This is a genomic window from Shinella sp. 20P9.1.1, assembly GCF_057798995.1.
In genome coordinates this window covers 113,452-336,957 of sequence record NZ_JBYOLC010000003.1, presented here as the reverse complement: position 1 = coordinate 336,957, position 223,506 = coordinate 113,452, and the positions used below count along the sequence as shown (strand labels likewise).

At 62.9% G+C, this 223,506-nt stretch carries 215 protein-coding genes, 1 tRNA gene, 1 other RNA gene and 1 pseudogene (2 of these 218 cut by a window edge); 125 read left to right on the top strand and 93 right to left on the bottom strand.

From position 1 onward, the window contains the following. Window positions 1-600, top strand: the 3' portion of a protein-coding gene (locus AC27VQ_RS07590) for an LLM class flavin-dependent oxidoreductase (protein WP_488715799.1). 402 nt of this gene lie to the left of the window's left edge; only the last 600 of its 1,002 coding nucleotides appear in the window; its start codon lies off the left edge, out of view; it ends in the stop codon at window positions 598-600. Between the two features lie 60 nt (window positions 601-660). Here the strand turns inward: AC27VQ_RS07590 and AC27VQ_RS07585 are convergent, their stop codons facing one another. Both AC27VQ_RS07585 and AC27VQ_RS07580 read right to left on the bottom strand, forming a co-directional pair. Beyond that, on the bottom strand, window positions 661-1,407 hold the full coding sequence (locus AC27VQ_RS07585) for a YebC/PmpR family DNA-binding transcriptional regulator (protein ID WP_313522028.1): 747 nt from the start codon (window positions 1,405-1,407) through the stop codon (window positions 661-663). 144 nt (window positions 1,408-1,551) lie between these two features. After that, on the bottom strand, window positions 1,552-2,046 hold the full coding sequence (locus tag AC27VQ_RS07580) for a hypothetical protein (RefSeq protein WP_488715798.1): 495 nt from the start codon (window positions 2,044-2,046) through the stop codon (window positions 1,552-1,554). A gap of 167 nt (window positions 2,047-2,213) precedes the next feature. Here AC27VQ_RS07580 and AC27VQ_RS07575 point away from each other — a divergent pair, with 167 nt between their 5' ends. After that, entirely contained in the window at window positions 2,214-2,750 is a 537-nt protein-coding gene (locus tag AC27VQ_RS07575) for a pyridoxamine 5'-phosphate oxidase family protein (protein WP_488715797.1), read from the top strand. A 9-nt stretch (window positions 2,751-2,759) separates the two neighbouring features. Here the strand turns inward: AC27VQ_RS07575 and AC27VQ_RS07570 are convergent, their stop codons facing one another. Both AC27VQ_RS07570 and AC27VQ_RS07565 read right to left on the bottom strand, forming a co-directional pair. Beyond that, window positions 2,760-3,584, bottom strand: coding sequence for a TIGR00282 family metallophosphoesterase (locus AC27VQ_RS07570; protein ID WP_421589870.1), 825 nt, complete (start codon window positions 3,582-3,584; stop codon window positions 2,760-2,762). A 9-nt stretch (window positions 3,585-3,593) separates the two neighbouring features. Beyond that, the gene (locus AC27VQ_RS07565; RefSeq protein WP_488715796.1) at window positions 3,594-4,178 is read right to left on the bottom strand and encodes a 5-formyltetrahydrofolate cyclo-ligase; all 585 of its coding nucleotides are present in this window, start codon (window positions 4,176-4,178) and stop codon (window positions 3,594-3,596) included. 182 nt (window positions 4,179-4,360) lie between these two features. On the opposite strand from AC27VQ_RS07565, the gene AC27VQ_RS07560 reads away from it, so the two are divergent. Continuing rightward, window positions 4,361-4,582 carry a helix-turn-helix domain-containing protein gene (locus AC27VQ_RS07560; protein ID WP_313522018.1) on the top strand — a complete coding sequence of 74 codons (222 nt, stop codon included), beginning with the start codon at window positions 4,361-4,363 and terminating at the stop codon, window positions 4,580-4,582. Window positions 4,583-4,588: 6 nt separating this feature from the next. Here AC27VQ_RS07560 and AC27VQ_RS07555 read toward each other — a convergent pair whose 3' ends face one another. Continuing rightward, window positions 4,589-5,575, bottom strand: a complete 987-nt coding sequence (locus tag AC27VQ_RS07555; protein ID WP_313522016.1) for a sugar-binding transcriptional regulator — start codon at window positions 5,573-5,575, stop codon at window positions 4,589-4,591. A 289-nt stretch (window positions 5,576-5,864) separates the two neighbouring features. On the opposite strand from AC27VQ_RS07555, the gene tal reads away from it, so the two are divergent. Together tal and AC27VQ_RS07545 are read left to right on the top strand one after the other, a co-directional pair. Continuing rightward, window positions 5,865-6,827: a transaldolase gene (gene tal, locus AC27VQ_RS07550; RefSeq protein ID WP_488715795.1), complete on the top strand. Its 963-nt coding sequence runs from the start codon at window positions 5,865-5,867 to the stop codon at window positions 6,825-6,827. A 155-nt stretch (window positions 6,828-6,982) separates the two neighbouring features. Further along, entirely contained in the window at window positions 6,983-7,384 is a 402-nt protein-coding gene (locus AC27VQ_RS07545) for a DUF2147 domain-containing protein (RefSeq protein ID WP_488715794.1), read from the top strand. A gap of 176 nt (window positions 7,385-7,560) precedes the next feature. Here the strand turns inward: AC27VQ_RS07545 and AC27VQ_RS07540 are convergent, their stop codons facing one another. The 4 genes from AC27VQ_RS07540 to AC27VQ_RS07525 form a co-directional block, all read right to left on the bottom strand. Then, window positions 7,561-7,776: a hypothetical protein gene (locus tag AC27VQ_RS07540; protein WP_313522010.1), complete on the bottom strand. Its 216-nt coding sequence runs from the start codon at window positions 7,774-7,776 to the stop codon at window positions 7,561-7,563. A 322-nt stretch (window positions 7,777-8,098) separates the two neighbouring features. Continuing rightward, window positions 8,099-8,257, bottom strand: a non-coding RNA gene (ssrS, locus tag AC27VQ_RS07535) — 6S RNA. A 50-nt stretch (window positions 8,258-8,307) separates the two neighbouring features. Next, window positions 8,308-8,679 carry a cell division protein ZapA gene (locus tag AC27VQ_RS07530; RefSeq protein ID WP_117370517.1) on the bottom strand — a complete coding sequence of 124 codons (372 nt, stop codon included), beginning with the start codon at window positions 8,677-8,679 and terminating at the stop codon, window positions 8,308-8,310. 18 nt (window positions 8,680-8,697) lie between these two features. After that, the gene (locus AC27VQ_RS07525) at window positions 8,698-8,970 is read right to left on the bottom strand and encodes a DUF4164 domain-containing protein (RefSeq protein WP_313522006.1); all 273 of its coding nucleotides are present in this window, start codon (window positions 8,968-8,970) and stop codon (window positions 8,698-8,700) included. A gap of 329 nt (window positions 8,971-9,299) precedes the next feature. Between AC27VQ_RS07525 and tkt the strand changes: the two genes are divergently transcribed. The 3 genes from tkt (at window position 9,300) to AC27VQ_RS07510 (ending at window position 13,631) form a co-directional block, all read left to right on the top strand. Then, window positions 9,300-11,282 carry a transketolase gene (gene tkt, locus AC27VQ_RS07520; protein WP_488715793.1) on the top strand — a complete coding sequence of 661 codons (1,983 nt, stop codon included), beginning with the start codon at window positions 9,300-9,302 and terminating at the stop codon, window positions 11,280-11,282. Between the two features lie 71 nt (window positions 11,283-11,353). After that, window positions 11,354-12,355: a type I glyceraldehyde-3-phosphate dehydrogenase gene (gene gap / locus AC27VQ_RS07515; RefSeq protein WP_244762401.1), complete on the top strand. Its 1,002-nt coding sequence runs from the start codon at window positions 11,354-11,356 to the stop codon at window positions 12,353-12,355. A gap of 76 nt (window positions 12,356-12,431) precedes the next feature. Beyond that, complete coding sequence (locus AC27VQ_RS07510) at window positions 12,432-13,631, top strand: phosphoglycerate kinase (protein ID WP_488715792.1); 1,200 nt, start codon at window positions 12,432-12,434, stop codon at window positions 13,629-13,631. Between the two features lie 252 nt (window positions 13,632-13,883). Here the strand turns inward: AC27VQ_RS07510 and AC27VQ_RS07505 are convergent, their stop codons facing one another. Then, window positions 13,884-14,039, bottom strand: coding sequence for a hypothetical protein (locus tag AC27VQ_RS07505; protein WP_313521998.1), 156 nt, complete (start codon window positions 14,037-14,039; stop codon window positions 13,884-13,886). Window positions 14,040-14,191: 152 nt separating this feature from the next. On the opposite strand from AC27VQ_RS07505, the gene AC27VQ_RS07500 reads away from it, so the two are divergent. The 3 genes from AC27VQ_RS07500 to rcdA all read left to right on the top strand — a co-directional run bounded on the left by AC27VQ_RS07500 (window position 14,192) and on the right by rcdA (window position 16,556). Then, window positions 14,192-15,472 carry an MFS transporter gene (locus tag AC27VQ_RS07500; protein WP_313521996.1) on the top strand — a complete coding sequence of 427 codons (1,281 nt, stop codon included), beginning with the start codon at window positions 14,192-14,194 and terminating at the stop codon, window positions 15,470-15,472. Continuing rightward, a complete protein-coding gene (locus tag AC27VQ_RS07495) occupies window positions 15,469-15,657 on the top strand; it encodes a DUF1192 domain-containing protein (RefSeq protein WP_313521994.1) in 189 nt (62 codons plus the stop codon). Before AC27VQ_RS07500 ends, AC27VQ_RS07495 begins: the two co-directional genes overlap by 4 nt. A 380-nt stretch (window positions 15,658-16,037) precedes the next feature. After that, a complete protein-coding gene (rcdA, locus tag AC27VQ_RS07490; protein ID WP_313521992.1) occupies window positions 16,038-16,556 on the top strand; it encodes a protease adaptor protein RcdA in 519 nt (172 codons plus the stop codon). A 131-nt stretch (window positions 16,557-16,687) separates the two neighbouring features. Here rcdA and rpmE read toward each other — a convergent pair whose 3' ends face one another. Then, a complete protein-coding gene (gene rpmE, locus AC27VQ_RS07485; protein WP_117370525.1) occupies window positions 16,688-16,909 on the bottom strand; it encodes a 50S ribosomal protein L31 in 222 nt (73 codons plus the stop codon). A 190-nt stretch (window positions 16,910-17,099) separates the two neighbouring features. Here rpmE and AC27VQ_RS07480 point away from each other — a divergent pair, with 190 nt between their 5' ends. Together AC27VQ_RS07480 and AC27VQ_RS07475 are read left to right on the top strand one after the other, a co-directional pair. Continuing rightward, a complete protein-coding gene (locus tag AC27VQ_RS07480; protein ID WP_488715791.1) occupies window positions 17,100-18,923 on the top strand; it encodes an ABC transporter transmembrane domain-containing protein in 1,824 nt (607 codons plus the stop codon). Between the two features lie 112 nt (window positions 18,924-19,035). Further along, window positions 19,036-19,995, top strand: a complete 960-nt coding sequence (locus tag AC27VQ_RS07475) for a Bug family tripartite tricarboxylate transporter substrate binding protein (RefSeq protein ID WP_488715874.1) — start codon at window positions 19,036-19,038, stop codon at window positions 19,993-19,995. Window positions 19,996-20,093: 98 nt separating this feature from the next. Here the strand turns inward: AC27VQ_RS07475 and AC27VQ_RS07470 are convergent, their stop codons facing one another. The 5 genes from AC27VQ_RS07470 to AC27VQ_RS07450 form a co-directional block, all read right to left on the bottom strand. Continuing rightward, entirely contained in the window at window positions 20,094-21,125 is a 1,032-nt protein-coding gene (locus AC27VQ_RS07470) for a peptidoglycan -binding protein (protein WP_488715790.1), read from the bottom strand. A gap of 2 nt (window positions 21,126-21,127) precedes the next feature. After that, complete coding sequence (locus AC27VQ_RS07465) at window positions 21,128-22,210, bottom strand: flagellar motor protein MotA (protein WP_488715789.1); 1,083 nt, start codon at window positions 22,208-22,210, stop codon at window positions 21,128-21,130. 112 nt (window positions 22,211-22,322) lie between these two features. Further along, window positions 22,323-23,123 (bottom strand): inositol monophosphatase family protein, encoded by an 801-nt coding sequence (locus AC27VQ_RS07460; protein ID WP_488715788.1) that lies wholly within the window; start codon window positions 23,121-23,123, stop codon window positions 22,323-22,325. A gap of 183 nt (window positions 23,124-23,306) precedes the next feature. Then, the gene (locus AC27VQ_RS07455; protein WP_488715787.1) at window positions 23,307-24,446 is read right to left on the bottom strand and encodes a tetratricopeptide repeat protein; all 1,140 of its coding nucleotides are present in this window, start codon (window positions 24,444-24,446) and stop codon (window positions 23,307-23,309) included. 9 nt (window positions 24,447-24,455) lie between these two features. Continuing rightward, complete coding sequence (locus tag AC27VQ_RS07450) at window positions 24,456-25,109, bottom strand: thiamine phosphate synthase (RefSeq protein WP_488715786.1); 654 nt, start codon at window positions 25,107-25,109, stop codon at window positions 24,456-24,458. Window positions 25,110-25,202: 93 nt separating this feature from the next. Here AC27VQ_RS07450 and AC27VQ_RS07445 point away from each other — a divergent pair, with 93 nt between their 5' ends. Together AC27VQ_RS07445 and AC27VQ_RS07440 are read left to right on the top strand one after the other, a co-directional pair. Then, a complete protein-coding gene (locus AC27VQ_RS07445; RefSeq protein ID WP_488715785.1) occupies window positions 25,203-25,973 on the top strand; it encodes a sulfite exporter TauE/SafE family protein in 771 nt (256 codons plus the stop codon). A gap of 62 nt (window positions 25,974-26,035) precedes the next feature. Next, window positions 26,036-26,296, top strand: coding sequence for an ArsR/SmtB family transcription factor (locus AC27VQ_RS07440; RefSeq protein WP_117370534.1), 261 nt, complete (start codon window positions 26,036-26,038; stop codon window positions 26,294-26,296). A 186-nt stretch (window positions 26,297-26,482) separates the two neighbouring features. On the opposite strand, the gene AC27VQ_RS07435 is transcribed toward AC27VQ_RS07440, so the two are convergent. Then, window positions 26,483-26,656, bottom strand: coding sequence for a YdcH family protein (locus tag AC27VQ_RS07435; protein ID WP_313521975.1), 174 nt, complete (start codon window positions 26,654-26,656; stop codon window positions 26,483-26,485). A gap of 216 nt (window positions 26,657-26,872) precedes the next feature. On the opposite strand from AC27VQ_RS07435, the gene AC27VQ_RS07430 reads away from it, so the two are divergent. From AC27VQ_RS07430 to AC27VQ_RS07405, 6 genes are all read left to right on the top strand, one after another. Next, window positions 26,873-27,076 carry a YdcH family protein gene (locus tag AC27VQ_RS07430; RefSeq protein WP_257950056.1) on the top strand — a complete coding sequence of 68 codons (204 nt, stop codon included), beginning with the start codon at window positions 26,873-26,875 and terminating at the stop codon, window positions 27,074-27,076. Window positions 27,077-27,127: 51 nt separating this feature from the next. After that, window positions 27,128-27,595, top strand: a complete 468-nt coding sequence (gene purE / locus AC27VQ_RS07425) for a 5-(carboxyamino)imidazole ribonucleotide mutase (protein WP_313522087.1) — start codon at window positions 27,128-27,130, stop codon at window positions 27,593-27,595. Next, a complete protein-coding gene (locus AC27VQ_RS07420; protein ID WP_488715784.1) occupies window positions 27,592-28,674 on the top strand; it encodes a 5-(carboxyamino)imidazole ribonucleotide synthase in 1,083 nt (360 codons plus the stop codon). Before purE ends, AC27VQ_RS07420 begins: the two co-directional genes overlap by 4 nt. A 146-nt stretch (window positions 28,675-28,820) precedes the next feature. Further along, a complete protein-coding gene (ykgO, locus tag AC27VQ_RS07415) occupies window positions 28,821-28,946 on the top strand; it encodes a type B 50S ribosomal protein L36 (RefSeq protein WP_024271182.1) in 126 nt (41 codons plus the stop codon). Window positions 28,947-29,030: 84 nt separating this feature from the next. Further along, window positions 29,031-29,648 (top strand): hypothetical protein, encoded by a 618-nt coding sequence (locus tag AC27VQ_RS07410; RefSeq protein WP_488715873.1) that lies wholly within the window; start codon window positions 29,031-29,033, stop codon window positions 29,646-29,648. Window positions 29,649-29,741: 93 nt separating this feature from the next. Then, entirely contained in the window at window positions 29,742-30,749 is a 1,008-nt protein-coding gene (locus AC27VQ_RS07405) for an alpha/beta fold hydrolase (RefSeq protein ID WP_488715872.1), read from the top strand. Window positions 30,750-30,756: 7 nt separating this feature from the next. Here the strand turns inward: AC27VQ_RS07405 and pyk are convergent, their stop codons facing one another. Beyond that, complete coding sequence (gene pyk / locus AC27VQ_RS07400; protein WP_421593818.1) at window positions 30,757-32,196, bottom strand: pyruvate kinase; 1,440 nt, start codon at window positions 32,194-32,196, stop codon at window positions 30,757-30,759. Beyond that, a complete protein-coding gene (locus tag AC27VQ_RS07395) occupies window positions 32,196-32,672 on the bottom strand; it encodes a DUF1036 domain-containing protein (RefSeq protein WP_409530311.1) in 477 nt (158 codons plus the stop codon). The genes pyk and AC27VQ_RS07395 overlap by 1 nt, the downstream gene beginning before the upstream one ends. A 169-nt stretch (window positions 32,673-32,841) precedes the next feature. Between AC27VQ_RS07395 and AC27VQ_RS07390 the strand changes: the two genes are divergently transcribed. From AC27VQ_RS07390 to AC27VQ_RS07375, 4 genes are all read left to right on the top strand, one after another. Beyond that, complete coding sequence (locus AC27VQ_RS07390) at window positions 32,842-33,657, top strand: N-formylglutamate amidohydrolase (protein ID WP_488715783.1); 816 nt, start codon at window positions 32,842-32,844, stop codon at window positions 33,655-33,657. A 1-nt stretch (window position 33,658) separates the two neighbouring features. Continuing rightward, window positions 33,659-33,964 (top strand): DUF1244 domain-containing protein, encoded by a 306-nt coding sequence (locus tag AC27VQ_RS07385; RefSeq protein ID WP_488715782.1) that lies wholly within the window; start codon window positions 33,659-33,661, stop codon window positions 33,962-33,964. Window positions 33,965-34,084: 120 nt separating this feature from the next. Then, window positions 34,085-34,351, top strand: coding sequence for a DUF2312 domain-containing protein (locus tag AC27VQ_RS07380; RefSeq protein ID WP_117370542.1), 267 nt, complete (start codon window positions 34,085-34,087; stop codon window positions 34,349-34,351). 182 nt (window positions 34,352-34,533) lie between these two features. Then, complete coding sequence (locus AC27VQ_RS07375; protein WP_488715781.1) at window positions 34,534-35,163, top strand: histidine phosphatase family protein; 630 nt, start codon at window positions 34,534-34,536, stop codon at window positions 35,161-35,163. Window positions 35,164-35,188: 25 nt separating this feature from the next. Here the strand turns inward: AC27VQ_RS07375 and AC27VQ_RS07370 are convergent, their stop codons facing one another. Then, window positions 35,189-36,028 carry an Ivy family c-type lysozyme inhibitor gene (locus tag AC27VQ_RS07370; protein WP_488715780.1) on the bottom strand — a complete coding sequence of 280 codons (840 nt, stop codon included), beginning with the start codon at window positions 36,026-36,028 and terminating at the stop codon, window positions 35,189-35,191. A 177-nt stretch (window positions 36,029-36,205) separates the two neighbouring features. On the opposite strand from AC27VQ_RS07370, the gene AC27VQ_RS07365 reads away from it, so the two are divergent. Then, window positions 36,206-37,303 carry a hypothetical protein gene (locus AC27VQ_RS07365; protein WP_488715779.1) on the top strand — a complete coding sequence of 366 codons (1,098 nt, stop codon included), beginning with the start codon at window positions 36,206-36,208 and terminating at the stop codon, window positions 37,301-37,303. A 230-nt stretch (window positions 37,304-37,533) separates the two neighbouring features. Here the strand turns inward: AC27VQ_RS07365 and AC27VQ_RS07360 are convergent, their stop codons facing one another. Both AC27VQ_RS07360 and AC27VQ_RS07355 read right to left on the bottom strand, forming a co-directional pair. Then, a complete protein-coding gene (locus AC27VQ_RS07360) occupies window positions 37,534-39,327 on the bottom strand; it encodes a peptidoglycan L,D-endopeptidase MepK (protein WP_488715871.1) in 1,794 nt (597 codons plus the stop codon). A gap of 196 nt (window positions 39,328-39,523) precedes the next feature. Continuing rightward, the gene (locus tag AC27VQ_RS07355) at window positions 39,524-41,062 is read right to left on the bottom strand and encodes a sigma-54-dependent transcriptional regulator (protein WP_421593827.1); all 1,539 of its coding nucleotides are present in this window, start codon (window positions 41,060-41,062) and stop codon (window positions 39,524-39,526) included. A 163-nt stretch (window positions 41,063-41,225) separates the two neighbouring features. Here AC27VQ_RS07355 and AC27VQ_RS07350 point away from each other — a divergent pair, with 163 nt between their 5' ends. The 9 genes from AC27VQ_RS07350 (at window position 41,226) to AC27VQ_RS07310 (ending at window position 51,971) form a co-directional block, all read left to right on the top strand. After that, on the top strand, window positions 41,226-43,079 hold the full coding sequence (locus tag AC27VQ_RS07350) for a M3 family oligoendopeptidase (RefSeq protein WP_488715778.1): 1,854 nt from the start codon (window positions 41,226-41,228) through the stop codon (window positions 43,077-43,079). A gap of 18 nt (window positions 43,080-43,097) precedes the next feature. Continuing rightward, window positions 43,098-44,255 carry an aminodeoxychorismate synthase component I gene (locus AC27VQ_RS07345; protein WP_488715777.1) on the top strand — a complete coding sequence of 386 codons (1,158 nt, stop codon included), beginning with the start codon at window positions 43,098-43,100 and terminating at the stop codon, window positions 44,253-44,255. Further along, window positions 44,240-44,860 (top strand): aminotransferase class IV family protein, encoded by a 621-nt coding sequence (locus AC27VQ_RS07340; protein WP_488715776.1) that lies wholly within the window; start codon window positions 44,240-44,242, stop codon window positions 44,858-44,860. Before AC27VQ_RS07345 ends, AC27VQ_RS07340 begins: the two co-directional genes overlap by 16 nt. A 148-nt stretch (window positions 44,861-45,008) precedes the next feature. Further along, window positions 45,009-46,460 carry a homospermidine synthase gene (locus tag AC27VQ_RS07335; RefSeq protein ID WP_488715775.1) on the top strand — a complete coding sequence of 484 codons (1,452 nt, stop codon included), beginning with the start codon at window positions 45,009-45,011 and terminating at the stop codon, window positions 46,458-46,460. 170 nt (window positions 46,461-46,630) lie between these two features. Further along, window positions 46,631-47,002 (top strand): outer membrane lipoprotein Omp10, encoded by a 372-nt coding sequence (gene omp10 / locus AC27VQ_RS07330; protein WP_488715774.1) that lies wholly within the window; start codon window positions 46,631-46,633, stop codon window positions 47,000-47,002. 210 nt (window positions 47,003-47,212) lie between these two features. Beyond that, entirely contained in the window at window positions 47,213-49,189 is a 1,977-nt protein-coding gene (locus tag AC27VQ_RS07325; RefSeq protein ID WP_488715773.1) for a 5'-nucleotidase C-terminal domain-containing protein, read from the top strand. Between the two features lie 151 nt (window positions 49,190-49,340). Then, complete coding sequence (gene hemH / locus AC27VQ_RS07320; RefSeq protein ID WP_488715772.1) at window positions 49,341-50,372, top strand: ferrochelatase; 1,032 nt, start codon at window positions 49,341-49,343, stop codon at window positions 50,370-50,372. A gap of 106 nt (window positions 50,373-50,478) precedes the next feature. After that, the gene (locus AC27VQ_RS07315; protein WP_488715870.1) at window positions 50,479-51,510 is read left to right on the top strand and encodes an SPFH domain-containing protein; all 1,032 of its coding nucleotides are present in this window, start codon (window positions 50,479-50,481) and stop codon (window positions 51,508-51,510) included. A 2-nt stretch (window positions 51,511-51,512) separates the two neighbouring features. After that, window positions 51,513-51,971: an NfeD family protein gene (locus tag AC27VQ_RS07310; protein WP_488715771.1), complete on the top strand. Its 459-nt coding sequence runs from the start codon at window positions 51,513-51,515 to the stop codon at window positions 51,969-51,971. A 6-nt stretch (window positions 51,972-51,977) separates the two neighbouring features. Here AC27VQ_RS07310 and AC27VQ_RS07305 read toward each other — a convergent pair whose 3' ends face one another. Further along, window positions 51,978-52,973 (bottom strand): KpsF/GutQ family sugar-phosphate isomerase, encoded by a 996-nt coding sequence (locus AC27VQ_RS07305; RefSeq protein WP_313521932.1) that lies wholly within the window; start codon window positions 52,971-52,973, stop codon window positions 51,978-51,980. A gap of 166 nt (window positions 52,974-53,139) precedes the next feature. Here AC27VQ_RS07305 and AC27VQ_RS07300 point away from each other — a divergent pair, with 166 nt between their 5' ends. Continuing rightward, window positions 53,140-54,612: an outer membrane beta-barrel protein gene (locus AC27VQ_RS07300; RefSeq protein WP_488715770.1), complete on the top strand. Its 1,473-nt coding sequence runs from the start codon at window positions 53,140-53,142 to the stop codon at window positions 54,610-54,612. On the opposite strand, the gene galU is transcribed toward AC27VQ_RS07300, so the two are convergent. After that, entirely contained in the window at window positions 54,613-55,500 is an 888-nt protein-coding gene (gene galU / locus AC27VQ_RS07295; RefSeq protein ID WP_313521928.1) for a UTP--glucose-1-phosphate uridylyltransferase GalU, read from the bottom strand. It abuts the gene before it with no gap. 201 nt (window positions 55,501-55,701) lie between these two features. Between galU and AC27VQ_RS07290 the strand changes: the two genes are divergently transcribed. Then, the gene (locus tag AC27VQ_RS07290) at window positions 55,702-56,922 is read left to right on the top strand and encodes a lytic murein transglycosylase (protein ID WP_313521926.1); all 1,221 of its coding nucleotides are present in this window, start codon (window positions 55,702-55,704) and stop codon (window positions 56,920-56,922) included. A 139-nt stretch (window positions 56,923-57,061) separates the two neighbouring features. Continuing rightward, a complete protein-coding gene (locus AC27VQ_RS07285; RefSeq protein ID WP_488715869.1) occupies window positions 57,062-58,201 on the top strand; it encodes an SGNH/GDSL hydrolase family protein in 1,140 nt (379 codons plus the stop codon). Window positions 58,202-58,203: 2 nt separating this feature from the next. Here the strand turns inward: AC27VQ_RS07285 and AC27VQ_RS07280 are convergent, their stop codons facing one another. Genes AC27VQ_RS07280 through AC27VQ_RS07270 form a run of 3 tightly spaced genes read right to left on the bottom strand, consistent with a single transcriptional unit; the run spans window position 58,204 to window position 60,553 of the window. Beyond that, on the bottom strand, window positions 58,204-59,547 hold the full coding sequence (locus AC27VQ_RS07280) for a sensor histidine kinase (RefSeq protein WP_488715769.1): 1,344 nt from the start codon (window positions 59,545-59,547) through the stop codon (window positions 58,204-58,206). Continuing rightward, window positions 59,544-60,209: a response regulator transcription factor gene (locus tag AC27VQ_RS07275; RefSeq protein ID WP_313521920.1), complete on the bottom strand. Its 666-nt coding sequence runs from the start codon at window positions 60,207-60,209 to the stop codon at window positions 59,544-59,546. Before AC27VQ_RS07275 ends, AC27VQ_RS07280 begins: the two co-directional genes overlap by 4 nt. Further along, on the bottom strand, window positions 60,209-60,553 hold the full coding sequence (locus tag AC27VQ_RS07270; protein ID WP_313521918.1) for a PepSY domain-containing protein: 345 nt from the start codon (window positions 60,551-60,553) through the stop codon (window positions 60,209-60,211). The genes AC27VQ_RS07275 and AC27VQ_RS07270 overlap by 1 nt, the downstream gene beginning before the upstream one ends. A gap of 111 nt (window positions 60,554-60,664) precedes the next feature. Here AC27VQ_RS07270 and AC27VQ_RS07265 point away from each other — a divergent pair, with 111 nt between their 5' ends. Both AC27VQ_RS07265 and AC27VQ_RS07260 read left to right on the top strand, forming a co-directional pair. Next, on the top strand, window positions 60,665-60,928 hold the full coding sequence (locus AC27VQ_RS07265; RefSeq protein ID WP_488715768.1) for a PepSY domain-containing protein: 264 nt from the start codon (window positions 60,665-60,667) through the stop codon (window positions 60,926-60,928). Between the two features lie 45 nt (window positions 60,929-60,973). Continuing rightward, window positions 60,974-61,939, top strand: coding sequence for a calcium-binding protein (locus AC27VQ_RS07260; RefSeq protein WP_488715767.1), 966 nt, complete (start codon window positions 60,974-60,976; stop codon window positions 61,937-61,939). A gap of 66 nt (window positions 61,940-62,005) precedes the next feature. Here AC27VQ_RS07260 and AC27VQ_RS07255 read toward each other — a convergent pair whose 3' ends face one another. Further along, complete coding sequence (locus AC27VQ_RS07255; protein WP_488715766.1) at window positions 62,006-63,463, bottom strand: glutamate synthase subunit beta; 1,458 nt, start codon at window positions 63,461-63,463, stop codon at window positions 62,006-62,008. A 136-nt stretch (window positions 63,464-63,599) separates the two neighbouring features. Continuing rightward, window positions 63,600-68,324: a glutamate synthase large subunit gene (gene gltB / locus AC27VQ_RS07250; protein ID WP_488715765.1), complete on the bottom strand. Its 4,725-nt coding sequence runs from the start codon at window positions 68,322-68,324 to the stop codon at window positions 63,600-63,602. 515 nt (window positions 68,325-68,839) lie between these two features. Here gltB and AC27VQ_RS07245 point away from each other — a divergent pair. Beyond that, window positions 68,840-69,886, top strand: a complete 1,047-nt coding sequence (locus tag AC27VQ_RS07245) for a threonine aldolase family protein (RefSeq protein ID WP_488715764.1) — start codon at window positions 68,840-68,842, stop codon at window positions 69,884-69,886. A gap of 60 nt (window positions 69,887-69,946) precedes the next feature. Here the strand turns inward: AC27VQ_RS07245 and AC27VQ_RS07240 are convergent, their stop codons facing one another. Further along, window positions 69,947-70,408: an Hsp20 family protein gene (locus tag AC27VQ_RS07240; protein WP_488715763.1), complete on the bottom strand. Its 462-nt coding sequence runs from the start codon at window positions 70,406-70,408 to the stop codon at window positions 69,947-69,949. A 252-nt stretch (window positions 70,409-70,660) separates the two neighbouring features. On the opposite strand from AC27VQ_RS07240, the gene AC27VQ_RS07235 reads away from it, so the two are divergent. Together AC27VQ_RS07235 and AC27VQ_RS07230 are read left to right on the top strand one after the other, a co-directional pair. Next, a complete protein-coding gene (locus tag AC27VQ_RS07235) occupies window positions 70,661-71,194 on the top strand; it encodes a GNAT family N-acetyltransferase (protein ID WP_488715762.1) in 534 nt (177 codons plus the stop codon). 286 nt (window positions 71,195-71,480) lie between these two features. Next, window positions 71,481-72,443, top strand: a complete 963-nt coding sequence (locus AC27VQ_RS07230; protein WP_488715761.1) for an alpha/beta fold hydrolase — start codon at window positions 71,481-71,483, stop codon at window positions 72,441-72,443. Between the two features lie 4 nt (window positions 72,444-72,447). On the opposite strand, the gene hisN is transcribed toward AC27VQ_RS07230, so the two are convergent. Further along, entirely contained in the window at window positions 72,448-73,221 is a 774-nt protein-coding gene (hisN, locus tag AC27VQ_RS07225) for a histidinol-phosphatase (RefSeq protein WP_488715760.1), read from the bottom strand. A 270-nt stretch (window positions 73,222-73,491) separates the two neighbouring features. After that, window positions 73,492-74,376 carry an N-formylglutamate amidohydrolase gene (locus AC27VQ_RS07220; protein WP_488715759.1) on the bottom strand — a complete coding sequence of 295 codons (885 nt, stop codon included), beginning with the start codon at window positions 74,374-74,376 and terminating at the stop codon, window positions 73,492-73,494. 191 nt (window positions 74,377-74,567) lie between these two features. On the opposite strand from AC27VQ_RS07220, the gene cpdR1 reads away from it, so the two are divergent. The 5 genes from cpdR1 to AC27VQ_RS07195 all read left to right on the top strand — a co-directional run bounded on the left by cpdR1 (window position 74,568) and on the right by AC27VQ_RS07195 (window position 77,420). After that, window positions 74,568-74,930 carry a response regulator CpdR1 gene (cpdR1, locus tag AC27VQ_RS07215; protein WP_069061148.1) on the top strand — a complete coding sequence of 121 codons (363 nt, stop codon included), beginning with the start codon at window positions 74,568-74,570 and terminating at the stop codon, window positions 74,928-74,930. A gap of 94 nt (window positions 74,931-75,024) precedes the next feature. Further along, window positions 75,025-75,099 (top strand) — tRNA-Val (locus AC27VQ_RS07210). Between the two features lie 1,329 nt (window positions 75,100-76,428). Then, the gene (locus tag AC27VQ_RS07205; RefSeq protein WP_313521898.1) at window positions 76,429-76,674 is read left to right on the top strand and encodes a hypothetical protein; all 246 of its coding nucleotides are present in this window, start codon (window positions 76,429-76,431) and stop codon (window positions 76,672-76,674) included. A gap of 318 nt (window positions 76,675-76,992) precedes the next feature. Further along, window positions 76,993-77,238 (top strand): hypothetical protein, encoded by a 246-nt coding sequence (locus AC27VQ_RS07200; RefSeq protein ID WP_421593862.1) that lies wholly within the window; start codon window positions 76,993-76,995, stop codon window positions 77,236-77,238. An 11-nt stretch (window positions 77,239-77,249) separates the two neighbouring features. Beyond that, entirely contained in the window at window positions 77,250-77,420 is a 171-nt protein-coding gene (locus AC27VQ_RS07195; protein WP_488715758.1) for a hypothetical protein, read from the top strand. 235 nt (window positions 77,421-77,655) lie between these two features. Here AC27VQ_RS07195 and AC27VQ_RS07190 read toward each other — a convergent pair whose 3' ends face one another. Continuing rightward, the gene (locus tag AC27VQ_RS07190; protein WP_488715757.1) at window positions 77,656-77,892 is read right to left on the bottom strand and encodes a hypothetical protein; all 237 of its coding nucleotides are present in this window, start codon (window positions 77,890-77,892) and stop codon (window positions 77,656-77,658) included. Further along, complete coding sequence (locus AC27VQ_RS07185; protein ID WP_488715756.1) at window positions 77,879-78,463, bottom strand: Panacea domain-containing protein; 585 nt, start codon at window positions 78,461-78,463, stop codon at window positions 77,879-77,881. The genes AC27VQ_RS07190 and AC27VQ_RS07185 overlap by 14 nt, the downstream gene beginning before the upstream one ends. 313 nt (window positions 78,464-78,776) lie before the next feature. Between AC27VQ_RS07185 and AC27VQ_RS07180 the strand changes: the two genes are divergently transcribed. The 3 genes from AC27VQ_RS07180 (at window position 78,777) to AC27VQ_RS07170 (ending at window position 79,784) form a co-directional block, all read left to right on the top strand. Continuing rightward, window positions 78,777-79,064: a hypothetical protein gene (locus tag AC27VQ_RS07180; protein WP_313521890.1), complete on the top strand. Its 288-nt coding sequence runs from the start codon at window positions 78,777-78,779 to the stop codon at window positions 79,062-79,064. A 70-nt stretch (window positions 79,065-79,134) separates the two neighbouring features. Then, complete coding sequence (locus AC27VQ_RS07175) at window positions 79,135-79,416, top strand: acyl carrier protein (protein ID WP_488715755.1); 282 nt, start codon at window positions 79,135-79,137, stop codon at window positions 79,414-79,416. A 206-nt stretch (window positions 79,417-79,622) separates the two neighbouring features. Next, window positions 79,623-79,784 (top strand): hypothetical protein, encoded by a 162-nt coding sequence (locus tag AC27VQ_RS07170; protein ID WP_313521886.1) that lies wholly within the window; start codon window positions 79,623-79,625, stop codon window positions 79,782-79,784. Between the two features lie 577 nt (window positions 79,785-80,361). Here AC27VQ_RS07170 and AC27VQ_RS07165 read toward each other — a convergent pair. After that, on the bottom strand, window positions 80,362-80,781 hold the full coding sequence (locus AC27VQ_RS07165) for a hypothetical protein (RefSeq protein WP_488715868.1): 420 nt from the start codon (window positions 80,779-80,781) through the stop codon (window positions 80,362-80,364). Between the two features lie 113 nt (window positions 80,782-80,894). Between AC27VQ_RS07165 and AC27VQ_RS07160 the strand changes: the two genes are divergently transcribed. Both AC27VQ_RS07160 and AC27VQ_RS07155 read left to right on the top strand, forming a co-directional pair. Then, complete coding sequence (locus AC27VQ_RS07160) at window positions 80,895-81,197, top strand: DUF982 domain-containing protein (RefSeq protein ID WP_488715754.1); 303 nt, start codon at window positions 80,895-80,897, stop codon at window positions 81,195-81,197. Between the two features lie 122 nt (window positions 81,198-81,319). Further along, complete coding sequence (locus tag AC27VQ_RS07155; RefSeq protein ID WP_488715753.1) at window positions 81,320-81,520, top strand: hypothetical protein; 201 nt, start codon at window positions 81,320-81,322, stop codon at window positions 81,518-81,520. Between the two features lie 231 nt (window positions 81,521-81,751). On the opposite strand, the gene AC27VQ_RS07150 is transcribed toward AC27VQ_RS07155, so the two are convergent. Next, window positions 81,752-82,237: a ribonuclease H family protein gene (locus AC27VQ_RS07150; RefSeq protein ID WP_488715867.1), complete on the bottom strand. Its 486-nt coding sequence runs from the start codon at window positions 82,235-82,237 to the stop codon at window positions 81,752-81,754. Between the two features lie 54 nt (window positions 82,238-82,291). Further along, window positions 82,292-83,365: a hypothetical protein gene (locus AC27VQ_RS07145; RefSeq protein WP_488715752.1), complete on the bottom strand. Its 1,074-nt coding sequence runs from the start codon at window positions 83,363-83,365 to the stop codon at window positions 82,292-82,294. Window positions 83,366-83,491: 126 nt separating this feature from the next. Between AC27VQ_RS07145 and AC27VQ_RS07140 the strand changes: the two genes are divergently transcribed. From AC27VQ_RS07140 to AC27VQ_RS07120, 5 genes are all read left to right on the top strand, one after another. Next, window positions 83,492-84,502: an OmpA family protein gene (locus AC27VQ_RS07140; RefSeq protein WP_488715751.1), complete on the top strand. Its 1,011-nt coding sequence runs from the start codon at window positions 83,492-83,494 to the stop codon at window positions 84,500-84,502. Window positions 84,503-84,514: 12 nt separating this feature from the next. Then, window positions 84,515-84,964: a hypothetical protein gene (locus AC27VQ_RS07135; protein ID WP_488715750.1), complete on the top strand. Its 450-nt coding sequence runs from the start codon at window positions 84,515-84,517 to the stop codon at window positions 84,962-84,964. A gap of 122 nt (window positions 84,965-85,086) precedes the next feature. After that, window positions 85,087-86,310: a calcium-binding protein gene (locus AC27VQ_RS07130; RefSeq protein ID WP_488715749.1), complete on the top strand. Its 1,224-nt coding sequence runs from the start codon at window positions 85,087-85,089 to the stop codon at window positions 86,308-86,310. A 90-nt stretch (window positions 86,311-86,400) separates the two neighbouring features. Then, complete coding sequence (locus AC27VQ_RS07125) at window positions 86,401-86,691, top strand: ribbon-helix-helix domain-containing protein (RefSeq protein WP_313521873.1); 291 nt, start codon at window positions 86,401-86,403, stop codon at window positions 86,689-86,691. Continuing rightward, entirely contained in the window at window positions 86,688-86,999 is a 312-nt protein-coding gene (locus AC27VQ_RS07120) for a type II toxin-antitoxin system RelE/ParE family toxin (protein WP_488715748.1), read from the top strand. Before AC27VQ_RS07125 ends, AC27VQ_RS07120 begins: the two co-directional genes overlap by 4 nt. A 47-nt stretch (window positions 87,000-87,046) precedes the next feature. Here the strand turns inward: AC27VQ_RS07120 and AC27VQ_RS07115 are convergent, their stop codons facing one another. Then, window positions 87,047-87,145: a helix-turn-helix domain-containing protein gene (locus tag AC27VQ_RS07115; RefSeq protein WP_488715866.1), complete on the bottom strand. Its 99-nt coding sequence runs from the start codon at window positions 87,143-87,145 to the stop codon at window positions 87,047-87,049. Between the two features lie 638 nt (window positions 87,146-87,783). Here AC27VQ_RS07115 and AC27VQ_RS07110 point away from each other — a divergent pair. The 4 genes from AC27VQ_RS07110 to AC27VQ_RS07095 all read left to right on the top strand — a co-directional run bounded on the left by AC27VQ_RS07110 (window position 87,784) and on the right by AC27VQ_RS07095 (window position 90,733). Beyond that, window positions 87,784-88,577, top strand: a protein-coding gene (locus AC27VQ_RS07110) for an IS5 family transposase (protein ID WP_488715747.1) whose coding sequence is annotated in 2 segments (ribosomal slippage) — window positions 87,784-88,114 and window positions 88,114-88,577 — 795 coding nt in all. Because the reading frame shifts where the segments join, the coding sequence is not laid out codon by codon here. Between the two features lie 37 nt (window positions 88,578-88,614). Continuing rightward, window positions 88,615-88,911 (top strand): hypothetical protein, encoded by a 297-nt coding sequence (locus tag AC27VQ_RS07105; protein WP_313521869.1) that lies wholly within the window; start codon window positions 88,615-88,617, stop codon window positions 88,909-88,911. 1,184 nt (window positions 88,912-90,095) lie between these two features. After that, a complete protein-coding gene (locus AC27VQ_RS07100; RefSeq protein ID WP_421593878.1) occupies window positions 90,096-90,344 on the top strand; it encodes a DUF982 domain-containing protein in 249 nt (82 codons plus the stop codon). Window positions 90,345-90,475: 131 nt separating this feature from the next. Then, on the top strand, window positions 90,476-90,733 hold the full coding sequence (locus tag AC27VQ_RS07095; RefSeq protein WP_313521868.1) for a hypothetical protein: 258 nt from the start codon (window positions 90,476-90,478) through the stop codon (window positions 90,731-90,733). 30 nt (window positions 90,734-90,763) lie between these two features. Here the strand turns inward: AC27VQ_RS07095 and AC27VQ_RS07090 are convergent, their stop codons facing one another. Beyond that, the gene (locus AC27VQ_RS07090) at window positions 90,764-90,943 is read right to left on the bottom strand and encodes a hypothetical protein (protein WP_313521866.1); all 180 of its coding nucleotides are present in this window, start codon (window positions 90,941-90,943) and stop codon (window positions 90,764-90,766) included. A 366-nt stretch (window positions 90,944-91,309) separates the two neighbouring features. Here AC27VQ_RS07090 and AC27VQ_RS07085 point away from each other — a divergent pair, with 366 nt between their 5' ends. Together AC27VQ_RS07085 and AC27VQ_RS07080 are read left to right on the top strand one after the other, a co-directional pair. Next, on the top strand, window positions 91,310-92,794 hold the full coding sequence (locus AC27VQ_RS07085) for a nucleobase:cation symporter-2 family protein (RefSeq protein WP_313521864.1): 1,485 nt from the start codon (window positions 91,310-91,312) through the stop codon (window positions 92,792-92,794). 54 nt (window positions 92,795-92,848) lie between these two features. Further along, complete coding sequence (locus AC27VQ_RS07080; RefSeq protein WP_488715746.1) at window positions 92,849-93,976, top strand: sensor histidine kinase; 1,128 nt, start codon at window positions 92,849-92,851, stop codon at window positions 93,974-93,976. A 29-nt stretch (window positions 93,977-94,005) separates the two neighbouring features. On the opposite strand, the gene AC27VQ_RS07075 is transcribed toward AC27VQ_RS07080, so the two are convergent. After that, a complete protein-coding gene (locus tag AC27VQ_RS07075) occupies window positions 94,006-94,143 on the bottom strand; it encodes a lipoprotein (protein ID WP_313521860.1) in 138 nt (45 codons plus the stop codon). 254 nt (window positions 94,144-94,397) lie between these two features. On the opposite strand from AC27VQ_RS07075, the gene AC27VQ_RS07070 reads away from it, so the two are divergent. Further along, window positions 94,398-94,802, top strand: coding sequence for a GFA family protein (locus AC27VQ_RS07070; protein ID WP_488715745.1), 405 nt, complete (start codon window positions 94,398-94,400; stop codon window positions 94,800-94,802). 56 nt (window positions 94,803-94,858) lie between these two features. Here AC27VQ_RS07070 and AC27VQ_RS07065 read toward each other — a convergent pair. Together AC27VQ_RS07065 and AC27VQ_RS07060 are read right to left on the bottom strand one after the other, a co-directional pair. Further along, a pseudogene (locus tag AC27VQ_RS07065) lies at window positions 94,859-95,008 on the bottom strand (galactonate dehydratase); the annotation flags it as partial. A gap of 100 nt (window positions 95,009-95,108) precedes the next feature. Beyond that, entirely contained in the window at window positions 95,109-95,855 is a 747-nt protein-coding gene (locus tag AC27VQ_RS07060; RefSeq protein ID WP_488715744.1) for a FadR/GntR family transcriptional regulator, read from the bottom strand. Between the two features lie 164 nt (window positions 95,856-96,019). Here AC27VQ_RS07060 and AC27VQ_RS07055 point away from each other — a divergent pair, with 164 nt between their 5' ends. Next, window positions 96,020-97,549, top strand: coding sequence for a UxaA family hydrolase (locus AC27VQ_RS07055; protein WP_488715743.1), 1,530 nt, complete (start codon window positions 96,020-96,022; stop codon window positions 97,547-97,549). On the opposite strand, the gene AC27VQ_RS07050 is transcribed toward AC27VQ_RS07055, so the two are convergent. Beyond that, window positions 97,550-97,903, bottom strand: a complete 354-nt coding sequence (locus AC27VQ_RS07050; RefSeq protein ID WP_488715742.1) for a VOC family protein — start codon at window positions 97,901-97,903, stop codon at window positions 97,550-97,552. 11 nt (window positions 97,904-97,914) lie between these two features. Beyond that, window positions 97,915-98,964: a GntR family transcriptional regulator gene (locus AC27VQ_RS07045; protein ID WP_488715741.1), complete on the bottom strand. Its 1,050-nt coding sequence runs from the start codon at window positions 98,962-98,964 to the stop codon at window positions 97,915-97,917. A 193-nt stretch (window positions 98,965-99,157) separates the two neighbouring features. Here AC27VQ_RS07045 and ilvD point away from each other — a divergent pair, with 193 nt between their 5' ends. Next, window positions 99,158-100,993 carry a dihydroxy-acid dehydratase gene (gene ilvD, locus AC27VQ_RS07040; RefSeq protein ID WP_488715740.1) on the top strand — a complete coding sequence of 612 codons (1,836 nt, stop codon included), beginning with the start codon at window positions 99,158-99,160 and terminating at the stop codon, window positions 100,991-100,993. A 44-nt stretch (window positions 100,994-101,037) separates the two neighbouring features. Here the strand turns inward: ilvD and AC27VQ_RS07035 are convergent, their stop codons facing one another. Next, the gene (locus AC27VQ_RS07035) at window positions 101,038-101,442 is read right to left on the bottom strand and encodes a GFA family protein (RefSeq protein WP_313521848.1); all 405 of its coding nucleotides are present in this window, start codon (window positions 101,440-101,442) and stop codon (window positions 101,038-101,040) included. Between the two features lie 85 nt (window positions 101,443-101,527). Between AC27VQ_RS07035 and AC27VQ_RS07030 the strand changes: the two genes are divergently transcribed. From AC27VQ_RS07030 to AC27VQ_RS06960, 15 genes are all read left to right on the top strand, one after another. Then, on the top strand, window positions 101,528-101,989 hold the full coding sequence (locus AC27VQ_RS07030) for a MarR family winged helix-turn-helix transcriptional regulator (RefSeq protein WP_488715739.1): 462 nt from the start codon (window positions 101,528-101,530) through the stop codon (window positions 101,987-101,989). 81 nt (window positions 101,990-102,070) lie between these two features. Further along, entirely contained in the window at window positions 102,071-102,805 is a 735-nt protein-coding gene (locus AC27VQ_RS07025) for a DUF899 domain-containing protein (RefSeq protein WP_488715738.1), read from the top strand. Window positions 102,806-102,831: 26 nt separating this feature from the next. Continuing rightward, window positions 102,832-103,608: a VOC family protein gene (locus tag AC27VQ_RS07020; protein WP_488715737.1), complete on the top strand. Its 777-nt coding sequence runs from the start codon at window positions 102,832-102,834 to the stop codon at window positions 103,606-103,608. A gap of 137 nt (window positions 103,609-103,745) precedes the next feature. Next, window positions 103,746-107,078: a transglutaminase family protein gene (locus AC27VQ_RS07015; protein ID WP_488715736.1), complete on the top strand. Its 3,333-nt coding sequence runs from the start codon at window positions 103,746-103,748 to the stop codon at window positions 107,076-107,078. An 18-nt stretch (window positions 107,079-107,096) separates the two neighbouring features. After that, window positions 107,097-109,505, top strand: a complete 2,409-nt coding sequence (locus AC27VQ_RS07010) for a circularly permuted type 2 ATP-grasp protein (RefSeq protein ID WP_488715735.1) — start codon at window positions 107,097-107,099, stop codon at window positions 109,503-109,505. Between the two features lie 23 nt (window positions 109,506-109,528). Continuing rightward, a complete protein-coding gene (locus AC27VQ_RS07005; protein WP_488715734.1) occupies window positions 109,529-110,416 on the top strand; it encodes a transglutaminase family protein in 888 nt (295 codons plus the stop codon). 139 nt (window positions 110,417-110,555) lie between these two features. Beyond that, window positions 110,556-111,767 carry a pilus assembly protein TadG-related protein gene (locus AC27VQ_RS07000; protein WP_488715733.1) on the top strand — a complete coding sequence of 404 codons (1,212 nt, stop codon included), beginning with the start codon at window positions 110,556-110,558 and terminating at the stop codon, window positions 111,765-111,767. 206 nt (window positions 111,768-111,973) lie between these two features. Continuing rightward, window positions 111,974-114,433 (top strand): glycogen/starch/alpha-glucan phosphorylase, encoded by a 2,460-nt coding sequence (locus tag AC27VQ_RS06995; protein WP_409530303.1) that lies wholly within the window; start codon window positions 111,974-111,976, stop codon window positions 114,431-114,433. Continuing rightward, the gene (gene glgB / locus AC27VQ_RS06990; protein WP_488715732.1) at window positions 114,433-116,664 is read left to right on the top strand and encodes a 1,4-alpha-glucan branching protein GlgB; all 2,232 of its coding nucleotides are present in this window, start codon (window positions 114,433-114,435) and stop codon (window positions 116,662-116,664) included. The genes AC27VQ_RS06995 and glgB overlap by 1 nt, the downstream gene beginning before the upstream one ends. Before the next feature lie 20 nt (window positions 116,665-116,684). After that, window positions 116,685-117,947, top strand: a complete 1,263-nt coding sequence (glgC, locus tag AC27VQ_RS06985) for a glucose-1-phosphate adenylyltransferase (protein WP_313521832.1) — start codon at window positions 116,685-116,687, stop codon at window positions 117,945-117,947. Between the two features lie 7 nt (window positions 117,948-117,954). Beyond that, complete coding sequence (glgA, locus tag AC27VQ_RS06980; RefSeq protein WP_313521830.1) at window positions 117,955-119,394, top strand: glycogen synthase GlgA; 1,440 nt, start codon at window positions 117,955-117,957, stop codon at window positions 119,392-119,394. A gap of 3 nt (window positions 119,395-119,397) precedes the next feature. Further along, complete coding sequence (locus tag AC27VQ_RS06975) at window positions 119,398-121,029, top strand: alpha-D-glucose phosphate-specific phosphoglucomutase (RefSeq protein ID WP_488715731.1); 1,632 nt, start codon at window positions 119,398-119,400, stop codon at window positions 121,027-121,029. A 1-nt stretch (window position 121,030) separates the two neighbouring features. After that, entirely contained in the window at window positions 121,031-123,001 is a 1,971-nt protein-coding gene (glgX, locus tag AC27VQ_RS06970; protein WP_488715730.1) for a glycogen debranching protein GlgX, read from the top strand. A 63-nt stretch (window positions 123,002-123,064) separates the two neighbouring features. Beyond that, on the top strand, window positions 123,065-123,553 hold the full coding sequence (locus AC27VQ_RS06965) for a MaoC family dehydratase (RefSeq protein WP_488715729.1): 489 nt from the start codon (window positions 123,065-123,067) through the stop codon (window positions 123,551-123,553). Next, a complete protein-coding gene (locus AC27VQ_RS06960) occupies window positions 123,502-124,074 on the top strand; it encodes a GNAT family N-acetyltransferase (protein ID WP_488715865.1) in 573 nt (190 codons plus the stop codon). Before AC27VQ_RS06965 ends, AC27VQ_RS06960 begins: the two co-directional genes overlap by 52 nt. A gap of 2 nt (window positions 124,075-124,076) precedes the next feature. On the opposite strand, the gene AC27VQ_RS06955 is transcribed toward AC27VQ_RS06960, so the two are convergent. From AC27VQ_RS06955 to AC27VQ_RS06940, 4 genes are all read right to left on the bottom strand, one after another. Further along, a complete protein-coding gene (locus AC27VQ_RS06955) occupies window positions 124,077-124,625 on the bottom strand; it encodes a sarcosine oxidase subunit gamma (protein ID WP_488715728.1) in 549 nt (182 codons plus the stop codon). After that, a complete protein-coding gene (locus tag AC27VQ_RS06950; protein ID WP_488715727.1) occupies window positions 124,618-127,611 on the bottom strand; it encodes a sarcosine oxidase subunit alpha in 2,994 nt (997 codons plus the stop codon). Before AC27VQ_RS06950 ends, AC27VQ_RS06955 begins: the two co-directional genes overlap by 8 nt. Next, complete coding sequence (locus AC27VQ_RS06945) at window positions 127,608-127,952, bottom strand: sarcosine oxidase subunit delta (protein ID WP_488715726.1); 345 nt, start codon at window positions 127,950-127,952, stop codon at window positions 127,608-127,610. Before AC27VQ_RS06945 ends, AC27VQ_RS06950 begins: the two co-directional genes overlap by 4 nt. 64 nt (window positions 127,953-128,016) lie before the next feature. Further along, window positions 128,017-129,270 (bottom strand): sarcosine oxidase subunit beta family protein, encoded by a 1,254-nt coding sequence (locus AC27VQ_RS06940; RefSeq protein ID WP_244762481.1) that lies wholly within the window; start codon window positions 129,268-129,270, stop codon window positions 128,017-128,019. A gap of 439 nt (window positions 129,271-129,709) precedes the next feature. Here AC27VQ_RS06940 and rpsU point away from each other — a divergent pair, with 439 nt between their 5' ends. Beyond that, window positions 129,710-129,940: a 30S ribosomal protein S21 gene (gene rpsU / locus AC27VQ_RS06935; protein ID WP_313525744.1), complete on the top strand. Its 231-nt coding sequence runs from the start codon at window positions 129,710-129,712 to the stop codon at window positions 129,938-129,940. A gap of 317 nt (window positions 129,941-130,257) precedes the next feature. Continuing rightward, window positions 130,258-131,142, top strand: a complete 885-nt coding sequence (locus tag AC27VQ_RS06930) for a tetratricopeptide repeat protein (protein ID WP_488715725.1) — start codon at window positions 130,258-130,260, stop codon at window positions 131,140-131,142. Between the two features lie 121 nt (window positions 131,143-131,263). Here the strand turns inward: AC27VQ_RS06930 and AC27VQ_RS06925 are convergent, their stop codons facing one another. From AC27VQ_RS06925 to AC27VQ_RS06900, 6 genes are all read right to left on the bottom strand, one after another. After that, window positions 131,264-132,664 (bottom strand): NAD(P)(+) transhydrogenase (Re/Si-specific) subunit beta, encoded by a 1,401-nt coding sequence (locus AC27VQ_RS06925; protein ID WP_421593924.1) that lies wholly within the window; start codon window positions 132,662-132,664, stop codon window positions 131,264-131,266. A 10-nt stretch (window positions 132,665-132,674) separates the two neighbouring features. Then, window positions 132,675-133,085: an NAD(P) transhydrogenase subunit alpha part 2 gene (locus AC27VQ_RS06920; RefSeq protein ID WP_488715724.1), complete on the bottom strand. Its 411-nt coding sequence runs from the start codon at window positions 133,083-133,085 to the stop codon at window positions 132,675-132,677. Continuing rightward, window positions 133,085-134,239, bottom strand: a complete 1,155-nt coding sequence (locus tag AC27VQ_RS06915) for a Re/Si-specific NAD(P)(+) transhydrogenase subunit alpha (RefSeq protein WP_488715723.1) — start codon at window positions 134,237-134,239, stop codon at window positions 133,085-133,087. The genes AC27VQ_RS06920 and AC27VQ_RS06915 overlap by 1 nt, the downstream gene beginning before the upstream one ends. 89 nt (window positions 134,240-134,328) lie before the next feature. Next, the gene (locus AC27VQ_RS06910; protein WP_117370600.1) at window positions 134,329-134,553 is read right to left on the bottom strand and encodes an aa3-type cytochrome c oxidase subunit IV; all 225 of its coding nucleotides are present in this window, start codon (window positions 134,551-134,553) and stop codon (window positions 134,329-134,331) included. A gap of 251 nt (window positions 134,554-134,804) precedes the next feature. Beyond that, window positions 134,805-135,575, bottom strand: a complete 771-nt coding sequence (locus tag AC27VQ_RS06905; protein ID WP_313525730.1) for an N-acyl amino acid synthase FeeM domain-containing protein — start codon at window positions 135,573-135,575, stop codon at window positions 134,805-134,807. A 179-nt stretch (window positions 135,576-135,754) separates the two neighbouring features. Then, window positions 135,755-138,064 (bottom strand): putative bifunctional diguanylate cyclase/phosphodiesterase, encoded by a 2,310-nt coding sequence (locus AC27VQ_RS06900; RefSeq protein WP_488715722.1) that lies wholly within the window; start codon window positions 138,062-138,064, stop codon window positions 135,755-135,757. A gap of 454 nt (window positions 138,065-138,518) precedes the next feature. On the opposite strand from AC27VQ_RS06900, the gene AC27VQ_RS06895 reads away from it, so the two are divergent. Beyond that, on the top strand, window positions 138,519-139,298 hold the full coding sequence (locus tag AC27VQ_RS06895) for a gamma-glutamyl-gamma-aminobutyrate hydrolase family protein (RefSeq protein WP_488715721.1): 780 nt from the start codon (window positions 138,519-138,521) through the stop codon (window positions 139,296-139,298). 4 nt (window positions 139,299-139,302) lie between these two features. On the opposite strand, the gene AC27VQ_RS06890 is transcribed toward AC27VQ_RS06895, so the two are convergent. From AC27VQ_RS06890 to AC27VQ_RS06875, 4 genes are read right to left on the bottom strand one after another with little or no spacing between them, the layout of a single operon-like run. Then, window positions 139,303-139,707, bottom strand: coding sequence for a hypothetical protein (locus tag AC27VQ_RS06890; protein WP_488715720.1), 405 nt, complete (start codon window positions 139,705-139,707; stop codon window positions 139,303-139,305). Between the two features lie 60 nt (window positions 139,708-139,767). After that, the gene (locus AC27VQ_RS06885; protein WP_488715719.1) at window positions 139,768-140,757 is read right to left on the bottom strand and encodes a 2-hydroxyacid dehydrogenase; all 990 of its coding nucleotides are present in this window, start codon (window positions 140,755-140,757) and stop codon (window positions 139,768-139,770) included. 26 nt (window positions 140,758-140,783) lie between these two features. Beyond that, window positions 140,784-141,812, bottom strand: coding sequence for a LacI family DNA-binding transcriptional regulator (locus AC27VQ_RS06880; protein WP_298102861.1), 1,029 nt, complete (start codon window positions 141,810-141,812; stop codon window positions 140,784-140,786). Window positions 141,813-141,860: 48 nt separating this feature from the next. Then, entirely contained in the window at window positions 141,861-142,406 is a 546-nt protein-coding gene (locus AC27VQ_RS06875) for a MarR family winged helix-turn-helix transcriptional regulator (RefSeq protein WP_313525712.1), read from the bottom strand. 92 nt (window positions 142,407-142,498) lie between these two features. Between AC27VQ_RS06875 and AC27VQ_RS06870 the strand changes: the two genes are divergently transcribed. The 4 genes from AC27VQ_RS06870 (at window position 142,499) to AC27VQ_RS06855 (ending at window position 145,924) form a co-directional block, all read left to right on the top strand. Continuing rightward, window positions 142,499-143,302, top strand: a complete 804-nt coding sequence (locus AC27VQ_RS06870; RefSeq protein ID WP_488715718.1) for a creatininase family protein — start codon at window positions 142,499-142,501, stop codon at window positions 143,300-143,302. Window positions 143,303-143,393: 91 nt separating this feature from the next. Next, entirely contained in the window at window positions 143,394-144,515 is a 1,122-nt protein-coding gene (locus AC27VQ_RS06865) for a CobW family GTP-binding protein (protein WP_488715717.1), read from the top strand. Further along, the gene (locus tag AC27VQ_RS06860; protein WP_488715716.1) at window positions 144,515-145,504 is read left to right on the top strand and encodes a WD40 repeat domain-containing protein; all 990 of its coding nucleotides are present in this window, start codon (window positions 144,515-144,517) and stop codon (window positions 145,502-145,504) included. The genes AC27VQ_RS06865 and AC27VQ_RS06860 overlap by 1 nt, the downstream gene beginning before the upstream one ends. Window positions 145,505-145,528: 24 nt before the next feature. Beyond that, a complete protein-coding gene (locus AC27VQ_RS06855) occupies window positions 145,529-145,924 on the top strand; it encodes a VOC family protein (protein ID WP_488715715.1) in 396 nt (131 codons plus the stop codon). A 62-nt stretch (window positions 145,925-145,986) separates the two neighbouring features. Here the strand turns inward: AC27VQ_RS06855 and AC27VQ_RS06850 are convergent, their stop codons facing one another. Then, a complete protein-coding gene (locus AC27VQ_RS06850; RefSeq protein ID WP_488715714.1) occupies window positions 145,987-146,289 on the bottom strand; it encodes a hypothetical protein in 303 nt (100 codons plus the stop codon). Between the two features lie 249 nt (window positions 146,290-146,538). Here AC27VQ_RS06850 and AC27VQ_RS06845 point away from each other — a divergent pair, with 249 nt between their 5' ends. Next, window positions 146,539-147,702: a hypothetical protein gene (locus tag AC27VQ_RS06845; protein WP_488715713.1), complete on the top strand. Its 1,164-nt coding sequence runs from the start codon at window positions 146,539-146,541 to the stop codon at window positions 147,700-147,702. Window positions 147,703-147,706: 4 nt separating this feature from the next. Here AC27VQ_RS06845 and AC27VQ_RS06840 read toward each other — a convergent pair whose 3' ends face one another. The 3 genes from AC27VQ_RS06840 to odc2 form a co-directional block, all read right to left on the bottom strand. Beyond that, entirely contained in the window at window positions 147,707-148,153 is a 447-nt protein-coding gene (locus tag AC27VQ_RS06840) for a glyoxalase superfamily protein (RefSeq protein ID WP_488715864.1), read from the bottom strand. A gap of 190 nt (window positions 148,154-148,343) precedes the next feature. Further along, a complete protein-coding gene (locus AC27VQ_RS06835) occupies window positions 148,344-148,931 on the bottom strand; it encodes a GNAT family N-acetyltransferase (RefSeq protein WP_488715712.1) in 588 nt (195 codons plus the stop codon). 93 nt (window positions 148,932-149,024) lie between these two features. Continuing rightward, window positions 149,025-150,158 carry an ornithine/lysine decarboxylase gene (gene odc2 / locus AC27VQ_RS06830; protein ID WP_421593948.1) on the bottom strand — a complete coding sequence of 378 codons (1,134 nt, stop codon included), beginning with the start codon at window positions 150,156-150,158 and terminating at the stop codon, window positions 149,025-149,027. Window positions 150,159-150,758: 600 nt separating this feature from the next. On the opposite strand from odc2, the gene AC27VQ_RS06825 reads away from it, so the two are divergent. The 3 genes from AC27VQ_RS06825 (at window position 150,759) to AC27VQ_RS06815 (ending at window position 153,462) form a co-directional block, all read left to right on the top strand. Further along, window positions 150,759-151,664, top strand: a complete 906-nt coding sequence (locus AC27VQ_RS06825) for a LysR family transcriptional regulator (protein ID WP_421593949.1) — start codon at window positions 150,759-150,761, stop codon at window positions 151,662-151,664. Between the two features lie 137 nt (window positions 151,665-151,801). Beyond that, a complete protein-coding gene (locus tag AC27VQ_RS06820) occupies window positions 151,802-152,443 on the top strand; it encodes a DUF1007 family protein (protein ID WP_488715711.1) in 642 nt (213 codons plus the stop codon). Then, the gene (locus tag AC27VQ_RS06815) at window positions 152,437-153,462 is read left to right on the top strand and encodes a nickel/cobalt transporter (protein WP_488715710.1); all 1,026 of its coding nucleotides are present in this window, start codon (window positions 152,437-152,439) and stop codon (window positions 153,460-153,462) included. The genes AC27VQ_RS06820 and AC27VQ_RS06815 overlap by 7 nt, the downstream gene beginning before the upstream one ends. On the opposite strand, the gene AC27VQ_RS06810 is transcribed toward AC27VQ_RS06815, so the two are convergent. The 4 genes from AC27VQ_RS06810 to AC27VQ_RS06795 all read right to left on the bottom strand — a co-directional run bounded on the left by AC27VQ_RS06810 (window position 153,459) and on the right by AC27VQ_RS06795 (window position 155,922). Continuing rightward, on the bottom strand, window positions 153,459-153,671 hold the full coding sequence (locus AC27VQ_RS06810) for a hypothetical protein (protein WP_421593953.1): 213 nt from the start codon (window positions 153,669-153,671) through the stop codon (window positions 153,459-153,461). The genes AC27VQ_RS06815 and AC27VQ_RS06810 overlap by 4 nt on opposite strands. Then, entirely contained in the window at window positions 153,668-154,360 is a 693-nt protein-coding gene (locus AC27VQ_RS06805; protein WP_488715709.1) for a GNAT family N-acetyltransferase, read from the bottom strand. The genes AC27VQ_RS06810 and AC27VQ_RS06805 overlap by 4 nt, the downstream gene beginning before the upstream one ends. A gap of 98 nt (window positions 154,361-154,458) precedes the next feature. Then, window positions 154,459-155,151, bottom strand: coding sequence for a tellurite resistance TerB family protein (locus AC27VQ_RS06800; protein ID WP_298100312.1), 693 nt, complete (start codon window positions 155,149-155,151; stop codon window positions 154,459-154,461). A gap of 132 nt (window positions 155,152-155,283) precedes the next feature. Continuing rightward, window positions 155,284-155,922 (bottom strand): 2-dehydro-3-deoxy-phosphogluconate aldolase, encoded by a 639-nt coding sequence (locus AC27VQ_RS06795; protein WP_488715708.1) that lies wholly within the window; start codon window positions 155,920-155,922, stop codon window positions 155,284-155,286. Between the two features lie 154 nt (window positions 155,923-156,076). Here AC27VQ_RS06795 and AC27VQ_RS06790 point away from each other — a divergent pair, with 154 nt between their 5' ends. Continuing rightward, the gene (locus AC27VQ_RS06790) at window positions 156,077-156,562 is read left to right on the top strand and encodes a CYTH domain-containing protein (RefSeq protein WP_488715707.1); all 486 of its coding nucleotides are present in this window, start codon (window positions 156,077-156,079) and stop codon (window positions 156,560-156,562) included. A 60-nt stretch (window positions 156,563-156,622) separates the two neighbouring features. Then, complete coding sequence (trhO, locus tag AC27VQ_RS06785; RefSeq protein WP_488715706.1) at window positions 156,623-157,570, top strand: oxygen-dependent tRNA uridine(34) hydroxylase TrhO; 948 nt, start codon at window positions 156,623-156,625, stop codon at window positions 157,568-157,570. Here trhO and AC27VQ_RS06780 read toward each other — a convergent pair whose 3' ends face one another. Then, window positions 157,571-159,766, bottom strand: coding sequence for a putative bifunctional diguanylate cyclase/phosphodiesterase (locus AC27VQ_RS06780; protein ID WP_488715705.1), 2,196 nt, complete (start codon window positions 159,764-159,766; stop codon window positions 157,571-157,573). 92 nt (window positions 159,767-159,858) lie between these two features. After that, a complete protein-coding gene (locus AC27VQ_RS06775) occupies window positions 159,859-161,235 on the bottom strand; it encodes a GH1 family beta-glucosidase (protein WP_488715704.1) in 1,377 nt (458 codons plus the stop codon). 203 nt (window positions 161,236-161,438) lie between these two features. Here AC27VQ_RS06775 and AC27VQ_RS06770 point away from each other — a divergent pair, with 203 nt between their 5' ends. Beyond that, the gene (locus AC27VQ_RS06770; protein WP_421593961.1) at window positions 161,439-162,329 is read left to right on the top strand and encodes an HD-GYP domain-containing protein; all 891 of its coding nucleotides are present in this window, start codon (window positions 161,439-161,441) and stop codon (window positions 162,327-162,329) included. A gap of 45 nt (window positions 162,330-162,374) precedes the next feature. Here AC27VQ_RS06770 and AC27VQ_RS06765 read toward each other — a convergent pair whose 3' ends face one another. The 5 genes from AC27VQ_RS06765 to AC27VQ_RS06745 form a co-directional block, all read right to left on the bottom strand. Beyond that, on the bottom strand, window positions 162,375-163,559 hold the full coding sequence (locus AC27VQ_RS06765; RefSeq protein WP_488715703.1) for a Gfo/Idh/MocA family protein: 1,185 nt from the start codon (window positions 163,557-163,559) through the stop codon (window positions 162,375-162,377). Between the two features lie 13 nt (window positions 163,560-163,572). Further along, window positions 163,573-164,625 carry a sugar phosphate isomerase/epimerase family protein gene (locus AC27VQ_RS06760; RefSeq protein WP_488715702.1) on the bottom strand — a complete coding sequence of 351 codons (1,053 nt, stop codon included), beginning with the start codon at window positions 164,623-164,625 and terminating at the stop codon, window positions 163,573-163,575. Window positions 164,626-164,819: 194 nt separating this feature from the next. Then, entirely contained in the window at window positions 164,820-165,770 is a 951-nt protein-coding gene (locus AC27VQ_RS06755) for a substrate-binding domain-containing protein (protein ID WP_313525643.1), read from the bottom strand. 104 nt (window positions 165,771-165,874) lie between these two features. After that, complete coding sequence (locus tag AC27VQ_RS06750) at window positions 165,875-166,885, bottom strand: ABC transporter permease (RefSeq protein WP_421593964.1); 1,011 nt, start codon at window positions 166,883-166,885, stop codon at window positions 165,875-165,877. Between the two features lie 141 nt (window positions 166,886-167,026). Beyond that, on the bottom strand, window positions 167,027-168,553 hold the full coding sequence (locus tag AC27VQ_RS06745; RefSeq protein WP_488715701.1) for a sugar ABC transporter ATP-binding protein: 1,527 nt from the start codon (window positions 168,551-168,553) through the stop codon (window positions 167,027-167,029). 207 nt (window positions 168,554-168,760) lie between these two features. On the opposite strand from AC27VQ_RS06745, the gene AC27VQ_RS06740 reads away from it, so the two are divergent. Further along, entirely contained in the window at window positions 168,761-169,792 is a 1,032-nt protein-coding gene (locus AC27VQ_RS06740; protein WP_313525634.1) for a LacI family DNA-binding transcriptional regulator, read from the top strand. A gap of 9 nt (window positions 169,793-169,801) precedes the next feature. Here the strand turns inward: AC27VQ_RS06740 and AC27VQ_RS06735 are convergent, their stop codons facing one another. The 5 genes from AC27VQ_RS06735 to AC27VQ_RS06715 all read right to left on the bottom strand — a co-directional run bounded on the left by AC27VQ_RS06735 (window position 169,802) and on the right by AC27VQ_RS06715 (window position 176,698). Then, on the bottom strand, window positions 169,802-171,310 hold the full coding sequence (locus AC27VQ_RS06735; protein ID WP_488715700.1) for a methyl-accepting chemotaxis protein: 1,509 nt from the start codon (window positions 171,308-171,310) through the stop codon (window positions 169,802-169,804). Between the two features lie 341 nt (window positions 171,311-171,651). Beyond that, complete coding sequence (gene xylA / locus AC27VQ_RS06730) at window positions 171,652-172,962, bottom strand: xylose isomerase (RefSeq protein ID WP_488715699.1); 1,311 nt, start codon at window positions 172,960-172,962, stop codon at window positions 171,652-171,654. Window positions 172,963-172,989: 27 nt separating this feature from the next. After that, window positions 172,990-174,444 carry a xylulokinase gene (gene xylB, locus AC27VQ_RS06725; RefSeq protein WP_488715698.1) on the bottom strand — a complete coding sequence of 485 codons (1,455 nt, stop codon included), beginning with the start codon at window positions 174,442-174,444 and terminating at the stop codon, window positions 172,990-172,992. Between the two features lie 9 nt (window positions 174,445-174,453). Continuing rightward, window positions 174,454-175,494, bottom strand: coding sequence for a LacI family DNA-binding transcriptional regulator (locus tag AC27VQ_RS06720; protein ID WP_488715697.1), 1,041 nt, complete (start codon window positions 175,492-175,494; stop codon window positions 174,454-174,456). An 85-nt stretch (window positions 175,495-175,579) separates the two neighbouring features. Then, complete coding sequence (locus tag AC27VQ_RS06715) at window positions 175,580-176,698, bottom strand: metallophosphoesterase (protein WP_488715696.1); 1,119 nt, start codon at window positions 176,696-176,698, stop codon at window positions 175,580-175,582. A 119-nt stretch (window positions 176,699-176,817) separates the two neighbouring features. Here AC27VQ_RS06715 and AC27VQ_RS06710 point away from each other — a divergent pair, with 119 nt between their 5' ends. Further along, the gene (locus AC27VQ_RS06710; RefSeq protein WP_488715695.1) at window positions 176,818-177,696 is read left to right on the top strand and encodes a PhzF family phenazine biosynthesis protein; all 879 of its coding nucleotides are present in this window, start codon (window positions 176,818-176,820) and stop codon (window positions 177,694-177,696) included. Here AC27VQ_RS06710 and AC27VQ_RS06705 read toward each other — a convergent pair whose 3' ends face one another. Together AC27VQ_RS06705 and AC27VQ_RS06700 are read right to left on the bottom strand one after the other, a co-directional pair. Beyond that, window positions 177,697-179,289 carry a DHA2 family efflux MFS transporter permease subunit gene (locus AC27VQ_RS06705; protein WP_488715694.1) on the bottom strand — a complete coding sequence of 531 codons (1,593 nt, stop codon included), beginning with the start codon at window positions 179,287-179,289 and terminating at the stop codon, window positions 177,697-177,699. Between the two features lie 80 nt (window positions 179,290-179,369). Next, the gene (locus AC27VQ_RS06700; RefSeq protein ID WP_488715863.1) at window positions 179,370-180,560 is read right to left on the bottom strand and encodes an HlyD family secretion protein; all 1,191 of its coding nucleotides are present in this window, start codon (window positions 180,558-180,560) and stop codon (window positions 179,370-179,372) included. 145 nt (window positions 180,561-180,705) lie between these two features. Between AC27VQ_RS06700 and AC27VQ_RS06695 the strand changes: the two genes are divergently transcribed. The 3 genes from AC27VQ_RS06695 (at window position 180,706) to AC27VQ_RS06685 (ending at window position 183,163) form a co-directional block, all read left to right on the top strand. Continuing rightward, on the top strand, window positions 180,706-181,365 hold the full coding sequence (locus AC27VQ_RS06695; RefSeq protein WP_313525612.1) for a TetR/AcrR family transcriptional regulator: 660 nt from the start codon (window positions 180,706-180,708) through the stop codon (window positions 181,363-181,365). 98 nt (window positions 181,366-181,463) lie between these two features. Next, window positions 181,464-182,315, top strand: coding sequence for an AraC family transcriptional regulator (locus AC27VQ_RS06690; RefSeq protein WP_488715693.1), 852 nt, complete (start codon window positions 181,464-181,466; stop codon window positions 182,313-182,315). A gap of 98 nt (window positions 182,316-182,413) precedes the next feature. Further along, window positions 182,414-183,163 carry a TerC family protein gene (locus AC27VQ_RS06685; RefSeq protein WP_313525606.1) on the top strand — a complete coding sequence of 250 codons (750 nt, stop codon included), beginning with the start codon at window positions 182,414-182,416 and terminating at the stop codon, window positions 183,161-183,163. A 48-nt stretch (window positions 183,164-183,211) separates the two neighbouring features. Here AC27VQ_RS06685 and AC27VQ_RS06680 read toward each other — a convergent pair whose 3' ends face one another. After that, the gene (locus AC27VQ_RS06680; RefSeq protein WP_488715692.1) at window positions 183,212-184,336 is read right to left on the bottom strand and encodes a porin; all 1,125 of its coding nucleotides are present in this window, start codon (window positions 184,334-184,336) and stop codon (window positions 183,212-183,214) included. Window positions 184,337-184,757: 421 nt separating this feature from the next. Here AC27VQ_RS06680 and AC27VQ_RS06675 point away from each other — a divergent pair, with 421 nt between their 5' ends. From AC27VQ_RS06675 to lysS, 3 genes are all read left to right on the top strand, one after another. Beyond that, the gene (locus AC27VQ_RS06675) at window positions 184,758-186,530 is read left to right on the top strand and encodes an SLC13 family permease (RefSeq protein ID WP_488715691.1); all 1,773 of its coding nucleotides are present in this window, start codon (window positions 184,758-184,760) and stop codon (window positions 186,528-186,530) included. A 129-nt stretch (window positions 186,531-186,659) separates the two neighbouring features. Beyond that, window positions 186,660-188,129, top strand: a complete 1,470-nt coding sequence (gltX, locus tag AC27VQ_RS06670) for a glutamate--tRNA ligase (protein WP_488715690.1) — start codon at window positions 186,660-186,662, stop codon at window positions 188,127-188,129. A gap of 12 nt (window positions 188,130-188,141) precedes the next feature. Then, a complete protein-coding gene (gene lysS, locus AC27VQ_RS06665) occupies window positions 188,142-189,635 on the top strand; it encodes a lysine--tRNA ligase (RefSeq protein ID WP_488715689.1) in 1,494 nt (497 codons plus the stop codon). A 127-nt stretch (window positions 189,636-189,762) separates the two neighbouring features. On the opposite strand, the gene AC27VQ_RS06660 is transcribed toward lysS, so the two are convergent. Next, a complete protein-coding gene (locus AC27VQ_RS06660) occupies window positions 189,763-190,521 on the bottom strand; it encodes a hypothetical protein (protein WP_488715688.1) in 759 nt (252 codons plus the stop codon). Between the two features lie 258 nt (window positions 190,522-190,779). Between AC27VQ_RS06660 and AC27VQ_RS06655 the strand changes: the two genes are divergently transcribed. The 4 genes from AC27VQ_RS06655 to AC27VQ_RS06640 are packed head-to-tail and all read left to right on the top strand — an operon-like array spanning window position 190,780 to window position 194,226. Continuing rightward, on the top strand, window positions 190,780-191,622 hold the full coding sequence (locus AC27VQ_RS06655) for a metal ABC transporter substrate-binding protein (protein WP_488715862.1): 843 nt from the start codon (window positions 190,780-190,782) through the stop codon (window positions 191,620-191,622). Further along, entirely contained in the window at window positions 191,619-192,479 is an 861-nt protein-coding gene (locus AC27VQ_RS06650) for a manganese/iron ABC transporter ATP-binding protein (RefSeq protein WP_421593986.1), read from the top strand. Before AC27VQ_RS06655 ends, AC27VQ_RS06650 begins: the two co-directional genes overlap by 4 nt. Next, entirely contained in the window at window positions 192,476-193,348 is an 873-nt protein-coding gene (locus AC27VQ_RS06645; protein ID WP_488715687.1) for a metal ABC transporter permease, read from the top strand. The genes AC27VQ_RS06650 and AC27VQ_RS06645 overlap by 4 nt, the downstream gene beginning before the upstream one ends. Further along, window positions 193,345-194,226, top strand: coding sequence for a metal ABC transporter permease (locus tag AC27VQ_RS06640; RefSeq protein ID WP_488715686.1), 882 nt, complete (start codon window positions 193,345-193,347; stop codon window positions 194,224-194,226). Before AC27VQ_RS06645 ends, AC27VQ_RS06640 begins: the two co-directional genes overlap by 4 nt. Here the strand turns inward: AC27VQ_RS06640 and AC27VQ_RS06635 are convergent. Next, window positions 194,220-194,519: a hypothetical protein gene (locus tag AC27VQ_RS06635; protein WP_313525581.1), complete on the bottom strand. Its 300-nt coding sequence runs from the start codon at window positions 194,517-194,519 to the stop codon at window positions 194,220-194,222. The genes AC27VQ_RS06640 and AC27VQ_RS06635 overlap by 7 nt on opposite strands. A 224-nt stretch (window positions 194,520-194,743) precedes the next feature. Here AC27VQ_RS06635 and AC27VQ_RS06630 point away from each other — a divergent pair, with 224 nt between their 5' ends. Both AC27VQ_RS06630 and AC27VQ_RS06625 read left to right on the top strand, forming a co-directional pair. Beyond that, window positions 194,744-195,979 (top strand): NAD(P)/FAD-dependent oxidoreductase, encoded by a 1,236-nt coding sequence (locus AC27VQ_RS06630; RefSeq protein WP_488715685.1) that lies wholly within the window; start codon window positions 194,744-194,746, stop codon window positions 195,977-195,979. Window positions 195,980-196,020: 41 nt separating this feature from the next. After that, window positions 196,021-196,971 (top strand): nucleoside hydrolase, encoded by a 951-nt coding sequence (locus AC27VQ_RS06625; protein WP_488715684.1) that lies wholly within the window; start codon window positions 196,021-196,023, stop codon window positions 196,969-196,971. 45 nt (window positions 196,972-197,016) lie between these two features. On the opposite strand, the gene ung is transcribed toward AC27VQ_RS06625, so the two are convergent. Continuing rightward, window positions 197,017-197,712 carry a uracil-DNA glycosylase gene (gene ung / locus AC27VQ_RS06620; protein WP_488715683.1) on the bottom strand — a complete coding sequence of 232 codons (696 nt, stop codon included), beginning with the start codon at window positions 197,710-197,712 and terminating at the stop codon, window positions 197,017-197,019. Window positions 197,713-197,798: 86 nt separating this feature from the next. After that, the gene (locus AC27VQ_RS06615) at window positions 197,799-198,965 is read right to left on the bottom strand and encodes a dihydrodipicolinate synthase family protein (protein ID WP_488715682.1); all 1,167 of its coding nucleotides are present in this window, start codon (window positions 198,963-198,965) and stop codon (window positions 197,799-197,801) included. A 350-nt stretch (window positions 198,966-199,315) separates the two neighbouring features. On the opposite strand from AC27VQ_RS06615, the gene AC27VQ_RS06610 reads away from it, so the two are divergent. Genes AC27VQ_RS06610 through AC27VQ_RS06590 form a run of 5 tightly spaced genes read left to right on the top strand, consistent with a single transcriptional unit; the run spans window position 199,316 to window position 205,258 of the window. Next, window positions 199,316-200,356 carry a LacI family DNA-binding transcriptional regulator gene (locus AC27VQ_RS06610; protein WP_488715681.1) on the top strand — a complete coding sequence of 347 codons (1,041 nt, stop codon included), beginning with the start codon at window positions 199,316-199,318 and terminating at the stop codon, window positions 200,354-200,356. Then, window positions 200,353-201,354 (top strand): Gfo/Idh/MocA family protein, encoded by a 1,002-nt coding sequence (locus AC27VQ_RS06605; protein WP_488715680.1) that lies wholly within the window; start codon window positions 200,353-200,355, stop codon window positions 201,352-201,354. The genes AC27VQ_RS06610 and AC27VQ_RS06605 overlap by 4 nt, the downstream gene beginning before the upstream one ends. A gap of 19 nt (window positions 201,355-201,373) precedes the next feature. After that, window positions 201,374-202,984 carry an acyl CoA:acetate/3-ketoacid CoA transferase gene (locus tag AC27VQ_RS06600; RefSeq protein ID WP_488715679.1) on the top strand — a complete coding sequence of 537 codons (1,611 nt, stop codon included), beginning with the start codon at window positions 201,374-201,376 and terminating at the stop codon, window positions 202,982-202,984. Further along, on the top strand, window positions 202,977-203,759 hold the full coding sequence (locus tag AC27VQ_RS06595; protein WP_488715678.1) for an enoyl-CoA hydratase/isomerase family protein: 783 nt from the start codon (window positions 202,977-202,979) through the stop codon (window positions 203,757-203,759). Before AC27VQ_RS06600 ends, AC27VQ_RS06595 begins: the two co-directional genes overlap by 8 nt. Beyond that, a complete protein-coding gene (locus tag AC27VQ_RS06590) occupies window positions 203,756-205,258 on the top strand; it encodes an aldehyde dehydrogenase family protein (RefSeq protein ID WP_488715677.1) in 1,503 nt (500 codons plus the stop codon). The genes AC27VQ_RS06595 and AC27VQ_RS06590 overlap by 4 nt, the downstream gene beginning before the upstream one ends. A gap of 47 nt (window positions 205,259-205,305) precedes the next feature. Here AC27VQ_RS06590 and AC27VQ_RS06585 read toward each other — a convergent pair whose 3' ends face one another. Next, window positions 205,306-206,349, bottom strand: a complete 1,044-nt coding sequence (locus AC27VQ_RS06585) for a LacI family transcriptional regulator (protein ID WP_488715861.1) — start codon at window positions 206,347-206,349, stop codon at window positions 205,306-205,308. A gap of 341 nt (window positions 206,350-206,690) precedes the next feature. Between AC27VQ_RS06585 and AC27VQ_RS06580 the strand changes: the two genes are divergently transcribed. The 8 genes from AC27VQ_RS06580 (at window position 206,691) to AC27VQ_RS06545 (ending at window position 215,244) form a co-directional block, all read left to right on the top strand. Then, window positions 206,691-207,941 carry an ABC transporter substrate-binding protein gene (locus tag AC27VQ_RS06580; protein WP_313531627.1) on the top strand — a complete coding sequence of 417 codons (1,251 nt, stop codon included), beginning with the start codon at window positions 206,691-206,693 and terminating at the stop codon, window positions 207,939-207,941. 147 nt (window positions 207,942-208,088) lie between these two features. Then, entirely contained in the window at window positions 208,089-208,970 is an 882-nt protein-coding gene (locus AC27VQ_RS06575; protein WP_313531626.1) for a carbohydrate ABC transporter permease, read from the top strand. Continuing rightward, the gene (locus AC27VQ_RS06570; RefSeq protein WP_313531625.1) at window positions 208,967-209,848 is read left to right on the top strand and encodes a carbohydrate ABC transporter permease; all 882 of its coding nucleotides are present in this window, start codon (window positions 208,967-208,969) and stop codon (window positions 209,846-209,848) included. The genes AC27VQ_RS06575 and AC27VQ_RS06570 overlap by 4 nt, the downstream gene beginning before the upstream one ends. 5 nt (window positions 209,849-209,853) lie before the next feature. Next, window positions 209,854-210,969: an ABC transporter ATP-binding protein gene (locus AC27VQ_RS06565; protein WP_488715676.1), complete on the top strand. Its 1,116-nt coding sequence runs from the start codon at window positions 209,854-209,856 to the stop codon at window positions 210,967-210,969. Window positions 210,970-210,976: 7 nt separating this feature from the next. Beyond that, entirely contained in the window at window positions 210,977-212,476 is a 1,500-nt protein-coding gene (locus AC27VQ_RS06560; protein WP_488715675.1) for an FAD-dependent oxidoreductase, read from the top strand. Continuing rightward, on the top strand, window positions 212,473-213,243 hold the full coding sequence (locus tag AC27VQ_RS06555; RefSeq protein WP_488715674.1) for a 3-ketoacyl-ACP reductase: 771 nt from the start codon (window positions 212,473-212,475) through the stop codon (window positions 213,241-213,243). Before AC27VQ_RS06560 ends, AC27VQ_RS06555 begins: the two co-directional genes overlap by 4 nt. Before the next feature lie 20 nt (window positions 213,244-213,263). Next, entirely contained in the window at window positions 213,264-214,919 is a 1,656-nt protein-coding gene (locus AC27VQ_RS06550; protein WP_488715673.1) for a GMC family oxidoreductase, read from the top strand. A gap of 7 nt (window positions 214,920-214,926) precedes the next feature. Further along, the gene (locus AC27VQ_RS06545; protein WP_313531621.1) at window positions 214,927-215,244 is read left to right on the top strand and encodes a Dabb family protein; all 318 of its coding nucleotides are present in this window, start codon (window positions 214,927-214,929) and stop codon (window positions 215,242-215,244) included. Here AC27VQ_RS06545 and AC27VQ_RS06540 read toward each other — a convergent pair. From AC27VQ_RS06540 to osmF, 4 genes are read right to left on the bottom strand one after another with little or no spacing between them, the layout of a single operon-like run. Then, window positions 215,241-215,984, bottom strand: coding sequence for an ABC transporter permease (locus tag AC27VQ_RS06540; protein ID WP_488715672.1), 744 nt, complete (start codon window positions 215,982-215,984; stop codon window positions 215,241-215,243). The two genes, AC27VQ_RS06545 and AC27VQ_RS06540, sit on opposite strands and share 4 nt — an antisense overlap. Beyond that, window positions 215,981-216,919 (bottom strand): ABC transporter ATP-binding protein, encoded by a 939-nt coding sequence (locus AC27VQ_RS06535; RefSeq protein ID WP_421594006.1) that lies wholly within the window; start codon window positions 216,917-216,919, stop codon window positions 215,981-215,983. Before AC27VQ_RS06535 ends, AC27VQ_RS06540 begins: the two co-directional genes overlap by 4 nt. Then, entirely contained in the window at window positions 216,916-218,076 is a 1,161-nt protein-coding gene (locus AC27VQ_RS06530; RefSeq protein ID WP_488715671.1) for an ABC transporter permease, read from the bottom strand. The genes AC27VQ_RS06535 and AC27VQ_RS06530 overlap by 4 nt, the downstream gene beginning before the upstream one ends. A gap of 55 nt (window positions 218,077-218,131) precedes the next feature. Then, window positions 218,132-219,043, bottom strand: a complete 912-nt coding sequence (gene osmF, locus AC27VQ_RS06525; protein ID WP_298101683.1) for a glycine betaine ABC transporter substrate-binding protein OsmF — start codon at window positions 219,041-219,043, stop codon at window positions 218,132-218,134. A 324-nt stretch (window positions 219,044-219,367) separates the two neighbouring features. Between osmF and AC27VQ_RS06520 the strand changes: the two genes are divergently transcribed. Then, the gene (locus tag AC27VQ_RS06520; protein ID WP_488715670.1) at window positions 219,368-219,835 is read left to right on the top strand and encodes a DUF4126 domain-containing protein; all 468 of its coding nucleotides are present in this window, start codon (window positions 219,368-219,370) and stop codon (window positions 219,833-219,835) included. Continuing rightward, window positions 219,832-221,208 (top strand): FAD-containing oxidoreductase, encoded by a 1,377-nt coding sequence (locus tag AC27VQ_RS06515; RefSeq protein ID WP_488715860.1) that lies wholly within the window; start codon window positions 219,832-219,834, stop codon window positions 221,206-221,208. Before AC27VQ_RS06520 ends, AC27VQ_RS06515 begins: the two co-directional genes overlap by 4 nt. Before the next feature lie 196 nt (window positions 221,209-221,404). On the opposite strand, the gene AC27VQ_RS06510 is transcribed toward AC27VQ_RS06515, so the two are convergent. Continuing rightward, window positions 221,405-223,384 (bottom strand): copper amine oxidase, encoded by a 1,980-nt coding sequence (locus AC27VQ_RS06510; protein ID WP_488715669.1) that lies wholly within the window; start codon window positions 223,382-223,384, stop codon window positions 221,405-221,407. Window positions 223,385-223,409: 25 nt separating this feature from the next. Beyond that, window positions 223,410-223,506: the end of an aldehyde dehydrogenase family protein gene (locus AC27VQ_RS06505; RefSeq protein WP_488715668.1), read on the bottom strand. 1,310 nt of this gene lie beyond the right edge of the window; only the last 97 of its 1,407 coding nucleotides appear in the window; the start codon falls outside the window, past its right edge; its stop codon occupies window positions 223,410-223,412.

Below are 223,506 nucleotides of genomic sequence, written 5' to 3'. Positions count from 1 at the left end.
GTCATCGAGCTGATGCAGCTGATGGGGCCGCCGAGCCCGCAGCAGAAGGTGCTCGCCGTTCCCGGTGCCAATAGCAATGTGCCGGTCTGGCTGCTCGGCTCGAGCCATTATTCGGCACATCTGGCCGGCATGCTCGGCCTGCCCTTTGCCTTCGCTTCGCATTTCGCGCCCGACATGCTGCTCTCGGCGCTGGAAATCTACCGCGAGCGCTTCACGCCCTCGCACTATCTCGACAGGCCGCATGCCATGGTCGGCGTGATGGGGGCGGCCGCCGATACGGATGCGGAGGCGAACCACATCTTCACCTCCATGCAGCAATCCTTCGTGCGCCTGCGCCGCGGCACGCCGGATGCCTTCCCGCCGCCGGTCGATGACATGAGTGCCTTCTGGAACGAGCAGGAGCGCATCATGGTCGAGCACACGCTGCAATATGCCGTGGTCGGCGGGCCGCAGACGATCCAGGCCCGCATCGCCGATTTCCTCGACCTCACCAAGGCCGACGAACTGATCGTCTCCATGCCGATCTACGACATGGAGGCCCGGTTGAAATCCGTGCGGCTCTTTGCCGAAGCGCAGCAGAGCCTCTCGCTCGCCGCATGAACGAAAAAGGCCGGGCGCCCATGGGACGCCCGGCCTTTTCAAATCAGGTGATCCGATCGATCAGGCCGAAAGCTTGGCCATCACTTCGTCGGAAACTTCGAAGTTCGCATAGACGTTCTGCACGTCGTCGTCGTCCTCAAGTGTGTCGATGAGCTTCATCAGCGATTGGGCCTTTTCCTCATCGACCGGCACAGTGTTCTGTGCCTTCCAGATCGCCTTGACGGTCTCGGCTTCACCGAGCTTGTCTTCCAGCGCCTTGGAGACCTCGCCGATATCCTCGAAGCCGCAGATGATCGTGTGGCCGTCCTCATCCGTCGTCACGTCTTCGGCGCCGGCATCGATGGCGGCTTCCATGACGGCATCGGCGGAGCCAACCGAAAGCTTGTAGGTGATCTCGCCGACGCGGTCGAAGGAGAAGGACACCGAACCGGTTTCACCGAGCGCACCGCCAGCCTTGGAGAAGGTCGAGCGGACGGAGGACGCGGTGCGGTTGCGGTTGTCGGTCAGCGCCTCGACGATGACGGCGACGCCGCCCGGGCCGTAGCCCTCATAGCGGATTTCTTCGTAGTTCTCGCCATCGACGCCCGAGGCCTTCTTGACGGCACGCTCGATATTGTCCTTCGGCATGGACTGCGCCTTGGCGTTCTGGATCGCCAGACGCAGGCGGGCATTCATGGCCGGGTCGGGCAGACCGGTCTTGGCCGCAACCGTGATTTCACGGGCGAGCTTGGAGAACATTTTCGACCGCACGGAATCCTGTTTTCCCTTGCGGTGCATGATATTCTTGAACTGTGAATGGCCAGCCATGGCACCCCTGTCTCGTTTTTGGCGCTCCGCGTCGGGTCGCCGTTCAGTTCATGGGACATGCCGAGCGCGGGAACGCGCCAGCTTGCTGCCCCGATTTTTGGAATGCCGCCTTATAATTTCATTGTCGCGCGGCGTCCAGCGGCTTCAATCGGCGCGAATGCGGGCACGGCTGAGCAGGAAGGAATGGCCGTCGTCGCGCTCGCAGGTCAGCCCCGTCCGTTCCGAACGGCAAGTGAAGGGCCCCGCCGACCAGGTCTCGCCATAATCGACGGTCCGGTCACCGCCGCAGCAGCCCTGATCGCCGATATCGGACAGGATCACCGCCTTGCCGCTGCGTCCGAGCGTCGCGCGGACATATTTCGGCTCCATGCGGTCACACGAAAGCTCCGGCCCGCCATCAGCGGGCTCATACACATCGGTCCCGCCTTCCGGGATGTAGATGCAGGCAATGTTGCCCGAGGGCATGACAAAGGTTTGTGCGACGCCAAGTGAGCGGACAGGTGCCTTTTCGACGGGCTGCGTTTCCTTCTGGCTCGGCTTTCCCTTATCGGCTCCGGGACCGCTGGGCGTCGGCGCGCTTGCCGCAAAGGCGGCGGTGGATGAAAGCAGGACGGCGCAGGCGGCAATGGAAAAACGCATCGAGGACTCCGGATCAGGCACTCAGGACAATAGAAACCAGCAACCACTTCGGCAAGAGAGGCGGCCTGCCGCGCCAGCGATCATGATCGGTTGAGCGCTTTCGCTGGAACCTTGTTTGCGCCCTCACGTTCCCCGTCCATCAACTCCAACGCTTGAGAGGAATAGCCATGTCCAATCTCACCCTTGCCCGTGAAAATCCCAAGGAACAGCTTTTCGACGAGATCGACCGCATTCATGCCGGCATGCTCGGCGTCGAGGGCAGCCATATGCATATGCAGCCGATGGCGCCGCAACTCGACCGGCAGACCGCGACCATCTGGTTCTTCACCAAGACGGATGCCGATATCGTCGATGCCTGCGTGCCGGGCGCCCGCGCGCATTTCTGCGTCGTCGGCAAGGACCACGATTACCATGCCTGCATCGCCGGCCGGATCATGGTGCGCAAGGATCCCGCAAAGGTCGATGAATACTGGAGCTCGGTCGTCGAGGCCTGGTTCGACCACGGTAAGGACGATCCGCGGCTGACCATGCTGGCGCTGGAGATCGAGGACGTCGAAATCTGGGCCTCGACCGGCAGCAAGCTGAAATTCGGCTGGGAGATCGCCAAGGCGAACTTCAACCCCGAGGAGGAGCCGGATGTCGGGGTTAAGACGCATCTCAACCTGAGCGGCGGCTCCGCCGATCACCTGCGCCACATGGTCTGAGCAGAAAAGCTAGCGCCAGAACTCCGGCAGGGCCTCCGCAAGGCGCGGGCCGAGCCGGAGCGGCGCGACCTTCTCGGCAAGTCCCGTGCGGTCGGAAATCTCGACCGCCAGGCCGCAGATCGTCGCCGGACCTGAGGCCGCCTCGAAGCGGCTTTTCGGCATTTTCGAGATGAAACGGTTGAGCGGCTCTTCCTTGTCCATGCCGAGCGAGGAGTCGTAGTCGCCGCACATGCCGGCATCCGACATATAGGCGGTGCCGCCGTTCAGGATCTGGCAATCGGCCGTCGGCACATGGGTGTGCGTGCCGACGACGACGCTGGCGCGGCCATCGACGAAATGGCCGAAACATTGCTTTTCGCTCGTCGCTTCCGCATGGAAATCGAAGATCACGGCATCGGCCTGCTCGCCGAGCGGGCAGGAGGCGAGGATCGCCTCGCCCGCGTTAAAGGGATCGTCCAGCTCCGGGTGCATGAAGACGCGGCCCATGATGTTGGCGACGAGCACGCGCGCGCCGTTGCGGGCGATGAAGAGATTGGCGCCGCGGCCGGGCGTGCCGGCGGGGTAATTGGCTGGGCGCAGGAACTGGTCGTGCCGGCCGGCGAAGCCGACGGCTTCCTTCTGGTCCCAGACATGGTTGCCCGTCGTCACGACATCCGCGCCGGCATTGATCGTCTGGAGAAAGATATCCTCGGTAATGCCAAAACCGCCGGCTGCGTTCTCCCCGTTGACGACGACGAAATCCAGCTTGAAATCGCCGATCAGCCCCGGCAGGCGCTCCCAGACGGCGGTCCGTCCGGTCTTGCCCACCATGTCGCCGAGAAAAAGAAACCGCATCTGACTGCCTTACAAAACCGGTTGGAACAAACGGAAACCGCTCTCGGTGAGGATCGCGTCCAGCGCGACGTCATGCGGTTCCGCGGGTACTGATGCCACTTCCTGGCAGTCGAAGGCAATGCCGATGAGTTTCGGCGTGTGGCCTTTCGCCTTCAGGCGGTCGATGGCGCGATCGTAGTGCCCGGCGCCATAACCGATGCGATGCCCCGCCCGATCGAAGGCCGAAAGCGGTACGAGCAGGATATCCGGTTCGAGCACGGCGGCCTCGTCCCCCGGTCCCGTCGTGCCGAACCCCGTCTTGACGACCGGCGCCCCGACGACGAGTTCGCGGAAGATGATGGTCTCGCGATCAAGCACCACCGGCAGGCAGAGCAGTGCACCGCGCGTGCGCAAATGCGCCATCAGCGGACGGATGTCGGCCTCCGAGCGGATCGGCCAGAAGCCCGAGATGACCGTGCCGGGATCGAATTCCAGCCGGTCACCGGCATGCTCCACCATGGCAAGACTGCCCTCGATGCGCGCCTGCGGCGTCATCGCATCGCGCAGCGCCAGCCGCTCGTTGCGAATCGCCGCCTTCTCTACCCTCGATGTCACTGTCGTCTCCGGCCTGTTTTGCGTGCCTTACCAGCTAGCAGGGACCGAAGGCAAATTCCCTCTTTTGCGACACCGCGGACCTGCCCCACAATGGCACAAAGAGGCGAAAAACCGCCCGCTCCCATTAAGCATTGAAACAGCTTGCGCTTTGCTAGGGCGAACCGAGCCCCTAAGCGGGGCGCATGCCTTCGGATAATGATCTTTCCCACCTGCCGGAACTAACCGAAATCGAAAGACGGTGCCTTTGCCTTGCCGCCCACGGCAGGACGCCGGCCGAGATCGTGCTCGAAACCGACCTGACGATGCCGCGCGTGGCGCAAGCCATGCGTAGCGCCATCGACAAGCTGGACGCCCGCAACGTTACGGGCGCCATCACCCGCGCCATCCGTCTCGATCTGCTTTGAAAAACATCAAGCAGCGGCGGAAGCCTCCGCCAGTCGCAGCATGGCAAGAGCCGCGCCCTCATCGGTGATCAGCGTGTTGCAGCCGATGCGCCGGATGGTGGCGCGAATGGCGGGAGCACGATGCGCGCCGCCCGAGACGAGCACGATATGGCGCGCCTTCTTCACCGTATCGAGATCGATCGACATCACGCGATGGCGGATCGGGTGGTCGATCGTGTGTCCCTCCGCATCGAGGAAATTGCACATCGTATCGCAGACGCAGCCCGCCGCGATCAGCTCCTCCAGCTCGTGCCGGGCGATGAAATCACGCGACAGGGAGCTGGCGCGCGGGCCGATATCGCCGCAGCTCACCACGGCGATGTCCATGTTCTCTGCCAGGTCGAACAGGGTCCTGAGGCCGCATTTTTCGATGAGGCTGCGCTTGGTCTCGCGGGAATCGACGAGCAGCGGCGCGAGAAAGAGATAACATTCCGCCCCGAGCTGGCTCGCCAGCCGCCAGGTGTATTCGATCGGGTTGATATGATGCGCCTCGACCACGCCGCCGAGCAGCGAGACGACCTTAACCCGTTCGCGTCGCGCCGGGCGGAAACTGGCAAGCGAGGCCGTGAGCGTACGCCCCCAGCCGACGCCGACGGTGCAATCGTCCGGAATGGCTTCCGTCAGGAACTGGCCGAGCGCCAGGCCGACGCCCTTGGCCGTCGCCTCCGCGCTCTCGGCCGCCGGCACCACCACGGCCTCGTCCAGCCCGTAGGCCTTTTCCAGCCGCACGGCGAGCTCGACGCAATCGCCGACGCCCTCGTTGATCCAGATCTGCACCTCGGAGCGCTTCAGCGCCTCATCGAGCATGCGGATGACTGTGGTGCGGCTGACGCCGATCTTCTCCGCCACATCCTTCTGGGTAAGGCCCTGATTGTAATAGAGCCACGCGGCGCGAAGCCGCAAAGCCGCCGATTCCGAATAGGCCGTATGGGTGTCACGCCGGAGTCTGGCCACGTCGCCTCCATCTGTCTGCAATCGTTCTGGCGCGCAGCTTAGCACAGCAAACGAAGAATGCGACATATGTTCACGAGATTACGCAAAAGTGCTTGACTTTTACCCCTGGAAGCGATGATAGTCCGCCTCAGATCCGCTGGCGGAATTCCGCCGGAAGATTGGGTGTGCCAGCCCATACGGCGATTGAAACAGGAAGCACGGTCGCCGGGTGGGCTTTCACAGGGAACATGGAGGAGGGCCTGGCGTTTCCAACGGAAAGCGGCCCGCAACAACCATTCGGGATTTCGATATGACGTCCAAGCTTGAACAACTTCGCGCGATGACAACAGTCGTGGCTGACACCGGCGATATCGAAGCCGTGCGCCGCCTGAAGCCGGTCGATTGCACCACCAACCCTACGATCGTGCTCAAGGCACTCGGCACGCCGATGTTTGCCGACACGGTGGCGGAAGCCGTCCGCTGGGGCCAGTCGCAGGGCGGCAACCGCGAGGGCGTCGTCTCGGCCGTCGCCGACCGCCTCGCCATCTCCGTCGGTGCAGCGCTCTCCGAACTCGTGCCCGGCCGCGTCTCGACGGAAGTCGATGCGGACCTGTCCTTCGACACCGAAGCCTCCATCGCCAAGGGTCGCGAGATCATCAAGGCCTATGAAGCTCGCGGCATCAGCCGTGACCGCATCCTCATAAAGCTCGCCTCGACCTGGGAAGGCATCCGCGCCGCGGAAGTCCTCCAGAAGGACGGCATCGACTGCAACCTGACGCTGCTCTTCAACAAGGCCCAGGCGATTGCCTGCGCCGATGCCGGCGCCTTCCTCATCTCGCCCTTCGTCGGCCGCATCCTCGACTGGCACGTCAAGGCATCGGGCAAGACCTTCACGGCGGAAGAGGATCCGGGCGTGCTGTCGGTCCGCGCGATCTACGATTATTACAAGTCCAACGGCATCAACACGATCGTCATGGGCGCCTCCTTCCGCAACACCGGCGAAATCGAAGCGCTGGCCGGCTGCGACCGCCTGACGATCAGCCCCGCTTTGCTGGAAGAGCTCGACGCCGCCACCGGCACGCTGGAGCGCAAGCTCTCGCCGGAAAAAGCCGCCAAGGTCTCACCGATCAAGATCGACGAAAAGACCTTCCGCTGGATGCTCAACGAAGACGCCATGGCCACCGAAAAGCTTTCCGAAGGCATCCGCGCCTTCGCCAAGGACCTCGGAAGCCTGCGCGCCATGATCGACAAGGAACTGAAGGCCGCCGCCTGAGGTTTGCCGACAGTCCTGGAAATACGAAGGCCGCCCTCGAGGCGGCCTTTCTTTTTGCCCGCTTAACCATGCAAGGCCAAACCCTGCGGAGGGTCTCGCGAAGCGAGACTTGCACGCCTAGATTACACCGCAACGAAGTGGTGAAGGATTCCGGCATGCGGCATTTTCTGGCAGCAATGATTTTGTTTTGTACGGCAAGCCTCGCAACGCCAGCCGCCGCCGAAGACACATTCCATGGCGAATGGCAGCAGATCGCCTCGAATGCCGGAGAATGCCCAAGCTGCCGCATTACTATCCGCCAGACCGGCGCATCCCTGCAGATCATCGCGAATAACGACTGGACCGCCATCGCCGAAACCGGAGGAGAAAAAACTGCCGGTGGTGCGGGCTTCTGGAAGCGGGGAACGCGAAAGACCTATTCCGGCAAGAGCTTCGACATCAAGCTTCGCCGCAATGATGCGGACGAACTGATCATGCTGATGCGCATCGAACCGATCCGCGGCGAGAGCCGCACCATCAAGGGCGTGTTCCAGCGCATCGAACAACTCAAAATTTGAGAAGAAGGGTTCGATCCCTGGAAACCAATGCACGCTCTTTCTGCTAAGAACTCTTGGATATCGCGCGGGGAGTAGCATGCGGTGCCGCAATGCCCGGAAATCGAGATGCCCGGGAGCTTCAAAAAAGGACCCGGCTCCTTGCGAAACCGAGTCCCTTTGCTTCCGCCCCCGGATGGCTACCTTCTGCGGCTATAGTGTGCTCGCGCAGAGCACTCCACGATCTTGCGGAACCGCTCGGATGTGATCGCGCTAATTGAATATGTGTCGATCAGATAGCGCGCGAATGACGACCGCGCTTCCTCGGTCTGGTCGAACCAGTCTTGCGCGACGATGTTGTCGTATACGGCTTTGACAGCTGTCAGTTCTTCAGGCTGAAAGGAATTGGAGTGCATGAAAGCCTCCTTCACCACCGGCAAAACACAGCGCTATTTGTGGATTTGATGGAGCGCATAGAATGCTGCCGATCCCTGTATAATAGGCTTGGATGGAGCCGGCGCTATTAACTAAGACGTATGGTGGCGCCAATACGCGTTGACGCGCACTTGCCCGCGTATTCATCGCCCACCTGATAGCCGCACGGCATCGTCTAAACGAAGATCCGAAAAGAGCCGGTCAACTTCAACAACAATCGCGGGAGGGCGGCGACTGGGTCAATTTTTACACCGGTGCCAACGGCCACCATTCAGTCGAAATCATTGAAATAGCAGAGGAAAAGTGCGATCCACGGCGACCGATGGAGATTTACGATCCTGGGTGCCTACAAACGTAGGTGGGCGCCATATGTCCAAGCCCACGGGCCTGGCCAGGGACAGCTCCCTTTGGATCGAGTATGGCCCCAGGGATTGTGGTTCCTGTCGGGAAGCGCAGACCGCAACTTACATATAGGATGAAAGCAGGTCTTTCGCCAGTGGCAATCGTCAGCTTCAGTTGGCGGGTGGCTTGCCGTTGAGTTTCGCGGCCATGCCCTGGATCTGGCTGGTCAGCTCGCCGAGCGCCTGGGCGATCGCCTCCTCGCTGCGCGAAACCTCGCCCATCACGCCTTCGCGGCCCTTGCGCAGGTCTTCGGCTTCCTTTTCGAGCTTGCCGAGCCGACGCTTCACGTCGTTCAGTTCGTCCATGACCATGATGCCGGCCATGACGGTCAGGCGCAGGTCGCCGATCTCGCCGAACTGGCTTTTCAGGTGCCCGACATATTGATCGAAGCCGGCGGCAAGCTCTTCAAGATGCGCCTCCTGGCCTTCCTCGCACGCCATGCGATAGGCCTTGCCGTCGATCTGTACCGTTACCTGTGCCATGCGGATTCTTTCTGATGATTAGCGGTCGAGCACGGCCCGGATCGTTTCCATGGCCGTGACGAGACGGCGGGAGACCTCGCGGTTGACCTCCTCCAGCCTGTTGGCGCGGAATTCGGATTGGTCGAGCTCCTGGGCGAGCCGCGAGCGGTCGGTGTTGATACGCCGCACTTCGCCCTCCACGTCGCCGCGATCACGCTCGCGCTCGAAGCGCATGTCGAGCGCATTGTCCAGACTGCTGAGCGCCTTGCGAAGCTCCTCGATTGCCGTCCGAACTGTTTCCCCGTTGGTCATAAAGCCTTCACCGGCACTCTCAAAAAACGCGAATCGCCGCCGCCAGCGCCGGTTCTCTCGCTTTGACAGTATTCAACTGCGGGCATAAGCGTCAACAGCACGACCGGCAACGCTCGAAACCCGCTGTGGATCAGCCGTTCGGCGGGTTGCAAAGAATGGCTGCGACAGCTTTTTGCAAAGGCCGAAAAAGGTGGCGGAAACGGCCCTCAAATGCCGGAAAAACCGCCGAATTCGTTGACTCCGACGGTGCACCTGCTATGTGTCACCCGCTTCCTAACCGATGCTCAGAAAGGTGTCGGGCCCAACACTCCGAAGAAGACGGAACAGTCATGATCTCTCGCGAAAAACACGACCGGATGGCGAACGCAATTCGCTTCCTTTCCATGGATGCCGTGGAAAAGGCGAACTCGGGTCACCCCGGCCTGCCCATGGGCGCAGCAGATATCGCAACGGTTCTTTTCACCCGCTTCCTGTCCTTCGATCCGAAGACCCCGTCCTGGCCGAACCGTGACCGGTTCGTGCTGTCGGCCGGTCACGGCTCGATGCTGCTCTACTCGCTGCTCTATCTGACGGGCTACGAGGACATCACGATCGACGAGATCAAGAATTTCCGCCAGCTTGGCGCTAGGACGGCCGGCCACCCGGAATACGGCCACGCCGCCGGCATCGAGACGACCACCGGTCCGCTCGGCCAGGGCATTGCCAATGCCGTCGGCATGGCGCTTGCCGAGCGCAAGCTGCGCGACGAGTTCGGTTCCGACCTCATGGAGCATTACACCTACGCGCTTGTCGGTGACGGCTGCCTCATGGAAGGCATCAGCCAGGAAGCCATCTCGCTTGCCGGCCACCTGAAGCTCAACAAGCTGATCGTCTTCTGGGACGACAACAACATCTCGATCGACGGCCCGATCTCGATTGCCGACTCGACCGACCAGCATGCCCGCTTCCGCGCCAGCCAGTGGCACACGATCGCCATCGACGGCCATGATCCGGACGCGATCGCCGCTGCCATCGAGGAAGCCCAGAAGTCCGACAAGCCGACCATGATCGCCTGCAAAACGACGATCGGTTTCGGCGCCCCGAACAAGGCCGGCACGCACAAGGTGCATGGTTCGCCGCTCGGCGCGGAAGAAATCGCCGCCACCCGCAAGGCGCTGAACTGGGAATCGGAAGCCTTCGTCGTGCCCTCCGACGTGCTCGACGCCTGGCGCCTGGCCGGCCTTCGCTCCGCCAAGGCTCACAAGGAATGGGACGCCCGCCTTGAGAAGACGGATGCCGAGAAGAAGGCTCAGTTCGTCCGCCGCTTTGCCGGCGATCTCGAAAGCAGCCTCGACTCGGCCATCTCGGCCTACAAGAAGAAGCTCGCCGAAACCAAGCCGAACCCGGCCACCCGCAAGGCCTCGGAAGATGCCCTTGAGGTCATCAACGGCGTTCTCCTGGAAACGCTCGGCGGCTCGGCCGACTTGACCGGCTCGAACAACACCAAGACGAGCCAGACCAAGTCGATCACCCCGACCGACTTCTCCGGCCGCTACGTCCACTACGGCGTGCGCGAGCACGGCATGGCAGCCGCCATGAACGGCATCGCACTGCATGGCGGCCTGATCCCCTATTCCGGTGGCTTCCTGATCTTCTCGGACTATTGCCGTCCGTCGATCCGCCTTGCCGCGCTGATGGGCATCCGCGTCATCCACGTCCTGACGCACGATTCCATCGGTCTCGGCGAAGACGGCCCGACGCACCAGCCCGTCGAGCACATGGCAGCACTCCGCGCCATTCCGAACCTGCTTGTCTTCCGCCCGGCCGACGCCACGGAAACGGCAGAAGTCTGGCAGCTGGCGCTCGAAAGCCACAACCGCCCGTCCGCCATCGCGCTGACCCGCCAGAACCTAATGCCGGTTCGCCTGGAATATGAGGAAGAGAACCTTTGCGCCCGCGGTGCTTATGACCTCGTATCGGCCAGCGATGCGCAAGTGACGATCTTCGCTTCCGGCTCGGAAATCGAAATTGCCGTGAAGGCCCAGCAGGCCCTGTCGGCCAAGGGCATCTCGACCCGCGTCGTCTCCGTGCCCTGCGTCGAGCTCTTCGCCGAGCAACCGGAAGCCTACCAGAAGGCGGTCATCGGCAATTCGCCGGTCAAGATCGCCGTCGAAGCCGGCATCCGCCAGGGCTGGGATCACTTCATCGGCTCGGACGGCATCTTCATCGGCATGTCCTCCTTCGGCGCCTCGGGTCCCTACAAGGAACTCTACAAGCACTTCGGCATCACGCCGGAAGCTGTCGTCGCCGCGGCGGAAGCCAAGCTCGCCTGATTGCCTGTCGGGCGCGGCCTCCCGCCGCGCCCTGACGTCGCCAAGAGATTATCCATAGGGAGAGACCCCACATGACTGTGAAAGTTGCCATCAACGGTTTTGGCCGCATCGGCCGTAACGTGCTCCGCGCCATCGTCGAATCCGGCCGCACCGACATCGAAGTCGTCGCCGTCAACGACCTCGGCCCGGTCGAGACCAACGCGCACCTCGTTCGCTACGATTCCGTCCACGGCAAATTCCCGGGCACCGTCACCGTTTCCGGCGACACCATCGACGTCGGCCGCGGCCCGATCCGCGTCACTGCGATCCGCGACCCGAAGGAACTGCCCTGGGGCGACGTCGACATCGCGCTGGAATGCACCGGCCTGTTCACGACGAAGGAAAAGGCCGGCGCGCATCTCGCCAACGGCTCCAAGCGCGTCATCGTCTCCGCACCGTGCGACAATGCCGACAAGACGATCGTCTACGGCGTCAACCACAACACGCTGACCAAGGACGACCGAGTCATCTCGAACGCATCCTGCACGACGAACTGCCTGGCACCCGTTGCCTACATTCTCGACAAGGCCTTCGGCATCGAGAAGGGCTACATGACGACGATCCACTCCTACACGGGTGATCAGCCGACCCTCGACACGATGCACAAGGACCTCTACCGCGCCCGCGCGGCAGCGCTCTCCATGATCCCGACCTCGACGGGTGCTGCCAAGGCCGTCGGCCTCGTGCTGCCGCAGCTCAAGGGCAAGCTCGACGGTTCGGCCATCCGCGTGCCGACCCCGAACGTCTCGGTCGTCGACCTGAAGTTCGTACCGTCGCGCAACGTCACGGCTGAAGAAGTCAACGCTGCCATCAAGGAAGCCGCCGAAGGCGAACTGAAGGGCATCCTCGACTACGTCACCGGCCCGCTGGTTTCGATCGACTTCAACCACGACAGCAACTCGTCGAACTTCGCTGCCGACCAGACCAAGGTTCTCGACGGCAACCTCGTTCGCATCCTGTCCTGGTACGACAACGAATGGGGCTTCTCGAACCGCATGTCCGACACGGCCGTTGCCTTCGGCAAGCTGATCTAAGCAGAAACACGAAACACCCGGACAGCGATGTCCGGGTGTTTTTTCTTGACCAGACGACACTTTCAGGAGCCGTGCCATGACCTTCAAGACCCTCGACAATCTCACCGACATCGCCGGCAAGCGCGTGCTCGTCCGCGTCGATCTCAACGTGCCCGTCAAGGACGGCAAGGTCACCGATGCGACCCGCATCGAGCGCGTCGCCCCGACCATTCAGGAACTGTCGAAGAAGGGCGCCAAGGTTATCCTGCTCGCCCATTTCGGCCGCCCGAAGGGTGAAGTCGTCGCCGACATGTCGCTGGAGCAGATTCTGCCGACGGTCAACGACGTGCTCGGCACCACCGTAAACTTCGCCTCCGACTGCATCGGCGAGACGGCAGCCTCCGCTATCGCAGCCCTCGACAATGGCGGTATCCTGCTTCTCGAAAACACCCGCTTCCACAAAGGCGAAGAGAAGAACAACCCTGATTTCACCGCAGCGCTTGCCGCCAATGGCGACATCTATGTCAACGACGCCTTCTCGGCCGCGCACCGCGCGCATGCCTCGACCGAGGGCCTTGCCCATCTCCTGCCTGCCTATGCCGGCCGCACCATGCAGGCGGAACTCGAAGCGCTTGAAAAAGGCCTCGGCAATCCGAACCGCCCGGTCGTCGCCATCGTCGGCGGAGCCAAGGTCTCCACCAAGATCGACCTCCTCATGAACCTCGTGAAGAAGGTCGACGCGCTTGTCATCGGCGGCGGCATGGCAAACACCTTCCTCGCCGCCCGCGGCACCAACGTCCGCAAGTCGCTTTGCGAGCATGATCTCGCCGAAACCGCCAAGCAGATCATGATCGAGGCCGCCACCGCGACCTGCGCCATCGTTCTGCCGGAAGACGGCGTCGTCGCCCGCGAGTTCAAGGCCAATGCCGAAAACGAAGTGGTCGATGTCAACGCCATTCCGGCCGACGCCATGATGCTCGACGTCGGCCCGAAGACCATCGAGGCGGTCAATACCTGGATTTCGCGTGCTTCGACGCTCGTCTGGAACGGCCCGCTCGGCGCCTTCGAAATCGCCCCCTTCGACACCGCGACGGTCGCGGCCGCCAAGCATGCAGCCTCGCAGACCAAGGCCGGCAAGCTCGTCTCCGTCGCCGGTGGCGGCGATACGGTCGCCGCCCTCAACCATGCCGGCGTCGCCGAGGATTTCACCTATGTCTCGACCGCCGGCGGCGCATTCCTGGAATGGATGGAAGGCAAGCCGCTGCCGGGCGTCGATATCCTGCACCAGCAGAAATAACGACGGGGTCTTGCGCTTGGCGTGGGATCGCCTACATTCTGTGTAACGTCAACGAACAGAAAGGAAGGTGATCCAATGTCTAATGAGATTTCGGTCTTGGCTTCGGGCATGGGAATTGTGGTGAACGAAACGAGGCAGCCCTCGTTCTGATCCCGCCTTCCTTCGGGTCCTAAGACCCGGGTCCGCACCGGACCAAACCTCATGGGGGCCACCTTCGGGTGGCCCTTTTGCGTTTCTGGACATGTCCGGCGTCTACGGCCGGATGAGCACCGTCAGCATCATCAGCACAATCGCGCCGACCGCGATCTTCCAGAAATCCGCACGCCGCCGCAGCCCCGGCAGACCGATGGGGCGGATGATATGCAGCAGCATGGCGGCAAGCAGCAAAGCGGGGAGGATTTTCGACATGACGGCCTTTCCTGGCCCTTCCTGTCACACCCGGGACATTTTTCCAAGCGATCAGCGCAGGGGTTGAAAATCCTGCACCATGTCGCCTTTGCATCTGGCAATCGGCGCGCGGCGCGTTATTCCTATTGCATCGGCGAACCTGCGGAAATCACATGCGCAATAACCTCATATCCGTCTTCGCGCTGCTCATGGGCACGCTGTTCCTGTTCCTCGGGAATGGCCTGCATGGCCTGCTGCTTCCCATGCGCGGCGCCTTCGAAGGCTATGAGACGACGATGCTCGGCCTGCTCGGCACCTCCTGGGCTTCCGGCTTCGTGCTCGGCTGCCTCCTGGCGCCCACCATCGTCAAGCGCATCGGCCATGTGCGCGCCTTCTCGGGCTTCGCCTCGCTCATCGCCATCATCGCGCTTCTGACCGGCATCCTCGTCGATCCGTTCTGGTGGATCGCATTGCGCGCCATTACGGGCTTCTCGATCGCCGGCACCTCGATGATCATCGAAAGCTGGCTGAACGAGCGCGCCACCAACGAGAGCCGCGGCCTGATCTTCTCGCTCTACATCGCCATCACGCTGATCGGCACGGTCGGCGGCCAGATGACGGTGGCGCTCGGCGACGTGACGACGCCAATCCTCTTCATGTTCGCCGGCATCCTCTATTGCTTCGCCATGCTGCCGACGACACTCTCCACCGCCGCCTCGCCGCAGCCGCTGAAGCAGGTGCGGCTCGATATCCCCGCCCTCTTCCGCACCTCGCCGATTGCCTGCGTCGGCATCGTACTGATCGGCCTTGCCAACGGCGCCTTCGGCACGCTCGGCGCCGTCTTTGGCGCCCAGGTCGGGCTTCCCTCCGGCATGATCGCCACCATGATGAGCGTGGCGATCTTCGCCGGCGCCGTCATGCAGCTACCGGCCGGCCGCATGTCCGACCGTATCGACCGGCGCATCGTGCTGGCCACGCTTTCGGCCATCGCCGCCGCCGCCGGTCTTGCCCTCTTCGTCTTCCAGCCGGCCAATGTCACCGTGCTGCTCGTGCTGACCGCCCTTTACGGTGCCATGGCGAACGCGCTCTATCCCATCGCCGTTTCCCACGCCAACGACTTCGCCAGCCCCGAGGACTTCGTCAAGGTTTCCGGCGGCCTGCTGCTGCTGTACGGCATCGGCACGATCATCGGCCCGACGGTCGGCGGCCCGGTCATGTCGGCGATCGGTCCCTATGCGCTGTTCTTCGTCACCTGCTGCGCGCATATCCTGATCACCGCCTACGCCATCTTCCGCAGTCAGCGCCGCAAGGCAAAGCCCGCCGAGATGCGTGACGCCTATACGACCATCAACCCCGGCACGCTGACGACGCCGGAAAGCCTTCAGCTTTCGCCGCGCGCCCTGCCCCAGACCCAGGCAGCCGCCGACGAGCAACAAGAGGGTGAGACCGCATGAGCCTCTTCGACGACGACCGCCCGGTGAAGAAGACCGCGCATGAGATCGGCAGCGATCTCTCGCTCTTGTCCGTCGACGAGCTTTCCGCGCGAATCGACCTTCTGAAAGAAGAAATCGCCCGTCTCGAATCAGAGAAGGCGAAAAAGGGCGCCAGCCGCTCGGCGGCCGAAAGCCTGTTCCGCTAGACACGAGCCTTGCCGCAGCCATGCCGAAAAAGCACAGGAAGCGGCAAAACAACAATAGAGTTAACCGGCCATTAAGCCTTACACGTTATTACTAGCACATCCGGTTCTTCCGGGTTCAGACATTTTCTCCCTTCGGGGTATCGGTCTGATTTTTCTCCCTGTTTTACCTTGAGAGCCGCTTTCCGCGGCTCTTTTTTTATTTGCGCGACCACGCGCCTGTGCACTGTCCCGAAAGAATTGTGGAGATTAACCCTTTCTTAAGAATGCCCTTGCGCGAATTAGGTTATGGGATCATCCTCAAGACATCAAAAAGGCGGCTCGGAACCGAATGAGCCAACCTTCCGTTACCTGCAAGTCGTGCGTTCAACAGGGATGAAACCATGTCCGAAAGAGGATTGAATACCGTCAGCTTTGCTGGCCACGTTGCGTCGTCGGCGCAATTCAAGTCCCTGTACGCGGAGGGCATGGGTCTCGTCGAGGAAACCGCAAGCTATCTCGACGGCGTCGGCCGCCAGGCCTCCAAGGTCCTGCCGCGCATGGCCTCGGTGCTTTATGCAGCAGAATCGATGCGCCTCACCACCCGCCTGATGCAGATGGCGTCATGGTTGCTGCTCCAGCGCGCTGTCAACAATGGCGAGATGAACCGCGACCAGGTGCTGTCGGAAAAGAACAAGGTCCGCCTCGATAGCTTCAACGTCGACAAGACCGCGCCGGGCTGGAACGATCTGCCGGAAGCCTTCCGCGACCTCATCGAGCGCTCGCTGCGCCTGCAGAACCGCATCGCCCTGCTCGACCGCGAAATCTACCGCCCGCAGGACGCCCAGACCTTCGCGCCGGACAATCAGAACAGCGTGCAGGCCCAGATCAACCTGTTGCAGACCGCTTTCGGCAACAACTGAGCGGCGCGCACGATACGACGACATCAACCCGGCCCCGGCCGGGTTTTTTTGTTATCTGCACCCAAGGGAAATCCGGGCAACAAAAAACCCGGCCGAAGCCGGGTTTTTCAAAACGCTCTGCGAAAGGCAGATTAGAGGCCGAGGCCTTCGAAGCGCTTCTTAAACTTGGAAACGCGGCCGCCACGGTCCAGCATCTGCTGGTTGCCGCCGGTCCAGGCCGGATGAGACTTGGGGTCGATTTCGAGGTTCATCGTTGCGCCTTCCGAACCCCAGGTCGAGCGGGTTTCGTACTCGGTGCCGTCGGTCATGACGACCTTGATGACGTGGTAGTCGGGATGGATATCAGCCTTCATGACACTCTTCCTGCTTGTTCCGGGGGCCATTTGTCGCAACGCATTGCGGCAGCGGGGCCAAAGACGTAAATGAAGCCGCGGCCGGTCGGACCTGCGGCTTCCCAATTCGATGGCGAGCCTATACATGAAGGCCGTCTGGATAACAAGAGCCGAAAGACAATTCGTGCCGCAAGGCGCTGGAAACGGGGGTATGGTGTCCACAGAGACAGAGCACGCTGCGCAGGAAAAGCCCGCACGCAGGAACATTCGTCCACTCGGAAGGCTCACTCCCTATATCGTCCGCTATCGAGGCCTCGTCTGCGGCGCGCTTGTGGCACTCGTCATGGCCGCCGTAACGACACTGGTCCTGCCGGTCGCCGTGCGCCGTATGATCGATCACGGTTTTTCGGGTGCGGATGCCGGCTTCATCAACACCTATTTCACGATGCTCTTCGTACTGGCAGGCCTGCTCGCGCTGGCAAGCGCCATGCGCTACTATTTCGTCATCACGCTCGGCGAGCGCATCGTCGCGGATCTCCGGCGCGAGGTCTTCGCCCATGTAACGCGGCTGTCGCCCGCTTTCTTCGACGTCAACCAATCCGGCGAGATCGTCTCGCGACTGACGGCCGATACGACGCAGATCAAGTCCGCCGTCGGCGCAACCGCCTCCGTCGCCCTGCGCAATCTCATCCTGTGTCTCGGCGCCATCGCCATGATGGTCTATACCAGCCCCAAGCTGTCCAGCCTCGTCATCGGCGCCATCCCGATCATCGTCTTCCCGCTCGTCGCCTTCGGCCGCTCCGTGCGCCGCCGCTCGCGCGAAGCACAGGATACACTCGCAGCCGCCTCCGCCTATGCCGGCGAAGCGATCGGCGCGACGCGCACACTTCAGGCCTTCAATGCGGAAGAGGCCGCACGCGCCCGTTTCTTCGGCGCCGTCGAAAGCGCCTATGAGGCCGCCCGCTCCGCTATCCGCGCCCGCTCGCTGCTGACGGGCTTTGCCATCGCGATGATCTTCGGCTCGGTCGTCGCCGTGCTCTGGTTCGGCGCACAGGACGTGCTGTCGGGCACGATCTCGGCCGGCACGCTCGGCCAGTTCCTGCTCTACGCCGTCTTCGCCGCCGGCAGCCTGGGCGCACTCTCCGAAGTCTGGGGCGAACTTTCGCAGGCCGCCGGTGCCGCCGAGCGCCTCACCGAGCTGCTCGCCGAAAAGCCCGGCATCGCAGCCCCTGCCAATCCGGTCGCGTTGCCCGCACCGTCGCGCGGCGAACTCGCCTTCGAGGATGTGCATTTCTCCTATCCCGCCCGCCCCGGCTATCGCAGCATCAACGGCCTGTCCTTTGCCGTGAAGCAGGGCGAGACCGTCGCCGTCGTCGGCCCGTCGGGTGCCGGCAAGAGCACGATCCTGTCGCTGGTGGAGCGGTTCTACGATCCCGATTCCGGCACCGTGCTTCTCGACGGCGTGGACCTGCGCACCACGGATCCGGAAGAACTGCGACGCCGTATCGCGCTGGTGCCGCAGGATGTGACCATCTTCGCCGCGACGATCCGCGACAACATCGCCTTCGGCATGGAAAACGTGAGTGATGAGGCGATCCGCGCCGCCGCCCGCGCCGCACAGGCCGAAGAATTCATCACCCGCCTCGACAAGGGTTACGACACCATGGTCGGCGAGCGCGGCGTGACGCTGTCGGGCGGCCAGCGCCAGCGTATCGCCATTGCCCGTGCCATCCTCAAGGATGCGCCGCTGCTGCTGCTCGACGAAGCGACCTCCGCGCTTGATGCCGAAAGCGAGACGCTGGTACAGAAGGCGCTCGACAGTCAGATGGGCAAGCGCACGACGATCGTCATCGCCCACCGCCTCGCGACCGTGCTGAAGGCCGACCGCATCCTCGTCATGGAGGCGGGCCGGATCGTCGAAGAGGGTACGCACCAGTCGCTGATCCGGGAGGGCGGCCTCTATGCCCGCCTCGCCCGGTTGCAGTTCGATCATGGCGGCCAGGCTTTCCTCGGCGAAGATCGCGCGGCAGGCTGATCCGGCCTTCCCTTGTCACGGAGATCAAGCGCCCTATCCTGAAAGGTCGGACACAACGTCACCCTGGGAGGAGACCGCCGTGGCATTTTCGACGATCACCCGCCGGACCCTGATGGCGCTCGGCGCCACCGCACTCGCAGCGCTGACGCTGGGCACACCCGCCGCCGCCCAGCAGTTTCCGGACCGCACCATCACGCTCGTCGTGCCCTTCGCGGCCGGCGGCTCGACGGATGTGGTAGCCCGCATCATCGCGCAGAAGATGTCGGAGAATATCGGCCAGCAGATCATCGTCGAGAATGTCGGCGGCGCCGGCGGCAGCCTGGGCGCGGATCGCGTGGCGCGGGCGGAGCCGGACGGCTACACGATACTGATGGCGACCGTCGCCACCCACGCGCTGAACCCGCTGATCCTGAAGACCAAGCCCTATGACGCGGAAAAGGATTTCGCGCCCGTTTCGTTGCTCGTCATCGTGCCGAACGTGCTGGTGGTCAATCCCGAGCTGCCGGCCAAGACTGTCGAGGAACTGCTCGCTTTGCTGAAGGCCGATCCGGAGGGCTACAGCTATGCCTCCTCCGGCAATGGCACGCCGCTGCATCTCTCCGGCGAACTCTTCAAGTCGATGGCCGGCGTCGAGATGCAGCATGTGCCCTACAAGGGCTCCGGCCCGGCGCTGAACGACGTGATCGGCAACCAGATCCCCATCATGTTCGACAACCTGCCCTCCTCCTCCGGCCATATCAAGGCCGGCACGCTGCGCGCGCTCGCCGTCACCACGAAGGAACGCGCCGCCTCCTTCCCGGATGTTCCGACCATCGCCGAATCCGGCATTCCCGGCTACGAGACCTATACGTGGAATGCGCTCTTCGCGCCGGCCGGCACACCGAAGGAGGTCGTCGCCAAGCTCAACGAAGCCGCCAACACCGCCCTGAAAGACCCTGCCGTCATCGAGCGCATGAAGGAGTTCAGCGCCACCATCGTCGGCTCCACGCCGGAAGAACTCGGCAAACACGTGACGGCCGAACTCGCCAAATGGAAACCCGTCGTCGAAGGCGCGAAGATCCAGATGGACTGATGAGCGTCAGGCCGGGGCCTCAGGCGCCGGCCGCCCTGCCAGCGATGCGCCCGGAAAACAGGCAGTCGCCGAGGAACGTGCCCTCGAGCGCACGAAGACTATCTCTCGGTGAGCTTCAACTCGATTCGACGGTTGGTCGCCTTTGCCGCATCATCATTGCCCTCGGCAATCGGCTGGAATTCGCCGAAGCCTGCCGCGACGAGGCGGTTCGCCGGTACACCATTCGCGATAAGGAACTTGACGACCGACGTCGCGCGGGCGGAAGAAAGCTCCCAGTTGTCGCGGTAGCGGCCGGTGCCGGACAGCGGCACGTTGTCGGTATGGCCGTCGACGCGCAGCACCCAGTTGATCTCGGCGGGGATTTCCTTGGCGAGATCGAGCAGGGCTGTGGCGAGCTTCTTCATCTCCGCCTGCCCCGCCTCGTTCAGCTCATTGCCGCCGGAGGGGAACAGCACTTCCGACTGGAAGACGAAGCGGTCGCCGACGATGCGGATGTTTTCACGGTCAGAGAGAATTTCACGCAGCCGGCCGAAGAAGTCGGAACGGTAGCGGTTCAGCTCCTGCACGCGCTGCGCCAGCGCGACATTGAGGCGGCGGCCGAGATCGGCGATCTTCGTCTGCGAGGACTTGTCCTTGGCTTCGGAAGCCTGGAGCGCTTCCTCCACGGCAGCGATCTGGCTGCGCAGCGCGGCGATCTGCTGGTTGAGCAGCTCGATCTGGCTTGCGGCCCGTGCACTCACCTGCTTTTCCGAGTCCAGCTCGCCTTCCAGCGTCGTCACGCGGGCATTGGCCGCGTCTGAAGCGCCAGAACCGCTGTCCAGCAATTGCTGAAGGCGCGTGCGGTCGCTTTCGGACTGGGCGAGCGAGGCCTGGAGGTTGGCGAGCGCGTCTTCCAGATCCTGCTTGCCGCTCTTTTCGAGCGCCAGAAGCTGCGTCAGCTCGTTGATCTGGCTGGTCAAACGGTTCAGCACGTCGTCCTTGCCGGAGATTTCGCGGCTCAGGAAGAACTGCGCCAGCACGAAGACCGTGAGCAGGAACATGATGGCAAGCAGCAGCGTCGAGAGCGCATCGACGAAGCCCGGCCAGTAATCGACCGTGCGCTGGCTGCGCCGGTTGCGGGCGAGCGCCATCTCTATTCGCCCCCGGCCTTGTGGGCCTTCTCGGTCGTGCGTTCCGGCAGCTTTTCGACGGAGCGTTCATCGGACCGCGCGGCAAGCCGGTCGAGCGTGCGGCGCAACGCCTTCGCCTCCTCCTGCTGCGCTTCGATCCAGTCGCGCAGCATCTGCTGCTCGCTGCGCATGTTCTTCACGAGGCCCTGAATACCCTCGGCAAGGCTCGCCATGGCTGCCGTCGAGCGATGGCCACCGCCGCCCTCCTGCTGCGCGAGCTTCAGGATCTGCTCGGCGAGCGCCTGCACGTCCGAGGACGACGTCGCAAGTTCGGCAGATGGTTGAACCTCGGACCCGACATCGGTGACGGAGGAGAGCCAGTTTTCAAGCTCCGTGTAGAAGCGGTTCTGCGCGCGTCCGGCCTGCAGGTCGAGGAAGCCGAGAATGAGCGAAGAGGAAAGACCGAAAAGCGAGGTCGAGAAGGCGGTGCCCATGCCTTCCAGCGGGGCGGAAAGGCCTTGCTTCAGTGCCGTCAGAATGTCGTTCGCCGTCCCGCCGCCGGCATCCAGCGACTGGATGACCGCGCTGATCGAGCCGATCGTGCCGAGCAGGCCCCAGAAGGTGCCTAGCAGGCCGAGGAAGACGAGCAGGCCGATCAGGTAGCGGGACGTATCGCGCGATTCGTCGAGGCGCGTGGCGATGGAATCGAGGATCGAGCGCAGCGTGGCGGTCGACAGCGCCAGCGAATGGCGCCGGCCGATCAAGGCGCGCATCGGCGCCAGCAGCACGGGATCGCGCCCGACCTTTTCCGCGCTGCCGGCCGCGCGGAACGAATTGAACCAGCGCACTTCCGGCCGGATCGACAGCACATGGTTGAAGACCAGCAGGATGCCGATCAGGAGCACGCCGAGGATCAGGCCGTTGAGGCCGGGATTGGAGAGAAACGCCGTCTGTGCCTGGCGAAAGAGGATGGCGGCCACGAAGCCGACGATGATGAGGAAGATCACCATCGTCCAGAAGAACGTCATGGGGCTCGAGAGTTTGTGCGGGTAGTCGTCCCCGGTCTCGGACGACCCTCCCCAGCCCGATAGCGCCAGCTTAGCCATGTAGTCGCATCTCCGCTTTCTCGTCGGGGCGGAGACTAGAGGAAGATTGTGTGGAATTGAAGGGCTTAGCGGCAACAGCGGCGCTTTGATACGCCGCCGTCCTCAGCCCGCCTCAGCGTGTCGGCACCGGACGGTGCAGCACGTCGCGCAGCGCCTTGTGGATATATTCGTTGCCGGCAACCACCTCACCGGCATTGAACATGTCGTTGCCGCCATCGAAGTCGGTCGCATAGCCGCCCGCTTCGCGAATCAGGAGCATGCCGGCTGCCATGTCCCATTCCGCCAGGTCGCGCTCCCAGAAGCCGTCGAAACGGCCGGCGGCGACATAGGCGAGATCGAGCGCGGTGGAGCCGAGACGGCGCATGCCGGCGACTTCGCCCATCACATGGCGCAGCTCGACAAGGAACTTGCCGTGGTTGCCGTTGCCAAGATGCGGCACGCTGCAACCGATGACACAATCCGGCAGGGCCTTGCGGGCCGCCACGCGCAGGCGACGATCGTTGAGGAAGGCGCCACCGCCGCGCTCGGCGGTGAAGAGCTCGTCCGTCGCCGCATTGAGGACGACGGCGGCCACGATCTCGCCATTGCGCTCCAGCGCGATCGTGCTCGCAAAGGCCGGGATGCCGTGCAGGAAATTGGTCGTGCCGTCGAGCGCGTTGACGATCCAGCGATGCGCACCGTCGGTGCCGATGACCTCTTCGGCTTCGTCGCTGAGGAAGCCATAGGTCGGGCGAGCCTTCATCAGCTCTTCGCGGACGATCTTCTCGGCCTTGCGGTGAGCCTGCGCGACATATTCGGCCGGGCCCTTGAGCGAAACCTGGAGGTTCTGCACTTCGCCGAAATCACGCGAGAGCGACTTGCCGGCCTTGAAGGCGGCCTGAACCATAACGTTGAGAAGAGCTGAACGAGCCATGAAATGAATGTCCTTCGGGAATGTCCGGCGCATCGGGACGGCGAAAGCCGCGGCGCGCAAATGCACGGGGACCGGATGTGCGGGCTTCAAGACCACAAATCCCGCGAAGTTTCAAGCCTTCAGCCCCTGCATGGGCTGCAATGCAGGGTGTACGATCGTGCAACAGGGTAAATACGGGACGCGTTACGAGCCCGAGCGGTACTTGTTGGCCGCCGTGATCGCCGCCTTTTGCTGCTGATCCGTCAGGCCGAGATAGAAATCCTCGAGCGAGGGATCGTTCAGCCCGGCGCGCCGCGCCAGCACGAACCACTTGCCCGCCTCGACCGGATCGGGCCGCGTGCCGATGGCGTGGATATAGAGCTGCGCAAGCTTGCTCTGGGCAACGACATTGCCGCCATCGGCGGCGCGCTTCAGCCATTTGAAGCCGGTATCGTAGTCGCGGTCGCCCGCCGTGCCGTTCACCAGCCACATGCCGAGATCGAGCTGGGCCGTGTCGAAACCGGCGCGGGCAGCCCGCACGAGCCATTCACGGGCGCGTTTGGTCTTTTCTTCCGGCAGGTCCTTCAGGTTCACGTAGATCTGCGCCACGGCATATTGCGCATCCGCGATGCCCTGCTCGGCTGATTTTTCGTAATAGGGCAATGCGTCATGCAGCCCCTTGTCGCCGGGGCTGTCGGCCACCAGCACCTGCGCGTAGTTGAACTGCGCGGAAGCATTGCCGAGATCGGCCGATTTCTTCATCAGCTCGTCGGCCTTCTTGCGATCTTCCGGCGAGGCCGAGCGTTCCATCAGAAGGATCGCATATTTGAACATGCCGGTCGGGTCACCGCCATTGGCCGCCTGCTCATACCAGAATAGCGCCTGCTTGCGATCGCGCTTCACGCCGAGGCCGCGGTCTAGAATTTCGGCGACCAGGGTCTGCGCGGCGGGATCACCGAGCTGGGCGCGCGGCAGGGCAAGCTCCATCGCCGTCAGATAGCGGCCGCGCTGGAAGGCGCCATAGGCATCGTCCACCTTGCCGGCAAACGGCTTTTCGGCCGGCAGCGCCGGCAGGTCGGCGCCCATGCGATCGAGCACTGAGAGGCCGGTGGACGGGCCGTCAATTGGCTTCTTCTCTTCTTTCTTCACCTCGGGCTGCTCGTCGAGGGCGGCCGGCTTCACCTCTTCAGCGGGCTCCTTTTCGTCCGTCTTGGCATCACCGGCGGTGACGGAGGGCCCCTTCTTGGCCGTCTCGGCAAGGGACGGCGCGGCAACGAGAACGCCCGTGGCAAAAAATGCCACCGGCGCGATACGGCAAGCTTGTGAAAGAAGGGCCCTGATCATGAGCGCCTACTATTGCTCAAACCGTGGCGCTTTTTCGTCAAGAAGAGCGTTGACCGCAGCAATCACATGCGGCGCCTGCGCGGGATCGGCAAAGACCGCCTTGTCGAGCGCCACGAACTCCGCCCCGGTCTCGGCAACGGCAAGGGCGGAGTCCGGATCTGAGCCGCCGAGCACGATGCAGGGAATCTCCACCATCGACGCCCACCATTCGGCAAGCGCCAAGTTCTTCGGATGCGCCTCCGGCTTGATGTCCCCGCCGATCTTGCCGAAGAAGATATAGTCCGGCTGGATGTCGCCGATCTCCAGCGCCTTGTGACGATCCGTGGCGTTACCGCCGCCGACGATGAGCTTCGGCGTGAATTTTTCGACAGCCTCGCTGAACTCCTCAAGCCCGCCGGTGACATGGATGCCGTCGGCCTTCGCCCGGCCGGCCACGCGCGTGTCGCCGGCGATGAGCGCGGCGGCACCGGCGTCCTGGACGATCTCGACCAGCGCTTCCGCATGTTTCTGGAACACGCCGTCATCGAGCCCGTATTGCGGGATGATCACCGAAGCGACATCGCCGCCTTTCAGCGCGCTTTCCAGCATAGCGGCACGCGCGGAAAGGTCCTCGCCTTCGGGAAGGATCAGGACGAGACGGCAGCGTTTATCGGCTTTGGACATGGATGGGCACTTTCCTTGAATTGCGGCACTCTGGTCTCGTCATAACAGATCAAAGCGGATAGACGGAAGGACGAACAGGATCAATCGTCTTCCATGTCCATCGACCCCTCGATTTATTACGCCGCCATCCCCGCCGTGCTGCTGGTCGGCCTGACGAAGGGCGGCATGGGCGAGGCCCTGGCCCTGATGGGCGTACCCTTGCTGGCGATGGCCGTGCCGCCGGTGCAGGCCGCCGCCATCCTCCTGCCGATCCTCGTGGTGATGGACTGCGTGTCGCTCTGGATCTGGCGCGAACACAACAATCGCATGCTCCTGAAGATGCTGCTGCCCGGCGCACTCATCGGCATCGCCATCGGCTGGGCGACCTCGGCCTATGTGCCGCGCGATGCACTGCGCCTCATCATCGGCCTCATCACTGTGCTCTTCGTGCTGCGCTACTTCTACAACACTTGGCGTGTCCGGCATGGTTACGTCATCGAGCCGAAACCGCACCGCCTCATCCCCGCGGCCTTTTTCGGCACGCTCTCCGGCTATGGCAGCTTCGTGGCGCATGCCGGCGGCGCGCCGTTCCAGGTCTACGGCCTGCCGCTGAAGCTGCCGCCGCGCGACTACACCGGGGCGGCCGTCCGCTTCTTCGCCATTCTCAATTTCATCAAGCTCGGCCCCTATTTCGCGCTCGGGCAGCTCGATACGACGAACCTCACCATCTCGGCGACGCTCGTGCCGCTCGCCATCGTCGCCACCGCTTTCGGCGGTTTCATGGTCAAGCGCATGAAGCCGGATGTCTTCTATCCCTTCATGTATTCCATGGCGCTGATCGCCGGCCTGAAGCTCGTCTATGACGGCCTGCTGGCCTTTCTCTGACGTTTTACTTCGCACCGCACAAAATACTTGCCGCACATGCTGCTTTGCCATAGCGTTCGACCATGGCGCACCCGGACCCCTTTGCTGCGATTGCCGACCCCAACCGCAGGTTCCTGCTGGAGGAGTTGCGCCGCGCCCCGCGCACGGTCAACGAACTCTCCGAGGGACTGCCGATCAGCCGCCCGGCGGTCTCCCAGCATCTGAAGGCGCTGCTCGATTCCAACCTGGTCAGCGTGAAGGCCGAGGGCACGAAGCGCATCTACGCCATCAACGCCAAGGGCTTCGACCGGCTCAATCTCTGGCTCGACCAGTTCTGGTCGTAAGCCCTGCTGTCCCATTTCGAAATAGAACGCCCCGGCAGATCCTCCGATCTGCCGGGGCGTCACGACATCTATCATTTCGTTTTCGGAAGCGGTTTCGCGAAATGGGCTCCTACCCGGTCCTCCCATACGGACCATCTGTTCCGCGACGTGCCTCCCTATAATTCCTTTGGAAAAATCCCTGTCGTTTCAGTGAGCTGTGGAGCGAATGCGCTCGATCTCATCCTTGATGCGCAGCTTGCGACGCTTGATGTCTGCAATCGTCTCATCGCCCGAGGAGGGCTGCTTGATCGCAGCATGCAGCTCTTCTTCAAGAGCAAAATGCTTCTTTTCGAGCGTAGCCAGATGGGCCTCAATCGTCATGTGACAGTTCCTTCCTTTTGCTTGCACCCGGCCACTTGCGTGCCGGATGATCCAGGTTGCAACAAAGTCAGTGTGCCATGTCATTTTTCATTTGTCGAAGGCGAAAACGTGGCAAGGGATAACTTCCCGTTACCGGGGCTTTCGTGATAGGAGCAGGCTTATACAGACTGGGACAGGCGGGCGAACCGCTGTTTCCGACGACGGGGAATAGAGAGCATGGCAGACCAGGAACAGGCTGAAATGCGGCTTGCCGCCGCACGGCTTCGCCAGGAGCACGAAGACTACGATGCCGCGATCAACGCCATGATCCAGGTCGGCTGCGAAGCGCTCAAAATCCAGCGCATGAAGAAGAAGAAGCTGATCTTGAAAGACAAGCTTTCCAAGCTGGAAGACCAGATCATCCCCGATATCATCGCCTGAACCGGACGAGACGCCTTGGACACCACAGAAACGCCCCCCGTCGCCATCATCATGGGAAGCCAGTCCGACTGGGAGACGATGAAGAATGCCGCCGATACGCTCGATGCGCTCGGCGTCGATTACGAGGCCCGCATCATTTCGGCCCACCGCACGCCCGACAGGCTCTACAGCTTCGCCCGGGGCGCCAAGGCGGAAGGCTTCAAGATCATCATCGCCGGTGCGGGCGGTGCGGCCCACCTGCCGGGCATGGCTGCGGCCATGACGCCGCTGCCGGTTTTCGGCGTGCCGGTCCAGTCGAAGGCACTCTCTGGTCAGGATAGCCTGCTCTCCATCGTGCAGATGCCGGCCGGCATTCCCGTCGGCACGCTCGCCATCGGCCGGGCCGGCGCGGTCAATGCGGCGCTGCTGGCGGTCGCCGTGCTCGCGCTCAACGATCCCGAACTTGCCCATCGCCTCGATGAGTGGCGCGAGAACCAGTCCAGCGCCATTGCCGAATATCCCGTGGACGGCCCGCTATGAGCGCCCGCACCATCGGCATCATCGGCGGCGGCCAGCTCGGCCGCATGCTGGCCATGGCGGCCGCGCGCCTCAACCTGCGCACCGTCATCCTCGAGCCGCAGGCCGATTGTCCGGCAGCCCAGGTCGCCAACGCGCAAATCGTTGCCGCCTATGACGACGCCGGAGCGCTCGCCGAGCTTGCCCGCATCTGCGATGTCGTGACCTACGAATTCGAGAACGTGCCCGTCGCGGCCGCCGCAGCACTGGCCAAAGCCGTCCCGGTCTTTCCGCCGCCGCGCGCGCTGGAGGTCTCGCAGGACCGCCTCGTCGAAAAGAGCTTCATTCGCGACTGCGGCATCCTCACCGCCGATTTCGCCGCCGTCGACAGTCAGGCCGACCTCGAGGCGGCGCTCGACCGCTTCGGCGGCGTCGGCGTGCTGAAGACCCGCCGTCTCGGTTATGACGGCAAGGGTCAGCGGCTCTTCCGCTCGCCGGCCGAAAGCCGCGAAGGCGCCTTCGAGGCGCTGGGCGGCGTGCCGCTCATCCTCGAAAGCCTCGTGCCCTTCGAGCGCGAGGTCTCGATCATCGCCGCGCGTGACCGCGACGGCACGATCGCCTGCTACGACCCGGCTGAGAACGTCCATCTGAACGGCATCCTGCACACCTCGACGCTGCCGGCTAACATCGGCGAGACGACGGCGGACCAGGCCCGCAAGGCGGCGCGCGCCATTCTCGACAGCCTCGGCTATGTCGGCGTCATCGGCGTGGAATTCTTCGTGCTGGCGGATGGCGGCCTCGTCGCCAACGAGATTGCGCCGCGCGTGCACAATTCCGGCCACTGGACGGAGGCGGCCTGCGTCGTCTCGCAATTCGAGCAGCATATCCGCGCCGTCGCCGGCCACACGCTCGGCGATCCGCGCCGCCATTCGGACTGCGTGATGCAGAATCTGATCGGCGACGACATCGACGACGTGCCGGCCTGGCTTGCCAAGCCCGGCGTGCTTGTTCATCTCTACGGCAAGACGGAAGCGCGCCCGGGCCGCAAGATGGGGCATATTACCCAGCTTTTCGACCGAGACGGGCTGGAAAACCGGCCTTGAGGGCGGAAAACCCATCGCCCGTGGTTGACAGCGCAAATGTCACGGGTTACATGCCTGCCCAACGTGAAAGCGCGCCCGAAACGGCGCGTTTTTGATTGAAGAAATCCGGCGAACTCGTGTCGCCCTGCAATACGCGGATCGAAAACATGAAGATCAAGAATTCGCTCAAGTCGCTCAAGGCTCGCCACCGCGAAAACCGCCTTGTTCGCCGCAAGGGCCGCATCTACATCATCAACAAGCAGAACCCGCGCTTCAAGGCTCGTCAGGGCTGATACGGCGTCGCGGTTGCCTGTCCTGACAGAAGGACAGAGTTGATCGAGAAATACAAATTGAAGTTGGGCGCATGGCGGTTTACCATAACCGTCATGCGCTTTTTCATGATTTCCGCACTCTGCCTTCCCCTTGCTCTCGCCATGGCCGCGCCATCCGTTGCCACCGCGCAATCGGCGGACAAGGCTTCGCTCGACACGTCCTCCAGCGCCTTCACCACGCAGGCTGAGCGGCTGAACAAGCTGTTCGGCGAATTGAAGCGCGAGGCCGATCCGGATGCGGCCACCGGCATTGCCAACCAGATTCGCCGCGAATGGCAGGATTCCGGCAGCGCCAGCATCAATCTGCTGATTCAATGGGCCGACAAGGCCATGACCGAGGACAAGAATGCCGCGGCGCTCGATTTCCTCGACGAGGCTATCCGCCTGCGGCCTGACTATGTCGAGGGCTGGAACCGCCGCGCGACGCTGCATTTTAAGATGGGCAACTATCGTAAGTCGATGTCCGACATCAACCAGGTGTTGAAGATCGAGCCCCGCCACTTCGGCGCGCTCGCCGGCATGGCCGCGATTCTCTCGCAGAGCGGGCGTGACGAGCTTGCCATGAAGGCGTGGGAACGCTTCCTCGATATCTACCCGACCGAACGGCAGGCACAGAAGGAAATGGGCGACCTTGCGGAAAAGCTGACCGGCCAGCGCACCTGATCGTCGCCGGAGTGAACCGGCCGCGCGCAGCCCGCGTAGAGTAGTCATCTCCATCGTCGACCGGACCCTTCCTTGCCCTCCCCGCTCCGCCTCATGCTGACAACCCTTCTCGCCGCCCCCTTCGCCATCGCGCTCGCTGGCTACGCCTTCACGGCGTGGAAGGCGCGCGCCATCGAGCAGCAGTTTCCCAATGTCGGCGAGCTGATCGACGTCGGCGGTTTCAGCCTGAACAGCGTGCTGGTCCCGGCAGGCGACAAGGCCGACCTGCCGCCGCTCGTCTTCATCCACGGCGCGAGCGGCAACCTGCGCGACCAGATGCACGCCTTCCGCGCCAGGCTCGAAGGCCGCGCGACCATGCTCTTTATCGACCGGCCAGGCCACGGCTACTCAGAACGTGGCGGGCCGGAAAATGCCTTGCCGGACGGCCAGGCGAACGCCATTGCCCGCCTGATGGAAAAGCGCGGCATCGACAAGGCGATCATCATCGCCCATTCCTTCGGCGGTGCGATTGCAGCAAGCTTTGCGCTGGAGCACCCGGATAAGACCGCCGGCCTGTTGTTCCTCGCCCCCGCCACCCATCCCTGGCCGGGTGGCGTCGATTGGTACTACGACCTTGCAAGGGCACCCGTCATCGGCTGGCTGTTCAGCCGCATCGTCGCGCTGCCGGTCGGCCTGTCGCGCATCGATAGCGGCACGCGTTTCGTCTTTGCCCCGAACCGGCGGCCGGACGATTACATCGAGGCGACCGCCCCCGCACTGGTGCTGCGCCCCGCCGCCTTCCGCAACAATGCCACCGACGTTGCCAATCTCCTCGACTACGTGAAGCGCATACAGCCGCGCTACCACGAGATCCGCACGCCGACGGTGATCGTCACCGGCGACACGGATGGCGTCGTCTATGAGGAAATCCATTCGCGCGGGCTGGCGCGTGACATTGCGGGATCGGAACTCGTCTGGATTCGCAATCTCGGCCACAAGCCGGATTACGTGGTGACGGACCTTGCCGTCGAGGCGATCGAGAAGATCGCAGGCAGCGATCGCGACCTCCAGGAATCAGCAAGGCGGGCCGAGGCCCGCCTTGCGAAAGATCACGAAAAGTAGCGCGGCCTCAGACGCCGCTGACGCCGTCGGCGCCGATATAGGCGATGCGCAGCATGTTCGTACCGCCGGGCGTGCGCAACGGCACGCCAGCCGAGATGATGATGCGGTCGCCCGGCTTGCCGAACTCTTCCGACACGACGATGCGGCAGGCGCGGTTCACCATGTCGTCGAGATCCTCGGCATCGCCGGTGACGACGCAGTGCAGGCCCCAGACGACCGAGAGGCGGCGCGCCGTCTCGATGACCGGCGAGAGCGCGAGGATCGGCACCTCCGGCCGCTCGCGCGCAGCACGCAGGCCCGTCGTGCCCGACGAGGTGTAACAGACGATGGCTGCGAGCTTCAGCGTCTCCGCGATCTGGTGGGCGGCAAGCGAGATGGCGTCGGCGCCGGTCGCTTCCGGCGGCGTGCGCTGGGCGTAGATGATACCCGGATAATGCGGGTCGCGCTCGACCTTGCTGGCGATGGACGCCATGGTCGAGACGGCTTCGACCGGATAATCGCCAGACGCGGATTCGGCCGACAGCATGACGGCATCGGCGCCTTCGAAGACGGCGGTCGCGACGTCGGACACTTCGGCGCGCGTCGGCACCGGAGCGGAAATCATCGATTCCAGCATCTGGGTCGCGACGACGACCGGCTTGCCGGCGCGGCGGCAGGCGCGGATGAGCTGTTTCTGCAGGCCCGGAACGGCTTCCAGCGGCATTTCCACGCCAAGGTCGCCACGGGCGACCATCAGGGCATCCGAGAGGTCGATGATCTCGTCGATACGCTCGATGGCCTGCGGCTTTTCGATCTTCGACATCAGGCCGACGCGGCCGCGCGAAATCTTGCGCACTTCCGCCAGGTCTTCCGGACGCTGGATGAAGGAGAGTGCCACCCAGTCAACGCTGCCGGTCGCCAGAACCGCATCGAGGTCGACGCGGTCCTTTTCGGTCAGCGCGCCGACGCCGAGCAGCGTGTCGGGCAGGCTCACACCCTTGCGATCGGATATCTTGGTGCCGGAAACGACCGTGCAGACGATCGACTTGCCGTCGGATTTTTCGGCACGCAGATGCAGCTTGCCGTCGTCGATCAGCAGGCGATGGCCGGGCTTCACGGCTTCGAGAATTTCCGGATGGGGCAGGAAGACGCGGCTGTTGTCGCCGGGCACGTCCTTGTTGTCGAGCGTGAAGGTCTGGCCGGGCTTCAGCTCTTCCGAACCGTTGGCGAACTTGCCGACGCGCAGCTTCGGCCCCTGAAGGTCGGCGAGGATGCCGATGGGACGGCCACAGCGGGCCTCGACGGCGCGGATGCGGCTGATCAGCGTGCGCATCACGTCGTGGCTGGCATGGCTCATATTGATGCGGAACAGGTCTGCGCCCGCCTCATGCAGCTTCTGGATCATCTGCTCGTCGGAGGATGCGGGTCCGAGCGTGGCGAGGATTTTGACTTTTCTGTTCCGTCTCATCAGTTCTGGCTTTCCTGGGTCCCTGGCGTATCGGAAAGCTGCACCATCCAGCTTCCCTGTCGGCCCGTGTCATATTCCTTGAAGCCCATGCGCTGGAAACCGCGGGCAAAGCAGTCCTGCACGCCGGTGATCTTGAACTCGTTCTCGGCGACGCACATGTTGACGTCACCGGTCCAGCGACCGCCGCGGGCGGCATCTTCGGCATAGAGATAGTAGTAGCGCGATTGCAGCTCGCCCTCGATCAGCGTGGCGCAGGTCGTGGCCGGCACCTGCCACCAGCCCTCAGTCATCCAGCCTTCCTTGGCGCGATAGCCGATGGCGACGCCGACGAGGTTCTGCGTGCCGTTGCAGACACGGAACTCGGCTTTCGCCTCATTGGGCACGGAAAGGGCGAGGAAGCCCGCAAAAGTGAAAAGGCCCGCCTGGAGAAGGCGCGTGGCTTTCGGGACGAAGGGGCTATAGCTCTTGGCTCGCACGGTTTCCAATGGAACTCCGTTGATTTGAATATGCGCTTTCTTGCGACGACGGGGCATGAATGTCAACGCAACACTAATCGATTACAATTTCACAAAAGAAGAAGGAATCTTTCCCGCAACCGCAAGCCCCGTGGCTTGCGGGCCGGATCGGCCCATGCGATCAGTCGGCATGAGCGGTACAATTTCGGCCAAGGGCATGCAGGACCATCCTTCCTTCGAGATCATTGACGGCGACCTCGGCCTGGGGCTCGTCATCCTGGCGGACCATGCCACCAATCTCCTGCCCGAACGCTACGGCCACCTCGGCCTGCCGGACAGCGCCTTCGAGCGCCATATCGCCTACGATATCGGCGTCGAGGGCGTGGTGCGCGGCCTCAACGCCCGGCTGAACGCGCCGGTCGTGATGAGCCGCTTCTCCCGCCTGCTGATCGACCCCAACCGCGGCGAGGACGACCCGACGCTCGTCATGCGCATTTCCGACGGCGCGATCATTCCAGGCAACCATCCGATCACGCCGGAAGAATGGCAATATCGGCTCGAAACCTATCACCGTCCCTATCACGATGCCGTGTCGCGCACGATCGATGCGGTGGCCAGGCACACGGGCAAACCACCGCTCGTCATGTCCATGCATTCCTTCACGCCGGCCTGGAAGGGCACGCCCCGCCCGTGGCAGGTGACGGTGCTCTGGGACAGCGACCACCGCGCCGTCGGCCCGCTGCTCTCGGAACTGGAAAACCTAGGCAATGTCGTGGTAGGCGACAACGAGCCCTATGACGGGGCGCTGCGCGGCGATACGATGTTCCGCCATTGCATGAAGCCGGGCATCGCGCATGCCCTCATCGAAATCCGCCAGGACGAGATCGGCGACGATGCCGGGATCGCCCGCTGGGTCGATCGCCTCGCACCGATCTTTTCGCGGTTGAATGCCGATCCCGCCCTGCACACATACGAGATACACCCCTCCCGCACCGGACCCTATTGAGATGACCGAACTCAGCAAAGAGCAGAAGACCGAATTCGAGGCCGCCGCCTTCCGGCGTCTCATCAGGCACCTGCGCGAGCGCACGGACGTGCAGAACATCGACATGATGAATCTGGCCGGCTTCTGCCGCAACTGCCTGTCGAACTGGTATCGCGATGCGGCCAATGAAGCGGGCGTTGCCCTCGACAAGGAGGCCTCCCGCGAGATCGTGTACGGCATGCCCTACGAGGAATGGCGTGAACGGTACCAGCGCGAAGCGAGCGGCGCCCAGAAGGCGGCCTTCGAGGTCAACCGCCCGAAGGAATGACGCCACGGCGGCATGAAAAACCCCAAGGAGCGTGCGATAGGCCTTGATCTTGCCGGAAGTTCGCGGCAAGTCACGGCCTTCGAATTTTAGACCATCCCCAGTCCACCCAAGGAGAAGACCATGTCGGATGCCCACGGCGTCGCACGCGACCAGCTTCGCGCATTCATCGAGCGCATCGAGCGTCTCGAGGAAGAAAAGAAAACCATCGCGGACGATATCAAGGACGTCTACGGCGAAGCCAAGGGCACCGGCTTCGACACGAAGATCCTGCGCAAGGTCATCCAGATCCGCAAGCAGGACAAGGACGAGCGCATGGAACAGGAAGCCATCCTCGACACCTACCTGCAGGCCCTCGGCATGATCGATCTGCCGCCGGATGCCGAGTAAGACGGGACGATCGTCCGACGTGAGATGAAGGGGCGCAACGCGCCCCTTTTCTTTGACCGCGCCTGAACCTTGTAGCGACCCGCAGCGGCTTCAGAGTTTCGCTGGCCTGCCGACATGATATGACTGCTGTCGGGCGCGCAGCGAATATCCTGCCCGTTTAAGGCATGGAGCATGGACAGACCTTGAGCAGCGAAGCCGAAGCCCCGAAACCGATGGCCAATCGCGCCACCCGCCTGACGATTTTGTGCCGTGGGGCCACCCAAGCCAACCAGCAATCCCGGTTTACCTCTGCCGATGCCCTGCTGCCCAAAGAGCAGACGCGGTTGAAGGTGCTTGCCAGCGACCTGCGCCCTTTCGATACGGTCCTACATGCGCCCGAACGCCCTGCCTCCGAAACGGCCGCTGCATTCTCTGTCAAAACGAGCCTTTGCCCGCCCCTCAGGGATATCGCCTATGGCGCATGGGACAACCGGACGGTCGCGGAGGTCGCGCAACATTGGCCTGAAGACCTGGAGCGATGGTCGGCGGATCCTGCATCGGCCCCGCATGGCGGTGAATCCTTCGCGGCGGCGCAGGTCCGGGCAGTGGACTGGCTGGAAGCCTATCGCGCGGCCGGCGGAAACACGCTGGCTGTGACCCATGCGACCATCGTCAAGCTGCTGTTTCTTCATGTGGTTGGCGCGCCGCTGACGTCGATCCGGCGCATCGATGTTGCGCCCCTCGGTATGCTGTCTCTGAGCAGCGACGGCAGTCGCTGGGCGCTTCGCGGGTTCGGCACCGCCGGACGCACCGGTCTGTCAGCGGGCGACTAGCCGACTGGGGTGCAGGCGCGCGACATCAAGGCCATTGCTTCGCCCATTCCCGAAGCTCGACCTTGGCCTTTTCCGGCCAGTCCTTCATGGGCGAGGGAAAGACCGCAATTTTCCCGTCGACCGGCTTCCAGGCCGCATAGACGAGGCGGTCGCTCGAGGACAGGAAAATCAGCCCGGCCTCATCGAGGCAGGCATGTGGCCGGCACGCCGTGCCGACAAAATCATCCCCTTTGAACTGGCCGCTTCCGACGCCGGTCATCAACTCCTGAAACTGCTGAAAATCCGAGCCGAGCACCATCTTGAAGCTGGCAGCAATCTCGCCGTTGGCGAAGGCGTCGGATGGATGCGTGAAGGTGCGCTCGCGCAGATTGCCCCAGCCACTCGCCGCATCCGGCTGGAAGGCGACGGAAGCAAGTGGCGCTATGCCCCGCTCGGCGGTCCACTGCCAGCGCTCCGTTTCCCGGCCGGGAATATTTCCCGTTGAAAAGACGATGTTCGCGCCGTCAACGTGCCAGGATACGGACGCGCAATTGTCGATAGGCCCATCTATTCTGGGTGCACCACTGCGGGGAAAGGACAGCACAAAAGGCGAGCCGTCGCAGGCATTGCCGCCGCCGGAGCTCGTACCGACAAGCACGGTGGTGTCGCCGAACGCATAGACATCATCCAGGAAAACGATCTGGTTCTTGTGCAGCTCCCGCCCATCAACAATGAGGGCTTTCTCGAAATCCTTTTCCTGGATTGCGACCGTATGGCCCGCAACCTTTTCCAGCTCCAAGGCACCGGCAAACGGCGCCGCGCCGGCGAGAAAGCCGATTGTGGAAAGTGTAAGAACCAAATATCTGCTCATGAAAATCTCCTGCATTTTGCCCTAAGCTAGCCTTCCGTGGCCAACAATCGCAACGGCAGGATGGGTTTTTCAGAGATATGAGCGACCGCTCGATCCACTGCCGCAATGCAAAATTTCTTTGCGAATGAATGGCCGGCCTGCACCGTCCCTCCTCTATCGGCCCCATTAAGCGAAATCACTTTCAGGCAGAAAATGACCTTTCCCACGATCAAGCTTCCCGCCCGCCCCCTCGCCATCAAAAGCGGGGTCATCTCCATCCCCTTCGCCTACTACTTCTCCATACCCATCCTGCTGGCCATTGCCGTCTTCATGGCGATGACGGAAGGGCCGGGCATTCTGCGCGACTACACGATCAACCAGAATCCGCTCGTCATCGACGGCACTATCGGCGGCAAGTGCACGACGCGCAAAGCCGTCTTCACGACCTGCGAAGTGGATCTTTCCTACCAGCACGACGGCCAGCGCTATGAGAAGGAGGTCGAGGTCATGTTCGTCGACTTCCACACCGGCGACTACGAGACGGGCCTTGTCGTTTCGGCCGATCATCCGGATCTCGCCACGATCAGCCTCGGGCTGGATATGCTGTGGAACCGGATCATCACGCTGGCTGCCTTCACGCTTCTGCTCGGCGGCGGCGGCCTCGCGATGATCTTCCTTGCGGTGCGCATCCTGCGCGTTCGCGGTCAGCTGCGCCATCCCGCGCCGCTGACCGTCATCCCGGTCGAAATCACCGGGATCGACAAGAAGCGCGGCCGCCTCGCGGTCACCTATGCCGACCGTCTGAGCGAGCGGAAGACCAAGCGCGTCGCCTTCACCCGCTTCGAGAACGGGGAAGAACCGATCATCGTTGGCGATGCCGGCAGCAATGCGGTCGCCCTTGCCGTCTGGCACGGCAAGACCGCGCTTCCCGTGCTGCTCGACGACCGGCTGGAGCGGATCGACCTGACCGCGCAGGAGCGTGCGGATGCGCTCGCCCCGCTTCATGCTGCCGCAGCATCAGCCGACCACCAGACCGCCGCCGCCCTTGCTCCGGTCAAGAAGGGTATGTCGCTAGCGCGCCGGCTCGGCCTGTTCCTGCTTCTCATTCTCCTCATCGTCGGCGGCATTTTCGGCTATTGGCTGTGGTACGTGACGAGCGCGCCCTCGCAATACAATTCACCGGGAATGGACATCAACAACATGATGCCCGAAGCGCTCAACCGCTGGGGCTGCAGCCAGCTGCAAAGCCGTTTCGGCGACGGCCCCGCCCCCTTCGGCTGCACGGCCGCGGACTATCAGAGCTGGAAATGACCGTTAGCCCGCTTTAGCGGCGGTGCTCACGCAGATCTTCCCAATACAGACGATACGTTGACGGGCTGGAGCAAAAACTCCAGCCCGCTTCCGTTTCAGGGCATCTCTCATTTCCGCCCATCTGTCATCATCAGCCCAGATGGATGAGCTGTTGCAGACACTTCAAAAACTCAAACAAAAAAAGCCCGCTGGATCGCTCCAGCGGGCTCTTTGATCTCTGTCCTCAGGGTTCATTCGAACTTGCGGACTTCCATGAAGTTCACCGCATTGCCACTGAAGCGGGCGCTGTCGATCGACTTTCCCTCCGGCTGGAAGCCGGCCATGTAGACGGTGGTCGGCGCGGCGCGCAGCGTGCGGCTCACGAAGCGCGGGGCTTTGACCGGCTTGGAAAGCGTCGCCATATCGCCCTGCTCCAGCGCCCACTGCGAGATGATCTTCTGCGTCAGCTTCGGCTCGGTGCGGATCGCGCCGCGGCTTGCGGCATCGGCGTCCTTCTTCTTCGGACGGCCACCCTTGGAGGGCGTTTCCTCGACAGCCTTGCCATCGAAGGCATCAACGCCCGCCAGCGACCGCGTGGCGCCGGCATTGTCGGAAACAAGCGCGGCCATCTCGACCGGATTGCCCTGATCGTCACCCGCCGTCGGATCGGCAAGGGCAGCAAGTCCGGAACGGTCCGCGGTGGACGGAAGCGCGACCTTGGCCTCGGCCGCCGCCATCAGCGCGGTCTGCGACTGGTCATCAAGCTCGACCTGCGGACGAAGGCCCGGCACCGGCACCATGGCCAGTTCCTCGCCGTCTTCCGCCGCAGCGGCCGCGACAGCCGCCGTCATGGCCTCACCGGACTGGGCTTCACCGGGCTGCGCATCGCCGGCCTGGGTGCGGGCACCCAGCATGACGGGCAGCGGCACCTTGTAGGCCGACAGGTCTTCGAATTCAGGCTTCTGCTCTTCGGTCGTCGTCGCCGCTTCGAGGGCCGCGACCGCACCGCTCGTCGTCGGCGCGACAAGGGCGAGCTCGCTGGTCGTCTCGGCCGCCTTGAAGGCGGGGCGGCTGCCCGGAACCGGCGCGTTGAACGCAAGTTCGGTTTCGGCTTCGGTCGCAACCGGTTTTTCTTCGGCAACGGCCTTCGCGGGCTTGCCACCGGATTCGCTGCCTTCATCGAAGGAATCGGCGATCGTGACATTGCTGCTCGCGATCATTTCGGGTTCTTCATCTTCATCGCCACCGCCGCCGAAGAGGGCCGCGAGGAAGCCACCCTTGCGCTTGGAGGCCGTCGGCGTGGAACCGCCGCCGGCAACCTGGATGGCGTCAGAACCGACGCGACGCTTGTAATCGGCAACGGCCTGCTGGTAGCCCGGCAGCGGCTTGCCGTCGGTCGGCACATGCATGGTCTTACCGTCGGGGAAGAGGCGGACGAGCTCCTGGCGGCTCATCCGCGGCCAGGCGCGCACGCTGCCGACGTCGAGATGCACGAAGGGCGAACCGGACGTCGGGTAGAAACCAACGCCGCCGACCTGGAATTTCATGGCGGTGGCACGTAGCGTCGCGAGCTTCACGCCCGGAATATAGAAGTCCATCGCCTTGCCGAGCATGTGCTGGCTCTTCTTGGCGACGCCCTTGGAGCGCGAGCGCAGCATGCCGTTGGTGGCCGGCGAGCGATAGGCGGAGACGACGTTGATGTAACCGGTGCCGCCGACCTTCTGGTAGACTTCCCAGACAAGATCGAAGAGGCGCGGATCCATGCGCGTCGGCTCGTTGCGGCGCCAGTCGCGCAGGAACGTATTGAGCTGCTTCAGGCCGCGCTGGTCATACCGACCGTTGCGCTTGAAAGTGATCTCGGCCTTTTCCTTGGTGTGGATGAAGAAGAGCTTGAGCGTGCGGTTGCCGCTCTCGGCCTGAACCGTCGCGGGAATGGCCGTCGGCAGAATGAGGGCAGCAGAGAGCACAGCCGTGGACAAAGCCTTGGGCAGCTTTTGCAACACTGTTTTGCAGAGGCTGCCAAGGGTGTTCCCCCGGCGCTTCATCGATGCGAACAAATTTGCCAACTCTTTCCCCGTCCGAAGGACAACGAACGTCCGTTATCCCAGATGACTGCCAATTGCGGTGAGAGCATGGCAAATCCGCCACACTCTTCGACGCGCACCCGTTATAGTGAACAATCCACTAACAGGGAATAAACGGCAATCGCGAAATCTCAAACGGCCGGGATTCCAACGGTTTTTACGCAGCTTCCTTCAGCGGATTGTCCGGATCGATGCCGTAATCCTTGAGTTTGCGATAGAGTGTCGAGCGGCCGATGCCCAATTTGCGGGCAACCTGGCTCATCTGGCCATGATAGAATTTCAAGGCAAAGCGGATGAGTTCCTCCTCGACATCGGCCAGTTTGCGCACATGGCCGCCCTTGTCGACACTCGGAATCGCATTGTCAGGCGTGCCGTGGACATCGGAGGAAACCGATTCGTTCGGCCGGAAATCCGGATAGACGCTCGGCAGGCGCGCATCGCCTGCAAGCTCCGGCGTGTGGGCCGATGTCGCCTCCCAGGTGACCGCGCCATCCTCGGCCAGGCCGTAACCCGGCACCTGCGCGGCGATCTGCGGGAAGTCCGTTGCGTTGAGCTCCGCCCCTTCCGACAGCACGACGGCGCGGAAGATGGCGTTTTCCAGCTGGCGGATGTTGCCCGGCCAGTCATAGGCCGTCAGGAGCGCCATGGCGCCGGCAGAGACGCCGAGCGGGCGGGCGAGCTTCTGCTCGCCGGCAAAGCGCTGCACGAAGGCGCGCACCAGAACCGGAATGTCCTCCTTGCGGCGGCGCAACGCCGGAATGGTGATCGGGAAGACGTTAAGGCGGTAATAGAGGTCCTCGCGGAAGCGGCCTTCGCGGACTTCGTTGATGAGGTCGCGGTTGGTCGCCGAGATCAGGCGGACATTGACCTTCTGCGGAAAACGCGCGCCGATCGTCTCGATCTCGCCCTGCTGAACGGCGCGCAGGAGCTTCACCTGCACGTCGAGCGGCAGATCGCCGATCTCGTCGAGGAACAGCGTGCCGCCGTCGGCCTCCATGAATTTGCCGGTATGACGTTCCGTGGCCCCGGTGAAGGCGCCCTTCTCGTGGCCGAACAGGATGCTTTCCACCAGATTGTGCGGGATCGCGCCGCAATTGACGGTGACGAAGGGCTTGTGCGCCCGGTCACTGCCGGCCTGGATGGCGCGAGCCACCATTTCCTTGCCGACGCCCGATTCGCCTTCCAGCACGACCGGAATGTTCGACTGGGCGGCGCGGCGGCCAAGCTCGATGACACGCATCATTTCGGAACTGGCCGAAACGATATCGTCGAACTGCACGGTCTCCGTGCGCCCCCGGCGTCCGCCGCGGCTGCGCCCTTCCCGCTGATCGACCTTCAGCGCGTTGCCGAGGGCAACACCGAGGCGCTCGGGGGAAACTGGCTTCACCACGAAATCGAAGGCACCGGCACGCATGGCCATGACCACGGTCTCGATGCCGCCCTGCCCCGTCTGCACGATCACCGGGATCGTGTTTTCGCGTTCGGCGAGCGCATCGAGGAAGGCCGAGCCGTTCATTTCCGGCATCATCAGGTCGAGCAGGATCACATTGATCAGACCGCCCTTGCGATCGAGCATGTCGAGACCCGCACGACCGTTTTCCGCCATATGGGCGACGTGGCCGGAGCGCTCAATCATGTTCTTCAACAGCCTGCGCTGGACAGGATCATCGTCGATGACAAGAATATGGGCCGTCACTGGAACCTCCTTGCCCAGGCGTGCGTCATGCACGCCGAAGGGAACTGAACACCAGCGGACCATGACAGGAAGGGTTGAACATGCCGTTTTGAGAAAGGCTTGCATTTTAACCAATGCCGACGCAAGCAAGGGGCCGATCTGCCCATCAGGAAGAGAGATAGAGATGACGCGTAATTTCCCCGCACCCCGGATCACCTTCGCTCCGGCGGACGCCGCCGCAAGCGCCGAACTGGGCGACCTTCCCGGCTGGAACCTCGGCGATCTCTATCCCTCGCAGACCTCTGCGGAATTCCAGGGCGATATGAAGAAAGCCGAGGCGGGGGCGCTCGCCTTCGAAGCCCGGTGGAAAGGCAAGCTCGACGCGGCCACGGAAAAAAACAGCGACGAGGGCATCGGCGCGGCCGTCAAGGAATTCGAGGCGCTGGAAGACGTGATGGGCCGTCTCATCTCCTTTGCCGGCCTCACCTATTTCACCAACACGACCGAGCCGGCGAACGGCAAGTTCTATGGCGATGTGCAGGCGAAGCTGACCGATCTCGGCGCGCATCTGCTGTTTTTCTCGCTTGAACTCAACAGGATAGCGGACGAGCGCATCGAAGCGGCGCTGACGAACGACGCCCTTGCCGCGCATTATCGCCCGTGGATCGAGGACCTGCGCAAGGACAAGCCCTACCAGCTCGACGACAAGACCGAACAGCTCTTCCTCGAAAAATCGATGACGGGTGCGGCCGCCTGGAACCGCCTGTTCGACGAGACCATGGCCTCGCTGCGCTACACGATCGACGGCGAGGAGCTGCCGCTCGAAATCGCCCTCAACCAGCTGCAATCGCCCGACCGTGAGGCGCGCCGCAAGGCCGCGCAGGCGCTGGCGAAGACCTTCCAGGACAATATCCGCACCTTCTCGCTGATCACCAACACGCTCGCCAAGGACAAGGAAATCTCCGACCGCTGGCGCGGCTTCGAGGACATCGCCGACAGCCGGCATCTGGCGAACCGCGTCGAGCCGGAGGTCGTTGCAGCCCTCGCGGAAGCGGTACGCGAAGCGTATCCGCGCCTGTCGCACCGCTACTATGCGATGAAGGCGAAGTGGCTCGGAATGGAGCAGATGGAATTCTGGGACCGCAACGCGCCCCTTCCCGAGACACCCGATGCGACCATCCCGTGGACCGAAGCGCGCGACACCGTGCTCGCCGCCTATGGTGCCTTCGCGCCCGAAATGGCCGACATCGCCAAAAAATTCTTCGACAAGGGCTGGATCGACGCGCCGGTCCGCCCCGGCAAGGCGCCCGGCGCCTTCGCCCATCCGACCGTGCCTTCGGCGCACCCCTACGTGCTGGTCAACTATATGGGCAAGCCGCGCGACGTGATGACGCTCGCCCACGAGCTTGGCCATGGCGTGCATCAGGTGCTGGCCGGCGGCCAGGGCGCGCTGATGGCCTCGACGCCGCTGACGCTGGCCGAAACGGCCTCCGTCTTCGGTGAGATGCTGACCTTCCGCAGCCTGCTCGACAAGACGAAGGACAAGCGCGAGCGCAAGGCCATGCTCGCCCAGAAGGTCGAGGACATGATCAACACGGTCGTGCGCCAGATCGCCTTCTATGAATTCGAGCGCAAGGTGCACACCGCCCGCAAGGAAGGCGAGCTGACCGCCGAGCAGATCGGCGAACTCTGGCTCTCGGTGCAGGGCGAAAGCCTCGGCCCGGCGATCCGCATTTCCGAGGGCTACGAGACCTATTGGGCCTATATCCCCCACTTCATCCACTCGCCCTTCTACGTCTATGCCTATGCCTTCGGCGATTGCCTGGTGAACTCGCTCTATGCCGTTTACCAGCAGGCGGAAACTGGCTTCCAGGCGAAGTATTTCGACCTGCTCAAGGCCGGCGGCACCAAGCATCATAGCGAACTGCTGAAACCCTTCGGCCTCGATGCCAGCGATCCGTCGTTCTGGAGCAAGGGACTGTCGATGATCGAGGGGCTGATCGACGAACTCGAAGCGCTTGATAAGGCCTCCTCTTAAAAGAAGCCGGACAGCAGCATGACCGATCGCGAACGCTTTGTGCTCCTCAGGGACGACCGCGAGGATCGGACGGTGGTTTTCGCCGATCCGCTCGCCGTGGTCACCGTGCGCGACCGCGCTGGCTTCGAGCCCGCTTTCGCGGCGCTGCAGGCGGCCCATGACAATGGCCACTGGATCGCCGGCTTCATGAGCTATGAGGCCGGCCATCTCTTCGAGGAGAAGCTGGCCCCCTTCGCGGAAGAAAACCGCCCGACGCCGCTGATGAGTTTCGGCATTTTCGAAAAGCCGGCGGAGGATCATCCGCTGGCAAAGCCGCGCCAGCGCACCGAAAACGAGCCGTTCCTCACCGAGCCGAAAGCGCATTGGGATTTCGAGACCTATCGCAGCCGCTTCGAGCGCCTGCACCGGCATCTGCGCGAGGGCGATTGCTACCAGGCGAACCTCACCATGCCGATCTGCGCCCGCTGGACCGGCGATCCGCTCGCCGCCTTCTGGTCGCTGATCGAACGCCAGCCGGTGCGCTACGGCGCCTTCGTCTCGCTCGATGGGCCACAACTGCTCTCCCGTTCGCCGGAACTGTTCTTCGATATCGACAAGGACGGCTGGATCGAGACCCACCCGATGAAAGGCACCGCCCCGCGCGGGGCGAACGCGGCGGAAGATGCGGAAATCATCGCCGCCATGCAGGCCGACCCGAAGTCGCAGGCGGAAAACCGCATGATCGTCGATCTCCTGCGCAACGATATCTCGCGCATTTCCGAGGTCGGCACGCTGCACGTGCCCAAACTCTTCGCCGTCGAGACCTACCCGACGGTGCACCAGATGGTGAGCCATGTGCGGGCAAAGCTGCTGCCCGGCATCGCCATCCGCGATATCTTCGCTGCCCTCTTCCCTTGCGGCTCCATCACCGGCGCGCCAAAAATGAGCGCCATGAAAATCCTGCACGATCTGGAGGACGGCCCGCGCGACGCCTATTGCGGCGCCATCGGCATGATCGCGCCTGACGGCACCATGCGCTTCAACGTCGCCATCCGCACGATCTCGATCTTCGAGGACGGCAAGGCCGTCTTCAATGTCGGCGGCGGGATCGTCTTCGATTCGACCGCCGAGGCGGAATATGAGGAGTGCCTGCTGAAGGCGCGGTTTGCCGTGGGGGACCAATGGATCTCTCGCTGATCGAGACACTGCGTTGGGAGCCCGAAACCGGCTTCGTGCGGCTGGAGCGCCATCTGGCACGGCTGGCGCATTCGGCCGACGCACTCGGGTTGCCGGGGGCCGGAAAGGCCGGGAAAGCTCTGGCCGCAGCACATGCCGGTTCCGAAACACCTCTCCGCATCCGCCTCGAACTCTTCGCCGATGGCCGGATCGAAGTCCAGACCGCAGCCTTCACCCCGCTCGCGCCGGACACCACATGGCGGTTGAAGATCGCCGAAACCCGCCTCGCCTCCAGCGATCCGCTGCTGCGCCACAAGACCTCACGCCGCGCGGTCTATGCCGCCGCACGTGCGGAATTCCCGGCAAGCGAAGCCGACGAGGTGATCCTGCTCAACGAACGCGGTGAGCTCTGCGAGGGAACGATCACCTCGCTTTTCCTCGACGACGGCTCCGGCATCCTGAAAACCCCACCGCTTGCCGCCGGCCTGCTGGCCGGCGTGCTGCGCGCGGAACTGCTGGAAAGCGGCAAAGCCGTCGAGGCCGTTCTGCGGCTGGACGACCTTTCCAGGAGCGAAATCTTCGTCGGCAATTCGCTGCGCGGGCTGATCGCCGCCGCGCTCGTGTGAGCGACTGACGCTAGTTAACAATATCGCGGCAGAAAACCGCGCTTTCCCTTTATTGTGACAGAAATCTGTGCTCTAGCGCTGCCATTATGCTATGGGGCCGTCAAACCCCCGATTTTTAGCGCAAAGCGGCCGTCCGCAGGAGACCCAAATGGCAGACAGCACCTATCCGGTACATGGCGAAATCACCGGCCCGATCGTGATGATCGGCTTCGGTTCGATCGGGCGTGGCACGCTGCCGCTCATCGAGCGCCACTTCAAGTACGACCGGAACCGGCTGATCGTCATCGAGCCGCGCGAAGACGCCGCCGACGCCGAAATCTACGCCCGCCATGGCGTGCGCCACATCAAGGCCCATGTCACCAAGGACAACTACAAGGAGCTGCTGAAGCCGCTCCTCACGGAAGGCGAAGGCCAGGGCTTCTGCGTCAACCTGTCGGTCGATACCGGCTCCGTCGACCTGATGAAGCTGTGCCGCAAGCTCGACATCCTCTATATCGATACGGTCGTCGAGCCCTGGCTCGGCTTCTATTTCGACAAGGACATGAAGAACGCCGACCGCACGAACTATGCGCTGCGTGAAACGCTGCGCAAGGAGAAGGAAAAGAACCCGGGCGGCACGACGGCGGTTTCGACCTGCGGCGCCAATCCCGGCATGGTCTCCTGGTTCGTCAAGCAGGCGCTCCTGAACCTCGCCAACGATCTCGACATCAAGTTCGAAGAGCCCGCGCAGGACGACCGCGAAGGCTGGGCGAAGCTGATGAAGAAGGTCGGCGTCAAGGGCATCCACATCGCCGAGCGCGACACCCAGCGCACCAAGAACCCGAAGCCGTTTAACACCTTCTGGAACACTTGGTCGGTCGAGGGCTTCATCTCGGAAGGCCTGCAGCCGGCCGAACTCGGCTGGGGCACACACGAAGAGTGGATGCCGAAGAACGCCAAGAAGCACAAAAAGGGCTGCAAGGCCGCGATCTATCTCGAGCAGCCCGGCGCCAACACGCGCGTGCGCTCCTGGTGCCCGACCCCTGGCCCGCAATACGGCTTCCTCGTCACCCACAACGAGTCGATCTCCATTGCCGACTTCTTCACGGTGCGCGACAAGGACGGCCACGTTACCTTCCGCCCGACCTGCCACTATGCCTATCATCCGGCCAATGACGCCGTGATTTCGCTGCACGAAATGTTCGGCAACGGCGGCAACCAGCAGCCGGTGCTGCACGTGCTCGACGAGAACGAACTGGTCGACGGCGTCGACGAACTCGGCGTGCTGCTCTACGGCCACGACAAGAACGCCTACTGGTACGGTTCGCGCCTGTCGCTGGAAGAAACCCGCCGCATCGCTCCCTACCAGAACGCGACCGGCCTGCAGGTAACCTCCGCCGTGCTCGCCGGCATGGTCTGGGCGCTGGAAAACCCGAAGGCCGGCATCGTCGAGGCCGACGAGGTCGATTACAAGCGCTGCCTGGAAGTGCAGACGCCCTATCTCGGCCCGGTCGAAGGCCACTACACCGACTGGACCCCGCTTGACGGCCGTCCGGGCCTCTTCCCTGAGGACCTCGATACGAAGGATCCGTGGCAGTTCAAGAACATCCTCGTTCGCTGAACCGCCCTATAGAACCGAATGCCAGACGCCCGCGGCCGAACCGCGGGCGTCTTCGCTTTCAATGGGATAATGCCCGTTCGCTACCATGCGTATCTTGCTTTCGCAGGCTCTTCGCGGCATGGTTTGCCGAATTGGACGGGCGGTTTGCCGCCGTGACCCTGGAGACCCCTATGAAGCCGATCACAGTCCTCAGCCTGCTGACCGCCGCCGTCGCCCTTTCCGCCTGCCAGAGCGACCGCGCGCCGCGTGAGCTGCCGCCGATCCAGCAGCCGCAAAAGACGGGCGTCGAGGGTTCATGGATGGACGCAAACGGCCTGATGTCGACTTTCAATACCGGTAGCTTCCAGACACGTACGACTGATACCAATGTCGTCATGGCCTCCGGAACTTATGTGACCCAGCCCTCCGGGCTGATTGAGATCAATCTCTTCTCGAACATCTCCAAGACGACCTCGAAGGTGAATTGCTCGCTGATTGGCACAACACAGCTAAACTGCACCGCTGCGAGCGGCACGCAGTTTTCGCTCACACGCCGCGCGTGAAGCGCTCGTCCGAGAACGAAAGGGCCGCAAGGCCCTTTTTTCGTTTCAGCTGATAAGCCTCACCCGGTTTCGCTTCCCCTCTTTTCTCTTGAAGTTGCCGTCGAGCGGTGAAAACATCCTCTCGGCCGGCTGTCCCGTTTCCGCTCCAAGGAGAAACGGACGGCCCCTGCCGCGCTCTCCAGCGCAGGCACAAACAAGGAGATGAGGACCATGACGATTTTCCGATCCGGCTTTCTCGCCGCCTCCATCATCGCGCTCTCCAGCGGCTCGGCGCTCGCCGACTACGAGCTGAACATCCTGCACATCAACGACCTGCATTCGCGCATCGAGGCGATCAACAAGTTCGATTCAACCTGCTCGGCCGAGGAGGAAGGCAAGGGCGAATGCTTCGGCGGCGTGGCGCGCCTGAAGGCTGCGATCGATGCCCAGCGCCAGGCGCTTGCAGGCAAGAACGTGCTCCTCCTTAATGCCGGCGACAATTTCCAGGGCTCGCTCTTCTACACGACCTACAAGGGGGCGGCGGAAGCGGAATTCCTCAATCTCATGAAGTTCGACGCCATGACCGTCGGTAACCATGAATTCGACGACAGCGAAGACGGTCTCGCCGCCTTCCTCGACAAGGTGCAGTTCCCGGTCGTCACGGCCAATGTCGCCGCAGGTGCCAGCTCGAAGCTCGGCGACCGGATAAAACCCTTCATCGTGCTCGACCAGGGTGGCCAGAAGATCGGCATCGTCGGCGCGGTCGCCAACGACACGGCGGAACTCTCCTCGCCCGGTCCGAACGTACTGATCGGCGACGACGTCGCCGACATCACCGCCGCCATCGGCGAATTGAAGAAGCAGGGCGTCAACAAGATCATCGCGCTCACCCATGTCGGCTATCCGCGCGATCTCGCAGCGATCGCCAAGATCCCGGACGTCGACGTGGTGGTCGGTGGCCACACCAACACCTTCCTCTCCAACACCTCGGACAAGGCGGAAGGCCCCTATCCGACGCTGGTCGACAATCCCGGCGGCTACAAGGTGCCCGTCGTGCAGGCCGGCGCCTATACGAAATATCTCGGCGACCTGAAGGTCGTGTTCGACGATGCCGGCGTGGTGAAGGAAGCCTCCGGCGAGCCGATCCTGATCGATTCCAAGATCAAGCCGGATGAGGCCGTGCTCGCCCGCATCAAGGAACTTTCCGGCCCGATCGAGGAACTGAAGAACAAGATCGTCGCCGAAAGTTCAGCCCCGATCGACGGCTCGCGCGAAACCTGCCGCGCCGCCGAATGCGCCATGGGCAATCTCGTGACGGACGCCATTCTCGACCGCACCAAGGATCAGGGCATCACCATCGCCATCACCAATGGCGGCGGCCTGCGCGCCTCCATCGATGGCGGCCCGGTCTCGATGGGCGAGGTGATCTCCGTCCTGCCCTTCCAGAACACCGTCGCAACCTTCCAGCTCAAGGGCTCCGACCTCGTCGCCGCGCTTGAAAACGGTCTCAGCCAGATCGAGGAGGGCGCCGGCCGCTTTCCGCAGGTCTCCGGCCTGAAATATTCTTTCGACAAGTCGAAGCCGGCCGGCAGCCGCGTCGTATCCGTCGAGGTGAAAGAGGGCGATGCCTTCGTGCCGCTCGATCCGGCCAAGACCTACGGCGTCGTCTCCAATAACTATATGCGCTCTGGCGGTGACGGCTATTCAGTCTTTGCAAAATCCGGCCAGAACGCCTATGATTTCGGCCCGAACCTGGAGCTCGTCGTCGCCGACTATCTCGCCGCGCATCAGCCTTACAAGCCCTATACGGATGGTCGCATCACGGAGGTTGCCGCATCGGCACCTGCAACGGCCGATACGGCAACCAGCACCGAGACAAAGCCTGCAACTTCGACGGAAACGGCTGCGAAGTCGACGGATGGGGCCGCAACAACCGGTGATGCCACTTCCAGCGCTGCAACGACGACGGAAGCCAAGCCGGCAACCGACACGACCGCAAAGTCGGCGACCGAGGGGGCGGCGACCACGACTGAGGCAGCCGCCACGGCCGGCGGCAAGCATGTCATCATCAGTGGCGATACGCTGTGGGATCTCGCCAAGGCCGCCTATGGTGACGGCACGCTGTGGCGCAAGATCGCGGAGGCCAACGGCAATCCGCGTCCCCGTGCACTGCATGTCGGCAACGAACTGTCGATCCCGGCGAAATAGGGCCCCGCAAAATAAGGACAATTTGTCTCCACTATTTCTGCCGGTCCGGGCTATCCCGGACCGGCATTTCTTTTTAGAACCATTCCGAACCGGACGGCCCTCCGCCGCGTATAAGAACACCGAACGCCAACCGCACGCACAGGACCGAAACATGCAGGACATCACCGCCAAGCCCGCCAGCCATCCGCCCGTCAAGCACGGCAAGGTCGGCGTCCTGCTCGTCAATCTCGGCACGCCCGATGGTACCGACTACACATCCATGCGCCGCTACCTGAAGGAATTCCTGACGGACAAGCGCGTCATCGAATGGCCGAAGATCGCCTGGTATCCGATCCTGTTCGGCATCGTGCTCAACACGCGGCCCGGCAAGGTGGGCAAGGCATACGAGACGATCTGGAACAAGGACAGAAACGAGAGCTACCTGCGCACCTATACCCGCAGCCAGGCCGAGTTGATGGCGGCCTCGCTTGCCGAGCACAGCCACGTCGTCGTCGACTGGGCGATGCGCTACGGCCAGCCTTCCATCGCCTCGCGCATGGAATACCTCCAGAAGCAGGGTTGCGAACGCATCCTGGTCTTCCCGCTCTATCCGCAATATGCGGCAGCGACGACGGCGACCGTCAACGACAAGGCCTTCGAATTCCTGCTCAAGCAGCGCTGGCAGCCGGCGCTGCGCACCGTGCCGCCCTATCACGACGACCCGACCTATATCGACGCGCTCGCCGTCTCGATCGAAAAGCATCTGGCGACACTCGACTGGGAGCCGGAGCGCGTCCTGACCTCCTTCCACGGCATTCCGCAGAGCTATTTCGACAAGGGCGACCCCTATTACTGTCAGTGCCAGAAGACCGCACGCCTGCTGCGCGAGCGGCTCGGCTGGTCTGAGGAGAAGCTGATGATCACCTTCCAGTCCCGCTTCGGGCCGGAAGAGTGGCTGCAGCCGTATACGGACAAGACGGTCGAAAAACTTGCGCAGGACGGCATCAAGCGCATCGCGGTGCTCAATCCCGGCTTCGTCTCCGATTGCCTGGAAACGCTGGAAGAGATCGCCGAGCAGGCGGCCGAAAGCTTCCTGCACAATGGCGGCGAGAAATTCGCTCATATTCCCTGTCTGAACGACACACCCGAGGGCATGGCCGTTCTGGAGAAAGTTATCAGGCGCGAGCTTTCCGGCTGGATCTGATCCGGGATAAATCCTTCTCCCGTCCAAATAGACTGGCGTCGCGGGCCGTATTCCTTAAAGTGGCGCCGCGCCGCATTGTTGTTTGTTGGGGAGAAAGAATATGGAACTGGCCGGACTGGATATCGTCGTCATCGCGCTTGTGGTGCTTGTCATCCTCATCCTCTTCGCCGGGATCAAGACCATTCCGCAGGGCTACCAGTATACGGTGGAGCGCTTCGGCCGCTATACACGCACGCTGGAACCCGGCCTCAATCTGATCATCCCCTTCATTGACCGCATCGGCGCCAAGATGAACGTCATGGAGCAGGTGCTGGACATCCCGACGCAGGAGGTCATCACCCGAGACAACGCCAGCGTTTCGGCAGACGGCGTCGCCTTCTACCAGATCCTCAATCCCGCCCAGGCAGCCTATCAGGTCGCCAATCTGCAAAACGCCATCCTCAATCTCACCATGACCAATATCCGCTCGGTCATGGGCTCGATGGACCTCGACGAGCTTCTGTCCAACCGCGACGTGATCAACGACAAGCTTTTGCGCGTCGTCGATGAAGCCGCCAATCCGTGGGGCATCAAGATCACCCGCGTCGAGATCAAGGACATCGCGCCGCCGAAGGATCTCGTCGATTCGATGGGCCGGCAGATGAAGGCCGAGCGTGAAAAGCGCGCGCAGGTGCTGGAAGCCGAAGGTGCGCGCAATGCGCAAATCCTGCGCGCCGAAGGCGCCAAGCAGTCTGCCATCCTTGAGGCCGAAGGCCAGCGCGAGGCCGCCTTCCGCGACGCCGAAGCCCGCGAGCGCCTTGCGGAAGCCGAAGCCAAGGCAACGAGGATGGTGTCGGAAGCCATCGCCGCCGGCAATGTGCAGGCGATCAACTACTTCGTCGCGCAGAAATACACCGAAGCCATGGCCGCGATCGGCAAGGCGCCGAACTCGAAGATCGTGCTGATGCCGATGGAAGCCTCCGCGCTGGTCGGCTCGCTGGGCGGTATCGGTGCCATCGCGCGCGAAGTCTTCGGCGACGGCGGCTCTGCACAGGCTATCAACACGCCGCGCGTGAGGCAGGCAACGCCGGCAACCACCAACACTGCCTCGACGCCCGCCTTCCGCAACCCGTTCGACACGCCGCCGCAGGGAACGTGAGCATGATCCAGCGCATCGTCACGGAACTCGGCCCCTGGGCCTGGTGGGTGCTCGGGATCGTGCTCCTGATCCTCGAAGTCATGATGCCCGGCGTCTTCCTCGTCTGGATCGGCATCGCGGCGATCGTCACCGGCGCGCTTTCGCTGATCCTGTGGGAGAGTGCGTTCTGGACCTGGCAGGTGCAGTGGCTGATCTTCGCCGTCCTGTCGCTCGCTGCGGCCCTCGTCGGTCGGCGCATCGTCAATGCGCGCGGTCGGTCCTCCGACCAGCCGTATCTCAACCAGCGCGGCCAGAGCCTCGTCGGCCGTACGGCGACGCTGGAGCAGCCGATCGCCGAAGGGCGCGGCCGTATCCGTCTCGATGACACGATGTGGAGCGTTCAGGGACCGGACCTGCCGATCGGCGCGCGTGTACGCGTCACGGCCAGCAACGGCCGTGATCTTAACGTCGAACAGGTCTGATAGCGATCAGGCGACGCCGATCCGGAGCAGATCGTGGAAGTGCACGACGCCGACGGGGCGGAAGGTCTCGTCGGTCACGATCAGCGCGGAAATGTTGTACTGGTTGAGCAGGCCGAGCGCCGATGTCGCCAGCGTCGAGGGCTTCACCGTTTTCGGATTGCGCGTCATCAAGTCATCGACATCGAGTTCGGCAAGGTTGCGCGTCAGGTTGCGGGCGATATCGCCGTCCGTGACGATGCCGACGAGGATGCCCTCGTCATTGACGACGCCGACGCAGCCGTAGCGCTTCTGCGCGAGCGTCATGACGGCATCCTGCATCGAGGTGCCAAGGCCAACCAGCGGCATATTCTCACCGCTGTGCATGATATCGCCGACATGCGAAAGGCTTGCCCCCAGCTTGCCGCCGGGATGGAAGGTCTTGAAATCGGTCGCGGTGAAGCCGCGCGCTTCGAGAAGCGCAACGGCGAGCGCATCGCCGAGCGCCAGCTGCATCAGCGTGGACGTCGTCGGCGCGAGGCCGTGCGGGCAAGCTTCCTGTTCCTTCGGCAGCAACAGAAGCGTATCCGCCTCGCGCGCCAGGGCCGAGCGCTCACCCGAGGTGATGGCGATCAGCGGAATCTGGAAGCGGCGCGAATAGTTGATGATGCCTTGAAGCTCGGCACTTTCGCCACTCCAGGACATGGCAATGATGACATCGTCGCGCGCGATCATGCCGAGGTCGCCGTGATTGGCTTCGACGGGATGCACGAAGAAGGAGGGCGTGCCGGTCGAGGCGAAGGTCGCCGCGATCTTCGCGCCGATATGGCCAGACTTTCCAATACCCGTGACAACGACACGACCGCTGATGTCGCCGATCAGGCGCACAGCCTCGGAGAACGCATCGTAGAGCCCCCCTTGGAGTGCGGCCGAAAGGGCGACGAGCCCGGCCTTTTCCGTCTCAACGGTCCGAATTGCGGAGGCGATAGCGCCGTCGCCGTCAACGTTTGCCTGTCTTTTGATCATGCGGCCTCGTTATCTCCTTTGCCTGTCATTGTCCATGCACGAATGAAGGCACGGCGTTACGGCGTGTGAATCCGCTAACATCAACCAAGCGTTAACCACGACGGTTTACGTTCGCTTAGGAAATTCGGAAAGATCGCAGGCCGCAATCATGGCAGAGGCAAACAGAATGGATCGCGGGGCACGCCTGCCCCGCCCGTCGCGGCGTCTGGCCGGGCTTCTGCTCGCCGGGACGATGCTCGCGACGACACCCGCCCTTGCCCAGGATGCGACCGGCACGGACACCACGACCTTCGGCGAGCCTCTCCGAACACAGACCGGCACCACCGGCCAGACGGCGACCGCAACGGACGCGACGACCGGCGCGACCACGCCCATCCTCTCCGCCGACCAGCAGGCCGCGATTGCCGATGAGGACGTGACCGGTGCGATCCGCCGCACGGGGCCTGAATCCGAACGGCTGAACCTGGCGGAAGGATCTGTCGACGATCTGCGCAGCCGCACCGCCGACGACCCCTATGAGCCAACCGGCATCAGGCTCGGCACATTCGTGCTGAAACCCTCCCTGACGCAGGGCCTCGGCTTTGAGCGCAACCGCTCCGGCAACACATCGACGAACCGCACTTTCTCGCAGACCAGCATAAGGGGCTCGCTGACCTCGGACTGGTCCCGCCACCAGCTGACCATCGATGCCGAGGGCATCTACCAGCGCAATCTCAGCGGCACCGGGGAAACCGAACCGCAGGTCCGCATCAATGGCGACCTCCGGCTCGATCTCAGCGACGACACGATCGCCAACATTACCGGCGGATACGCTTTCGAGCGCGAAAGCTCGAGCGATCCCAATGCCGTCGATGGCGCGAGCGTCCAGTCCGGTCTACAGACTTTGACCGGCGGCGCGCGTGTCACACGCGATTTCGGCCTCATCCGCGGCACGCTCGGCACGCAGATCCAACGCCGCACCTACGGTTCGGCGACGCTCGGCGACGGCAGCAAGCTTGATCTTTCCGATCGCAACTATACCGAGGCGACCGTGACCGGCCGTGTCGGCTACGAGCTTTCACCCGCCCTCATCCCCTACCTCGAAGCGTCCGTCGGACGCTCGTTCTATGACGACAAGAGGGATTCGCTCGGCTACGAACGCTCCGCCACGACGCTTGGCGGCCGGGCCGGGGTGGAAGTGGACCTCGGAGAAAAACTACGCGGCGATCTCGGCGTCGGTTACGAACAGGCCTCGTTCGACGACAACCGCCTTGACGCGATTCGCGCGCTGACGGTCGACGGCTCCGTCTTCTGGTCACCGCAGCGCGGCACGGACCTGAGGCTCGGCTTGCAGACGCAGATCGAACCCTCCACCACCGGCGGCCAGAGCGGCTATGTCAGCTATGCCGCGAATGCCGAACTGACCCACGAACTACGCGACAATCTCGTCGCCCGCTTGAGCGGTGCTTATACGTGGCGCAACCTCCCGGAAGCGCTCGGCACCGACCAGAACATCTATCTGGTTGGCACGGGCCTGACCTGGAACATCAACCGCTGGCTGGCGATGACCGGCGACGTCTCCTATGAACTGACGCGCCAGGCGCGGGCATCCGACACCGGCGTCACGCGCGCCGGCATCGGCCTGACACTGCGCCGCTGATTACTTCAGTCCGGCGACGAGCTCTCTGAGCGGGCCTTCCACCGACGGGCGGATATCGGCGCGCGCCAGCGCGAAGGCGATGTTGGCGAGGATGAAGCCATCCTTGGCGCCGCAGTCATAGGTCTCGCCGCGGAAGTGATAGGCGGCGAACTGCTGGTCGTTCGCAAGTTTCACCATGGCGTCCGTCAGCTGGATCTCGTTGCCGGCGCCGCGCTCCTGGTTGGCGAGGATCGGGAAAATTTCCGGCTGAAGAATGTAGCGACCGTTGATGAAGAAGTTGGACGGCGCCGTGCCCGGTGCCGGCTTCTCGACCATCTTGGTGATGGCGAAACCATCGCCCACCTTCTCGCCGACACCGACGATGCCGTATTTGTGCGCCTGGTCGGGCGCACATTCCTCGACGGCAATGACATTCGCGCCGCTGTGCTCGAAGAGTTCGACCATGCCCTTCATGCAGCCCTTCTCGGCCTTCATGATCATATCGGGCAGAAGCAGCGCGAAGGGCTCGTTGCCCACCAGTTCACGCGCGCACCAGACGGCGTGGCCAAGGCCGAGCGGCTCCTGCTGACGGGTGAAGCTCGTCGAGCCAGCGACCGGCAGGATGCTTTCGAGCAGCGTCAGCTCGGCGGTCTTGTTGCGCTGGCGCAGCGTCTGCTCGAGCTCGACCTGGATGTCGAAATAGTCCTCGATGACCGCTTTGGAGCGCCCGGTGACGAAGATGAGGTGTTCGATGCCGGCGTCCAATGCCTCGTCGACGACGTACTGGATGACCGGCTTGTCCACGACGGTCAGCATCTCCTTCGGCACGGCCTTGGTGGCCGGGAGGAAGCGCGTGCCGAGGCCGGCCACTGGAAACACTGCTTTGCGAACCTTACGTGTCTGCGACATTCTTCACCTCTTCGAGCCCGTTGCCGTCATGGCCGGGGTCCATATGTTTGGGATTAGAATCGAATTGCTATTTTTTTGCAAAGAGAGACGGGACAAAAGTTTGATGGTAAAGAATTTGTTGACTTCGTTTTTATAAGTTTTGCGTTCAGCCGGTGGTTCCGCGCCATCGTACCGAAATTTGAGAAACGGACACGACAGCCGATGACACAGAATCTGAAGACCGTTCTGCGCCGATCTGCGCTTACCCTGCTCCTCTCGGCCGGGCTTTTCGCCCAGGCGACGGCCGCCCGCGCCGACGCCCGCTTCCAGAAATGGATCGCCGATTTCTACCAGACGGCATCGGATGCCGGCATCAGCAAATCGACCTACCAGCGCGCCTTTTCCGGCGTGAAGACGCCCGATCCCGAGGTGCTCGAAAAGGCTGCCTACCAGCCGGAATTCAAGCACACGATCTGGGATTACCTCGATTCGCGCGTCAATCCCTATACGGTGCGCATCGGCCAGGAAATGGCCGCCAAGCACGGCCGCACCCTTGCCGCGCTGGAGCGCCATTTCGGCGTCGACCGCAATATCCTGCTCGCCATCTGGTCGATGGAATCGAACTACGGCGCCGTCTTGAAGAAAGACGACCGACTGCACTATGTGCCGCGCGCACTGGCGACACTCGCCTATGCCGACAAGAAGCGCTCGAAATATGCCCGCACGCAACTGGTCGCGGCGCTGAAAATCATCCAGCGCGGCGATATCGATGCCGGCGATATGACCGGCTCCTGGGCCGGCGCCATGGGCCACACCCAGTTCATCCCGACGAGCTACCTGCTCTATGCAGTCGACGCCGACGGCAACGGTCATCGCGATATCTGGAATTCCGTGCCGGACGCACTGGCGACGGCGGCCAATCTGCTTGCAAAGAACGGCTGGCAGGGCGGCAAGACCTGGGGTTACGAGATCGTCGTGCCCGATGGCGGCAGCAAATATTCCGGCCAGACCAAATCGCTTGCCCAATGGGCTAAGCTCGGCTTCCTGCGTCCTAACGGCAGCGGCTTCAAGAACGGCACCGACCGCGCCGAGCTGAAACTGCCGGCAAACGGCGGACCGGGCTTCCTGATGACCAAGAACTTCTTCGTCATCAAGCGCTACAATGCGTCGGATTCCTACGCCATGGGCGTGGGCATGCTGGCCGACCAGATCGCCGGTTATGGCGGCGTCAAGCAGCGCTGGCCACGCCCGGACGGCACGCTCGACATGACGGAAAAGTTCGAGCTGCAGACGCGCCTCAAGGAACTCGGCTATTATGAAGGCGAGGTCGACGGCAATTTCGGCTCCGGTTCCAAGGCCGCAATCCAGTCCTTTCAAAACCGCATGGGCATGGATGCCGATGGCGAACCGAGCCAGAAGCTCCTGAAGGTTCTGCGCCGATAAATCCCGGCAAAACGAAATCGGGGCGCTTCGGCGCCCCTTTTGCGTTCTGGCGCTTCCTCTTGCCGGCGGCTTTTGCCATCATGCCGCCACCGCGCTCCGGCAGGATCGTGGTGCAGACGAAAGAGTTTTCGCGATGAGCATGCTGACGACCCGGATTGTGCGCCTCAGTCTCGCTTTTGCCCTTGTGGCAAGCGTGATGACGCCGATCGTGCCTGCGAGCGCCCAGGAGCGCGTCCAGCGCAAGTCGATCCTTCAGCTGCTTTTCGGCACGCCGAAACAGCGGGATATCGAGCCCGAGCCGCAAATCAAGAAGCCGCGCACCGTCAACCGCAAGAAAAAACAGCCTGCCGCCGTCGCAACAACACCTCAGCCGGCGGCCATCGAAAAGTTGCCCGACGCCAAGGTCGTGCTGGTCGTTGGGGATTTCATCGCCGGCAGTCTCGGTGAAGGCCTGATCGCCGCCTTCGAGGCCACGCCCGGCATCATCGTCGAGCGCCGCACGAACGGTTCCTCCGGCATCGTGCGCGAGGACTATTACGACTGGCCCCATACGCTGCCCACCCTCCTGTCCGAAACGAAACCTGCCCTGGTCGTCGTCAGCATGGGCGCAAACGACCGTCAGTCGATGAGCGTCGCCGGCCAGAAGGAGAAGTTCCGCTCCGAGGCCTGGACGAAGGAGTATGAAGCGCGCGTGGACCGGATTGCAGGCCTCGTGCGCAAGGACAGCAAGCCGCTCTTATGGATCGGCATGCCGGCCTTCCAATCCTCCGCCCAGACCGCCGACATGACGACGTTGAACAACCTCTACCGCGCTGGCGTGGAAAAGGCGGGCGGCGAGTTCATCGACATCTGGGACGGTTTCGTCGACGAGAACGGCAAGTTCGTCACATCAGGCTCTGACATCAACGGCCAGCAGGTGCGTCTGCGCGGTTCCGACGGCATCAATTTCACCAAGGCCGGCAAGCGCAAGCTCGCCTTCTATGTGGAGAAGGAAATCCGCCGCGTGCTCGGCGATGCCGTAAGCGGCGTCAGCCAGCAGGGCGACCTCAAGGACCTCATCGTCGCGACCCCCGCGACCGAAGACACGGAAATCACCAAGACCCAACCCATCGGCCTTGCCGATCCCGCACTTGACAGCGGCACGGCGCTGCTCGGCGGCACCGTCGTCAAAGGCAACGGCAAGAGCCTGCGCGAAAAGCTGATCGAAAAGGGCGAGATCGCCGATGCGCCGCTCGGCCGCGTCGATGATTTCCAGATGAAAAAAACCGCGACACCCTAAGTTCAGGCAACGATCCGCGGCAACGTGATCCGGGCGCAGAGGCCGGGATTGCGGTTTTCGAGGACGAGCGTGCCGTTCGCTTCCTCGACAAAACTCTCGGCGATGGCGAGCCCAAGCCCCGCGCCTTCGCTGGTCGTGTCGAGCCGTCCGCCACGTTTCAGCACGAACCCGATTTCGCTGTCCGGTATGCCGGGACCGTCGTCGCTGACCTCTATGAACGCCGCCCCGCCCTCGGCCCGGCCGGAAATGCTGACCGTGGTGCGGGCGTAGCGGGCGGCATTTTCGGCAAGGCTGCCGAGAACTTCCGCAAGGTCCTCCGCATCCATGCGCAGCACGAGGCCGGGCTCGATCTCCTGCTGCCAGTCGAGATCGCGGCCTGCCGGCGTGCGCGCGATGACGCTGACGACCTGCGCGGCGACGCGGCCGAGATCGCTGCGGGTCGGGTGGCTTCGCTCGGCCTGCCGGGCCCGCGCCATTTCATGGTCGACATGGCGGCGCATGCGCAGGATGATCGCCTCGATATCGCGCGCCACCGCCTCCTCCCCCCTTTCGCGCAGCCGCAGCACATCGCCGGAGAGGATTTGCAGCGGCGTCTTGAAACCATGCGCCAGGTCGGCTGCCCGCTCGCGGGCCTTGCGCAACTGGTTTTCCCGCGATTGAAGCAGCGCATCCACCTCCCCCGTCAGCGGCAGAACCTCGTCCGGAAAGTCGCGGCCGAGCCTTTCCGCCTTGCCTGCACGGATTGCGGAAAGGCGTGCCGTCAGCGTTGTCAGGGGGCGCAGGCCGACGAATATCTGCACGAAGCTCGCAGCCAGAAGCAGCGTAGCAAGCACCTGGAGATAGGGCAGCAGGTCACCCTCGAATTCATCGGTCGCGCGGGAAATGTCGCTCCGGTCGATGGCGACCGCGACCCGCATCGGTTTTGCGCCGGCCTGCGCCGGCGTCACGACCTCGCGCTCCACCAGAAGCAGCATCACGCCCCCCGGCCCCGGCACGGTTTCCATATGCACGACACCCGCGGCGATATCCGGCATCGTCAGCACGTCGTCCCAGAGCGAGCGTGAGCGCAGGCGTTTTCCGTCACTCTCGATCTGCCAGTAGAGGCCCGAGAGCGGACGGTCGAAGCGGGGATCGACCGGTGGCGCGGCGAGCACGAGCGCCGAGCCTGGCTGCTCGGCGATGCCGGCAATGATCTGGTTGAGATGCAGCACCAACTCGGAGGCGATGCGCCGCTCCACATGCCGCTCGAACAGGGTGGAAAGAACGAAGAAAGCCGCCACGAGGGCGGCGATGATGGAAGCAGCCCCCGCGAGGGCAAGCCGCAGGCGCAGCGAGCGCCGCGTCATGGTGCGTTTTCACCCATATAGTAGCCAAAGCCGCGGCGCGTGCCGATCGCCACCGCGCCGAGTTTCTTGCGCAGCCTTGCGACGAGCGCCTCCAGCGCATTGGCATCCCGCGAAAAATCATCGCCGTAGAGATGCTCCTGCAATTCGGTCGGCGGCACGATGCGGTCACGGTGGTGTCCGAGATAGCTGACAAGACGGTATTCGAGCGGCGTCAGCGCCTGCGGCACGCCGTTGACGCTGACGCGCATGGCGCGCGTATCGATCGACAGCGGCCCGACGGCGATGGTCGCTGCGCCATGACCGACGGAACGGCGGATCAGCGCACGGGCGCGGGCAAGCAGTTCCTCGAACTGGAAGGGTTTCGGCAGGTAGTCGTCAGCCCCCGCATCGATGCCTTCCACGCGCTCGGCCCAGCTGCCGCGCGCCGTCAGCACCAGCACGGGCATGTGGCGGCCATTGCCGCGCCAGCGCTTCAGAACCGACATGCCGTCCAAACCCGGCAAACCGAGATCCAGCACGATGAGATCGTAATCCTCGGTATCCCCGAGGAACCAGGCATTCTCGCCATCGGACGCGATCTCGACCGTGTAGCCGGCACCCGTCAGCACGGTGGAAATGTCGGCCGCGATGCGGGCATCATCCTCGACGAGTAGCAGGCGCATCAGTCGGCATTGTCCTCGATGATCGCCATCGACTTGGCATCGAGCTGAAGCTCGACGATCTGGCCGGAGGGCTGGATGAACTCCAGTTCGTATATATAGCGCCCGTCCTCGCGCTCAAGCTCCACTTCGATCAGATCGCCCTGAACGTGCTTGCGCGCCTCCGCGATGATCTCCTCCAGCGGCCGCACCAGCCCCTGTTCAAGCGCCTGGCGGGCCTGTTCATGCTCCAGCGCATCATCGTCGTCATCGCCATCGTTCGCAGGCGCGCCGATGGAGGGTGCCAGCGAGAAGGCGAGCAGGAAGACGAGAGCCGTCGGGAGGGGGGAAAGGAGCTTCTTGATCATGGGCTCTTTCATACGCTGACGAAGCTGACAATTCGCTGACAGGCGCTGTCAGGCAAGCAACAGGCGCCGCATGCGAAACCCTTTTCCGACAGCAAAGGAAAGGACCTGCCAATGCGTATCAGAACGATCGGCCTTCTCGCCGCAAGCCTCCTCGGCCTCGCCGTTGCCGCCCCTGCTTCCGCCGAGACCGCGCCTGCCCGCAAGACGCTGGAACAGGTGGTCACCGACCTCTCCGCCAGGGGCTATGCGATCCGTGAGATCGAGATGGACGACGGCCATTTCGAGGCGACCGTAATCGACCCCAAGAACATCGTCAGCGAAGCCAAGATCGACGGCGTCACCGGCGAAATCCTGCGCCTCGAGCGCAAGCACTGATCCCTCTCCCCTTCCCCAGACCATCATTCGAAAAGGATAATTCTCATGGCTAAGATCACCGGAACCTCCACTGCCAACACGCTCAAGGGCAAGTCCACGGCTGACGATATCTACGGCTATGCCGGCAACGACAAGCTGTTCGGCTTCGGCGGCGACGACGATTTGAACGGCGGCACCGGCAATGACTGGCTGCAGGGCGGCACGGGCAATGACGAGCTGACCGGCGGTGTGGGCCGCGACACCTTCGTCTTCTCCAGCGGCCGCGACGAGATCGACGACTTCTCCACCCGTGACGACAAGATCGTCATCGACACCAAGCTCGGCATCAAGTCCTTCGCCGACCTGATGAAGACCGCCAAGGTGGTCGACGGCGGCGAGGACGTGCGTTTCGACTTCGGCAAGGGCAACACGCTGACGCTTGAAGATACCAAGCTGTCCAGCCTGAAGGCCAGCCACTTCGCCTTCCAGAACGTCGACACGGCGGAACCGAAGGATCCGCTTTCGGGCCATGACACGCTGACCGGCAACGCCAAGGCCAACACGATCTCCGGCGGCGCCGGCAACGACAAGATCTACGGCCTCGACGGCAACGACAAGCTGAACGGCGACAGCGGCAACGACAAGCTCTATGGCGGCAACGGCCATGACGAGCTCGATGGCGGCACGGGCAACGACTATCTGTCGGGTGGTGCCGGCAATGATGAGCTGGAAGGTGGCGCCGGCAATGACCGCCTCAACGGCGGCTCCGGCGTCAACGAGCTCGAAGGCGGCGCCGGTCGCGACACCTTCGTCTTCGCGAAAGGCAAGACCGAGATCGACGACTTCAAGGCCGGCTACGACAATATCGAGATCGCCAAGTCGCTCGGCGCGTCGAGCTTCGCCGACCTCTCGAAATTCGCCCGCACGGCCGATGGCGGCCAGGATCTCGTACTCGACTTCGGCAAGCACGAACTGCGCCTCGAAGATACCAAGTTCTCAGAACTCTCGGCCTCGGACTTCCTCTTCGTCTGAGGATACGCTTCGCAAAACAAAAGAGCGCGCCGGTTTCCCGGCGCGCTCTTTCATGTTTTGAGCGGCTCAGCGCGGCAGCGTGGTCGCGCCCATCAGGGCTTCGTCGATGGCGCGTGCGGCCTGACGGCCCTCGCGGATCGCCCAGACGACGAGCGACTGGCCGCGGCGCACGTCGCCGGCCGTCCAGAGCTTGTCGACCGAGGTCTTGTAGTCGCGGTCGTTGGCGATGACATTGGACGAACCGCGCTTGTCGGTGTTGATCGCAAGCTTGTCGCCGAGGTCCTTCAGCACACTGTCGGTGAAGGGGCCGCGGAAGCCGATGGCGATGAAGGCGAGGTCGGCCTTGATGATGAACTCCGTGCCGGCGATCGGCTTGCGGCGATCATCCACCTGGCAGCACTTCACGCCGGTCAGGACGCCGTCCTCGTCGCCGACGAATTCGAGCGTGCCGACCTGGAATTCACGCACGGCACCTTCGGCCTGCGAGGAGGAGGTGCGCATTTTGGTCGCCCAGAACGGCCAGACGGCGAGCTTGTCTTCCTTTTCCGGCGGCTGCGGGCGGATGTCGAGCTGCGTGACCTTCACCGCACCCTGGCGGAACGCCGTGCCGACGCAGTCCGACGCCGTATCGCCACCGCCGACGACGACGATGTGCTTGCCACCGGCGACGATCGGCTCGGACGGCCAGCCGACGCTGTCGATGTTCTCGCGGCCGACGCGGCGGTTCTGCTGCACGAGATAGGGCATGGCATCATGCACGCCGGCGAAATCAACACCGGGAATGCCGGCGTCACGCGGGGTTTCCGAGCCGCCGCAATAGAGCACGGCGTCGTGCTCGGCGAGCATCTCCGCCATCGGCTTGTCGACGCCGACATTAACGCCGTAGTGGAAGGTCACGCCTTCGCCGCGCATCTGGTCGACACGGCGGTCGATGAAGTTCTTCTCCATCTTGAAGTCCGGAATGCCGTAGCGCAGCAGGCCGCCGGCCTTGGATTCGCGCTCGTAGACATGCACTTCATGGCCGGCGCGGGCGAGCTGCTGGGCAGCTGCCATGCCGGCGGGGCCGGAACCGATGACCGCGACCTTCTTGCCGGTCTTCACCGTCGCCGGCTGCGGCACGATATAGCCCATCTCATAGGCCTTGTCGGCGATCGCCTGCTCGACGGTCTTGATGGAGACCGGCGCATCCTCGAGGTTCAGCGTGCAGGCCTCCTCGCAAGGGGCGGGGCAGACGCGGCCGGTGAATTCCGGGAAGTTGTTGGTCGAATGCAGGTTACGGATCGCGTCTTCCCAGTTGCCGTTGTAGACGAGATCGTTCCAGTCCGGGATCTGGTTGTGCACCGGACACCCGGTCGGGCCGTGGCAATAGGGAATGCCGCAGTCCATGCAGCGCGCGGCCTGCTTCTGGACCTCGGGGTCCGACATCGGGATGGTGAATTCGCGGAAATGGCGGATGCGGTCGGAAGCCGGCTGATACTTCGCCACCTGCCGGTCGATTTCCATGAAACCAGTAACCTTGCCCACGTCAATAATCCTTGCTCAAGACGGTGCCTCGCGGCCCCGGACCGGTGCGCAGCTCCGCTGTCGCGCCGGTTAAGATGAATTCGATCCGGATGTCGCCGTCGCGCAGCCGGTCAGTGAAGAGAGGTGGACCGCCACCTTATTCGGCAGCGATCCCCATCCTCATGCGCTCCATCTCTTCGAGCGCGCGGCGGTACTCGACCGGCATCACCTTGCGGAATTTCGGACGATACTCGGCCCATTGGTCGAGGATCTCCTTGGCCCGCGGCGAGCCCGTATAGTGCAGATGGTTCGAGACCAGCTGGTAGAGCCGCTCCTCATCGTGGCGCGTCATGTCGTCGGACACGTCGACCATGCCCTTGTGCATGAGGTCGCCACCATGGTGGTGCAGCTTCTCCAGCATGTCGTCCTCTTCCGGCACCGGCTCGAGCTCGACCATCGCCATGTTGCAGCGGCGGGCGAAATCGCCGGCCTCGTCCAGCACATAGGCGACGCCGCCCGACATGCCGGCCGCGAAGTTGCGGCCGGTCTGGCCGATGACGACGACGACGCCGCCCGTCATGTATTCGCAGCCGTGGTCGCCCACGCCCTCGACGACAGCCACCGCACCGGAGTTGCGCACGGCGAAACGCTCGCCGGCCACGCCGTTGAAGTAGCACTCGCCGGAGATCGCACCGTAGAGCACCGTGTTGCCGACGATGATCGATTCATGCGGCACCGCGCGGTTGCCTTCCGGCGGACGCACGACGATGCGGCCACCCGACAGGCCCTTGCCGACATAGTCGTTGCCCGCGCCCACCAGATCGAAGGTGATGCCGCGCGCCAGGAACGCGCCGAAGGACTGGCCCGCCGTACCGTGCAGCTTCACGGAGATCGTGTCGTCCTTCAGGCCCTTGAAGCCGTAGCGCTTGGCAACCTCGCCCGACAGCATCGCGCCGGCCGAGCGGTCGACGTTCTTGATGTCGACCTCGAAGGCGACGGGCGTCTTCGATTCCAGCGCGGGTTTTGCCTCTTCGATGAGCTTGCGGTCGAGAACGTCCTGAATCGGGTGGTTCTGGCGCTCGGTCCAATAGGTCGCTTCCTTCGGCGCATCGACCTTGTGGAAGATGCGGGAGAAATCGAGGCCGTTGGCCTTCCAGTGCGAGATCATCGTCTCCTTCTCGAGCAGTTCCGAGGCGCCGATGATCTCGTTCAGCGAGCGCACGCCGAGCGAGGCCAGGATTTCGCGCACCTCTTCGGCCACGAAGAAGAAGTAGTTGATGACATGCTCGGGCGTGCCCTTGAAGCGCTTGCGCAGGACCGGATCCTGCGTCGCAACGCCGACCGGACAGGTGTTGAGATGGCACTTGCGCATCATGATGCAGCCGGCCGCAATCAGCGGAGCCGTCGCGAAGCCGAACTCGTCGGCACCGAGCAGCGCGCCGATGACGACGTCGCGGCCGGTCTTCAGGCCGCCGTCGACCTGCAAGGCGATGCGCGAGCGCAGCTTGTTGAGCACGAGCGTCTGATGTGTCTCGGCAAGGCCGATTTCCCAGGGGGAGCCGGCATGCTTCAGCGAAGTGAGCGGCGAGGCGCCCGTGCCACCATCGAAGCCGGCGATCGTGATATGGTCGGCGCGCGCCTTGGCGACACCGGCGGCAACCGTGCCGACGCCGACTTCCGAGACGAGCTTGACCGAGATATCGGCTTCCGGGTTGACGTTCTTCAGATCGTAGATCAGCTGCGCCAGGTCTTCGATCGAGTAGATGTCATGGTGCGGCGGCGGCGAGATGAGGCCGACGCCCGGTGTGGAGTGACGGGTCTTGGCGACCGTCGCATCCACCTTGTGGCCGGGCAGCTGGCCGCCTTCGCCGGGCTTGGCGCCCTGCGCGACCTTGATCTGCAGCATGTCCGCATTGACGAGATATTCCGTCGTCACACCGAAGCGGCCCGACGCGACTTGCTTGATCGCCGACCGTTCGGGGTTCGAGGAACCATCCGGCAGCGGCAGATAACGGTCGGCTTCCTCGCCGCCCTCGCCGGTGTTCGACTTGCCGCCGATCCGGTTCATGGCGACGGCCAGCGTCGTGTGCGCCTCGCGGGAAATCGAGCCGAAAGACATGGCGCCCGTCGAGAAGCGCTTGACGATATCGACCGCCGGCTCGACCTCGTCGATGCTGACAGGCTTGCGGCCGGCCGCTTCCGCGCCCTTGATCGAGAACAGGCCGCGGATCGTGTTCATGCGCAGCGACGAGGCATTCACCAGCTCGGCGAATTCCTTGTAGCGGTCCGCCGCGTTGCCGCGAACGGCATGCTGCAGCGAGGCGATGACGTCAGGCGTCCAGGCATGTTCTTCGCCCCGCATGCGATAGGCATATTCGCCACCGATATCGAGCGTGTTGGCGAGCAGCGGATCACGGCCGAAGGCGGCCTTGTGGCGGTTGAAGGTCTCCTGCGCGATCGCATCGAGGCCGATGCCCTCGATGGTCGTCGCCGTGCCGAAGAAGAACTTGTCGACCAGCTCGGACGACAGGCCGATGGCGTCGAAGATCTGCGCGCCGCAATAGGACTGGTAGGTCGATATGCCCATCTTGGACATGACCTTCAGGATGCCCTTCCCGATCGCCTTGATATAGCGATAGACGATTTCTTCCGAATCCACCTCCTTCGGGAACTCGCCGCGCTTGTGCATGTCGGTGAGCGTGTCGAAGGCGAGATAGGGGTTAATCGCTTCCGCGCCGTAGCCGGCGAGAAGGCAGAAATGGTGCACTTCGCGCGGCTCGCCGGTCTCGACGACGAGGCCGACCGAGGTGCGCAGACCCTTGCGGATCAGGTGGTGATGCACGGCGGCGGTCGCCAGCAGCGCCGGAATCGCCACGCGATCCGGGCCGATCTGGCGGTCGGAGAGCACGATGATGTTGTAGCCGCTGCCGACGGCCTGCTCGGCGCGCTCGCAGAGGCGGTCCAGCATTTCCGGCATGCTTTCCGCACCGCGCGAGACGTCATAGGTGAAGTCGAGCGTCTTGGTGTCGAAACGGTCCTCGACATGGCCGATGGAGCGGATCTTCTCCAAGTCGCCATTGGTCAGGATCGGCTGGCGCACTTCCATGCGCTTGGCCTTGGCGGCACCGCCATGGTCAAGGATGTTCGGGCGCGGGCCGATGAAGGAGACGAGGCTCATGACCAGTTCCTCGCGGATCGGGTCGATGGGCGGGTTCGTCACCTGCGCGAAGTTCTGCTTGAAATAGGTGTAGAGCAGCTTGGTTTTGTCGGACATGGCCGAGATCGGCGTGTCCGTACCCATGGAGCCAATCGCCTCCTGCCCCGTCGTCGCCATGGGCGACATCAGCAGCCGGGTGTCTTCCTGGGTATAACCGAAGGCCTGCTGGCGGTCGCGCAGCGAGACGTCGCGGCGCAGCGCCCGCGGCTCGACCGGGCCGAGGTCTTCCAGAATGATCTGGGTGTTGTCGAGCCAGTCACGATAGGGGTGCTTCTCGGCAAGCGCGGACTTCACCTCCTCATCGGAGATGATGCGGCCCTCTTCCATGTCGATGAGCAGCATCTTGCCGGGCTGGAGGCGCCACTTCTTGATGATGCTCTCTTCCTTGACCGGCAGCGTGCCGGCTTCGGAAGCGAGGATGACGCGGTCGTCGTCGGTGACGAGATAGCGGGCCGGGCGCAGACCGTTGCGGTCGAGCGTCGCGCCGATCTGGCGACCGTCGGTGAAGGCGACGGCGGCCGGGCCGTCCCACGGCTCCATCAGGGCGGCGTGGTATTCGTAGAACGCCTTCCGCTCGGGGCTCATCAGCTGGTTGCCGGCCCAGGCTTCGGGGATCAGCATCATAACCGCATGCGCCATGGAATAGCCGCCGCGCACCAAAAATTCGAGCGCGTTGTCGAAACAGGCCGTATCCGACTGGCCCTCGTAGGAGATCGGCCAGAGCTTGGTGATGTCCTCGCCGAACAGCGGCGAGGAGACGGAGGCCTGGCGGGCTGCCATCCAGTTGACGTTGCCGCGAAGCGTGTTGATCTCGCCGTTATGGGCCACCATGCGGTACGGATGCGCGAGCTTCCACGACGGGAAGGTGTTGGTCGAGAAGCGCTGGTGCACGAGAGCGACGGCGGACTCGAAGCGCGGGTCCGCGAGGTCCTTATAATAGGCGCCGACCTGATAGGCGAGGAACATGCCCTTGTAGACGATGGTCGTCGAGGAGAGAGAGACGGGATAGAAGTTGCTCTCTTCGCCCTCGTATTCGTCGTAAATGCGGTTGGAGATCACCTTGCGCAGCGTGAAGAGGCGGCGCTCGAACTCGCCGTTCGTCGCGGCATTGCGGCCCGCGCCGACGAAGACCTGAACGTGACGCGGTTCGGTGGCGGCAATCTCCGGCGCCTTGGACAGCGAGGAATTGTCGACCGGCACGTCGCGGAAGCCAATGAGGACCTGCCCCTCTTCAGCGACGACATCTCCGATGACCTTCTTGAAATAGTCGACGAGCGTCTCATCCTGCGGCATGAAGATGTGGCCGACGGCATATTCGCCCGCCTTCGGCAGGGTGATGCCCTGCTTTGCCATCTCCTCGCGGAAGAAACGGTCCGGAATCTGCACAAGGATGCCTGCACCGTCACCCATCAGCGGATCTGCGCCGACGGCGCCGCGATGCGTCAGGTTTTCGAGCATGAAAAGCCCGTCCTTGACGATCTGGTGCGACTTCTTGCCTTTCAGATGCGCCACGAAACCGACGCCGCAGGCATCGTGTTCATTGCGCGGATCATAGAGTCCCTGTTTTTTCGGCAGGCCCGGAGCGGAAGCGCGCGTTTTGGCGCCCGTCGCAGTCGTCTGCGCCCGGGTCTGCCGCAAATCATATGCTTGGGTCTTCTCCATCATCGTCGTCCCTCCTGTGGGGCCCGCATCCTGCGGACATTCGTTTTCGCCCGTGTGACTGCCGCCTGCCTTCCGGCAAGCCCGTCACCGAGCGCATTCTTCCTGAGCCTGATCCAGCCGAACGGACAGCCGACCAGATAACGATCATCGGACCATCCCGGCGTCGAACGGTGCGGCGTGCGCTCCCGTCCGGGCCATTTCCAGCGCAACCGCATCCCTGCAAGACGGCGCCGTTTCGGTCTTTTGACCGAAATAGGACAGGAGCCCTGTCCTATTTCACGAGTCCTATGCCAGAAACCTCCCACCGCCACAAGACCATCATGCCAAATAAACACCACCTCATGAAGAAAAATTGCCCGCTTTTTCGCAGGCTTGAAATTTAATTACAATTTGAGTGCGTAAATTTTCCGGAAGTTTCAATATTTGGCAAAGTGCGTTTTTCACCCCGATACGCCGATTGATCACAGGTGTTTCTGCATTATGGTCGTCGAAAATCGTCAATTCGCATTGGAAACAGCATGTTTTTCGCTTCCGACAACTGGGCAGGCGCCCATACCGACATCGCAAAGAGCCTCGTCGATGCCTCCGGCGGCTTCGCTTCCGCCTATGGCACCAGCGATCTCGACAAGCGTGTGGAAAAGACCTTCTCGGAGATTTTCGAGCGCGATGTCGCCGTCTTCTTCGTCGGAACGGGCACGGTGGCCAATTCAATCGCGCTGGCAAGCTTCAACCGGCCGGGCGGGCAGGTCTTCTGCCACCGCGAGGCGCACGTGAATGTCGACGAATGCAATGCGCCGGAATTTTTCGCGACCGGCAGCAAGCTGGTGCCGATCGACGGCCCCGCTGGCAAGATCGTGCCGGAGGCCCTTGCCGCCGCCATCGGCCGCTTCCCGCCGAATTTCGTGCATGGCGGCCAGCCGATGGCCGTCACCATCACCCAGGCCACCGAAGCCGGCACCGCCTATACGCTGGATGAGATTGCAGCGATTGCCGATGTCGTGAAAAAAGCAGGCCTGCCGCTCCATATGGATGGCGCACGCTTCGCCAACGCGCTGACGCATCTTGGCGCAACGCCGGCGGACATGACCTGGAAGCGCGGCGTCGACATCCTCTCCTTCGGCGGCACGAAGAACGGCTGCTGGTGCGCCGAGGCGCTGGTGCTGTTCGACACGTCCAAGGCGCAGCAGATGCATTTCCTGCGCAAGCGTTCCGCCCAGCTCTTCTCGAAGTCCCGCTTCATCGCCGCCCAGTTCGACGCCTATTTCCGCGACGGCCTGTGGCTCGATCTTGCCCGCCATTCCAACGGCATGGCCGCCCGCCTTGCCACCGGCTTCACCGCCTCCGATACGGCACGCCTCGCCTGGCCGACGGGCTCCAACGAGCTCTTCGTTATCATCCGCAACGACGCGATGAAGGCTTTGCAGGACAAGGGCGCCGTCTTCTACGACTGGCCGGCGGGGCCGGATGTGAAGGCGACGATGCGGGAGGATGAGACGCTGATCCGCCTCGTCACGAGCTTTGCGACGAGTGAGGATGACGTCGATCGTTTCCTCTCGGCGCTTTGACACGAAAAAAGGCGGTGCCTCGCGGCACCGCCCTCTTCATTCCCAATCGAGAGGCCGAGCTTAGTTGCTCTGCGCTTCGATCTGCTTGGCTTCGCGGTTGACGGCCGTGATCTCGATACGGCGCGGCTTGGCGGCTTCCGGAATGTCGCGCAGGAGATCGATGTGGAGAAGGCCGTTCTTCAGCGAAGCGGCACGGACTTCCACATGATCGGCGAGCTGGAAGCGGCGCTCGAAGGCGCGCTTGGCAATGCCGCGATAGAGATACTGGCTTTCATCAGCCGTTTCGTCCTTCTTCTCGCCCTTGACGGTCAGCGCATGTTCGCGCGCCTCGATCGACAGTTCGCTTTCGTCGAAACCGGCTACCGCCATGGTGATGCGATAGGTGTTTTCGCCGGTGCGTTCGATGTTGTAGGGCGGATAGCTCTGGGCCTGGTCAGGCTGGCCGAGACTGTCGAGCATGGTGAAGAGACGGTCGAAACCGACGGTGGAACGGTAGAGGGGGGAGAAATCGACGTGACGCATGGTGTCCTCCTTCAGAGCAACGGTTGCGATCTTCCAAAAAGCCGCCCCTGGTCTCAAATGGGTGCGGCCCGGTGGTTCATCCGGCCCCCGTCCCTTAAAGTGGCGACGGAAACCTCGACGGACCCTTTCGGCGCCCGTGACGATGAGATGGGAACGCGTTTTCGGGCGTTCAAGAGGGCACGATGCAATTTGCTTCGGATCTGGAACCAGGCGCAAATCCCGGCATAGTGGGATGCACTGGAGGACCATGACATGCACGTTTTGCAGACGACGCGGCTGACGCTCACCCCCTGCACCCCCGATGATCGCGCCGATTTCATCGCGCTCGAATGCGATCCCGAAGTCATGCACTTTCTCAACGGCGGACACCCCGTCGATCGTGCGAATGCCGATCCCAACGCGACGTTCCTCATGCCCGACGGTACCGAGCCCTATGTCTGGACGGCGCGGCGCACAGCCGGCGACGCCTTTACCGGCTGGTTCTGCCTATGGCCGGAAAGCAAGGACTTGGCCGAACTCGGATATCGCCTGCGCCGGGCGGACTGGGGCCAGGGGCTGGCGGCGGAAGGGGCTCTAGCGCTGGTCGAATGGGGCTTCGGGGACGGCGGCTATGACAGGATCGTGGCTACCACGATGGCGGTGAACCAAGCCTCGCGCCGCGTGATGGAAAAGCTCGGCATGCGCCACACACGCACCGAACACGCCGATTGGCCCGACCCCATTCCCGGCAGCGAACAGGGCGAGGTCTGGTACGAGCTAACGCGCGCCGACTGGCGCGGCGCCTGACCTCCCGTTTGCCCAAAAAGATTTTCGGCAGATGAACGCCGGATGAACGGCCGCTTCGGACAGCGTTCAGCTTCGCGCTGCTAGAACCGCAGCATCGGAAGCGAAAACTTCTGACGACCGGGGTGTAACGTCCCTTCCTCCCCGGTTAAATTGCGGCCGGACTGCATGTGCGCCACCCCCGTTGCCACATGCATCCGGCTTTTTTCTTTGACGGCGCCGGAGCGAGCGCCTATCCATCTTCCATCGACGCCCCTTTCATAGACGCTCGCCGAGACCTGTCTGCCCGATGGATTCCATCCTCCACGCCACAGCCGACAATCCGGTTCCTGAAAACCACTTCGCCGGCTTCATGGAAGGCCGCTGTGGCGTGAAGATCCGCTATGCCGTGTTCCGCTCGAAACAGCGCGAAGCCAAGGGTACGGTGGTGCTGCTCGGCGGCCGAAGCGAATGCATCGAGAAATATTTCGAGACGATCAACGACCTGACGGCGCGCGGCCTGTGGGTCGCCACCTTCGACTGGCGCGGCCAGGGCGGATCGGACCGGCTGGTATCCGGCACCCGCGCCGGCCATGTCGCCCGCTTTTCCGACTATGAGGCCGACCTCGCCCTCTTCCTCGAAAAGATTGTGCTGCCGGATGCCCGCCTGCCCTTCTACATCGTCGCCCATTCGACAGGCGCCCTTGTCGCCCTCTCGCAGGCGCCGGAGCTGGAAAACCGCATCGAGCGCATGGTGCTTGCCGCCCCCTTCATCGCGCTCGGCGGCCAGTCGATGAGCCAGCGCAAGATCACCGTCATCGCCCGCCTCGCTTCGCTGTTCGGTCTTGGCCGGCGCACCTTCCGCAAGGGCGATCCGTCGCTTGATTTTGCCAGCAATGTCGTCACCTCGGATGCGCGGCGCTTCGCCCGCAACACGGCGATCTTCACCGAACATCCGGAGCTGTCGATCAGCTGGCCGAGCGCGCGCTGGCTGAACGAGACGCTGAAGGCCATGGCACGCGTGACGCATCAGGATCACCTGACGCGCATCCGCATCCCGACCCTCATTCTCTGCCCGACGGCCGACAGGCTGGTGCCGCGCGCAACGATCGGCAACCTCGCCCGCATTTTCCGCGCCGCCCGCCTCATCGAGATCGACGGCGCAAAACACGAATTGTTCCAGGAATCCGACCGATTCCGCGCCCAGGCGCTGGCGGCGATCGATGCCTTCATTCCCGGCAGCGACGCCGAGGAAACCAACCTCGGCGCCTAACCGGTCAAGCCTTGAGAATTGCCATCGCCTGATCATAGACCGCGCGGCTGCCGGCCGCGATGATCTCACCGCCATTCTCCGCCGGCCCGCCATCCCACGTCGTGATGATGCCACCCGCCTGCTCGATGACCGGAATGAGACCGCCGACGTCATACGGCTTCAGCCCGCATTCCACGACGAGGTCGACATGGCCTGCCGCCAGAAGCGCATAGGCGTAGCAATCGACGCCGTAGCGGAACAGCCGCACCTTGTCCTGCACGGCCTCGAATCGGGTCTTGCCGCTATCCTTGAACAGATGCGGCGACGTCGTGAACAGGATCGCGTCCGACAAATTATTGCAGGCCCGCGTCGAGAGCACCTTTTTGCCGTCGGGGCCGGCATAATGCGAGGCCTTGCCATCGGCGAAGTAGCGCTCGCCCGTGAAAGGCTGGTCGATCAGACCCATCACCGCATCGCCGTTGCGATAAAGCCCGATCAGCGTGCCCCAGACCGGCACGCCGGAAATGAAGGCGCGCGTGCCGTCGATCGGATCGATGACCCAGACATATTCGCGGTCGAGACCGACCGAGCCGTGCTCTTCGCCGAGAATACCGTGATCGGGGAAATGCTGTTCGATCAGCGTGCGGATCGCCGTCTCGGCGGCGCGGTCGCCCTCCGTCACCGGATCGAAGCCGGCAGCCTCCTTGTTGACGACATCGGCGCCGACGCGGAAGCGTGGCAGGGTTTCCTTCTTGGCCGCCTCGGCAAGAAGGTCGAAAAAGGCGCGATCAGGCAACATGGAGGCTCTCTCGGAGGGATTTTTCACGCCTCTCAATACTGCATCGTCAGGCAAAACGGAACCGGATTGACGCAAAAGCGGCCCGAAGGCGAACGCAACATTCTTGCTTAGCGAATCGCAAATTTATCTCGCAGTTGCGCTTGACTCTTGTGCGACGCAACATTACCATTTCCTTACAGTCTTCACCGACTATAAATACCCTCCTTGGGTGTTTCCTCCCTAGACTTGAACCGCGCCGCAAGCGCGGTTTTTTTTGAAAGGGAAGCGGACCTATTCGGCGGCAAGCGCCCGGTCTGCGGCATATTCCTCGACATGCTCGGAAAAGTCCTGCAGGAAAGCGGAGATCGCCGTCTGCAGCACGGCGAAGTCCGGCCGCTTGGCGAGCGTCGTTTCATCGACGTAAAGCGACCGGTTCACCTCGATCTGCAGCGCATGCAGCCCCTTGGCCGGCCGGCCGTAATGCTCGGTGATGAAGCCGCCCGCATAGGGCTTGTTGCGCACGACGGTGAAACCCATGTCCTCGAGCAGCCGCATGGCGGTGCGCGAAAGATCGCCCGAGGCACTGGTGCCGTAGCGGTCGCCGATGATGAAATCCGGCCGGAGCCCCGAGCCAGCGACGCGGATATTGCCCGGCATGGAATGGCAATCGATCAGCACCGAGAAGCCGAAGGCGAGATGGGTGCGCACGACCAGGCGACGCAGGCAATCGTGATAGGGTTTATAGACCGTCTCCACCCGTTCCAGCGCCTCCTCGACGGGAAAGCGCTGGCGGTAGATCTCCATATTCTCCGCCACGACCCGCGGCACGGTGCCAAGGCCGCCGGCGACACGGATGGAATTGATATTGGCATAGGAGGGCAGCGCGCCCTCGAACATGCGCGGATCGAGTTCGTAGGGCTCGCGATTGACGTCGAGCCAGGCACGCGGGAAATGCGCGATCAGCATCGGCGCACCAAGTGCCGGCGCTACCGAGAAGAGTTCGTCGACATAATGATCTTCCGAACGACGGATGCCGAGCGCATCCAGCCGCGACTGCGCAAGAAAGCCCTGTGGATAACGGCGGCCGCTGTGGGGCGAGTTGAAGACGAGGGGCACGCTCTGCGAAACCGGCTCCAGCACTTCGAAATGGCTGTTTTCGATTGGGGCCCCCGCCATTGCAGTCCTTTAACATGCCTTGAAATCATTGCGTCGCCCATGTTGCCAGCGGCATGCCCGCCTGTCCATACTGAGAACATTGGGCATAGGCCTTGCCCTGCCACATTCACCGGATATTTACCGGAATACGTTTGTGTATCAGAACCGCCCGTCCGCGGGCCGACAACCTTCAGCAATGGTTCCCGAAATCCATGACACCCAAGATTCTCCTCGCCGAAGACGACAACGACATGCGCCGCTTCCTGGTGAAGGCGCTCGAAAAGGCAGGCTACCAGGTGCTGTCCTACGACAACGGCGCCAGCGCCTATGACCGGCTGCGCGAAGAACCCTTCTCGCTTCTGCTCACCGACATCGTGATGCCGGAGATGGACGGCATCGAGCTGGCGCGCCGCGCCACCGAGCTCGATCCGGACCTCAAGGTGATGTTCATCACCGGATTTGCCGCCGTCGCGCTGAACCCGGATTCCAAGGCTCCGAAGGACGCCAAGGTGCTGTCGAAACCCTTCCATCTGCGTGACCTCGTCGACGAAGTCAACAAGATGCTGGCCGCCTAAGCCCCGGAAAAGACCACAAAAACGGCGTGTAAAAAAAGCTTCAAAAAGCTATTGACGCCGCCAGATGTTTTGTGGTCTATGCCCCTCATCGGATGGGCGTGTAGCTCAGCGGGAGAGCACTACGTTGACATCGTAGGGGTCACAGGTTCAATCCCTGTCACGCCCACCATCCTTTTAAAGGCCTTAGCGAGAAATCGCCAAGGCCTTTGTCATTTCTGGTGCCAGATGGTGCCAAGTTCGGATGGTGCAAAGCGCATCTTGAGAAAGAGAGGTTGCCGGTGCCAAGCGTTTGGCACAACGGCATGGAGCGATCTTCACGCGGCGCGCTTACCAGCCGGCCTCATCTTCGACAAATCAAAGATGACAGCCCTGTAATCGTCGGGTGTCGTATGCACATAGACCTGATCCGTAACCCGCGATCCGGGCGCATGGCCGAGATGAGATTGAATGATACGTGTCCACGACACCACCCGCTGTCGGGTCGAACGTCTTCTGGAGCGCCTTCGCCAGCTTGTCGGCGGCGAGCTCGGTCAGCTCGAGATTGGCACGCATCAGATGCCATTTCGCGCATGGCGATGAAGTGGGGACTGGTCCGGGTTATCGCTTTCGGGTTTCCACGCTTCGGCCGGGTCACCGCGCCGTTTTCTGCCACCTCACGAAGGGACCGGTCGTACAGGACATAGGCGACGACCAGGCGCTGTAGCGCATGGGCATTCCCTGCGACATCACGCCCGGTCCTTCAACTCGGTTGTGACACGCCGCCAGTGTTCTTGCGCCTGGACGATTTCGAGCACATCGTTGAAGATGCTTTCCCAGTCAGGCTAGGCGACGATCTCGCCAGTTCCGTCAATTCCGATAACGTTCATGACACATCACCCCTACGGGGTGGCCCCAACTTTTTGTTTCAGATTTGATCTCAGTGCGAACGCTGCCCCTGGCCGGTCCGGACCCCAAGGCCCCCTGACTTTCGATGCCCCCTCCCCATCGGCGCTTTCGTACGCAGTTGCGCAACTTTCTTTCGCCTACGCCGAGGGTCGGGCATGGTCACCCGCCGTTTCGGTTTCCATGGGTGGTTGGGTCGAGCGGTCGACCGTCAACGCCTGTCCCGCTCCTCACCTTGCCACGCTCCTCTTGCTGGATGCGGATGTCATGGTGGTCGGGACAGACAACTTCCCAATTGGAGCGGTCCCAGAATAGACGCTGGTCGCCTTTGTGGGGGGTGTGGTGGTTGACGACGAGATGCATGCGCCTGGGGTTCGTCTGGGCTGTCCCATCCATGCGTAGGTTGCCGACGTTCAGAAAACCAGAGGCCTTGCAGCGCTCAGAGAACTGGTTCTCCGGCTTGGCGAGGAAGGCTTTGCGCGCCTTATCCCATCTGCTGTCATAGCCCCGTTCGCGAGCAGAAGGGCGGCATACTACTTTCATCTTTGGTTTAACTCATTCGCGAGTTTCGCTTTCGCCATGGCCGTGGCAAAGTCCAGTCGAACGGAGGAAGCCCATGACCATCACCCCTGTGAAGTTCACCGTGAAGAAGGCTGTCATGGTTGATGGCCACGAAATCGGTGACGGCATCTACGTTGGGCAGAAACTGTCCGCCACGGAGATTGAACGCTCCAGAAGCCGGAATGCGTCTTATTTCCTGCACTTCGCACCGGCCACAGAGGGTGATGATCAAGCCGTTGTGCAGCGGTTCGATCTCGATGTCACCGAGTTCGTGCAAAACGGCCAGATCGTCGTGACCTAGGCGGCGCGCAGATCGCAGGTACGGCATGCATGCTCGATGTGAGCGTGGGCAATTTCTGACGGCCGGCTAGCGGCCTCTACGAGCTCGCGGACACCGGCGGCTTTTGCCGCTACCCTCCAGGGAAGCGTCGACTCCGGCCCGCTGATGGCGCATCCTGATTGAACGAGAGGGATATTGTGTCATGGCCCGGCAAATTGCTTTGCTATTCGTTATCGGGGTCTTCGCCTACGCCTGCTTTTGGATGGCGTGGCAATGGTTTTGATCGGCAGAGGAACCCGATAGCGAGCGGTAGCGTTCTCCCACAACAGGAGAGCAACTATGGCGAAGCCCGACGAAAGCAAATCCGCTACACCGACACCGGTCGTCGAAGACCCGCATCCCGGTAGTATTTCTGACGGGACACACCCCTCGGCGCGCGAACACAAACAGCCGAAAGCCACGAAAGGGACCGGCCCCGCCGACCATGTTTCTGGGATGGCTGATAAGCCTGCCTTGAAAGAAGGTCAGATGGCGGTGAATTCAGAAGCGCCGAAGCATCCTAATAAAGCTGCGTATGGTTCCTGAAGGAGAGCGCCATGAACGATGACCTTCTCGCCCGTTTGGAATCCGAGAGTGCCGGGCTTCGTAGCCGGGCACTCGAAATCGACAAGTTCAGCGGAACGCGCGATACTGCTATGCTTGATGCAAGGCCTAGCCACGGCGATGGATGCAATCCGAATGCTGGCCGCAACGGCCGGCCGCCTTGATGGACCATCAGGGCTCGGCAAGAGTGGCGATTAAACTCTCTGAGAAGCCGGGCCCAAGCCAGGCTCTCGCTTCAAGCATGCTGGGGTTACGCGCCAGCTTGGTTAGTGATATTTACGACACCGGCCCGCACTATTGCAGCATGGCGCGGCGGCATCACGTTGAGGCCGGCGTCGATCAGCGCCACGATGTCGGAAGCAACGGATTTCGATATCTGAGGGAATTCCTTAGCATCATCTAGCTCCCATTCGGGTGGCATACGATGCGGGACAGGTCGAGATAGCTGTCGTGCTTGACGAGGTGATGACAGCCGGCGGGCAGGAACAACTGATCTTTGCCGTGCGGCGCGGGGTTGGTATCGATCCAAACGAAATAGCGGTCGGAGATGCAGACGCAAAGCACAAACTTTTCCTTGGCCGGTTTGGTCAGGACAGTATCAACGATGTAGATGTGGCCAAGCTTACAAGACGCCATAGGAAGCAAACAGCTCCGCTTCCTGCTTTATCTCGTCGGATGCACCATCGAGCATGTCTTCCACGCGCATCTCACCGTTGAGGTCGGTTTTCTTCCACGCAAGATGATCGTGCGTTTCATCAGAAATGGTTCCGAAGGACCGACGACGGCAATAGTCGAACGCCTCCTCCAGGCACTCCAAGTCTGTCCGGCTGAAAAAGGACAGGTCGGGCTCCCGGTGCGGCTTATACGTCGGATGGCGGGCTCCGTTACCCGGGGACAGCGCTCCCGCGACGACGACACGCTCTGCCTCGGGCAGTTGCTGCTTCACGGCGTTGTAGGCATAAGATGGAACCGGGCCATTCTCCATGGCGATATAGCGGTCGCCAGTGATAGGTCGGCCGTAGCGCTGGAGATGTGCCCGATCAGCGTAATAGAGCGTTTTCAGAGCATGGAATCGACCCACCTCTCCATATCGCGTCACGATATAAAGAAGCGCTTCAATTGTTTTCTCTTTGTCAACACTAAATCTCATTACCCCTATATACGCTGAGTCTGCGTAAAAAAAGGTGTCAGTTTTCAGGAGGGCCATTGGCGCACCAAACCTCACGCATCTCTTCTGTTGCGGCTATGCCGTATGGGGCCGCCTGATCTGAAGGCTTTAAATGGCCTCATTTGATTTCTTGCTAATGCCTCGGTGAGCGCGCATGGTTGCTATTCCAGCAGCCATCATTACGGGCGCTGCTGTTTGAGGGCTTGATACCCTGGCCCCAAATGAAGGAGGACTGCATGTCTTCCACAAACTACCGTTTCCAGAACCGTCAGATGGTTACCGAGATGGCCTCCCACTTTGGGCTTGGAGCCAGCTTGATCATAGTCATTTATGTCCTAACCGAGGGCTGGATATGGTAATCCTGACTTTCAGGGCGCCACGGACAAAGGCAAAAGTCACCAAGACCGTGCTTCGCCAGGTTCTTAGCGACGCGAATTACGAGACTGAAAAACTTATGGGCGGCGTTGGCCCAGAGAACGAAGAAGCCAGAAAGATCATTCGCCTCATAAAGAGCGCGACAATCGGAGCGGAAGACTATCCGCTTTCCAAGGCCGCGTCGCACCGCGATCGAAATGCCGGCATCGACGTCTGGGACGATGAAGGCGGGGCTCCTAAGGGGCCGACCCGTCCTACTCGCTAATCCCACCGGGAATGCGTCGCGCGCTCGACGCGTGCAACCCAGACCCCGTTACCAATCGAGGAAAATCCCAATGTTTACCGATGTAAGCAGATCTGATGTTGCCTATCGGGTAAAGAAAATTGTCGCGACGCAGCTTCACGTCTCAAAAGAAGAACTCGAAAACGATGCGTCGTACACAGGGGATCTCGGGGCCGATTCCCTAGAGGTCACCCAGATCATGATGCTGATTGAAGACGAATTCTGGATCACGTTTCCGAAAACGCCGGTGACCGACCTTTCAACAGTTGGCCGTACGGTTGATTTTGTTTTCGCAGCGCGCGGACGCGGCGCAAACCCCTCGCCTATTATGTGAAATGCCGAGCTACCCGCCCGGCTTGGCCGCTGAACCGTGGCGGCGTGACCCGCAGGTGGCCAAGGCCCCGAATGATGCGGGGTGCAGCGGCTCCCCCTTGGATTTCAGCTGGTTGCTATATGGCGGTGGACCACCTACATAAGGCTCATCGGCTTTGGCGCGCCTAGTGGCGCTCATGCCTTGCCGCAATCCCTAGGAGAAACATCATGGCACAATCGAAAGACGCCTCGGCGTCTGCCCAGAATTATGATGCCAAGACATTGGCAAAGAAGCACCGGATTTCCGTTGAGGATGCCGGAAAGATCCTTGCCGAGCACGGTTCGGATCGCAAAGCCGCTGACAAGGCTGCGCGCCGTGTAGCGGTGTGAATTGAGGGCGGCGCGTTGGATTACTAAACGCGCCGCACCACCGGGGTAGCATCCGCTGCGTTATCCCCTTACTCGAAGACTGCGGTTCTTATCGGAATGCCGCGACCGGATGAACCGGGGGTCGAGTACCCTCGTTTTACCAAGGACAGAGTCGATATGCGGCCTCCCGTCCGTATCGCGCCAGTGTGTGGCGCATTTCTCGGACGTTACCGTTGTTGACGTGAGTTCAAACGCACTTTCAGACATAGCGCAATCCGGGCGGTCAAGCCGAATTTGCCTCGCTTGGTTCAAGCTATCGGCAATGCACTGGCATATAGCCGTTATAACCCGAAGGAGTTTTCGCTCGCCCATATCATTTTCTTCAGCGAAATCAGACAGAGAGCGCTCGGTGCGCACTTTGATGAAAGACCAGTCGTACGGCAACTCCCTGTCGTTTTGATCCTGCAGCGCATTTATCCACGTAAAGCATTGCTCCATTCGTCCGGGGGAAGCCGCTGACGCAGTTTCACGGTAACTGGCCTTCTGAATGGCCGTAAGCCTCGGAACGTTGCCTGACGGTCTCAGGCATGGCGTTGCCCTAGCACTTTGGGCCTTTCAACAGCAGAACCAGCAACACATCGCTAGTCGGTACCCCGTACCGCATCATCTTTGCTTGGCGGCGGAGTTCGCCAAGGTCAGTGTTGTTGAACTCAACGACGAATGATTGCCTGCGGATCAAATCAGGATTGCGAGCGAGGAGCCGGGCCACCGCCTTCAGCATGTCGGCGTAGAGTTCGCGTGCATTCGAGCGCGTACCCGCCATCAGGCGAAGTGTTAGCCGCAGATGGCCCTCTCCCCATCGCTGACCGATCTCGCGGACTGTGGGCTTGCAAAAACACTCGCCTGGCCGACGGCTCGCAGGACTGTGCTCGCGTGCTGCCAAGAGCCGAACGCCGCAATCTCTGGCCACGTTGAAGATATTGACGCGTTCCTGAAGCAATTCAGACCTGGCCGCCATAAAAACCAAGACAAAAGCCTCTTGAACTCGCCCGGCGGCGTCCACAAATTGTCAGCCGGCGTCGCGACGCGACGCCATCCTTGTTGATCACCAACGTTTTCAGTGAGGTAGAAATGAACTCGAAGGTATTTGATAAGCCCGTCTATCTGAAGGAACGCAGGGAACTGGTCCGGGAGATAACGTGCTTGGAAGACGCCATCGACTTCCTCGAAGAATGGCCTGAACGCGATCGTGACATAATTCACGATGCGACTTTGAAGACCTGCTACATGGCCTTCGACGGTCACAAGCCCGTAAAAATCGGACGCGATGCCATCCGCTCCTTTGGAGAGAAGAAGGGCATCCTCGTGAAGTCTCCCGGTGTTCAGCCGTGGATGATCCGCTCGCGCTCCGGGGGCGGCCGCTTGTCCGCATAGCGCCCGTAGCGATCTGGAGAGGCTGCAACCGCGGCCTCTCTTTCTTAAGGGCCACATCATGCCGCCACCTCGCGGAACATTCGCCGGCCTGCGCCGGTTGCATGGTCGTAGAGGAGAGCGATATGGCCAATGACCCAAACGATCCGAAAAAGCCCCTGGAAGTTCCTCCGGAAGAGACTCCAGACGATCTGCCGGACATTCCGGACCGCCCGATTGAAGAACCGGGACCCGATGTTGTCCCTGAAGAGGCACCGGATGTCACGCCCGTACCAGGAGGAAATTCCTTCGAAGATGATATCGTGAACAGTTGGATGGGGTCCTAGAGGCTGCGAGAAAACCCTGCGATGGGAACCAATTTTGCGGCCGTGGATTGTCGTTGATATGGTTTGCGGAGACATCTAAATGATAGTTCGTGACAAAATCGCCAGCGTCATCTTGAAGGCCGCAGTTGCGGTGGCTGTCTCGGCCCACCGTGCGACCGCTAGTGTCGAACGTATGATTATCATGAGACTTTACGCCTCGGGCGGGCTCCGTGGCCATGGTCAGGGCACCAATCATGCCGCCCCCATGATCTGGCGGTAACGCTCGTCGAGTTCGTCGGACGATGTGAGCAAACCCGCTCGCATCTCGATGGCCTCCTGCAGGCCCATCTCCGCCAGCTCGTCGGCGCGCTCATTGCCAGCGATGCCGGCATGGCCTTTCACCCAGCTGATAGCGAGCGTGCTCGTAGTCAGCGCATCGCCCAGCACCGCGTCGATCCCTTGCCAAAGCTCAAGGTTCTTGATCTCGCCGGCCGCGCGGTTAGGGCTGTTCGACTTCTTCCGCTTCCAACCGGCCAGCCATTCGTTGACACCGTTCAAGCAATACTGGCTGTCGGACCATATCGTGACGAGTTCTCCGGGATTTCCGGATAACTGCCCTGCCCGCTCGATCGCCACCAGGAGCGCCGCGAGCTCCATCTGGTTGTTCGTCGTGCCGGCATGGCCGCCGCACTGCTGAGCGATCTCGACGCCCTCGCGGTAGATGACAACGCCCCACACCGACAAGGCTGACAGAATGGCCGTCGTCGAGTGCGAGGAAATTGAATAGTGTAGCTACTCGCTCTCGCCTGTGCTGCGCGTGGCAAAAACCTGCGTGAGGTCGGTCCAAGAGCGTGCGCCTACAACATCGAATATCGCTGCAAGATGCTTTTTCATTGCTTCGGGACTTGTGCTGGTCTGCTCGGCCGCCTCTGCGCGGGACGCTCCAGCTGCGGCGGCCAGCATAATAGATTTCTGCCGCGGTGAAAGATCGAACCCCAGCACACGCCGCATGATTGCAATACGATCTGGTTCTTCATGTTGCAGAGTGATCAAGGTTGCGTCCTCGCCCCCGTTTGCAGCAAGGCGCTCTGCTGTGATGTGGAGTCGGCCTTCCGGGATTGGCAAATATATGCGCGGACGGTGCTCGCTCTTTAATCGCCGGGAGAGTTCCGCGGCGAAGGCGGGTGGTGCCGTGAGCGCCCCAAACATCGGCACGCCCTGCGCAACGAGATTGCTTCGTTGCAATAGATCGGTTGCCGTTGGCGAGCAGAACAGCAACTGCCGGGCAAGGCCATCGACCAACAGATAGGCTGGAGCCCCCTTAGCCGACCATCGTTGTGGCGCCGGCGACAGATGGACCGCGCGGCGCAGAGCCGGCAGTGCCATTTGCAGCAACGCCATGTGATCTTCGGTGAAGGGTGGCCTGCCGCGTTCCCGGAATAGCAGAAGGACCGCACGAGCGACACCATCCTCGTCGATGCGAAGGTCTAGGGAATGCTGGTGTCCGCTCGCTCGGACGAGCAGATTATAGGTATTGGATCTCCAATAGCTTTCGGGCGGCGCGATCACGTGGCCGGAAGCGCGGTCCTTACGACGGATCAGCGAGGCGACATTGATCTCCGCAGGCCCGACGAACAATTCCTCGTAGGCGTTGGCGAATAGATCGCGGACCGCCCCTGAAGAATCTTCATGGAAGAACCCCACCGGCAAGTCGCCTTGCCCCATCCAGAAGAGTGCGCCCGCGTCAGCGCCGACAATGCCGCGCAGGATGCGGCAGATATCGGGTGCGATGACCTCCAGCCCGACGCTCGCGCCGCAGACCACGTCGAGTTCACTCCACTGCCGCTTGGAACGCGATTCACGCAAGAGGCGCCTCACTCCAAAATACTCTGAAGTCACCAAATGCTCCCCGGTCGGGGAATATTGCAAGAGTTTAGTCACTGCTAATGCTGCTTTGGGATCGGCGGGCCATCTGGCGGACCTTCGCCAAGCATGGTGACGCGCGATCGCCTGATACGGAGCAATATTTTGAAGCAGTTTTCATTTCCGAGCTGTTTTGTCGTCGCATTGACGATCGTGGGGGTTCTTTCCAGTCCTCTCGCCGCGAAGGAGGACATCAAAGGCTCAAAGGATCATCCTCTCATTGGCCGATATGCCGGTTCGGAAATCTTCAGCTACAAGCTCTCGGAATTTGACGAGCAACGCTTCCTCAATGCGCCAATCGACCTGAAGGCGGATGGTGAAAAGCTGACAGGCACCAACAGCGTCAAGGTGGAAGGCAGCATTACCGACATCCGCTATAACGCGCCCAAGGATCGGTCCCTCCTCGAAATCATGAAGAACTACGAGGAATCTTTGAAATCAAACGGTTTCGAGACCCTCTATTCCTGCGCGGACGAAACTTGCTTCAAGGGCAACACGAGCGTCTATCGCTTCAATTTCGTCGGGGGTGATGGCGCAATAGATTACCGCTACGGCGATGGCGTGCGCTACCTTCTGGCCAAGGCAACCAAGCCGGCCGGGGATGTGTATGCCGCCGTCATTCTTGGGGAGAGCAAGACCGGACCGCTCGTGCATGTCATAGCAGCGGACGTCAAATCGATGCAGGGCGACCAGATCGCCTTTGTCGATGCCAGCGCGATGGAGCAGTCGATTGCAGCAAGCGGCCACGTTGCTCTCTACGGCATCCAGTTCGATTTCGACAAAGCCGACATCAAAGCCGAGTCTCGCCCGACTTTGGATGAGATCGCCAAGTTCCTGAAGGCGAACGGAGATATCTCGGTGGTCGTCACCGGACATACCGATTCGAAAGGCGGCTTCGACTATAACATCGATCTCTCCCGGCAGCGTGCCGACGCCGTGGTGGCCGATCTCGCAAAGCACTACGGAATTTCCCCGAAGCGGTTGACGCCGTTCGGTGCCGGCATGTCCTCGCCGGTCGCATCCAATGACGAAGAGACCGGTCGCGCCAAGAACCGTCGCGTCGAATTCGTCAAACGCTAGGTAGTGATGACCATGCAATACAGCAGCATTGCCGCACTCATTCTGACCGTCGCCCTGCTGACTGGAAAACCCTGCTTTTCCGGCGAAATAGCGCCCAAGCCTGTCGTGGTGAAATCTATCGTCCTCGATGGCCAAAAGATCGCACCGGGTGGAGCGGTTGCCGAAATCATCGGCCTTCGGAGAGATGGCGACGGTTTCTTGTCCGTCCGCGCCGCACCGTCCATCAAGGCCGCGGAGATCGATCGTTTGGATCAGGGGGCACGCGTCATCCTTGCCACGCCTGACGATTGGGATGCCGCAACATTTGTCGGCGTTATCTACGCGCCTGCCGTGAGAGACGATGTCCCTTTGATGGAAACCTGCCAGATAACCGAAGCTCCACCATACTTCGATGGCCCCTATACCGGCCCGTGCCGATCCGGCTGGGTGGCCAAGCGCTTCGTACAGGTATTGGCAGATTGAGGGCCGGGTGAAGAGACCGGGGCATGGGTGAGCCTACACCCGTCGACTGATCCAAGCGCGGCCTAAAGCAAAGCGGGTAATTCATTCGGGACTCTGGCGAGTACCAGTCTTTGGAGCTTCATATGGCACTTCAAATCATCACACGCGACAACGCCGACGTTGATACCTTAAGCCTTTCAGCGGGAACCGATCTGTTCATTGCGACGGGCGTAAATCTCACCGGACGGGGCTGGACGTTGATCGACAGCTGGTCCCAAAACGTTGGCGTGTTCGTCTCTGCCGGAGCCCGTCTGAGCGGCGAGGTTGGGGTTATTCGCCTGACGAACACCACCAAAGCCGACAAGTGGATCGAGATAGAGAAGGGGGCGCGGGTCTCAGGCGACAGCTATGGCGCCTCCTTGTCCGGTGACAGGTTCGAGTTCAAGAATGCCGGCCAAGTGACCGGTGGCGTGAACGGCATGATCTATGCCTTGTCCGACCCCAGCCATGGCGGAACGATCGAGAATTCCGGGCAGATCATCGGCGGCAACAATGCCCTCATGTGCAACTTCGGTGACGAAACCGGCACCCTCACCGTGACCAATAGCGGCCTGATCTGGGGCGGTTCCTTTGCCATAGCAGGCGCCAGCGGCGTCGCATATCGGATTACCAACAGCGGCACGTTTCGTGGTGTTGTCGAGCTGGGCAACCAAAACGACGTAGTCAACAATGTCGGCGGCAAGATTGCCGGCAACATCATGTTCAAGGCTGGGAACGACGTCTATAACGGCGCGGGTGGTCGGCTGACGGGAAACATTTTCGCAGGCGCAGGCAACGATACGCTTCGTGGCGGGGTCGACAATGATTTCTTCAACGGCGGCTCCGACAACGACAAGCTCTACGGCGGCAAGGGCGCCGACACGCTCAACGGTGATGACGGGAACGATATCCTTCAAGGCGACGACGGCAACGACATCCTGAACGGTGGAGATGGGATCGACACCCTCTATGGCGGGCTAGGCAAGGACACGCTGACGGGCGGAGCCGCCAAGGACACATTCGTCTTCAAATCGGTGCAGGATTCGACGGTTGCCTTAACCGGACGCGATATCATCAAGGACTTCGCGCGTGCCGATGCTGAGAAGGTCGACTTGAAGCTGATTGACGCCAGTACCAAGGCAAGCGGGGATCAGGCGTTCACATTCATCGGAACACAGGCGTTCCACAAAGTTGCAGGCGAACTGCACTACGAGATCAAGTCAGGCGACACCTACATCTCGGGTGACGTCAATGGAGACGGCGTGGCGGACTTCACCATCGTGCTCGATCTCAACCTTGCCATGAGGGGTAGCGACTTCATCCTGTAGTCCGCGCATGAGTCGACATCGGTATCCGGCAAATCTGTAGGATTAAATCGTGCTCTATGGTATTAAACGTGGTAGCAAAGGATACCGATCATGCGCACAACCCAATCCCTCAGCATCACCCTGCCCGTGGAAATGGCGCAGATGGTAAAAGCCAAAGTCGCTTCCGGCGAATATGCGACGGAGAGCGAAGTGATCCGTGATGGCCTGCGCACCTTGGCCGCTCGTGATGCCGCAATCGAGAAATGGCTGCTGGATGAGGTCGCCCCAACCGTCGAGGCCATTGACGCCGGCGATATGCGCACCTCGTCACCGGAGGAAACCCGGCGACGGCTTCATGCCCGTATTGATGCTTTGGCGGGCAGGACGTCCTCCCGCGCATGATATCTTACGTCGTTTTGTTCAGCGATGCGGCAGAAGGCGATCTGGCGCAACTGCTGACCTACCTTGTGCCGCAAGCCGGCGAGCGCGTGGCTCGGGCCTATGTGGATAAGCTGATCGACTATTGCACGGAATTCGCGACATTTCCCGAGCGGGGCTTGAGACGTGACGATGTGGCGCTTGGCCTACGGATCGTAGGCTATCGCCGCAGAGCCACCATCGCCTTTCACGTCAAAGACGAGACCGTAACGATCCTCCGCATTTATCACGGCGGCAAGGATACCGATTTCATATCCATTGGCGAAGCCTGATTGACCTAAATCATTACAATAGTATCGGCGGTCCTAGGGCGCCGTTCTCAAGCGAGGCCGCTAACAGGCTTTGTCATGTTCAGTATCCGATAGACCTGCATTCGGGAGCAACCGACCCGGCGGGCTATGTCGGCAGGGCATAGCACCGCTGCCTGCGCATCGAAAATGACCTGCCGATCAATCCGCGCCACGCCACCGCGGGGTTTCTAGGTCTTGATCAGCGGAACTTACACGTGCGTAACCGATGCGGGCCATTTCGTCACCTTTAGGTTTAGGCCCAAGGCTACCTCGTAACAAATAGAGCCGGTCAACCTGTATGTTACAGGGCGGCTTCCCCGGCGAGTGACGCCACGTCAAAGCGTACCTTGACATAACAACCCACTGCTATTTTTTCAGCGCTTTAACAGCGAGATCATTTTGATGTAACTATTATTATCAAGAACTCTTCCCAATTCAATATTTACGTTTTTCTGAAGAAATAATCTTATACACAAAAATATCAAAAATTTTTCTAAAATATTTTTGTGTCATTAGAAATTACCCTACATCCAAAATAACAGATCCCAAAATAACCCTTAAAAAGACCTATGCTCGCTGCACTTCCACGAAACGAACCACGGCATATCTCACAATAAAAACGTGAGCATAAGAAGAACAAAGATGGAGATAGCTATGCAGACTGATACTTTAGCAAGAGCCCTTGCGACAGTGTTAGGTTCTGTTGACAAAGTGGATTCCCAAATTGGCTGAAGCGTGGTTCAAGACTGCCTTTTAGGAGGCAGTTTTGGCTCGTGGCGACCTGACGGATTTGGAATGGCGGATTATAGAGGGACTGTTGCCTACCGAGCGCGGGAGGAAGTCTCGCCCCGCTCATGACAATCGGCAGTATCTCAACGGAATGCTGCATGTTCTGCGGGTCGGGTGTCCTTGGCGCGACATGCATGAGCGATATGGCAAGTGGAACTCCGTCTATGTTCGCTTCCGCCGTTGGGCGGAACAAGGGGTATGGGATGCACTCCTGGAGACGCTTGTCGAACTGGGGCTGACCGACGACTGGCAGCATATGATCGACAGCACCACGGTTCGGGGACATTCGCAGGCTGCGGGCGCAAAAGGGGGACTCATAAGGAGGCTTTTGGTCGGTCACGCGGCGGCTTTACGACAAAAATCCACGCCCGTGCAGACGGTCAGGGTCGCCCTCTTGGCTTGATACTGACAGGTGGTGAGGCTTCGGACTATAATGCCGTTACCGGTCTGCTGGCGATGCCGGTTAGGAAGCCGAGACTGTTTCTCGCGGACAAGGGCTATGATAGCGACGCTCTCCGTGAAGAGTTGCTGATCCACGGGATCAGGCCCGTCATCCCTCCGAAGGTCAACCGTAAAGCCCCGCCCGCCTGTAACTTCAGAGCCTATAGAGACCGAAACCGCATCGAGCGGATGTTCAACCGGCTAAAGCAGTTTCGGCGCATCGCCACCCGCTACGATAAAACCCGCAAATCCTTCGCTGCCTTTCTTGTCTTGGCCGCCGCGAAAGTATGGTTGCCACACTTGCTCCGGTTCATGAGTTGTGCGTCTTAATTGAAGCGCATACACGCTGCGAAACAGGAGAAAAGTCGTGCACAACTTCAATCATTTAGAGCGCCGAGCAAAAGACCTGATCGCAAGTGGGAACGCAGCGGACGCGATCAAGATTTATCTTTTCATGGCAGACGGCGACCAGTCGTTGGATGCCGGATATCTCGGGGAGCGCCTCGGAGAGTGTTATGAGAAGATTGGCGACCTACATGCCGCAAAGTATTGGTATGGAAGAGCGGTGGAGGAAAATCCTGATGTCCGGCTGACCTCCGTGGCAGCGCGTCAAAGGCTCCACGAAGTCAGCATCAATGCCCTATTGAGCGACGCAGAAAAATAGCCCTTACGCGCAACTAACGGCACTTTGTCAACAGGACCTAGAATCCCGCGTATGGCGCGAAAAAGTAGCAGCTCAGCTCGCCGAGCGACTTCAGAAGATGCAGGTGGCTACCCGCCCCCTCTACGTCCTCAAGAGCAAAAAGCAGTTGGAGCTGTGCCTACAATGATCCTGCAGTCCCTACACCAAGAGAGTCCGAAAGACGAAGCCTTCGAAGTGCTTGCGCTCCATGACTCGATGCACTCGAGTCCATCCGAACGGTGCTTGCGGGACGCGACGCGGTGGAAGATCTTTTGCGTATCGCGGCGATCGCCATGGGCCGCGGCTACACTAGGGGCTGGAAGCCCCAAGCCTGCAAAATATGCACCACATGAGAGGCATGCGCCGTGGGTTGTGCCGCGCTTTTCCTACTGGGGGCTATCATCGGCGCTGTCCTGCGCTCATTAAGCTGTTTTGGGCGTCTAGCTCGAAATCATGAAGCAGATGACAAGCCCTTTGCTAAAAGGTTTGAACACACCGTGCGTTCACTGCGCTTGGTTTCGTTTTGACAACATTTTTCTGAAGAAGCCCGATATTATCGCAGCCTGAGCGGCGTCCGTGGACCCAGCCCCTGCGGACTGCCTATAAAAGCGCTTGGCTCTAGTCCAGCCAGAAGGTCCGATCCCAGACTGCAACCGCGCCCGCCACCTCTACGATTATGGCCCTCACTCGGCTAGCTACCGACGGAGGTACTCGCCCATTGATGACGATAGCCTGGGGCTGAAATGTGATTTCGATCGTGAACTGTGAGCAAAGCTCATCGTAAGCTACCGCGGCTTTGATGGAAGCGCGCAGCCCGTATTCCTGCGCGCCGAAGCCGCCACCGAGAGACGCTTGAAACATCTCGACCTCCCATACTTTTGAATATTATTGGAAACGGAAATGGTGACGCGATGTTCCGGTGGCCGCATCAAAAAACCCCTTGGATTTTATGGGATACATATTTCGAGATTCGAGGCCGGGACCCATGTCGTCCCCAAGAAGCCCCTGACATCACACCCGTCTCCGGAGAGGACGCGCCGCCGAAGACGGGTGATTAATCCCGCCGCGACGCCCTCGCATACTTGCCTCACAAATTTCGTTGATCTGTCACGGAACCACCTTCACCTGATCGGCATTTCTCGCCCCAGTTAGATGGGAATTTTGAAATGCTTTCTGTGATTTGGGACCATGCCCTCGCAATTCTCCTACCGGGGACGCCCCGCGCAATAGAGATCAGGGATCCGCGCAACGCCATGTTTGTGCTGGCCGAGAAATGGCCGGTGACGTATGGACGCGCTTTTCAGCGGGCGCTCGCATTTTGCGCGAAGGCGATCGAAGGAAAATGCTCTCCGTCCAGGGCTCGCCTGGCATTCCTCGCAGCTGCCCGAGAGGCCAATGTCGAGGTGGTTCGCTAGAGTATCCACCCAGTCTTTCGAATGCTACTCTTGCGAAGGCCGGAACGAACCGCGCGTTCTGAGAGTTGGTCCGACAGCACTAGTCCTCTGCTTTATTGCAGGGGTCGGCGCCGATCGACAGGAGGCCACCAATGAACGTCCGAATTTCACCGCCCCAACGACCGACGACTGATCCAGATGTCGTAGTAGAATGTGAGCACGCAGTCGATGCGGCCGTGCAGGAGCTTGCCGATCGCGTGATCATCGCTGGCTGGCCGCCTGAGGCGGTTTTCGAGGCGATCCAACGCGTTGCCGATCGTCAGGCGGCTGCTTATCAGGCAGATCCGGAGCCGGCACATGATCCGGTTGGAGTGCGCCCGCGAACAGGCTTTTCCTTCACACCGTTCTGATATGATTTGCGGTCCGATAAAGATCGCGACTTACAACGTCGACGGCGTGAACGGTCGGCTCGACGTGCTGTGGTCGATATCGGCGCCGGGCAGATGCACATCGGCAACGGCTGACGCTGCCCTCCAGTGCAGGACGGCGTCCTCGTGACGTCCGACGGCACCAGCCTCTATTGCCTTCTGCGCCAGAGCAAGCGCCTCGGTTTCCCGCACATTCTTCGGTTCTTATCCTGCCTTCCGGCGCTTCCTCAGCTCCGTTGCAGCGCAGCCGAACGCCGGGCGGAAATACACATATGCCGTGTGGGAAACAGTTGACGGCATCAAGTGTTTTGCGCTCAAATGCCGGCAGGGACAAGCCGCTTGCCGCCTCGAAAATCAAATGCCAATTCCATGAAAAGGCATTGAAATTCCGGTCGGCGCCGGCCGACTGCGAAAACTCCCCGTCGCACGATTACCCCGGGAATACGTAAAGTGTTTATCGCCTGGCTATGCTTGCAGCGCACGACCGCAGCGCGAAAAGGATAGGACACCCCGTTGGAGGACGGGACAGGTAGGGTCGACGTGATAGGAGGAGTATCCATGAACGACGCATCCAGTATACACCCGGTGGACGAGAAACTGCCCGTCGGCAGGCTCGCGACGCTGGGCATCCAGCATGTCCTCGTCATGTATGGCGGCGCGGTCGCCGTGCCGCTGATCGTCGGCCGGGCCCTGCAGCTCAGTCCGCAGGACGTGGCATTCCTGATTTCCGCCGACCTTTTCGTCTGCGGTCTCGTCACCATCATCCAGTCGCTCGGCGTCGGCCGCCATGTCGGCATCCGCCTGCCGGTCATGATGGGCGTCACCTTCGCATCCGTCGGCCCCATGGTTTCCATGGCGACGCTCAATCCCGGCCCGGATGGTGCCCGCATGATCTTCGGCGCCATCATAGGGGCCGGCTTCATCGCCTTGCTGCTTGCGCCCCTCATGGGACGCCTGCTGCGGTTCTTCCCGCCTGTCGTGACGGGCACGATCATCCTCGTCATCGGCGTGTCGCTGATGCGCGTCGGCATCAACTGGACCTTCGGCAATCCCTTCGGCCCGACGGCACCGAAGCTGATCGACCCGGCCCATGCCGCCTGGCTGACGCAGATGAAGGAACTCGCCAAGACAGGCGGCCCAGCCATTCCCGATGGTCTTGCCATCGCGCCGAGCATTTCCAACCCTGTTTATGCCGAGCCGAGCCATATCGCGCTTTCGGCCCTCGTGCTGATCTCGATCCTGCTCATCGCCCGTTTCGGCAAGGGCCTGATCAGCAATATCGCGGTGCTTGCCGGCGTCGTTATCGGCTGCGTCGCGGCCACAATTTTTGGCCTGATGCATTTCGACCGCGTCGGCGATGCCGGCTGGTTTGCCGTCGTCACGCCGCTGCGCTTCGGCATGCCGATCTTCGAGCCCGTGCTGATCGCCACCATGGCGCTCGTCATGATCGTCGTGATGATCGAATCGACCGGCATGTTCCTGGCGCTCGGCGAAATCACCGACAGGCCGATCGGCCAGCAGCAGCTGACCTCGGGCCTGCGCGTCGATGGCATCGGCACGATGATCGGCGGCCTGTTCAACACCTTCCCCTATACGAGCTTCTCGCAGAATGTCGGTCTCGTCGGCGTCACCGGCGTGAAGAGCCGCTATGTCTGCGTGGCGGCCGGCGTGATCATGATCATCCTCGGCCTCATCCCGAAGATGGGCGCCCTCGTCGAGGCCGTCCCGACCTTCGTGCTCGGCGGTGCGGGCCTGGTGATGTTCGGCATGGTCGCGGCAACGGGTGTGCGCATCCTCGCCAATGTCGACTTCAAGTCCTCGCGCAACAACCTCTTCGTGGTTGCGGTCTCCGTGGGCTTCGGTCTCATTCCGCTGCTGGCGCCGAACTACCTGATGTGGATGCCGCATGCGATCCATCCGATCATCGAATCGGGCATCGTGCTCGCCTCGATCGTCGCGGTTATCCTCAATGCCTTCTTCAACGGCGTCGGGTTCAACCAGTCCTCCGCAGTCGAAGCGGCCCGCATGGCCGACTCGCACTAACCGCGACACTCGCTCAATCGAAACCCGGCTTGCGATCCGCAGGCCGGGTTTTTCGTGCACAATGGTTGCCCGGCCATTTCCCTCTCCTCGCTTCCAAGGCATAGCAAAACACGGCGTTTGGCCGTTCGTAAAACAGTGGCTTCGGGAGTTTTCATGGCAGGCATATTGAATGGGCGCGAGGCGCTTGTTTTGGCCGTTACCCTGTGGACGGCGCTGTCGATCAACGACATCCTTATGCTGCCGGGCGGCCTGCCGCTCATCGCCCCCGGTTGGTTGAGCAGCATTCTGCTCGCCATCGTTCTGGCAAGGATACTTCAGCACCTTCAAAACCAACCCAAAGGGTTGGCCATCGGTTTCGGCATCCTCGCCGTCTTTCTTGCCGGCATGAGCCAGGCCGTGCTCGATATCGCCATCATCATGCTGGCCGGTCCCCACATCCTGCCGGGCGGCCTGAGCGTTCCCGGCTTTGCGATCGCCAATACGTGGGAAAAAGCCCTCTTGCAGTTTCGTTTCAGCATGATCTGGAACGTCATCGTTTTCGGCTTCTACGTGGCCGCGCTCTCATTGCTCAATGCGCAATGCCGCAAGCTGGACGCGGAAATGCGGGCGCTGCGCTACGAACTCAATCCGCATTTTCTCTTCAACACACTGAATTCCATCGCCGGCCTCATCGAGGAGGGATCGGCAGGACGGGCGGACCGCATGGTGCTGTCCCTGTCGCGCTTTCTGCAAACGACCCTGTCGCTCAACCCGCTGCATGACGTGCCGCTCGTGCAGGAGGTAGCCCTACAGCGCGACTATCTCGAAATCGAACGCGAACGCTTCGGCGAACGCATGGCTTTCGAGATCCGCCTTCCGTTGGAGCTTGAAACCGCGCTGGTGCCGAACCTCATTCTTCAGCCATTGATTGAAAACGCGGTCAAACACGGCGTTGGCCCCTCAAGCAGACGCGTCACCATCGTGCTGGACGCGCGGCAGGTGACAGACCGTCTGGTGCTGAGCGTCGAAAACGATCTGCCACCGGAACAGGCAGGCCGCAAACCGGCAGGCATGGGCATCGGCCTCAGGAATATCACCGATCGGCTACAAGCCCGTTTTGGCAAAAGGTGGCGGCTTTCGTCAGGCCCGGTGAATGGCAGCCGCTACCGGGCCGCCATCAGCCTGCCGCTCCGCAAAGCCTAGGAGCGTTCAGGTCTTCCGGAGCCGCGCTATCAGTTCAGCGGGATGGAAACCGCACCGCTCGACACGGCCGGGCGGGCATAGGTCGTGTTGTCGGCGGCCGTCGTGCTGCAGCCGGCAAGCGCCAGGACGGCGAGTGCGGCAATGATGAAACCGGAAGTGGGACGCATGAATCTCTCCTTGGATAGTGCCCGTAAGAGATAGGGGCCGCAAGTGATTCCGTCCACCGCACTGGCAGATGAAAAGTTGGGGCATATCTCAAGCACCGCCCCACGACTGGACTTCGGCCTCTCCCGCCCTATCTGGAGATTTGGCACGCCTGAAATCGTCCAGGCATTAGCCCTTCGCACCGCCTGCGCCAAAGGCCCCGCGCTTTCAGCCCCCAATCCAACGACTGCAAACCGTGTCAGCGGGAGGATTTTTCATGGCCGATGCCCAATGCGCCTGTGGGGCGCTCAGACTGTCATTCAGCGAACCGCCGCAATTGACGGCACTCTGCCATTGTCTGGCATGCCAGCGACGAACCGGTGCGCCTTTCAGCGCTAATGCCTTCTACGCAATCGATTGCGTGGAGGTTTCAGGACCGAGCAAGGAATTCATCCGCGCTGGCGAAAGCGGACGCGCAGTCCACATGCATTTCTGCCCGACCTGCGGCTCGACCGTGTTCTGGAAAGCCGAAGCCGCGCCGGCCTGGATCGGCGTGGCGGTCGGTGCCTTCGCCGACCCGGCCTTTGCGCCGCCCAGGCTCTCGGTCTTCGAGCAATCCAAACACGGCTGGGTCACGCTCGACGAGACGATGGAGCATGTCCAGGGCCTGCCGAGCGGCTGACGCGGAAAGCGGAAGCCGGGATGTTGTCCCGGCTTGGCACTCGCGATCTGGTCAGATCACCACTCGGCGACGCTGCCGTCTTCATGACGCCAGACGGGGTTGCGCCAGCGATGGCCTTCCTTGGCGCGCTCAATGACATATTGCTCGTCCACCTCGATGCCGAGGCCCGGTCCCTGCGGGATCGAGACGAAACCGTCGGCATAGTGGATGCCGAGGCTCCTCGCAGCCGTTGAGCTTGATCGCCTTGAAGCCGCGTATCCTTCGTCAGTTTGCTTGCATCGCGGGCCTCGTCTTCCGCAAAATTCGTCAGGTTTCGTCCGCCTTACCCATCAGCGCCGACAGGTCGCGCGCGGCGAGATCGAGAATGTGGCGCGAACAGGTCTCTGCCCGGGCACCATCGCGAAGCCGCAACGCATCCACCAGTTCGCGGTGCACATCCAATGCCTCGTCACGCTTTGCCGATGCCCGGTTTGAGGCGTGCAGCGCATAGGAAAGGGCAGCGTGGATGATGGAGGAGAGCTGGTGAAAGACCTTGTTGTGGCTCGCCCTGAGCAGGGTCTCGTGGAAACGGGCGTCCGCCGCGGTGAAGGTTTCGAGATCGCCTTCCGCCTCGCCCATTTCGTCGCAGGCCCGTTCGAGATCGGCGATTTCCTGGGCGGTGGCGCGCGAGGCGGCGAAGAAGGCGGCGGCCGGCTCGACCGTGCGGCGTGCTTCCAGAATGGAACTGAGGAGTTCGGCCGAGAGCACATCCGGCCCCATCCATTCGAGGATCTGCGCGTCGAGCACGTTCCAGTCAGACCGGTCGCAGACGAGCGTCCCGACACGGGGACGGCCGCGAACCAGCCCCTTGGTTTCCAGAACCTTCAGGGATTCGCGGATGACGGTGCGGCTGACGCCGTAGGTCTCGCAAAGGTCGCTTTCGCGCGGCAGAACCGTTCCCGGCGGAAAACGCCCGCCGCAGATTTCCGTGCCGATGGCCGCCGTCACATTGTGGCGCACGCGCGGACGGCGCGACAAAGGCCGCTGGGCCTGTCTCCTTGCTTTCTCCGGCACGCAACCTCCCGATCCGCAGCTCAAATCATCGTACAATTACCAAATAATGATATGACAAATTGATGGCGGAAACCAAGGCCCTTTGTTTCCCCACAATGAAAATCCCTACGTTTGACTTTTGCCGGCAAAGTGCATAATGCGCTAATTCCTCAGGAGGACCCGCCATGCTCGCCGACCTTCCCGCCGTGCTCGTGCTCAACCCGAAAGACAATGTCGGCGTGGTTCCGGCCAATGTCGATGCCGGCCGGGTGCTGGTGAACGGCGTGACGGCCATCGAACGCATCCCGCGCGGCCACAAGGTCGCAATCGCTGCGATTGCCGAAAACGCGCCGGTGCTGAAATACGGCCAGATCATCGGCTATGCGACGAAGGCGATCCGCCCCGGCGAACATGTGCACCTGCAGAACCTCGCCATCCTCGACGTGGCGCTCAAACACGAATTCTGCGTCGACAATGCACCGCCGGTCATGGTGCCGCAGGCCGAACGGCACACCTTCGATGGTTACGACCGCGGCAATGGCCGCATCGGCACGCGCAACTATATCGGCATCCTCTCGACGGTGAACTGTTCCGCCACGGTCTCGCGCTATGTGGCGGAGCACTATGCCCGCAGGTTCCGCGAGACCGGTCACGACAATATCGACGGCGTGGTGGCGCTGACCTATGGCGGCGGTTGCGCGCTGAACCTCAAATCCGAGGGCGGGCGCATTCTGACGCGCACCTTCAAAGGCTACGCCCGCAACCCGAATTTCGGCGGCATCCTGATGATCGGGCTGGGCTGCGAGACCTTCCAATACGGCCCGCTGATCGAGGAGGCCGGACTGGAAGAGGGAAAAACCTTCCGCAAGATGATGATCCAGGAACAGGGCGGCACGCGCAAGACGATCGAGGCCGCCTGCGCCATGATCAACGACATGCTGCCGGATGTCGGCCGCATCCGCCGCACGCCGCAGCCGCTCTCCGGCATCAAGCTGGCGCTGGAATGCGGCGGCTCGGACGGCTATTCCGGCATTTCCGCCAACCCGGCGCTCGGCATCGCGTCCGACCTGCTCGTGCAGGAGGGTGCCACCACCGTGCTGTCCGAAACACCGGAAATCTATGGCGCGGAACATCTCCTCACCCGCCGCGCCGCCCGGCCGGAGGTCGCCGAAAAGCTGCTCGCCCGCATCGAATGGTGGCGGGAGTACACGGCAAAGAACGACGCCGAGCTCAACAACAACCCCTCCTTCGGCAACAAGGCCGGCGGCCTGACGACCATCCTGGAAAAATCGCTCGGCGCCGTGGCCAAAGGCGGCTCCATGCCGCTCAACGCCGTCTATGAATATGCCGAGGAGGTAATGGAGCCCGGCTTCGTCTTCATGGACACGCCAGGCTATGATCCGGCGGCGGTGACGGGCCAGATCGCCGGCGGCTGCAATCTCGTCGCCTTTACCACCGGCCGCGGCTCGGTCTCGGGCTACAAGCCGGCACCCTGCATCAAGATCGCCACCAACACGCCGATGTACGAACACATCAAGGAAGACATGGACATCAATTGCGGCACGATCGTCGACGGCACCGAGACCATCGAACAGGCCGGCCGCCGCATCTTCGACTTCGTCATCGACACCGCCTCCGGCCGCAAGACGGCAAGCGAGGCCTTCGACTACGGCGACAACGAATTCGTGCCCTGGCAGGTCGGCGCGATCACCTGATCAGCGCGTGTGCATGACGATGTTGACCAGTGTGCCGGCGGGATCGCGCACGAAAAAGCGCCGGACACCCCAGGGTTCGTCCGCCGGCCCGTATTCCACGGCGTAGTTGCCGGCAAGCACGGCCCGATAGGCCGCTTCGACATCGTCGACCTCGACGGAAAGGCCCGGCACCGGCGTGCCGGACCCGCCTTCCGAGGCAAAACTCACCTGCAGCGGCATGGTATCGTCATTGCCATAGGTGGCGATCCAGCCGTGGTCCATCAGCCGGTCCAGCCCGAGCACATCCGCATAGAACCGCGCGACCGCGCCCGGATCGGCAGTCTCGATATTGGCGACGATGCGTTTGACCTTCATGGATAAAATCCTCAGCGGGCGACCGGGGTCGCATAGACGGGAACGTCGGGGCGGTGCGCTGCACGCAGTTCCGCGACACGGCCGATCACCTTGGGCAGCGAGACGACGATGTGATGGCGCAGCGTCTCGGCCGCCCGGGCGATATCCTCGACATCGAGCGCGCGGAACACCGCCAGATGTTCGGCGATGAAGGGTTCGGCGGCGGGCATGCGGTGCGAGACGCCGATGATGTGCTTGCTGACATTCAGCATGAAGCGCGCGCGCCGCAGCGCGATCAGCAGCTCCCGGTTCGGGCAGTAGCCGAGGCAGGTGATGTGCAGGTCGGTTTCGAGATCGTCCATCGCCTGGACCGAGAGGTCGGGATAGGCGGCCAGCGCCTCCTCCAACCGGTCGCTCATCATGCGGCGCTCGGCCGGCGGAATGAAGGGCGCGGCCTGCATCAGCGCCACCGGCTCCAGCGCGACGCGGATATCGTGCAGGTCGCGCATGCGGCTCTCGTCGAGCGGCACCAGCGTCCAGCGCATGCGCTCGTCCTTCTCGACGATGCCGAGCGCTTCGAGCCGCGTCAACGCATCGCGCGCCACCTGCCTTCCGACGCCGCGGGCGCGCGCCAGCTCCACCTCGTTGATGCGATGGCGACCGAAGACGGAGAGATGCACCATCTCCCGCTCCAAGCTCTCATAGATCGCTTCCCAGCCCAACGCCTTGCGCAGACCCGGCGCTTCTTCGCTCAGCCCGAGCATATCAGGCGTCAGCGCCACGCGTTTCGGCCCGCTGCGCCCCTGCCCGACGAGAAAACCCCGTCCATCGAAGCGCCTGACCATGCCACCCTCTTCGAGGAGAACAAGCGCCTGACGCACCGGCGTGCGGGTGGAAGCGAAGAGGGCCGCGACCGGGCCTTCCAGCAACAGCGCGCCCTTTGGCAGTCGGCCGGCGGAAATCGCCTGCGCCAGCACGTCGCGAATGCGCAGATAGAGCGGGCTCTTGTCGAGCCCCGCCTCCGCGCTCTCAGCGCCCGCTTCCGCCAAATCCTGCCCCGTGCCGTTCATGGCGCGGACCATGGCATGAATGCACCATGCCGACAACGGTCGCGACACTAGCCGTTGCCAGCAAGGAAATTGCGTCGCACCGTCAAAAAATCGTCATTCCTTTCGTGACGTGCGGGGCGTTTTGCGCTAGGGAAACCCTCGTAAGGCTCGCAATCCGGCTTGAAGACGTCCATATGCCAGCCACATCCACCTCGAGGAATTGACCATGCCCGCATATCGCTCCCGAACCACCACCCACGGCCGCAACATGGCCGGTGCCCGCGGCCTCTGGCGCGCGACCGGCATGAAGGATTCGGATTTCGGCAAGCCGATTATCGCGGTGGTGAATTCCTTTACCCAGTTCGTGCCCGGCCACGTGCACCTGAAGGACCTCGGCCAGCTCGTCGCCCGCGAGATCGAAAAGGCCGGCGGCGTCGCCAAGGAATTCAACACGATCGCCGTCGACGACGGCATCGCCATGGGCCATGACGGCATGCTCTATTCGCTGCCGTCGCGCGAAATCATCGCCGACTCGGTCGAGTACATGGTCAATGCGCATTGCGCCGACGCCATGGTCTGCATCTCGAACTGCGACAAGATCACGCCCGGCATGCTGAATGCCGCCATGCGCCTCAACATCCCCTCCGTCTTCGTTTCCGGCGGCCCGATGGAAGCCGGCAAGGTCGTGCTGCACGGCAAGACCCATGCGCTCGACCTCGTGGACGCCATGGTCGCCGCTGCCGACGACAAGATTTCGGATGAAGACGTCCAGGTCATCGAGCGCTCCGCCTGCCCGACCTGCGGCTCGTGCTCGGGCATGTTCACGGCCAACTCGATGAACTGTCTGACCGAAGCCCTCGGCCTGTCGCTGCCGGGCAACGGCTCGACGCTCGCCACCCATGCCGACCGCAAGCGTCTGTTCGTCGAGGCCGGCCACCTGATCGTCGATCTCGCCCGCCGCTACTACGAGCAGGAAGACGAGAGCATCCTGCCGCGCAACGTCGCCAACAAGAAGGCGTTCGAAAACGCCATGTCGCTCGACGTTGCCATGGGCGGCTCGACCAATACGGTGCTGCACATCCTGGCAGCCGCCTATGAGGGCGGCATCGATTTCGACCTTGATGACATCGACCAGCTGTCGCGCCGCGTCCCCTGCCTCTCCAAGGTCGCGCCCGCCAAGCAGGACGTGCATATGGAAGACGTGCACCGCGCCGGCGGCATCATGCGCATTCTCGGTGAACTCGACCGCGGCGGCCTCATCCACCGCGACACACCGACGGTGCATGCCGAAACGCTGGGTCACGCCATCGACCGCTGGGACATCACCCGCACAACCAGCGAGACGGTGCGCACCTTCTTCCGCGCAGCACCAGGCGGCATCCCGACCCAGGTCGCCTTCAGCCAGGAAGCCCGCTGGGACGAATTGGACACCGACGGTGAAAAGGGCGTCATCCGCTCCGTCGAGCATCCGTTCTCGAAGGACGGCGGTCTTGCCGTTCTCTCGGGCAACATCGCGCTCGACGGCTGCATCGTGAAGACGGCCGGCGTCGATGAATCGATCCTGAAGTTCACCGGCCCCGCCGTCGTCTTCGAAAGCCAGGATGCGGCCGTGAAGGGCATTCTCGGCAACGAAGTGAAGGCCGGCGACGTCGTCGTCATCCGCTACGAAGGCCCGAAGGGCGGCCCCGGCATGCAGGAAATGCTCTATCCGACGAGCTACCTGAAGTCGAAGGGCCTCGGAAAGGCCTGCGCGCTCGTCACCGACGGCCGCTTCTCCGGCGGCACTTCGGGCCTGTCGATCGGCCATGCCTCGCCGGAAGCGGCGCAGGGCGGCACGATCGGCCTCGTGCGCGATGGCGACATCATCGAGATCGACATCCCCAACCGCACGATCAACCTCGCGGTTCCGGAAGCCGAACTTGCCGCCCGCCGCGCCGAACAGGACAAGCTCGGCTGGAAGCCGGCAGCGCCGCGCAAGCGCAACGTCACGACGGCGCTGAAGGCCTATGCCGCCTTCGCCGCCAGCGCCGACAAGGGCGCCGTGCGCATCCTGCCGGAATAAGCTTTTGCCGGGCGCGGAAACTTCTTCCGCGCCCGGTCTGCTTTTCAGAGGTGCTTCGTCACCTCGGGCGTGTTCCACCAGGCGTTGTTTCGCCCGTCGAAATACTGGATCGGCAACTCCGCCAGTTCGCTCTGCTCGATGTTGTCGAGGCAGGCGACGTTGATCGAAACATAATCCCCGCCGATCGCCTCGATATAGCCGTGCCCGAAGGCCGAGACGCCGCAGTTCTTGCAGAAGCGGTGATGGCCGCTCATCGTGCCGAACTGGTAGTCGCCAAGATCCGCCTCGTCACATTGCAGGCGAAAGGCATCCGGCTTGATCTGGGCGCCCCAATAGCGCTTCTTCGAGCAGATGGAGCAATTGCAGCGGCCCGTGCCGGCTGCAAGATCGATATCGGCCTCGTAGCGGATTTTTCCGCAGTGGCAGCTTCCCTTGTAGGTCTTCAGCATCGCTTTCTCCTCGCTTGCGCCGTCAGGCGTTAAATGACAATATGTTGTCAAAAGCACCATCGCAAAACGACAACATGCTGTCAATATGAATCCCGATCGTACCCCCGCCGGCGACGCCTTCGCCACCTTCGCCATTTCCGTCCTGCGCCTCGCCGGCCATTTGCAGAATGCGGGTGACGCGCTTGCCAAACCCGCCGGCCAGACGAGTGCCCGCTGGCAGGTGCTTGCCGCCGCGGACCATGCGCCGATGTCCGTGGCCGATGCCGGGCGGGCGCTTGGCATGACGCGGCAGGGCGTACAGCGCGTCGCCGACCTGCTCGAAAAGGACGGGCTCATTCTTTACACCGACAATCCCGCCCACCAGCGCGCCAAGCTGATGGCATTGACGGAAAATGGCAAGGAGGCGCTCGAAACGATCAAGGCGCGGCAGGCCGTCTGGGCCAATGCGCTGGGCGAGATACTCGGAAAAAAAGACATCGCGGAGGCAACACAAACCGTCCTCGCCGCATTGCAGGCCGTCGAGAAACAGTCCGTGCCGGACGGGTGAGGCCGGCTTGCACTTTGACACGGACCGAAAATGTTGATACCAACGCATTTGTCGAAAGCCCGAGAAGGAGGAGTTCCGAGCATGAGACCGAACCACGAGGTCGTATCCAGGGAGGAATGGCTCGACGCCCGCAAGGCGCTGTTGGCCATGGAGAAGGAGGAAACGAAGCTGCGCGACAAGGTGCGCGCCGAACGCCTCACCCTGCCCTGGGTCAAGGTCGACAAGACCTACACTTTCGAGACGCCGGAAGGCCGCAAGACGCTCGCCGAGCTGTTCGACGGCCGCAGCCAGCTCATCGTCTATCACTTTATGTATGGTCCCGAATGGGAGGCCGGCTGCCCCGGCTGCTCCTTCATGGCCGATCACATCGACGGCATGCTGCCGCATCTCAACAATCACGACGTCACGATGATCGCCGTCTCGCGCGCGCCGCTGGAAAAACTGACCGCTTACAAGAAACGCATGGGCTGGGCCTTCCCCTGGGTGTCCTCCTTCGGCAGCGATTTCAACTTCGACTACCATGTCTCCTTCACCAAGGAGGAGCTGGCGAGCGGCAAGGTGATGTACAATTACCGCGAAACGCCGTCCGCCGATGCGCATGACGAATTGCCCGGCCTCAGCGCCTTTGCCAAGGACGAGGACGGCACGGTCTATCACACCTATTCCGACTATGCCCGCGGCGGGGAGGAAGCCTTGGGCACCCTGATGATCCTCGACCGGGCACCGAAGGGCCGCAACGAGACCGGCACGCTGAGCTTCATCAAGCGCAAGGACGAGTATGCCGATGCGCCCAAGGCGCATTCCTGCTGCGACTGAACGAAGACACAAACGGGAGAACCCGCATGCACAAGGACTATGGCAAATTCTGCTGGTACGAGTTGATGACGCCGGATGTGCCCGCCGCCGAACGTTTCTATGCCTCGGTCGTCGGCTGGTCGATGCGCGATTCCGGTATGGAGGGCATGAACTACACCCTCGCCTATGCCGGTGAAAACCAGGTTGCCGGCCTGATGTCGCCACCCGCCGAAGCCGGAAAGATGCCATCGATGTGGATGGGTTATATTTTCAGCGACGATATCGAGAGCACGCTGAAGGACATCACGGCGAATGGCGGCACCGTGCATCGCCAGCCGCAGGACATTCCCGGTGTCGGCCGCTTTGCCGTCGCCGCCGATCCGCACGGGGCGATCTTCTCACTCTTTTCCACCGAGGACGAAGGCCCCGCCGATCCGGGCATGATGGAACCGCAGCGCGTCGGCTGGCACGAGTTGATGGCCGGCGATCTCGACGAGGCCTGGACCTTCTATTCGAAGACCTTCGGCTGGACGAAGGACATGGCCGTCGACATGTCGGAAGCCGGCATGGGCACGTACCAGACCTTCGCGGTCCGGGGCGGCAATTCCATCGGCGGCATGATGACGAACCCGCCCGGTTCGCCCGCCCCGCCGGTCTGGGGCTATTATTTCGTCGTCGAAGGGCTGGATGCGGCCGGAAAGCGCGTCACGGATGGCGGCGGCCAGATCCTGATGGGACCGATGGAGGTGCCCGGCGGCGCCTGGATCCTCAATTGCGCCGATCCGCAGGGCGCCCATTTCTCGCTGGTCGCGATGCACCGCTGACGAATGGCCGGTCGGCGAGCAGGCGGGGTGCCAAGGTCCCCGGCACCCCGCAGGCATTCCCGCTTGCAATCTCTCTTCGCATTGCACAAACTCCCCTCGATGGCGGCTTAAGACCGCCCGAGGGGAACTGAGAGCGTATGTCGATAAAGGCCGGTATCTACCACCTCACCCATTATATCTACGACAAACCGGTCCGCCTCGGACCCCAGATCATCCGGCTCAAGCCGGCGGCACATTCCAAGACCAAGGTCATCAGCCACTCGCTGAAGGTTTCGCCCGAAAACCACTTCGTGAACCTCCAGCAGGACCCCTACGGCAACTATCTCGCCCGCTACGTCTTTCCCGACCCGGTCACCGAGCTGAAGATCGAGGTCGATCTCGTTGCGGACATGACCGTCTACAACCCCTTTGACTTTTTCGTCGAGGAAGAGGCGGAACACTGGCCCTTCGAATACCCGGAAGAGCTGCGCGAAGACCTCAAGATCTATCGCACGCCCGAGCCGATGGATCCGGCCCTCGACGCCTTCATGAAGACGATCGACCGCACGCCAAAACAGCGCACGATCGACATGGTCGTCGGCCTCAATGCGCGGCTCCAGCAGACGGTCGGCTATGTCATCCGCATGGAGCCGGGCGTGCAGACGCCGGAACAGACGCTGACGACCGCGCTCGGCTCCTGCCGCGATTCAAGCTGGCTGCTCGTGCAGATCCTGCGCAATCTGGGTTTTGCCGCCCGCTTCGTCTCGGGCTATCTCATCCAGCTCGCCCCGGATCTGAAGGCGCTCGACGGCCCCTCCGGCACCGAGGTCGATTTCACCGACCTGCACGCCTGGTGCGAGGTCTATCTGCCCGGCGCCGGCTGGATCGGGCTCGACCCGACCTCCGGCCTGCTGACGGGCGAAAGCCACATCCCGCTTGCCGCCACGCCGCATTACCGCAATGCCGCGCCGATCAGCGGCGGCTATTTCGGCGAGGCGAACACCGAATTCGACTTTGCGATGACGGTGGACCGCGTCGCCGAGCATCCGCGCATCACGAAACCCTTCTCCGACGAAAGCTGGGAGGCGCTGAATGCGCTCGGCCGCGAGGTTGACGGCGTGCTTGCGGCCAATGATGTGCGCCTCACCATGGGCGGCGAGCCGACCTTCGTCTCCATCGACGATTTCGAATCGGGAGAATGGAACACCGAGGCCGTCGGCCCGACCAAGCGCGAGAAGGCCGACCAGCTGATCCGGCGCCTGCGCGAGCGCTTCGCCCCCGGCGGTTTCCTGCACTATGGCCAGGGCAAGTGGTATCCCGGCGAAAGCCTGCCGCGCTGGACCTTCTCGCTCTACTGGCGCAAGGACGGCAAGCCGATTTGGCACAATCCCGAGCTGATCGCCACGGAGGCCGCCGACACCGAGGTCACCGAAAAGCAGGCCGAAGCCCTCTTGGCCGGCATCGCCGCCGAACTCGATATCGAGCCGGACATGATCATCCCCGCATACGAAGACCCGGCGGAGTGGATCATCAAGGAAGGCAGCCTGCCGGAAAACGTCGATCCCTCGAATTCCAAACTCGAAAGTCCGGAAGAGCGGGCGCGTATCGCAAAGGTCTTCGAGCGGGGCCTGACGACCGCCACCGGCTACATCCTGCCGGTGCAGGCTTGGAACGCCAAGGCCGGCGGGCGGCGCTGGGTGAGCGAGAGATGGCGCACCCGCCGCGGCAAGATCTTTCTCATTCCCGGCGATTCCCCGATCGGCTTCCGCATGCCGCTCGGCACCCTGCCCTATGTGCCGCCGTCGCAATATCCCTATATCCATCAGGCCGACCCCTCGATCCCGCGCGAGCCGCTGCCCGACTACAGCGCTCCGGCAAGGACCTTGGCGCAGGCATCGCTTCGGGCAGCCGAACCCCAGCAGGACCGCAACGAACAGAATATCGCCGGATCGACCGGCGACATCCGCGGCGCTGTGCGAACCGCACTCAGCGTCGAACCGCGTGACGGCCGCCTGTGCGTCTTCATGCCGCCGGTCGAGCGCATCGAGGACTATCTCGACCTGATCGCCGCTGCGGAGAAGGCAGCCGCCGATCTCGGCCTGCCGGTCCATATCGAAGGATATGCCCCGCCGCAGGACGAGCGCATCAACGTGATGCGGGTCGCACCCGATCCCGGCGTCGTCGAGGTCAACATCCATCCCGCCGCCAACTGGCAGGACTGCGTGGCGATCACCACGGCGACCTACGAGGAAGCCCGCCTCACCCGGCTCGGCGCCGACAAATTCATGATCGATGGCCGCCACACCGGCACGGGCGGCGGTAACCATGTGGTCGTCGGCGGCGACAACCCCAACAACAGTCCGTTCCTGCGCCGGCCGGATCTTCTGAAGAGCCTCGTGCTGCACTGGCAGCGCCATCCGTCGCTCTCCTACCTGTTTTCCGGCATGTTCATCGGCCCGACGAGCCAGGCCCCACGCTTCGACGAGGCGCGGCACGATAGTCTCTACGAGCTGGAGATCGCCCTGTCGCAGGTGCCGGCGCCCAATGAGGGCGCGCCACCGCTCCCGTGGCTGGTCGACCGTCTGTTCCGCAATCTCCTGACCGACGTCACCGGCAACACGCACCGCTCGGAAATCTGCATCGACAAGCTCTTCTCGCCGGACGGACCGACCGGCCGTCTCGGCCTCGTGGAATTCCGCGGCTTCGAAATGCCGCCGAACGCCCGTATGAGCCTTGCCCAGCAGCTTCTGATCCGCGCCCTCATCGCCCGCTTCTGGCTCAACCCGGCGCAGGGCGGCTTCGTGCGCTGGGGCACGACCCTGCATGATCGTTTCATGCTGCCGCACTATGTATGGCAGGATTTCCTCGACGTGCTGGCCGACCTCCGGGCAAACGGCTTCGACCTCCGGCCCGAATGGTTTGCCGCCCAGCTCGAATTCCGCTTCCCCTTCTGCGGCGAGGTCGAATACGAGGGTGCTAATCTCGAAGTGCGCCAGGCACTGGAGCCATGGCATGTCATGGGGGAAGAGGGTGCGATCGGCGGCACCGTGCGCTATGTCGATTCGTCGGTCGAACGGCTTCAGGTGAAACTAGAGACCGCCAATCCCGAGCGCTACACCGTGGCCTGCAACGGTCGCCCGGTTCCACTGAAAAGCACGGGTACCCGTGGCGTCTCGGTCGCCGGCGTGCGCTACAAGGCGTGGCAGCCCGCATCGGGCCTGCATCCGGGGCTGCCCGTCAACACACCGCTTACTTTCGACATATATGATACATGGTCGAAGCGAGCGATCGGGGGCTGCATTTACCACGTTGCCCATCCGGGCGGACGCAACTATGACACCTTCCCGGTAAACGGAAACGAGGCCGAAGCGCGCCGGCTGGCGCGGTTCGAGCCCTGGGGGCACAGGACGGGCGGCTATCTGTTGCAGCCGGAAAATCCGCCGGCGGATTTTCCGCTGACGCTGGATCTGCGCAGGCCGCCCGGAATCTAGCCCTCTAGGAGACAGTGATTGAAGACCACGAGCGTGGAGGCAGAGCAGATCGAGGCCGAGACGGTGGAAGCGCCTGCCCGCGCCTATGCACCGCTTCCTGATGTCGCCGACGAGATGGTCGACACGCAGGGCAAGGTGCGCCCGGTGTGGCGGCACTTCCTCGCCGCGCTCGAACGCATGGACGAGGCGGACCTTGCCGGCCGCTTTGCCCGCGCCGACCGCTATCTGCGCGATGCCGGCGTCTTCTACCGCGCCTATGGCAAGGAGGCCGCCACCGATCGCGCCTGGCCGCTTTCCCACATTCCCGTGCTCATCGACGAAACCGAGTGGGAAGATCTGTCGCGCGGCCTCGTTCAGCGTGCCGAGCTGCTGGAAGCCGTCGTCGCCGATATATACGGCAAGAACGAACTGGTCGCGAATGGCCTGCTGCCCCCCGCTCTCGTCGCGTCCAACACCGAATTCCTGCGCCCCCTCGTCGGCGTGCAGCCGCATGGCCGGCATTTCCTGCACTTCGTCTCCTTCGAGATCGGCCGCGGTCCCGACGGCAACTGGTGGGTGCTTTCCGACCGCACGCAGGCCCCGTCGGGCGCCGGCTTTGCGCTGGAAAATCGCGTCGCGACGACACGCGCCTTCTCCGATGTCTATGCCGAGACCCATGCGCATCGCCTTGCCGGTTTCTTCGGCGCCTTCCGCAACACGTTGCAGGCGGAAAAGTCGGCGGAAGACCGCATCGCCGTTCTCACACCTGGCCTTGCCAACGAAACCTATTTCGAACACGCCTATATCGCGCGCTATCTGGGCTTCATGCTGCTGGAGGGCGAAGACCTGACGGTCGTCGGCGGCAAGGTCATGGTGCGCACGGTGGCGGGCCTGAAACCCGTCGGAGTGCTCTGGCGCCGCCTGGATGCCGCCTTCGCCGATCCGCTGGAGCTCAACCAGAACTCCCATATCGGCACGCCCGGCATGGTCGAGGCGCTGCGCGCCGGCTCCGTCACCTTCGTCAACGCGCTCGGCGCCGGTATCGTCGAGACGCGCGCCATGCTCGCCTTCCTGCCGAATATCTGTCGGCAGCTGCTTGGCGAGGAACAGCGCCTCCCCTCCATCGCCACCTGGTGGTGCGGCCAGAAGGAGGAGCGCGAGCACGTCGCGGCCAATATCGAGCGCATGGTCATCGGCCCGGCCTATTCGACGCGCCCCTTCTTCGACGACAACGAACAGTCCGTGCTGGGCTCGACGCTGCGCGACACGGCAAAACACTCGATCGCCGAATGGCTGGAAAGCGACGGCACCAAGCTGGTCGGCCAGGAGGCGGTAACGCTCTCCACCACGCCTGCCTTCGTCGACGGCAAGCTCGTGCCGCGGCCGATGTCGCTGCGCGTCTTCGCCGCCCGCACCCGCGATGGCTGGCAGATCATGCCCGGCGGCTTCGCCCGCATCGGCGCCGGCGACAATGTCTCGGCCATCGCCATGCAGGAAGGCGGCTCGGCAGCGGACGTCTGGATCGTCAGCCAGAAACCGGTCGAGCGCACCTCGCTCCTGCCGGCGGAAGAAGTCTTCACCCGCAATATGCCCGGCAGCCTGCCGAGCCGCGCGGCCGACAATCTGTTCTGGCTCGGCCGCTATATCGAGCGGGCGGAAGGCGCGCTGCGCATCCTGCGTGCATGGCACGGCCGCTACGCCGAATATGCCAATCCGGAGCAGCCGCTATTGAAGGATGTCAGCGACTATCTCGACGCACTCGACATCGACACGTCGGAAGCCGTGCCGTCGACCCTCATCCGCAGCATCGACAGCGCGGTCTTCTCCGCCAGCAACATCCGCGACCGTTTCTCGCCGGACGGCTGGCTGGCGCTGAACGACCTGGCGAAGACCGCACGGCGCTTCCACGTCAGCATAGAACCCGGCGACGACGCGACGCGCGCCATGACCGTGCTCCTGCGCAAGCTCGCGGGCTTTGCCGGTCTCGTGCATGAAAACATGTACCGCTTCACCGGCTGGCGCTTCCTCTCCATCGGCCGCTATCTCGAACGCGGCCTGCACATGACGCGCCTGCTCGGCCATATGTCCGGCGAGGATGCACCCGACGGCGCACTCGACATGCTGCTGGAGATCGGCGACAGCGTGATGACCCACCGCCGCCGCTACAATGTGGCGACCGCACGCCTCACCGTCACCGATCTGCTGGCGCTCGATCCGCTCAATCCGCGCTCGATCCTCTACCAGTTGAACGAGATCAAGAACGAAGTCGAGCAGCTGCCGAACGCCTATTCCAACGGCCAGATGTCGCCCTTCTACCGCGAGGCGATGCGCCTGCATGCGGGGCTCGCGGTGATGACGCCGGAAACGATGACGGATGCCGTCTATCAGCGCTTCGAGGCGGAACTCGAAAAGCTGTCGGACATCCTCGCGCAAACCTATCTGAGCTGAGCGAAAGGGAGGCGCCGAAAACCATGCTCTACGACGTCAACCTTCATATCAGCTACCTCTACGACACGCCGGTTTCCGGCGGGCGCCATATCGTGCGGGTCCTGCCGCTCTCGATCGGCGGCCGCCAGCGGCTCGTCGCCGGCACGGTCGGTGTGACGCCGGGTCCGGGCGAGCGGGTCGATCACAACGACTTCTTCGAAAACCCGATGAGCGCCATCCTCTTCCGCAATGCCCACGAGCGGCTGGATATCCGCATGCAGGCGCGCGTGCATGTCGATGTGCCGGAACCGGCCGCCGACTTTTCGCCTGGCGTCGCGGAGCTGCCGGAGGATATCGCCGGCTACTGGTCGCTCGATGCCGGCTCGCCGCACCATTATACCGGCCCGAGCCCGCGGCTGAGGGATTGCCCCGAGATCGCCGAATACGCCCGCTCGATCGCCACGCCCGGCATGACGATCCGCGCCATAGCGACGGCGATCTGCGCGCGCATCCACAAGGACTTCACCTACGATCCAAAGGCGACGAATGTCGACACGACCCCGCGCGAGGCCTTCAAGCTGAAGCGTGGCGTCTGCCAGGATTTTTCCCATGTTATGATCGTGGCGCTGCGCAGCCTCGGCATTCCCGCCGGCTATGTCAGCGGCTTCCTGCGCACCATCCCCCCGCCGGGCAAGGAGCGGCTGGAGGGGGCGGACGCCATGCATGCCTGGGTGCGCTACTGGTGCGGCCGGGTGAACGGCTGGATGGAACTCGACCCAACCAACGACATACCCGCCGGCACCGATCATATCGTCGTCGCCTATGGCCGAGATTATGCGGATGTCGCCCCCGTCATCGGTGTCCTGAAAGGATACGGGCAGCACAAAACGAGCCAGGCGGTGGATGTCATTCCGGTACGGCAAACGACGTAATCCCGATTGGAAACAGCGGGAAAACCCGGAAATTCAAGGCGTCTAAAATTTTACGAAAACTATACCACGGCCCCGAACCGTTAAATAACACTTCGTTGTTAGCTTCAGCCCACATTATGACAATGGTGGGTAAAGTCTCATGACGAAGAAGACTGAAAAACGAACCCTGATCGCGCGCCTTCTCGGTGACCGCGGCGGCAATTTCGCAATGATGACGGCCGTCGTCTGCCCGCTCATCATAGCGGCCGGCGGCGTGGCGATCGACCTCACCAAGATGGTGATGACGCGGACGACCCTGCAGGACGCAGCCGATTCCGCGGCCCTTGCCGCAGCCTCCGCACTGGCAAACGACAGCAAGAGCAAGGCGGAAGCAAAGCTCCTTGCCATGCAGTTCCTCAAGACGCAGATGAACGGCGGGGTCGCTGTCGACGAAGCCTCACAGGCCGCGAAGTCCGATAGCGACCAGCAAATCGCAACCGGCACCGACATCACCATCACGGAAACGGCGATGCTCGGCAACGGCAAGTCCTACAAGGTCGACATCTCGACGAAGTATACCGTCAAGTTCAACGCCTTTACCCGACTGCTCGGCCAGACATCGACTGTCATGAATGCCAAGAGCACGGCCGAAAGCGCGACGGAATCGAAGAACGCCCTTTCGATGTTCCTCGTGCTCGACAAGTCCGGCTCGATGGCCTGGATCACCAACGAGAAGGACAAGCTCGTCAATTCCTGCATCAACTGGACGGAATCCAACTGGGGCAACAGCAAAACCAAGCCGACCAGCCCCTGCTACGTCTCGAAGATGGCGGCCTTGAAACTCGCCGTGGCGAGCCTGTTCACGCAGTTCACGCTCGCCGATCCAACCAATACCTTCGTACGGACCGGGGCCATCTCCTATGATCTCGCAAGCTACACGCCGAGCGAACTCGCGTGGGGATCCACAGCCTCGCTCGCCTATGTCAACAAGCTGGTCGCCGACGGGGGTACCGCTTCGGGCGCGTCGATAAAAACCGCCTATGACAAGCTGAAGGCAACCACGGAAAACACCGCGCACAAGACCAAGAATGGGCAGGTGCCGACGAAATACATCGTTTTCATGACGGATGGCGCGAACAACTACTCGAGCGACGACACCAGCACCTTGGCGACCTGCGCAAGCGCGAAGAAAGACGGCATGGAGATTTACACCGTAGCCTTCATGGCACCGACCGCCGGCCAGAACCTTCTGAAGACCTGCGCGACCGACAGCTCGCACTACTTTGAAGCCACAAACATGGCCGCCCTCGTCGCCGCCTTCAAGGTGATCGGCGAGCGCACCTCCGCCGTGGTCTCCCGCCTGACGAAATAATTCGGTCTACATCCCCGAAAATCGAAACCCGCTGCAGTCTCGCAGCGGGTTTTTTTAGCATTTTCGCCGTGTTTCAGACATGTCGAAAATGCATGGGGCGTTTCTTGAAAAGGTATATTGCAAGCGCTTCGGATAGATGCATAAATTGATTTAAACGCGATTTCGGACGAACGAACGCATTGAATGCGAGGGAGCAAAGGTCACCGATGATGAACCGGGTTACCAACAACGATCTCGCGCCCGCTCTACGATCCTCAGATGTCGAACAGCTCGCGACGGAGCTGCTCGAACGCCTCAAATACCGCATCGGCAAGGACCCGAAAGTCGCCAAGCCGCATGACTGGCTGACGGCCGCGATCCTGGTTGCGCGCGACCGCATCACCGACAAATGGATGGATTCGACCCGGCGCACCTACGCGACGGGTGCCAAGCGCGTGTATTATCTATCGCTCGAGTTCCTCATCGGCCGCCTGATGCGCGATGCCATGACCAATACCGGCATCATGGAAGAAATGCGCCAGGCGCTCGCCATGCATGGCGTCGATATCGACGTCATCGCCGAGCTAGAGCCGGATGCGGCGCTGGGCAACGGCGGTCTCGGCCGTCTTGCCGCCTGTTTCATGGAATCGATGGCGACCGTCGACGTGCCGGCCTATGGCTACGGCATCCGCTATGTGCACGGCCTCTTCCGCCAGCAGATGGCGGACGGCTGGCAGGTCGAGCTGCCGGAAACCTGGCTCGCCCACGGCAATCCCTGGGAATTCGAGCGCCGCGAAAGCTCCTACGAGATCGGTTTCGGCGGCGGCGTCGAGACCATCAATATCGGCGAGGACAAGCAGCGCTTCGTCTGGAAGCCGGCCGAGCGCGTCATCGCGACAGCCTATGACACGCCGGCCGTCGGCTGGCGGGCCAAGCGCGTCAACACGTTGCGCCTGTGGGCGGCAAACCCGATCGACCCGATCCTGCTCGAAGCCTTCAATGCCGGCGATCATATCGGCGCGCTGAAGGAGAGCAACCGGGCGGAAAGCCTGACGCGCGTTCTCTACCCGGCTGATGCGACGCCGGCCGGCCAAGAGCTGCGCCTGCGCCAGGAATTCTTCTTCTGCTCCGCCTCGCTGCAGGACATCCTGCGCCGCCACCTCCAGCAATATCCAGATTTCACATCCCTGCCGGATGCCGTCGCTATCCAGCTCAACGACACGCATCCCGCGGTCTCGGTCGCCGAACTCGTGCGCCTGCTGACGGATGTGCACGGGCTCGATTTTGACGTGGCCTGGGATATCGGCCGCCGCACCTTCTCCTATACCAACCACACGCTTCTTCCCGAGGCGCTGGAAAGCTGGCCAGTGCCGCTGTTCGAGCGGCTGCTGCCCCGCCATATGCAGATCGTCTACGCGATCAACGCCAAAATCCTCGTCGAGGCGCGTAAGGACAAGGGTTTCGAGGACCAGCGCATCCGCAATATCTCGCTGATCGAAGAATCGGGCGAGCGCCGGGTGCGCATGGGCAACCTCGCCTTCGTCGGCTCCCATTCGACCAATGGCGTGTCGGCGCTGCACACCGAGCTGATGAAGGAAACGGTCTTCGCCGACCTGCACAAGCTCTATCCCGACCGCATCAACAACAAGACGAACGGCATCACGCCGCGGCGCTGGCTGATGCAGTGCAATCCGGGCCTGTTCAACCTGATCCGCGATGCGATCGGCGAAGGCTTCATGGACGATGCCGAGGCGCTAAAGGCGCTCGACGCCTTTGCCGACAACACGGATTTCCAGGCACGTTTTGCCACGATCAAGCGCGAGAACAAGAACCGCCTCGCCAATCTTGTCGGTAGCCGCATGGGCGTGCGCATCGACCCCGCGGCGATGTTCGACATCCAGATCAAGCGCATCCACGAATATAAGCGCCAGTTGCTCAACATCATCGAGGCTGTGGCACTTTATGACCAGATCCGCTCACATCCCGAACTGGACTGGGCGCCGCGTGTGAAACTCTTCGCGGGCAAGGCGGCGCCGAGCTACCACAATGCCAAGCTGATCATCAAACTCGCCAACGACGTGGCGCGGGTGATCAACAACGACCCCTCCGTGCGCGGCCTGCTCAAGGTGGTCTTCGTGCCGAACTACAATGTCTCGCTGGCCGAGATCATGGTTCCCGCCGCCGACCTCTCCGAGCAGATTTCCACCGCCGGCATGGAAGCCTCGGGCACCGGCAACATGAAGTTCGCGCTGAACGGTGCGTTGACGATCGGTACGCTCGACGGCGCCAATGTCGAGATGCGCGACCATGTCGGCGAGGAAAACATCGTGATCTTCGGCATGACCGCCGAGGAAGTGGCGAAGGTCCGGGCCGAAGGGCACAATCCGCGCGCCATCATCGAGCAGTCGAAGGAATTGTCGCAGGCGCTCGCCGCGATCTCCTCCGGCGTGTTTTCGCCCGATGACCGCAACCGGTTCACCGGTCTCGTCGACGGCATCTACAATCACGACTGGTTCATGGTGGCGGCCGATTTCGACGCCTATGCCAAGGCCCAGCGCCAGGTCGACGGCATCTGGGCGGACAAAACTGCCTGGTTTTCGAAGACGATACGGAACACAGCCCGCATGGGTTGGTTCTCCTCCGACCGCACCATTCGCCAATACGCCAAGGAAATCTGGAGAGCCTGATGACCGCACCGCCGAACAAAGGCACGACGGAACGACCGTCAGAGCACCTGGCGAAAGCGGACATCGACGCGATATTGGAAAGCCGGCACTGGGACCCGTTCGCAGTGCTAGGCGTCCATGCGGTGGGCGGCAAATCTGCCGCCGGCGACACCTACGTCGCCCGCTGCTTCCTGCCGGGCGCTGCCGAGGTGACGGCAGAAACGCTGTCGGGCAAGGTGATCGGCACGCTCACCCAGGTCGATCCGGCGGGCATCTTTGCCGGCGAGATTGCGGTGAAGAAACTCCAGCCGATCCGCTACCGCGCCCGCAATGACGGCGGCGAATGGGTTGTCATAGATCCCTACAGTTTCGGTCCGGTTCTCGGGCCGATGGACGACTACTATATCCGCGAAGGCTCGCATCTCAGGCTCTTCGACAAGCTCGGCGCCCATCCGATGACGCTCGACGGCATCGACGGTTTCCACTTCGCCGTCTGGGCGCCGAACGCCAAGCGCGTCTCCGTCGTCGGCAATTTCAACGAATGGGACGGGCGGCGCAATGCCATGCGCCTTCGCCGCGACACCGGCATCTGGGAGATTTTTCTCCCCGGCATCACCGAAGGCCATGCCTACAAATACGAGATCGTCGGCATCGATGGCGAAGTCCTGCCGCTCAAGGCGGATCCCTTCGCCCGCCGCTCGGAACTGCGCCCCAACAACGCCTCGATGACGACGGGGCCGATCGAGCAGGACTGGGAGGACGAGGCGCATCTTGCGCATTGGGCGAGCACGGACGCCCGCCGCCAGCCGATCTCCATCTACGAGGTCCATGCCGGCTCCTGGCAGCGCAACGCTGCCGGCGAGTTCCTCACCTGGGACGAGCTTGCCGACCGGCTGATCCCCTATTGCGTCGACATGGGCTTCACCCATATCGAATTCCTGCCGATCTCGGAATTCCCCTTCGATCCGTCCTGGGGCTACCAGACGACCGGCCTCTATGCGCCGACCGCGCGCTTCGGCGAGCCGGAGGGCTTTGCTCGCTTCGTCAACGGCTGCCACAAGGTCGGCATCGGCGTCATCCTCGACTGGGTGCCCGCCCATTTCCCGACGGACGCGCATGGCCTGGGCAAGTTCGACGGCACGGCGCTCTACGAGCACGAGGACCCGCGCCAGGGCTTCCATCCGGACTGGAACACCGCGATCTACAATTTCGGGCGCGCGGAAGTGCTCTCCTACCTCATCAACAACGCGCTCTACTGGTCGGAGAAGTTCCATCTCGACGGGCTGCGCGTCGATGCGGTCGCCTCGATGCTCTATCTCGACTATTCGCGCAAACATGGCGAATGGGTGCCGAACGAATATGGCGGCAACGAGAACCTGGCCGCCGTGCGCTTCCTGCAGGAGATGAATGCCCGCGTCTATGCCGCCCATCCCGGCATCCTGACGATCGCCGAAGAATCCACCTCCTGGCCGAAGGTCTCCGCCCCCGTGCATGACGGCGGCCTCGGCTTCGGCTTCAAGTGGAACATGGGCTTCATGCACGACACGCTGCAATATCTGTCGCGCGAGCCGGTGCATCGCAAGTTCCACCACAACGACATGACCTTCGGCCTGATCTATGCCTTCTCGGAGAACTTCGTTCTGCCGCTCAGCCACGACGAAGTGGTGCACGGCAAAGGCTCGCTGATCGCCAAGATGGCCGGCGACGACTGGCAGAAGTTCGCCAACCTGCGCGCCTATTACGGTTTCATGTGGGGCTATCCCGGCAAGAAGCTCCTGTTCATGGGCCAGGAATTCGCCCAGTGGCAGGAATGGAACGAAGCCAAGTCGCTCGACTGGAACCTCTTGGAATATCCGCTGCACGAGGGTATGCGCCGGCTGGTGCGTGACCTGAACGGCACCTATCGCCGCAAGGCCGCACTCCATGCGCGCGACTGCGAGGGCGACGGCTTCGAATGGCTGATCGCCGACGACCGCGAGAACTCGGTCTTCGCCTGGCTGCGCAAGGCGCCCGGCGAAAAGCCGATCGCCGTCATCACCAACTTCACACCCGTCTATCGCGAGGGCTACGCCGTGCCGCTGCCGTCGGAGGGGAGGTGGCGCGAGATACTCAACACCGATGCCGAGATCTACGGCGGTTCCGGCAAGGGCAACGGCGGCGCCGTCGAGGCGACAAAGCACGGCAACGGAAGAATAGCAGCCACCATCACCCTGCCGCCGCTGGCGACGGTGATGTTCGAGCTGGACGTATAACAGAGCTGGGAGGCGACACTATGGAGCAAAAGCGTATTCAACCCCTCGCCCGTGACGCGATGGCCTATGTCCTGGCCGGCGGACGGGGAAGCCGCCTCAAGGAGCTGACCGACCGCCGCGCCAAGCCGGCCGTGCATTTCGGCGGCAAGGCCCGCATCATCGATTTCGCGCTCTCCAATGCGCTGAACTCCGGTATCCGCCGCATCGGGGTCGCCACCCAGTACAAGGCCCATTCGCTGATCCGCCACATGCAGCGTGGCTGGAACTTCTTCCGCCCCGAACGAAACGAAAGCTTCGATATCCTGCCGGCCTCGCAGCGCGTCTCCGAGACGCAGTGGTATGAGGGCACGGCCGACGCCGTCTACCAGAACATCGACATCATCGAGGATTACGGCGTCGAATACATGGTCATCCTGGCCGGCGACCATATTTACAAGATGGACTACGAGCTGATGCTCCAGCAGCACGTCGATTCCGGCGCGCAGGTCACCATCGGCTGCCTGGAAGTGCCGCGCATGGAGGCGACCGGCTTCGGCGTCATGCATGTAGACGAAAAGGACCAGATCATCGCCTTCGTGGAAAAGCCGGCCGACCCGCCGGGCATTCCCGGCAATCCTGACTTCGCGCTCGCCTCCATGGGCATCTACGTCTTCCACACCAAGTTCCTGATGGACCTCTTGCGCCGCGACGCCGCCGACCCGACGTCGAGCCGCGACTTCGGCAAGGACATCATCCCCTATATCGTGCAGAACGGCAAAGCCGTCGCCCACCGCTTTAATTCCTCTTGCGTGCGCTCGAACTTCGAGCGCGAAGCCTACTGGCGCGACGTCGGCACGATCGACGCCTACTGGCAGGCCAATATCGACCTGACCCACATCACCCCGGAACTCGACATCTACGACAGCTCCTGGCCGATCTGGACCTTCGCCGAGATCAAGCCGCCGGCCAAGTTCGTGCATGACGACGAGAACCGCCGCGGATCTGCGACCTCCTCGCTGGTCTCGGGCGACTGCATCATCTCCGGCGCCTCGCTGAACCGCAGCATGCTGTTCACCGGCGTCAGGGCGAATTCCTATTCGCGCCTGGAAGGGGCCGTCGTGCTGCCGAACGTCATGATCGGCCGGCATGCCAATCTCAAGAACGTCGTCATCGACAGCCGCGTCGTCATCCCCGAAGGCCTCGTCGTCGGCGAGGACCCGGAACTCGATGCCCGCCGCTTCCGCCGCTCGGAGAACGGCATCTGCCTCATCACCCAACCGATGATCGACAAGCTGGAGCTCTAGCCGGGTCATGAACATCCTTTCGGTGGCATCCGAAGTATTCCCGCTCATCAAGACGGGAGGCCTCGCCGACGTCGCCGGCGCGCTGCCGATCGCGCTTGCCGGGCATGGCATGCACATGCGCACGCTCATGCCCGGTTATCCCGCGGTCATGCAGCGGCTGGGCGCGGTCGAGGTGGTCGCCGGTTTCGACGACCTGCTCGGCGAACCGGCGCGCATCCTCGCCGCCACGCATGAGGGCCTCGATATCCTCGTGCTCGACGCCCCGGCCTATTACGACCGGCCGGGCGGCCCCTATGTGGATGCCACGGGAAAGGATTTCACCGACAACTGGCGGCGCTTCGCCGCACTTTCCTTTGCGGGCGCCGAAATCGCTCGCGGCCTGCTGCCCGACTGGCGGCCGGATATCGTGCACGCCCATGACTGGCAGGCGGCGATGACCGCCGTCTACATGCGCTATACCGGGTTGCAGCACATTCCCACCGTCATCACCGTGCACAACCTCGCCTTCCAGGGCCAGTTCGGCGCCGATATCTTCGCGGGGCTTGCCCTGCCGCCCGAGGCCTTCACGATGGACGGGCTCGAATATTACGGCGATGTCGGCTATCTCAAGGGCGGGCTCCGCACCGCCTGGTCGATCACCACGGTCAGCCCGACCTATGCGCACGAGATCATGACGGCGGAATACGGCATGGGCCTCGAAGGCCTCATGAACGCCCGCTCCAACGATCTCATCGGTATCGTCAACGGCATCGACACCGCCGTGTGGAACCCGGAGACCGACGCCAATATCGCCCGCCCCTATGCCGCCGGCTCGCTGAAGCAGCGCTCCGTCAACCGGCAGGCCGTCGCCGAGCGTTTCAGCCTGGAGGACGACACCGGCCCTATCTTCTGCATCATCAGCCGTCTCACATGGCAGAAGGGCATCGATCTGATCGCCGAGGTCGCCGACTGGATCGTCGAGCAGGGCGGCAAGCTTGCCGTGCTCGGTTCCGGCGACCAGGCGCTGGAGGGCGCGCTGCTGGCCGCAGCCTCCCGCCATCGCGGCCGCATCGGCATCGTCATCGGCTATAACGAACCGCTGTCGCACCTCATGCAGGCCGGCAGCGACGCCATCCTCATCCCCTCACGCTTCGAGCCCTGCGGGCTGACCCAGCTCTACGGCCTGCGCTACGGCTGCATTCCCGTCGTCGCGCGTACCGGCGGGCTTGCCGATACGGTCATCGACGCCAACGAAGCCGCCCTTTCCGCCCGCGTCGCCACCGGCTTCCAGTTCACGCCGGTCAACGCCGACGGGCTTCGCCAGGCGCTACGCCGAGTGTTCAAAGCCTATAACGAGCCGAAAATCTGGGGCCGCATCCAGAACCAGGGCATGAAGTCCGACGTTTCCTGGGAAAACAGCGCCGCGCGCTATGCCGACCTCTATTCCAGCCTTCTTTCGCGAGTGTAAGCCATGACCATCAAGACCGTCTCGACCACGCCCTACAGCGACCAGAAGCCCGGCACGTCGGGCCTGCGCAAGAAGGTTCCCGTCTTCCAGCAGAAGAACTATGCGGAGAACTTCATCCAGTCGATCTTCGACAGCCTAGAGGGGTTTGCGGGCCAGACGCTGGTTATCGGCGGCGACGGCCGTTACTACAACCGCGAGGTCATCCAGCTCGCCATCAAGATGGCGGCCGCCAACGGCTTCGGCCGCGTGCTTGTCGGCCGCGGCGGCATCCTCTCGACGCCCGCCGCCTCCAACGTCATCCGCAAATACCAGGCCTTCGGCGGCATCGTGCTCTCGGCCAGCCACAATCCCGGCGGCCCGACGGAAGACTTCGGCATCAAGTACAATATCGGAAATGGCGGCCCGGCACCGGAAAAGATCACCGACGCCATCTTCGCCCGCACCAAGGTCATCGACAGCTACAGGATCGCCGAAGCCGACGATCTCAACCTCGACATCGAAGGCAGCCACGAGATCGAGGGCATGACGGTCACCGTCATCGATCCCGTCGCCGACTATGCCGCGCTGATGGAGAGCCTGTTCGACTTCGACGCCATCCGCACGCTGCTGGCCGGCGGCTTCCGCATCGTCTTCGACGCGATGAGCGCCGTAACCGGCCCCTATGCCAAGGAAATCCTGGAAAACCGCCTCGGCGCCGCCAAGGGCTCGGTGCTCAACTTCATGCCGCTGCCCGACTTCGGCGGCCATCATCCCGACCCCAACCTCGTGCATGCCCGCGCCCTCTACGAGACCATGATGGCCGAGGATGCGCCCGACTTCGGTGCGGCCTCCGACGGCGACGGCGACCGCAACCTGATCATCGGCAAGGGCATCTTCGTGACACCCTCCGACAGCCTGGCAATGCTCGCCGCCAACGCCCATCTCGCCCCCGGCTATGCCAAGGGCCTTGCCGGCATCGCCCGCTCCATGCCGACCTCGGGTGCGGCCGACCGCGTTGCCGAAAAACTCGGCATCGGCCTCTACGAAACGCCGACCGGCTGGAAATTCTTCGGCAACTTGCTCGATGCTGGCCTCGCTACGATCTGCGGCGAGGAAAGCGCCGGCACCGGCTCCAACCACGTGCGCGAGAAGGACGGTCTGTGGGCCGTGCTGCTCTGGCTCAACATTCTCGCCGTGCGCAAGGAAAGCGTGCTCGCCATCGTCGAACAGCACTGGGCGACCTATGGGCGGAACTACTATTCCCGCCACGACTACGAGGAAGTCGATACCGACGCAGCCAACGGCCTGATGGCCAACCTGCGCGACCAGCTCGCCACCCTGCCCGGCAAATCCTTCGGCGCGCTCACCGTCGAGACGGCGGACGATTTCGCCTACAACGACCCCGTCGACCAGTCCGTCTCCAAAAACCAGGGCATCCGCATCCTCTTCAAAGGCGGCTCCCGCGTCGTCTTCCGCCTTTCCGGCACCGGCACGTCGGGCGCGACGCTGCGCGTCTATATCGAGCGCTTCGAGCCCGATCCCAAACGCCACGACATCGACACGCAGGAAGCGCTCGCCGACCTCATCGCCGTCGCAGACGAGATCGCTGGCATCAAGACGCGAACCGGACGCACACAGCCAACGGTGATCACCTGACATGACCGTTACCGCCCCCTCCTTCGCACCGGGCGCCACGCTCTCCGGGGACGGGGTGGAATTCGCGGTCTATTCCCGCGATGCTGCCCGCGTCGATCTCTGCCTGTTCGACAATGACGGCGACAAGGAACTCGCCCGTCTCACCATGGGGCGGGACGAAAGCGGCTTCCACCGCGTCTTCGTCGAAGGCGCCACGGAGGGCACGCGCTACGGTTTTCGCGCCGACGGGATTTACTCTCCGGACCATGGTCTGTGGTTCGACCCCGCGAAACTGCTGGTCGATCCCTATGCCAAGCAATTGGACCGTGCCTTCCGGCATAACGGCCGCCTCGCCGTCTTCAGCATCGAGACGGCGGATATCGTGCCCAAGGCGGTCGTCACGCGCGACCGGCCCGTCGCGATAGAGCCGCCGGTCTTCCGCCCGGGCGGCTTCGTCTACGAGGTCGCCGTGCGCAGCTTCACCATGCTGCATCCGGAAGTGCCCGAGGCGATGCGCGGCACCGTCGGCGCTCTGGCGCACCCCGCCGTGCTTGCCCATCTGAAACATATCGGCGTCGATGCCGTCGAACTGATGCCGATCACCGCCTGGATCGACGAGCGCCACCTGCCGCCGCTCGGCCTTTCCAACAGCTGGGGCTATAACCCGATCGCCCTCATGGCGCTCGATCCGCGCCTCGTGCCCGGCGGCATGAAGGAGCTGGCCGACACGGTCGCGGCCTTGCGCGCCGAGAAGATCGGCGTCATCCTCGATCTCGTCTTCAACCATTCCGGCGAGAGCGACCGCCATGGCGCCACGCTCTCCATGCGCGGCCTGGACAATCTCACCTACTATCGCCACGTGCCAGATCGCCCCGGCGAGCTGATCAACGACACCGGCTGCGGCAACACGATTGCGGGCGAACACCCGGCCGTGCGCCAGCTCGTGCTCGACAGCCTGCGCCATTTCGTGCGCCATGCCGGCGTCGATGGTTTCCGCTTCGACCTCGCCACCATTCTCGGCCGCGAGGCGGATGGCTTCTCCGCCCGCTCGGCCCTGCTGTCCGAAATCTGCGCCGATCCGTTGCTGAAGGACCGCGTGCTGATCGCCGAACCCTGGGATATCGGCCCCGGCGGCTACCAGCTCGGCAATTTTCCGGCCCCCTTCCTCGAATGGAACGACCGCTACCGCGACGACACCAGAACCTTCTGGCGCGGCGACAGCCACCGCCTCGGAGCCTTCGTCACCGCTCTTGCCGGCTCGTCCGATATCTTCTCCCGCCACGGCGGGGAGGAGACGCGCAGCGTCAATTTCCTTGCCGCCCATGATGGCTTCACCCTGATGGATCTCGTTTCCCACACCGTGAAGCACAATGGCGCGAACGGCGAGGACAACCGGGACGGCCACAACGAGAACCACTCCTGGAACAACGGTGCGGAGGGTGCCACGACCGACGGCGCCGTGCTTTCCGCCCGCCGCGCCGATGTGAAGGCCCTGCTTTCCAGCCTCTTCCTCTCACGCGGCACCCTCATGCTGACGGCCGGCGACGAGGGCGGCCGCAGCCAGGATGGCAACAACAATGCCTATTGCCAGGACAATGCGATCACCTGGATGCACTGGGACCGCCTGGACGACGGCCTGATCGAACACACGGCCATGCTCTCGGCGATCCGCAAGCGGTTTCCCGCCCTCTCCGAGACGGCCTTCCTGCGGGACGGCGACGTGGAGTGGCTGACCCTTGCCGGCCATCCGATGAGCGTCGCCGACTGGGAAGCACCGTTCAACGGCACCTTGCTGGCACTTTTCAGGACGGCGGATCTTCAACAGCAACAAAGTGTTCGCCTCGCAATCGCCATCAACCGTACGCACGGTGAGCAGGCACTGGCTCTGCCGCCGTCCGAAGGACACGGCTGGGTAAGCCTCATCTCCGTCAACCAACCGCCCGTCGGCCTGCTTCATCCCCGCAGCGTCGAAATTTTTGTCGAAAAGCACTGAACTTCATTGCCCGGACAAACCGGCTCTTTAGAAGAGGCGCCGAATCGAGCGGCAGGAAAGCATATGCCAGACAGCATTCATCTGAAGGACATCACCGCCCTTGTCGGCACGGAAATCGGCCTGTCGCGCTGGTTTACCGTCGACCAGACCATGATCGACCGCTTCGCCGTGGCGACGGAAGATCATCAGTTCATTCATACCGACCCGGTGCGCGCCGCTGCCGAAACCCCCTTCGGCGGCACGATCGCCCATGGTTTCCTGACGCTCTCCCTGCTGTCGGCGATGAACTACGATTGCGTGCCGCGCATTATCGAGCAGACGATGGGCATCAATTACGGCTTCGAGAAAGTGCGCTTCATGGCGCCGGTGAAGAGCGGCGCACGCGTGCGCGGCCGTTTTCTGCTCGCCGAAGCCCGCTTCCGCGGCGCCGGCATGGTGACGATCCGCTATGATGTGACCGTCGAGATCGAGGATGAGCATAAGCCGGCGCTGACGGCCGACTGGATCACCATCATCCAGTTCGATCCGAAGGATCGGCCGGACGACGTGTGAAGGTCCGCCCTGCTTTGGCCGAAGACCTGACGGTCATCAAGGCCTGCGACTTCTCCTTCCTCGTCACACGCGAGGCAACGCCGCCCTTCCAGGGCGACTGGCTGGCGCATGCCCGGCCGGTCGAGCCCTATCCAAAGAGCTACGGCTTCGATCCGGCGGAGCTGGCGGAAATCCTGTCCGGCGAGGACAAGGCGCTGTTCGTCGTTCTCGGCGATGAAACACCCGTCGGCTATCTGGCGCTGTCGGTGGGCTGGAACCGTTTCGCCGTCATCGACGATATCGCCGTGGATGCCGAATGGCGCGGCACCGGGGCGGCGCAACGACTGATGCAGCAGGCGGTCCAGTGGGCAGACGAAAAAGCCTTGCCCGGCATCCGTCTGGAAACACAGACGAACAATGTCGCCGCCTGCCGCTTCTATCTGCGCCAGGGCTTCACGCTTGGCGGCTTCGACCGGCACCTATACGAAGGGCTGTCCCCCGGCACGCGGGAGACAGCCCTGTTTTTCTACCGTTTTCTCTGAGCTCAGAGGCTGGCGTCTTCCGCGCCTTCGACCAGCATGCCGAAGGCATAGGACGAGAACGAGCGCCAGCACTCGACGCGGTAATCCTCTTCACCCGTGCGCAGCAGCACGATCTCGACCTTGCCGAGAACCGTGCGGGCTGCCGCACCGACTGGGAAGGCCGACATGCCCAAATCGAGCGGGCAGGCCGCCGCGATAGCTTCAGCCGCATTGGAGCCGGAGACGAGGATCGCCGTGTTGCGGTGGGAGACGTCGGTCGCCGAGTGCAGCGCCGAGACACCCGAGGCGATGCCCATCAGGTCGGCACCGTTCTCGTCGATCAGCAGCCATTCGTCCGGACCGAGCCAGAGCGCATGACGGCCGCTGATGGAGGCCGAGGTTTTCGGGCGTTGCGGCAGTTCCAGGCCGAAGGCCAGCGACAGCGTGCCGATGGCGTCGGGGCCGGCGCGCAGCGCAAGGCGCGTTGCTGGGCCGGCGGGCGTGACGCGCGCACCGGCAGAACCACCATGGCGACCGGCGAGCGGCGCCTTGCGAAGAGCTTGATCAGCCATTGAGGCGGCCTCCTTCCTTGTCGACAAAGACCATTTCGCTGACCTCGACCGCGATCGCGCGGTCGGGCATCGGCACATAGAGCGTCTGGCCGAGACGGGCCTGCCCACCGGCGACGAGCGCCATGGCGATCGACCGGCCGCAATTTTCCGACCAGTAGGACGACGTCACGTGGCCGAGCATCTTCATGGGCTTCGGCTCGTTCGGATCGGCGACGATCTGCGCGCCCTCTTCCAGAACCACGTTTGGATCCTTCGTGAGAAGGCCAACAAGCTGCTTGCGGCCTTCCTTGACGAGATCGGGGCGCTTCAGGCCGCGGATGCCGACGAAGTCCGTCTTCTTCTTGGAGACGGCCCAGCTGAGGCTGGCATCGTGCGGCGTGACCGTGCCGTCGGTGTCCTGGCCGACGATGATATAGCCCTTTTCGGCACGCAGCACGTGCATGGTCTCCGTGCCGTAGGCGCAAGCGCCGAGCGGTTCGGCCCGTGCCCAGATCGCTTCCCAGACGGCCTGGCCGTAATCGGCGGGAACGTTGACTTCGTAGCCCGCTTCACCGGTGAACGACATGCGGAAGAGCCGGGTCGGCACGCCGCAGATCTTGCCTTCGCGAACACTCATATGCGGGAAGGCTTCGTTCGAGATGTCGATACCTTCGACCAGCGGCTCGAGGATTTCGCGCGCCTTGGGGCCTTGCACGGCGATGACCGCCCACTGTTCGGTGGTCGAGGTCAGCCAGACCTTGAGATGCGGGAACTCCGTCTGGAGATAGTCTTCCATGTGATGCATGACGCGCGGCGCACCGCCCGTCGTGGTGGTGACATGGAAGCGGTCTTCGGCAAGCCGCCCGACCACGCCGTCGTCATAGACGAAGCCGTCTTCGCGCAGCATGATGCCGTAGCGGCAGCGGCCGGGCTTCAGCGTGTCCCAAGCATTGGTGTACATCAGGTTCAGGAACTCGGCGGCATCGGGGCCGACGACTTCGATCTTGCCGAGCGTCGAGGCATCGAACAGGCCGGCGGCGTTACGCACCGTGCGGCACTCGCGGTTGACCGCATCGTGCATCGTCTCGCCCGAACGCGGATAATACCAGGCGCGCTTCCAGTTGCCGACGTCTTCGAAGACGGCGCCATGCGCTTCTTCCCAGGCATGCATGGGCGTCTTGCGGGCCGGATCGAACAGGTCGCCGCGCGAATGGCTGATCAGCGCGCCGAAGGTAACCGGCGTATAGGGCGCACGGAAGGTGGTCAGGCCGATCTTCGGAATCTCGCGGTTCAGCACTTCCGAGGCAATAGCGAGACCGTGGATGTTGGACAGCTTGCCCTGGTCCGTCGCCATGCCGTTGGTGGTGAAGCGCTTGATATGCTCGATCGAGTGCATGCCCTCGCGCACGGCAAGGCGGATGTCCTTGGCGCAGACGTCGTTCTGGAAGTCGACGAAAGCCTTGACCGTCGTGTCGATGCCAGCGCCTTCCGCGCTGCCTGCCATGCCACCAGTCCATTCGAAGGCGTTTTCGCCACGAAGCTCGACCTTGCCGCCGCCTTCATTACCGGTGGCGCGCGCCATCAACTCGCCGGCCGCCAGCGATTCCTCGATGGTCGCCTGCAAGCCGTCCGTGCCGTTGCACGAACCGACCGAAAGGCAATCCTGCGCATAGGTGCCCGGCAGGAAGCGGCCGGAGGCGGCGTCATAGGCCACCTTGCCGCGCGACTGCGAGAACAGATGCACGGAGGGCGTCCAGCCGGCGGACATCAGCAGTGCATCGACCGGGATCGACCGGGCCGAACCACCACCGTTGCGGGCGACCGACATGGCGGAGACGCGCAGCTTGCCCTTGGTGTCGATGACCGAGTGACCGGTCAGAACCTCGATACCGAGCTTACGGGCTTCGGTCAGCACGGCATCGCCGGGCTTTTCGCGGTTATCGACGATGGCGGCGATGGTCACGCCGGCACGCTTCAGGTCGAAGGCTGCTTCATAGGCAGAATCGCTTGCCGTATAGACGCCGACCTTGCGGCCGACGGCAACACCGAAATGGTTGAGATAGGTGCGCGCGGCCGAGGCGAGCATGATGCCCGGACGGTCGTTGTTGGCGAACACCATGTGACGCTCGATCGAACCCGTCGCGATAATCACGCGCTTGGCGCGGACCTGCCACAGACGCTCGCGCGGCAGCTTCTTGTCCGGCTTGGTGAGGTGGTCGGTGACGCGTTCGACGAGGCCGACGAAATTGTGGTTGTAGTAGCCGAAAGCCGTCGTGCGGGTGAGAACGGTAACGTTCTCCATCGCCTTCAGCTTGGCAGCCGTCGCCTGCGCCCAATCGTAGCCGTTCCGGCCGTCGATCTTGACCGACGTGTCGTAGTGCAGCGCACCGCCGACTTCCGGCTGTTCATCGACGAGAATGACGCGAGCGCCGGCTTCAGCGGCGGCAAGGGCTGCGGAAAGACCGGCAACACCGGCACCGGCGACCAGCACGTCGCAATGGGCGTAGCGGTTGGCGTAATGGTCCGGATCCTCTTCCGTCGGCGAAACGCCGAGACCGGCGGCCTTGCGGATGAAGGGCTCATAGACCTTTTCCCAGGCGGCCTTCGGCCACATGAAGGTCTTGTAGTAGAAGCCGGCGGCGAAGAACGGCGACAGCAGGTTGTTGATGCCGCCGATATCGAAGGCAAGCGAGGGGAAGCGGTTCTGCGATTCCACCTTCATGCCGTCGAAGACTTCCTGCACCGGCGCGCGCACGTTCGGCTGGCGGCGTGCGGCATCGCGGGAGACGTCGATCAGCGCATTCGGCTCTTCCGGACCGGCCGAGAGAATGCCGCGCGGGCGGTGATACTTGAACGAACGACCGACGAGATGCACGCCATTGGCGAGCAGCGCGGAGGCGACGGTATCGCCCACCAGTGCGTCGATGGTCTTTCCGTCGAAGGTGAAACGCGCCGTCTTGGCGGGCGTCAGGCGGCCCTGACCGGCAATGCGATTAGCACCGCTCATTTCGCGGTTCCTTCCGTGGCTTCATAGGTTTCGACGGTTTTCTCGGTAGCGGTGGTCACGCCGGGAATGTCCGGCTTCGGCTCGCCGGCCTTGTAGCTCAGGTAGAACTTGTCGCTCACCGTATCGCGCGCCGCATTGAAGAAGCGGCCGCAGCCATGGATGTGGCGCCAGCGTTCGAAGATTAGGCCCTTCGGGTTGTCGCGCAGGAAGAAGAACTCCTGGAATTCCTCGTCGGAAATATCGGCCATATTGGTCGGCCGGGCGATATGGGCGTCGCCGCCATGGCGGAATTCGAGCTCGGAGCGCTCTTCCTCGCAGTAGGGGCAGTAGATGAGAAGCATCGGGTTTCTCCTGTCCCGCGCCGGCCGGCCCTTCGGCCGCCGGACGCGCGGGTGAAATGGGATATCAGTGCGCCACGGCCGCGGCCGCGGCCTCGTCGATGAGGCGGCCGGTGCGGAAGCGATCGAGCGTCAGGCCGGCGGCCAGCCGGTGCGGCTCGCCCTTGGCGATGAGATGCGCGAAGAGATGGGCCGAACCCGGCGTCGCCTTGAAGCCGCCGGTGCCCCAGCCGCAATTGACGAAAAGGTTCTTCACCGGCGTGACGCCCTGGATCGCGGAACGGTCCGGCGTGTTATCGGTGATGCCGCCCCACTGACGCATCATCTTGACGCGGCGGAACATCGGGAAGAGTTCGCAGATGGCGTCCAGCGTGTGCGTGATGATCTGCAGACCGCCGGTCTGGGAGTAGGAATTGTACTGGTCCGTACCGGCGCCGATGACGAGCTCGCCCTTGTCCGACTGCGAGATATAGGCATGCACCGAGTTGGACATGACCACGCAGGGAAAGATCGGTTTCATCGGCTCGGAAACGAGCGCCTGAAGCGGAACGGAATGCAGCGGCAGCTTCACGTCGGCCATGGAAAGGATGACCGAGTTGTGGCCGGAGGCCGACACGGCGACCTTTTTGGCGCCGATAAAGCCCTTGGAGGTCTCGACACCCGTCACTGCGCCGTCGGGACCACGGCGGATGCCCTTCACTTCGCAGTTCTGGATGACATGAACGCCGCGGTCGGAGGCCGCGCGGGCATAACCCCAGGCGACGGCGTCGTGGCGGGCCGTGCCGCCGCGGCGCTGCAGGGCGGCGCCGTTGATCGGATAGCGGGCGGAGGCCGAGATATCGAGAACCGGCACGAACTCCTTCGCCTGCTGCGGCGTCAGCCATTCGTTGTCGATGCCGTAGAGACGGTTGGCATGGACGTGGCGCTGGAAGGACTGCTTGTCATGCACATTGTGCGACAGCATCATCACGCCGCGCGGCGAATACATGACGTTGTAGTTGAGATCCTGGCTCAAGCCTTCCCAGAGCTTCAGGGAGTGCTCGTAGATATCCATGCTCTCGTCATAGAGATAGTTCGAGCGGATGATGGTCGTGTTGCGGCCGGTATTGCCGCCGCCGAGCCAGCCCTTTTCGATCACGGCGATATTGGTGATGCCATGCTCTTTGGCGAGGTAGTAGGCCGCGCCAAGACCATGGCCGCCGCCGCCGACGATGATCACGTCGTATTCCTTGCGCGGCTCGGGCGAGGTCCACTGCGCCTCCCATCCCTTGTGGCCACGCATCGCCTCGCGGGCCACGGCGAAAACCGAATATTTGCGCATCCCGTATCCTCAAACGCTCGCCGGCCGCAGCCGGCTGTTTCCTGCCTCGATAGAAAGCAAATCCTGAGGCCCGACGCCGTATCCTTTGCGACGCATTCAGGCGCACCTTGTACCACATGCGACATGGCCGGTGTCGCGTGTTTGATGTTTGCCTTGAAAGCACCGGATATCTCGAAAGAGAACTCGACCGGCCACCGCGCGCTCCTGAAAAGTCGGAGACTTAGAAGCCTTCTCCAAAGCACCCTCGCACCCCTTATGCATCGGGCTTGCGGTGCTTCGGCGCAAATATCCTTAACATGCGGGCGCTTCAGGCTGGACTTCCCCGTCGGCTTCTGGTATCCGACCCGCCAATTGCCAGCCTGCGAGCTGTGCGAACGCAATCTATTTGCCTGGCGACCTGTGCTCGCGGGGCTTACAAAACCAAAGGAACGGGATTCTCGTGCAGGTACTTGTCCGCGACAACAACGTTGATCAGGCTCTCCGCGCTCTCAAGAAGAAGATGCAGCGTGAAGGCATCTTCCGTGAAATGAAGATGCGCGACTATTTCGAAAAGCCGTCTGAAAAGCGTGCGCGTGAAAAGGCCGAAGCCGTTCGTCGCGTCCGCAAGCTGGCCCGCAAGCGCGCCCAGCGCGAAGCTGGCGGCGTCACCGCTCGTCCGGGCGCCCGTTAATCGGTCGCCTTTTCGACGCTTTCGGATGCAAGACCGGGCGGGGCGAATATTTCGCCGCCGCCTTTTTTAATGCGACCGGAAGATTTTCACGGAAGTGAAAGACCTTTCCGTGCTATTCCGGGCGATATCGCTACGAACCTTGCCGGAATTGGCCCGCCAATTTTGTCTGAAATCGATGTCGATTTCAGACAAAATTGGCAAGTTAAAAGACCACGGCGTCCCTATGCATCATAACAGATGCGCGCCGTGGAGGCCGTAGCGTATGTCTTCACGCATGAGGCGTGGAAGACGCTCATTTTGAGGATTAGCACTTGGATATGGCTGCATCTACCGGGTTCCCGATCGATCGTCTCCCCTCCTCGGCTGCCCGCATGCGCCGCCCCCTGATGGCCGCCGTGGCCGCCACGTCGCTTGCGCTCCTTCTGGCCGGTTGCCAGTCGACGACCTCGACGGATGTGCTGAAGGTGGAGCGCGCCCAGGGCTCGCAGGAAAACATCGCCTCGCTTTCGGCCGTCATCTCCGCCAACCCGCAGGATCCGGAAGCCTACAACGTGCGCGGTTCGGCCTATGGCCGCGCCGGCGAACATCGCCGGGCGCTGGATGATTTCAACCGCGCCATTGAACTCAAGCCGCGTTTCTACCAGGCCTATGCCAACCGCGCGCTCGTCGAGCGCAACATGGGCGACCAGGCGCAGGCGGCCGCGGACTACAACACCGCGCTGCAGCTCAACCCGAGCTATGACGTCGCGTATATCGGCCGCGGCAATCTCTATCGCCAGGCCGGTCGTCTCGACGAAGCCTTCCGCGACTTCAACAAGGCAATCGAGCTCGACACGACCGATCCGCGCGCCTACCACAATCGCGGCCTGATCTTCCAGGCGCGCCGCCAGCACGACAAGGCGATCGAGGACTTCTCGAAGGCCATCTCGCTTTCGCCGAACTCGGCCGAACCCTATAACGGCCGAGGCATTTCCTATGCAGCCAAGGGCGACGACGACAACGCGTTCCAGGATTTCAACACCGCCATCAACCTCGACGGCAAGCTCGCGGAATCCTGGGCGAACCAGGCGCTGATCTATGAACGCCGCGGCGAGATGAACAAGGCGTCGAAGTCCTATGCGCAGGCGCTGCGCCTCGACCCGAATTATGCCCCGGCCAAGGCAGGCCTCGCGCGCGCAAAAGGCGGCGCACAGCCGAGCTGATATCAGGCGCGATGACCGACACAAAAAAGCCCGCGATCCTCTCGCGGGCTTTTTTCATTTCGGAGTATTCGCTTGATTGCCTTACCCCACGCCGAACCGATGCTTCGGCGTGGGGTATGTTTTAGTGGTTCATGGCTTTGACGATATCGTCGGTCATCTTCTTGGCATCGCCGAGCAACATCATCGTGCCGTCCTTGTAGAACAGCGTGTTGTCGATGCCGGCATAACCGGAGCCGAGCGATCGCTTGACGAAGAGGCAGGTCTTGGCCTTGTCGACATCTAGGATCGGCATACCGTAGATCGGCGAGGACTTGTCGTCACGCGCCGCCGGGTTCGTCACATCATTAGCGCCGATAACATAGGCGACGTCGGCCTGGGCGAACTCCGAGTTGATGTCCTCAAGCTCGAACACTTCGTCATAGGGCACGTTCGCCTCGGCGAGCAGCACGTTCATATGGCCCGGCATGCGGCCGGCGACCGGATGGATCGCGTATTTCACCTCGACGCCGTTCTTCTTCAGCGCATCGGCGAGTTCCCGCACCGCATGCTGCGCCTGCGCCACCGCCATGCCATAGCCCGGCACGATGATGACCTTGGAGGCATTGGCCATCAGGAAGGCCGCATCGTCGGCCGAACCCTGCTTGACCGTGCGCTGTACGCCGTCGTCACTCGCCGCCGCACCGCTGTCGCCGCCGAAGCCGCCGAGAATGACGGAGATGAACGAGCGATTCATGCCCTTGCACATGATGTAGGACAGGATCGCGCCCGAAGAGCCGACCAGCGCGCCGGTGATGATGAGCGCGAGGTTGCCGAGCGTGAAACCGATGCCGGCTGCCGCCCAACCCGAATAGGAGTTGAGCATGGAAACGACGACGGGCATGTCGGCGCCACCGATCGGCACGATGAGCAGAACGCCGAGCGCCAGCGCCAGGACGACGATCAGCCAGAAGTCGAAATGGCTTTCCGACAGCGTCAGGCCGACGATGAAGAAGACGATCGCCGCCAGCAGCACGATGTTGATGACATGCCGGTAGGGCAGCATGATCGGCTTGCCGGACATGCGCCCGTCGAGCTTCAAGAAGGCGATGATCGAGCCCGTGAAGGTGATCGCGCCGATGGCGGCGCCCAGCGCCATTTCGACGAGCGCCTGGCCGTGGATCTCGCCGATCTGGCCGATGCCGAAGGAAACAGGCGAATAGAGCGCTGCGGCAGCCACAAGCACGGCGGCGAGGCCGACGAGCGAGTGGAAACCGGCGACGAGCTGCGGCATCGAGGTCATCGGGATTGAGCGGGCGATGTAAGCGCCGGCACCGCCACCGATGGCAAGACCGAGCACGATGAGCACGAGGCCGCCGAAGGACGGCGTCGCGAGCAGCAGCGTCGTGCCGATGGCGATGCCCATGCCGATCATGCCGAGCATATTGCCGCGGCGGCTGGTCGTCGGATGCGACAGGCCGCGGAGCGCCATGATGAAGAGCACCCCGGAAACGAGGTAGAGGAAGGCTGCGAAGTTAACGTTCATCGGGCCGCCCTCACTTCTCTTTTTTCTTGTACATCGCCAGCATGCGCTGGGTGACGAGGAAGCCGCCAAAGATATTGACGGAGGCGAGGATGAGCGCGACGAAGCCGAAGCCGGTCGCAACACCGGAGAGCGAGATACCGACGGCCAGAAGCGCACCGACGACGATGACCGAGGAGATCGCGTTGGTGACGGCCATGAGCGGCGTGTGCAGCGCCGGCGTCACCGACCAGACGACGTAGTAGCCGACAAAGATCGACAGCACGAAGATCGCCAGACGGAAGACGAAGGGATCGATAGCGCCGCCGGAAACACCGTGGGCTGCGGCGGCAGCCGCATCGGGCACATATTCGGACGCCGCGCGAACCGCTTCCACGGCACGTTCGAGATCGGTGATTGCCTTGTCGAGAAGTTCTTTCGCCATCACTTACCCTCCCCTTGCCGAACGGAGCCGCCGAAGTTCGGATGCACAACGGCGCCGCCGTTGGTCAGCATCGTCGCCTTGACGAGTTCATCCTCGACATTGACCGAAACCGATTTCGTTTCCTTGTCGACCATGGTCTCGAGGAAGGTGATGAGGTTCTTGGCGTAGAGTGCGGAGGCGGAGGCCGCGATGCGGCCGGGAACGTTGAGATAGCCGATGACTCTGACACCTTCGACCTCCACGACCTTGCCGGGCTCGGAGCCCTCGATATTGCCGCCGCGTTCGACCGCGAGGTCGACGACGACGGAACCTGTCTTCATGGCGGCCAGCATCTGGCGCGTCACGAGACGTGGGGCCGGACGGCCGGGGATCAGCGCCGTGGTGATGACGATGTCCTGCTTGGCGATATGGTCGGCAACGAGCGCGGCCTGCTTGGCCTGATATTCCTTGGACATCTCCTTCGCGTAACCGCCGGCGGTTTCGGCGGCCTTGAACTCGTCGTCCTCGACGGCGATGAACTTGGCGCCGAGCGAGGCAACCTGTTCTTTGGCGGCCGGCCGAACGTCCGTGGCGGAGACGGCGGCGCCGAGGCGGCGAGCCGTGGCGATGGCCTGAAGGCCGGCAACGCCTGCCCCCATGACGAAGACTTTTGCTGCCGGAACGGTACCGGCGGCGGTCATCATCATCGGCATGGCGCGGTCGAATTCATGAGCCGCATCGATGACGGCCTGGTAGCCGGCAAGGTTGGCCTGCGAGGACAGGATGTCCATCGACTGGGCCCGCGTGATGCGCGGCATCAATTCCATGGCGAAGGTGGTGAGACCGGCATTGGCCATCTCCGCGATGGCGGTTTCATTGCCATAGGGATCCATCGTGGCAATGACGATGGCGCCAGACTTGTAGGTCGCGATCTCGGCCGCGGTCGGCCGGCGCACCTTCAGGACGACGTCAGCGGCATTCGCCTCGCCCGCCCCCACGATGCGCGCCCCGGCAGCCTCATAATCGGCATCCAGGATTCGGGACCGAAGCCCCGCACCGGTCTCGACGAGCACGTCGAGACCAAGGCTCTTCATTTTCTTGACTGTTTCAACGGAGCCCGCGACGCGGCCCTCCGCTGCATCGCTTTCCCGTGCTATAAAAACACACTGACTCAAACCGTGGTCCTCCCCCCGAGACTGGCCGTGTTGGATCACGGCGCCGGACGGCGCCGCAATAAGCTGCAAATGAAATGCAGATTTTTAGATCAACGGAGCAGGATGAACCCGACGACGTTGAGGATGATGAGCAGCAGCAGCGCGCTGAAGAAGCCGGCGCTGGTGAAGAAACCGGCAGCCATGGCGATCAACAGGGCGACGCAGAACAGCGTTCCGTACTTGGCGCCGGCGATGAAGAGGTTGTAGGTCTTCTCATGCTCCGGGTAATCCATCGGAGCGCCCATTTCCACCGGTCCGGAATGATGTTCAGCCATAGTACCTTCTCCTAAGCACCTGCGCTCCCAGCCGGAACACTCTCCACCCGACGAGCGCCTAATATTCCCCGGACCCAAGCGCGGTCCGCTTTCCCTCATGCGCGAAAGCGCAATGTCTTTCAGGCCATACACAATGGATAGACAAAGCGCAACGGCAAGGACGGGGCTGGTTTCAGCCCTGTATCGTTTCCGAAACGCAACGGGCCGGTTTCCTTCGAAACCAGCCCGTCTGCGACATCATTACGCGTGTCTCAGCCTGCGTAGGCGTTGCCGGAAATCTCGATCTGGCCATGGCCGAAATGGGCGCGGCGGGCGGTCGGGCGCACGGTCAGCGGGCTGAACGGCATATCGCCGCCGCGCGCGAACATCATACGGCGCTCATAGGGTTCTGACTTGAAGAACGGGAAGCGCTTGTAGAGCGGCGGCAGCGTTTCCTTGGTGCGGGTCGCCATCAGCGTGAGATCGATGTTGTAATCGCCGCAATCCTTCTGCGGCTCGACGATCGTGTCGGCGTCGAAGACGCGCTTGTAGAAGGCGGCGTGCTGCGGCTTGACGAGTTGCAGGCAGCGGTCGACGGCGAAATAGTCCGTCGCCATGGTGGCGATGCGCAGCGTGAGATACGGGATCGCCGGCATTTCGCGCAGGACCAGCGGATCGGCGGCCAGGCGCACCGGGTCGATCAGCGACATCCCGGCGTCGAGGAAGGCGTTGATCTCCTTCGGGAAGATCGAGCCCGACGAACTGACGCGGTGCTCCGGCGTCACATGGTGAAGTCGCACCGTCGAGATCAGGCGCTCTTCGTAATAGATGCCGAAGACATAGGCATGGCTGTCGAAATCGATGTCGTCGATCAGCGTGTTGCCCTTGAGCGGCAGGATATCGGCCATCTTGTAGGCCTTGAAGCGGATGCGCGCGACCTCTTCCATGTCCTCGCCCGTTTCCACCCGGCGGTATTCCACCCGGTCGAGCAGTTCCAGAAGCTTGTCCGAAAAACGATTGGTCGCCGTATCCACGCTCGCCATTGCGCGCACATCCCCGATTGAAAGCCGGCAGCCACCGCGCTGCCGTCACCTACAATCGTCGATATACGACAATTTGTGTAAAATACCATTCATTAACCTTAATAGTTGGTTAACGCTAATTTTGAAGAAGCTGATATAGCGTATCGATTTCATACGCTGCGCAAAAAAGCTGAAGAAAATCAGGCGACGCGGCGACCGCTGCGGTGGGAATTGCCGGGCGTGCCGCCGAGCGTTTCGTAGAGATCGCGCAGGGCGCTAAGCGACATCGGGGCCGCAAAAACGTAACCCTGCACGAGATCGGCACACTCATACTTGTTGATGAGCGCCAGTTGCTCCTGCGTTTCCACACCTTCGATGACGATGCGCAGGCCGAGTTCGCGCGACAGGTTGACGGTGCCGCGCAGCAGTTTGAAGCGGCGGGCGTCCTCGCCGATGTTGCGGACGAAGGAACGGTCGATCTTGATGAGATCAAGCGGCAGCTGGTCGAGATAGCTGAGGCTGGAATAGCCGGTGCCGAAATCGTCGATGGCAATCGTGATGCCGCGGGCGCGCAATTCCTGAAGAATCGCCTGCACCTTCACAGGCTCTTCCATCAGGCAGCTTTCTGTGACTTCCAGATGCAGTCGGTGCGGCTCCAGCCCCGCCGCCTCAAGCGCCTCCCCGACGAGATCGACGATGCCGGTGCCGCGCAAATCCTGCACCGAGAGATTGACCGACACGCTCATATGCGAAGGCCAGGTCGCGCAGTCGGCGCAGGCGCGCATGATCATGAAGCGCGTGATGTCGGAGACGATGCCCATCTCCTCGGCGATCTGGATGAAGATGTTCGGCGCGACCGGACCACGCTCGGGATGCGTCCAGCGCGACAGCGCCTCGCAGCATTCGATGCGGGAACCATCCGGCACGAACATCGGCTGATAGGCGACCGACAGCGCGTTGTCGGTAATGGCCTTGCGCAGGTCGTCCTTCAGCTTCTGCCGGTCGACATAGCGCGCATCCATCTCCTGCTCGAACAGGGTGAAACCGCCCTTGGCGCGCGACTTGGTCTCGAAGAGCGCGAGGTCCGCGCGGATCTGCATTTCCTCCAGCCGGAAGTCCTCGCTCGGCACGGTGACGCTGCCGGCGGAGAAGGAGACCTGAAGGGTCATACCATCGACGGCATAGGTGCCGCGCAGCTGCTCATGGACGCGGCGCATGCGCGTTTCGAGGTCGCGGCGGTTGCCCTCGTTGGGGAAGAACAGGATGAATTCGTCGCCCATCAGATGGGCGGCCAGAACCTTGTCGCCGGCCAGACGGCGCACGCGCTCGGCGATGGCGCAGAGCAGCCGGTCGCCGGTGACGTGGCCCTTCATGTCGTTGACGTGCTTGAAGTCATCGACATCGAGAACCATGAAACCGACCGTGCCGGGCTTCCTGCGCTCGGCCAGCGATTCCTGGACGAGATCGGCGAAATAGGTACGGTTTGGCAGGCCGGTGAGACTGTCGTAGCGCACCATGTGCAGGATCTTGTTTTCTGCCCTGACGCGAGCCGTGACATCCTCGAAAATCAGGACCGCGCCGCCGTTTTCACGCGTCGAGGCGGTGAATTCGAGATAGAGCCCGTCCGTCACCTGCACGAGCGCGCGCGAACGCTCGCCTCTCAGGAGTTCGTCGAGCTGGCGCAGGATCGCCTTGCTCTGATCGGCGTTGAAGAAGGTGTTGCGCACGCCGAACCGCAGGACGACGTCGAGATGGCAATCCTTCAGCCGCTCCTGGCTGCCGAGATGCAGAAGTTCGCAGGCCCGGCGGTTGGCGACGAGGATGCGGTGATCGGCGTCCAGCATGAACAGGCCGTGCGGCATGTTGTTCAGCGCCGTATCGAAACGGTCGGCGATCGTCGAGATCTCGCGTGCAGCCAGCACGTTCTCATAGAGGAACGCGCGTACGCCGTTCGCCATCATGCGCGTCGTCAGGATGAAGGGCAGGATGAGGACGGCCAGCACCGCATGGTAGAAATCCTGCAGGCCAAGGAAGCCGAGCACCATCGGGATACAGGCCGACAGCGTGATATAGTCCACGGCGCGGCGCGAACCATAGTTGCGGCCGACGACCGAGACCATGGTGGCGAGCGTCACCGAAATGCAAGCGAGCTCGGCGAAGCTGTCGCGGCTGACGAGAAGACTGTAGCCGCAGGCCGAGCCGAGCACGATCGTCGTGCCGACGGCACCGGTGTTGTACCAGTTTTCCCAGAAGCGGATGCCGTCCATGTCGAGCGCCGATTTCTCCACGCGGTCGAAGCGGCGCATGCCCTGCGCGCGCAACGACCAGACGAGCACGACCAGCGCGCTGCAGGCGAGAAAGAACGGATCGGCGGTCTTGGCGTAAACGAAGGAGAACGTGATGACATGCGAAATCATGCCCACGAAAAGGGTCTGGCGATTCCCGTACAGCGAGCTGACGAACGAAAAGTACACATCAGCTGGCAGTGTGTTTTGACCCTTATCCTTCATGGACTCGGCACTCCCTATGACGAGTGAGGGTTACCGGCCAACATTTAATGAATGATTTCGGGAAATTACCCAATAACGAGGGTAACCGCAGGGATTATTGCACGCCGGTTCAACCGAGGGAAGAGGTACTCAACCCAATATTGCAGAAACCGGGCTCTCCCGACATGAGACTCAACTTTTCATAAGCTTTAGGCGCAACTTCCTGACTCCAAGGCGACACAGTATTGCGCGTGGCTACGGCAAAAAATTCTCACGCGTGCAATCGCTGTTTGCAAATGCGTGGTTAACAGCCTGCACACACCAAATCGTAAAATCTTGTCAGTTCCGGCCGCCGGTCCTAGACTTCCCACCGCCCCCTAGGCATTTTCGCCGTCATTTCGCCTGAAAGGGGGAATTGACTGAAACGAGATTTGATATCAAATCCTGTTTTGGTATTTCTTTTCTGGAGCCCATCATGTCGAAACCCGTCGTCGCCATCCCCGCCGATATCAGGGAGATCGAAGGCAACGTCTGGCAGGCCACACCCAACCAGTATGTCCGCGCCGCCGTGAAGGGCGCCGACGTCACCGTCTTTCTCGTGCCCGCCCTCGAGGACGACAACGACTTCGACGGCATTCTCGATCGGGTGGACGGACTTCTCGTCAGCGGCTCGCGCACCAATGTGCACCCCTCGCTCTACGGCAAGGAAGCAACCAATGCCGAAGGTCCCTATGACCGGGCGCGCGACGCGACAAGCCTGCCGCTGATCGAGCGGGCGCTGGAGCGCGGCATTCCGCTGCTCGCCATCTGCCGTGGCATTCAGGAACTGAACGTCGTGCTCGGCGGCACGCTCGCCAACGAAATCCAGGATCAGCCGGGCATGTGGGATCACCGCAAGCCTGACACACCGGTTCTCGACGTCGCCTATGGCATTCGCCAGACGGTGTCGGTCAAGGAAGGCAGCTGCCTGGCCGGCATCGTCGGCGCGGGTGACGTGCAGGTGAACTCGCTGCATCGTCAGGCCATCTCGGAACGGGCACCGCGCCTTGCCGTGGAAGCCGTCGCCGAAGACGGCACGATCGAGGCCGTCTCCGTCATCGGTGCGAAGGCCTTTGCGGTCGGCGTGCAATGGCATCCGGAATATTGGATCGGCTCCGACCAGCCCTCCAACAAGCTTTTCGCCGCCTTCGGTGAGGCCGTGCGCGACTATGCGGCTTCCAAGCAGGGCCTGATGCACCGGACGGCGGCCGAATAGGTCGTCAGTCGGCGGAAATCATCGTGACCAAGGCGTCAGCCGGTTCGACCGTCTCATAGGCACCATCGCCATCGACGACGGTCAGGATCGGCTCGCCGCGCGCGTCCGCAACGACCACCGTACCATCGCCATTGTTGATCCAGGTCCGCGCCGCCGAAAGGCCTGGCCAGACCGCATCACAATCCGCATTCGCGGTGAAGCGCTCGCTGCGGCTGGAAATACGCGTGCCGCGTTCGGCAAGGCAGGCCGTGTTCGCCGTGACGTTGGAGATCGTGTAGGCGTGGTCGGTCGCGCTGGCCGGGATCGAATTCGAGACGACCGGATCAACACCGGGCGTCTGGTGATTGGCCACGCTCCAGAGACCGAACGAGGCCACACCGACTGCGGCGACCATCATCAGCATCTTCATGGCATTCTCCTTCGCAACGACTCGTCCGAAGGATCATGCGCCGCCAAACTTGCCGAAGGGTTAACGAAGGCTTTCCAGCCCTGCCCCGGTTTTTCGCGTAAAGGGCGTCTCCGGCACGGGTGTCAGCGCCGAACCGGTGTCGAACCAAGCGTGTAGATTGTCGGCGACCAGATCGGCCATCGCGTCGCGCGTCGCAATGGAGGCCGAGGCGACATGCGGCAGAAGCGAGACATTCGGCAGCGCCAGCAACGCCTCCGGCACATGGGGCTCGTCGTAGAACACGTCGAGCCCGGCCCCGGCGATGACACCTTCGCGAAGTGCCTCGGCAAGCGCCTCCTCATCGACGGTCCAGCCGCGCCCGACATTGATCAGCACGCCGTCGGCGCCAAGCGCCTTCAGCACGGTCGCGTCGATGGTGCGATGGGTCTCGGCCGTCTTCGGCACGATGGCGATCAGCGTGTCCACCGCCTGCGCCATCTCGATGAGCGACGGATAATAGGCATAGGGCACATCCGCCCGCGGACGCCGCGTATGATAGGCGATCGCGACACCAAAACCCTTCAGCCGGTCGGCAATGGCAAGGCCGATGCGGCCAAGCCCGTAGATACCCACGGTGCGGCCGCGCAGAGTGAGCGGCGTCAGCGGAAAGGCGCCCTCGCGCTTCCAGCGCCCCTCGCGCAGCCAGGTTTCCGCCTGCGGGAACCGGCGCAGCGTATTGAGCAGCAGCCCAATGGCGGTGTCGGCCACCTCGTCATTCAAAACATCGGGCGTGTTGGTGACGGCGATGCCGCGTGCGGCAGCGGCGGAGACATCGACACCGTCATAACCGACGCCGAAACTCGCGATGATCTCCAGTGCCGGCAGATGCTCGATCAACGCCCCGTTGACGCCGCCTGAGACGGCAACGCCTGAAATGGCCGCGGCTTCCGAGCGGGCGAGCAGCGCCGGGTCGGCCCGTTCGATCCGCACGACATCGAAGCGCTCCTTCAGCCGCTCCAGTACCCGTTCGCGGATAGGTCCGGGCACGAGAATGCGTGTCTTGGCCGACATGGGAAACCTCGTCTGCGCTTGCGACCTCAGCCTTCGGGATGCGGCTTCAGCGGTCCGGTGGATTGCCGGATGCGCATTTCCGGCTTGATGAGATGAATGCCATCAGGCTCATGGCTGCCCTTGAGCTTGTCGAGCAGCGCGCGGGCGGCGTTTCGGCCGACTTCCGACTGGCCGTTCCAGACGGTGGTGAGTGCGGGCGTCGCGATCGCCGCCTCTTCCAGATCGTCATAGCCGGTGACGGAAACATCGCGGCCGGGCACGAGGCCGGCACGCGCGATGCCGTTCATCAGACCGATGGCGACGAGGTCGTTCCAGCAGACGGCGGCCGTCGGCTTCTGCGGCAGGGAGAGGAAATGCACCGCGGCCTCGAAGCCCCCCTGCTTGGTGCGCGGGCCGGGAATGCGCAGGCTCGGATCGACCTCGATATTGGCCTTGCGCAATGCATTGACATAGCCCTGGTAACGGTCACGGCCCGTCGATGTCTGGTCCGTACCGCCCACCATAGCGATGGTGCGGTGGCCAAGCCCGATCAGGTGATTGGTGGCAAGTGAAATGCCATAGCTGTCGTCACCGCGGAAGATCGGCACGTCGAGCCCGTCGATGGAGCGCGCGATCAGGATCGCCGGCATGCCGTTGTCCTCGGCAAGCTGGATATCCTCCGGCGGCGTGCCGATGGCCGGCGACATGATGACGCCGTCGCCGCCGAGCTGCAAAAGCGTCTCGATGAAATTGCGCTGCTTTTCGACGGAATCGTAGTGGTTGGACAGGATGAAAGTCTGTCGATCGCGATCGAGCTCGCTTTCGATCGACTTCAGGATTTCCGCATAGAACGGGTTCATGATGTCGTGCACGACGACGCCGATGATGCCCGATCGGGAGGTGCGCAGGCTGGCGGCGCGGCGGTTGTAGATATAGCCGAGCGCCCGCGCCTGTTCCTTGATCCGGTCGCGCGTCGCGGCAGCAACGAGCGGACTGTCTCTCAGCGCAAGCGATACCGTCGCGGTGGAAACGCCCAGCGTCTCCGCGATGGTGGAAAGCTTGATTTTCTGTGCCACGTAGCCTCCCGCAGCAACGCATCCTTTAAAACAGTTTATTTAAACAGTTTAAATGTCGTCGGCAACAGGCTTTGCGCCATTCTCCGCCGTATCAGGCGCGGAGACATGCAGATTCTCGTCCATGGCGCGCAGCAGCTTGAGGAGATGGCGCACGTCCTTTTCGCTCAAACCCTCCGCCGCCTGCCGCTCGCTGAGCCGGCCGGCTTCGGAAATGCGATCGACGGAAGACCGGCCCGCTTCGGTCAGATGCACCATGGTCAGACGCCCATCCGTCTCGTCCGGCCGGCGCTCGACGAAGCCCTGCGCCTCCAGCCGCCCGATGGTGCGCGTCATGGTCGGCGCCTTCACGCCAAGGCGCGCGGCGAGCGCGCCTGCCGTCAGCCCCCCCTCCTCCGACAGCGCCAGGATCACGCCGTCCTGCCCGGCATAGAGGCCGGTGGCGAGAAGATTGCGCGAGAGCACGGTGCGCATGGACCGGGCAGCATTGACGACGGCAGAGGCAAGTCCCGCACCGGACACATCCCCGTGCGATTTCTTCTTCTTGCCCTTCTTGGCGTCCTTGCTGTCCTTGCCGTCCTTGTGCTTCTTGCCCATCCATCGCCTCCTGCACCGCCCGCCGATACCTTGCATCGCTGGCCCGGCTCTGTATGACAGAGGAAGAAGGCCGGCGGCAAGGGAGGATCGGTATGGCGCATACCCAGGCACGCCCCAAGAGGCGATGGGTGGAAAACGACCCCATGCTGACCCCAGAAGACCGCGCGGACTGGATCGCCGTGCTACCGCTCGGCGCGCATGAGGGCCACGGGCCGCACCTGCCGCTCGAAACCGACACGCTGATCGCCGAAGGCATCGCGGAACGGCTGGCCGCCGTGCTGCCGGAGCACCTGCCCGTCACATTCCTGCCCGTCGAGCCCGCCGGTTATTCGCCCGAACATCTCGACGTGCCCGGCACGCGCTCCCTCCCCTATGGCGAGGCGATCGAACGCTGGCTGCGCATCGCCGAGGACCTCAACCGCTTCGGCATCCGCAAGCTGGTGCTGCTCAATGCCCATGGCGGCAATTCTCCGCTGATGACCATCGTCGCGACGGAAGCGCGCGTGCGCTTCGGCATGCTTGTCGTCGCCACGGCCTGGACTCGCTTCGGCCAGCCTGACGGCTGGATCACCTCCGAGGACAAGGCCATCGACATCCACGGCGGCGACATCGAAACCTCCGTCATGCTCGCGCTTCACCCCGAACGGGTGGAGATGGCGAAGGCCGAACGCTTCGGCTCGCGCCAGGCGGAATTCGCCGCCCGCTTCGCGCATCTGCGCGCCTATGGCCCGCACGCCTTCGGCTGGAAAATGTCCGACCTCAACCCGAAGGGCGTGGCGGGTGACGCCAGTGCCGCCACCGCCGAAAAGGGCGAGCAGTTGATCGCGCACGCGCTACGCGGCCTCGTCGGGCTCCTAGAGGATGTCGCGGCTTTCGACGCAAAGACGCTTTTATAGCCGCATCCGGCATTTGCGCTGGCCCATCCGATCTCCTATATCAGACCCAACCGGACGCTCCCCAGCGTCCCCGTTCTTGTTCGAGGTTCCCATGACCGAAACAGCCCCCGCAAAGCCCATTCCCGTCACCGTGCTCACCGGCTATCTCGGTGCCGGCAAAACGACGCTCCTCAACCGCATCCTCACCGGCAACCACGGCAAGAAATACGCCGTCATCGTCAACGAGTTCGGCGAGATCGGCATCGACAACGACCTGATCGTCGAGTCGGACGAAGAGATCTACGAGATGAATAACGGCTGCATCTGCTGCACCGTGCGCGGCGACCTGATCCGCGTCGTGGAAGGCCTGATGCGCCGCCCCGGCCGCTTCGACGCCATCATCGTCGAGACGACAGGCCTTGCCGATCCGGTGCCGGTCGCCCAGACCTTCTTCATGGACGACGACGTGCGCCAGAAGACCGAGCTCGACGCTGTCGTGGCGCTGGTCGATGCCAAGCACCTGCCGTTGCGCCTGAAGGACAGCCGCGAGGCTGAGGACCAGATCGCGTTTGCCGATGTCGTGCTGATCAACAAGACCGACCTCGTCGGCGCCGACGAGCTGGCGAAGATCGAAGCGACAGTGCGCGCCATCAACCCGTCCGCCCGCATTCACCGCACGACCCGCTCGGAAATCGACCTGACCAAGGTTCTCGACCAGGGCGCGTTCAACCTGGAACGGGCGCTCGAAAACGATCCGCACTTCCTCGACCACGATCAAGAAGACCATGTCTGCGGCCCGGACTGCGGCCATGACCATCATCACCATGGCCACGATCATAATCACCACCACCATGATCACGATCATCACGACCACGATCACCACCATGATCATGACCACCACCACGACCACGGCGTCTCGCCGATCCATGACGTGACGGTGCAGTCGATCTCGTTGCGCGGCGGCGAGATGAACCCGGACCGCTTCTTCCAGTGGATCCAGAAGATCACCCAGACGGAAGGCCCTAATATCCTGCGCCTGAAGGGCATCATCGCCTTTGCCGGCGATGAGGAGCGGTATGTCGTGCAGGGCGTGCACATGATCGTCGAAGGCGACCACCAGCGCGCCTGGAAGGACGGCGAGAAGCGCGAAAGCCGCCTCGTCTTCATCGGTCGCGATCTTGATCGCGAGAAGATCGAACGCAGCTTCAAGGCCTGTGAGGCACAGAAGAACTGATGCCGACAGTCGCGCCTCTTGATCTCGACGGCCACGTCATCGCGGCCGCTTTCCTCGGCGACGTGCCGTTCTTCGCCTCCGCCTCCGGCACCATCCACCGCCTCGACCACGGCCAGAAGGTCACGGAGGCGCATGACGGGCTGCTGGCCTGCGTGCGCGACGAGACGAACGACACGCTGATCACAGGCGGCGAGGACGGCAAGGTGCAGCGGATCGCGGCCGATGGCAGTGTGACGCAGATCGCCGAGGTGCCGCGCAAGTGGATCTCCGTCGTCGCCCCCGGCCCGCAGGGCGCGGTCGGCTTTGCGGAGGGCCGCACGGCGCGCGTGCGCCTCGCCGACGGCACGATCAAGGAATTCACCGAGACACGCTCTGTGGAAGGCATCGCCTTTGCCCCGAAGGGGCTGCGCCTGGGCATCGCGCGCTACAACGGCGTCTCGCTGCACTGGGTTGCGATGGCCGGCCAGCCGGTCGATCTCGAATGGAAGGGCGCCCATACCGGCGTCACCTTCTCGCCGGACGGCCGCTTCGTCGTGACCAGCATGCAGGAAAACGCCCTGCACGGCTGGAAGCTCGACAGCAAGCCCGGCGCCGACACCCGCCACATGCGCATGACCGGCTACCCCGCCAAGGTGAAATCACTCTCCTGGTCCGCCAAGGGCAAGTGGCTCGCCTCGTCCGGCGCACCGGCCGCCATCGTCTGGCCCTTCTCGGCCAAGGACGGCCCGATGGGCAAGCCGCCGCTGGAACTCGGCACCCGTGCCGACGTGATGGTTACATCCGTTGCCTGCCATCCGGCCGAAGAGGTCGTCGCCATCGGCTATTCCGACGGCATGGTGCTCGCCGCGCGTTTTGCCGACAGCCGCGAAGTGTTGCTGCGCCGCCCCGGCAAGGGCGCCATTACCTCCATGGCCTGGAGCAGGAGCGGCAAGCTCATAGCCTTTGCCAGCGACGCCGGTGATTGCGGTGTGATCGACATCGCCGGATAATGCCGCCTCCTACAGGAGGATGCTATGGTTCCGTCGATCACGCCGTTCCTGATGTTCGAAGGTCGCGCCGAGGAGGCGATGACCTTCTATATCGGCCTTTTCCCCGACAGCCGCGTTGAAGACATTCAGCACTACGGACCGGGCGAGGACGGCAAGGAGGGCTCCGTCTTCCGTGCCCGCTTCAGCCTTGGCCGCCAGTCTGTGATGTGCATCGACAGCCCGGCCGCCCACGGCTTCACCTTCACGCCGTCCTTTTCCTTCTTCGTCGAATGCGAGTCTGAAACCCGTCTCAGGGAACTGCACGCGGCCCTCGGTGCTGACGGCACGGACCTGATGCCGGTCGATAACTACGGTTTCGGCCGCCTTTTCACCTGGGTACAGGATCGCTTCGGCATCTCCTGGCAGCTGAACCTGGAATAGAATAAGCCCGGAAGAGACAAGCTCCTCCGGGCCCACCGACCGCAAGGGCGGGGATGGTGCGGTCAGTGATTGCGCTTCTTGCAGCCGCAGTCGCTGCCGCCGCCGCTGAGAATGCCCAGCACATTGCCGTTGAGCACGCCCGACAGGGTGCCGTTCAGGTTGTTGTTGAGAACGCCGTTCAGGATGCTGTTGCCGTCGTTGTCGCTGAGGACATTGCCGACACCGACGCCGACACTGGGGACAATGACGATACCGCCGGTCTTGTTGCCGAGAATGCCGAGGCCGAGCAGGCCGCCGGCCGATGCCTGGCCAGCGCCGGCGAGAGCAATGACGGTAGCGATTGCAATGATGCGGGTCTTGTTCATGATCTCTCTCCTTCGGTTGTGCACCTCATTGGTACACAATCAAAGGTAATATAAGTCGCGATTTACACAACCGGATTTGCCAGTCATAGCAAAGAGTTAACCATAACAAGGACAAGTTTAACGAATCCTGACCGAATACAACTTTTAGTGCACTAAATTGCGATACCAGCGCGAATATCAACCATTGAGAGAATTTTTAACCATGCAACCTTAGGATTCTGTTCCATTAACGGACAGGGACAGTTTTCGATGCGTTCTCTTCAAGGCCTGGTCTGCGCGGCAATCCTGCTGGTTCAGCACAACTCCGCGATTGCCGATTCAACTTTTGATTACAGCATCGGGAGTGGCTGGACCTCAAATGTTTTTAAGGATCCGACGACGCTTTCGGCCGCTTTCGGCGAGGCGAAGGTGGCGTTGCGGGGATCGCTCGCCCTGGAGGAAACCCAACTCGCCTATGGACTTGCGGCAAGCGTGCAACGCGTGGCCAGATATCCCTTCGCCAGCCAGAGCACGGCCGGGGTAGAGCTCGGCCTCACCAGGGACATCGGCGAGGCCATCAAGCTGACCCTGAAGGGCGGCATCGAGCATCGGCGCTCCGGCGATATCTTTCTTGCCTTGCCGGGTCTGCTGATCGGCTACCGCAAAGCCGATATCGCGGCCGCGGGAAGTGTCGGCGTCACCGTCGCGCACAATGGCGGCAAGAGCCATCTCACCGCCTCGCTCTCCAGCCTGGACCGGGGCCGTGCGCATTTCACGCTGGCGGGCCTGCGGCCCACGCAGCTCGAAGCCGGTAATCGGCTCTATGATCTGACCGCAGGCCATATCCGCCCCCTCCTGGGTGGCGAGGTGGGGGCGACGCTGCAATACCGCACCAACCATATCGATCGGGCCGAACAAAAGACCTTCGGGCGGTTTCCCGCCGAGACGCTGCGGGGCTCGCTCGCCTATGGCCGTGTCTTCGGAAATCTCACGCTGCTGGCCGAGGCCGGTGTCATCGGGGTCGCAAGCCCCGATCTCGGCAAGAGCGTGCAGCGCCTGCGCCCCTTCCTGAAGGGCGAGGCCGCATGGCAGTTGCCACGCGAAGCCATTCTAAAGGCGAAAGTCGGGCGCGACATCCAGCTCGCCGATATCGACGACGCATTGGGCGAGGATGTGCGCACGATCGGCCTGTCGCTGGAAAAAGCGCTGACGGAAAAGCTGAAACTGACGCTGGCCTATGAACAGACCTATAGCGACTGGCTCTATTTCGACTATCGCACGCGCACGAAAACCGCGTCGGCGACGCTTGCCTACACGCTGAGCAAGGGCGCGACACTGGCGCTGGAATACAGCCGCCTCGTGCGCCGCGAAAACGACAAGGCCGCCAACTTCACGGTCGACGGCCTTGCGGCGCGGATGACGGGCTCGTTCTGACCGCTCACCATTCCAGTTCAAGATGCGGCCGCCCGTCGGATGTCTTCGCCGCCGTGCGGCCCGTCTCGTCGACGGTGCAGTTCACGCGCTGGCGGAAGGCGGAGAAACTGTCGAAGGTAACCACGTCCACCGGCTCGTCGAAATGCAGGGTCATGCGGTAAAGGCCGGGCTGGCTCGTCAGCGCCTGCACGCCGAGCACCGTCGCGTCGAAGGGCTGGCCGAGATAGTGGCCGCGCACGCGCGAGCCGAGCACCCACGGATTGAACGGCGGCCGGTTGCCGACGGCTGCATGCAGCGTGTTCCAGTCGCGAAAGCCGTATTGCGCGGCAATCAGTTCCAGCGCGCGGGAATGAGAGACCGCTTCGCCATCGGCGGCAAAACGCGCGCGCAGACGCTTCGCCTGGTCTTTCAGGGCATCGAGGGATGGAAGAGGCGTCGATATCGAACGCATGTCGGGACTCCAGTCGGTGCATGCGTCATTTCGGAGGGAGCCCGCATTGCCACCGGTTCGCATGCTCGAAAGCTGGAAGACCGATCTTCTGAAACGAGAGACTTCACCAAAGCTTGCGCTCGCGGACGGCGGGGGCTCTCACCCTGCCGTCCCGATAGCGCACCTTCGCCTTGAAGTCAAACCGGCGCCGTCAGGCCGCCTTGCGCAGATCCGCGGCAAGGCGCCGGCCGCTCGCGACGAGCATGCCGGCCGCACCGGAAAGCCAGCCGTCCTGCAACTCCAGCGCCAGGAACCGGCGGCGCTCGAAGGGGCCGGGCATGACGAGATGCTGCGCCTTGTCGGCAAAGAAGCCGAAGCGCTCGTAATATTCCGGATCGCCGACCAGCAGCACGGCACCGTGACCACGGTCGCGCGCCTCGGTGAGGGCCGCCCGCATCAGCGCGCCGCCGATACCCTTGCCCTCGTGCTCGCAATCGACGGCCAGCGGGCCGAGCAGCAGCGCGGAGACGGCATTGCCGTCGGAATCGACGCCGGCCTCGACATTCCACAGCCGCACCGTGCCGATGACATGGCCCTCCGGGTCGCGGGCGACCAGCGCCAGGCCTTCGGCCGGCAGGCGGCCGCGACGGATCTTTTCCGACGACTTGCGGAAACGGGCCTCACCCATGACGCGATTAAGCAGGCGCTCGCGCGCGACGACATCGCCGGCATTTTCCTGGTCGATGGTGAAAGTGGCATGCGCGAAGAACGCGCGGACAGAATCAAGAACAGTGGCCATCTCTGGGCCTCCCGTGCTCAAAACCGATTCAAACGGTGTCTGGAACGAATTGTGAAGCTGGCGCTCCCGCGCGAAACGGGAGCGCCGACAGGCTTAGATGACGTAGGCCTTGAGCGGCTCGAAGCCGTTGAAGGCGACGGCCGAATAGGTCGTCGTGTAGGCGCCGGTGCCCTCGATCAGAACTTCGTCGCCGATCGAAAGCGAGACCGGCAGCGGATACATGTTCTTCTCGTACATCACGTCGGCCGAATCGCAGGTCGGGCCGGCGAGCACGCAGGGCTCCATCTCATCGGCATCGCGCGCGGTGCGGATCGGGTAACGGATCGCCTCGTCCATGGTTTCGGCGAGACCGCCAAACTTGCCGATGTCGAGGAAGACCCAGCGATGGTTGTCGTTGTCGGACTTCTTCGAGACGAGAACGACTTCCGCCTTGATGACACCCGCATTGCCGACCATGCCGCGGCCCGGCTCGATGATGGTTTCCGGGATCTGGTTGCCGAAGTGCTTCTTCAGCGCGCCGAAGATCGCCTTGCCATAGGCTTCCGCCGAGGGCACGTCGCGCAGGTACTTCGTCGGGAAGCCACCGCCCATATTGACCATCTTGAGCTCGATGCCCTGCTTCTTCAGCTGTACGAACACGCGCTTGGCATCGGCAAGCGCCGAATCCCAGGCATCGACCTTCGTCATCTGCGAGCCGACATGGAACGACACGCCATAGGAGACGAGACCGTTCTGGTGGGCATAGACGAGCACATCGACGGCCATCTGCGGTACGCAGCCGAACTTGCGCGACAGCGGCCATTCGGCCCCTTCGCCGTCCGTCAGGACGCGGCAGAACACGCGGGCACCTGGAGCGGCACGGGAAATCTTCTCGACTTCCTCATGGCTGTCGACGGCGAAGAGCGAAACGCCGAGCGCATGCGCCTTGGCGACGTCGCGTTCCTTCTTGATCGTGTTGCCGAAGGAGATACGGCTCGGGGTGGCACCGGCATCGAGCGCCATTTCGATTTCGGCGACGGACGCGCAATCGAAATTGGAGCCCATGGAGGCGAGCAGGCGCAGGACTTCCGGCGCCGGGTTGGCCTTGACGGCATAGTAGATCGAGCTGTCGGGCAGCGCGTGGCGGAACGCCTTGAAATTGTCGCGCACGACATCGAGGTCGACCACGAGGCACGGGCCGTCGGGACGTCGGGTGTTCAGGAAGTCGATAATACGTGCAGAAGCCATCTCGGTATTCCCCATATCCAGGTTTCTCCGGGAACAATCCCAGAGGACAAAGGGCAGATGCGGGCATGCGATGGAACCAGCCGGTGGAGACCCCGGAACCAAGCATGCGCATCATGCGCGATCGGTGAACCGAAGCCCGCCTAGGCTTCAATTCGCTTTGTCTGCCATTGATTGGTGGGAGAACCCGACCGCACGTCCGGCAATGAAGGTGTGCCTCTTCAGTAACCCCGGCTGTTGGAAAGCCGGCAGACACCAGAAAGGCCCGCACCGTCGTTGCTTCAAGATGTCCTCGCTCTTCCGGTTGGCCGGAGAAACGACTGGAGGGGTTAATTCCAGGTACCTTACCGAATTCCTCACCAAATCGAGGGTCGGCGGACACCCACAGGCACGTGCGACTTTGGGCAAGGGGGAGATAAGAAGAATCGCTGTCGTAATCAAGAGGTTTTTTGCGGGCTCCTATTGAAAATATTCCCCGAACCACGACATTCGCGGAACTGGTTTTCGTTGCATTCCTTTATGCGCCCGGCCGTCAGGCCGCCGTGCATGCGCCGCAATCCCTGAAAAACAGGCACGCGCGACGCATCATTCAAGTGGGGACACATGGATACATTGACCCGAATCCGGGCCTTCATCGACGTCGTCGATGCCGAAGGCTTTTCCGCAGCCTCGCGCAAGACCGGCCGGTCGAAGGCGCTCCTGTCCAAATATGTGCGCGAACTCGAAGACGAACTCGGCGCGTTGCTGCTCAACCGCACGACCCGCCAGTTCTCGATGACCGAACCCGGCCACACCTACTACCGCACCGCCTCCGACATCCTGAAGGAAATCGACAATCTCGCCGATCTCGTGCGCGAGAAGAACACGGACCTGCGCGGCAAGCTGAAGGTCTCCGCCCCGCGCACCTTCGTCGATGCCGATATCGGCCAGTCGCTGATCGATTTCGGCAAGGAGCATCCGGAACTCTCGCTGGAAATCGTCTCCGACGACCGCTTCGTCGATCTCGTCGAGGAAGGCTTCGACGTCGCCGTGCGCATCACGCGGCTGGAGGATTCGGCGCTGATCGCCCGCAAGATCGGCGATTTTTACCTGAAAATGTGCGTCAGCCAGGAGTTCCTCGACCGGGTCGGCCCGATCAATCACCCGAGCGATCTCGCCCGCCTGCCCTGCATCATCGATACCAACGGCAAATCGCACAGCAACTGGCGGTTCATCGACGAGAAGGGCGCCGGCTTTTCCGTTCCCGTCAGCGGCCATATCGAGGTGAACAGCCCGACGGCCGCCGTGCGCGCGGCGGCGAGCGGCCTCGGCGTCGCGCAGGTCCCCGCCTTCATCGCCCGTTCCTGTCTGGATTCGGGCCGCATCGTCTCGATCCTCGAGGATTATCTGCCGACCGACCGCGGCATTTACGCGATCTATCCGCACCGGCGCTACCTGCCCGCGAAGGTGCGCACCTTCGTCGATTTCCTGCACGCCTGGTTCCGCCGCAATCCGGGAATTGAGGCCTGACGCAAATCCAGCAAAAGTGTGGAGCGGTTTTGCCTCTGGAATTGCCCCGGCAAAAAGTCCCAATTCCGACCCATTTCGGCTCCATTCAAACGGTCGATTCCGACGCCCGCTTCCGCGCTGCAAGAGGCTTGAAACTGATGCGATACCTCCCTCTTCTCGCCGCGGGCGCAGCCCTCCTTGCCCCGGCCGCAGCACTTGCCCATCCGCATATCTTTGCGGAGGCGCGGCTGGAGGTGGTGGCCGGCGATGACGGCATGATCAGCGAATTGCGCAATGTCTGGCGCTTCGACGAGATGTTTTCGGCAAGTGTCGTGATGGACTTCGACAAGAACAGCAATGCTGAGCTCGACCCCGACGAACTCGCCGAGGTCGGCAAGACGGTGCTCGAGTCGCTGGAAGAGTTCGGCTACTACACGACGATCACCGAGGACGGCAGGGCCATCAAGGTCGCCAAGCCCGACGTGATCAATGTCGACTACAAGGACGGCCAGCTCCTGATGTTCTTCACCGTGAAGCCCGGTGAGGCCATGCCGCTCAAGGGCAAGCTGACCTTCGGCGTCTACGACCCGACCATGTATGCCTCGATGGATTTTTCCTCGGATGACGACCTCGTCGCGGTGGGCGACAAGTTTGCCGCCTGTAAACATGCCGTCGTGCGGCCTGATGCCGACGAGGTGCTGGCGCAGAACCAGGACAAGCTGACCGACGCATTCTTCAACGACCCGACCGGCACCGACATGACGAAACTCTTCGCCACCCGCCTGGAAGTGACATGCTGAGCCGCGGCCGCACGCTCGCCCTCCTCACGCTGGCTGCCGCCGTCATATCGACCGCCGGCCTTGCACACGCCGCCTCGCCGCTCGGCATCGGCTCGGCGGAACCGGGTTTCAACACGACGGGCATGTTCGGCAGCCTGTTCGGCTGGATCAATGCACAACAGCAGGGTTTTTACCGTCTGATGACAGGCGCGCTGAAGGACATGCGCGAAAACCCGTGGGCGGCCTCGACACTGGTCGGCCTTTCCTTCGCCTATGGCGTCTTCCACGCCGCCGGACCCGGCCATGGCAAGGCGGTCATCTCCTCCTACATGCTGGCAAACGAGGTGGAGCTGAAGCGCGGTGTGCTCCTATCCTTCCTGTCCTCTCTCCTGCAAGGCGTGGTCGCCATCCTGCTGGTCGGCGCGGCCTATCTCTTCCTGCGCGGCACCACGGTCTCGATGACGGACGCCACCCGCGCGCTCGAAACCGGCAGCTATGCCCTCATCGCCCTTTTCGGCGCCTGGCTGCTGTTCAAAAAGCTGCGGCCGGCCGAGCGCCGTGCCTCGGCACTTGGCGCGCAGGTGGTCGAGGTGCACGGCACGCACGACCACCACCATCACCACGACCATGGTCACCATCACCATCTTCATCACGCCGGAGAGATTTGCTCGACCTGCGGCCATGCCCATGCACCGGATCCGTCGCTGCTGAAAGGCGAACGCTTTGCCCTGCATGAGGCTTGGTCAGCCATCGTCGCCGTGGGGCTTCGCCCGTGCTCCGGGGCACTGATCGTTTTGAGCTTCGCGCTGCTCAACGGCCTCTATTTCGGGGGTGTGCTTGCTGTGCTCGCCATGTCGATCGGGACGGCGATCACCGTCTCGACGTTGGCCACACTGGCCGTCACCGCCAAGGGGGCAGCGCTGCGCTTTGCCGGCAACGGCTCGGCCGCCGCCCGCATCGGCACCGCCATCGAAATCGGCGGCGCTCTCATGGTGATGATCCTGGGACTCTTACTGCTCGGCGCTTCGTTACAGGCTTAATTGCCGCGATTGCGCTGATAGCGGGCGCGCAGCCAGAAGAGCAGGAAGAAGCCGAGCACGATCAGCGTGCCGAAGACGCCGGCAAGCAACGGCGAAAAGCCGCCGATGGCGATCATCACCCGCGGCAGGAAGTAGAACACCACGCCCGTGCCGATGAGGATGATGAGCGCCGCAAGCGCCGCGGACTTTCCCTTGCCGTCCTCGCTCATGCCGCATCCGCCTTGGCGATCTCGGCGCGAATGTCTTCGAGCTTGCGTTTCTGCTGCCCGTCCGCGTCGAAATTCTCCGGCGACAGCCAGAGATCGAAGGCCTTGGCGATGACAGGCCATTCGCCGTCGATGATCGAGAACCAGGCCGTATCGCGGTTTTCGCCCTTCGACAGCATATGCTGGCGGAAGACGCCTTCGAAGCTGAAGCCGAGGCGGGTGGCGGTGCGCTTGCTCGGCTCATTGCCGTTGTGGCATTTCCACTCGTAGCGGCGGTAACCCAAGTCCTCGAACATGTGCTTGGCGAGCAGATACTGCGCCTCGGTGGAAAGCGGCGAACGCGACATGCCGCCGCCATGGGCGATGCCGCCGATTTCGACGACGCCGTTCGCCGGGTCCGGCCGCATGTAATGCGCCATGCCGACAGGCTTGCCGCTCGCCTTGTCGACGATCACTTCCCGCACCCAGCCGGATACGATGACTGCTTCCGACCAGGCATCGAAACCCTCGATGCCGGTGAAATCGGCCTGGGCGAAATAGCGCAGCAGCGGATTGATCTGCATGCCGCCGAAGGTGTCCCAGAGTGCCTGAAGATGCTTGGCACGATCATAGGGCTCAAGGCGCACATAACGGCCTTCGAGCGTCACGGGTGCCGGCGGCGGGCAACCCTTCCAGTCCTTGAGATCGCGCATCAGAATTCTCCTTCGGTCGTGCCGAAGGGATAGAACAGCGCAGGGCGCGAAGCAATGTGGAAAGCAGGGAGCGGCGTTCGGCCGCTCCCTGAAACGGCTTAGACGGTGGCGGCGGAAACCGTCGCCTCGATATGATCAACCAGCGCATCGGCAAGGCCGAGGCGGCCGGCGAGCAGGTCGAGGTAGCCGCGCTCGGCACGCGTCTTCGGCTCGATGGCGAGGCGCGAGGCCGTGTAGAGCTCGACACGGTGTTCCTCGGTCGTCGCGGCCGCGACGATCGCATCGAGATCGATCGGGTTGGCGAGCTCGTCTTCGAGGAACTTCGCGGCATCTTCGCCGAGGCCGGAAACCTTCAGCTTGTCCATGATTCGGGCGCGCTCGGCATCGTCGATATGGCCATCGGCACGCGAGGCGGCGATCATGGCGCGCACGAGGATCAGCGCGAAGTCGGTGCTGACGGCCTCGGGATGAAAGCCGGAATCGGTCGGCGGCGGCAGAAGCTCGGGCGTGCCGGCCTGCGTCGTCTCGACCGGATCCTGACCCGCCTTGTAATTCTTGTAGGCCTGGTAGCCGAGGCCGGCGATCGCCGCGAGGCTGCCGAGCTTCAGCGCCGAACCGGCAACCTGACGGCCGGTGCCCGTGCCAAGCAGCACGCCGGCAATGGCAATCGAGGCAAGCGGATTGTCCTTGGCAAGCTGGGTGACCTGGCCGGCGCGGTCGCGCACGGATCCCCCGGCACCGGGCACCTGCGAACCGAGGAACTGGTCAAGCAACTTCTTGGCGTCAAACATAGGGAGCGTCTCCGTTTCTCTCGTCACAGCACAGGGGCCGACTGCTAGGGCAAGATAGGAATGCGCGCGCCCGATTACAAACGCATAACGGGCGACCGAAGGCCGCCCGTCTGCAAATCCGTTGAACCTTGTTCAGCCCTTGAGCGCGGCTGCTTCGGCGGCGAGCTTCTCGATGCCCGCCCAGTCACCCTTGGCGACGAGGTCCTTCGGCGCGACCCAGGAGCCGCCGACGCAAACGACGTTCGGCAGTGAAAGGTAGTCGGGGGCATTCGAGAGCGAGATGCCGCCGGTCGGGCAGAACAGCGTGCCGGCGAGCGGCGAGGACAGCGACTTCAGGTAGGCAGCGCCGCCGGCCTGCTCGGCCGGGAAGAATTTCAGCACCTGATAGCCCTCTTCGCGCAGGCCCATGACTTCGCTTGCCGTCGCTGCACCCGGCAGCAGCGGGATTTCGGAATCGGCTGCCGCATCGATCAGCTCCTGCGTCGTGCCGGGGCTGACGATGAACTGCGAGCCGGCTTCGACGGCGGCTTCGAACTGGGCGGCATTGAGGATCGTGCCGGCGCCGGCGACAGCGCCTTCGACCTCGTTGGCGACCGCACGGATCGCTTCGAGAGCGGCCGGCGTGCGCAGCGTGATTTCGATCGCCTTGAGGCCGCCCGCGACCAGCGCACGTGCGAGCGGCACGGCCGTCTTGAGGTCGTCGATGACCAGCACCGGCACCACCGGCTGCAGCTTCAGGACGGAAAGGAGCTTGGCGTTCTTCTCGCTCATGGCACGGACCTTTAAAACGATTGAATTTTGCTCGACATAGCGCGTCTGCGACCTTGTGTCGAGCCTTAAGCCTGATTCATGGACTTGTCATGACACACGTATCGTGTAGTCTTCGCTCGCCCAAGCCCATCTCAGAGACAGCGAAAGCGAGCCTATGGCTAAAGAGATCGAGCGGAAGTTCCTGGTGTCGGGCCAGCGATGGCGCACCTTCGCAAACGAAGGCGTCGCCATAAGGCAAGCCTATATCGTGGCCCAGGACGATCGGTCGCTGCGCGTTCGCATCTATGGCGACGGGCGTGCCCGCCTCACCATCAAAGTCGGCCATACCGCCCTTGTGCGCGACGAATATGAAGTCGAGATCAGCCGCGAAGAGGCCGAGGACATGCTGCGCCATGCCGTCGGCACCATCATCGAGAAGGTGCGCTACAAGGTGCCGCATGAAGGTTATGTCTGGGAGGTCGATGTCTACAGCGGTGCCCATCGCGGCCTTGTCATCGCCGAGGTGGAGCTTTCCTCGATCCACGACGATCCGCAGCTGCCGAACTGGGTTGGCCGCGAAGTCACGGGCGAAAGCCAGTATTCCAACCAGTCCATGGCGCTCGGCACCAGCGACGGTGCCCACCTGCACCAACTGGCATAACAACAGCGCGCTTTTGCGCCGCATTGCCTGAAAAGCGCGAAAGCTGTATGTGGCGGCCCCATGACAGACATCGCACACGAGATTCCTTCGCCGCCGGCGAATGACGGCTTCCTGGTTGCCGCGCTCTACCATTTCGTCTCGGTTCCGCGCTTTGCGGAACTGCGCGATCCCTTGCAGGCGCTTTGCGAGGAAAACGGCGTGCGCGGCACGTTGCTGCTCGCCCATGAAGGCATCAATGGCACGATCGCCGGCCCGGCCGCCGGCATCCGCACTGTCTTGTCCTTCCTGCGCAGCCAGCCGGAATTTTCCGGCCTCGAGCACAAGGAAAGCCATGCCAGCGCCATGCCCTTCCTGCGCATGAAGGTACGGCTCAAGAAAGAAATCGTCACGATGGGCGTCGAGGATATCGACCCCACGCGCTCCGTCGGCACCTATGTCGACCCGCGCGACTGGAACGCGCTGATTTCCGATCCCGATACGATCGTCATCGATACCCGCAACGACTACGAGACGGCGATCGGCATCTTCAAGGGTGCGGTCGATCCGAACACCAAGACGTTCCGCGAGTTTCCGGACTGGGTACGCAACAATACCGGCCTTCACAACAAGCCGAAAATTGCCATGTATTGCACCGGCGGCATCCGCTGCGAGAAGGCCACGGCCTTCATGAAGGAGGAAGGCTTCGAGGAGGTCTATCACCTCAAAGGCGGAATCCTGAAATATCTCGAAGAAGTGCCGCCGGAGGAAAGCCTCTGGGAAGGTGCCTGCTTCGTCTTCGACGAACGTGTCTCCGTGCTGCATGGGCTGGAGGAAGGCGATCTCAAGCTTTGCCGCGCCTGCCGCCACCCGCTAACGGCGGAAGAGATCGCTTCGCCGCTCTACGAGGCCGGCGTGTCCTGCGCGCATTGCCATGGAACCCGCAGCGAAGAGGACCGCATGCGCTTTCGCCAGCGGCAGAAGCAGATGGATCTGGCAAAGCAACGCGGCGAGCGCCACCTCGGCAAATGATCAGCCGGCGATGCTTTGCGAGGTAGCCGCGGGCGGGGCGATGAGGTCGCAGATCGCCTTTTCGCTCATCGGCCGTCCGTAGAAATAGCCCTGGAGCTGATCGCAGCCGCACAGATGCAGGAAGGCCGCCTGCTCGGCCGTCTCCACGCCCTCGGCGGTGACGGGCATATCGAAGGACGCGGCAAGCGCCACCGTCGCCTGCAGCATCGCGCCGCCCTTGATCGACTGCTGCCCGGCCATGGTGAGCGAGCGGTCGATCTTCATGCGGTCGAAACCGAAGCGGATGAGATAACCGATCGACGAGAAGCCGGCGCCGAAATCGTCGAGCGCGATGCGCACGCCGCCCGCCTTTAGCCGATCCATGACAAGCTTCGCCCGGCCGGGATTCTGGATGAAATAGCCCTCGGTGATTTCGAGCATGATGCGCGCGGGATCGATGCCCGCCGCCGCGATGATCGCGAGTGCCTGATCCGGGAAATAGGGATTGCGGAACTGCGCCGGCGAGACGTTGATCGAAACGCCGAGATCGGGCCATTGCCGCGCCGCTTCGCAAGCCCGTTTCAGGATCAGCGGACCGAGCGCGTCGATGATGCCTGTCGCCTCCGCCAGCGGAATGAAGACATCAGGCGGCACGGGTTGGCCGTCGCGCGTCCAGCGTGCCAGCGCCTCGACGCCGCAGATATCACGTCCGCGGGCGCGCACAATCGGCTGGTAGGCCACATCGATCTCACCGCGTCCCACCGCCGCCCTGAGGGCCTCCTCCATTTCGCGCCGCATGTCGCGATCGTCGTCCATCAGCGTTTCATAATGCATGGCACGGCCGCGGCCGGCATGTTTGGCGCGATACATGGCGACATCGGCGCGCCGCAACAGCTCTTCGCCTGCAACGGCGCCCCGATGTGACACGGCAATGCCGATGCTGGCGCCGACGATGGCGACGCGTTCGCCGATGGCGAAGGGCTCGGTGAAGAAGTCGAGGAGCGCGCGGGTCAACCGTTCCGTTTCCGCACCATCAGCGCCGGCAAGGAACACGATGGCGAATTCATCGCCGCCAATGCGGGCGAGCATGGCGTCTTCAGGCACGAGGCGGGACAGGCCGGCGGAAACACCGCGAATGAGCCTGTCGCCGACCGCATGGCCATAGAAATCATTGACGTCCTTGAAGCCGTCGAGGTCAAGATAGAGCATCAGCACGTCGCGCGCTTCGGCAACGGCGCGTGCGTTCAATTCGTCGAGCCCGAGATAGAGGCCGGTGCGATTGCGAAGCCCGCTCAGCCGGTCGGTGAGCGCCTGCAAGCGCGCACTGTTCTCATCCGCCTTGAGGCGGACGGCGAAGATCGCCCCCGTCAGCACCAGGAGCACGAAGAAGACGATCACACCGGCAAGCGCCAGAAGCACGAGTGGGCGCACCTGATCATAGCTCTTGTCGCCCGGCGCTTCCGGTGTCCAGGAGAGATAACCGAGCGGTTTGCCGTCGGGGCCGTTGAGCGCGACGGCATCGCCGGTTGCCGGCGCGGTATCCGTCAGCAGAAGGCCGGAAACGAGGAAATTGTCCGATATCTTCGAGATGCGGGCGGGCGTCAGGTGCCGCAGGATGAAAAGCGTTCGCATACCACTTTGCGGTGCCTTGACGGCATCGGAGGCGGGCCGGATGGCGGAAATGGCGGCGACGGCCGAGCCTTTCGATGTGCGAAGGAAGGCACCGATTTCCGTGCCCGGCGTGAGCCCCGCTTCGATCACCTCCCGACGCATCGTCTCGAAAGCCGCGCCGCCGAAGGTCCCGGCATCCATGTCGAAGGGCACGCCATTGCGATAGGCGAGCATCGTGCCGCCCTTCTCGTCGACAAGGAAGACGGTATCGAACAGCGGCCCGCCTTCGGTGGCAAGACCGAAATTGGTGACGAGCCAAGGCATGTCGGGTGTGCCGTAGACGCGCTCGGCCGCATCGTCCCAGACAGAATAGTCGCGCACGGTGGTGACGATGGAACTGCGCATGGAGGAGAGCGCGCCGAACACCGTCTGACGCGTGCGCTCCTCGTCGAGTTCGTTTGCCCGGTTGGCGAGGAAACCCAATGCCATCATGACGAGCACGGTGGCAAGGCTGACGACGATCGCAAACGAGCCAAGCACCCCGAGAACGACCGTAAGCCGCCGGGCGCCGAGCATTCCGGAAAGGTGGTGCGCAAGCCGCCGCATCAGGTTCTCCAACCAGAGGAGAATGATGCGGCAGAAGCGTTATGAATCCTTTACGGTCGCAATGCCAATATCAGCAATATCTGATATCGTGATCAATTGGCCGGCTTGTGGTTGCCCTTCGGGAATTGACCGGCGAGCGCGCCGTACCATTCGCCGCTCTTCTTCACGGTACGCACCTGTGTGTCGTAATCGACATGCACGATGCCGAAGCGCATTCTGTAGCCTTCCGCCCATTCGAAATTGTCCATCAGGCTCCAGGCGAAATAACCGCGCATCGGATAACCCTCACCGATCAGGTCCGCCGTGATGCCGAGATGATCGGCGATATAGTCGAGGCGCGGCTGATCGTCGACCACGCCGTTTTCCACGCCCATATTGTAGCAGGCGCCGTTTTCCGTGATGTAGCAATCGGGCAGCGTATAATCCGCATTGAGCTTGCGGATGAGATCGCCGAGCGCGGGCGCAAAGACCTCCCAGCCGATATCCGTCTTGATGTCCGCCACCGGCGGTGCGGGCTGCGTCGCCGGGAAATCCACCCCTTCGGCGGGGTCATGCGCCACGCGCATCGGCGTGTAGTAATTGAGGCCCCACCAGTCGAGCGGCTGGGCGATCGTCTCCATGTCGCCCGGTTCGATCTCCGGCATACGGTGCCCGAGCGCCGAGAGGAAGCGTTCGGGATATTCCCCCTTGAAGACCGGGCCGAAGAAGACGCCGTTGTGGAAATCATAGGCGCGCGCGGCGGCATCCTGGTCGGCCGCACTGTCACTGCCGGCATAGACGGAATGGGCGTTCAGCACGAGGCCGACGGGGAGGTTCGGCTGTTCGGCGCGGATCGCCGCAACGCCAAGACCATGTGCCAGATTGGTGAAATGCAGCGCATGAAGGGCCGCATCCATGTTGCGCTCCCCCGGCGCATGGATGCCGTAGAGGTGGCTCAGCCAGACGGAGCACCACGGTTCGTTGAAGGTCGCCACCGCATCCAGCCGGTCGCCGAGCCGAGCGATAACCGTCTTGGCATAACGCTGGAAGGCATAGGCCGTCTGCCGCGCCGTCCAGCCGCCATCACCCGCCAGCATCAGCGGCAGGTCCCAGTGATAGAGCGTCGCAAAGGCCTTGATGCCACGTGCCTTCAGGCCATCGACCAGCCGATCGTAGAAATCGAGGCCCTTCTCGTTCACCGCCCCCGTGCCCTCGGGAATGATGCGCGGCCATGCGATGGAGAAACGGTAGGCCTCCACGCCGAGCGACTGGATCAGATCGAGGTCCTGCTCGAGGCGGTTATAGTGATCGCAGGCGACATCGCCGTTATGGCGGCCATAGACCCTCCCCGGCATGTTGGAGAACGCATCCCAGATCGACGGCTTGCGGCCGTCGAGCTTCGATGCCCCCTCGATCTGGAAAGCGGCGGTTGCCACGCCGAACACGAAATCGCCGGGAAAACGGTCGGCAAGGGTCTTAGGGTCGATCATGGGGCGTCTCTCGATGTGGGCAACCTGGAGCAGTCGCTACTGCAACGTTGCAGTAAGGCGAGAACGAGCAAAAATCAATGGCGCAAAACCGCAATCGGCGTTTTCGTAAAAGCCACAGGATGCGCCATAAAACAGAGCATGCTTAAACAAAGATTAGGTTTTGTTCCTGCAAAATATCAGTGAGCAGGGATGAGGACACAGACGTGGTACGGAGAATTCCGAAGCATCTCGTACGCAAGGGCATGTTCGTCGAGTCCGTGGAATGCACCGCCAGCGAATTCTCCGGCCGGCGCTTTCTGATCCAGTCCGACGAGACCGTGCGGGCTATTCTCGCCACATCTGCGACCTATGCGTTGATCAACACGCAACGCAGCACGATCGATATCGATGCGGATGCCACCCTTGCAGCGGAGGAACGCAAGCAGACGCAGGAAAGCGTAGCCCGGAGCGCAAGCGCGCTGCGCGACAGCTTCGCCGCCGTGCGCTCCGGCGATTTGCGGGTCGAAATGCTTGGGCCTGTCGCCGACGAGATTTCCGACCGTATCGACGCCGCCCCCGATGTCTTCCTGAAGGTCACACGTCTGAAATCCAAGGACGAAGGCACCTATGTGCACTCGCTTGCCGTCAGCGCGCTGATGATGCGCCTTGCACGGCTGCTCGACTATGACGACGCGACGGTTCGAGAGCTCGGCGTCGCCGGCCTCCTACACGATGTCGGCAAGCTGATGGTGCCGAACGCCATTCTCAACAAAACCGGCCAGCTGGAGGCGGCGGAGAAAAGCGTGGTGCGCGGTCATCCCGAAATCGGCTACCGGCTGTTGAGGGAGCTCGGCACCCTGTCGCCGTTGACGCTCGACATCACCCGGTTCCACCATGAAGTGCTCGACGGCAGCGGCTATCCGCTCGGCCTCAAGGCCGAGCAACTGAGCCAGGAAATCCGGCTTTCCACCGTCTGCGATGTCTTCGAGGCCTTGACCAGCGCCCGCCCCTACAAACGCGCCTGGACGACGCGCGACGCGCTCAACTGGATGTTCGACCGCGGCCACCTCTTCGACAAGAAGCTGGTGCTCCGCCTCGGCAGCATTTTCGAATAGTCCCAGCGGCCGCCGCTACACGCGACGGCCGGCAGGCAAAGTGCCTCAGACCTTGACCCAGGCGCCGTTCTTCTTCGACGACTGCACGCAGGCATCGACGAAGAGCATGCCCTTGAGGCCGTCATCGATCGTCGGATAGGTGATGGCGGGATCGGCTTTGGCGCCGTCGCGCTTGGCATAGATCGCACGCGCAGCTTCCGAATAGATATTGGCGAAGCCTTCGAGGTAGCCTTCCGGATGTCCCGACGGCACACGGCTCATGCGAGCGGCGGCGGCACCCGAGCCGGCACCGTTGCGGGTGATCAGGCGCTTCGGCTCACCGAAGGGCGTGTACCAGAGATAGTTCGGATCGGCCTGCACCCACTCGAGGCCGCCCTTGGTACCATAGACGCGCACCTTCAGGCCGTTCTCATGGCCGGGCGCGACCTGGCTGCACCATAGCATGCCCTTGGCGCGGGCACCGTCCTTCTCCTTGAAACGCATCATGACATGGGCGTTGTCATCGAGCTTGCGGCCCGGCACGAAGCTGTCGAGATCGGCCGAGAGCTCTTCCAGCTCCAGACCGGAGACGAAGCAGCCAAGATTATAGGCATGCGTGCCGATATCGCCGGTGGAGCCGCCCGCGCCCGACTTGCTGGGATCCGTGCGCCAGGCCGCCTGTTTCTGGCCGCTGGACTCGATGTCTTCCGTCAGCCAGTCCTGCGGATATTCCATCTGCACCAGCCGGATCGTGCCGAGTTCGCCATTGGCGACCATTTCGCGGGCCTGCCGGACCATCGGATAGCCGGTGTAATTGTGCGTCAGTACGAAGAGCGCATCGCTCTCCTCGGCGAGCTTCTTCAGCTTGCGCGCATCCGGCAACGTCGAGGTCAGCGGCTTGTCGCAGATGACATGGATGCCGCGCTTCAGGAATTCCTTCGCGGCCTCGTAATGCACGTGGTTCGGCGTGACGATCGCCACGGCCTCGATGCCGTTCTTCAGCTTGGCCTCGCGGATCGCCATTTCCTTGAAGCTGCCATAGCTGCGCGACGGGTCGAGCCCCAGTTCGCGCGCCGACTGCTCGGCCTTTTCCGGCGAGGACGACAGCGCACCGGCGACCAGCTCATAATGATCGTCCAGCCGGGCCGCGATGCGGTGCACCGCGCCGATGAAGGCGCCGGAGCCGCCGCCGACCATGCCAAGCCGGATGCGGCGTTCCCGTGTTTCGCTTGCGCTTCCTTCGATTGCCATGCGGTGTTCCTCCTTAAAGCCCGAGCATACGACGGTTCGCGGCCTGATCGGTGCCGCCATCTGCGAAATCGTCGAAAGCCTTTTCCGTCACGCGGATGATATGGGCCTTCACGAATTCCGCACCCTCACGGGCACCGTCTTCCGGATGCTTCAGCGCGCATTCCCATTCAACCACGGCCCAGCCGGCGAAATCGTTCGCGGCCATCTTGGAGAAGACGGCGCCGAAATCGACCTGGCCGTCGCCCAGCGAGCGGAAGCGGCCGGCGCGGTTCACCCAGCCCTGATAGCCGCCATAGACCCCCTGCCGGCCCGTCGGATTGAACTCGGCATCCTTCACATGGAACATGCGGATCCGGTCTTTGTAGATGTCGATATTGTCGAGATAGTCGAGGCACTGCAGCACATAGTGCGAGGGATCGTAGAGCATGCAGGCGCGGGCGTGGTTGCCGGTGCGCTCCAGGAACATCTCGTAGGTGATGCCGTCGTGCAGGTCCTCGCCGGGATGGATCTCATAGCAGACATCGACGCCGCAATCCTCCGCGTGGTCGAGGATCGGCTTCCAGCGTTTCGCCAGCTCATCGAAGGCAGTCTCGACGAGTCCGGCGGGACGCTGCGGCCAGGGATAGACGAAGGGCCAGGCGAGCGCGCCGGAGAAGCTCGCCATGGCGTCGATGCCGAGATGCTTCGAAGCGGTCAGCGCCATCTTCACCTGGTCGACGGCCCACTCCTGCCGTGCTTTCGGATTTCCGCGCACTTCCGGCGCCGCAAAGCCATCGAAGGCTTCGTCATAGGCAGGATGCACGGCAACGAGCTGCCCCTGCAGGTGCGTCGAGAGTTCCGTAACCTCGACGCCGTTCTCGCGTGCCTTGCCGGAAAATTCATCGCAATAGGCCTTGGAGGATGCGGCCTTCTTCAGGTCGATGAAGCGGCCGTCCCAGCTTGGAACCTGCACGCCCTTGTAGCCGAGATCGGCGGCCCATTTGGTAATCGAGTCCCAGGAATTGAACGGTGCGGCATCGCCCGCGAACTGCGCAAGAAACAGGGCCGGGCCCTTGATCGTCTTCATAATCGGCGTCCTCCCAGGAACTCGGCCGATCCTCGCGGCCTATCTCAGAAATTTTTGCGGTACGTACCGCAGCGCGTGGAAAGCTATCGGCCTTTGGCGGATCGGGCAATGTGAAAGTGCGGATGAGACCCACGAAAAGGCGAAAGAAAAGCCGCCCGGGTCATCATGTCCCGGGCGGCCTTCATATCATCAGATCAGAACGGGGAATCCGGGAAGTAGAAGTCCTTCGCGTTGTCCTTCGTGACGAGCGTCGCGTCGATCGTGTAGACGCCGCGAACCGGGACCTGGCCGTAGAAATTGGCGGCGGTCATTTCGAGCGCGGTGCCAACCATTGCCGGCGGATAGAGCACGTCGACCGGGATCATCTTGTCGCCATCCATGACCTTCTTGATCATGTCCTTCGAACCGGCGCCGGCGATGACATACTGGATGTCCTTGCGGCCGGCCTGTTCGATGGCCTGGAGAACGCCGACGGCCATGTCGTCGTCCTGGCACCATACGACGTCGATCTTCTGGTACTTGGTCAGGTAGTCCTGCATGACCTTGAAGGCATCGTCGCGGTTCCAGTTGCCGTACTGGCGGTCGAGAACCTTGACGTTCGAGCCTTCGATGCCCTTGTCGAAACCATCCTGGCGCTGCTGGTCGATCGGGATCGCCATGCCCCTGATAACAACGACTTCGGCGTCCGGCGTCTGGGTCTTGATATATTCGCCGGCCGTCTGGCCAAGTGCGAAGTTGTTGCCGGCGACATAGAGGTCACGCACGGAATTGTCGTTGGTGCTCGGCGCACGGTCGACGAGCGCGACGAAGGTGCCCTTGCCCTTGACTTCCTTGATGGCGTTGACCAGCGGATCCGGGTCGGTCGGCAGGATGACGAGCGCGTCGATGCCCTGCGTTTCCAGGTCCTGCACGGCATTCGCCTGGCTTGCCGGATCCGGCGAGGTCTTCACGATGACGTTGAGGCCCGGATTGCGCTCCATGAGGAGCTTGGCGACACGCTCGGCGTGATAGACGACGCCGGAGGTCCAGCCGTGGTCAGCCGCCGGAATGGAGACGCCGATCGTCACCTTCTTGTCTTCCGCATGAACGGCACCGGCGATCAGCGCCATCGCCGCGACGGTCAGGCCCAAAAGTTTCTTGCGCATGAATTTCCTCCCAAAAGCAGGTCTTCGTTCCTCACCGGGGACCTGTGAACCCGGCTACGTCCCCGCAGGCCCGGCCGCTTTGCGCATGCCGGCCCTGCCTGGTCTCACGATTTCCGTACCAGCGAGCGCTGGACGAGCATCGCAATGATGATGATCGCGCCCTGGATGGCCCCGATCAGATATTCGCTGATGAAGTTGGAGAGCAGCATGATGTTGCCGACCAGTTCGAGAATGAAGGCGCCGCAGATCGTGCCCCAGACGCGCCCGGCCCCGCCCTTCAGCGCCGTGCCGCCGACGACGACGGCCGTGATCGCCTGGAGTTCCCACAGGATGCCGGTCGTGGCCGAGGTGGAGCCGAGGCGCGGCACATAGAGCAGCACGGCAATCGCCACGCAGAGGCCCTGGATGACGAAGGCGATGGTGCGCACCCGGTTGACCGGGATGCCGGAATAGCGCGCGACATCCGCATTCGAGCCGACGGCGACGACATGGCGGCCGTAGCGCGTGCGATAGAGGATGAAGGCGGCAATCGCGGTGACGACGAGGATGACGACGATCGGCACCGGCACGCCGAGGATGTAGCCGAAATAGGCCGGGCGATAGAGCGCCTGCAATTCCGGCTCGCGCAGCGTGATCGCGCCGCCCTGCGACAGCCACGTGGTGAGGCCGCGATAGATACCCATCGTGCCGAGTGTCGCGATGAACGGCTCGATCTTGCCGACGGTGGTGATGAGGCCGTTGGCGAGACCGCAGGCCGCGCCGATGACCATGGTCAGCACGACAGCTGCCGCAAGCATCAGGCCCGGATCGGCAATCGCGCCGGAATTCATGAAGATGATCATGATCGAGGCGACGAAGGCGACCATCGAGCCGACCGAAAGGTCGAGGTCGCCCGACGAGATGACGAAGGTCGCACCAACGGCGATGATGGCGATAAAGGCGCTGCGGGTCGCGACATTCGCGAGGTTGTTGATGCCGATGAAATTCGGATTGACCAGCGCACCGACGATAAGCAGCAGCGCCAGCGCAGCAAAGGGCGCGACGGCTCTCAGATCGACATCCCGCCAGCTTCGGCCGCGCGCCTTCGTTTCAACCGTATCTTCGCCTGCGGTCATGTTCGTCCCCAACCCAAAATCGTTGTTGCCCAGAGCATTTCCGGCAGACCGGAAATGCTCTCGCTTCTTGTTTTTTAACGCATTGTCCTACGCCGAAGCGAAGCCGCTTCGGCTGGAAATGCTCTCGCAGCCCGCTGACGCTCAGGCGGCGGTCTTCTTCTTCAACCCTGCCGAATAGCGCATGATCTCCTGCTCGGAGATTTCCTCGCCCTCGAGAATGCCGACGATCCGCCCTTCACGCATGACGGCGACGCGGGTGCACAGCCCGATGATCTCCGGCATCTCCGAGGAGACGACGATGATCGACTTGCCGTCGCGGGCGAGTGCGGAAATGAAATGATAGATCTGCTGCTTGGTGCCAACATCGATGCCGCGCGTCGGCTCGTCGATGATGATGACGTCGGGTTCGGTTTCCATGACCTTGGCGAGCAGCAGTTTCTGCTGGTTGCCGCCCGACATGCGGCCGGCGACGACACGCCCGTCGCGCACGCGGATATCGAAGCGACGGCGGGCACGCTCGAGTGCCGCGGCCTCGCTCTTCGGGCTGAGATAACCGTATTTGCCGTGCTGATCGAGCGATTGCAGCGTCAGGTTCGCCGTCATGCGGGAATTGAGCAGCAGGCCCTTATGCTTGCGGTCCTTGGTCATATAGGCGATGCCGACGCGGTTGGCGGCATGCACATCGCCGGCCGACACGCTTTCGCCGCGCACCGTAACCTCGCCCGAAACCCGCGAACGCAGGCCCGCGACCGCTTCCATCAATTCCGTGCGGCCCGAGCCGATCAGGCCGGAAAAGCCGAGGATCTCGCCCTTGCGCACCTCGAAGCTCGCATCCTGCACATAATGCGTCGTCAGCCCGGAGACGGCGAGCGTCACCTCTTCGTCAATGCTCGGCTCCTGCTTGCCGGGATAGAGGCTGGAGAGCTCGCGGCCGACCATCAGCTGCGCGATGGATTCGCCGTCGAGAATGCTGGTCGGCGCGGTCTTCACCCATTGCCCGTCGCGCAGCACGGTCACGCGGTCGGTCAGCTCCATCACCTCGTCCAGCTTGTGCGAGACGAAGACGAAGGACGTGCCCTTTTCGCGCAGCTTGCGCACCTGCCGGAAGAGATAATTCGTCTCCTCGCGGGAGAGCACGGCGGTCGGCTCGTCCATGAAGATGATGCGCGCATCGCGGCTGATCGCCTTGGCAATCTCCACCATCTGCTTGTCGGCGATGGAGAGCGAGCTGATCATCGCATTCTCGTCGACATGTGAGCCGAGCTGGTCGAGCACGCGGCGCGTTTCGGCGCGCATGAGCTTGCGGTCGAGCACGCCGAAACGGGTGACCTCGCGACCGAGGAACAGGCTTTCGGTAACGGTCAAATGTTCGGCGAGGTTGAATTCCTGGTGGATGATCACGATGCCGAGATGCTCGGCCTGGCCGTTCGGCGGCAGTTTGACGGGCTGCCCGTCAAACAGGATCTCGCCCGAGGTCGGCTGCTCGAAACCCGAGAGGATTTTCACGAGGGTGGATTTGCCAGCACCATTCTCGCCCATCAGCGCGTGGATTTCACCGGCGCGAAGCTCGAAATTGACGCTGAACAGGACCTGCACGCCGTTGAACGACTTGCTGATACGGCGCGCGGAAAGAACGACGGGAGCCCCGTCGACAGCGTCCGGATTCATCGATTTCCTCCCTGCGGCTCCTCGACCGCTTGAGCATGATGTAAACCTTTACACGATCTATGTAAAGGTTTACATCATTGGATATCAGGAATTTTCAGCAAGCGCCGTTTGACCACCGGTCCAGTCTGTGTAGTGTCCCCGCACTTCGTTTGATTTCAGCAATTCCAGATCGCCAGACTGGCATTGCCACCGCCGAGTGAGAGCCAGTTGTCTGCATCCAGCCCCGCCACGATCGAGGACGTCGCGCGCATCGCGCAGGTCTCGATCGCGACCGTATCGCGGGCGATCCACACCCCGGAAAAAGTGGCGAATTCGACGCGGCTGAAGGTCAACCAGGCGATCGCCATCACCGGCTATACGACCAATGCCATGGCGCGTAGCCTGAGGCTTGGCCGCTCGAACATGATCCTCGTCGTCGCGCCCGATATCGGCGACCCGAACTTCTCCAACATCCTTGTCGGCCTGGAAAACGAGGCGCGCGCGCATGGCTACGGCATCCTGATCGGCCACACCCAGAACGATCCGCAGCGCGGGCTGGAATATCTGAAGTTCCTGAATTCCAACCAGGCGGCCGGGCTGATCCTGTTCACCGGCATCCTGCCCTTCGGCCACCAGAGCATGACCGCCCGCCTGCCGCCCAGCGTCGGCGTCTTCGAGCCGGTCTATAATGGCGGCATCCCCTATGTCGGAGTCGACGACATCGAGGGTGCCCGCAAGGCTGTCGACCTCCTGATCGCCGAGGGACACCGCAAGATCGCCTTCATCGGTGATTCGCGCACGCGCCTCGCCTATAGCCGCCGCCGGCAGGGCTATGATGCAGGAATGGATGCCGCAGGCGTACCGCTCGGTGAGCGCCTCATCCTGGAGGGCGACGGGACGATCGAGAGCGGCCGCCTCGCCCTCGAGCAGCTTTTCATGCGCGACACGCTGCCGAGCGCCTTCATGTGCGTCAACGACCAGACCGCCATCGGCGTGATGATCGGGCTTGGCGCGCGCGGCTACGATATCCCGAGCGATTTTTCCGTAACCGGTTTCGACGACGTGCCGCAGGCGAGCTTCATGACGCCGTCGCTGACAACGATCCGCCAGCCGCGCACAGCCATCGGCAGGAGCGCCATGGCGCTGCTCTTCGAGTTGCTGTCCAACAACGAACCGGCCGAAACGGAAATCCTGCTTCGGCCGGACCTGATCGTCCGCAATTCGGTTTCTACGCCCGCGCGGCGCTTCGTGCGCCGCTAGAGCGTATTTCTAGCCGTAGCGGCGATGCGCCGGCTTCGCCGTGCGCTGCACGCGGGCCGCCGAGACGGTGAACCGGTCGACCAGCCCCTTCAATGTCGTACTGATCTGCATCAGATTGTGCGTGGCCGCATTGGTTTCCTCGACCATCGCGGCATTTTGCTGGGTCATCTGATCCATGCTGCCGACCGCCGTGTTGATCTCGGAAATACCGGCCGACTGCTCGCGGGCGGAGTTGCTCATGGCGTCGATATGCGCATTGATATGCACCACCTGCTCGCCGATGTGATGCAGCGCCTCGCCGGTCTTGTGGACCAGGGACACGCCGAGCTGCACGTCCTCGAAGGACTTGTCGATCAGCGACTTGATCTCCTTGGCCGCCTCCGCGGATTTCTGGGCGAGTTCGCGAACCTCCTGCGCCACGACGGCAAAGCCCTTGCCGGCCTCGCCTGCTCGCGCCGCCTCGACGCCGGCATTGAGCGCCAGAAGGTTGGTCTGGAAGGAGATCTGGTCGATCACGCCGATAATCTGGGTGATCTTGCCCGAGGACTCCTGGATCGCACCCATGGCGGTGACGGTCTGCTCGACGATCTGGCCGGAGCGCTTGGCCTCCTCCGTCGCGCTGCCGACGACGCGGCGGGCTTCCTCGGCACGAATCGCCGCCTCGCGGGAAATGGTGGTGATCTCCTCGACGGCCGCAGCGGTTTCCTCAAGTGAAGCCGCCTGCTGTTCGGTGCGCTTGGCCATGTCGTCCGTGGCATTGACCAGTTCACCGGAATTGCCGGCCGCGTCCTCGGCCACCGTCACGATGGCACCGAGCGTATCATCCAGCTTCTCGATGGCGGCATTGAAATTGGTGCGCAGGCGCTCGAACTGCGGGGCGAGCGGCTTGGCGATGGAGGCCGTGAGATCGCCGCCGGCAAGCCGATTGAGCGAGGTGTCGAGCGCACCCAGCGCCTCCTCCTGCTCCGCATTGCGGGCCTGCCGCTCGGCTTCCGATTTCTCGCGCTCCTCCTGAAGGGCTTCCAGATAGACGGAGATCGCATAGTCCATATCGACAAGCGCCGCTTTCACGATGGCGTTGATCTCACCGCTGATCGCCGCAGCCTTCTTGCGGTAGAGAAACCCCTCGAGATGCTTGGCGATGACGCCCTCGACGATCGCCTCCAGGATCAGCGCATAGCCGCCGATGTACCAGCGCGGCTCGAGGCCGAGGCGGGCATGGGTCTTGCCGATCGTCGTGACGGCATCGACATAGTGCGTGTCGAATTTCGCCGAACCGATCACTTCCCAATGCTTGACCTGACGCCCCTTGGCGCTCTGGATATGCGCCTCGTTGGAAAAGAACCGGGCCGTCTCGGGCGTCGCGCGGGCCTTGGTGTAGAAGATGTCGAGCGCGCCGCCGAGCGATGCCGAGATCGTCGGCAAGGCATTCTTCAGCGCGTCGCGCTGAGCCGTATCGAAATTGACGAACTGGAGACGTTCGTTGAGCTGCTGGGTCTTGGTATCGTGCACCGACATCCGAAAATTCCTTTGCTGCGGAGGGCAACTGGCGCCAAGTCCCGAATCAAGAGGCCGGCTTCCGGTTTGTGGTGATTTTTTGCAGTTGATAGTAAATAAACAATATAGATCGAAAGGAAATACTTGCTTGAAAATTGACGAACAACAATCCAGAATCAAAAATATCCGATAAGCGCTCCTTACTGTTATGATTGACACCAGTAAATACAACTTGATTCCATTGTTATTGAATACAACAAAAAGATACATCTAACCTTACGTGAGGCAAAGCGTTCCGTAACGTAGAAAAGAAAAGGGCGCCACGACGGCGCCCTTCGATCTTCAGCCGATGACAGCAGGGATCAGACGTAGCGATTGACCACGTTTTCCAGAAGTTCCTGCTTGCCGGAACGCGGCTTCGGATTGACGCCGTGGTTCAGCACGTAGGCCTCCAAAGCCTCCAGCGAAGAACCGCCCGAAAGCACGTTCTGCGCTTCCGCAGACTGCCAGCCGGCATAACGATCGGCGAGCGGGCCGGACAGCGCCTTGTCCTCGATCATCTTGGCCGCAGCCTTCAGGCCGCGCGCGCAGCAATCCATGCCGCCGATGTGGCCGATCAGCAGGTCTTCCGGATCGATCGACTGGCGGCGCAGCTTCGCATCGAAATTCGTGCCGCCGGTGGCGAAGCCGCCGCCGGCGAGAACCTGATAGAAGGCCAGTGCCATTTCCGGCACGTTGTTGGGGAACTGGTCGGTATCCCAGCCGGACTGGTAATCGTTGCGGTTCATGTCGATGGAACCGAAGATGCCGAGCGCATTGGCCAGCGCCAGCTCGTGCTCGAAGGAATGGCCGGCCAGAATCGCATGGCCCTGCTCGATATTGACCTTCACCTCGTTCTCAAGGCCGTATTTCTTGAGGAAGCCGAAGACCGTCGCGACGTCGTAGTCGTACTGGTGCTTGGTCGGCTCCTGCGGCTTGGGCTCGATCAGGATCGCGCCCTTGAAGCCGATCTTGTGCTTGTATTCGACGACCATGTTGACGAAGCGGCCGAGCTGATCGAGTTCCTGGCCGAGATTGGTGTTGAGCAGCGTCTCGTAGCCCTCGCGGCCGCCCCACAGAACGTAGTTGTCACCGCCGAGGCGGTGCGTGGCGTCCATGCAGGTCTTCACCGTCGCGGCGGCGAACGCGAAAACGTCGGGATCGGGATTGGTCGCCGCACCACCCATATAGCGGCGGTTGGAGAAGAGGTTTGCCGTGCCCCAGAGCAGTTTCACGCCGGTCTCGGCCTGCTTCCTCGCGAAATAATCGACGATCTCGTTGAGATTCCTAGTGTTCTCGACGAAGTTCCTGCCCTCGGGGCGCACGTCCGCGTCGTGAAAGCAGTAGAAGGGAACGCCGAGCAGCTGGAAGAATTCGAAGGCGACGTCGGCCTTCAGCTTCGCCGCCTGCATGCTGTCTTCGAACCACGGGCGCTCGAAGGTCTGGCCGCCGAAGGGGTCGCCGCCCGGCCAGACGAAGGTGTGCCAGTAGGCGACGGCAAAGCGCAGGTGATCTTCCATGCGCTTGCCCGCGACGATCTCGTCGGGATTGTAGTGGCGGAAGGCCAGCGGGTTGGTGCTGTCGGGGCCTTCATATTTGATCTTGGCGATATCGCCGAAAAAGCCGGTAGCCATGATGTCTCCTCTTGAAATGGTTTGGGGTCAGTAAGCGGCGCGGACGGCCGGATAGAGCCGGCGGTAGCGCTGATAGGCATCCTCATAGGCAGCGCCGAGCGCCGCCTCGGGCTCGATGGTCTCGGCAGTCCTAGGTGCCGTGCAGACCGCGACGGGGTCTGCACCAGTCGCCGCGATGAGGCCGAGGCGGGCGGCACCGAAAGCGGCACCGAAGTCGCCATCCGCCGGGAGATCGACGGGAAGGTCGAGCGCCGTGGCGATGGATTTCAGCCAGTAGCGCGAGCGCGAGCCGCCGCCGATGGCCGTGACGCGCGACAGCTTGGTGCCGGCGGATTTCAGCGCTTCGAGGCTGTCACGGATCGCGAAGGACACGCCCTCCAGCACCGCCTGCGTCAGCACAACACGGCTGCTTTCATGGCCGAGCCCGAGGAAGGCCCCGCGGATGGCGGCATCATTGTGCGGCGTGCGCTCGCCGGAGAGATAGGGCAGGAAGGTGACGCCGGAGGGCGCTTGCAGCGCATCGCCGAGTTCCTTCGTCAGGTCGGCGGCGGAGGCGCCGGTGACGCGCGAATGCCAGTTCAGCGCATCGGTCGCCGAAAGGATGACGCCCATCTGGTGCCAGGTATTCGGCAGTGCGTGGCAGAAGGCATGGACCGCACTTTCCGGGTTCGGCAGATAGCTGGCATTGGCCGCAAAGAGCACACCCGACGTGCCAAGCGACACGAAGGCCGCGCCCTCGCGCACCGTGCCCATGCCGCAGGCCGAGGCGGCATTGTCGCCAGCTCCGCCCGCCACGACGACGCCCTCACCGAGGCCCCATCGGGCGGCAAGCTCCGGGCGAAGGATGCCGGCGGCATCCGTGCCCTCCACCAGCCCCGGCATCTGGCGCTCTTCGAGCTCCGTCGCGGCGAGAAGCTCCGCCGACCACTTGCGGGCACCGGTATCGAGCCAGGACGTGCCGGCGGAATCCGACATTTCCGACAGATGCTCGCCGGTCAGCCAGACGCGCAAAAAGTCCTTCGGCAGCAGGACCCAGCGGACTTTCGCAAAGATATCCGGCTCGTTGTTCTTCACCCAGGCGAGTTTCGGCGCGGTGAAGCCGGGGAAGACGATGTTGCCGGTGATCTTGCGGAAGCGCGGATCGGCATCGAGGCTTGCCGCCTCGCGATGGCTGCGCGTGTCGTTCCACATAATGCAGGGGCGCAGCACCTTGTCCTCGGCATCGAGCAAGGTCGCGCCGTGCATATGGCCGGAAAGACCGATACCGCGCACGGCCGAAAGCTCGGTGGGATGGGCAGCGCGAAGGCCGGCAATCGCCTCTTCCGTCGCGCGGATCCAGTCAGCCGGGTCCTGCTCGGACCAGCCGGCATGCGGACGCGCGGTAGCGACCTCCTTGCCGGTCGCCGAGCCGATGACGCGCTGGTCGCCATCGATGAGCATGGCCTTGACGCCCGACGTGCCCAAGTCGATCCCGAGATACATGTGGTTCTCCTATTGCTCGTCCGGGCCGGCCGGCGGAAGGTTGTCCTTGATGAAGATGTCGAGGCGGATGCGCTCCTGCGCGGCGTTGACCGACAGACCATCCGCCTTGGCCCGCAGCACGCGAATGGCGCTGCGCACCTCATGGCCGGCATCCTGGTTCAGCACGGCGTCGATGACCCCGCTTTCGAGCGCGCCACGGGTTTCGCCGGTGAGTTCGTGCACGATCACGCACAGATCCCTGCCGCGTACCGCAAGGGCCTTCAGCAGGCCGCGGTTGCCGGCGCCGAGATTATAGATGCCGGCGAGATCGGGCACGGCCGCCAGGCAATTGGCGATCAGCTTGAAAGACAGATCCGGATCGTCCTGGCCTTCCAAGACCGGCAGGATCGCGCGGGCGTCCGGCATGGCCGACATGGCGGCAAGAAACCCTTCGAGGCGCTCGCCATGGTCACGCACCCGCATCGAGCCGGCAAGCACCGCCACGGGGCCTGGCCGGTTGCCGAGGAAACGGCCCATCAGGCTACCGGCAGTGCGGCCGGCGGCGATGTTGTCGACGCCGATGAAATGATCGCGGCCCGAGCCCGAGAGGTCGGAGACGAGGGTGACGACCGGAACGCCCGCCTCGCGCGCACGGTCGATCGCGGCAAAGACCTCGGGGGCATCGACCGCAACGGCGGCGATGCCGGAAACGCCCTCGGCGATGGCTGCGTCCATCGCTGCCGCCAGCGCTGCCGCATCGAAGGCTGGAACCGTCACGACGGAGAGCCGGGTACGCTCGATGGCGGAGTGCAGGCCGGTGCGTCGTACTTCCGCTTCCAGGCCACGCATGAAGGGATTGTCGCCCTCGGGCAGGATGAAGACGAGCGGATAGACGCGGCTCTTGGCGAGGTTGGCCGCCGCGACATCGCGCACATAGCCAAGCGATGCGATGGCCGCCTCGACCTTGGCCTTGGTGACGCCGCGCACACCCGGCCGATCGTTCAAAACCCGATCGACGGTGGCAAGGCTCACGCCCGCTTCCGCGGCAATGTCATGGACTGTAGGTCTCATCGCTCCTCCGTGCCGAGACCCTTAGAGGAATTTTTGATGTACGTAAATCAAAAATTTGCCGACGCCGTTTTCGGCATGGATTTTCTCAGCCGGCGAGGCTTTTGCTGAAGGCGTTGGTGAAGGCGATTTCGCCGGAAGTTTCATCAGCTTGCGCGAGCGCAACGTCCAGAAAGCCATCCGTCACGCGCACCAGCGCGAAACCGCCGAGGAAGGCGGCGACGGGCTTGAAGATGTCGTGGCCCGCGCTGTTGTAGATCATCGGGGTCGGGTGCTCGTGACCGTGGAAGATGCCGACGACATTGTAGTCCTTGAGCACATCGAGCAAGGCGGCGCGCTCCGCATCCGTCCACCAATGGGCAGGACCGTCCCCGTGCGGATCGAACGTCTTCGCCGTCGGATCCCAGTGCTCGGTGGAGAACTGGTCCCAGCCGTAATGCTGGAACAGAACCACCGGGCGGCCGTCAGCCGCGGCGTCAGCAAGATCCTGCTTCAGCCAGGCAAGGCCACTGACGGCATGCTTCGTGTCGTCGCCGCCGAAGCGCTGGAGCTGCACGAGATGCAGGCCGCCCCAATCCCAGGAATAGTTGTCGGAATCGATGTCGTAGTTTCCCGCCGGCACGGGCGCCTTGTAGAACACCGTGGAGCGATGGTTCAGCTCGACATAGTCGCGCAGTTCGCGCCGGTACCAGTCGATATGCGGCGCAACACCGTCTTGGTCGAGATCGTGATTGCCCAGGCCGTTATAGACGGGATAGTGCACCCGGTCCGGCCCGGTGCCCTGCTGGTAGCGGCTGGCGAACTGTTGCAGCTGGCGCCCCTCCCCCGGCACTTTCACCTGCCCGCCGCCGTCATCCGTCATGTCGCCGCCGAGCACGAGGCCGAGCGGCGTCGCGATCCGCGTGCCGGCACTGGCGAGACCCGAGGGCTTGCCGCCGATCTCGACCGGCCAGATGAGGTCGCCGACCGAATTCAGCGCCGCCACATGGCGCAGCAGTGCTGAATCCGTCTTGCCCTCCGCCGCGCAATTCGGGCTCAGGCTATCGGTCGAAACGAGGCAGGCATGCACGTCGCAGGAAAACAGGAAGGTCGCATCCGTCGCGGGCCGCCCGCCTTGCGCGACCGCCGAAAGACGCGGCAAAGCGAGCGACAGGCCGAGACCACCCGCTCCGAGAAGAAGATGGCGGCGCGTGGGACGGAAGGGCATGCGGACGCTCCGATGAAAAGAACAGAGGAACGCATTCTGAATCAGGATGACGCCGAGGTACAGCGCCGCTTGAGGGGGGAGGTCGGACTTGCTACCAAAAACGGTGACGGAGGCCCCCGATGAAACTCGCCTATCACACGCTTGACGTCTTCACCCGGACCCGCTTCGGCGGCAATCCGCTGGCCGTGGTGCTCGATGCGGACCGCTTGACGGACGCGGAGATGCAGACCATCGCCCGCGAATTCAACTATTCCGAAACGACCTTCGTGCTGCGCCCGAAGGACGAAGCCCACACGGCCCATGTGCGCATCTTCACGCCGACCCTCGAAGTGCCCTTTGCCGGCCACCCCAATGTCGGCACTGCCTATGCACTGGCACTCGCCGACGATGCGGCAGAAGAATTCGTCTTCGAGGAAGCCGCCGGCCTCGTGCACGCTAAAATCCTGCGGATCGATGGCGAGGTCGATGCGGTGCAGCTGACCGCGCCGCAGCCGCTGAGCGTCGGAAAAACCTTCACGCCGGCCAGCGTCGCGGCCTGCCTGTCGCTCGATGCGGCGGATATCGCACTTGCCGTGCACCAGCCATGCATCGCCTCCGTCGGCCTCGGCTTCATCGTCGTGGAGATCGCGACACGCGATGCCCTGCGGCGTGCCAAGGCGGATATGACCGCCTTCTCCGCCATCCTGCCGACGGATCATGCCGACGCGATCTATCTCTATTGCCGGGACCTGTCGGACGAGGATGGCGTGGTGGATTTCACCGCCCGCATGTTCGCTCCCTTCGACGGCCTGCCGGAAGACCCGGCGACCGGAAGCGCCACGGCGGCGACCTGCGCGCTTCTGGCTAAACTGGCAGGCGGTGCCGCACGCCGCTTCGCGGTGGCGCAGGGCATCGATATGGGACGACCGAGCCTGCTCTCCGTCGCGGTCGACGCCGATGGCAGGGTTCACATCGGCGGCGCCTGCGTGCCGGTGATGAACGGCACGATCAGCGTCTGATCAATGGCCGCCGCCACCACCGCCAACGGCCTGCGGCTTGCGGATCGCCAGCACGCAGACGATGAGCGTGGCGAAAAGGCCCGTCAGCAGCAGGAAGATATCGATGAAGGACAAAATATAGGCCTGCTGCTGCACCATGCCGGCCATTTTCTTGATTGCGATCGTCTGACCGTCGAGCCCATGGGCCGTGAAATTCGCCGCCATGTTGCGCAGCTGGTCAACGGCTTCGGGATTGCCCCACTGCACATGTTCGGACAGCCGCAGATAGTGTTCCTGCGAGCGCTGGGTGAGGATCGTGTTGATGACCGCGAGCCCCACGGCGCCGCCGAGGTTGCGCGTCAGGTTGAACAGGCCTGACGCATTGCGGATACGGTCCGGCGGCAAGGTGCCGAGCGCGACGTTGTTGATCGGCACCATGCAGATCATCAGCGAGCAGCCGCGCAGGATCTGCGGAACCAGCAATTCGTAGAAATCCCAGTCAGCCGTCATCCCCGTCATCGCCCAGGTGCCGAGCGCGAAGCCGCCGAAGCCCATCATCATCATGACGCGGGGATCGAGCCTCGATGACATCATGCCGGCGATCGGCGCGGTGAAGAACATGGCTAGACCGGAGACGAACATGGTCTCGCCGATCATCAGCGAATCGTAGCCGCGGATGCGCGCCAGATAGAGCGGGTAGAGATAGGTCAGGCCATAGAGGCCGATGCCCATCACGAAGGAGAAGATCGAGCCGAAGGCGAAATTCCGGTTGGCGAAGGCGCGCAGGTCCACCACGGGGAACGGAACCTTAAAGGCCCGCCAGAAGAACACGACGCCGGCGATCACGATCGCCAGCGAGCCGATCACAATATGCTCGTCGTTGAACCAGTCCTTGTTGTTACCCTCTTCCAGCACGTATTCCAGCGAACCGAGAAAGACCGCCATCGAGATGAGGCCCCACCAGTCGAAACGCTTGATCAGATTGAATTCCGGCTTGTCGAAATCGATCAGGTTGAAGGTGAGAACCGTGACGATGATGCCGGGGATGATGTTGACGAGGAACAGCCAATGCCAGGAGAAGGCGTGGCTGAGATAGCCGCCGACCGTCGGGCCGATGGTGGGCGCCAGCGTCGCGACGAGGCCGATCATCGGCGAGACGACGGAGCGCTTGGAGGGCGGGAAGATGGTGAAGGCGGCTGCGAAGACCGACGGGATCATGCCGCCGCCGATGAAGCCCTGGAGCACGCGGTAGACGATCATCTGGTCGATATTCGTCGCAGTCGCGGCAAGGGCGCTGGCGATGGTGAAGCCGGCGGCGGAGAAGCTGAACAGGATACGCGTCGAGACGATACGCGCCAGCGTACCCGACAGCGGGATCATGATCACTTCGGCGATGAGGTAGGAGGTCTGCACCCAGGCGATTTCATCCGCGCCGGCCCCAAGGCCAGCCTGGATTTCCGAGAGCGAGGCGGAGACGATCTGGATGTCGAGGATCGACATGAACATGCCGAAGACCATCGCGAAGAAGGCGATGACGCGGCGGACAGGAACTTTATCGGCCTGCGCGGGAGCAGCCATCATGGCGCCTGCGGTCGGTTGAGCGGTCGCGGCCATGGCCCGCGTTCCTTCTGGAAGCACGGCAGCCAGGTGGTGTCACCCGGCTGCGCAATGCGGTCAAAACAATGTTTTCGTGTTTACTCAGCCTTGGCACCCGGCGCCGTGCGGCTGTCGACATCGACGACGACGCTGAGGCCGGCACGCAGCTTGCCGGTATCCAGCACATCCCTAGGGATCGCGATCCTGACCGGCACGCGCTGGGTGACCTTGGTGAAGTTGCCCGTGGCGTTTTCCGCCGGCAAAAGCGAGAACACCGAGCCGGACGCTGGCGCGATGGACTCGACGGTGCCGAGAATGTCGTCTTCCTCATAGGCATCGACATGCAGATGCACCTTGGAGCCCGGCACGAGATGGGCGATCTGCGTTTCCTTGAAGTTCGCCTCGATATAGAGGTCCTTCACGGGAACCAGCGCCGCAAGGCGGCCGCCGGCCGAAACGAGGTCGCCGACCTGTACCGAAATGTTCCCGACGACACCGTCATAGGGCGCCTTCAGTAAGGTGAAGCCGAGGTCGCGCACCGCCTTGTCGCGTGCAAGCTCCAGCGAGCGGATGCCGCTGTCTGATTCGGCGCGCTGCGCCTGAAGCACCGCAATGCTCGCCCTAGCGGAAACGATATTGGCATCGGCACCGACGAGATTGGCTCTGGCCTGGTCGAGCGCCACCGTGGCGCTGTCGAGTGAGGCCGTCGTGCCGACTTCCTTGTTCGCCAATTCCTTGGCGCGCTTTTCCGCAACCTGGGCACCGCTGAGAGCAGCCTGATAGGCGGTCTTCTGGGCCTCAGCCTGGGCGAGCGCAGCCTTGGCGCCGTCGATCTGTGCGTCGATGCGGTGGAGCGCCAGCTTCTGCGTGGCGATCTGCGCCTCGGCCTGTTCGCGGGCGAGCAGGTAGTCGCCGTCATCGAGCGTGACCAGCGGATCGCCGGCCTTAACCGCCTGGTTGGCAACGACATTCACCGCCGCGACATAGCCGGAGACCTTCGGCGAGATGGACGCGATATCGCCTTCGATATAGGCGTCGTCCGTCGAGATCATGAAGCGGCCATGCGTCCACCACTGGTAGCCGTACCAGCCGGCGGCGGACAACAGCGCCAGGCCGACGATCGGCAGCATGAAGCGGCGGCCGCTCTTCTTCTTTTCCGGCTCGGCGACGGCAGCGGCGGGCGCGGGCGCCTCGGCGGTCGTCACCGGCTTTGCCTCGGCGGTTTCGGCCTGGAAATCATCGTTGACCGGGCGAACCTTCGCCGTGCCGGCGCCATGGGAAGTCGACATGCGCATGCCACCATTCTCTGGGATGGAAAAATGAACTGAACCGTTCGGTTCGATTTGACATAGACCTGTTTATCCCGCATATCAAGTGAAATCGAACCACGCGGTTCGAAATAGTTCACAGAAAGTTTCAAGCTTGGAAAGGCAGATGGATACCACGGAAGACAGACTGGCCGTCCCGCAGACGGGTCGCCGCGTGGCGGGTGAAGACCCCGCCAAACGCGAGCAGATCCTTGACGGGGCCAAGCGGGTGTTCATGGAGCAAGGCTTCGAAGCCGCCAGCATGAACGACATTACGCGCGCCGCCGGTGTCTCCAAGGGCACGATCTACGTCTATTTCGAGAACAAGGAAGACCTGTTCGCCGACATGATCGAGCGCGAGCGGCGCCGGATCACCGAAACGATCCGGCACGCGCTGGACAGCGGCCAGCCGCTTGCCGATGCGCTCATGGCGTTCGGCATGCTGTTTGCCGCGCACATGACCGCAGATCAGACGATCCGCGCCATGCGCATGGTGATTGCCGCGAACCACCGGCTGCCGAGCCTCTGTAGCCGCTTTTTCTCCGCATCGTCGATCAACCCCGTCTCGGTGCTGCAGGATTATCTCGACCGCCAGGTCGCAGCCGGCATCCTCACCTGTGACGACACCACGCACGCGGCCAAGCAGTTCATCGAGCTCACCACCGTCGGCCTCTTCAAGCCCCGCATTTTCGGCGCCATGGAAGAGGTGCCCGCAAAGACGGCGATCGAGAAGAACGTCACGTCGGCGATCCGCATGTTCCTCGCGGCCTATGGCGCGAAAGCCTGACGCTTTTGCCGCACTCAGCCGCGAACGCGCAACCACGATCAAGTGACTGGTCGCCTGGGACGCCATAAGATGGCTGTCCATGAGGAGCGACGCCATCCATGCACCCAGTTGCAAAAGCCATCTGGTTCATCGAAAGCCATTTCGGGCGGGCCATAGCCCTGTCCGAAATCGCCGAGATGGCCGGCATGTCGCGGCATCACCTGTCGCGGCGCTTCAGCCAGATGACCGGGCAGAACCTCAACCGCTATCTGCGCGCCCGCCGCCTATCGGAAGCCGCCCGCCAGCTTGCGGGCGGAGCCGACAACATCCTGACCGTCGCGCTCGATGCCGGCTACGGCTCCCATGAGGCATTCACTCGCGCCTTCCGCGAGCAATTCGGCCTGACACCCGAAACGCTCCGCGCCCGGCGCGACCTTTCCGGCCTCACGCTCCAGGAGCCCATCCGCATGTCGACCGTAGAGAAAAGCAGTCTTCCCGCACCCCGCATCGAAACGCTCGATGCCTTCACCATCGCCGGCCTCGGCGGTGATTTCGAACCCGGCAAGGCAGCGGGCATTCCCGCGCTCTGGCAGAGGTTCAACGCCTATTTCGGCCATATCCCCGGCCAGGTCGACAAGACCGCCTACGGCCTCTGCACCATGCAGCTGGGGAAACCCGGCTTTCGTTATGTCGCCGGCGCACGCGTGTCGCGTCGCGACGACCTTCCAGCCGAATTCGAGATCATCGCCGTGCCGGCGCAGAGCTGGGCCATGTTCCAGCACCACGGCCATGTCAACGGCATCCCGGCAACGGTCGATGCCGCTTTCCGTACCTGGCTGCCGACGTCAGGACGCACGGTCGGCGGGTTTCCGGACATGCTCGAATTTTACGGCGAGGATTTCGACCCGGAAACCGGGCACGGTCGCGTCGAAATCTGGCTGCCGCTCGCCGATCAGATGACGAAATCGTGATATCAGCGCCAACGGCGGCCGGTCCGCTTGCCAGCGGTCAAAATCTGCATACATACGGAAGTCCATTCTCAAACCGTATTTAAGGAGAGGAAGACCGGATGGACAGCATTCTTGCGCTCATGCAAGACCCGGCCGCCTGGATTGCACTCGTCACGCTCGTCGTGATGGAAGTGGTTCTCGGTATCGACAACCTTATCTTCATTTCGATCCTGACGAACAAGCTGCCCCCCGAACATCGCGAGCGCGCTCGCCGCATCGGCATCGGCCTTGCGCTCGTCATGCGCCTTGCCCTTCTCGGCACCATCGCATGGATCGTCCAGCTCACCACCCCGGTCTTCGAGGCCTTCGGTCACGGCTATTCCTGGAAGGACATGATCCTGATCGCCGGCGGCCTCTTCCTCGTCTGGAAGGCGACCAAGGAGATCCACCACAACGTGGACCCGGTCGATCACAAGGAAGACATGGTCGGCGGCCCGGCGACGACGGGCTTTGCCGCCGCCATCGGCCAGATCCTGCTGCTCGACCTCGTCTTCTCGGTCGACAGCATCATCACCGCCGTCGGCATGACGCCGCACCTGCCGATCATGGTGGTCGCCGTCGTCGTCGCCGTCACGGTCATGCTGGTTGCAGCAACGCCGCTTGCCAACTTCATCGAACGCAACCCGACGATCGTCATGCTGGCGCTCGCCTTCCTGCTGATGATCGGTACGACGCTGATTGCCGAAGGCATGGGTTTCCACGTCCCCAAGGGCTACGTCTACGCCGCCATGGCCTTCTCGGCGCTCGTCGAGGTGTTGAACATGGTCTCGCGCAATGCGCGGCAAAGAAACAAGGGCACGAGACACTGACGCAAACGAAAGGGCCGGCTCATCGCCGGCCCTTTTTTCAATGTCCTGTCAGAACGTGCGCTCGAAGCGCAGATAGCCGCCCCAGGCATCGGCATCCGGAATGTCAAAATTGTCGCGATAGGCAAGCTCGGGCGTCACTGTGAAACCGTCGACGACAGTGACAGGAAGGTCGGCAACGAAAGCGAAATTCTCATCCTCGTCATAGGCGGCCTGCGTATAGAAGGCGAGCTTGTCCGTGACCTGGAAATTCGCCCCCGCCCAGAGCGCCCAATCACCGTTCCACTGGGCGTAATAATTGTTGCTATCCGTATTGCCGACGCCGGTGCCGGCCGGATCGTTGGTGCTGTAGCCCGCCATGGCGAAGACGGACACCTTGTCGCTCAGGGTCAGGTCGAGCCGCAGCTTCGCCGCCCCCTCCTCCGCCACCGCGTCGTAAGCCGCGATGAAGGCGATCGCCCCCCAGTCCTTGGTCAGCGAAGCTCCGGCGACGATGTTGGGGACATAGTCCGAATTGGTGGCGCCGTCGCCGGGAAGCTCGAGACCGCCCGCGGCCGAGAAGCCGTTTTCACCGGTATGGGTATAGACGATCTGGCTGGTTTCGAACGGACCATAGGGAACGCCGAGGTCATCGCTGATCACATAGCCGGCATAGGCCGGGAAGGTGGAAAACAGCGAGTCGTTCATGCCGACGCGAAAACCGCCAAGCTCGATATAGGCGTATTCCACCTCGACATAATGAGAACTGCTGGTCGCGTCCTGATCGTAGTTGAAATGCAACTTCGCAGTGCCGCGCAGCGTCCCGTACTCGCTGTCCGTCCGTGCATCGACATCAAGCGCAAAGCGTGCCTGCTCGTAACGCGCGTCCCCGCGTCCATCGCCGGTGTCGGCAATGCCGTCGCCATCCGTGTCGATATCGTCAGGCGCATCGGCGCCAAATCCATAGTCCGGCATATTGCCCACGCCGATATCGAACCGCACATAGCCGCCGATCTTCAGGCAGGTCTCCGTGCCGGGGATATAGAAAAAGCCGGTACCGAAAGCGTCGCAGACGCGGACATAGTCCATCGGCTCGGGCTCCGCCGCGACGATGGCATCGGCCGCAAGTGCGGAGCCGGATATAGCACAGGCCGCCACCGTTCCAAGAAGCAGCAGGATTTCCCCCCTCGTTGTCATAAGCCCGTGCGTCCTGCCTGCTGTTGCCGCCATGGTAAGCCCCCAAACCATTAACTGAACATTCATTCAAAACTATCGCACATAATTATTATAAGACAATATGTTGGCGACGATCAAAAGATCTGTTCATCGCATGAACTGCCGTCGCGACGGGGAAAAATCAGTAAAATCAGGGGTCGAAGACGGGCCGGGCGGGTGGGGAGCTCGCCTGCCGTTTCGTTGGCCGCAGGGAGAAACCGGAAAAATCCCTGCGTTCTCCATCTCCGTCCTGTCCGGTTGACACGGCCCGTCTTCCCTTGGCAAACCTTGCGGCGGAGGGATTGTTCCGAAAAGAGCGCGTGCGTTTCCGTTGCCCGTCGACGGAACCCGAAGGCGTCAGCGGAATTCCATCCGAACATCGTCCCGCCGCACGGACCCTGACATGACCCTTGAGCAGACCTTCGCCTTCGTCGTCATCGCGCTCATGATGGCGGCGTTCATATGGGGAAGGTTCCGCTACGATCTCGTCGCCTGCTGTTCGCTTCTGTTGGCGCTGGCGCTCGGCATCGTCCCCTTCGACAAGGCCTTTTCCGGCTTTTCCGACGATATCGTCATCATCGTCGCCAGCGCCCTGATGGTGAGCGCGGCCGTCGCGCGCTCCGGCATCGTCAATCTGGCGGTGAAGCGCTTCTTCCCCAACCTCATCTCGAAACAGAGCCAGCTCGCGCTGCTGCTCGTCTCGGTCGCGGTGCTCTCGGCCTTCATCAAGAATATCGGCGCGCTCGCCATCATGATGCCGCTCGCCTTCCAGTTCGCCAAGAAATCTAACACACCCGCCTCGAAATTCCTGATGCCCATGGCCTTCGCCGCCCTGCTCGGCGGCCTGATGACCCAGATCGGCACCTCGCCGAACATCGTCGTCTCGCGGCTGCGCCAGGAGATCACCGGCGAGAGCTTCACCATGTTCGATTTCACGCCCGTCGGCGCGGTGCTGACGGTCTGCGGCATCCTCTTCATGCTGTTTTTCAACCGCATCGTACCCGAGCGGGAAAACGGCAATGCAAGCATCGAGGAATCGCTGGAGGCCTCCGCCTATTCCTCCGATGCGACGGTGGAGGAAGGCTCGCCCTCCGTCGGAAAATCATTGAACGAGATCCTGCGCAACGGCGACGGCGACGTGATCGCCACCGCCATCATTCGTGGCCACGTCCACCTCACGCCCTTGCCCGACGTGCGGCTCACCGCCGGTGACACGATCCTGATGGAGGGCACGGCGAGCGCGCTCGACAAGGTCGTCTCCGCCGCCGGTCTGACGCTTTCAGGCAAGCCGATCCAATCCGGGCGCGGCGAAGCCGATGAAATCAGCGCCATCGAAGTGGTCGTCGGCAACGAATCCCGCCTTATCGACATTTCCGCCCGCTCCATCGCGCTCTTTCATTCCTACGGCATCAATCTGCTCGCCGTCAGCCGGCAGGGCCAGCGCCTGCGCGAAAAGCTCTCCGCCGTGCGGCTGCGCCCCGGCGACGTGATCGTCATCCAGGGCAACAACCGGGCGCTCCCGACCCTATTGCCGGAGCTCGGCCTGCTGCCGCTCGCCCAGCGCGAAATCCTGCTCGGCTCGCCGCGCAAGGCGATCATTCCCGTGCTGATCCTGATTGCTGCCATGGCCTCGACGGCGCTTGGCCTCGTGCCGGTCGCGACCGGCTTCTTCGCCGCCGCCGTCGCCATGGTGCTGTTTCGCGCCGTGCCGCTGCGCGAGGCCTATGGCGCGCTCGATGGGCCGATCCTCGTCATGCTCGCAGCCCTCATCCCCGTGTCCGACAGCCTGCGCACGACGGGCGCCAGCGAACTCATCGCCGGGTGGCTCGGTGCCGTCGCCGTGCACCTGCCGCCCTTCGGCGCGCTTGCCCTCATCCTCTTGACGGCGATGGCCGTGACGCCCTTTCTCAACAATGCGGCAACCGTGCTCGTCATGGCGCCCATCGCCGCAAGTTTCGCCGGGGCGCTGCACTACAAGCCCGAGGCCTTCCTGATGGCGGTGGCGATCGGCGCCGGATGCGACTTCCTCACCCCCGTCGGCCACCAGTGCAACACCCTGGTCATGGGACCGGGCGGCTACAAATTCGCCGATTATCCGCGCGTCGGCCTGCCCTTGTCCTTCCTCATCGTGCTCGTCAGCATTCCGGCACTGCTCGTCGTCTGGCCGCTGCAATAGGGACTTTGAGTTTTTCTTGACGTGCCGGGCTGAATATGGTCTCAACCAGCCCAACGGAAAGCCCTCTCCGCCCATGTAAAACGGCACAAAACCGGGCTCTTCCTCCCATAAGTCAAGACGGGCCCTATCATGAGCACTTCCGGAACCGCATCCGGCGTTCGCGTACGCATCGCACCCTCCCCGACCGGCGAACCCCACGTCGGCACCGCCTATATCGCGCTGTTCAACTATCTCTTCGCCAAGAAGCACAACGGCACCTTCATCCTGCGCATCGAGGATACGGACGCCACGCGCTCGACGCCGGAATTCGAACAGAAGGTGCTGGACGCGCTGAAATGGTGCGGCCTCGAATGGTCCGAAGGCCCCGATATCGGCGGCCCCTACGGCCCTTATCGCCAGTCCGACCGCAAGGACATCTACCGCCCCTACGTCGACAAGATCGTCGACAACGGCCACGGCTTCAAGTGTTTCTGCACGCCCGAGCGGCTGGAGCAGATGCGCGAGGCGCAGCGCGCCGCCGGCAAGCCGCCGAAATATGACGGTCTCTGCCTGCATCTGACGGCAGAAGAAGTGACGAAGCGCGTCGAAGCCGGCGAGCCGCATGTCGTGCGCATGAAGATCCCGACCGAGGGTTCCTGCAAGTTCGTCGACGGCGTCTATGGTCCGGTCGAAATCCCGTGGGACGCCGTCGACATGCAGGTCCTGCTCAAGGCCGACGGCATGCCGACCTACCACATGGCGAATGTGGTCGATGACCACATGATGAAGATCACCCATGTGGCGCGCGGCGAGGAATGGCTGGCTTCCGTGCCGAAGCACATCCTTATCTATCAATATCTCGGCCTCGAGCCGCCGGTCTTCATGCACCTGTCGCTGATGCGCAATCACGACAAGTCGAAGCTGTCGAAGCGCAAGAACCCGACCTCGATCTCCTATTATTCGGCGCTCGGCTACCTGCCGGAAGCGCTGATGAACTTCCTCGGCCTGTTCTTCATCCAGATCGCCGAGGGCGAAGAACTGCTCACCATGGAGCAGCTCGCCGAAAAATTCGACCCGGAGAACCTCTCCAAGGCCGGCGCGATCTTCGATATCCAGAAGCTCGACTGGCTGAACGGCCGCTGGCTGCGCGAAAAGCTGACCGAAGAGGAATTCGTCGCCCGAGTCCTCAACTGGGCGATGGAAAACGACCGCATCCGCCAAGGCCTGAAGCTGTCGCAGTCGCGCATCTCCAAGCTCGGCGAACTGCCCGATCTCGCCGGCTTCCTCCTGAAGTCGGATCTCGGCCTGACGCCGGAGGTCTTCGCCAAGGTGAAGTCCACCCCGGAGGAAATTCTCGAAGTGCTGAATCAGGTGCAGCCGGATCTCGAAAAGATGCCGGAATGGACCGTCGAAAGCATCGAAGCGGAACTGCGCGCCAGCGCCGACCGGCTCGGCAAGAAGCTCAAGGTCGTCGTCGCCCCGCTGTTCGTGGCCGTCTCCGGCTCGTCGCGTTCGCTGCCGCTCTTCGACTCGATGGCCATCCTCGGCCGCTCCGTCGTACGCCAGCGCCTGAAGGTCGCCGCACAGGTCGTCGCCTCCATGGTCGGCAGCGGAAAGTAAGGACTGAAAAGAATGAACGACAAGACAGAAACCGCCCTTTCCTCCGATCCGACGGAAGTCCGCCGCCAGAAGCTCGGCCAGCTGCGCGAGACGATCGGCGATGTCTATCCGGCACATTTCCACCGCACGATGACCAATGCGGAACTGGCGGCCAAATACGAGACGCTGGAGCTCGACACGGAAAGCGGCGACGTCGTGACTGTCGCTGGCCGCGTCTATTCCTCGCGCAATTCCGGCATGTTCATGGATATCCATGACGCCTCGGGCAAGATCCAGATCTTCTCCCACAAGGACACCACGCCGGAAGAGGCCCGCAATCTGCTGCCGATGATCGACATCGGCGACATCATCGGCGTCACCGGCGTCGTGCGCCGCACCAAGCGCGGCGAACTGACGATCAACGCACAGCAGATCGTGATGCTGACCAAGTCGCTTCTTCCCATGCCGGAGAAGTGGAACGGCATCGCCGACGTCGAAATCCGCTATCGCAAGCGCCACCTCGACATCATGAGCAACGAGGAATCGAAGCTGCGCTTCCAGCAGCGCTCGAAGATCGTCTCGGGCATTCGCCGCTTCATGGAAAACGATGGCTTCATGGAAGTCGAGACGCCCATGCTGCACTCCGTCTATGGCGGCGCGACGGCCGAACCCTTCAAGACGCACCACAACACGCTGAAGCTCGACATGTACCTGCGCATCGCGCCGGAACTGTTTTTGAAGCGCACGCTGGTCTCCGGCCTCACCGACAAGGTGTTCGAGATCAACCGCAACTTCCGCAATGAGGGCGTGTCGACCCGGCACAATCCCGAATTCACCATGATGGAGTGCTACTGGGCCTATGCCGACTACGAGGACATCATGGACCTCGTGGAACGTCTGTTCGCCGAGCTGGCCGTAAAAATCCACGGCTCGACCGAGTTCGCCTATGGCGACAAGGAAATCTCCTTCAAGGGGCCGTTCAAGCGTGTGCCGATGCCCGATGCCGTGAAGGAAGTGACCGGCATAGATTTCCTCGCCATCAAGACGGACGAGGAAGCCCGCGCTGCCGCCAAGGCTGCTGGCTTCGAAGTCGAGAAGGACTGGACCTGGGGCGAATGCCTCGCCTTCATCTTCGAGGAGAAGGTCGAGGGCACGCTGATCCAGCCGAGTCACGTCACGCATTTCCCGAAGGACATATCGCCCTTCGCAAAGGAAGTACCGGGCGAGCCGCGCCTCGTCGAGCGTTTCGAGACCTATTGCAACACCTGGGAACTCGGCAACGCTTTCTCCGAACTCAACGACCCGGAAGAGCAGCGCGCCCGCATGGTTGAGCAGCTTGAACAGGCACACGCCCGCGGTGAAAAGGCCAAGCAGCTCGACGATGAGTTCCTGGACGCCATCGACCAGGGCATGCCGCCGGCCGGCGGTCTCGGCATCGGCGTCGACCGTCTGATCATGCTGCTCACCAATGCCCCGTCGATCCGCGACGTTATCCTCTTCCCGGCCCGCCGGGCGAAGGCCGACTGAGGTCGGCAAGACACGCAGACATTGTTGCCGCCACTTCGGTGAAACGAGGTGGCGGCATTTTTATTTTAGGGTGGGATTTTGAAATGGGCATTCGCCGCGCAGAGGCGCGACGGTCCAAGCTCAGGCGTCAGTGCTCACTCGAAGCGACCTCGTGCGAACCTTCTTCAGCCGCCTCGGCATGTTCGCCGCCTTCCGCCGGTGCCTCGTGGCCACCTTCTGCAGCCTCGCCGTGCCCACCCTCGGCCGCCTCGCCATGGTCGCCTTCCGCCTTGGCTTCGCCGTGGCCGGCGCTTTCGCCATGCCCGCCCTCTTCAGCAACGGCATTGGGATCGACACAATCTTCCCGCTCTTCCATGGCGGTCACGATGGTCTTGATCTCGTCCAGCGAGAGTTCCTTGCGCGCGCCGTAGAATTCGCCATTCTCGGCGGGCTTGCCGTCCGTATAACGGGCGACGAAGGGCGCCGTCATGCCGGGAATGGCGGAGGGATTGCGAGCGAACAGCACTTCGGCGCCGATAGCGCGGCCGCGCATGTCGGCACGGTTTTGCGGGCCGGCGGCATCGAGCAGGATGACCTGGTAGAGATCGGCCTCCTCATGATTGGAGACGGCCCCGGCGACACGCAGCGCCGTCTTGATACGCACGTCCGCCTCCTTGGCCTCCGAACGCACATATTTGCGCAGCCATTGCTGGCCGTTGCGATCCAGCCGCACGGTGGTGACGAGGGTGCAGGCCGCACCGGAAATCTGCTCCGCCGGTGGCCCGAGCAAAGCTTCACGCCCGACGATGATGGCCGCGGCACCCGAGGCGCCGGTCAGTACCATGACACCGGCGACGATGATCAGAAGCTTGCGGGACAGGCGAAATGACGTCGGGAGCAGCTTCACGGGCGGCAACTTCTCTTAAAACGCAGGAACACGAACGCGCCGAGAGCGCGCGAACTTTGCACACTCTACAGCTATGGCGTTTCGGAAGTTTTAAACGGCCGCGTCCGATTTCGGGACGGTTTTGCGAATGATTTGCAATTGCGTTGACAGGTCGCAAAAGCCCCCTATAGTTTAATGCAACTCATTCGCAAAAGCAGATCAGGACATCCAATGCTCCGCCGATCCTTCAATGCCTTTCTTGCTAGCCTGCCCCTCTTGATGACTACCCCCGCGCTCGCCCAGGAAAAACCCAAGGTGGTCACGACCTTCACCATCATCGCCGATATCGCGGCGAATGTGGCGGGCGATGCGGCAACGGTGGAATCGATCACGAAGCCGGGCGCCGAGATCCACAACTACCAGCCGACGCCGCGCGATATCCTGAAGGCGCAGGATGCCAAGCTCGTCCTGTGGAACGGCCTCAACCTTGAACTCTGGTTCCAGAAATTCCTGCGCAATCTCGGCGACGTGCCCAACGTCACGGTCTCCGAAGGCATCGAGCCGATGAGCATCGTGGAAGGGCCCTACCAGGGCAAGCCGAACCCGCATGCCTGGATGTCACCGGACAATGCGCTCATCTATGTCGAGAACATCCGCAAGGCGCTCGGCTCGCTCGATCCCGCCAATGCCGCGACCTATGACGCTAATGCCAAAGCCTATAGCGACAAGATCAAGGCGCTCGGCGAGGAGATGAAGGCGAAGATCGGCGCACTGCCGGCCGAAAAGCGCTGGCTCGTCACCAGCGAAGGCGCCTTCTCCTATCTCACCCGCGATTTCGGCCTGAAGGAGCTCTTCCTCTGGCCGATCAACGCCGATCAGCAGGGCACGCCCAAGCAGGTCAAGGCCGTGATCGACGCGGTGCGCGAGCACAATATCCACGTCGTCTTCTCCGAAAGCACCGTCTCGGCCGATCCGGCCAAGCAGGTCGCGGCCGAAACGGGCGCGGCCTATGGCGGCGTGCTCTATGTCGACTCCCTGAGCGAGGCGGATGGCCCCGTGCCGACCTATCTCGACCTGTTGCGCGTCACCTCCGAGACCATCGTGAAAGGCCTTTCGCAATGATGATGGGCAGCAAGACGAAGAAGGTCGACGGCATCGTCGCCGAGGATGTGACCGTCACCTACCGCAACGGCCATACCGCGCTGACCCATGCCAGCTTCTCGGTGCCGAAGGGCACGATCACCGCGCTGGTCGGCGTCAATGGTGCGGGCAAATCCACGCTGTTCAAGGCGATCATGGGCTTCGTGCCGATTGCCGCCGGCAAGGTGACCATCCTCGGGCTCACCGTGCGCGAGGCGCTGAAGAAAAATCTCGTCGCCTATGTGCCGCAGGCCGAGGAGGTCGACTGGACCTTCCCGGTGCTGGTCGAGGATGTCGTCATGATGGGCCGCTACGGCCACATGAACTGGCTGCGCATTCCGAGCAAACGCGACCATGACATGGTCGAGGAGGCGCTGGCGCGCGTCAACATGGCGGCCTTCCGCAAGCGCCAGATCGGCGAGCTCTCCGGCGGCCAGCGCAAGCGCGTCTTCCTCGCCCGCGCGCTCGCGCAGGAGGGCCAGGTCATCCTGCTCGACGAGCCCTTCACCGGCGTCGATGTCAACACCGAGGAGCAGATCATCGAGCTGCTCGGCAAGCTGCGCGACGAGGGCCGCGTCATGCTGGTCTCCACCCACAACCTCGGCAGCGTGCCGGATTTCTGCGACCGCACGGTCTTCGTGAAGGGTACGGTCATCGCCTCCGGCCCGACGGCCGAAACCTTCACCGAGGCCAATCTGGAACGCGCCTTCGGCGGCGTGCTGCGCCACTTCATACTCGGCGGCCACGACCTGCACGACGACGAGGACAAGCGCTCCGTCAAGGTCATCACCGACGACGAGCGCCCCTTCGTCATCTACAGCGAGGAGAAGACGCCGTGATCGACGCGCTTCTCGAACCCTTCGCCTACGGCTACATGGTCAACGCCATGTGGGTGAGCGCGCTGGTCGGCTGCATCTGCGGTTTCCTCTCCGCCTATCTGATGCTGAAGGGCTGGTCGCTGATCGGCGATGCGCTCTCGCATTCCATCGTGCCGGGCGTGGCCGGCGCCTATATGCTGGGCCTGCCGTTTGCCGTCGGCGCCTTCCTCTCGGGCGGGCTTGCCGCCGCCGCCATGCTCTTTCTCAACCGCCAGACGCGGCTGAAGGAAGACGCGATCATCGGCATGATCTTCTCCTCCTTCTTCGGCCTCGGCCTGTTCATGGTCTCGCTCTCGCCGACGCCGGTGAACATCCAGACCATCGTTCTCGGCAATATCTTGGCGATCACGCCGGAGGATACGATCCAGCTCGCCATCATCGGCGTGGTGACGCTGGTCATCCTGCTGCTCAAATGGAAGGACCTGATGGTCACCTTCTTCGACGAGAGCCATGCCCGCTCCATCGGCCTCAACCCGACCGGCCTGAAAATCCTGTTCTTCACGCTGCTCAGCGCCTCAACGGTCGCGGCCATGCAGACGGTCGGCGCCTTCCTCGTCGTCGCCATGGTGGTGACGCCGGGCGCGACGGCCTATCTCCTGACCGACCGCTTCCAGCGCCTCGTGGTGATTGCCGCAACGCTGGGGGCCGGCACCAGCTTCGTCGGCGCCTACGCCTCCTATTTCCTCGACGGCGCGACGGGCGGCATCATCGTCGTGCTGCAGACGGCGATCTTCCTCCTCGCCTTCCTCTTCGCGCCGAAACACGGCCTGCTCGCCGCCCGCCGCCGCAGCCGGCTGGCGCTTGAAACCGCGCAAGGCATCCAGCCATGAACGAGACGCTCGAACTCGCCCTCCTGCCCTTCCAGCTCGCCTTCATGCAGAACGCCTTCCTGGTGACGCTGATGATCGCGGTGCCGATGGCGCTGCTCTCCTGCTATCTCGTGCTGAAGGGTTGGTCGCTGATGGGCGATGCCGTCTCGCATGCCGTGCTGCCGGGCGTCGTCATCGCCTATGTCGTCGGCCTGCCCTTTGCCGCGGGCGCCTTCGTCGCCGGCCTCACCTGCGCGCTCGCCGCCGGCTACCTCAAGGACAACAGCCGCGTGAAAGAGGATACCGTGCTCGGCATCGTCTTTTCCGGCATGTTCGCACTCGGCCTCGTGCTCTACGTCAAGATCCAGCCGGATATCCATCTCGACCATATCCTCTTCGGCGACATGCTCGGCATCGCCCCATCCGATCTCATAGAAACCGGCGTGATCGCCATCGCCTCGACCGGCTTCATCCTGCTCTTCCGCAAGGACCTGCTGGTGCATGCCTTCGACCGCCAGCACGCCTCCGCCATCGGCCTGCCGGTGAACCTCCTGCATTACGGCCTGCTCGCCGTGCTCTCGCTGGTCGTGGTCGGCGCTCTGAAGGCGGTCGGCATCATTCTCGCCATCGCCATGCTGGTGGCGCCCGGCGCCATCGCCGCCCTCCTCACCCGGCGTTTTCCGAGCATGCTGCTCGTCGCTGTCGGCGTCGCGGTTGGCGCCTCCTTCTTCGGCATCTGGCTGAGCTTCATCATCGACAGCGCGCCGGCACCGACGATCGTTCTGCTGATGACCGTCCTCTTCGTCTTCGCCTTCGTGCGGCAGATGCTTGAAAACCGGAAGCCCGGCACGCAGGCCGGGCAACGGGCGACGATGTCGTCAGAGGCGTCGGATCAATAGACGTCGACGACGCGATTTTCGCACTTGCGGACGTGCTCGAAGTAGCGATTGCCGTAGGCGTCGTAGCGGCGGACCTTTTCCACCATGCAGAAGACATCACCCTTGACCTTGACGACTTCATAGCGCGGGCGATGGGTGATGACACGCAGGTATTCCGCGCCGTCACTGCCGCCGCGACCACCGTGGCCGCCACGGCCACCACCATTGTCACCACGGCTCTGGGCCATGGCGACGCCAGCGAAGGACGATGCGAGGGTTGCGATGGCAAGGATGGTTACGATCGATTTTTTCATGGGTTTCTCTCCTCTTTAAGGGGAACCGGACTATCCGTTCCGTGAGAAGAAAGATCGCATATCCCGGCATTGCCGGCTGTTCCCCATGGCACATGGCCAGCGACGCGGGATAGGTCAGCGCCGGTCGACAGCTTTGCCTTTTCCGTCTATCGTCCGCCGCAATCGCCCGCCGGTCCATCGCATTCGGCGGCAAAAGACCAGAAGACCAACGCATACGGGACACCATGGCGCATATCGGTATCGTCGGCGGCGGGCTTATCGGCTGCGCCTCAGCGCTGCATTTGCTCGAACAGGGCCACGCCGTCACCATCCTCGAGCGGGATGCCGGTGGCCTGCCGGCTTCCGTCGGCAATGCCGGCATTCTCGCAACGCCGGAGATCGACCCGATCGCGCGGCCGGACATGCTGCTCTCCGTGCCGAAATGGCTGCTCGATCCGCTCGGGCCTTTGACGCTGCGATGGCAGGATCTGCCCGCGCTGACGCCCTGGCTCGTGAGGCTCTTGCTCTCGGCCCGCGCAAGCAAGGTCGCCGCCAGCCGTGCCGCCCTGCTCTATCTCATGAAGACCGCCGAAACCGATCATCTTCGCCTCGGTCAGTTCGTCGGTATTTCCGGCCATATCCGCGACACCGGCGCAATGACGGTCTTCGACAGCGCCGCCGCCCGCGACAAGGTTTTTGCGCATGAGACTGAGAACGCCAGGCTGATCGGCTGCAATGTCGAAAAGCTCGATGTGGAGGAAGCCCGCCGCCGCGTGCCGGCTTTGCAGGGCGCCTTTGCCGGTGCCGTCTTCAACGACGGCCACAAGACGTTCGAATATCCGCTGACCTTCCTGCGCCGCCTGCAGGCAGCGCTTCGCGAGCGCGCAGCCCTCGTCGATGCCACGGTCTCCTCGGTCGCGCAGGCTGAGAGCGGCGTCCTCGTACGCACCGAAGGCGGCCGCGAGTTCACCTTCGACAGGCTGGCGATCACCTCCGGCATCTGGTCGCGCCGCTTCGTGGCCGATCTCGGCCTGAAGGTGCTGCTCGAAACCGAGCGCGGCTACAACACCACCTTCATGAACCCATCGACCACGCTGGAAATGCCGGTGTTCTTTGGCGAACACGGCTTCGTCGCGACGCCCTTCGAAAACGCGTTGCGCATCGGCGGTGCCGTCGAGCTCGCCTCGCCGGAAGCGCCGGCCAATTACAAACGCGCGGCCGCCATGCGCCGGAAGATGCGCCGCTACGTGCCGGACCTCCAGGAGGACGGCGGAACGGAATGGATGGGCCGCCGGCCCTCGACACCGGATTCGATCCCCGTCATCAGCCTGCATCCGCGCGACCCGCGCATCGCCTTCGCCTTCGGCCACGGCCATCTCGGCCTGACGCTTTCGGCGACGACCGGCCGCCATGTCGCCCGCCTGCTGGCCGGCGAGGGCGAAAGCGCGCTTGCCCCCTTCTCCATCGCCCGCTTCCAGTAAGCGCGCGATCACCCCGCAAAAATAACAAGAAAGGTCCCACCATGCATAAGGTCATCTTCGATACGGATCCCGGCGTCGACGACGCCATGGCGCTATTGTTCCTGCACAACCACCCCGACATCGACCTCATCGGCATCACCACCGTCTTCGGCAATGCATCGATCGAGACGACGACGCGCAACGCGCTGTTCCTGAAGCGCGAATGGGGCATTTCGGCGCCGGTCGCCAGGGGCGAAGGCAAGACCTACAATCCCATGCGCAACCCGGTCGACTGGCCGGTGATGATCCACGGCCATGACGGGCTCGGCAACATCAACGTGCCTGAGACGATCGACCTGCCAATCGATCCGCGCAGCGCACCGCGCTTCATCATCGAGACCGTGCGCGCCAATCCCGGCGAAGTCACGCTGATCGCCGTCGGCCGCATGTCGAACCTCGCCTATGCGCTGAAGGAGGACCCCGCGATTGCCGGCCTCGTCAAGCAGGTGATCATCATGGGCGGCGCCTTCGACGTGCCCGGCAACATCACGCCGGCCGCCGAAGCCAATATCCATGGCGATCCGGAAGCCGCCGATGCCGTGATGACCGCACCATGGAAGGTCGTCGTCGTCGGCCTCGACGTGACGATGAAGACCGTGATGACGCGCCGGCGCCTGGCCGAACTCACCGCGCTGAACAGCACGCATCTGAAGCTGCTCTCCGACATCTCGCAGTTCTATATCGACTTCTACGGCCAGCACGTGAAGGACGAGGGCATGGTGGTGCATGACAGCTGTGCCTGCATCTATCTCGTCGCCCCCGAGCTCTTCGCCACCCGCAGCGGTGCGATCCGTGTCGTGGCCGGCGGCATCGCCGATGGCCAGACGATCCAGAAGCCCGACGCCCGCAGCTTCCCGCCCGGCAACTGGGACGATCTGCCGAGCCAGCACGCCTGCATCGGCATCGATGCGGACAAGGTCATGGCGCTGCTCGACGAGACGCTCATCCGCTAAATCCAGGCCGGCCGGTGCCCGTCACCGGCCGCTTCACATCCTTGATCATTGCGCCGTGCCGGGCAATTGCCAGTCGATCGGCTTGCGGCCATGCTTCTCAAGGAATGCATTCGCTTTCGAAAACGGTTTCGTGCCGAAGAAGCCGTTATGTGCAGACAGAGGAGAAGGATGCGGCGAGCGCAGCACGAGATGGCGCTTGCTGTCGACGAAGGCAGCCTTCTTCTGCGCGTAGGATCCCCAGAGGATGAAGACGACGGGCTTTTCCTGTTCGTTGACCGCGCGGATGACGGCGTCCGTGAACCGCTCCCAGCCCTTGCCCTGGTGGGACGCGGCGCGGCCCATTTCCACGGTCAGCACGCTGTTCAGCAAAAGCACGCCCTGTTTGGCCCAATGCTCCAGAAAACCATGGCGGGCCGGCGGGATGCCGAGGTCGTCCTGCATTTCCTTGTAGATGTTGACGAGCGACGGCGGAATGCGCACGCCGGGCTGCACCGAAAAGCACAGGCCATGCGCCTGCCCCTCGCCGTGATAGGGATCCTGCCCGAGAATGACGACGCGCACCTCATCGAGCGGCGTGAGGTCGAGCGCGCGAAAATACTCGGGCCCCTTCGGGAAGATACGGCGTCCCTCCTGCTTCTGCTCCAGCAGGAAAGCCTTCAGATCGGCCATATAGGGGCTCGAAAATTCGTCAGCCAGCGGCCCTTTCCAGCTTTCGCCGATCTTGACGTCCGTCGCAGCCATCGCCCCGCTCCCTCTGTTTCAAGAGCAGAGTTTAACGCCGGATGGGCGAAACGACCGGCATAAGCGCCGGTCATCCACAGCAAATGTCAGGCGACGCCGAGCACCGTCATCAGGCTTTTCATGCGCGCGGCGGCCAATTCCGGCCTGTCGAGCACGTTGGCCTGATCGGCGAGGCGGAAGACATCGGCATAATGCGTGACGCCGCGCGCCGACTGCATGCCCGCCGGCATGGTGAAGTGATCCTGATGACCGTTCAGCCAGGCGAGGAACACGACACCGGCCTTGTAATACTGCGTCGGCGCTTCGAAAATCTTGCGCGACAGCGGCACGGTCGGCTCGATGACCGCGCGGAACGTATCGACATCTCCGGCAGCGAGCGAGGCAAGCGCCTTCGAAGCCTGCGGTGCGACGGCGTCGAAAATGCCGAGCAAGGCGTGGCTGTATTTGCGGCCGTCGCCTTCGATGAGTTCGGCATAGTTGAAATCATCGCCGGTGAAGCAGAGCACATCCTCGGGCAACCGGTCGCGGAGCGCGATTTCACAGGCATTGTCGAGCAGCGAGATCTTGATGCCCTCGACCTTCGAACGGTTCTCCTCGATGATGGAAAGAACGGCATCGAGCGCCGGTTCGAAGTTTTCCGAGCCCCAGTAGCCGCGAAGCTGCGGATCGAACATGTCGCCCAGCCAGTGCAACACGACCTTGTCCTTCGCCTGGCCGAGGATGCGGCCATAGACCTTGCGATAGTCGTCGGGCGATTTGGCAAGACGGGCAAGCGCCCGGCTCGCCATCATGATCGCCCTTCCGCCGTGCTTTTCGACGAAGCCGATCTGCTCCTCGTAAGCACGGATGACGTCATCGAGCGACCGGGCATCGGCAGGGTTGAGATGATCCGTGCCGGCGCCGCAGGCAAGGTCGGCGCCCGGCACCGTCTTGGCCTCGGCCAGCGAGCGGCGGATCAATTCCTGCGCGCCGGCCCAGTCGAGCCCCATGCCGCGCTGCGCCGTATCCATCGCTTCGGCGATGCGGAAGCCGAGCGACCAGAGATGATGCCGGAACGCCATGGTCCGCTCCCAGTCCACCGCCGGCGCCTCCCAGGGACGCGCGTCGCGACGCGGGTCCGAAACGACATGCGCCGCCGCATAGGCGATGCGGTTGAATACAGGCGCGGAGGCAGGTCGCGCCGTGGGCGAGCCCACGAGAGAATAGGCTTCGACGCCACCATCGGCACGCGGCAGGGAAAGGCTGATCGGCATGGAGTCCTCCCAAGGGTTTTCAAGGCAATAATTTAGATCGTTCCAAATTTCAAGCAAGATTTTCTCGAATTGTGGGGACGATGCTAGGCGACACCTTGCGGCCGGGACAATGAAAACGGCTTCACCATTTCCGATCTGCATCCAAGAAACGCGACATGAATCCCTGATTAACAGCCGCTTTAACGATGACAACGGCGCCCTCGCCACCTTTGAACCCCGAGGCGACACCGTGTAAGCCTGACGCATCGACTGCTCGCAAGCGGTTACAATTCACCGCTTGACAAATTTGGAACGATCCAATTAATTAACACCAACAAGCGGGGAACGAGGCCCGCACAGGGAGGATGATCGTGAACAAGGGCCGGGTGACTGTCGTCGATATTGCGCACGCCGCCGGCGTGTCGAAATCGACCGTGTCGCTCGTCCTGCAGGCAAGCCCCCTCGTCAACGAAGCGACGCGCGCCAAGGTCACCGCCGTCATCCGCGAGCTTGGCTATGTCTATAATCGCGGGGCGGCGAACCTGCGCCAATCGGCGTCGTCGAAGATCATCGGCATCATCGTCAACGATCTCACCAACTCCTTCTTCGCGGAGCTCGCGGTCGGCATGGACATGGTCATGCAGTCGGCGGGCTATGTGCAGTTCCTGTCGAATTCCGCCGAAAGCGTCGACCGCCAGCGCGAGGTCATCGCCTCCATGCGCGAGCATGGCATTGCCGGCCTCATCATCTCGCCCGCCCGTGGCACGGAGGCCATCGACCTGAAGCCGCTGGTCGCCAGCGGCATCCCGGTCGTCGCGGTGGTGCGCAACGTGGTCGGCGCAAAGGTCTCCTCACTGTTTTCCGACAACTATGCCGGCGCGAAGGATGCCGTCCGGCACCTCGTTTCGCTTGGCCACAGCCGCATCGCCTTCCTCGGCGGCATCGCCAACACGACCGTCTTCACCGAACGCGTGCAGGGCTGGCGCGATGCGCTGGCGGAAGCCGGCCTCGCGGCCCCCGATACGCTGGTCATCAGCTCGACGGCCTCGCGCGCCGGCGGCGTCACAGCAATCGAGCGTGCCCTTTCGCTGCAGGATGCGCCGACGGCCGCCCTCTGCTTCAACGACGCGGCCGCCTTCGGGGTCTGCGACGGCCTGCGCGCCGCCGGCAAGGAGCCGGGCCGCGATTTCGGCGTGGTCGGCTTCGACGACGTGATCGAGGCCGAAACCGCCGTGCCGGCGCTGACGACGGTCTCCGTCGATCCGCAGGGCATGGGCCGGCGCGCGGCACAGCTGCTGTTGAAACAGATCAATGCGGGTCGGGTGGAGCCCGAGGCGATCGTCGGTTCGGTGCGCCTCGTCGTGCGCCAGAGCTGCGGCGCCGGAGAAAAGACGCGGAGGATGTCGGCATGACGAAATGGGGCCTGATCGGCGCGAGCACGATCGCCAAGGAATGGGTGATCGGCGCCATCCGCGCAACGGGCGGCGAGATCGTGTCCGTGATGAGCACCAGCGCCGAGCGCGGCAAGGCCTATGCCGACGCGCAGGGCATCGCCAAATCGGTGACGACGCTCGAAGAGCTCGTCAACGATCCTGATATCGACGCTGTTTACATTTCCACGACGAACGAACTGCATCGCGACCAGGCGCTTGCCGCCGCCAAGGCCGGCAAACACATCCTGTGCGAAAAGCCGCTCGCCATGTCGCTTGCCGATGCCCGCGCCATGGTACAGGCCGCCAAGGACGCCGGCGTCGTCATGGCGACCAACCACCACCTGCGCAATGCCGCCACGCACCGCGCGATGCGCGAAGCCATCAAGGCCGGCCGCATCGGCACGCCGCTGTCAGCGCGCGTCTTCCACGCCGTCTATCTGCCGCCGCATCTGCAAGGCTGGCGCCTCGACAAGCCGGAGGCCGGCGGCGGCGTGATCCTCGACATCACCGTGCACGATGCCGATACGCTGCGCTTCGTGCTGGACAGCGACCCGGTCGAAGCCATCGCTTTCTCCCAGGCCGGTGGCATGGGCAAGGCGGGGCTGGAGGATGCGGTGATGGGCGTGCTGCGCTTCGAAAACGGCGTCATCGCGCAGTTCCATGACGGCTTCACCACGAAATTCGCCGAAACCGGGCTTGAAGTCCACGGCACCGAGGGTTCGTTGATCGGCCGCAACGTCATGACGCAGCGCGCCATCGGCACGGTGACGCTCCGCGACGCCGGCGGCGAACAGGACCTGCCGCTCGATTCCCGCAATCTCTACGAGACCGCACTTGCCGCTTTCCACGCCGCCGTCGCCGGCAACGGAAAGCCGTCCGCGACAGGCGAGGATGGCGTCTGGTCGCTGGCAACAGGCCTAGCCGTGGTGGAAGCGGCACGCACGGGCGGCACGGTCAAGATCGCACCGGGCCTTTGAGGAACATTCGGAAAAGACCATGAGCAAGCATATCACCCCGCGCCAGGCCGCAGACCTCATTCCGGACAGAGCCGTGGTTTCGGTTTCCTCGTCCTCCGGCCTCGGTTGCCCGGACCTGACCCTGAAAGCCATCGGCGAACGTTTCGACGAGACGGGCCATCCGCAGAACCTGACGACGCTGCACCCGATCGCCGCCGGCGACATGAGCGGCATCAAGGGGGTCGACTACATCGCGAAGAAGGGGCTTCTGAAGAAGATCATCGGCGGCTCCTACCCGTCCGGCCCCTCCTCCTCCGAACCGCCACTGATCTGGCAGATGATCACTGGCAACGAGATTCCCGCCTATAATATCCCTTCCGGCATCCTGTTCGACATGCACCGCGAGGCCGCCGCCAAGCGCCCCGGCGTCATCACCAAGGTCGGCCTCGAAACCTTCGTCGATCCGCGCCGCGAGGGCTGCGCGATGAATGCCGCCGCCGCCCAGGAACCCGTGGTCGAAAAAATCACCTTCGCCGGCGAGGACTGGCTCTACTTCAAGGCGATCGCGCCGCAGGTCGCGATCATCCGCGCCACCACGGCCGATGAACGCGGCAACCTGACCTACGAGCATGAGGGTGCGTATCTCGGTGGTCTCGACCAGGCGCTCGCCGCCCGCAACAATGGCGGCATCGTCATCGCGCAGGTCAAGCGCATCACCAAGGAAGGCTCGCTGAAGCCCCATGACGTGCGCGTGCCGGGCGTGCTGGTCGATTACATCGTGGTCGATCCGGAGCAGAAGCAGACGACGCAGACCCTCTACGACCCTGCCATTTCCGGCGAAATCTTCCGGCCGCTTGACTCATTCCGCGTGCCCGAGTTCAACATCCAGAAGGTCATCGCCCGCCGCGTCGCGCAGGAGCTGGAAGCCGGCAGCGCCGTCAATCTCGGCTTCGGCATTTCCGCCAACGTGCCGCGCATCCTGATGGAAGAAGGCCTGCACGGCGCCGTCACCTGGGTGATCGAACAGGGTGCCGTCGGCGGCGTGCCGCTGCTCGACTTCGCCTTCGGCTGCGCCTCCAATGCCGATGCCTTCATGCCTTCGCCCTACCAGTTCACCTATTTCCAGGGTGCCGGCTTCGATGCTTCGCTGCTCTCCTTCCTGGAGATCGGCAAGGACGGCTCGGTCAATGTCTCGAAGCTCTCCTTCCGGCCGCATGTGACGGCGGGTTGCGGCGGCTTCGTCGATATCACGGCACGCGCCAAGAAGATCGTCTTCTCCGGCATGTTCAATGCCGGTGCCAAGCTCGGCATCGCGAACGGCAAGCTGGTGATCGAGAAGGAAGGCAAGCTGAAGAAGCTGGTCAATGAAGTCGAGCACGTGACCTTCTCCGGCCCGCGCGGCGTGGCGCAGGGGCAGGACATCACCTATGTCACCGAGCGCTGCGTGCTGAAGCTGACGGCTGATGGCATCGTGCTCACCGAAATCGCGCCGGGCGTCGATCTCCAGGCGCACATCCTCGATCAGTCGGAATTCGATCTCTTCGTCTCGCCGGACCTCAAGGTCATGGACGCCGCCCTCTTCACGGATGCGCCGATCGGCCTGACGCTGCCGCAGAAGGCATCGCGCACGCTGGGGGCAAACCATGGCTGAGCCGCACATCCGTATCTCCGTCGAGGGCTTTGTCGCGACGATCACCGTCGCGCGGCCGGAAAAGGCGAACGCCTTCGATATCGACATGCTGAAGGAGCTTTCCGCCGCCTGCGACGACGTGGAAGCCAATGCCGGCGTGCGCGTCGCAATCCTGACCGGCGAGGGCAAGGCCTTTTCCGCGGGCGGCGATATCCGGGCCTGGGCCGGCATGGAGGCTAATGAGTTCGGCCATGCCTGGGTGCGCTTCGGCCACCGCGTCTTCGAACGGCTGGCAACGCTGCGCATGCCGCTCATCGCCGCCGTCAACGGCCATGCGCTGGGCGGCGGGCTGGAACTGGCGGCGGCGGCGGATATCCGTATCGCTGAACGCCATGTGAAGATCGGACTGCCGGAAACCGGCCTCGGCATGGTGCCCGGCTGGTCGGGCACGCAGCGGCTGGTCAAGCGGTTTGGCGCGCAGGCCGTGCGCCGCATGCTGATCGGCGGCGAGGTACTGACGGCCGACGAGGCACAAACGCTCGGCATCGTCGATCAAGTCGTCGAAACCGGAACGGTGCTTGAGGCCGCGAAAACCTATTCGGCGCGCATAGCGGCACGCGGGCCGGCGGCGACGGAAATTTCAAAGCTGATGATCGCGGTGGCGAACGGCGAAGACAATGGTGCGGCGGTGGAGGCCCTGGGCTCGATCCTCGTCGCCAAGACCGGGGACCTGAAGGAAGGCGTCGCCGCCTTCACCGGAAAACGCCCCGCAGAGTTCAAGGGAGACTGGTCATGACCGCGCATGTGAAACCCAAGGCGCTCGACAACTTCAAGGCACGCGATTTCCGCATGCTGATCGATGGCGTCTGGACGGAAGGCGACGGCCTAGTCGAGCGCATCGCGCCCGGCCACGGCGTGGTCGTCAGCCGCTATCCGGCCGGCAACAGGGCCGATGCCGAACGCGCCATCGCCGCCGCGCGAAAAGCCTTCGACAATGGTCCGTGGCCGCGGATGACGGGCGCCGAGCGCTCCAACATCCTGCTCAAGGCCGCCGACCTCATCGCCGCACGCGCCGATGAACTCGCCTTCCTCGACTGTATCGAAAGCGGCAAGCCGATCAGCCAGGCCAAGGGCGAACTGGGCGGCGCCGTCGATATCTGGCGTTATGCCGCGGCGCTTGCCCGCGACCTGCACGGCGAAAGCTACAACACGCTTGGCGACGGCACGCTCGGCGTCGTGCTGCGCGAGGCGATCGGTGTCGTCTCGATCATCACGCCGTGGAACTTCCCCTTCCTGATCGTCAGCCAGAAGCTGCCCTTCGCGCTCGCTGCAGGCTGCACGACCGTCGTCAAGCCGTCGGAACTGACCTCCGGCTCGACGCTCGTGCTCGGCGAGATCCTCATCGAGGCCGGCGTGCCCGCGGGCGTCGTCAACATCGTCACCGGCACTGGCCCTGAGGTCGGCGAGCCGATGACGACGGATCCCGACGTCGACATGATCTCGTTTACCGGCTCGACGGGTGTCGGCAAGCTCACCATGGTCAATGCGGCACAGACGTTGAAAAAGGTGTCGCTGGAACTCGGCGGCAAGAACCCGCAGATCGTCTTCCCCGATGCCGATCTCGACGCCTTCGTCGACGCCGCCGTGTTCGGCGCCTATTTCAATGCCGGTGAATGCTGCAATGCCGGCTCGCGGCTGATCCTGCATACATCGATTGCCGAGGAGGTGACGGCCCGCATTGCGGAGCTGGCAGGCAAGGTCAAGGTCGGCGATCCCCTCGATCCGACGACGCAGGTCGGCGCGATCATCACGCCGCAGCATCTGGAAAAGATCGGCGACTATGTCGAGGGCGCGGTGAAGGCCGGCGCGTCGGTAACGCTCGGCGGCGGGGCCCTCGATCTCGGCCTCGGTCAGTTCATGGTCCCCACCATCCTCTCGGGCGTGGAGCCCGACATGGCGGTCGCCCGCGAAGAGGTTTTCGGCCCGGTCCTTTCCGTGCTGACCTTCGAGACGACCAAGGAGGCGATCCGCATTGCGAATGCCATCGACTACGGCCTGTCGGCCGGCGTCTGGAGCCGTGATTTCGACACCTGCCTGACGGTCGGCCGCAAGGTGCGCGCCGGCACGGTCTGGATGAACACCTTCATGGACGGCGCGTCAGAACTGCCCTTCGGCGGTTATCGCCAGTCCGGCCTCGGCCGCGAACTCGGCCGCCATGCGGTGGAGGATTATACGGAAACCAAGACGCTCAACATGCATATCGGCGCCCGCACCGGCTGGTGGATGCCGCGATGACAAAACCCTTCCCGGCAACCATGGATGGGACCGGCTCCGCCGCCCGCTCAGGGCGTCGGGAAGCTGAATTGCGGGCTTTGCAGGATCGTCAGGCCCTCGACCGGCTCGCCGGCAATACGTTGCAACAGCAAACGGCCCATGGCCTCGCCGGCGGCCTTCAGGTCCTCGTAGATGGTCTCGACCTTCGGCTGGATCTGGCTGAGCAGCCGCGACGTCTGCTTGGCGACGATATCGTATTCCACGCCGAGCGAAAGACCGTTGTCGCTCATGCCGGTAATGGTCGCGAGCGCGGAGACCTCGCCGGGACAGGTGAACCCATCGGGCGCATCGGGCTCGCCGCTGCGGCGGCGCACATAGTCGCGGATCATGTCGGCGGGGCTGTCGAGGTCGAGCGTGTCGGGGATTTCGTAGGCGACACCGGCTTCGCGCACGGCGGTCATGAAGCCGTGCAGCATGTGTTGGCAGAAGGTCAGCCGCTTGGGCGGCAGGATGATCGTGACCTTGCGCCGGCCCTTGACGATCAGCCGCTTGGTGGCCTCGTAGGCGAAGGCGAAGTTGTCGTAGTCGACGAAGGCATGCGGGGTGGAGAACTCCGTACGGCCGTGCGTGACGAAGGGAAAGCCGTTTTCCAGAAGCAGCCGCACACGCGGATCGAACGGCTCGGTGCGCGAGAAAATCAGGCCGTCGGCCATACCGTTGCGGATGATGTAGTTGACCGCATCGACATTGCTACCGTCGAGGAAATTCGGCGTGACGATGAGATGGTAGGGCGTCGCCTGAAGCGCGCGCGCCAGGCCATGCATGATGGACGTGCCGAAGCCCAGGATTTCCTCGTGCGGATCGAGCAGCACGGAAATGACATTGGTACGGCCGGTCTTGAGACGCTGGGCGGCGCGGTCCGGCAGGTAGCCGATCTCGGCTGCCACCTCGTGCACGCGGCGCCTTGTGCTCTCGGAAATCTGCGGCGCATTGCCGAGCGCGCGCGACACCGTGGTGATCGCAAACCCCGTCAGTTCCGCGATCGTCTTCAGCGTCGGCTTGCCGGCTCGAAGCGGGTTGCGGGCGGTTTCACTGTCGGCGGGCTTTTCGATGCGGGGCACGGGTGCATTTCTTCGGATGGGGAACGTCGATTTCCGGCACCATATCGAGCGCCCCGCCCTTCGGCAATCTTGCGCTGCACAGAATTTAAAACGTTTTCAGTGCATCGCACAAAGCGCCACGATTTTCAGCAATCGCTGAAATCACCTGAATTTGCCGCAATCTCAAAGACAGTTGCTGCGCCCTGCCGTGGCGACTTGACTCCGCAAATTTACAACGTTTTAAATTGGCGCGGCGCTTTGAGCCATAGACTGGATTCCGACGCCCTCACGGGGCTCGGTCATATCGGCGAGAGGAGGCTCTCGCCCTCGAACTTGCAAACGGGAGGAATACGATGCGCAAGTTTCTGACGACCACTGCAGCGATTGCGGTGCTGATGGGCCTGGGCGGCACGGCCGCTCGCGCCGCGGAAAACGTGGAAGTTCTGCACTGGTGGACGTCGGGCGGCGAAGCTGCCGCTCTCGACGTTCTGAAGAAGGACCTCGAATCCAAGGGCATTTCCTGGACCGACATGCCGGTTGCCGGCGGTGGCGGCACGGAAGCCATGACGGTGCTGCGCGCCCGCGTCACGGCCGGCAACGCGCCGACCGCCGTGCAGATGCTCGGCTTCGACATTCTCGACTGGGCCAAGGAAGGCGCACTCGGCAATCTCGACGAAGTCGCCGCCAAGGAAGGCTGGGACAAGGTAATCCCGACCGCCCTGCAGCAGTTCTCCAAATATGACGGCCACTGGATCGCGGCCCCCGTCAACGTCCACTCCACCAACTGGATGTGGATCAACAAGGCGGCCCTCGACAAGGCCGGCGGCAAGGAGCCGGCAAACTGGGACGAACTCGTCGCCCTGCTCGACAAGTTCAAGGAACAGGGCATCACGCCGGTCGCCCATGGTGGCCAGCCGTGGCAGGACGCGACGATCTTCGACGCGGTCGTGCTCTCCTTCGGCAATGACTTCTACAAAAAGGCATTCATCGATCTGGATCCGGACACGCTGGGCGGCGCCCAGATGAAGGAAGCCTTCGATCGCATGACGAAGCTGCGCTCCTATGTGGACGACAACTTCTCGGGCCGTGACTGGAACCTCGCATCCGCCATGGTCATCGAAGGCAAGGCCGGCCTGCAGTTCATGGGCGACTGGGCAAAGGGCGAATTCATCAAGGCCGGCAAGAAGCCGGGCTCGGATTTCGTCTGCATGCGCTTCCCGGGCACGCAGGGCTCGGTCACCTTCAACTCCGACCAGTTCGCGATGTTCAAGGTTGCCGCAGAGAAGGTTCCGGCGCAGCTCGTCATGGCCTCGGCCATCGAAAATCCGGTCTTCCAGTCGGCCTTCAACGTGGTCAAGGGCTCGGCGCCTGCCCGCACCGACGTCTCCGACGAAGCCTTCGACGATTGCGGCAAGAAGGCCATCAAGGACCTTGCGGAAGCCAACACCAACGGCACGCTGTTCGGTTCCATGGCGCATGGCCATGCCAACCCGGCCTCGGTCAAGAACGCGATCTATGACGTCGTGACCCGACAGTTCAACGGCGAGCTTTCCTCCGAGGAAGCCGTGACGGAACTCAAGGCCGCCGTCGAGGCCGCGAAGTAAGGGGCTCGCTCCTTGCCCTCCCTCTCCCCGACGGGGAGAGGGAACCTGAACGCCGCGGCAATGCCTTCTCCAACGGAGGGAGGGCGGCGAGCCGGATGAGGGGGCCTCGAGCCGCCCTGTAACCCGATTTCAACGGTGGTATCGACCATGGATAGCCGAAGCCGGCTGCAGGAGCTTTTGCCGAAGCTCGTGCTGGCCCCCAGTTTCCTCATCGTGCTCGTCTTCGTCTATGGCTTCATCGCCTATACGGGCTTCCTGTCGCTGACGGACAGCAAGATGCTCCCCTCCTACAATTTCGTGGGACTGAGCAACTATTCCAAGCTCTGGGCGCTGCCGCACTGGTGGCGGGCGATCTCGAACCTGGCGATCTTCGCCTCGCTCTATATCGTCATCTGCTCGGTGCTGGGCCTAGCGCTCGCCATCCTGCTCGACCAGAAGATCCGCGCCGAAGGCATTCTGCGGCCGATCTACCTCTACCCGATGGCGCTCTCCTTCATCGTGACGGGCACCGCCTGGAAGTGGTTCCTCGATCCCGGCATCGGGCTTGAGAACACCATGCATCTCTGGGGCTGGGAAAGCTTCGCCTTCAGCTGGATCAAGGACCGCAACTACGCGATCTACTGCGTGGTGATCGCCGCCGTCTGGCAATCCTCCGGCTTCGTCATGGCGATGTTCCTCGCGGGGCTCCGCGGCGTCGACAACGAGATCATCAAGGCCGCCCAGATCGACGGCGCGTCGACCTCGACGATCTACCGCCGCATCATCATTCCGCTGATGCGCCCGGTGTTCCTGTCCGCCTTCGTCGTGCTCGCCCACCTCGCCATCAAGGCTTACGATCTTGTGGTGGCACTGACCGGCGGCGGCCCCGGCCAGGCGACGGAGCTTCCGGCGACCTTCATGTATTCCTACACCTTCACCCGCAACCAGATGGGCATCGGCGCCTCGTCGGCCATCATCATGCTGGTCATGATCTTCTCGATCATCATCCCCTACCTCTATTCCGAAATCCGCGGAGGCAAAGGCCGATGAGCGCGCAAAACCCCGACAACGTCATCTCGCACAACAAGCTCACCCGTGCGCTGATCTACACCGCCCTCATCTTGTTTGCGGTCTATTATCTGCTGCCGCTCTACGTGATGCTGGTCAACTCGCTGAAGCCGTTGGAGGAAATCCGCCAGGGCGGCATGCTGAACCTGCCTAAGGTCTGGACGATCGAGCCCTGGCTGCAAGCCTGGTCGACCGCGCAGATCGGCGTGCAGCCGACGGGCCTGCGGCCGTTCTTCCTCAATTCGATCCTGATGGTCGTGCCGGCCGTCGCGATCTCCGCCATCATCGGCGCACTGAACGGCTACGTGCTGACCAAGTGGCAGTTCCGAGGCTCGAACGTCTTCTTCGGCCTGCTGCTGCTCTCCTGCTTCATCCCGTTCCAGATCGTGCTCATTCCGATGGCGCGCATTCTGGGAATGATCGGACTTGCCGGCTCGCTCTGGGGGCTGATCCTCGTGCATGTCGTTTACGGCATCGGCTTCACCACGCTCTATTTCCGCAACTACTACGAAAACTTCCCGACCGAGCTGGTGCGTGCCGCCCAGATCGACGGCGCGAGCTTCTTCCAGATCTTCTACCGCATCCTCTTGCCGTCCTCCGGTCCGATCATCGTCGTCTCGGTCATCTGGCAGTTCACCAATATCTGGAATGACTTCCTGTTCGGCGCCTCCTTCTCCGGCGCCGATACGACGCCGATGACCGTCGCGCTCAACAACCTCGTGCAGTCATCGACGGGCGTGAAGGAATACAACGTGCATTTTGCGGGCGCGATCCTCGCGGCGCTCCCCACCCTCATCGTCTACATCGTCTCCGGACGGTATTTCGTGCGCGGCCTGATGTCCGGCGCCGTGAAAGGATAACGCTCATGTCGTTCCTCAAGATCAGCAATCTGCGCAAGTCCTACGGCGCGCTCGAAATCCTGAAGGATATCAATCTGGAGATCGAGCAGGGCGGTTTCCTCGTGCTCGTCGGCCCCTCCGGCTGCGGCAAGTCCACGCTGCTCAACACGATCGCCGGCCTGGAGCCGATCACCTCGGGCGATATCGCCATCGACGGCCGCTCGGTCGCGGGCCTGCATCCCTCCAAGCGCGACATCGCCATGGTGTTCCAGTCCTACGCGCTCTATCCGAACATGACGGTGGGCGGCAACATCGCCTTCGGCATGGAAATCCGCGGCGTGCCAAAGGAGGAGCGCGAGAAGGCCATCAAGCAGGTCGCCGACATGCTGCAGATCGGTCACCTCCTGGAGCGTAAACCCGGCCAGCTCTCCGGCGGCCAGCGCCAGCGCGTCGCCATGGGGCGTGCTCTGGTGCGCGATCCGAAACTCTTCCTGTTCGACGAGCCGCTGTCCAACCTCGACGCCAAGCTGCGCGTCGACATGCGCACGGAAATCAAGCGCCTGCATCAGCGCATGAAGACCACCATCGTCTATGTGACGCACGACCAGATCGAGGCGATGACGCTCGCCACCAAGATCGCCGTCCTGAAGGACGGCGTGCTGCAACAGTTCGGCTCGCCCTCGGAAATCTACAACAACCCCGCCAACATCTTCGTCGCCGACTTCATGGGCTCGCCGGCGATGAACCTGCTCTCGGCGAAGATCGAGCAGAATGGCTCCGGCATGGCGGTCTCGCTGGCACGCCACCAGGCCGAACCACTGGTTCTTTCCGTACCGAACGCGCCCGGCGGACTTTCCGCCTACAAGGGCAAGGATGTGATCTTCGGCATCCGCCCGGAAGCCCTGACCGACCCCGACGGAGCCGACCGCAACGCGCGTACCGTCGCCGAAGGCGATTGCCTGATCGAGGTGGTCGAGCCCGCCGGTGCCGATACATTCGCCGTCACCCATCTCGGCGGCAAGGAGATCGTTGCCCGCCTGCGCGCCGACGTGCGCATCACCGCCGGCCAGACGGCGCGCCTTGCCTTCAACCTCGACAAGGCCGTGTTCTTCGATCCCGCAAGCCAGCTTCGCATCGCCTGAGAGCCCCATGACCACGCAGCCGGACATCGTCATCATCGGATCGGGCATCGGCGGCTCGACCATGGCAGCCGCGCTCGCCGGCTCGGGCGCGCGCATCGTCATCCTCGAGCGCGGCGAGCGCCTGCCCGATACGCCCGAGACGCGCAGCTACCGCTCGATCTTCGTCGACGGCCATTTCCGACCGAAGGAGATGTGGCGCGAGCCTGATGGCACGGCGTTCAATCCGGGCAATTTCTATTTCGTCGGCGGCAACTCCAAGCTCTTCGGCGCGGTGCTCCTGCGCTATCGCGCCGAAGATTTCACCGAAATGCAGCATCTCGGCGGCGTCTCGCCGGCCTGGCCCTTCCCCTATGAGGAGTTGGAGACGTGGTATGGAAAGGCCGAGCGCCTGTTCGAGGTGCGCGGCGAACTGGGCCAGGACCCGACCGAACCGCACCATTCCACGCCCTATCTGCACGGCCCCGTGCCGGACGAGCCGGCCATCGCCCGCGCCCGCGCCGAGTTGAAGGCGCAGGGGCTCAATCCGGCGACCCTGCCGCTCGGCGTCGATATCGACACATGGCTTGCCGGCGGGCGCACGCCCTGGGACGGCTTTCCCAACGCCGGCCAAGGCAAGAAAGACGCGGAGACCGCGCCGCTTGCCGCCGCCCTGCTCGACCCTGATATCACGCTTGTCACCTCCGCCCATGTCGATACGCTGGAGGCGGGGCCGGACGGCCGGATCACCACGATCCACTACACCCACGGCGGCGAGAGAAAGCGGCTTTCGCCGAAGCTCGTCATCCTGTCGGCCGGCGCGATCAACTCAGCTGCGATCCTGCTGCGCTCCGGCGACGGCAAGGGACTCGCCAACGGTTCCGACCAGGTCGGCCGCAACTTCATGAACCACAATTGCAGCGCCATGCTGGCAATCAATCCGTTCCGGCGCAACGACAGCATCTACCAGAAGACGCTGATGCTGAACGACTATTACCTGACCGGCGGCCGCGACGACCTGCCGCTCGGCAATGTGCAGCTGCTGGGCAAGATCAACGGCGACATCCTGAAAGCCAACGCCCCAGCCTACGCCCCGCGCTTCGCCCTCGACTTCATGGCCGGCCACGCGATCGACTGGTACATGATGACCGAGGATCTGCCCAATCCCGAAAGCCGCATCATGGTCGACGGCAAGGGCATCATCATGCAGTGGCAGCGTTCCAACATGGAGGCGCTCGCCGGCCTGGAGGCGAAAATGCGCGCCCATTTCAAGGCCGCCGGCTACCCGATCGTCCTGACGCAACCCTTCGACAAGCGCACCCCCTCGCATCAGTGCGGCACCGTGCGCATGGGCCTCGATCCGGCCACCGCCCCGCTCGACCCTTATTGCCGCGCCTTCGACCACTCCAATCTCTACGTCGTCGACGGCGGCTGCCTGCCGACCTCGGCGGCCGTCAATCCGGCGCTCACCATCGCCGCCCAGGCGCTGCGCGTCGCCGACGATATCCGCGCGAAGGAGTTGTCAGCATGACTCGTCCCGTCGCCATCGTCACCGGCGGCCGCCGCGGCATCGGCCTCGGGATCGCGAAAGCCCTCGCCGACGAAGGCTTCGCCATCGCCATCACCGGCATCGGCGACAGCGATGCCGCGACCGACGCCATGATCGCCGATTTTTCCGCACGCGGCACACAGGCCATCTATCTCAAGGCCGATCTCGCCGATCTCGCCGGCCACGCGGCCACGGTCGCGGCCATCGAAGATCAGCTCGGGGCGATCGCCTGCCTCGTCAACAATGCCGGCATCGCCTCCGTCGTGCGCGGCGATTTCCTCGATCTGGCACCGGAACATTTCGACACGATCGTCTCGACCAACCTGCGCGGCACCGTGTTCTTCACCCAGGCCGTGCTGAAGGCGATGCTGCATTCGAAACAGGCGGCCGGCCCACGGGCGATCATCAACATCACCTCCGTCTCGGCCGGCCTCACCTCGCCCGAACGCCTCGACTATTGCATGACCAAGGCGGGGCTCGCGGCCTTCAACCAGGGACTGGCGCTCAGGCTGGCGGACACCGGCATCTCCGTCTTCGAAATCCGCCCGGGCATCATCCGCTCCGACATGACGTCAGGTGTTTCCGCGAAATACGACGCGCTGATCGAAGGCGGCCTCGTGCCGATGAAGCGCTGGGGGGAGCCTGACGATATTGGTTCCGTCGCAGCGGCGCTTGCGAGCGGCAAATTCGCCTTCGCCACCGGCTCGGTGATCAATCTCGACGGCGGGCTGTCGATCGGCCGGCTCTGAAAACTCTTAAGGACCAAGGCATGACCTACGATTACATCATCACCGGCGCCGGCCCCGCCGGCTGCGTGCTGGCGAACCGACTTTCCGAGGATCCTGATGTCCGCGTGCTGCTGCTGGAGGCCGGCGGCGGGGACTGGAACCCGCTGTTCCACATGCCGGCCGGCTTTGCCAAGATGACCAAGGGCGTCGCGAGCTGGGGCTGGGAGACCGTGCCCCAAAAACACATGAAGGGTCGCGTGCTACGCTACACGCAGGCCAAGGTCATCGGCGGCGGTTCCTCGATCAACGCGCAGCTCTATACCCGTGGCAATGCCGCCGACTACGATCTCTGGGCCAGCGAAGACGGCTGCGAGGGCTGGAGCTACCGCGAGATCCTGCCCTATTTCAAACGCGCCGAAGACAACCAGCGCTTCGCCGACGACTATCATTCCTATGGCGGTCCGCTCGGTGTCTCCATGCCGGTCTCGGCGCTGCCGATCTGCGACGCCTATATCCGCGCCGGCCAGGAGCTCGGCATTCCCTACAACCACGATTTCAATGGCCGCCAGCAGGCCGGTGTCGGCTTCTACCAGCTGACCCAGCGCAACCGCCGCCGCTCCTCCGCCTCGCTCGGTTACCTCTCGCCGATCAAGGCGCGCCGCAACCTGACGATCCGCACCGGCGCCCGCGTCGCCCGCATCGTGCTGGAAGGCACTCGCGCCGTCGGCGTCGAGGTCGTCGGCGGCAACGGCGTCGAAACGATCCGGGCGGAGCGCGAAGTGCTCGTCTCCTCCGGCGCCATCGGCTCACCGAAACTGCTACAGCAGTCGGGCATCGGCCCGGCGGATCACCTGCGTTCGGTCGGCGTCGTGGTCAAGCACGACCTGCCCGGCGTCGGCGCGAACATGCAGGACCATCTCGACCTCTTCGTCATTTCCGAATGCACTGGCGATCACACCTATGACGGCGTGGCCAAGCTGCACCGCACACTCTGGGCGGGCCTGCAATATGTGCTCTTCCGCTCCGGCCCCGTCGCCTCCTCGCTCTTCGAGACCGGCGGTTTCTGGTATGCCGACCCCGAGGCTCGCTCTCCGGATATCCAGTTCCATCTCGGCCTCGGCTCGGGCATCGAGGCGGGTGTCGAGAAGCTGAAGAATGCCGGCGTGACGCTGAACTCGGCCTATCTACACCCCCGCTCGAAGGGCACGGTGCGGCTTGCCTCCGCCGATCCCTCGGCTGCCCCGCTGATCGATCCGAACTATTGGGAAGACCCGCATGACCGCAAAATGTCGATCGAAGGCTTGAAGATCGCCCGTGAGATCATGCAGCAGGCCGCGCTGAAACCCTTCGTCATGGCCGAGCGCCTGCCGGGGCCGAAGGTCGTCACCGACGAGGACCTGTTCAACTACGGCTGCGCCAATGCCAAGACGGACCATCACCCGGTCGGTACCTGCAAGATGGGAACCGGCGCAGATGCCGTCGTCGGGCTTGATTTGAAGGTGCATGGACTTGACGGATTGCGCGTCTGCGACAGTTCCGTCATGCCGCGCGTCCCCTCCTGCAACACCAATGCGCCGACCATCATGGTGGGCGAGAAGGGCGCCGACATCATCCGCGGCCTGCCGGCGCTGCCGGCCCAGGTCTTTCAATACGAGCGCAACGACCAGCGTCCGCGCGCCCGCGCCAACATCCGATAGGTGAACCATGATCCGCCACTGCGTCTTCATCCGCTTCAAGCCGACCATTTCCGTCGCCTACAAGACCGAGCTGTTCAACGAGATCGATGCCCTGAAAGACCGCCTGCCCGGCATGGTGGCCGTCCATATCGGCACCAATGTCAGCCCGGAAACGGGCATGGACAAGGGGTTCTCCGACGGCTTCATCGTCGATTTCGCCGACAGCTTTTCGCGCGACGCCTATCTGGAAGATCCCGAGCACAAGCAGACGGGTGGCCGCCTGGTCGCGGCGGCCGAAGGCGGCATTGCCGGCATCCTCGTCTACGATCTAGAAACCGACGACTAACCCCGGCCGGCCCGGCGCGAGAGCATGCGCTCGAGCGCGGAGAAGGCATCGTAGATCAGCACCGCCAGCACCGCGACGACGAGACCGCCCTGCAAAACGAAGGCAAGATTGTTGGATTGCAGGCCGGCGATGATGACCTCGCCAAGTGTTTTCGCCGCGACCGTCGAGCCGATGGTGGCCGTGGCCAGGCTGATGGTCACGGAAAGGCGGATGCCGGCAAGAATGATCGGCAGCGCCAGCGGCAGTTCCACCTTGGTGAGCCGCTGCCATGCCGTCATGCCGGTTCCCTTCGCCGCCTCGACGATGGCGGGCGGCAGGGTGGAAAGGCCGGTCATGGAATTCTCGAAGATCGGCAGCAGGCCATAGAGGAAAAGCGCAATCAGCGTCGGTTTCTCGCCGAAGCCGACGGCGGGCACGGCAAGCGCCAGCACGGCGACCGGCGGAAAGGTCTGGCCGATATTCACGAGGCTGCGTGACAGCGGCAGGAATTCCGCGCCGATGGGCCGCGTCACGAGAATGGCAAGCCCGACGGCGACGATGGTCGCGGCCAGGGTCGCCGTGAAGACGGTCGCCAGATGCGACAACGTCAGCGAAAGCAGGCTGCCCTGATTGTAAACGGCCGGCGCATTGGCCTGCACCAAAGGCTTGAGCAGCGGTTCGAACAGGCCGGGCTGGACGAGGAAGGCGATCAGGATGACCAGCGCCGCCAGCCGGAGGAGATTGGGCAGAAGCCGCGTCATTGCGGCCTCGCGGCGCGTCGGGCAAGGCCGGCGAGCGTAACGCGGCCGAGGGCTGCGCCATCCGCACCGACAACCGGCAGGGCGTCACGGCCCGACCAGAGCAGCGCGGAGAGCGCATCGCGTTGGCTGGTGGCCGCCGCGAGCGGTTCGCCGTCTGCGACACCGGCTTCCGCGGCATCGCCGACGGTGCCGATGGAGAGCAGCCGGAACGGCCGCTCGCCAGCGCCGATCAGCGTCTCGACGAAATCGGTGGCAGGGTTGACGAGCATGTCCTCGGGCGCGGCGTATTGCACGATCCTGCCCTTGTCCATAACGGCGATCTTGTCGGCGAGGTGGAAGGCTTCCTCCATGTCATGCGTGACGAGGATGATGGTCGTGCCGAAATGCTTCTGGATCGCCAGCAGGTCGTCCTGCGCCTTGGCGCGAATGACCGGATCGAGCGCGCCGAAGGGCTCGTCCATCAGCAAAATATTCGGTTCGGCGGCGAGCGCACGGGCGACGCCGACACGCTGCTGCTGGCCGCCCGACAGCTCGTGCGGATAACGCGGCCCGAAAGCGGCGGCATCGAGCTGGAAGAGGGAGAGCAGCTCCTTCACCTTGGCATCGATGCGGCTCTTCTCCCAGCCGAGCAGCGTCGGCACGGTGGCGATGTTTTCCGCGACCGTGCGGTGCGGGAAGAGGCCGTGGCCCTGGATGGCATAACCGATGCGGCGGCGCAGTTCATAGCCGGGCATCGAGCGGTTGTCCTGGCCGTCGATGCGGATGGTTCCCGAGGTCGGCTCGACGAGGCGGTTGACCATGCGCATCAGCGTCGTCTTGCCGGAGCCCGACGTGCCGACGATGACGGTGATCGTGCGCGGCGCGATGGTCATCGAGACATTATCGACGACCGTGTTGTCGCCGTAGCGCTTGGTGATGGTGTCGATCTCGATCATGCGGCCCTGCCGGGTTTGGAATTGGAAAGTTCGGCCGCGGCGTCAAGCACGATGGCGGCAGCGAAGGCAAGCGCTACGGTCGGCACCGCGCCGAGCAGCACGAGGTCCATGGCCGTCTGGCCGATGCCCTGGAAGACGAAGACACCGAAACCGCCGCCGCCGATGAGGGCGGCAATGGTAGCCAGGCCTATATTCTGCACCAGCACGATGCGGATGCCCGTGAGAATGACAGGAAAGGCCAGCGGCAGCTCGACACCGAAAAGCCGCTGGCGATCCGTCATGCCGATACCGCGCGCCGCATCATTGGCATCGCGCGGCACGCCGGCAAGGCCGACCACCGTGTTGGCGACGACGGGCAGCAGCGAATAGAGGAAAAGAGCGACAAAAGCCGGCGCCGCGCCGATGCCGCGAATGCCGATGGCCGCCGCCCCCGGCACGTTGAGCGCGATCCAGCCGAGCGGCGCGATGAGCAGGCCGAACAGCGCAATCGACGGGATCGTCTGGATGATGTTGAGCACATTGAGCACGCCGGCGCGCAAGGCTTCCACCCGATGGCAGAGAATGCCGAGCGGCAGGCCGACCAATGTCGCGGCCGCCAGCGAGCCGAGCGCCAGCACGACATGCCGGCTCGCCTCCAGCCAGAAGGTCTCGGCGCGGCTGCCATATTCCTTGAGGATCGACAGCCCATCCCAGGCGCCGGACATCAGGAGGGCGGCAACCGCCAGAGCAACGGCGGCCAGCAGCGCCACCCGCGCAAGCGGCGAGAGTTTCAGCCGTGCCAGCGCATCGGCGGTCACGAGCGCGAAGGCGAAGCTGGTGAGCCAGAAACCGGAGGCCGGCGAGACGCGGGCATAGGTATTGTCCGGCGGCGTCAGGTGGCCGGCGGAGAGGCCCATGAGGATGGCGAGGATAGCCAGAGCCGCAAGACCGAGTACCAGCCGCAGCAGCGTCGGCGTCTTCAGCACGATAAGCACGAGGGCTATGGCGATGAAGACGACCAGCGCCGCGCCGAGGCCTGATGGCAGCGCATCGAGAATTGCCCGCGGCTCGCCGGGCACGATGCGGTTGGCCCGGAAATTGGCAAACGGCGCCAGAAAGGCGCCGTTTGCCAGCAAAGCGGCGATCACCACGCCGAGCTTGTCGATCCTGAACCGCATGCACGCCTTTCAATGGGGAAACCCTCCGCCCGGATGGGCGAAGGGCGAAAAGAGCTTACTTGATGAAGCCGTTCTTCTTGAGGAAGTCTTCTGCAACCGCCTTGGCCGGCTCGCCGCCGACCTGAACCCGACCGTTGAGATCCTGCAGCGTGACGAGGTCGAGCTTTTCGAAGACGGGCTTCAGCAGTTCCTCGATCTGCGGGTTGGCCTTCAGCACCTCTTCGCGGATGATCGGCGAGGGCTGATAGACCGGCTGCACGCCCTTGTCGTCTTCGAGAACGACGAGGCCCGACGGCGCGATACCGCCATCCGTGCCATAGACCATCGCGGCGTTCGCGCCGTTGGTCTGGTTGGCGGCGGCAGCGATCGTCGCGGCCGTGTCGCCGCCCGAAAGCGTGATCAGCTGTTCCGGCTTCAGCGTGAAGCCGTAGGTCGTCTGGAAGGCCGGAAGGGCGGCCGCCGAGTTCACGAATTCCGAGGAGGCCGCGAGAACGACCTGGCCACCGCCGGAGACGTATTTGCCGAAGTCGCTGAGCGTGACGAGCTTGTTCGGCTCGGTGACGTCCTTGCGCAGCGCGATCGCCCAGGTGTTGTTGGCCGGCGACGGCTGCAGCCAGACGATCTTGTTGGCGTCGTAATCGAGCGTCTTGGCGAGCTCATAGGCCTTGGTCGCATCCTTCCAGGCCGGATCGTCGGCCTTTTCGAAGAAGAAGGCGGCATTGCCGGTATATTCCGGGTAAATGTCGATCTCGCCAGCGATGATCGCCTGGCGAACGACCGGCGTCGCGCCGAGCTGCACGCGGTCCGTCGTCTGGATGCCGTTGGCATTCAGCACGGACAGGATGATGTTGCCGAGAACGCCGCCTTCCGTATCGATCTTCGAGGAAACGACGACCTGGGCCTGGGCGGCACCAGCGGCCAGACCGAGGGCCAGAGCTGCTCCGATAAACTTGACGACTGGGCGCATGTGAAAACCTTTCCTTGTGCGGCAATTCGTGGCCACAGTTTCACCACGTTTCAGAAAGCCCGTCCGGGCAAGGCATTCCATATATGGCAGCAAATCGCAAAAAACAGACTGCGAAGGCAGGACAGGACACGACGTTTGTTGCCGCGTCCAAAGCGCTTTAAAATTTATGCTCGGAAGAACCTATCAGGCAAAAGAAACCCATTGCAATCGGCCATGCCATCCGACAGTCTTTCTAGAGGCCCATCCTCCATTTCGATAGTGCATTTCATCTCTGCCGGGAACCATCCCGGGCCCGATGTCCGGCGCAAATTTTTTGAGGGGACAATGAGCATTTATATCCTCGCATTGCTGATCGGTGTCGTGGCAGGGCTTCGCGCGATGACGGCACCGGCGGCCGTCAGCATCGGCGCCGCCCTCGGCTGGTTGCCGGTTTCCGGCACCTGGGCCGCCTTCATGGGTTATCGCTTCACGCCCTATGTTTTCGGTGTCTTGGCGCTGGTCGAATTCGTCACCGACCAGTTGCCGAGCACGCCGAGCCGCAAGGTGCCGCAGCAGTTCGGCGCCCGCATCGTCAGCGGCGCCTTCTGCGGTGCCGTCATCGGCACGGCCGGCGGCGCGTTGATCGGCGGGCTGGTAGCCGGCGTGGTCGGCGCAGTCATCGGCACGCTCGGCGGTGCGGAAGCCCGCCAGCGCCTCGTCGCGGCGATTGGTGGCAAGGACCTGCCTATCGCGCTTCTCGAAGATGCCGTCGCCGTGCTGCTCGGTCTCTTCGTCGTCTCGTCGGTTCTCTGATGCAGACATTCGACGCCATCATCATCGGCGCGGGCCAGGCCGGCCCGTCGCTCGCCGGCCGGCTGACAGCCGCCGGCCGGAAGGTGGCGCTGATCGAGCGCAAGCTCGTCGGCGGCACCTGCGTCAACACCGGCTGCATGCCGACCAAGGCCATGGTCGCCAGCGCCTATGCCGCCCACCTCGCCCGCCGCGGCGCCGAGTATGGCGTGGTGACGGGGCCTGTCACCGTGGATTTTGCCAAGGTCATGGCGCGCAAGGACAAGGTTCGTTTCGATGCCCGAGAGGGTAACGAGGACTGGCTGGAAAGCATGGAAGGCCTGACCTTCCTGCGCGGCCATGCGCGTTTCGAAAGCCCGACGGAAATTCGCGTCGGCGATGACCTGTTGTCCGCTCCCCAGATCTTCCTCAATGTCGGCGGTCGCGCCGTCGTGCCGGATTTTCCCGGCGTGGACGGCGTGCCGCACCTCAACAATGTCTCGATCATGGACCTGACGGAGGTGCCGAAACACCTCGTCGTCATTGGCGGCAGCTATATCGGGCTGGAATTCGCCCAGATGTTTCGCCGCTTCGGCGCTGAGGTGACGGTCGTCGAAAAGGGGCCACGGCTCATTGCGCGGGAAGACCCTGATATCAGCGACGCCGTGCGCGATATCCTTGAACGCGAGGGCATCGCCATACGCACCGGGGCGGAATGCATCCGCTTTTTCAAGAGCGGCGACGATGTTGGGGTGGGTGTCGATTGTACGGCCGGCGCGCCTGAAATCATCGGCTCGCATCTCCTGCTCGCCACCGGACGGCGGCCGAACACCGACGATCTCGGCCTCGACAAGGCGGGCGTTGCGGTGGACAAACGCGGCTACATCGCCGTCGACGAGCGGCTCGAGACCAACGTGCCCGGCATCTTCGCCATGGGCGACTGCAACGGCCGCGGTGCCTTCACGCACACCTCCTATAACGACTTCGAGATCGTCGCGGCCAACCTGCTCGACAACGAGAAGCGCCAGGTAAGCGACCGCATCCAGACCTACGCGCTCTACATCGACCCGCCGCTCGGTCGCGCCGGCATGAATGAGACGGAGGCGCGCAAGACCGGCCGCAAGCTGTTGATCGGCACACGGCCGATGAGCCGCGTCGGCCGTGCCAAGGAAAAGGGCGAAACACTCGGCTTCATGAAGGTGATCGCGGATGCCGAGACGAAGGAAATCCTCGGCGCCTCCCTTCTCGGCACCGGCTGCGACGAGGCGGTGCAGAGCATTTTGGACGTGATGTATTCCGGCAGGCCATACACGACCATCACACATGCCGTGCACATTCACCCGACGATATCGGAACTGATCCCGACCGTCTTCAGCGACATGCAGCCGGCGCAATGAGAAAGGCCCGGGACATTCCCGGGCCTTTCATTTTTGAGACCGCCAAACCTCTCCTCCGTCACCCTCGGGCTTGACCCGAGGGTCCATGCCTCACGCGCGGCGGGTGGATGCTCGGGTCAAGCTCGAGCATGACGGAGGAGAGGTTCGGACCGGGTTGTGAAACGAGGCATGGCCCATGCCATGCCTCGTCTTGCCTTTACTTCGGATTGCGGATCGTCAGCGCCGGGTTATGGGCGAAGAAGTTGTGCGGCATGATGTGCACGGTCTTCCATTCCGTCGACATGACCGGCCAGTCCTCCATGCGCGGAATGTGGTGGAAGCCGGCGGAGAACCAGGTGACGATGTCCTTGCCCATCAGGCTCTGGTCCTTCTTCACCCATTCGGCGAGCGTATCGGAACCGTCGCTCTGCATCGCGAACTTACCCCCGGCATAACGCTGTTCCGGGTCATAGACCGTGTTCCACACCGAATATTCGATATAGGCGTTGCGCTTCATCGGCGGGTCGTTCTCGAAGTCGAACGGGCCATAGGACACGTCGCCATGGTGGATCATGTAGCCCGGCTCATGGCCGAGATAGCCTTCGCGCGACGGGTCGGAGATGTGGAAGTAGCGCGGCTGCGAGGAGGAGAGCTTGTAGCGCGCCTCCATCTCCGTCATCGGCATCTTGTGTTCGACCGTCCACATCGACTTGCGCGGGCTCGATGCATCGAGCTTGGCCGGCACGATATCCATCGTCGAGAAGTGGTTGATCGGCTGGTCGACGTCGAAGTCGATGCGGAAGTTGAAGTAGTGGTCGTGATTGGCGGCGACGAGGTTCGGCGCGATCAGCGTGCCATGCGCCGTATCGGCTTTGGCCGTCGCGTCCTTCATCGAGGTGGAGGCAACGCCCTTCACCGCATCGAGGCCGGTCGCGCCGACATAGATGTTGACCTGACCGTTCTGCTGCAGACGGTAGTCGATGAGATAGTCATAGTTGCCGACTTCCGAGGCCGTGCGGACCACGAGCTCCGTCGCCGGGCGTCCCTCCGCCGGGATCGGCTTTTCGGGCGTCTGCGCGAAAACCTCGAAATGGCGCCAGGCCGGATCGCCGATGCTGCGCTCGAAGACGCAGATGGCATCGGGAATGACCAGCGGCTGGCCCTTGTCGTCGGCGATCGTCGCCGGCAGGAAGGTGGCATGCGCGGGGCAATCGATGCCGGCGCGCAGCGGCGTCAGAAACAGGCCGAAACCATATTCCCCGCTGTCCATGTAGGTGCGCCAGTACCAGCCTTCCGACGGGTCCATATAGGGCACGAAGACTTCGGAGAGATGCGCCTGATAGATGACCGAGCGCCACGTGCCGTCATCGTTGACGTCGAGATTGGAGAGCACAAGGCCCGGACGCTTGTCGACGCGGAAGTTGAAGCGCCAGATATCCCATTCGAGATGGCTGCCGTCGATCTTGTAGTTCGGGCCGCCCTCCTGCACCAGCTTGACGGGGTTCGTCTCGGCGCGCAGCGGCGTGCGCTTGGCGACTTCCTCCTCCGTATAGCCCCAGCCATCCTTAGGCACATCAAGCACGCCCGTATCGACGACACGCAGAACTTCCTTCTTGCCGATATCGTAGAGCGCGAACAGGCCTTCGATCGGCTTGGCATAGAAGTTGGAGCCGTCAGGCACCTGATAGCAGGGCACCTTCATCAGACGGGAATTGGTGTATTCGTCGGTGAAGAAATTGCCGGCGGTGAGCGGCAGGCAGAAGGCCTGTTCCGGCTTCAGGCCGCGCTTGGCAAGGCCGGCCACCATTTCGGGATTGCCGAGCACCCCTTCCAGCGCCCCCATGAATTCCGTGAACAGCACCATCGGCTGTCCCTTGGTCTTCTCGTTGCTCTCCACCGCACCCTTGGTGATGTTGACCACGGCCTCGCTGAAGCCTTCCTTGCTGGTCAGGTAGACCGTTGCCTTGCGGTCGAGGCTGTCGCCCTCCTTCCAGGCGAGCACGTCGGCCTTGGCGGGCTCCTTCAGCTCGATCAGCGGATAGAGCGTGGTGTCGTCGGCAACCTTCTGATCGCGCAGGATCTGGTTGATCTTCTGGTATTCCTCGGCGGTCAGGCCATCCAGCGGATGGGCGGCCGCGGCGGTGGCGGTCAGGCCAAAGGCCAGCGCCGTTGCGGCAAGATATCTCGTCAGTCTCATGATCGTTCCCTCTTCTGTTGTTTTCTCAGGCGAAGACCACCTGGATGTCGGTGTATTCGGCAAGGCCTTCTTCCGCGAACTCGACGCCGATGCCGGATTGCTTGACGCCGCCGAAGGGCGCA

Excerpts from the sequence above, each read along its gene's own strand:
- AC27VQ_RS06825 (WP_421593949.1), top strand. The coding sequence starts at position 150,759 with ATGGATACATTGACCCGAATCCGGGCCTTCATCGACGTCGTCGATGCC.
- AC27VQ_RS07385 (WP_488715782.1), top strand. The coding sequence starts at position 33,659 with ATGACCGAACTCAGCAAAGAGCAGAAGACCGAATTCGAGGCCGCCGCC.
- AC27VQ_RS06950 (WP_488715727.1), bottom strand. The coding sequence starts at position 127,611 with ATGAGCGGTGCTAATCGCATTGCCGGTCAGGGCCGCCTGACGCCCGCC.
- AC27VQ_RS06510 (WP_488715669.1), bottom strand. The coding sequence starts at position 223,384 with ATGAGACTGACGAGATATCTTGCCGCAACGGCGCTGGCCTTTGGCCTG.
- AC27VQ_RS07165 (WP_488715868.1), bottom strand. The coding sequence starts at position 80,781 with ATGGCGGCCAGGTCTGAATTGCTTCAGGAACGCGTCAATATCTTCAAC.
- AC27VQ_RS07420 (WP_488715784.1), top strand. The coding sequence starts at position 27,592 with ATGAGCGCCCGCACCATCGGCATCATCGGCGGCGGCCAGCTCGGCCGC.
- AC27VQ_RS07545 (WP_488715794.1), top strand. The coding sequence starts at position 6,983 with ATGCGGCATTTTCTGGCAGCAATGATTTTGTTTTGTACGGCAAGCCTC.
- AC27VQ_RS06810 (WP_421593953.1), bottom strand. The coding sequence starts at position 153,671 with ATGAGCGAGGACGGCAAGGGAAAGTCCGCGGCGCTTGCGGCGCTCATC.
- AC27VQ_RS07125 (WP_313521873.1), top strand. The coding sequence starts at position 86,401 with ATGCGCACAACCCAATCCCTCAGCATCACCCTGCCCGTGGAAATGGCG.
- AC27VQ_RS07560 (WP_313522018.1), top strand. The coding sequence starts at position 4,361 with ATGCCTTCGGATAATGATCTTTCCCACCTGCCGGAACTAACCGAAATC.
- AC27VQ_RS07450 (WP_488715786.1), bottom strand. The coding sequence starts at position 25,109 with ATGTCCAAAGCCGATAAACGCTGCCGTCTCGTCCTGATCCTTCCCGAA.
- AC27VQ_RS06635 (WP_313525581.1), bottom strand. The coding sequence starts at position 194,519 with ATGAAAAAATCGATCGTAACCATCCTTGCCATCGCAACCCTCGCATCG.
- AC27VQ_RS07000 (WP_488715733.1), top strand. The coding sequence starts at position 110,556 with ATGACGAAGAAGACTGAAAAACGAACCCTGATCGCGCGCCTTCTCGGT.
- AC27VQ_RS07200 (WP_421593862.1), top strand. The coding sequence starts at position 76,993 with ATGGCGAAGCCCGACGAAAGCAAATCCGCTACACCGACACCGGTCGTC.
- AC27VQ_RS07470 (WP_488715790.1), bottom strand. The coding sequence starts at position 21,125 with ATGGCGCTCGCCCGCAACCGGCGCAGCCAGCGCACGGTCGATTACTGG.
- AC27VQ_RS07360 (WP_488715871.1), bottom strand. The coding sequence starts at position 39,327 with ATGAAGCGCCGGGGGAACACCCTTGGCAGCCTCTGCAAAACAGTGTTG.
- AC27VQ_RS07530 (WP_117370517.1), bottom strand. The coding sequence starts at position 8,679 with ATGGCACAGGTAACGGTACAGATCGACGGCAAGGCCTATCGCATGGCG.
- trhO (WP_488715706.1), top strand. The coding sequence starts at position 156,623 with ATGACAGACATCGCACACGAGATTCCTTCGCCGCCGGCGAATGACGGC.
- AC27VQ_RS07480 (WP_488715791.1), top strand. The coding sequence starts at position 17,100 with ATGGTGTCCACAGAGACAGAGCACGCTGCGCAGGAAAAGCCCGCACGC.
- AC27VQ_RS06780 (WP_488715705.1), bottom strand. The coding sequence starts at position 159,766 with ATGCGGCGGCTTGCGCACCACCTTTCCGGAATGCTCGGCGCCCGGCGG.
- AC27VQ_RS06630 (WP_488715685.1), top strand. The coding sequence starts at position 194,744 with ATGGCGCATATCGGTATCGTCGGCGGCGGGCTTATCGGCTGCGCCTCA.
- omp10 (WP_488715774.1), top strand. The coding sequence starts at position 46,631 with ATGAAGCCGATCACAGTCCTCAGCCTGCTGACCGCCGCCGTCGCCCTT.
- AC27VQ_RS06685 (WP_313525606.1), top strand. The coding sequence starts at position 182,414 with ATGGACAGCATTCTTGCGCTCATGCAAGACCCGGCCGCCTGGATTGCA.
- AC27VQ_RS06975 (WP_488715731.1), top strand. The coding sequence starts at position 119,398 with ATGACCATCAAGACCGTCTCGACCACGCCCTACAGCGACCAGAAGCCC.
- AC27VQ_RS06755 (WP_313525643.1), bottom strand. The coding sequence starts at position 165,770 with ATGCGCAAGAAACTTTTGGGCCTGACCGTCGCGGCGATGGCGCTGATC.
- AC27VQ_RS07045 (WP_488715741.1), bottom strand. The coding sequence starts at position 98,964 with ATGGTCCGCGCCATGAACGGCACGGGGCAGGATTTGGCGGAAGCGGGC.
- lysS (WP_488715689.1), top strand. The coding sequence starts at position 188,142 with ATGAACGACAAGACAGAAACCGCCCTTTCCTCCGATCCGACGGAAGTC.
- AC27VQ_RS06895 (WP_488715721.1), top strand. The coding sequence starts at position 138,519 with ATGTCGAAACCCGTCGTCGCCATCCCCGCCGATATCAGGGAGATCGAA.
- AC27VQ_RS06580 (WP_313531627.1), top strand. The coding sequence starts at position 206,691 with ATGCGCAAGTTTCTGACGACCACTGCAGCGATTGCGGTGCTGATGGGC.
- AC27VQ_RS07245 (WP_488715764.1), top strand. The coding sequence starts at position 68,840 with ATGTTTTTCGCTTCCGACAACTGGGCAGGCGCCCATACCGACATCGCA.
- AC27VQ_RS06575 (WP_313531626.1), top strand. The coding sequence starts at position 208,089 with ATGGATAGCCGAAGCCGGCTGCAGGAGCTTTTGCCGAAGCTCGTGCTG.
- AC27VQ_RS06995 (WP_409530303.1), top strand. The coding sequence starts at position 111,974 with ATGATGAACCGGGTTACCAACAACGATCTCGCGCCCGCTCTACGATCC.
- AC27VQ_RS06705 (WP_488715694.1), bottom strand. The coding sequence starts at position 179,289 with ATGGCCGCGACCGCTCAACCGACCGCAGGCGCCATGATGGCTGCTCCC.
- AC27VQ_RS07155 (WP_488715753.1), top strand. The coding sequence starts at position 81,320 with ATGGCCAATGACCCAAACGATCCGAAAAAGCCCCTGGAAGTTCCTCCG.
- AC27VQ_RS07495 (WP_313521994.1), top strand. The coding sequence starts at position 15,469 with ATGAGCCTCTTCGACGACGACCGCCCGGTGAAGAAGACCGCGCATGAG.
- AC27VQ_RS06835 (WP_488715712.1), bottom strand. The coding sequence starts at position 148,931 with ATGGCCACTGTTCTTGATTCTGTCCGCGCGTTCTTCGCGCATGCCACT.
- AC27VQ_RS07345 (WP_488715777.1), top strand. The coding sequence starts at position 43,098 with ATGACCGATCGCGAACGCTTTGTGCTCCTCAGGGACGACCGCGAGGAT.
- AC27VQ_RS07365 (WP_488715779.1), top strand. The coding sequence starts at position 36,206 with ATGACCTTTCCCACGATCAAGCTTCCCGCCCGCCCCCTCGCCATCAAA.
- AC27VQ_RS07020 (WP_488715737.1), top strand. The coding sequence starts at position 102,832 with ATGCACAAGGACTATGGCAAATTCTGCTGGTACGAGTTGATGACGCCG.
- AC27VQ_RS06600 (WP_488715679.1), top strand. The coding sequence starts at position 201,374 with ATGAGCAAGCATATCACCCCGCGCCAGGCCGCAGACCTCATTCCGGAC.
- AC27VQ_RS06955 (WP_488715728.1), bottom strand. The coding sequence starts at position 124,625 with ATGGCTGATCAAGCTCTTCGCAAGGCGCCGCTCGCCGGTCGCCATGGT.
- AC27VQ_RS07310 (WP_488715771.1), top strand. The coding sequence starts at position 51,513 with ATGATCCAGCGCATCGTCACGGAACTCGGCCCCTGGGCCTGGTGGGTG.
- glgC (WP_313521832.1), top strand. The coding sequence starts at position 116,685 with ATGGAGCAAAAGCGTATTCAACCCCTCGCCCGTGACGCGATGGCCTAT.
- AC27VQ_RS06555 (WP_488715674.1), top strand. The coding sequence starts at position 212,473 with ATGACTCGTCCCGTCGCCATCGTCACCGGCGGCCGCCGCGGCATCGGC.
- AC27VQ_RS06550 (WP_488715673.1), top strand. The coding sequence starts at position 213,264 with ATGACCTACGATTACATCATCACCGGCGCCGGCCCCGCCGGCTGCGTG.
- AC27VQ_RS07235 (WP_488715762.1), top strand. The coding sequence starts at position 70,661 with ATGCACGTTTTGCAGACGACGCGGCTGACGCTCACCCCCTGCACCCCC.
- AC27VQ_RS07455 (WP_488715787.1), bottom strand. The coding sequence starts at position 24,446 with ATGATCAGGGCCCTTCTTTCACAAGCTTGCCGTATCGCGCCGGTGGCA.
- AC27VQ_RS07350 (WP_488715778.1), top strand. The coding sequence starts at position 41,226 with ATGACGCGTAATTTCCCCGCACCCCGGATCACCTTCGCTCCGGCGGAC.
- AC27VQ_RS07540 (WP_313522010.1), bottom strand. The coding sequence starts at position 7,776 with ATGCACTCCAATTCCTTTCAGCCTGAAGAACTGACAGCTGTCAAAGCC.
- AC27VQ_RS06875 (WP_313525712.1), bottom strand. The coding sequence starts at position 142,406 with ATGGGCAAGAAGCACAAGGACGGCAAGGACAGCAAGGACGCCAAGAAG.
- AC27VQ_RS07180 (WP_313521890.1), top strand. The coding sequence starts at position 78,777 with ATGGTAATCCTGACTTTCAGGGCGCCACGGACAAAGGCAAAAGTCACC.
- purE (WP_313522087.1), top strand. The coding sequence starts at position 27,128 with ATGGGAAGCCAGTCCGACTGGGAGACGATGAAGAATGCCGCCGATACG.
- AC27VQ_RS07175 (WP_488715755.1), top strand. The coding sequence starts at position 79,135 with ATGTTTACCGATGTAAGCAGATCTGATGTTGCCTATCGGGTAAAGAAA.
- AC27VQ_RS06885 (WP_488715719.1), bottom strand. The coding sequence starts at position 140,757 with ATGTCGGCCAAGACACGCATTCTCGTGCCCGGACCTATCCGCGAACGG.
- AC27VQ_RS06700 (WP_488715863.1), bottom strand. The coding sequence starts at position 180,560 with ATGTCGACTTCCCATGGCGCCGGCACGGCGAAGGTTCGCCCGGTCAAC.
- AC27VQ_RS06745 (WP_488715701.1), bottom strand. The coding sequence starts at position 168,553 with ATGAATCCGGACGCTGTCGACGGGGCTCCCGTCGTTCTTTCCGCGCGC.
- gltX (WP_488715690.1), top strand. The coding sequence starts at position 186,660 with ATGAGCACTTCCGGAACCGCATCCGGCGTTCGCGTACGCATCGCACCC.
- gltB (WP_488715765.1), bottom strand. The coding sequence starts at position 68,324 with ATGATGGAGAAGACCCAAGCATATGATTTGCGGCAGACCCGGGCGCAG.
- AC27VQ_RS07510 (WP_488715792.1), top strand. The coding sequence starts at position 12,432 with ATGACCTTCAAGACCCTCGACAATCTCACCGACATCGCCGGCAAGCGC.
- AC27VQ_RS06760 (WP_488715702.1), bottom strand. The coding sequence starts at position 164,625 with ATGAAGACGATCAAGGGCCCGGCCCTGTTTCTTGCGCAGTTCGCGGGC.
- AC27VQ_RS07340 (WP_488715776.1), top strand. The coding sequence starts at position 44,240 with ATGGATCTCTCGCTGATCGAGACACTGCGTTGGGAGCCCGAAACCGGC.
- AC27VQ_RS06695 (WP_313525612.1), top strand. The coding sequence starts at position 180,706 with ATGGATACCACGGAAGACAGACTGGCCGTCCCGCAGACGGGTCGCCGC.
- AC27VQ_RS06910 (WP_117370600.1), bottom strand. The coding sequence starts at position 134,553 with ATGGCTGAACATCATTCCGGACCGGTGGAAATGGGCGCTCCGATGGAT.
- glgB (WP_488715732.1), top strand. The coding sequence starts at position 114,433 with ATGACCGCACCGCCGAACAAAGGCACGACGGAACGACCGTCAGAGCAC.
- AC27VQ_RS06520 (WP_488715670.1), top strand. The coding sequence starts at position 219,368 with ATGAGCATTTATATCCTCGCATTGCTGATCGGTGTCGTGGCAGGGCTT.
- AC27VQ_RS07130 (WP_488715749.1), top strand. The coding sequence starts at position 85,087 with ATGGCACTTCAAATCATCACACGCGACAACGCCGACGTTGATACCTTA.
- AC27VQ_RS06750 (WP_421593964.1), bottom strand. The coding sequence starts at position 166,885 with ATGACCGCAGGCGAAGATACGGTTGAAACGAAGGCGCGCGGCCGAAGC.
- AC27VQ_RS06765 (WP_488715703.1), bottom strand. The coding sequence starts at position 163,559 with ATGGCAATCGAAGGAAGCGCAAGCGAAACACGGGAACGCCGCATCCGG.
- xylA (WP_488715699.1), bottom strand. The coding sequence starts at position 172,962 with ATGGCTACCGGCTTTTTCGGCGATATCGCCAAGATCAAATATGAAGGC.
- AC27VQ_RS07035 (WP_313521848.1), bottom strand. The coding sequence starts at position 101,442 with ATGCTGAAGACCTACAAGGGAAGCTGCCACTGCGGAAAAATCCGCTAC.
- AC27VQ_RS06890 (WP_488715720.1), bottom strand. The coding sequence starts at position 139,707 with ATGAAGATGCTGATGATGGTCGCCGCAGTCGGTGTGGCCTCGTTCGGT.
- AC27VQ_RS07140 (WP_488715751.1), top strand. The coding sequence starts at position 83,492 with ATGGTGACGCGCGATCGCCTGATACGGAGCAATATTTTGAAGCAGTTT.
- AC27VQ_RS06815 (WP_488715710.1), top strand. The coding sequence starts at position 152,437 with ATGCTGAGCCGCGGCCGCACGCTCGCCCTCCTCACGCTGGCTGCCGCC.
- odc2 (WP_421593948.1), bottom strand. The coding sequence starts at position 150,158 with ATGGCTTCTGCACGTATTATCGACTTCCTGAACACCCGACGTCCCGAC.
- AC27VQ_RS06865 (WP_488715717.1), top strand. The coding sequence starts at position 143,394 with ATGACCGAAACAGCCCCCGCAAAGCCCATTCCCGTCACCGTGCTCACC.
- AC27VQ_RS06655 (WP_488715862.1), top strand. The coding sequence starts at position 190,780 with ATGACTACCCCCGCGCTCGCCCAGGAAAAACCCAAGGTGGTCACGACC.
- AC27VQ_RS06590 (WP_488715677.1), top strand. The coding sequence starts at position 203,756 with ATGACCGCGCATGTGAAACCCAAGGCGCTCGACAACTTCAAGGCACGC.
- AC27VQ_RS07325 (WP_488715773.1), top strand. The coding sequence starts at position 47,213 with ATGACGATTTTCCGATCCGGCTTTCTCGCCGCCTCCATCATCGCGCTC.
- AC27VQ_RS06530 (WP_488715671.1), bottom strand. The coding sequence starts at position 218,076 with ATGCGGTTCAGGATCGACAAGCTCGGCGTGGTGATCGCCGCTTTGCTG.
- AC27VQ_RS07120 (WP_488715748.1), top strand. The coding sequence starts at position 86,688 with ATGATATCTTACGTCGTTTTGTTCAGCGATGCGGCAGAAGGCGATCTG.
- AC27VQ_RS06790 (WP_488715707.1), top strand. The coding sequence starts at position 156,077 with ATGGCTAAAGAGATCGAGCGGAAGTTCCTGGTGTCGGGCCAGCGATGG.
- AC27VQ_RS07580 (WP_488715798.1), bottom strand. The coding sequence starts at position 2,046 with ATGCGTTTTTCCATTGCCGCCTGCGCCGTCCTGCTTTCATCCACCGCC.
- AC27VQ_RS06855 (WP_488715715.1), top strand. The coding sequence starts at position 145,529 with ATGGTTCCGTCGATCACGCCGTTCCTGATGTTCGAAGGTCGCGCCGAG.
- AC27VQ_RS06560 (WP_488715675.1), top strand. The coding sequence starts at position 210,977 with ATGACCACGCAGCCGGACATCGTCATCATCGGATCGGGCATCGGCGGC.
- AC27VQ_RS06545 (WP_313531621.1), top strand. The coding sequence starts at position 214,927 with ATGATCCGCCACTGCGTCTTCATCCGCTTCAAGCCGACCATTTCCGTC.
- AC27VQ_RS07095 (WP_313521868.1), top strand. The coding sequence starts at position 90,476 with ATGAACGTCCGAATTTCACCGCCCCAACGACCGACGACTGATCCAGAT.
- xylB (WP_488715698.1), bottom strand. The coding sequence starts at position 174,444 with ATGTATCTCGGGATCGACTTGGGCACGTCGGGCGTCAAGGCCATGCTC.
- AC27VQ_RS07505 (WP_313521998.1), bottom strand. The coding sequence starts at position 14,039 with ATGTCGAAAATCCTCCCCGCTTTGCTGCTTGCCGCCATGCTGCTGCAT.
- AC27VQ_RS07075 (WP_313521860.1), bottom strand. The coding sequence starts at position 94,143 with ATGCGTCCCACTTCCGGTTTCATCATTGCCGCACTCGCCGTCCTGGCG.
- hisN (WP_488715760.1), bottom strand. The coding sequence starts at position 73,221 with ATGTTGCCTGATCGCGCCTTTTTCGACCTTCTTGCCGAGGCGGCCAAG.
- AC27VQ_RS06930 (WP_488715725.1), top strand. The coding sequence starts at position 130,258 with ATGGCTGCATCTACCGGGTTCCCGATCGATCGTCTCCCCTCCTCGGCT.
- AC27VQ_RS07085 (WP_313521864.1), top strand. The coding sequence starts at position 91,310 with ATGAACGACGCATCCAGTATACACCCGGTGGACGAGAAACTGCCCGTC.
- AC27VQ_RS07585 (WP_313522028.1), bottom strand. The coding sequence starts at position 1,407 with ATGGCTGGCCATTCACAGTTCAAGAATATCATGCACCGCAAGGGAAAA.
- AC27VQ_RS06940 (WP_244762481.1), bottom strand. The coding sequence starts at position 129,270 with ATGCGCAAATATTCGGTTTTCGCCGTGGCCCGCGAGGCGATGCGTGGC.
- AC27VQ_RS07275 (WP_313521920.1), bottom strand. The coding sequence starts at position 60,209 with ATGCGCCTGCTACTCGTCGAGGATGATGCCCGCATCGCGGCCGACATT.
- AC27VQ_RS07025 (WP_488715738.1), top strand. The coding sequence starts at position 102,071 with ATGAGACCGAACCACGAGGTCGTATCCAGGGAGGAATGGCTCGACGCC.
- AC27VQ_RS06900 (WP_488715722.1), bottom strand. The coding sequence starts at position 138,064 with ATGAAGGATAAGGGTCAAAACACACTGCCAGCTGATGTGTACTTTTCG.
- AC27VQ_RS06965 (WP_488715729.1), top strand. The coding sequence starts at position 123,065 with ATGCCAGACAGCATTCATCTGAAGGACATCACCGCCCTTGTCGGCACG.
- rcdA (WP_313521992.1), top strand. The coding sequence starts at position 16,038 with ATGTCCGAAAGAGGATTGAATACCGTCAGCTTTGCTGGCCACGTTGCG.
- AC27VQ_RS07270 (WP_313521918.1), bottom strand. The coding sequence starts at position 60,553 with ATGATCAAGAAGCTCCTTTCCCCCCTCCCGACGGCTCTCGTCTTCCTG.
- AC27VQ_RS06775 (WP_488715704.1), bottom strand. The coding sequence starts at position 161,235 with ATGATCGACCCTAAGACCCTTGCCGACCGTTTTCCCGGCGATTTCGTG.
- AC27VQ_RS07195 (WP_488715758.1), top strand. The coding sequence starts at position 77,250 with ATGAACGATGACCTTCTCGCCCGTTTGGAATCCGAGAGTGCCGGGCTT.
- AC27VQ_RS06675 (WP_488715691.1), top strand. The coding sequence starts at position 184,758 with ATGACCCTTGAGCAGACCTTCGCCTTCGTCGTCATCGCGCTCATGATG.
- glgA (WP_313521830.1), top strand. The coding sequence starts at position 117,955 with ATGAACATCCTTTCGGTGGCATCCGAAGTATTCCCGCTCATCAAGACG.
- AC27VQ_RS07300 (WP_488715770.1), top strand. The coding sequence starts at position 53,140 with ATGGATCGCGGGGCACGCCTGCCCCGCCCGTCGCGGCGTCTGGCCGGG.
- AC27VQ_RS07185 (WP_488715756.1), bottom strand. The coding sequence starts at position 78,463 with ATGGCCCTCCTGAAAACTGACACCTTTTTTTACGCAGACTCAGCGTAT.
- pyk (WP_421593818.1), bottom strand. The coding sequence starts at position 32,196 with ATGAGACGGAACAGAAAAGTCAAAATCCTCGCCACGCTCGGACCCGCA.
- AC27VQ_RS07170 (WP_313521886.1), top strand. The coding sequence starts at position 79,623 with ATGGCACAATCGAAAGACGCCTCGGCGTCTGCCCAGAATTATGATGCC.
- AC27VQ_RS07380 (WP_117370542.1), top strand. The coding sequence starts at position 34,085 with ATGTCGGATGCCCACGGCGTCGCACGCGACCAGCTTCGCGCATTCATC.
- AC27VQ_RS06625 (WP_488715684.1), top strand. The coding sequence starts at position 196,021 with ATGCATAAGGTCATCTTCGATACGGATCCCGGCGTCGACGACGCCATG.
- tkt (WP_488715793.1), top strand. The coding sequence starts at position 9,300 with ATGATCTCTCGCGAAAAACACGACCGGATGGCGAACGCAATTCGCTTC.
- AC27VQ_RS06945 (WP_488715726.1), bottom strand. The coding sequence starts at position 127,952 with ATGCTTCTCATCTACTGCCCCTACTGCGAGGAAGAGCGCTCCGAGCTC.
- tal (WP_488715795.1), top strand. The coding sequence starts at position 5,865 with ATGACGTCCAAGCTTGAACAACTTCGCGCGATGACAACAGTCGTGGCT.
- AC27VQ_RS07305 (WP_313521932.1), bottom strand. The coding sequence starts at position 52,973 with ATGATCAAAAGACAGGCAAACGTTGACGGCGACGGCGCTATCGCCTCC.
- AC27VQ_RS07370 (WP_488715780.1), bottom strand. The coding sequence starts at position 36,028 with ATGCAGGAGATTTTCATGAGCAGATATTTGGTTCTTACACTTTCCACA.
- AC27VQ_RS07240 (WP_488715763.1), bottom strand. The coding sequence starts at position 70,408 with ATGCGTCACGTCGATTTCTCCCCCCTCTACCGTTCCACCGTCGGTTTC.
- AC27VQ_RS07525 (WP_313522006.1), bottom strand. The coding sequence starts at position 8,970 with ATGACCAACGGGGAAACAGTTCGGACGGCAATCGAGGAGCTTCGCAAG.
- AC27VQ_RS07135 (WP_488715750.1), top strand. The coding sequence starts at position 84,515 with ATGCAATACAGCAGCATTGCCGCACTCATTCTGACCGTCGCCCTGCTG.
- AC27VQ_RS06845 (WP_488715713.1), top strand. The coding sequence starts at position 146,539 with ATGCGTTCTCTTCAAGGCCTGGTCTGCGCGGCAATCCTGCTGGTTCAG.
- AC27VQ_RS06690 (WP_488715693.1), top strand. The coding sequence starts at position 181,464 with ATGCACCCAGTTGCAAAAGCCATCTGGTTCATCGAAAGCCATTTCGGG.
- AC27VQ_RS07160 (WP_488715754.1), top strand. The coding sequence starts at position 80,895 with ATGAACTCGAAGGTATTTGATAAGCCCGTCTATCTGAAGGAACGCAGG.
- AC27VQ_RS07230 (WP_488715761.1), top strand. The coding sequence starts at position 71,481 with ATGGATTCCATCCTCCACGCCACAGCCGACAATCCGGTTCCTGAAAAC.
- AC27VQ_RS07335 (WP_488715775.1), top strand. The coding sequence starts at position 45,009 with ATGGCAGACAGCACCTATCCGGTACATGGCGAAATCACCGGCCCGATC.
- AC27VQ_RS07050 (WP_488715742.1), bottom strand. The coding sequence starts at position 97,903 with ATGAAGGTCAAACGCATCGTCGCCAATATCGAGACTGCCGATCCGGGC.
- AC27VQ_RS07460 (WP_488715788.1), bottom strand. The coding sequence starts at position 23,123 with ATGGCTCGTTCAGCTCTTCTCAACGTTATGGTTCAGGCCGCCTTCAAG.
- AC27VQ_RS07285 (WP_488715869.1), top strand. The coding sequence starts at position 57,062 with ATGCTGACGACCCGGATTGTGCGCCTCAGTCTCGCTTTTGCCCTTGTG.
- AC27VQ_RS07205 (WP_313521898.1), top strand. The coding sequence starts at position 76,429 with ATGACCATCACCCCTGTGAAGTTCACCGTGAAGAAGGCTGTCATGGTT.
- AC27VQ_RS07500 (WP_313521996.1), top strand. The coding sequence starts at position 14,192 with ATGCGCAATAACCTCATATCCGTCTTCGCGCTGCTCATGGGCACGCTG.
- AC27VQ_RS07390 (WP_488715783.1), top strand. The coding sequence starts at position 32,842 with ATGAGCGGTACAATTTCGGCCAAGGGCATGCAGGACCATCCTTCCTTC.
- gap (WP_244762401.1), top strand. The coding sequence starts at position 11,354 with ATGACTGTGAAAGTTGCCATCAACGGTTTTGGCCGCATCGGCCGTAAC.
- AC27VQ_RS06920 (WP_488715724.1), bottom strand. The coding sequence starts at position 133,085 with ATGGCGAAAGAACTTCTCGACAAGGCAATCACCGATCTCGAACGTGCC.
- AC27VQ_RS06680 (WP_488715692.1), bottom strand. The coding sequence starts at position 184,336 with ATGACAACGAGGGGGGAAATCCTGCTGCTTCTTGGAACGGTGGCGGCC.
- AC27VQ_RS07440 (WP_117370534.1), top strand. The coding sequence starts at position 26,036 with ATGGCGCACCCGGACCCCTTTGCTGCGATTGCCGACCCCAACCGCAGG.
- AC27VQ_RS07055 (WP_488715743.1), top strand. The coding sequence starts at position 96,020 with ATGCTCGCCGACCTTCCCGCCGTGCTCGTGCTCAACCCGAAAGACAAT.
- AC27VQ_RS06650 (WP_421593986.1), top strand. The coding sequence starts at position 191,619 with ATGATGATGGGCAGCAAGACGAAGAAGGTCGACGGCATCGTCGCCGAG.
- AC27VQ_RS07445 (WP_488715785.1), top strand. The coding sequence starts at position 25,203 with ATGTCCATCGACCCCTCGATTTATTACGCCGCCATCCCCGCCGTGCTG.
- AC27VQ_RS07265 (WP_488715768.1), top strand. The coding sequence starts at position 60,665 with ATGCGTATCAGAACGATCGGCCTTCTCGCCGCAAGCCTCCTCGGCCTC.
- AC27VQ_RS06820 (WP_488715711.1), top strand. The coding sequence starts at position 151,802 with ATGCGATACCTCCCTCTTCTCGCCGCGGGCGCAGCCCTCCTTGCCCCG.
- AC27VQ_RS07220 (WP_488715759.1), bottom strand. The coding sequence starts at position 74,376 with ATGGCGGGGGCCCCAATCGAAAACAGCCATTTCGAAGTGCTGGAGCCG.
- AC27VQ_RS07005 (WP_488715734.1), top strand. The coding sequence starts at position 109,529 with ATGCTCTACGACGTCAACCTTCATATCAGCTACCTCTACGACACGCCG.
- AC27VQ_RS06640 (WP_488715686.1), top strand. The coding sequence starts at position 193,345 with ATGAACGAGACGCTCGAACTCGCCCTCCTGCCCTTCCAGCTCGCCTTC.
- AC27VQ_RS07435 (WP_313521975.1), bottom strand. The coding sequence starts at position 26,656 with ATGACGATTGAGGCCCATCTGGCTACGCTCGAAAAGAAGCATTTTGCT.
- AC27VQ_RS06720 (WP_488715697.1), bottom strand. The coding sequence starts at position 175,494 with ATGAGACCTACAGTCCATGACATTGCCGCGGAAGCGGGCGTGAGCCTT.
- AC27VQ_RS07100 (WP_421593878.1), top strand. The coding sequence starts at position 90,096 with ATGCTTTCTGTGATTTGGGACCATGCCCTCGCAATTCTCCTACCGGGG.
- AC27VQ_RS07260 (WP_488715767.1), top strand. The coding sequence starts at position 60,974 with ATGGCTAAGATCACCGGAACCTCCACTGCCAACACGCTCAAGGGCAAG.
- AC27VQ_RS07465 (WP_488715789.1), bottom strand. The coding sequence starts at position 22,210 with ATGGCTAAGCTGGCGCTATCGGGCTGGGGAGGGTCGTCCGAGACCGGG.
- AC27VQ_RS06735 (WP_488715700.1), bottom strand. The coding sequence starts at position 171,310 with ATGTCGGTGCACGATACCAAGACCCAGCAGCTCAACGAACGTCTCCAG.
- ykgO (WP_024271182.1), top strand. The coding sequence starts at position 28,821 with ATGAAGATCAAGAATTCGCTCAAGTCGCTCAAGGCTCGCCACCGCGAA.
- AC27VQ_RS07030 (WP_488715739.1), top strand. The coding sequence starts at position 101,528 with ATGAATCCCGATCGTACCCCCGCCGGCGACGCCTTCGCCACCTTCGCC.
- AC27VQ_RS06795 (WP_488715708.1), bottom strand. The coding sequence starts at position 155,922 with ATGAGCGAGAAGAACGCCAAGCTCCTTTCCGTCCTGAAGCTGCAGCCG.
- AC27VQ_RS06800 (WP_298100312.1), bottom strand. The coding sequence starts at position 155,151 with ATGTTTGACGCCAAGAAGTTGCTTGACCAGTTCCTCGGTTCGCAGGTG.
- AC27VQ_RS07405 (WP_488715872.1), top strand. The coding sequence starts at position 29,742 with ATGCTGACAACCCTTCTCGCCGCCCCCTTCGCCATCGCGCTCGCTGGC.
- ilvD (WP_488715740.1), top strand. The coding sequence starts at position 99,158 with ATGCCCGCATATCGCTCCCGAACCACCACCCACGGCCGCAACATGGCC.
- AC27VQ_RS07070 (WP_488715745.1), top strand. The coding sequence starts at position 94,398 with ATGGCCGATGCCCAATGCGCCTGTGGGGCGCTCAGACTGTCATTCAGC.
- AC27VQ_RS06805 (WP_488715709.1), bottom strand. The coding sequence starts at position 154,360 with ATGCGCGATCTCAAGGACTGGAAGGGTTGCCCGCCGCCGGCACCCGTG.
- cpdR1 (WP_069061148.1), top strand. The coding sequence starts at position 74,568 with ATGACACCCAAGATTCTCCTCGCCGAAGACGACAACGACATGCGCCGC.
- AC27VQ_RS07015 (WP_488715736.1), top strand. The coding sequence starts at position 103,746 with ATGTCGATAAAGGCCGGTATCTACCACCTCACCCATTATATCTACGAC.
- AC27VQ_RS06615 (WP_488715682.1), bottom strand. The coding sequence starts at position 198,965 with ATGCCGATCAGCCTTTCCCTGCCGCGTGCCGATGGTGGCGTCGAAGCC.
- AC27VQ_RS06840 (WP_488715864.1), bottom strand. The coding sequence starts at position 148,153 with ATGCGTTCGATATCGACGCCTCTTCCATCCCTCGATGCCCTGAAAGAC.
- AC27VQ_RS07280 (WP_488715769.1), bottom strand. The coding sequence starts at position 59,547 with ATGACGCGGCGCTCGCTGCGCCTGCGGCTTGCCCTCGCGGGGGCTGCT.
- AC27VQ_RS06905 (WP_313525730.1), bottom strand. The coding sequence starts at position 135,575 with ATGGCGAGCGTGGATACGGCGACCAATCGTTTTTCGGACAAGCTTCTG.
- AC27VQ_RS07290 (WP_313521926.1), top strand. The coding sequence starts at position 55,702 with ATGACACAGAATCTGAAGACCGTTCTGCGCCGATCTGCGCTTACCCTG.
- AC27VQ_RS06535 (WP_421594006.1), bottom strand. The coding sequence starts at position 216,919 with ATGATCGAGATCGACACCATCACCAAGCGCTACGGCGACAACACGGTC.
- osmF (WP_298101683.1), bottom strand. The coding sequence starts at position 219,043 with ATGCGCCCAGTCGTCAAGTTTATCGGAGCAGCTCTGGCCCTCGGTCTG.
- ung (WP_488715683.1), bottom strand. The coding sequence starts at position 197,712 with ATGGCTGCGACGGACGTCAAGATCGGCGAAAGCTGGAAAGGGCCGCTG.
- AC27VQ_RS07190 (WP_488715757.1), bottom strand. The coding sequence starts at position 77,892 with ATGGCGTCTTGTAAGCTTGGCCACATCTACATCGTTGATACTGTCCTG.
- AC27VQ_RS06605 (WP_488715680.1), top strand. The coding sequence starts at position 200,353 with ATGACGAAATGGGGCCTGATCGGCGCGAGCACGATCGCCAAGGAATGG.
- AC27VQ_RS06570 (WP_313531625.1), top strand. The coding sequence starts at position 208,967 with ATGAGCGCGCAAAACCCCGACAACGTCATCTCGCACAACAAGCTCACC.
- rpmE (WP_117370525.1), bottom strand. The coding sequence starts at position 16,909 with ATGAAGGCTGATATCCATCCCGACTACCACGTCATCAAGGTCGTCATG.
- AC27VQ_RS07570 (WP_421589870.1), bottom strand. The coding sequence starts at position 3,584 with ATGCGGTTTCTTTTTCTCGGCGACATGGTGGGCAAGACCGGACGGACC.
- AC27VQ_RS06565 (WP_488715676.1), top strand. The coding sequence starts at position 209,854 with ATGTCGTTCCTCAAGATCAGCAATCTGCGCAAGTCCTACGGCGCGCTC.
- glgX (WP_488715730.1), top strand. The coding sequence starts at position 121,031 with ATGACCGTTACCGCCCCCTCCTTCGCACCGGGCGCCACGCTCTCCGGG.
- AC27VQ_RS06860 (WP_488715716.1), top strand. The coding sequence starts at position 144,515 with ATGCCGACAGTCGCGCCTCTTGATCTCGACGGCCACGTCATCGCGGCC.
- AC27VQ_RS07575 (WP_488715797.1), top strand. The coding sequence starts at position 2,214 with ATGTCCAATCTCACCCTTGCCCGTGAAAATCCCAAGGAACAGCTTTTC.
- hemH (WP_488715772.1), top strand. The coding sequence starts at position 49,341 with ATGCAGGACATCACCGCCAAGCCCGCCAGCCATCCGCCCGTCAAGCAC.
- AC27VQ_RS06715 (WP_488715696.1), bottom strand. The coding sequence starts at position 176,698 with ATGCCCTTCCGTCCCACGCGCCGCCATCTTCTTCTCGGAGCGGGTGGT.
- AC27VQ_RS06870 (WP_488715718.1), top strand. The coding sequence starts at position 142,499 with ATGGCGCATACCCAGGCACGCCCCAAGAGGCGATGGGTGGAAAACGAC.
- galU (WP_313521928.1), bottom strand. The coding sequence starts at position 55,500 with ATGTCGCAGACACGTAAGGTTCGCAAAGCAGTGTTTCCAGTGGCCGGC.
- AC27VQ_RS06540 (WP_488715672.1), bottom strand. The coding sequence starts at position 215,984 with ATGACGCGGCTTCTGCCCAATCTCCTCCGGCTGGCGGCGCTGGTCATC.
- AC27VQ_RS07430 (WP_257950056.1), top strand. The coding sequence starts at position 26,873 with ATGGCAGACCAGGAACAGGCTGAAATGCGGCTTGCCGCCGCACGGCTT.
- AC27VQ_RS06710 (WP_488715695.1), top strand. The coding sequence starts at position 176,818 with ATGAAACTCGCCTATCACACGCTTGACGTCTTCACCCGGACCCGCTTC.
- AC27VQ_RS06850 (WP_488715714.1), bottom strand. The coding sequence starts at position 146,289 with ATGAACAAGACCCGCATCATTGCAATCGCTACCGTCATTGCTCTCGCC.
- AC27VQ_RS07475 (WP_488715874.1), top strand. The coding sequence starts at position 19,036 with ATGGCGCTCGGCGCCACCGCACTCGCAGCGCTGACGCTGGGCACACCC.
- AC27VQ_RS06925 (WP_421593924.1), bottom strand. The coding sequence starts at position 132,664 with ATGAACGTTAACTTCGCAGCCTTCCTCTACCTCGTTTCCGGGGTGCTC.
- AC27VQ_RS06595 (WP_488715678.1), top strand. The coding sequence starts at position 202,977 with ATGGCTGAGCCGCACATCCGTATCTCCGTCGAGGGCTTTGTCGCGACG.